Origin of the sequence: Micromonospora sp. NBC_01405 (assembly GCF_045040155.1) — a bacterium.
In the GTDB taxonomy this organism is placed as follows: Bacteria; Actinomycetota; Actinomycetes; order Mycobacteriales; family Micromonosporaceae; genus Micromonospora.
This window is the reverse complement of the sequence record NZ_CP109532.1, coordinates 5,105,885-5,336,570: the sequence shown is the minus strand read 5'-3', so window position 1 is coordinate 5,336,570 and position 230,686 is coordinate 5,105,885. Positions and strand designations below refer to the sequence as shown.

The following is a 230,686-nucleotide window of genomic DNA, read 5'->3' as shown; positions in this document are numbered from 1 at the left end:
GGTCCGAGCCGGGAGCCGGGTCGGTGGTGTCGGCGGTCCAGCCGGGGTCGGCCAGCGGCAGGTCGCAGCAGACCACCTCGACGCCGCGCTGCCGGGCCCAGCGGATCGCGGCCAGTTCCGGGGAGAAGTCGGCGAACGGGTAGAAGCCCATCGGCCCGTCCGCGCCGTTGCTGCCGACCAGGGCCAGCGGGGCCCGGGCGGCCGGGTCGGACAGGTACGGCAGCCAACGCTGGAAGTCGGCCGGCAGCTCGATACAGACCACCTCGGCCCCGGCGGCGTCGAGCAGTGCCGGGAGCACCGCCGCCAGGGCCGGGCTGTGATGCCGCACCCCGATCAGGTACGGCCGGACCGCACCGGCGAGCGCGTCGACCACGGTTCGCGGGTCGGCCGTCGTCGGATCGACCGCCACCGGGTCGACGGTCGGCGGAGCCGCACCGGTCGACGTGCTGGGGAGGGTCGTCACCGCAGGTTCTCCCGCAGGTCCCAGAGCCGGCGCCACATCGCCGAGCCGTCCTCGGCGCGGCGGCGGACCGGGCCGTCCCAGTAGCCGAGCAGCCGGGCGTGGTCGTTCTGGTCGTCCTTGCGGACCACGCCGAGCAGGTGCCCGGGCACCAGGTCGAGCGCGTCCCCGCCGGGCAGGTACGCGGCGGCCAACCCGAGCGACGCCGCCACCTGCACCGCCTCGGCGGTGGACATGACCGTGCCGGGCCGTTCCACGTCCCAGCCCTCGCCCGACCGGCCGGAACGCAGGTCGCGGAACACGGTGACCAGGGCGTCCAGCACCGCGTCGTCCACGGTGTAGGCCGCGCCGGCGCGCTGCACGGCGGCGGTGGCCTGCCGACGGACCAGGTCGGTCTCGGTGTCCACGTCCGAGATCGGGTGGATGGTCTCGAAGTTGAACCGGCGCTTGAGGGCCGAGGACATCTCCGACACGCCCCGGTCCCGCAGGTTGGCGGTGGCGATCACGGTGAACCCGGGTGCCGCGCGGATCAGGCCGTCGGAGGTGCCACTCAGCTCCGGCACGTTCATCCGCCGGTCGGACAGCAGGGACACCAGCGCGTCCTGCACCTCGGGCAGGCAGCGGGTGACCTCCTCGATCCGGACCACCCGGCCGGTACGCATCGCGGTCAGCACCGGCGAGTCGACCAGCGCCTGCGGGGTCGGGCCCTGGGCGAGCAGCAGGGCGTAGTTCCAGCCGTACCGGAACGCGTCCTCGGTGGTGCCGGCGGTGCCCTGCACGGTCAGCGCGCTGGTGCCACAGACCGCGGCGGCCAGCAGCTCGGACAGCATGGACTTGGCGGTACCGGGCTCGCCGACCAGCAGCAGGCCCCGCTCGCCGGCCAGGGTGACCACGCACCGCTCGACCAGGCTCCGCTCACCGACGAACTTCGCCGGAATGGTCATGCTGGCCGGCAGTTCGGTGTCGGCCGGGCCGGTGCGCCGGTCGGCGGGCAGCTTCAACGCCTCGCCGTCGCTGCCCTGGATGAAGGTGACCACGGCGCGCGGGGTCAGCGCCCAGCCCGGCGGACGGGCCCCGTCGTCGTACGCGGCCAGGAAGTCCAGCTCGTCGGCGTACCGCTGTTCGGCGGAGAGGACCTGGGCGGCGATCTCCGCCGCCGCGGCGGGGCGGACGTGTTCCGTCACGGTCACTGATGTTCCTCGATCTCTTTCTGGTTCGGACGGGGGTCAGCGGCGGGTGCCGCGGGTGGGCAGGTTGTCGAACCGGGGCCGGTCGCCGTCGCGGAGGCGTTGCCAGGCCCGCCGGTGGAGGTCGGCGGCCGGTTCGAGCGGCACGGTCACGCCGAGCGCGGCCGTACCGTCGGGTGCGAGGTCGAGCAGGGCGGTCTTCCAGCCCTCGATCGGTGCTTGTCCGCTGCCGCGCTCCAGCCACGGGCCGGGCAGGAACAGCGACCGGCCGGCCCGGGACCGGCTGGCCTCGACGACCAGATCGGTGCCGGCCAGTTCGGTGCGGGCCGCCTTCAGCCGGGCCGGCTTCCAGCCGGTCCACTTCGCCGTGTTGCGGTCGGTCGGGTCCGGCATGGCCAGCAGCATCAGGTACACCGCCGCCGCGTCGGCGCCCAGGCCGTGCTCCCCGGCCACCTCGGCGACCAGGTCGGGCACCGACCGGGTCGGATCCTGCGGCCACCAGGTCCCGTCCGCCGCCCGCGCGTCGGCGCCCGGCTCCCCCGGGTCGCCGAGCAGGGCCGCGAACCGCGGGTCGCGGACCAGGCGCAGCGCCACCTCCATCGGGTACGGCTTGGCCGCGTCCGACCGCAGCGCGGGCAGGTACGGGTCCGTCCCGTCGGCGTCGAGCAGGTCCGGCCGCAGCGCGGGCGACGGTTGGCTGTCGTGGGTGGCCAGGACGATGGCGCCGTACCGTTCCCAGCCAGGGCCGGTCTCCGACGGGGTGCCCGCCACCTGGCGGAAGTCGGGCAGGGAGACGTACTGGTCGAGGTCGAGCAGCAGGCCGGGGTTGGCCAGCCGGTCCCGGATCACGGCCAGCGCGGCCGGCAACGAGGCCCGGCACGGGTCGCCGGCCGGCGCGTGGTGGGCGACCCAGGCCGCCAGGGCGATCGTGGAGCGCAGCACCTCACCGGTGAAGCCCGCTGCCCCGCCGTCGACCTGTCGGGCCCGATCGCCCCTGATCTCGAAGGCCAGGTCGGTGCGCAGTTCGACCGAGCGGGCCGGATCGAGCAGCGCCGGCAACGCCTTCGCCGGTCCCCAGCCGGTTCGGACCGCGCGCATTGCCTCGGCGAGCAACTGCTCGGGCACCACCACCCGCCGCCCCAGGGCGGTGTTCCAGACCGCCGCGGCGGCGGCCACGGCCGGACCGTCGGTCCACAGCCGGGCCGGGTCGTCCGGCAGCAGCGCCGAGACCACGGCCCGCCGGAGCTGCGGTCTGGCCTCGTTCAGGATCCCGAAGGCCAGCTTGACCTCGCCGGCCTGCTTGACCCCGAGCGCCCTGCGCAACTCGGTCGGCACGGTGTTCGCCGAGTCCGCGTACGGCAGGCCGGCCAGCACCAGCTTCGCGGCGGTGGGGGTGACGCCGGTCAGCTCGGCGAACCGCTCGGCCGCCTCCGACTGCCAGGGCAGCGGGCCGCGCGCGGCCGACTCGGTGAGGAAACCGGCCAGCCAGCCGGCCGGCCGTTCGTCACCGACCGGCGCCGAGGACTGCACCGTGTACGGCTCGGGCACGGCGAACGCGCCGGCCGGGTCGTGGTGCAGCGCATCAAAGCGGTAGCCGGTGGCCGTGCCGCTGGAGTTGAGGACGGCGATGAACGCCCCGTCGGGCAACGGCAGGATGCCCGGCCTGGGGTACCGGCGCGTGCCGTCGGGGTTGTTCAGGTCGTCGTCCAGCAGGTGCAGGGTCAACCGGCGCCACCGGGTCGGTTCGGCCGCCGCGCTCAGGTCGAGCCGGTCCAGCTCGGTGAGCAGGGCGCGCAGCGTCTCCCGGTGTTCGTCGGGGGTGACCGCCGTGACGGCCCGGTAGGCGACGGCCGCGACACCGCCGAGCAGGGGCCACCAGTCCAGAGCGGCCGGCAGCGACGGCCCGTCGAGGTGCAGCCGCACGGCGGGTTCACTCCCGGTGGTGGCGGACCGCTGGGCGGCGAACGCCTGGAACTGGGTGAAGGCGTGGGTCGAACCGCTCGCCCGGTGGGCCGAGCCGCGCAGACCGTCCAGCGCCAGGTTGAGCTGCTCGTCGGTGGGCCCGGTCGCGGTGGCCACCGGCGCCACCGCCTTCGGGGCGGACAACGACCTGGCGAGTCGCTCGGTCACCGTGTCCAGGTCGGTGCGCACCCGGGCGGCCAGCCGCAGCACCCCGGCCACCCCGGCCAGCACCGCGTCGTGGCTGATTGCCGGCAACGTCGAGCGGACCAGCTCGACCAGCGCGTCCTTGTCGTTCCCGCCGGTGGTGGATGGTCCGGAACCGGGAGTGCCGGCGGGTGCGCCGACCATGGACGCCGGGACGGTGACGGGAAGGCCGGTGATGGCCTGCGTGGCAGCGGTCAACCGGGACCGGGTCGCCGCCTGGGCGGCGGCCCGCGCGGCCTCTTCGGCCAGGGCGGCGCGGCGTTCGTCGAGGGCGGCCTTGAGCAGCACGACGGCGGTGTCCCGGTCCATCCGGCGCAGCGCGGTGGAGCCGGCCGGGTCCCGGGGCAGCATGTTGCCGAGGAAACTCCGCCCCGGCAGCGGGACCGCGTCGGAGGTGTAGTCCCGGCTGGACGGCGGCCCGGCTGCGGCCGACACCACCCCGTCCGGATCGACCAGGGCGAGACCCTTGAGGACGGCCCGCGGCCGGTCGTCGCCGGGCAGCACCAGCGCCGCGATCGGCTCCTGTCCCGGGGCCACGGTGACGGTACGACCGGCCAGGTCCTCACCGCGCACCGAGCCGTCCGGCAGGGTGACCACCCGCCAGCCGAGCAGGCCGTCCACCGGAGCGGCTGCCGGGGTGGCCCGGTCGGACAGGGCCGGCCGCAGCCAGCTGGCCGACTCCTGAAGGTGGCTTCCGTTGATCGGGAGGTCGGCCAGGAACCGGGGCAGGCTGCGCCGGCCGTGGGTGTTGCTGGCCGGGTCGTACTCGTGCCAGCCGTAGTTGCCGTCGTCCTCGCTGGAGCGGTAGACCCAGTGGGAGGTGCCGTCGGTGATGACCGGCAGCCCCGACGGGACAGCGGTGTCACCGACGTGCAGCACGCCGTCGCCGGTGGTCCGCCCGCCGCCGGCCAGCGGCAGGGTGATCTGGTTCCCGCGCTGCTGGCGACCGTGGCGACCGAGGATGGGCTGCGGCTCGCCGGGCGACGAGTGCCAGTAGCCGCGCAGGTCGTAGCCGAGCTCCTGGGAACGCCAGAAGACCAGCAGTTGGCCGTCGACGTAGTGGTAGCCGGGCTGGCCCCACGAGTCGTCGGCCGGGATGCGCAGGTCGTGGCGGAGCACGATGCCCTCGGCGCCGAGCACACGCACCGTGGTCGGCCCGCCCAGGATCACGTACGGCCAGGCTTCCTGCCGGGTCAACTCGACCCGGTGGTCGCCACCGGTCACCTCCTGCCAGGCCAACTCCCAGTCCGGCCAGCCCAGCTCGTCGATGATCCCGCCGCGCAGGGTGCGGGCGACGCGCTCAGCGAGGTCGACGCCGAGGGCGTGGCCGAGGTCGCCGCCCTGACCGGGGGAACCGGACCGACCGAGGTCGTCGGACACCAGGCGCAGCGCCTCGACCGGGAGCCTGCCCAGCCAGTCCACCGACTCCGGCAGATACGGCAGGCCGGTGGCGAACCGGTCACGGATCCGGGCCCGCAGCCAGTCGGTCAGCAACGGCCGGATGCCCGGCGTCCCGACCATCCGACGCAGGGCATGCTGCTGGTCGTCGAGGTGGTCGAGGCCCCGGCGCAGGGCCCCGGTGAACCGGTCGTCACCGGCCACGGCGAGCAGATCCCGCGTTCCCTCGACCTTGGCCCAATGCGCCAGGTCCAGGGAGGCGCCCTTCTCCGGCGGGGCCACCGGCAGGTTGAGGGCGAGCAGCAGGTCGAGCAGGTCCAGGTCGCCGTCGGCGGCGAGGGTCTCGCCGCTGTCGGCCAGTTCAACGCGCAGCCGGTCGGCCATCCGCTCGACGAGTGGGTACAGCTGCGACACCCGGCCGCGGTGGTGACCGGAGTCGACCCGGCCCACGAAGCGGCGCAGCCAGCCGACGGAGCCGTCCTGCGGGCGGGCCGTGTCCGGCGCGTCCGGGTCGGACAGTCCGGCGAGCGCACCGGTGTCGGTCAACAGGGCCAGCCACGTGACCAGGTTGTCCCGGTCGGTGGGCATCAGGTCGAGCAGGCTGCCGCGGATCGCCGGGTCGCGGCCGGCCAGCGCCGTCACCGCCGGCAGGTGCGCCTTCCACCAGCCGGCCGGCGCCTCAACGGCCACCGGCAGCCGGAGCAGCTCGGTCAGGTAGGCCGCCTCGCGGTCGGCGACGGCGGTGGCGCCGGCCTTGCCAGCGGCCTTGGTGGCGGCCCGGACCAGCCGGTTCACCGCGTTGGCCGACTGCGTGGACGGCACCACCCCTGCCGCCGCGGACCGCAGCGCCAGCCGGCAGAACCGTTCCAGCGCCTCGTCGGCCGGCAACTGGGCGGACAGCTCCTTCGCGTAGCCGGCCAACGCGGTCGCAGACACCACCCTGGCCGACGCGAACTCCACGTAGACCTCGTCGAGCCGGTTCAGGTCGACCGGCAGGCCGTGCTGCGCCTCCGCCTTGCGCGCCTTGTTGAACAGTTGCGTCGCGTAGGTGTCCTGCCCGGCGGCCAGGAACACCCGCGCCGCCTGCTCGAAGAACGTCGGCAGGAGGTGCGGCAGCGTGCGGACGAACCGGTCGGCCATGCTCTGGTGCCCGTCCAGGGCGGCCTTCGGCCGCGACCGCACCTGCTTGGCCAGCTTCTGCAACTCCGGCACCACCGCCAACGCGTGCCGGCCGTCCGCCGGGTGGTGGACCAGCACCCACTCCGGAAAGGCCAACGGGCGGCGCGGGCCCAGCCCGACGACGACCGGCTCGGCACCCGGCGCCAGGCCGAGGAACCCGACGGCGATGTCCTCGCCCTCGCCCAGGGCTGCGTCGACGAGGCGGACCACCACACGATCGTCGAGGGCCGGATGCCGGTAGGTGCGGGCGGTGAGGGGCACCGCCCGGCCGCCGCCCCCTGCGGTGCCGGTCGGCAGCACCGCGCCGGCGGTCAGCAGGCTCTCGGCCGAATTCTCGCCCGACATGGTCGTCATCCCGGTCACCCCTTCTTCCCCGTTCCGGTCACGGCGCCGGACAGGGCCGTCGCCATCCGCATTCCTTCCGACCAGGCCACCGGCCCGACCTCGGTCAACCGCAGCGTCGGGCCATCCACGACCGACCAGGAGAGCACGCCCAGGGTCGCCTCGGAGTCCCAGTAGTCCTCGTCGAACCACATGGCAGCCTCGACCGTGCGGCCTGCCTCCCAGACCCGGCACTTGACCTGCGAGCCGGAGACCCGGAAGCCGAGGGTGGCAGCCCGGGCGGCCAGCCGGTTGGGGACCGTGGCGCCGCGGAAGTCGGTGATCGTGGTGTCACGGTCCTTCAGGTTGGCGGGCCTGTCCCAGGTGCCCCGGTGCAGTTGCTCGACCCGCTGGATGACGTCCAGTTCGTCGGCGAACTCGGCCAGGTCGGCCAGGTCGGGCAGGCGCACCGGGTGGGGCAGCGTGGCGCTGGCCGGCGAGAACCGGACGGTTTCCCCGTCGAGGTTGACCACGCGCAGGTCACCGGTGTCGGTGACGTCCCGCAGGAAGCCCGGCTCGGCCGGATCGTCCCCGAGCACGACGAGGTCACGCAGCGCGTCCCGCCAGGCCGGGTCCGGCCAGACCCGGGCCAGCAGCCCGGTCGGCACCGGCAGCGAGGACGTCACCCAGGCGTCGACCCGGGCCAGGCATTCGGCGGCGTGCCGGTCCAGCCACTGGGCGAGCTGGCGCAGGCGGTCCACCTCGGGGTTGTCGCGCAGCCCCTTCGGCAGGGTCTTCAGTGGACGGCCGGCTGCCCGCGGGCCGGTGGACCGGGCCGCCACCTTTCCGTCCACGAGAGAGATCTCGTACGAGTCTCCCGCCGGTAGCCAGCTCATCAGGAATACCCTCCGCAGCGAAAAATTAGCCAGATTTCATAAGGAATCGGCCACGTCGACGACGCAGGGCACGCTAACAGTAGTGACCGACACGACAGGGGCCCGCCGGCCGGGCGTACCGGGGTCGGGCCGGCGGGACGACAAGGACCGGACGCGGGAGTCGCAGGTCCGGCTGGTTCGGGTGCAGCCCGGACGGTCGGGCGACGGCCTGCGGCGAGGCGAGGTGGTGACCCAGGTCACGCGAGGGAGGTCGGTGGCGGGACGGCGGCAGTTGACCGAACCGCGCCGGCCCGACCGAGGCGGTCCAGCAGGCTCAGGCGCACTCCGGCCCGGTCAAGCAACAGGCTGCGGCCGAAGTCCGCGACCAGGGCACCCAGGCCGCCCGACACGTGGGCGAGGAAGCCCGCAACAGCAAGAACCGCCTGTGAGCGCATCGCGGGGTGGAGCGATCACGACACTATTCGCCAACGCTGGTTCTGGCTGCCGTCGCACATGCCGTAGGTGACCTGCCGGCCGGGGCCGTGGGAGGTCAGGCACCCGCTCGAGTTCCCGTTGTGGAGCTGACGTTTCGCCGAGTCGTAGACCCACCCGAAGACATTTCCGCTGCTGGCCGGCGACAGCACGCCGAGCCCGTCGTAGCCGATGGTGTGCTGCTTGGACGGAGAGGATCTCACGACCATGATCTTGCCGGCGAGTTTCCACCTCTGGCCGGGAACGTTCCGCCAGGCGGTGGTCACCACCTTCGAGCCGTCGTTCGTGCCGGTGGTGCTGAGCACGGTGCCGTCGGAGCTCACGATCACCATGTTGTCGGTGCTGAACGGGCCCGAGGGCAACACCGGGGTGCCCGGATCGGCCTTGGTCGGCGCCCCGGCACCCGGATGGGCCTTGGTCGGCACCGGGGTGCCCGGATCGGCCCTGGTCGGCGTCGGACCGACCGGAAGGCTGGTAGCCACGGCGGGGCCGCCATCGGATGCGCCGGTCGTACCGGTGGCGCGGGGAACACTGGAAGGGCGGGAGGCCCCGGTGGCAGCCGGGGCGGCGGCCACGACGGCAGCTTCCGTCGGGGAGCTGCCGGCCGAAGGCTCACGGCGTTTCGCGCTGCCATCGGCGAGATAGGCCCCGGCCAGTATCACCACAAGCACGCCGATCACCCCGGCGATGACCGGTCGACGCCATCTCCGGCGCCGCGTGTCGGTCGGCGGCATGGCATAGGTCGTCAGATCCGGTAGCTTGGTCGGCGTCGCGCCGACGTGCTCGGGAGCGGGATCCCGCCCATGGGCGACGGTGGTGAGCCGGTCCGGACCGACCGATGAGGTGTCGGTCAGCACGGCGGTCAGAGCCAGTGTGGCGGCGGGTGATCCGATGGGGATGGTCGAAGCGATCCCCGCCTGGGTGAGGGTTTCCTCAAGGCCTTCGGGGAGCCAGTCCTGCCCGGCGGGTGCCGCGCTGCGGTCGATGTAGGCGGCGATGACGTCCTGCGGCGTGGGGCGCAGATGCGGCTCCTTGGCCAGGCACCGGCTGATCAGCTCCCGCAGTCCCGGATCTGTGATGCCGTCGAGAGTGGGTTCGCCCTGGGTGACGCGGTAGACGAGTTCCCCGTCGCTGCCGGCGCGGAAAGGGGCCTTCCCGGTGGCGGCGAAGGCGACGACGGAGCCGAGGGCGAAGATGTCCGTGGCAGGGGTGGATCGCTCGCCGCGCAGCTGTTCCGGTGACATGTAGGACGGGGTGCCCATCCGGACGCCGGTCTGGGTGAGGTCGAGCTCGCCGTCGGCCCGGGAGATGCCGAAGTCGATGACGCGGGGTCCGTCGGCGGCGAGCAGCACGTTGCCGGGCTTCAGGTCACGGTGGGTGATGCCGGCGGCGTGGATGGCGTTGAGGGCTTCGGCCACCCCGGCGGCGAGGCGCCACACGCCGTTCAGCGGCAGTGTTCCGTGGCGCGCGACGGCGACGGCGAGATTGGGGCCCGGCACGAAGGCGGTCGCCAGCCACGGGCGGACGGCTTCGGAGTCGTGGCTGAGCACGGGGGCGGTGAAGACGCCGCCGACCCGCCGGGCGATCGCGGCCTCACGCGCGAAGCGGGCACGGAACGAGGGATCAGTCGAGTAGGGATCCTTGACGACCTTCACCGCCATGGCCCGACCGGCCTGGGTCACTCCAAGGTAGACCCGGCCCATGCCGCCTTCGCCTATCCGGCCGAGCAGCCGGATGTCGCCCACCGTACCGGGATCGCCCGGGTCGAGGGGGAGGAACTCCAGCCCCAGATCGGGCAGGGTCGGGATGATGTCGTTCACTCGGCACCCCCTCGTCGTCGCAGCGATGCTACAGAGGTTGAAAGGCTGACGTCCGTCCGAATCATGGTGGTTCTGGGTCGAAATCCCTGCCAGGGTAGTGTCCGGCCCATGGCCACCGAGGCATTCGACATCTGGACCACCGACAACGTCGCCGACATGGCCGGAGACCGGCCCAGGCTCCCGGCGGGGTGGGCCGACCAGGCCGGGCCCGGCATCGATGTTCGGGCCTGGCCCCGCTCCCCCCGTACCGGTCAACCGATGCTGCACTGCTTCACGCTGCGGCTGCCCGAGTCGTACCGGCGGCGCGGACCCGACCTGGTGGCCGTCGCGGTGTTCCAATGTGAGGACGAGCTCTACTTCGAGGACCCGCTGCCGGAGGTCGCGGCGGTCATCGCCGGGCAGTCCGCCGATGTCGCGCAGCCCGAGCACCCGTTCTGGGCCGAACTTGCCCAGGCCCAGGCTCACCCTCAGCTCCAGATCGCCGACGACGGGGTGGCGTCGCTGCTGGCCATGGTGTGGCTGACCGAGGCGGAGTTGAACGGACCACGAGCAACTCGCCCCGCTGCGGCTCCTTCCCTCGCCGACGGCGAGGTGGACAACGCCTCGTGGAGGGCACGGCACGGCCAGTACGGTCCCCTGTGGCTGGTTCCCCGTGACGACCCCAACGCAGGCGTACCACCGGTGGGCTTCCCGTCCGACAACGACGCCTACGTCGACGTACCGAACATGTACGACGTCTTCCACGTCGAGCACCTGGGCGGCACCTGCATGTCCCCCGACGGAGTACGCGATGGCCTGTCGCCCTGGTACATCGAGGTCAGCAGACTGGGTGGCATCAGCTTCGGTGGCGACCAGGACATCGCCCTGGACCTCGACGCCAGCGCATTCCTCGGCGACTGGAGCACCGCCGTGCTGATCCCGGGCAGCGGTGCCCCAGAGCCGACGCCGCAGGGTTGACCTGGCGGCCCCTAGATCATTCTGTCGGGAGTTCCTAGAGCGCGACCAGCACCGCGGCAAGGACGAGCAGGCAGCAGACGGTCTCGATCAGCCCTACCCGCACCGGCGGCAGCCGCCGCGCCGGCAGGATCACGGCCCGGGCCAGGAGCAGCACGAAGACCGGTGCGAGCAGCACGTCGAGCCAGGCCGCCACGATCAGGGCGACCACGTGGAACCCGATGGAGAGGCGGAGATAGCCGGCATCCCCACGTTCCCGGATCATGGTCTTGACGTACAGGACGGTGCCGACCAGGTACAGCATCACGGCCAGGAACGCGGGGACGACCTCGGCGAGCGGCACCCCGGACAGGGTGGCGAGCACGAGGACCAGCAGACAGCTCTGCGCCACGGAGGCGAGGTCGTTGAGCAGGGCGCGCTCCCGCCGTCGCCAGGCGTAGCCGGCGTTGACCGTCAGCAGCACGGCGTAGACGGGGGCGTACCAGAGCACCGTCGGCCGAGCGAACAGCACGATCAGCGCGAGCGGCGTCGTCACCAGGCCGTAGGCCAGCAACTGGTCGGCGAAGCGGCGCGGTCGACGGCTCTTGATCGCCTGGAAGGCGTAGTAGGAAAGTAGGTAGCCGGCCAGCCAGGCGCCGAGCAGCGGCACCTGCGGCCAGTGCGGGCCGACCAGCACGACACCGACGGCGTACGGCAGCAGAAGCATTGCCCAGGCACCGTGCTGCGGCGGCAGGAAGCGGCGGATCCGGCGACGGTTGGTCACCGGTCTCTCCGGAGCTGCGGCAGGGCCAGCCGCACCACGCAGGCGTCGGGGGCGCCGAAAGGCTCGAGCACGGCGCCGGCCGGTGGGGCGCCGGCGTGTTCGAGCGTGCCGCGGACGACGCCGACGTGCAGCGCGCAGATCGCGTCGGGGTTGCGCTTCACCAGTTCCAGGAAGGGGCAGGTGTGCAGGTGGATCTCGGTCGTCCCGTCGGCCGTCTCGTGCAGGCGGGGGCTGAAGCCCAGCCCGCGCAGGACGTCGAGCAGGGTGTCGACCGGGTCGCCGCCGGGGGCGGTGGCGGCGGCGAGGTGGCGCCCCCAGTCGTGGCCGGCGCGGGTGGCCTCGGCCCGGACGTCGCTGCGACCGCGGCGGGACAGGTAGTCGAGCAGGGCGGCGGTGAGCGTCCGGTACGGCGCGGGCGCCGGGGCCTCGGCGATGGCCACCCGGTAGCGCCACGCCGGCCGCCCGGGCTGGCCGCCGCTGGCCCGCGCCTTGACCAGCAGCCCGGCGTCGACCAGCCGGTCGAGGTGGGCGCGGGCCGTGGAGGGGTGCAGGCCGGTCCGCTCCCCCACCTCGGCGATCGTCATGCCGGTGTCGGCGGCGCGCACCATCTCCAGGATCGAGGCCCGGCTGGGGGTGCCGAGGGCCCGGTGTCGGTGGGGGTCGATCGTCTCGCCGGTCGGCCCCGTTCTCGGGGTTTCCACGTTGAATAACGTTACAACGCCGTTCAGCCCGAAAACCCTGGAGGGTTCCGTGTCCGCCTCGTGCTCCACGGGGGTCACGGTCTGAAGCAGTCTGTTCGGCGCCGGACGGTCGGGGCAGGGCCCGCCGTCCCGGCGGGCCGGGCCGTTCGGCCCTACCGTCGACGCCGACGCCGTACGCACGATGACATCCGTCAGGGGGTGAACGCTCGTGTGCAACTACTGCGGCTGCCGGGAGTTTCCGCTGGTCGGCCAGCTCTCCGCCGAGCACGAGGCGATCGCGAACGCCGCGGGTCGGCTCCGCGTCGCGGTCCGGGCCGGCGGTGACGACGCCCTGCCGGCGCTGGACGCGCTGGTCGCCCTCCTGCTGCCGCACACCACCACCGAGGAGGACGGTCTCTTCGCGGAGCTGCGGGCCGAGGGCAGCCTGGCCGAGGCCGTGGCGAAGCTCTGCGCCGAGCACGACGACATCCACGGCGTACTCGGCGGCGTCGACCGGGCCACGCCGGACTGGCCGGCGGTGCTGGCCGCTCTCGACCGGCTGCACCGGCACATCGACAACGAGGAGCACGGGCTCTTCCCGGCCGCGGTGATCACGCTGCCGATCTCGGCCTGGGACCGGATCACCCCGACGGCCGACCCGGCCCGCTAGGCCCTCCGCCGGCTCAGGACACCACCTCCGGGTACGGGAAGGAGCCGGGCAGGTAGCCGGCAGCCGGGCTCCTCGGCGTAGACGTCGCCCGTGGTGGCGTACGCCCGGGCCCGGGTTCCGCCGCAGACGGCCCGGAGCTCGCAGACGCCCAATGACCGCCCAACCGGGACCGAGGTCTCGCGACCGTTCCACGGCGGCGACCGGACACAGCGCCGGATGATCTCGGGACCTTCGGCCTGGTTGCGCGAAGTAACGCGTCGGCACGATGACCGGGACGCCCCGCTCGCGAGTTGCGCTCCGGCGCGGTTGCGGGGAACGGGGGGCGTCACGGCTGTCTAGCGGAGGAATGAGGCGTATGTCGCGAGCGACCGAGGGTGCGGGGCGGGCGCTGTTGGCCGTGGGGGGCCTGGTGCGCCGGGCCGAGGTCTCCGCCGACGGCCGGACGCTGCACCAGATCGGCGGCCGGGAGGCGGATGCCTTCTACCGGGACCGCTGGTCCTACGACAAGGTGGTCCGCTCCACGCACGGGGTGAACTGCACCGGCTCGTGCTCCTGGAAGGTGTACGTCAAGGACGGCATCATCACCTGGGAGCAGCAGCAGACCGACTACCCGAGCGTCGGACCGGACCGGCCGGAGTACGAGCCGCGCGGCTGCCCCCGCGGGGCCGCCTTCTCCTGGTACACCTACTCACCCACCCGGGTGCGCTACCCGTACGCCCGGGGCGTGCTGTTGGAGATGTACCGGGAGGCCAGGAGTCGCCTCGGTGACCCGGTGGCCGCCTGGGCGGAGATCCAGGCCGACCCGGAGCGCCGCCGCCGGTACCAGCGGGCGCGCGGCAAGGGCGGCCTGGTGCGGATCTCCTGGGACGAGGCCCAGGAGATGATCGCCGCCGCGCACGTGCACGCGATCGCCGAGTACGGCCCGGACCGGGTCGCCGGCTTCTCGCCGATCCCGGCGATGTCGATGGTGTCGCACGCCGTGGGCGCCCGTTTCATGTCGCTGCTCGGCGGCTCGATGCTGTCGTTCTACGACTGGTACGCCGACCTGCCGGTGGCTTCCCCGCAGGTCTTCGGGGACCAGACCGACGTGCCCGAGTCCGGGGACTGGTGGGACGCCTCCTACCTCGTCATGTGGGGCTCCAACGTCCCGGTGACCCGCACCCCCGACGCGCACTGGATGGCCGAGGCCCGCTACCGGGGCCAGAAGGTCGTGGTGGTCAGCCCGGACTTCGCCGACAACGTGAAGTTCGCCGACGAGTGGATACCCGCCCAGCCGGGCACCGACGGGGCCCTGGCGATGGCGATGGGACACGTCATCCTCAAGGAGTTCTTCGTCGAACGGCGCACCCCCAGGTTCGTCGACTACGTACGCCGCTTCACCGACCTGCCGTTCCTGGTGACCCTGGAGGCGGGCGCCGACGGGGCGTACCGGCCGGGCAAGTTCCTCACCGCCGAGGACCTGGGCGGGACCGGGAAGGAGGCGGCCTTCAAGACGGTGCTCTGGGACTCCGCCACCGACGCGCCCGCCGTGCCCCGGGGCAGCCTCGGCCATCGCTGGGGCGAGAAGCAGGGCGAGTGGAACCTGGACCTGGGCGACCTGGAGCCGGCGCTGACCTGCCTCGGGACGGGCGACGCGGTGGAGGTGGAGCTGCCCCGGTTCGACACCGACACCCCGCAGGTGCTGCGTCGCGGCGTGCCGACCCGGACGGTTGAGGGTCAGCTGGTGACGAGCGTCTTCGACCTGCTGCTGGCCCAGTACGGGGTGGGCCGCGACGGCCTGCCCGGCCAGTGGCCGGCCGGGTACGACGACGGCGAGGTGCCGTACACGCCGGCGTGGCAGGAGCCGATCACCGGGGTGCCTGCGGCGCAGGTGGCCCGGGTGGCGCGGGAGTTCGCCGACAACGCGGAACGCTCCGGCGGCCGGTCGATGATCCTGCTCGGCGCCGGCACCAACCACTGGTTCCACTCCGACGCCACCTACCGGGCGATTCTGGCGCTGGTGACCCTGACCGGCTGCCAGGGCGTCAACGGCGGCGGCTGGGCGCACTACGTCGGGCAGGAGAAGTGCCGCCCGGCGACCGGGTGGACGCAGCTCGCGTCCGGCCTGGACTGGGTGCGCCCGCCACGGCAGATGATCGGCACCGCCTTCTGGTACGTGCACACCGGCCAGTGGCGCTACGACACGTACTCCGCCGACGTGGTCTCCTCCCCCACCGGCACCGGCGCGTTCGCCGGCAAGCACACCATGGACCTGCTGGCGCAGTCGGCGCGCGCCGGTTGGATGCCGTCGATGCCGACCTTCGACCGCAGCCCACTCGACCTGGCCGACGAGGCCCTCGCGGCCCGGCCGGACGACCCGGCGGGCTGGGTGGCGGAGCGGCTCGGTCAGGGAGACGTGAAGTTCGCCTGCACCGACCCGGACGCGCCGGAGAACTGGCCGCGGGTGCTGACGGTGTGGCGGGCCAACCTGCTCGGCTCGTCGGCGAAGGGCAACGAGTACTTCCTGCGCCACCTGCTCGGCACCGACGCGAACCTGCGCGCCGAGGAGGCGCCGGAGGAGCTGCGGCCGAAGGACGTGACCTGGCGGGAGGAGGCGCCGGAGGGCAAGCTCGACCTGCTGCTGTCGTTGGACTTCCGGATGACCTCCACGACGCTCTTCTCCGACATCGTGCTGCCGGCCGCCACCTGGTACGAGAAGCACGACCTGAGCAGCACGGACATGCACCCGTTCGTGCACGCCTTCACCCCGGCGATCAACCCGCCGTGGCAGACCCGGACGGACTTCGACGCCTTCCACGGCATCGCGAAGGCGTTCTCGTCGATGGCGGCCACCCGCCTGGGCGTACGCAAGGATCTGGTCGCGGCGCCGCTGCTGCACGACACCCCGGACGCCATGGCGACCCCGCACGGCCGGGTCCGCGACTGGGCGGCCACCGGCGAGACCCCGGTGCCGGGCCGGACCATGTCGAAGCTCATCGTGGTCGAGCGGGACTACGGCGCGATCGCCGACAAGATGGCCGCGCTCGGGCCACTGATGGACACCCTCGGCACCACCGTGAAGGGCTTCTCGGTCGACGTCCGCCCAGAGGTGGAGTACCTGCGCCGCAAGAACGGCGAGGTGCACGGCGGCGTTGCCGACGGGCGGCCGTCGCTGGCGAAGGACGTGCACGCCTGCGAGGCGATCCTGGCGCTGTCCGGCACCACCAACGGCCGGGTGGCCACCGTCGGCTTCGAGGACCTGGAGAAGCGCACCGGGGTACGCCTGGCCGACCTGGCCGCCGAGCACGAGGGCAAGAAGATCACCTTCGCCGACACCCAGGCCCGCCCGGTGCCGGTGATCACCAGCCCGGAGTGGTCGGGCAGCGAGCACGGCGGCCGGCGCTACTCCCCGTTCACCATCAACACCGAGCGGCTCAAGCCCTGGCACACGCTCACCGGCCGGCAGCACTTCTTCCTCGACCACGACTGGATGCACGAGGCCGGCGAGGGGCTGCCGATCTTCCGGCCGCCGCTGGACATGCACAAGCTCTTCGGCGAGCCGAGACTCGGCCGCAACGGGGAGCTGGAGATCACCGTCCGGTACCTCACCCCGCACTCGAAGTGGTCCATCCACTCCGAGTACCAGGACAACCTGATCATGCTGACCCTCTCCCGGGGCGGCCCGACGATGTGGATGAGCGAGGCGGACGCGGAGAAGATCGGCGTACGGGACAACGAATGGATCGAGGCGGTCAACCGTAACGGCGTCGTGGTCTGCCGGGCCGTGGTGAGCCACAAGATGCCCGAGGGCACGGTCTACATGTACCACGCCCAGGAGCGGGTGATCGACGTGCCGAAGTCGGAGACCAACGGCCGCCGCGGCGGCATCCACAACTCGCTGACCCGGCTGCTGGTCAAGCCCACCCACCTGATCGGCGGGTACGCGCAGCTGTCGTTCGCCTTCAACTACCTCGGCCCCACCGGCAACCAACGCGACGAGGTCACCGTGATCCGCCGCCGCTCCCAGGAGGTGCAGTACTGATGCGGGTGATGGCGCAGATGGCGATGGTGATGAACCTCGACAAGTGCATCGGGTGTCACACCTGCTCGGTGACCTGCAAGCAGGCGTGGACCAACCGGTCGGGGGTCGAGTACGTCTGGTTCAACAACGTGGAGACCCGCCCCGGGCAGGGCTACCCACGCACGTACGAGGACCAGGAGCGCTGGCAGGGCGGCTGGGTGCGGACCCGCTCCGGCAAGCTCAAGCCGCGCTCCGGCGGTCGGGTGAAGAAGATGTTCAGCATCTTCGCCAACCCGAAGCTGCCGTCCATGCGGGACTACTACGAGCCGTGGACGTACGACTACGAGCACCTGATCAACGCGCCGGCCGGGGAGGACACTCCGGTGGCCCGCCCGAAGTCGCTGCTCACCGGCGAGGACACGAAGATCACCTGGAGCGCCAACTGGGACGACTCGCTCGCCGGCGGCAACGAGATCGCCGCCGGCGACCCGGTGCTGGCGAAGATCTCCGGCCAGGTGAAGCAGGAGTTCGAGAACACCTTCATGTTCTTCCTGCCGCGGATCTGCGAGCACTGCCTCAACCCGTCCTGTGCGGCCTCCTGCCCGTCCGGGGCGATCTACAAGCGGGCCGAGGACGGCATCGTCCTGGTCGACCAGGACCGCTGCCGGGGCTGGCGGATGTGCGTCACCGGCTGCCCGTACAAGAAGATCTACTTCAACCACCGCACCGGCAAGGCCGAGAAGTGCACCTTCTGCTTCCCGCGCATCGAGATCGGCCAGCCGACCATCTGCTCCGAGACCTGCGTGGGGCGGCTGCGCTACCTCGGGCTGATGCTCTACGACGTCGACCGGGTCGCCGAGGCCGCCGCCATCGAGAACGAGCACGACCTGTACGACGCGCAGCGCTCGGTCTTCCTCGACCCGCACGACCCGCAGGTGGTCGCGGCCGCCCGGGAGGCGGGCATCGCGGACGACTGGATCGAGGCGGCGCAACGCTCCCCGGTCTGGGACCTGATCATGCGGTACGAGGTGGCGCTGCCGTTGCACCCGGAGTACCGGACCATGCCGATGGTCTGGTACATCCCGCCGCTGTCGCCGGTGGCCGACGTGCTGCGGGACACCGGCCACGACGCGGAGGAGGCCGGCAACCTGTTCGGCGCCATCGACGCGCTGCGCATCCCGGTGGAGTACCTCGCCGAGCTCTTCACCGCCGGCGACCCGGAACCGGTGCGCGGGGTGCTGAACCGGCTCGCCGCCATGCGCGCGTACCAGCGCCGGATCAACCTGGGTGAGGCGCCCGACGAGTCGATCGCCGCCGCGGTCGGCATGACCGGCGCCGAGGTGGACGAGATGTACCGGCTGCTCGCCATCGCCAAGTACGAGCAGCGCTACGTCATCCCCGCCGCGCACGCCGAGGACGCCCACCGGCTGGAGAAGATCGCCACCGAGTGCAGCCTGGACTACGAGGGCGGCCCCGGGATGGGCGGCGGCGGACCGTACGGGCAGGGCCCCTTCGGGGAGTCGTCCGGCACGCCGGTGCCGGTGCAGGTGGAGACCTTCCACATGCTCCGCGACCGGCAGACCGCCGAGGGCTTCACCGACCCGGGCGACGAACCGCGCCGGGTCAACCTGCTCAACTGGGACGGCAAGGGCAGCCCGAAGGGCCTCTTCCCGCCTCGTCGCCCCGAATCCGGACACGTCGACGGAGGTAACCCGTGAGCCAGCCGACCTGGCGGGCGGTGGCCGCCCGCGCGGCGTCCCTGCTGCTGCGCTACCCCGACGATGAGGTGCTCGCGGCGCTGCCCACCGTGCGCGCCGCGCTCGACGGCCTGCCGGCCCAGGTGGCCGCGCCGCTGCGCGAGGTGGTGACCCACCGGGAGGCGACCGAGCCCGTCGAGCTGCGGTCCGCCTACGTGCAGCTGTTCGACTTCCGGCGCCGCTGCTGTCTGCACCTGACCTACTACACCTGCGGTGACACCCGCCGCCGCGGGGAGGCGCTGGTCGGGTTCTCCACGGCGTACAAGCAGGCCGGGCTGACCGTCGTCGACGGCGAGCTGCCCGACTTCCTGCCCGCGGTGCTCGACCTGGCCGCCGTCGACGACGGCGGGTGGCGGTTGCTGCGGGAGAACCGGGTCGGCCTCGACCTGCTGGTCGCGGCGCTGGGGCGGGAGAAGTCGGTCTACCGGCAGGCGGTGGCCGCGGTCTGCGAAATGCTGCCGCCCGCCCAGCCCGGCGACCTCGCCGCGGCGGCCCGCCTGGCCCGCACCGGCCCGCCGGTGGAGCAGGTCGGCCTGGAACCGTTCGGGCTCGTCGACACGACAGGAGGCCGTCGGTGAGCGCGGGGAACGCGGCACGGCGGAGCACGGCAGTCGCAAACGAAGGGTGGCACCGATGAACATGCTGCTGTGGGCGGTGTACCCGTACCTGGCCATGGCGGTCCTGGTCGGGGGTCTGATCTGGCGCCACCGGTACGACAAGTTCGGCTGGACCACCCGCTCGTCCCAGCTCTACGAGAGCGCCATCCTGCGGTGGGGCAGCCCGCTGTTCCACTTCGGGGTGCTGATGGTGCTGGTCGGTCACATCGGCGGTCTGCTGGTGCCGAAGGCGTGGACCGAGGCGGTGGGCATCACGGAGCACATGTACCACCTGATGGCCGTGTTCATCGGCACCGTGGCGGGCCTGTGCACCCTGATCGGGCTGAGCATCCTGATCGTCCGGCGCCGGCGGACCGGGCCGGTCTTCGCCGCCACCACCCGCAACGACAAGGCCATGTACGTGGTGCTCGCCGGGGTGATCGTGCTGGGGCTGCTGGCCACCGTGCGGGCCAACGTGGCCGGGGGCGGCTACGACTACCGGGAGACGGTCTCCCCGTGGTTCCGGTCGCTGTTCTACCTCAGCCCCGACCCGGAGATCATGGCCCACGTCCCGGTGGGCTTCCAGATCCACATCCTGGCGGCCTTCGCCCTCTTCGCGTTCTGGCCGTTCACCCGGCTCGTCCACGCCTTCAGCGCACCGGTCGGCTACGCCACCCGCCCGTACGTGGTGTACCGAAGCCGGGACGACCGGCCCGGGCTGCGGCCGACCCGGCCCGGCTGGGAGGGCCCGCCGAAGCCACCCGTCCCCCGCGGCGGCCGGCCTCGCTCGCGCCGGTGAACACCGTACGGGTCCGGTACCTCGGCGGCACCCGGGCCGCCGCCGGAGGGCCATCCGGCCACCCCCTGGCCGAGCTGCTCGAACGACACTGACCAAGGAGAGGAACCGATGACCCCGGATCTCCGGCTGGACGAGTGGCTCGCTCGGGCCGCGGCGACACTTGACCTCGACGCGCCGTCGACCGAGGACACCCGCGCCGTGCTGGACATCGTCCGAGAGGTGGCACACGGGGTGCAGCGGCCGGCGGCGCCGCTGGCCGCGTACCTCATCGGGGTGGCCGTCGGCCGCGGCGCCGACCCCACCGCCGCCCGCCTCGCGGTCGCCGCGCTGGTTCCGCGGGACGCACCGGCCGGGGAGGCGCGGTGACGATCGCACCTGACCGCCCTCGCCACGACCGTCCCGCGCGACCGGCCGCGCAGTGGGCGGCGGCCCGGATGCTGGCGCACACGCTGCCGGCTGCTCTGCCGCAGGAGTCGGTGCCGCTCGCGGCGGCGACCGGACGTACCCTGGCGGCTCCGCTACGGGCGGCGGTTCCGCTGCCCGGCTTCGACAACTCCGCCATGGACGGCTACGCGGTTCGCGGTGACGGCCCGTGGCGGGTCGTCGATCGTGTTCTCGCCGGGCGTACCCACGCCGTGGCATCCCTGGTCGCGCACACCGCCGTCGAGGTCGCCACCGGCGCTCCGGTGCCGGACGGCGCGGACCGCGTCGTGCCCTACGAGGCCGCCGACCGGACCGGTGACGTGGTGCGCGCGACCCCGGGCGACCGCCGGCACATCCGCCGCGCCGGTGAGTACGCCCAGCCGGGGCAGGAACTCGCACCGGCCGGCTCGCGGGTCACCCCGACGACGGTGGGGCTGGCCGCCAGCGTGGGACTCGACGTGCTCACTGTCCACGCCCGGCCCCGGGTGCGGCTGGTGGTCAGCGGCGACGAGCTGGTTCACACCGGTCTACCCCGGTGGGGCAGGGTCCGGGACGCCATCGGACCGATGCTCGGCCCGCTCGTGCCGGCCTGGGGAGCGGTTCTGCTGGACTCCCGGATGGTCGGCGATCACCCCGACTGGTTCGCCGAGGCGATCGCGGACAGCACGGCCGACGCCGACGTGACGATCGTCTGTGGGGCGTCGTCGGTGGGCCCCGCGGACGGACTGCACTCCTCGCTGCGACGCCTCCGCGCCGTGGTGCACGTCGACGGCGTGGCGTGTCGCCCGGGACATCCTCAGGTCCTGGCGCAGGTCGGGCCGAGATGGATCGTCGGGCTGCCGGGTAATCCCTACGCCGCGCTGGTCGCCGCGCTCACCCTGGTCGACCCGGTGCTCGCGGCTCTCGCCGGTCGGTCGCTGGCCGAGCTCGACGCGGCGGTGCTGGCCGGTCCACTGCGTCCGGACGACCGGAACACCCGCATCGTGCCCGTACGACGCCGGGACGGACAGCTGCGGCTCGTCGAGGGCGCCCAGCCCGGTTACCTGGGTGCCGCCGCAACCGCCGACGCCTTCGCCGTCGTGCCCCCCGGGTGGCAGCCCGGTGACGGCGTGGGCCTGCTCACCCTGCCATGACCCCCGCCCGGGCCGGCAGCACCTGGCCGGCCGACATCGTGCCGATGCGGGACTTCCGGCCCTCCCCGGGCCAGATCGGCGGGTCGAGGCTCATACCGGTAGAGCGGAATCCGCAACTCCCTCAGGCCGACCCGGCCTCGGCACCACGATCCGACGGAGAGCAGCGATGACCATCGCCCGTGACAGCCAGGCCGTGGACACCACCCCCGCACCGGGCGACGCCTCCGGCAGCGCCCGGAGCGTGTCGACGCCCGACAGATCCGGGGCCACCTTCCAGCTCGCCCTGGCGACTCTCGGCTTCCTGGTCAACTTCTGGGCGTGGGCGCTGCTGGGTCCGCTCGGCCCGGGTATCAAGGAACGCCTCGACCTCAGCTTCGCCGCGCAGTCCCTGCTGGTGGCCGTACCGGTGGTGGTCGGGTCGCTGGGCCGCATCCCCGTCGGCGCCCTCACCGACCGGTACGGAGCGCGGGTGGTGTTCCCACTGGTCACGCTAGCGACGATCGTGCCCGTGCTGACCCTGAGCGTGGTCTCCTCCTACGCCGCGCTGATCGTGACCGGGTTCTTCCTCGGCGTCGGCGGCACTGCCTTCGCCGTCGGCGTGCCCCTGGTCTCCGGCTGGTACCCGCCCAAGCGGCGCGGCTTCGCCATCGGCGTGTTCGGCATCGGCATGGGCGGCACCGCGATCGCGAACTTCACCACCGTCCGGCTCGCCGACGCCTACGGGGAACGGATGCCGTTCCTGCTCGTCGCCGCGATCCTGGCCGGGTACGCGGTCTTGTCGTTCCTGCTGCTGCGCGAGGCCCCCGACCGGGCCCGGCCCGCGGGGTCGGCCTGGCGGCGACTCTCCACGGTCGGCCGGCTGACCGTCACCTGGCAACTGTGCTTCCTGTACGCCGTCGGGTTCGGCGGGTTCGTGGCCTTCAGCGTGTACCTTCCCGCCTACCTGCGCACCGCGTACGGCCTCAGCGCCGGGGACGGCGCGTTGCGCACCGCCGGGTTCGTGGTCCTCGCCGTCCTCGCCCGCCCGGTGGGCGGCTGGCTCTCCGACCGGCTGCACCCGGTGCCGGTGCTGGTGTGGTGCTTCGGCGGGGTGGCCGCCTTCGCGGTGGTGCAGGCCTTCAGGCCCGCCCTGATGCCCGTCGCGACCGTCGCACTGCTCGGGATGGCAGTGCTGCTGGGCGCGGCCAGCGGCGCGGTGTTCGCCCTCGTCGGCAAGGTCGCCCCCGCCGACCAGGTAGGTGCGGTCACCGGCCTGGTCGGTGCCGCCGGCGGCCTCGGCGGCTTCGTCCCACCGCTGGTGATGGGTTGGGTGTACGGGTCGCAGGGCTCGTACGCCATCGGCCTGATGCTGCTCTCCGATGTCGCGCTGGCCGCCGCGGTCTTCACCGCGGTGAAGATGGGCGGCCTCGCCAGGCGCGCCGCCTGACCGTCCGGCGAAAGACGCTGTGGCGCCCGTGTCTTCCGGTGAAGATGGGCGGCTGCCGACCCCGCCGGGATGCGGTCCGGTGAGCATGGTGAACCGCCAGCCGTCGGCGTCGACCGGGCGACGGACCAAACTGACGGTGACCTGGTTCCGGTTCCGCCAGACTATCGATGGCGTTGGTGGAACGATAGAAGACGTGGGAACTGCGAAAGTTGTAACGCCTGCCATCTCGCCGCTTGCTGGCGAGCCGATGAAGCGTGCCGATGCCCAGCGGCTCGCGGGAGTGCTGAAGGCATTCGCCGACCCCGCCCGGCTGCGACTGCTCAGTCTGATCCAGTCCGCTCCGGAGGGCGAGGCGTCGGTGAGTGACCTCACCGCGCCGCTTGGCCTCTCCCAGCCGACCGTGAGCCACCACCTTCGGATCCTCACCGAGGCTGGCCTGCTCGAGCGCGAGAAGCGTGGCGTCTGGGCGTACTACCGCCTGGTGCCGTCCGCGATCGCGGCGGTGGCCGACCTGTTGACGCCGCCCCGCAAGCGGGCGACGAAGAAGGCCCGCTGAGCGGGGGACTGAGCATGCGTTGGTGAGGCCGGCTGACCCCGGCCAACCACTGACCACCTCAACAGCCAGGATCAGCCGTCAACGTGACCCTCCCTGCGAACGTGCGGCGGTGTCACGGCCGGCGCCAGCTGGGATGACGGCGGGCTGCGCGAGGTTCTGTCGCTGTACGTCCGGCACCGCCAAGTCCTGGGCGTCCTGGGCCGAGGAGCCGTTCTCGGATTGCCTGATCCTGATGACGACGATCGTCGCCACAGCCCAGAAGGAGCCGAGAAGCAGGGAGGTGATCGCTTCGCTGAGCCGGCCCCATCCGACATGGAGGCGCGATCCGGTGAGCACCAGGAGCACCGTCCCGGCGCTGATCCCCACTGCGAAGGAGCGCACCCGGCCGGTGCCACGCGTCCGCGACCACGCCAGCAGGGCGAGAGCGGCGGTGACCACGGCATCGAAGCTGAAGAACACCGTCGGACCGGTGCGGTCCTCCGTCAGGGTCAGGACTCTGTCGAGCAGGAACAGGGGGATGACGGGGCCGAGCGCGGCAAGGGCATCGAGCAGCGTCGGACGCCGGTCGAGTCTGCGCAGGGTGACGACAAGTGCCGCGAAGAACGCCCCCACCAGGAACAACCAGGTCACCGTCATGGAACCCACGGCGATCGCCAATCCCGCCTTGCGTAGTTCCTGCCGGTCGGCGAACCAGGCAGCGACCGGGCCGTCCAGCGAGTCCAGGCCGCTGAGCCGTACGGCGAAGACGGCGACCTCCGTCATCGCCCATCCGGCGGCCAGCACGACAGCCAACCCGATACCAAGGGTGAGAGCGGTGACACGACGCGGCCCCCACCCGACACCCACCCTGCCGCAACGGTCGGACAGGCGGCGTGCCGCGTCCGAACTCGCCAGCAGTTGCCATGCCTGGCGGACGGGGTCGGGGTTGCGGGCCAGCCACCGCCCGGCCAGCACGACGCACAGTCCGACCGCTGCCAGGAGGGCCAGAGCCCCGGTGGCGTGGCCGAAGGAGGCGCTGAGCTGTTGGTAGGAACTGCCGGCGGCATAGCCGGCCAGAATCTCCAGACTCGCCCACCCGACCACGCCGGGAAGGTTCCACCTGGCGAATGACCGGTACGGCATTCCTGCGGCTCCGCACAGATGCGGCACGAGTGTCCGGACAACGGTCACGAACCGACCGGCCAACGCCGCCCGCCCACCGTGCTTCTTGATCATCTCGTCGGCTCGATCCCAGAGGTCGGCACTGATCCGCCGACCCAGCACGGTGGCGCGCAGCCGTACGCCCTGTCGCCGTCCCGTCCAGTAGCCGAGATGATCGCCCAGCAAGCCGGCCAGCACCGACACCAGGAGCGCCACCCAGAGGTCCAGGCCGCCTGTCCGACTGAGAAACCCCACCAGCAGCAGGGTGGACAACGTCGGCACCGCGACGCCCGCCAGCAGCGCTGTCTCAGCGCAGACCAGCACCGCCACGATGGCGTACACCAGCAGTGGTGGCACCGCGGTGAGCACGTCCGTCAGCCAACCCATCGTGCCGGCCCCCTACCGTCGGACTGCCGTGGCATCCAGGCCCTCCGCGTGGCCCCTGGCCGGCCGGTGCAGACGCCAGACCCGGGCCGGGGGCAGATTCGCCCACACCTTGTGCTGACCGGCGCCATAAAGGTGCTGATAGGCGTTCATGACCTCATCGACCGCAGCAAGCCGACGCCTTTCCGTGCGCGAACCGACAATTGCACGCGGGATTCGGGTTCCGAAATACGCGAAATAGGTCAGAGTGCCGCCGCGATGCAGGAGCGCCATGAGCCGGGACATGATGGCCTCGACGTCACCAGGCGCGAAATTGGTCAACGGGAGGCCGGAGATGATGACGTCGTAGCGCTGGCCGACGTCGAATTCCTCAACAACGGTTTCGTGGATTTCCACGGTGAGCGCCCGGTCGGCCAGGAGGCAACTCTCGCGCTTGATCCGACGCAGCCGGCCGGTGAAACGCGGATTGGCCTCCACCACGTCGAGGCGGCTTCCGCGGGGGAGCTCAGGCAGCAGGTGACGCGTCACCGCGCCGGTGCCGGCGCCCACTTCGAGGACCGCCATCGGCCGGGCAGGATGGCTGCGCACCGGCCACACCAAGGCTCTGGCCAGGGCCTCGGCGCTGGGCGCAACCGCGCCGACGGATCGCAGGTCGCGGGCCGCCTCGCGCAGAAAGGTCAGGTCGTCTGCCCGGCGGTCGAGCGGAGAGGTGTCACCGATCATGTCGGTGACGCTATGCGCCGGCGACGCGCGGCAGATCCGCCGATGTACGACGCGTATCCCCTACTTTGGTAGGGGGTACGCGTGGTCGACAGCCGGATCGGGGGCGCTGTGTTCCCCTCTAGGATCGGCAGGGTGGGAAGTACCGATGGGCTGCGGCAGACGTGGTACGGGCGTGCCGTGCTGGTGGTTTTGCTAGCGGTATTCGGGTTGTACAACGCGGCGACCATCACCGAAGGCCCGGAATTGGTGGTTCTCTGTGTCGCCATCCCTTTGTGTGCCGGTGTGCTACTGGCCCGGCGGATTCCCTGGTTCGTCGCGCCCGTCGTGGTTTCCGTGGCCGCAGCGGTATGGGGTGGCCTGCTTTTTCTGCTGCTGTGTGTCGCTCTTTTCGACCTGGCGGTCGGTCGACACGTCCGGGTGGCTCTGGGCTGCGTCGCCGCTGTCGCCGGTGTTCGGGCGTTCGTCGATCTCGCGACCGCTACGTGGCAGATCGACCAGTACAGTTCCTTGGCGCTGCTGTCACTGCTGTCCATCGTCAGCGGCCTGTGGCGTGGTAGCCGGCGCCGGATGGTCCAGCTCCTGGCCGACCAGGTCGAGCACCTGCAGATCGAAGGCGCGTTGCGCGAAGAGGCCGCACGCAGCAAAGAGCGATCCCGCATCGCCGCGGAAATGCATGACATCCTGGCGCACCGCTTGAGCCTCATCGCGCTGCACACCGGGGTACTCGTCGCGAGCGGCGATGCGCTACCCCCGCGGGTCACCGACCGCCTGCGCCTGCTGCGAACCGCATCCACCGAGGCACTGACCGACCTACGCGATGTGCTCGGCGCTCTGCACGAACCCAGGACGTCTCCCCAGCTGACGCCAGTCCCCGGGCAGGTGCAACAGGTGGTCGACGAAGCGCGCGCCGCCGGGCAAGACGTCGAGGTCACCGTCGACGGCAGCCCCGACCTGGTACCGACGACGCACCGGCTCGCGGTCTACCGTGTGGTCCAGGAGGCGCTGACCAATGCCCGCAAGCATGCCGCCGGGGCTGCGGTGACCGTGTACATCGACTACCGGACACCGGCAACGCGGGTCGAGGTCACCAACGCGGCCGCGACATCCGCGCCCGGGGCCGTCGCGTCGGGCTACGGACTCATCGGGTTACGCGAGCGCATCACCGGCCTCGGCGGTGACCTGCGCAGCGGTCCCGGCGGCGCGGGCTCCTGGCGGCTGACCGCACGCCTCCCCCATCCCACCGGCACCACACAGAACAGGCCCACCCCGTGATCCGAGCCATGATCGTCGACGACGACGCCCTCGTCCGGCTGGGCCTGTCCGACCTGCTCAACAGCGACCCCGGCATCGACGTCGTGGCCCAGGCCGCCGACGGCATCGAAGCTGTCGAACAGGCCACCCGCCAGCGCGTTGACGTCGCCCTCGTCGACGTCCGCATGCCCCGCATGAACGGCATCACCACCGTGTCGAGGCTACGGGCCCTCCCCAGAGCACCACGGATCATCACACTGACCACCTTCGACCTCGACGACTACGTCTACAACGCGCTCGCGGCCGGTGCTGACGGGTTCCTGCTCAAGGACACCGACCCCGCCGAGATCCTGCGCGCCGTCCACGTGGTCGCGGCCGGCTCGGCCATGCTGCATCCCGCCGCAGCCCGGCGCCTGCTCGACCGCTACCACGCCACCACCAAGCCACAGACAGCCGCCGCGCAGCACCGGATCGACAGGCTCACCCCCGCGAACGGGACGTCCTCGCCCTACTCGCGCAAGGCGACACCAACGCCGATATCGCCGTCCGGCTCGCCATGCGCGAAAGCACCGTCAAAGCCCATGTCAGCCGCATCCTGGCAGCATTGGAGGTCACCAACCGCGTGCAGGCCGCACTGTTGGCCCGCGACGCCGGAATCACTCCCTGACCGAGGCGTGTCCCGCCCCGGAGGCCAGCGCCGTCGCCTCGGTCGGGTCCAGAGGCGGCTCCTACGACAATCCGATGGCCGAAGCGTTCAACTGGGTCTGGCCGGCGACGGGGCCAGGAGCGACGCGTCGATCGCCTGCAACAGGGCCGTCGCGGACCCGGTGAGGCGCCTGCCAGACGGCCATACTGCCCGCAACGTCCGACTCAGCGGCAGGTCATCCACCGGCACGGTCACCAGTTGGCCGGAGGTCAACTCCGTCTCGACGGCGTACCTGCTGAGCACTGCGGGCGCGGTGCCGGTCATGGCGGCTCCTTTGACGGCGGCGTTGGAGCCGAGAGCGAGGTGGGGCGGCAGCGGGTCCAGGTCGCGCAGGGCCAACTCCAGTGTTTCGCGGGTGCCGGAACCTGCCTCCCGGACCACCAGCCGCGTGTGCGCAAGCTCAGTTGGCCGCAGTGGGCGGTTGAGCCGAGCCCACAGATGCTGCGGCGCCACCACGACGACAAGATGGTCATGCCCGACGATGCGGTGGTCGAGCCCGTCCGGCACCGTCGGGCCTTCGACGAACCCGATGTCGACGCTCTCATCGGACACCAGCATCCGGGCGACCTCGGCGGAGTTGACGACGGTCAGGCCGACCCGCACGTCGGGCTCCCGCTGACCGAGACTGTGCAGCCAACGGGGAAGCAACGCCTCGGCGACAGTCATGCTGGCGGCGATGCGAAGCTGGGCCGCCCGCGCCTGTCGCATCGCGGCGAGGCTGCTCTGGAACTCGTCGGCGGCCGCCAGCAGCCGCAGTGACCAGGTCACCACGACCTTACCGTCGTCGGTCAGCACCGACCCACGCGGCGTCCGGGTGAGCAACGGAAGCCGGGCCTGGCGCTCCAGTGCGGCGAGCCGCTTGGTGGCCGATGGTTGGGCCATCCCGATCGCGCGGGCGGCCTGGCCGACGCTGCCCAACTCTGCCACCCAGGCCAGGAGGCGGAGCGACAGCAGATCAGGAAGTTGGCTCATAGCCACAGGCTATGACGTGCACCGCACCTGAGGACTACTGGTCACGATGCGCCGGCTTCAGGCTGTCTTCATGGCGATCAGGAATCCGACCAGAGCGGGCGACGACCGCACCCGGGCGCGGCGAAGCTCTGACCGGCTCGCCGCCGTGCTGCCGGGCCTGCTCGTCGCCGGCGCGGCCGCCGCCATCGGGTACGCCGTGAACCACCAGATCGGGGCGGCCAGCCCGCTGGTGGTGGCGATCGCGCTCGGCATGCTGCTGAGTGCGCTGGGCGGATCCCGTCCGCGACTCCGGGACGGCCTGCGGCTCGCCTCGTCGACGCTCCTACGTACCGGAATTGTGCTGCTCGGCCTGCAACTGGTCGTCTCCGACATCCACCGGCTCGGGGTCGGGCCAATCGTCGTGGTGCTCGTGAGCGTCGCCACCGCGTTCGTCGTCACCCGCTGGGTCGGGCGGCGGCTCGGCCTGACCCCGGCCCGCTCACTGCTCGTTGCGACGGGGGTGGCCATCTGCGGGGCGTCGGCGGTCGCCGCGATGAACCAGGTTGCCGACGGAGAGGATGACGACGCCGTCACAGCGGTCGCCGTGGTTACCGTGCTCGGCACACTGTCGCTGGCGCTCCTCCCCGTGTTGGGGCTACTGCTCGGGCTCGACGACGCCACGTTCGGCATGTGGATCGGGGCGAGCGTGCACGAGGTCGGTCAGGTGGTGGCCATAGGAGGAGCGGTTGGCGCGGCCGCGTTGTCCACCGCGGTGGTGGTGAAGCTGTTCCGGGTAGCACTCCTCGCGCCGCTCGTCGCAGCGGTCGCGATCGGTCGCCGTTCGGCGGCGCAGGAGGACGACGGCGCTGAGCTTCCGCCAATCCTTCCGTGGTTCGTGGCCGGATTCCTCGCGATGGTGGCGCTGCGTACCACCGGTTGGCTGCCCGGCGGAGTGCTCACTGCCGCATCCACGGCGAGCACACTTCTGCTGGCCACAGCCATGTTCGCGCTCGGCGCCGCGGTCAACCTGCGGGCCGTCGCCCGCAGTGGCCGCTCTGCGGTGAGTGCCGGTGCCATCGGTACTGCCGTCCTGGCGGCCACATCGCTGGCCGGCCTGGCCCTGGTGACCTGACCCGTGGCGCCAGGCAGTTGTCAACCGCGCCGCCTGGAGTGCGCCAGTAGTCGTCGCGAAGGCGGTGAGCTGGGGGTTACCGGATTGCGCTGACGATCAGGCGATCATCTCGAAACTATCGCTTGAGAATCTCGCAACTTTCTGGAAACCTATAACCGTCGATGAGTGTGAACGCTAACACAGGCCGATCGGTTCAGGACCCACCACGAAACAACCAGGTCAGTCGCGGTACCGCCTCGACTCCCGACCAGCAACCGGGCGAGGCGGTCCATGTCCGCAGCAGTCAACCCACAGAACTCGGGAGGTACTCGCGTCGACTACGCGGGGAGAGCCTGACGCCCGTCGCCACCACCCCTGCCGGCCGGGCGGCTGGCTCCTCACCGCGAGCCGTACTCACTGGTCACACAGCCCAAGGCGAACCGCATCCCGGTAGGCGCGCCTGGCATGGGTCGTGTCGCCGGGGGGGGCCGTTGGGCGAAAGCGCCCAGGCCGACGCCGGCATTGAGGCGAGATTGTCCGAATCGCTCTAGAAAGCTACCCTACCCACCCGTTGGAGGATCAGCATGGTCTCCCGGACCCGTCCCACCAGGCGTCGGCTTCGAACGCTCTCGGTCTCCGGAATCGCCGCGGTCGTCGCGGCTCTCGTCGTGTCCCTGCTTCCCAATCTCGCCCAGGCCGCCGAGAGCACCCTGGGTGCGGCTGCGGCCCAGTCGGGTCGGTACTTCGGTGCCGCCGTAGCCGCCAGCAAGCTCAGCGACGGCGCGTACACAACGATCTTGAACCGGGAGTTCAACAGCGTCACTCCCGAGAACGAGATGAAGATCGACGCGACCGAGCCGCAGCAGAACAACTTCACCTTCACCAATGCCGACCGGATCGTCAACCATGCCCTCAGCCGGGGCTGGCAGGTACGCGGCCACACCCTGGCCTGGCATTCGCAGCAGCCGAGCTGGATGCAGAACATGAGCGGCAGTGCCCTGCGCCAGGCGATGCTGAACCATGTCACCCGGGTGGCCACCTATTACCGGGGCAAGGTCGTGGCCTGGGATGTGGTGAACGAGGCGTATGCCGACGGCAGCAGCGGCGCGCGGCGTGACTCCAACTTGCAGCGCACCGGCAATGACTGGATCGAGGCCGCGTTCCGGGCCGCAGACGTCGCCGACCCGGGCGCGAAGCTCTGCTACAACGACTACAACACCGACGATTGGACCCATGCGAAGACGCAGGCCGTCTACAACATGGTGCGCGATTTCAAGCAGCGTGGCGTGCCGATCGACTGCGTCGGGTTCCAGTCGCACTTCAACGCCAACTCGCCGTACCCGAGCAACTACCGCACCACCCTGTCCAGCTTCGCGGCCCTCGGTGTGGACGTGCAGATCACCGAGTTGGACATCGAGGGCTCCGGCAGCGCGCAAGCCACCGCCTTTCGCAACGTGATCAACGACTGCCTCGCTGTGGCCCGCTGCAACGGTGTCACGGCGTGGGGTGTACGCGACTGCGACTCGTGGCGCTCCAGCGGCACCCCGCTGCTCTTCGACTGCAACGGCAACAAGAAGGCCGCCTACACCTCCACCCTTGACGCGTTGAACAGCGCGACTCCTTCTCCCACCTCGTCGGCCACGGCCACACCGCCGCCGGGGCCCATCGACCCGAGCGCGTGGTACGAACTGTTGAACCGGAACAGTGGCAAGGCATTGGACGTGTGTGGCTCGTCCACGGCGGACAATGCCTGCGTTCAGCAGTACGCCCGCTCGGGTGGGCAGAATCAGCAGTGGCAGTTCGTCGACTCCGGTGGTGGCTATTACCGGATCCGGGCGCGGCACTCGGGCAAGGTGCTGGACGTGTCCAACTACTCGACCGCGGACGGTGCCGCGATCGTGCAGTACGGTGACCACGGCGGAACGAACCAGCGGTTCCGGCTGGTCGACACGGGCGGCTACGTCCGGCTGATCAACCAGGGCAGCGGCAAGGCGGTGGAGGTCCAGAACTCGTCCACCGCTGACAGTGCCCCCGTCGTGCAGTACACCGATTGGAACGGCACGAACCAGCAGTGGCAGTTGGTCCGGGTCGGCGGACCCACCACCTCGCCGACGCCGACGCCGACTCCTACCGGCACGTGCACTCTTCCATCGACGTACCGTTGGACGTCGACGGGCTCGCTGGCGAACCCGCGGTCGGGTTGGGTCTCGCTGAAGGACTTCACCGTCGCGCCCTACAACGGCAGGCAACTCGTCTATGCGACGACACACGACACGGGAACGTCGTGGGGCTCGATGAACTTCGGCCTCTTCACCAACTGGTCCGACATGGCCGCGGCCAGCCAGAACCCGATGTCTTCTGCCACTGTCGCGCCAACGCTCTTCTACTTCGCCCCGAGGAACATCTGGGTGCTCGCGTACCAGTGGGGTGGGCCCGCTTTCTCCTACCGGACGTCGAGCGACCCCACCAACCCGAATGGGTGGTCCTCGCCGCAGACGCTCTTCTCTGGAAGCATCTCCGGCTCCGGTACTGGACCAATTGACCAGGCCATCATCGGTGACGGCGCCAACATGTATCTGTTCTTCGCCGGGGACAATGGCAAGATCTACCGGGCCAGCATGCCCATCGGCAATTTCCCCGGCAGCTTCGGCACGACGTCGACAGTGGTCATGAGCGACACGACGAACAACCTGTTCGAGGCGGTTCAGGTCTACAAGGTCCAGGGCCAGAACCAGTACCTCATGATCGTCGAGGCGATCGGCTCGCAGGGTCGCTACTTCCGCTCGTTCACGGCCACCAGTCTGGGGGGCTCGTGGACCCCGCAGGCCGCAACCGAGAGCAACCCCTTCGCCGGCAAGGCCAACAGTGGCGCCACCTGGACCAACGACATCAGCCACGGCGAACTGATTCGCAGCAACGCAGACCAGACCATGACCATTGACGCCTGCAAGCTGCAGTTCCTCTACCAGGGACGTTCCCCCAACTCCGGCGGTGACTACGGCCTCCTGCCCTACCGGCCAGGTCTGCTGACGCTACAGCGCTGATGGCGTGACGCAGGTCCGGACCGGAAGCTCCTGACGATCACGGGCAACGACATGTGTCGAATCGGGCAACGTTGTCACGACTCACGATCAGGAGCGGGTCAATCCCAAGCGGCGGGCTCGGCGCAAGGCCGAGCCCGCCCAGGGCAGTTGTCGCGGGTGCGGTGACAAGCGACGCCACAGGGCACCGGCCCATTCGCCGGACGGCGGCGACTGCGCGCCGCCGGTCCGGACCGGGCCGCCGCCCCCGGCAGCTCTCAGTCGGCCGCGCAGACGACACCTGCAGAGCTGCATGACGAGGCACTAGCGGTAGGTAGGCGCAGTTTGGGCGCACTGATCTGCCCGCCGTGCGCGGGTGAAGCCCGCAGGCCTCAGTCGGTTGCAGTAGATGCCGGCTTCAGACGCTTCCGCTCGACAACGCTTGTTGCCGTCACCACACTCAGCGGCGGCACGTCCTTCGCGACGACGGCGCCTGCGCCGACGACCGAGCCGTGACCGATTGTGACTCCGGGGGTGACCGTGGCTGCGGCGCCGATCCACACGTCATCCTCGATGACGATGGGCGCGTGCGTGATGAAGTCGTACCGTTCGTCGAGCTCGACGGGGTGTCCAGCCGTGCTCAGAGTCACTCGGGGACCGATCAGGACGCGGTCACCGATGGTGATGCCCCCGTAGTCGAGGAAGAAGCATCCCTGATTGATGAACACGCGCTCGCCGAACGATGCGCCAAGCCCGTAGTCGCAATAGAACGGGGGCAGGATGGACAGAGAGCCGGGGATCGGTTGACCGAAAATCTCGGTGAGCACCGTCCTGCGCGCCTCGAGGTCGCCAAACGGCAGCCCGTTGAGTCGCGAGGTCAGGTTCATGACGAGCTGTACGCGTTCCGCGAAGGCTCGTGACTCGGGCGTCCGTGTTCGTAGGCGTTGCTCGTTGCGCACACGGCGATGCTGGCACGGCGAGTCAGGGACCCGGTGGCGACCCACCGGCGGGGAGCGCACTTCGTGATCGTGGGTTCCCATCGAATGTCCGGATCTGCCGCGATCCTTGCGGGTGTCGCGTCAAGCAGCGAGTCTCTTGATCATGATGTGCTCCCGACGGATGCCGTCGGGCATGAGGTCGCCCAGCTCGCCCATGTCATGGAAGCCGTTTCGCTGGTAGAGCGCCCAGGCGTTGTGGTTGCCCTCCACCACGGCCAGCCGTAGTGTCCCTGCGCCCACCTGCCGAGCCCGCTGCTCGACCGCATGCAGGAGGTGGTCGCCCACGCCTCGGCCACGTCCCGCCGGAGCCACGTACATCGAGATGAGCTCCACGACGCCGTCCTGATCAGTGGGCACTCCACTGGCCATCCCGACGGGCGGCCCGTCGAGCATCGCCACCACGTTGTACGAGTCGGGGATGGCCAGCCGAAGCCGCCAGCGTTCCTCACGGTCGCCGTCGCCCTGCCAATCCGCCAGCTGTGAACCGAAGGCGTACGGCGCCTCCGTCAGCGCAGCGAGCCGCAGTTCCCGCCAGACCTGCCAGTCGCCCTCGGTGAGCACACGCGTATTGATCACTCTTGAAGGCTGCCGCAGCTCTGGGGACCAGGCAATGCGTTTTCGGCTGAGCCATCGGCGGGCCGGTAACCATGCGGCCCAGTGGTCACGAGCGGGCACGTGATGCCATCGGCACGGCCGCCGAGCGCAGGCGTCTGGGGCATCACGGCCGCTTGTTTCTCAGTGTCGACGCAACAAGTAGGTGTCCATCACCCAGCCCCGACCCTGCTTCACCTCCGCTCGTCGTGACCAGATCGCATCGGCGACCTCGTCCAGGCGGCCGGCGACCAGCTGCTCGTCGGACGAGCCGAGGTTCGCGCCCCACCAAATCTGCCAGGTCGAGGGCTCAGGTAGCCGGCGGCAGGTCAACGCCCCGTCGAGCATGACGACGAGGTTGTCGCCGGCTGCCGCGTCCTCGAGCAGGCGCCGGCCGGTCGTGATCGTGATCGGGCCACCGATCGCGTTGAGCACGAGTCGGTGGCGGGCCGCGAGCAGCTGGACACTGCTGAGACCAGGCACCACCTCCACCGCGACGTCGACGCGTCCGCGCTCGACGATGCGGTCCGCCAGCCGGATCGCCGAGTCGTACAGGGCCGGGTCGCCCCACACGAGCACCGCCGCATCTCCCGGGTTGTCCAGCAGTGCCTGCTCGTAGACCTGCGCCCGCGCCTCGTGCCAGTCGCGCACCGCGGTGGCGTAGTCGGCAGGGTCGGCACGGTCCCGCTCGGGGTCGGGGACGTGCACGAGCCGCCACTGCCCTGTGACGTGCCGCTCGCAGATCGCCTCGCGCATCGCGATGAGGTCGGCCGTGCCCGGGTGCTGCGCGGTCTTGTCGGCGACGAGGAAGTAGGCGACCTCGTTGAGCACCCGGGCAGCCTGGGCCGTCACCAGCTCGGGGTCGCCCGGGCCCAGCCCGACGAGCGCGAGGCGTCGTGTCACGCGTCGTCCTCCAGGTCGCCCTCGACCTCCAGGTACACCCGCGCCATCTCCGCCATGATCTCGGTGTCCGGGTCGGACCACAGCCCGCGGTCAGCAGCCTCGTTCAGCCGTTCCACGATGCCACGCAGCGCCCAGGGGTTCGCGCGGCGCATGAACTCCTGGTTCGTCTCGTCGAGGACGTACTCGCGGGCCAGAGACTCGTACATCCAGTCGTGGACGACGCCGGCGGTCGCGTCGAAGCCGAACAGGTAGTCCACGGTCGCGGCGAGCTCGAACGCGCCCTTGTACCCGTGGCGCTGCATCGCCGCAATCCAGCGCGGGTTGACGACGCGTGAGCGAAAGACGCGGTTGGTCTCCTCCTGCAGCGTGCGGGTGCGCACGGCGTCCGGCATGGTCGAGTCCCCGACGTACGCCTTCGGCTCGGCGCCGGTCAGCGCGCGGACCGTGGCGATCATGCCGCCGTGGTACTGGAAGTAGTCGTCGGAGTCGGCGATGTCGTGCTCGCGCGAGTCGATGTTCTTCGCCGCGACGACGATGCGCTTGTAGCTGGTGCGCATGTCGTCGGTGGCCGCGACACCGTCGAGCCCTCGGCCGTACGCGAAGCCGCCCCACGCGGTGTAGACCGCGGCCAGGTCGGCGTCGTCGCGCCACGTGCCGGACTCGACGACCTGGAGGATGCCGGCACCGTACGAGCCAGGCTTCGAGCCGAAGATCCGGGTGGTGGCCCGCCGCAGGTCGCCGTGCTCGGCGAGGTCCTCGCGGGTGTGCGCGCGGACGAAGTTGAGCTCGTCGGGCTCGTCCAGCCCGGCGACGATCTGCACGGCGTCGTCGAGGATCTCGATGACGTGCGGGAAGGCGTCGCGGAAGAAGCCCGAGATGCGGACGGTCACGTCGATGCGCGGACGGCCCAGCTCGTCGAGGTCGATCACCTTCAGGCCGTTGACGCGTCGCGAGGCCGGATCCCAGGTCGGGCGCACGCCCAGCAGCGCGAGCACCTCGGCGACGTCGTCACCGGACGTGCGCATGGCGGACGTCCCCCACACGGACAGGCCGACCGAGCGCGGGTGTTCGCCGGTCTCGGCGAGGTGCCGGGCGACGAGCGACTCGGCCATCGCCTGTCCCGTCTCCCACGCGAGGCGCGACGGGACGGCACGCGGGTCGACGGTGTAGAAGTTGCGACCGGTCGGCAGGACGTTGACCAGTCCGCGCAGCGGGGAGCCGGACGGCCCGGCCTCGACGAAACCGCCGGCGAGCGCGTGCAGGACGTTGGTCAGTTCGTCGGTGGTGGCGGCCAGGCGCGGGACGACCTGCTCGGCGGCGAACCGCAGGACGTCGCGCACGACCGGGTCGTCGTGCAGCGTGTCGATCGCGTCGACGGCCCAGCCGGTCTTCTCCATCGCCTCGACCAGGGCACGGGCCTGCCCCTCCACGGCGTCGACCGCGGGGAGAGGGGCGTCCTCCGCGAGCCCCAGGGCGGCGCGCAGGCCGGGCAGAGCGCGGTTCTGGCCGCCCCACACCTGCGTGGCGCGGAGCACGGCGAGTACGAGGTTGACCCGCGCCTCCCCCGTCGGCGCCTGGCCCAGCACGTGCAGCCCGTCGCGGATCTGGACGTCCTTGATCTCGCACAGCCAGCCGTCGACGTGCAGAAGGAAGTCGTCGAACTCCTCGTCGTCGGGTCGCTCCTCCAGCCCGAGGTCGCGGTGCATCTGCGCGGACTGCATGAGCGTCCAGATCTGCTGGCGGATCGCGGGCAGCTTCGCCGGATCCATGGCCGCGACGTTGGCGTGCTCGTCGAGCAGCTGCTCGAGCTCGGCGATGTCGCCGTAGCTCTCGGCGCGCGCCATCGGCGGTACGAGGTGATCGACGATCGTGGCGTGCGCGCGGCGCTTGGCTTGGGCGCCCTCGCCGGGATCGTTGACGAGGAACGGGTAGATCAGCGGCATGCTGCCGATGGCGGCGTCCGTGGCGCACCCGGCCGAGAGCGCGGCGTTCTTGCCCGGCAGCCACTCCATCGAGCCGTGCTTGCCCAGATGCACGACCGCGTCGGCGCCGAAGCCGAGCTCAAGCCAGCGGTACGCCGCCAGGTAGTGGTGCGACGGTGGCAGGTCGGGGTCGTGGTAGATCGCGACCGGCTTCTCACCGAAGCCGCGTGGCGGCTGGATGAGGATGACGACGTTGCCCGCGCGCAGCGTGGCCAGCACGATGTCACCGGCGTCGTCGACGAACAGTGAGCCGGGGGCCTCGCCCCAGGTCTCGGCCATGGCGTCACGAAGCTCGTCCGGCAGGTGCGCGGTCCAGCGCAGGTAGTCGTCGCGGCCGATACGCACGTGCGACTCGCTGAGCTGGGCCTGCGTGAGCCACTCCTCGTCCTGGCCACCGGCCTCGATCAGCGCATGGATGAGCGCGTTGCCGGCCGTCGTGTCGGGGTCCTCCCCCTCGACCGGCGGGAGCGGGTCGAGCCCGGGGATCTCGCCGGGCGCGCCGAGGTCGTAGCCGGCGTCGCGCATCGCGCGCAGCAGCCGGATCGCCGATACGGGCGTGTCGAGGCCGACGGCGTTGCCGATGCGGCTGTGCTTGGTCGGGTAGGCCGACAGGACAAGGGCCACCTTGCGCTCGGCCGGTGGAACGTGTCGGAGCCGCGCGTGGTTCACCGCGATGCCCGCGACGCGGTCGCACCGCTCGGCGTCGGTCTGGTAGCGCGGCAGACCGTCGGCGTCGACCTCCTTGAACGAGAACGGGACGGTGATGAGCCGGCCGTCGAACTCGGGGATGGCGATCTGGGTCGCGGAGTCGAGCGGGGTGACGCCGTCGTCGGATGCCTCCCAGTCGGCCTTGCTGGAGGTGAGCGCCAGTGCCTGCAGCACGGGGACGTCCAAGGCGCGCAGCCGCTCGACGTTCCAGGACTCGTCGTCGCCGCCGGCGCTGGCGGTGGCGGGCTTGGAGCCGCCGGCGGCGAGTACGGTGACGATGATCGCGCCGAGCGTGGCGAGCTCGGTGAACAGCTCGTCGGGCGCCGCCCGCAGCGAGGAGACGAAGATCGGCACGCCGACGGCCTTGCCGGTCGCGTCGATCGCGTCGGCGAGCTCGTGCGCGAACGCGTTGTTGCCGCTCACCTCGTGAGCCCTGTAGTACAGGACGCCGATCCGTGGCACATCGCTCCCGGCTGCCTGCCGGCCGACGCCCCACTCGGGCAGAACGGCCGGCGGCTCGAAGCCCTCGCCGGTCAGCAGCACCGTGTCGGAGAGAAAGGCGTGCAGCTGACCCAGGTTCTCCGCGCCTCCCTCGGCGAGGTAGCGGTGTGCCTCGGCGCACACGCCGATCGGCACGGTTGACAGCTCCATGAGTGCGGCGTTCGGCGTCCGCTCCCCGCCGAGGACGACCAGGGGACACCCGGCGTCGCGCACAAGGGCGGCGACGTCCCGCACGTCCTCGGGTGAGCCGAGCACGCGCAGCACGACCAGGTCCGCCTCGGCGGTCAGGGCGTCGCGGCGCTCGTCGGTCACCCGGACAGGGTTGGCCCAGGTGTAGTCCGAGCCGCTGGCACGCGCCGACAACAGGTCGGTGTCCGACGTGGACATGAGAGCGATGCGGGTCATGCTTCTCCTTCGGTGGAGATGGTCCGGGAGCCGAGGCGCAGGCCGTCGACCGGGCGACCGGCGCAGAGATGCTCGCGGACCAGCCGTGCCGCGTCGCCGGGTCGTACCGGCCCGTACCAGGCGCCGTCGGGGTGGACGACGGCCACGGGGCCGTGATTGCACGGGAACAAGCACCCGGTCTGCGCCATGAGGACGTCGGAGTCGGTGAGCCGGTGCTCGACGAGCGCGCCGACGAGCGCGCGGTAGGTCTCGTCCGCACCTCGGGCGCTGCAGCGCGGGCCACGGCACAGCAGCAGATGGTGCCGGTACGGCGGGGGCGCGTCCCAGGCCGGTGACGACAACGGCGCCTCGCGGCCGGTGATGGTCCGCTCTCCGAACCGGATGACCGGCGGGTCGATCTGCTGGCGGTGCCAGTGGCCGGCGACGCGTCCCACCCACGAGCGGGCGTAGGTCAGGTCGTCGGTGCTCACCGGCTCGAGGCGAACCTCTCGGACGCCGGCGGCGTGCACCAGGTCGAGCACGTGGGTGAGTGTCGGCTCGCCGCCCTGCAGGAATGCCAGACGGGCACCGGCGGCCTCGGCCCCCCGGCGCAGCACCGCTGATCGGGCGGCGTCCGGCAGCGCGGTCGCGACGTGGACGAGGACGCTCACGACGTCAGGAGCAGACGAGCCAGTTGGGCAGAACCTGGTGGGAGGATCCGGTCTGGTGCGAGCGAGGATGACGAGACACGACGGTCTTCCTTCGTCCGGAGGCCTGTGCGCGAGGCCTGGATGGGCAGGTGTCGCAGACGGGGTCTGCGGCCAGCAGGTCTTCGGACTTGGGATCAACCGGACGGAGCGCCTTCCCAGACCGTTGGTCCAGTGGCGTCGTGCTCCGCCCGTCACCCTCACCGCTGCGCGTCAGTCCCGGACTCTCACCGGGTTCCCTGGCTCATGGCTGAGTTTGGCTGGCATGACGAACGTAGCACCGCCGACCGGCGGCGCCCGAGACGGGCTCTGGCACGATGGCGCCGTGACCGAGAGGACCCGCCGTGACCTGTGTCCCGGTCTGCTGCGCCCCTGGATCGCCGACGACGGCGCGCTCGTCCGGGTGCGCGTCCCCGGTGGCGCCGTGACGACCGAGGCGCTCGGCGCACTCGTCCGGGTGGCGCGTGAGCACGGCGACCGCGCGGTCCACCTGACCAGCCGCGCCAACCTCCAGGTGCGCGGCATCGAGCACGACGACGGGCGCCTGCCGGACGCGGTCGTGGACGCGGTCATGGCCACCGGGCTCGTGCCGTCGGCGTCGCACGAGCGGGTGCGCAACATCTTGGCTTCACCACTCACCGGGCGCAGCGGTGGCCGCGCCGACCTGCGTCCGGTGAGCGCTGACCTCGACGCCCGGCTGTGCGCGGAGCCCCTGCTCGGCGCGCTGACCGGCCGGTTCCTGTTCGTGCTCGACGACGGCCGCGGCGACCTGGTCGAGCGCGACCTGGACCTCGGTCTCGTGGCGCTCGACACGGGCACCGCGCAGTTGCGCGCCGGGACGTCGTGGGGACCGGTCGTCCCGCTGGACGAGGCCGCTGCGGCGCTGACGAGACTCGCCGTGCGGTTCGCCGAGCTCGCCGGTAGCGAACCGAGCTCTCCCTGGCACGTCGACGAGCTGCCCGGCTCCGGCGCGGCAGTGCTGGGCGCCGCGCTCGAGCGTGCCGCGGGGACCCGGGTGAGCACGCCGCCGCCCCCGCTTGGCAGGATCGTGCAGGACGACGGCCGTGTCGCGCTGCACCTCGCGGTGCCCGACGGCCGGGTGGATGCTCGCCTCATGGACGAGGTCCGCGCCCTCGGTGCCGGCGACCTCGTCGTCACGCCACGGCGCACCCTGCTCGTCCCCGATCTGGAGAATGCATGACTCTCGCCCCACCGACGCGCCGCTACGACTACGTCACCGACGGCGCGGCGATCTACGCCGACTCGTTCGCCACCATCCGCGCCGAGGCCGACCTGTCGCGTGTCCCGGCCGACGCCGAGAGGGTCGCGGTGCGGATGATCCACGCGTGCGGGCAGACCGACCTGACGCGGGACCTGGTGATCCACCCCGGTCTCGTGGCGGCGGCCCGGGCGGCGCTCGATGCGGGGGCGCCGATCCTGACGGACGCGCACATGGTCGCCGCCGGCGTCACCCGCGCCCGGCTGCCCCGCGACAACGAGGTCCGCTGCTTCCTACGCGAGCCCGAGGTCCCGGCGCTCGCCCGCGAGTGGGGCACGACCCGGTCCGCCGTGGGGGTGTCCCTGTGGGCCGAGCACGTCGAGGGTGCCGTCGTCGCGTTCGGCAACGCCCCCACGGCCCTGTTCCACCTGCTGGAGATGCTACGTGACGGCGCACCGCGTCCGGCCGCGATCATCGGCACGCCGGTGGGTTTCATCGGTGCGGCCGAGTCCAAGCAGGCGCTCATCGACCTCGCCGCCGAGGCACCGGGGCTCGACGTGCCGTATCTCGTGGTGACCGGGCGTCGCGGCGGCTCGGCGCTGGCCGCCTCGGCGCTCAACGCCCTGGCCCAGGAGGCGGAGTGAGTGGCCGGCTGTTCGGCGTCGGGGTCGGCCCGGGGGATCCCGAGCTCGTCACGCTGAAGGCCGCCCGGCTGATCGGCGCGGCGGACGTCGTCGCCTACCACCAGGGGGTCGGCAAGCAGTCCAACGCGCGTCGCATCGCCGCCGACCTGCTCCCGGACGACGTGATCGAGGAGGCGCTCGTCTACCCGGTGACGACGCAGACCACCGACCACCCGGGCGGGTACGCCGGCGCGATGGCGGACTTCTACGCCGAGTGCGGCGAGCGGCTCCGCGCGCACCTGAGGGCGGGCCGCGACGTCGTCGTGCTGGCCGAGGGCGACCCGATGCTCTACGGCTCGTTCATGTACCTGCACGACCGGCTCGCGGGCGAGTTCGAGACGCAGGTCGTCGCAGGCGTACCCGCCTTCGCGGCCGCCACGGCCACGACCGCCCTGCCCCTGGTCCGGCAGACCGACGTGCTGACCGTGCTGCCCGGCACGCTTCCCGAGCCGGAGCTGGCCCGACGCCTCGCCGACACCGACGGCGCCGTGATCATGAAACTCGGCCGCACGTTCGCCAAGGTCCGCTCGGCGCTCGAGCAGGCCGGACGCGTCGAGGGGTCCTGGTACGTCGAGCGGGCGTCGATGGACGCCCAGCGGGTTCTCCCGGTCGCCGACGTGGACCCCGAGACGGTGCCGTACTTCTCGATCGTCCTGGTCCCCGGCGACACCCGCCCCGGTGTGGCGCGCTACGACCGCTCGGCGAGTGCGGTCACCGAGCCCGTCGCCGGTGCCGAAGTCGTCGTCGTGGGCCTCGGTCCCGGTCCCGACCAGTGGCTCTCCCCCGAGGCGTCGCAAGTGCTCGCGGAGGTCGGCCACGTCATCGGCTACGGACCGTATGTCCAGCGCGTCCCGCAGCGCCCGGGCCTGGTGCGTCACGCGTCCGGCAACACGGTTGAGGTGGACCGGGCCCGCGAGGCGCTCGAGCTGGCGCTCGCCGGTGAGCGCGTCGCGGTCGTCTCCGGCGGCGACGCGGGCATCTTCGGTATGGCGTCGGCGGTGTTCGAGGCCGCGGAGGACCCGCGCTACGCGGACGTCGCCGTGCGCGTCGTGCCCGGAATCTCTGCCGTCCAAGCGGTCGCGGCGCGCGCCGGCGCCCCCATCGGCGCTGACTTCGCGGTGATGAGCCTGTCGGACCGGCTCAAGCCCTGGGACGTCGTGGTGAAGCGGCTGCGCGCCGTCGCCGAGGCGGACCTCGTGCTCGCCCTCTACAACCCGCGCTCGCGCTCGCGCACCGAGCAGGTCGCGCAGGCCCGAGCAACGCTGCTGGAGCACAAGTCGCCCGAGACCGTCGTAGTCGTGGGTCGCGACGTCGGCCGCGCCGGGGAGAGCCTCACCGTGACGACGCTGGGCGAGCTCGACCCCGAGACCATCGACATGAGGTGCCTGCTGCTCGTCGGCGCCTCGTCAACGCGCGTCACCGCGGCCGGCCGCGTCTGGAGCCCGCGCTTTGTCGCCTAGTCAGCCGCGGGCGCGACGTTCGCGGCTGGCGGCGTACAGGAACGACTCACCGCCGCGGACGTCGGGAGCCAACGCAGGGCCGACCAGGATGACCGCGGCCTGGCGCAGGCCCGCGGCCTCGACCTGGTCGCCGATGTCGGCCAGTGTGCCGCGCAGGACGAGCTGATCCGGCTGCGTCGCCTTGGACACGACGACGACCGGGCACCCGTCGCCGTAGTGCTCGGCCAGCTCGGCGGCCAGCTCGCGGCTGCGAGTGATGGCCAGGTGCAGGGCCAGGGTCGCGCCGGTCGCGGCGAACGCGGCGAGCTGCTCCCCCGGCGGCATGACCGTGGAACGGGCCTGAGCGCGGGTGAGCACGACCGACTGGGCCAGCTCGGGGACGGTCAGCTCGGCGCCGACGATCGCCGCGGCAGCCGCGTAGGCGGGCACACCGGGCGTGACGTCCCACGGGACCTGCGCCGCGTCGAGCCGGCGCGCCTGCTCATGTACCGCCGAGTACAGCGACGGGTCGCCAGAGCACAGCCGCACGACCTCCAGCCCGTCGGCGTGCGCCTGCACCAGGTGGGCGGTGATCTCGTCCAGGTCGAGGTGCTGGGTGTCGACCAGCCGGGCGTCGTCGCGGCAGTGGCCGAGCACGTCGGCGTCGAGGTAGGTGCCCGCATACAGGCACACGTCCGCGACCTCGAGCAGGCGCACCGCGCGCAGCGTGAGCAGGTCGGCGGCACCGGGTCCGGCCCCGACGAAATGGACGGTCATGACTCTCCCTTGGTGACGGTCCACTGGCTGACGGCACGCGCGGGCGTCCAGCCGGTGAAGCCGCCGAGCGGCTCGGCGCGCTCGACGTGCAGACGGACGAGCTCGCCGCCACGGCGACGGTACTGCTCGAGCAGCACCGCCTCGGTCTCGGCCGTGACGCCGTGGACGACGAGCCGGCCACCGGTGCCGAGCGCGTCCCAGCACGCTTCGAGCACGCCGGGGACGGTCGCTCCACCGCCGACGAACACCGCGTCAGGGCGCTCGAGACCGGCCAGGGCGTCGGGCGCCGAGCCCTCGACGAGACGCAGGCCGGGAACGCCGAGCGTGGCGGCGTTGCGACGCACGAGCGCGGCGCGGTCGGCGCGGGACTCGATCGCGATCGTCCGCGCCGTCGGCCACGCACGCATCCACTCCACGCCGATCGAGCCGCTGCCGGCGCCGACGTCCCACAGCAGTTGACCGGGAGCGGGCGCGAGCCGGGCCAGGGCGCTGGCACGCAGGTCGCGCTTGGTGATCTGCCCGGCGTGCTCGAACGCGTCGTCGGGGAGCACCCCGCCCGCGGCCCAGCCCGGTCCGGTGCCCCGGATTTCGGCGGCCAGGACGTTCAGCCGGGGCACGTCCACGACGTTCCACGAAGCCGCGGTCGACTCGGCACGCGACTCACCTGCGGCGCCGAGGTCGCCGAGCACGGCCAGCCTGGACTCTCCCCAGCCGAGTCCGGTGAGCAGCGCAGCGACGGCGGCAGGCGTCGTTTCGTCGCTGGAGAGCACGAGCAGCCGCCGCCCGGGGGCGAGCGCGGGGACGACGAGGCGCACGTCGCGGCCGACCAGGCTCACCGTGGTGACGGACTCCGCCGGCCACCCGAGACGTGCTCGAGCGAGCGCCACGGAGGAGACCGCAGGCACGATCGTCACCCGTTGCGGGCCCAGGATGTCCAGCAGCGTCGTGCCGACGCCCGACACGAGCGGGTCGCCCGACGCCAGCACGACGACGGGCCTGCGCGCGGCGCCCAGCAGGCCCGGCAGATTCTCACGCAGCGGCGACGGCCACGCGACGCGCTTCTGGCCGTCGACCGGCGGCACCGCATCGAGATGCCGGGCTCCGCCGAGCAGCGTCGCAGCCCCGTGCACCAGCGTCCGAGACGGCTCCGGAAGGCCCGCCCAGCCGTCGGCCCCGAGCCCGACAACGGTCACGTGCGCCTCCATGGTTGCACCCTAGCCCGGTCCGCCCGGCCGCCGGACCGCTGCCTGGGCCGTCAGGACGGCGTCTAGGGTGATGCGAAGGTTCGAGGTGCCCCACGGCCGATGGCCACGGGGAGAATCTGGGAAGCCGGTGAGAATCCGGCACAGGGCCCGCTGCGGTAACTCAGGCACAGACCTGGGAAGTCCGAAGACCGGCCTCGATCCGAGCCGCGACGCGTCCGCGTCGTGGACGGTCATGGCAGATCGAGCGGGAGCCCTATATGCCAGCGCAGTACCCCTTTTGTGCCGTCGTCGGCTCCGACGACATGACTCTCGCCCTCACCCTGGTCGCGATCGATCCGCTCATCGGCGGCGTCCTGGTCCGCGGGGAGAAGGGCACCGCCAAGACCACCACCGTGCGCGGCCTCGCCGAGGTGCTGCCGCTGGTGCGGACGTATGCGGGCGACCGGTTCTCGGTCGACCCGGACGATTCCCTGGCGGTCTGCCCCGACGGGCCCATCGACGCGTCCACGCCCGTCGTCGAGCGGCCGGTGCGGCTCGTCGAGCTGCCCGTCGGTGCGAGCGACGACCGGGTGACGGGCTCCCTCAAGCTCGACGCGGCGCTGCGCGACGGCGTAGTGGCGTTCGAGCCGGGCCTGCTCGCCCGAGCCCACCGCGGCCTGCTCTACGTCGACGAGGTCAACCTGCTGCACGACCACCTCGTCGATCTGCTGCTCGACGCAGCGGCTACCGGCCGGGTCAGCGTGGAGCGCGACGGCTTCTCAGTCGAGCACGCCTCCCGGTTCGTGCTGATCGGCACGATGAACCCCGAGGAGGGCGAGCTGCGTCCGCAGCTGCTCGACCGGTTCGGCCTGACCGTCGAGGTCGCCGCACCGCGCGACCCCTCCCTGCGGGTGGAGGTCGTGCGTCGCCGGCTGGCGTTCGACGCCGACCCGGAGGGCTTCACCACACGCTGGGCCGACGAGCAGGACGCCCTGCGCGCGCGGCTGGTGGCAGCCCGGCGGCTCGTGCTGGGCGTCGTGCTCGACGACCGGACGCTGACGACCATCGCCGAGGTGTGCGCCGCGTTCGACGTCGACGGCCTGCGCGCGGACCTCGTCACCGCCCGCACCGCCTCGGCGCACGCCGCCTGGCAGGGACGCGCGCACGTGACCCGCGAGGACGTCCGCGTCGCCGCCCGTCTCGCGTTGCCGCACCGCCGGCGCCGCAACCCGTTCGACGAGCCCGGCCTGGACGAGGACCGGCTCGACGACCTGCTGGGCAACGACGACCCTGACCCCGGACCGGACGGGCCCGACGACGGCCCCGGTGGTCCCGGCGGCGGGCCGCCGGACGACGCCCCGCAGGACGGCCGGTCCCGGGACGTCCACGACTCCCACGCCGCAGGATCGCCCGCGCCGGACAACGCGCCGCAGCCTGCCGTTGCCGGATCGGTCGCGTCCGCCGGCGAGCCGGCACGCGCCCGCCTGCTCGTCGTACGGGGCACCGGCGAAGGCCAGGCCGGCCGCCGGTCCCGGGCACGCACACCTCAGGGCCGGGTCGTCGGGCAGCAGCGCGGATCGTCCGTCGCCAGGCGCCTGCACCTGCCGGGCACCATCACCGAGGCGGCACCGCACCAGCGTTCCCGTGGCGGCTTGGTCGATAGCCGCGGTCTCGTCTTCGCCCCGGGCGACCTGCGCCGCGCAGAAACCGTCGGGCGGGAGTCGAACCTCGTCCTGCTGTGCGTCGACGCGTCCGGCTCGATGGCCGCGCGACGTCGCATGGAGCAGGTCAAGACCGCCGTGCTCTCGCTGCTGCTGGACGCCTACCGCCGCCGGGACAAGGTCGCGCTGGTGACGTTCCGCCAGCGCACCGCCGACGTCGCCCTGCCGCCGACCGGGTCCATCGATGTCGCCTCCCGACGCCTGGCCGACCTGCCGGCCGGCGGGCGTACGCCGCTCGCCGAGGGCCTGGAGCGCTCTGCGGAGGTGCTGCGCCGCGAGGCGCTGCGCGACCCGTCCCGCCGGCCGCTGCTGGTCGTGGTGACCGACGGCCGTGCGACCTTCGGGCCGGACGCGCTCGGTCGTGCCCACCGCGCGGCGACGCACCTGGCCGCCACCGGCGTGCAGAGCGTCGTGGTCGACTGCGAGACCGGACGCTTCCGGCTCGGCCTTGCCGCGCAGCTGGCCGCAACCCTGCAGGCCGAGCACGTGCCGCTCGGTGAGGTGACCGCCGAGGGGCTCACCGGCGTCGTCCACACGGCGACCGCGCCGCGCGAGGGGGTGGCCTGATGCCGCAGGGCAAGCCGCTGGTCGTCCCGGACGACGGCATCACCACCCGTGCACGGCGCAACCGCCCGCTGCTGATGGTCCACACCGGCAACGGCAAGGGCAAGTCGACCGCTGCCTTCGGCCTGGCGATACGCGCCTGGAACCAAGGTTGGGACATCGGGGTCTTCCAGTTCGTCAAGTCGGCCAAGTGGCGCATCGGTGAGCAGACGGTGCTCGAACGGCTCGCCCGCCTGCACGAGGAGACCGGCGAGGGCGGGCCCGTCGAGTGGCACAAGATGGGCTCGGGGTGGTCCTGGAGCCGCAAGGGCGGCACCGACGCAGACCATGCCGCTGACGCCGCCGAGGGCTGGGCGGAGGTGAAGCGGCGCATCCAGGCCGAGCGGCACCAGCTGTACGTCCTGGACGAGTTCACCTACCCGATGCAGTGGGGCTGGGTCGACGTCGACGACGTTGTGGAGACACTCGCCAACCGTCCTGGCCGCCAGCACGTCGTCGTCACCGGACGCCGCGCCGACCCCCGCCTCGTCGCGGCAGCCGACCTGGTGACCGAGATGCTGCACGTCAAGCACCCGATGGACGTCGGCCAGAAGGGTCAGCGAGGCATCGAGTGGTGAGGCTGCCACGTGTGCTGCTCGCGGCACCGGCCTCCGGCCACGGCAAGACCACGGTCGCGACCGGGCTCATGGCCGCGTTGGCCGCCCGCGGGCATGCCGTCTCGGGGCACAAGGTCGGGCCCGACTACATCGACCCCGGCTACCACGCGCTGGCCACCGGGCGTCCGGGCCGCAACCTCGACCCGCACCTGACCGACCCCTCGCTCGTGGTCCCGCTGCTGCTTCACGGCGCCCAGGACGCGGACGTCGCGGTCGTCGAGGGGGTCATGGGTCTGTTCGACGGCCGCATCGGCGGCGACGGGTTCGCCTCCACCGCCCACGTCGCGACGCTCACCCGGACACCGGTCGTCCTGGTCGTGGACGTCTCGCACGCCTCGCGCAGCGTGGGGGCGGTCGTGCACGGGATGGCGACGTTCCAGCCCGGCATCACGATCGCGGGTGTCGTGCTCAACAAAGCCGGCTCCCCCCGCCACGCTGCCGAGGCGGCACGCGCGGTGGAGTCCGTCGGCGTCCCCGTGCTGGGGATCCTGCAGCGCGACGATGGTGTCAGCGCGCCTTCGCGCCATCTCGGGCTCGTCCCCGCGGCCGAGCGCGACGAAGCCGCCGCCTCGCTGGACAGGCTGGCCGAGCAGGTCGCCCGCCACGTCGACCTCGACGCCGTGCTGGAGGTGGCGCACACCGCGCCCGACCTCGACTCCGAGCCGTGGGACCCGGCCGCGCACGTCCGACACTCCGGCACCGGGTCCCCGATCATCGCGGTCGCGGCCGGGCGTGCGTTCACCTTCCGGTACGCCGAGACGACCGAGCTGCTGCAGGCAGCGGGGTGCACCGTCGTGCCGTTCGACCCGGCCCGGGACGAGCGGCTGCCCGCCGGGACGCGCGGCCTGTATCTCGGCGGAGGTTTCCCCGAGATGCACGCGGCCGCGCTGAGCACCAACACGGCCCTGCGCGACGAGCTGCGTCAGGCTGTCCTCGACGGCGTCCCGACGGTGGCCGAGTGCGCCGGACTGCTGTACCTGTGCCGCTCCGTCGACGGGCACCCCATGGTCGGGGCGCTCGACGCCGACGCGGTCATGACGCCCCGGCTCACCCTCGCGTACCGCCGGGCCGAACTCGGCTCGGACCAGCTCCTCGGCGCACGCGGGACCGGTGCCACGGCGCACGAATTCCACCGCACCACGGTCACTCCCGTGCACGGCGAGCGTCCCGCGTGGACGTTGGAGGGCGGCGACGTCGGGTTCGCGGGCCTGACGCTCAGCGCGTCCTATCTGCACGTGCACTGGGCCGGGCACCCGCGCCTGGCCCAGTCGTTCGCGGACGCGGTGCACCGGGCGGACGCAATCGCGGCACCTGGTGTGCCACGAACGCACGCCGTCGCCGTGCCGCCGGGTCCCGAACCGCCCGTGGCCCCGCTGCGCCACCACGGCGACCTGGAGCTGTCCGCCGGCCTGCTGGACCTGGCGGTCGACGTCAGCCGGCTGCCCCGCCCGGAGTGGCTCGAGCGGGCGTTGCGCGACGCAATCGGGACCTCCGACACCTACCCCGAAGCCACCGCGGCTCACGTCGCTGTGGCGCGTCGCCACGGTCGTGACGAGTCCGAGGTGCTCGTCACGGCCGGCACCGCCGAGGCGTTCTTCCTGCTCGCCCGAGCACGTCCTTGGCGACGCCCGGTCGTCGTGCACCCCCAGTTCACCGAGCCCGACGTCGCGCTACGCGCCGCGGGCCACACCGTCACCCATGTCCTGTGCCGGACCGAGGACGACTTCGCCCTCGACCCCGGTGCCGTCCCTGACGACGCGGACCTCGTCGTGGTGGGCAACCCCGCCGACCCGACCGGGCGCCTGCACGCCGCCGCGACCCTGCGCACCCTGTGCCGCCCCGGGCGCATTGTCGTCGTGGACGAGACGTTCATGGGCTTCGTGCCGGGCGAGCCGCAGACGCTCACCTCGCACCGGCTACCCGGGCTGGTCGTGGTGCGAAGCCTGACCGAGCTGTGGTCGATTCCCGGCATCCGCGCCGGGTACGTCGTGGGCGACGCCGCCGTGGTCGCCGACCTCCGAACCCAGCAACCGCCCTGGTCGGTCGGCACCCCGGCGCTGCATGCCGTCGTCGCGACCACCGGGCCGCAGGCCGAGGCCGAGGCGGGGCGCCGGGCCGCGCTGTGCGTGCGGCAGCGGCGCACGCTCGTGGACGGGCTGAGCGAGCTCGGCCTCACGGTCGCGGAGTCCAACGCCCCGTTCGTCCTCGCCCGTCTGGGCTCCGGGGCGCACGCGCGCCTCAAAGAGGCAGGCGTGGCCGTGCGCCGGACCGACACCTTCCCCGGTCTCGACGGCTCGTGGGCGCGCATCGCCGTCTGCGAGCCGGCCGCCACCCGCCATCTGCTCACCACGTTGGGACTCACCGTCACATGGAGCTGAACGTCACCGGTCGCAGCGTGCTCGTCCTAGACGGGGGCCCGCGCGCCATTGCCACGGTCGCTGCGCTGCTGCGTGAGGGTGCAGCTGTCACTGTCGCAGCGCCGACCGTGTGCGCCGCGCTGGAGGACCTCGCCCTCCGTCGGCGCCTGACCTGGGTCACGGCACCCGTGGACGAGGGCTGCTTCGATGTCGTGCTGCGGGCCGTCGCGCCCCTGACGGCTGACGCACCCGACCGGACGGGCCGGGCCGGTCATGTCACGCTGGTCGGCGCCGGCCCCGGGGACCCCGGTCTGGTCACCGTCGCCGGACGTGCGGCCATCGAACAGGCCGACGTGATCATCGCCGACCGGCTGGCGCCGTGGGAGGCGCTGGCGTGGGCCCGCCCGGAGGCCGAGGTCGTCGACGTCGCGAAGATCCCCTACGGGCGAAGCACCAGCCAGGAGGAGATCAACCGTCTCCTCGTAGAGCACGCACGCGCTGGGCGTCACGTAGTGCGGCTCAAGGGCGGCGACTCCTACGTGTTCGGCCGCGGCTTCGAGGAGGTTGCCGCGTGCGCCGACGCCGGGGTCGCCACCACCGTGGTGCCCGGCGTGACGTCCAGCGTCGCGGGCCCCGAGCTCGCCGGCATTCCGGTCACCCACCGTGGACTCGTCCAGGGCTTCACCGTCGTCTCCGGCCACGTACCGCCGGGCCACCCCGATTCGTCGATCGACTACCCGGCCCTCGCACGATCCGGCACCACGATCGTGGTGCTCATGGGTGTGCGTACCCTTCCTGCCATCGTCGAAGCGCTCATCGCCGCCGATCTGGACGAGGGCACGCCGTGCGCGGTCGTGGCGGATGCCAGCCTGGCCAGCCAGCAGGTCGTCCGCAGCACCCTCGCCCACCTCGTCGCCGACACCGCCGCGGCCGGCATCGGCGCCCCTGCCGTCGCGGTCATCGGTCACGTGGCCGCGCTCGATCCGCGTCCTGCGTGGGCGGTCATGACAGCCGCCACACCGTTTCCCCGCCCGATACCTGCTATGGTCGTCCCACCTTGCTGAAGGAAGCCGGTGTGATCCCGGCGCAGTCGCGCTACTGTGACGCCGCTTGCGGCGAAGCCAGACCCTCCAGCCAGGTGAACATTCATCGATGGGACGCAGATTTCCCAAGGAGTGTCATGTCTCAGGCAACCACGGCCGCTCCGGCCGCTGTTCCCACCATTCCCGTTCGCGAGCTCGCCCCCTGGGCGCTGTTCTTCGCGCTGCTCACCGCCGTCGTCCTGTTCTTCGTGGGCGCCGAGCAGGGAGCGTTCTCCGTCTTCGAGGGCACCGTCGTGCACGAGTTGGTTCACGACGCACGGCACGTCTTGGGCTACCCCTGCCACTGACGCTCGCGCGTCTGGCGTCCGGTCGGCCGGATTCTTCTTCCTCTCGCTCCCGGTCCTGCCGGCGGCTTGTGCTGCCCGCGGCCGGCTCTCGAACGGACCCTTGATGGCCCCTCGTACCTTTCTCGTGCACGGCCTGCTGGCCGGCCTGATCGCCGGCTTCGCGGCCTTCCTCGTCGCCTACGTCGTCGCTGAGCCCCAGGTCGACACCGCCATCGCTCTGGAGGAGGCGGGCTCGGCCGAAGACGGGCACCCGCACGACGACGCGACCGCCGAGCAATCCCACAGCCACGGTGAGGAGGCCGAGGTCTCCCGCGAGACGCAGTCGACCTGGGGCCTGGCAACCGGCACCATCCTGATGGGCGCCGTCCTCGGCGGCGCCACGGCGCTCGCTGCCGCGTTCGCCGTCGGGCGCCTGGGCACGCTCTCAGCACGAGCCTCCACCGCGGTGGTGGCCGGCGTCGGCTTCGTCGCCACGGCGCTGGTGCCGTTCTTCAAGTACCCCGCCACGCCGCCGGCGGTGGGCTCGGGCGACACGATCGGCGAGCGGACCGCCCTGTACTTCGGCTTCTGGGCGCTGAGCCTCGTCGCGGCGATCGGCGCCGTGCTCCTGGCCCGGCGGGTCCTGCCCCGGCTGGGCGCGTACGCCGCGGTGCTGGTCGGTGCCGCCGCATACCTGGTCGTGGTCGTGGTCGCCGGCGCCGTCCTGCCGACGGTCAACGAGGTCGGCAACTTCCCGGCCGACACGCTCTGGTACTTCCGCCGCTCGTCGATCATGACCCTGGCCGCGACGTGGGCCGTCCTCGGCCTCGTGCTGACCGGCCTGGTCGGACGTGACGCGGACCGAGCCGCCGAGCGGCTGCGCCGCCAGGAACTGGCCGCCACGCTCTGAGCCGCCCCGGACCGCCGCCGCGCGGCTGCGGTCAGCGTGCCGGCAGCGCTTGCACCCAGGCCAGCGCGGCGTCGACGTCACGGACGACCCGCACACCGCCCGGCGGTCCGGCTCGGCGGACGACGACCACCGGCATCGCCCGCTCGGCGGCGACCTCGAGCTTCGCGACGGTGTGGTCTCCGCCGGAGTCCTTCGTCACCAGGACGTCCGCGTCTGCCATCACCTGCCGCTCGTGTTCGATCGTGTACGGTCCACGGCTGCGCAGCAGCATCCAGGAGGCCGGAAGGCGGATGTCCGGCTCGTCCACCACGCGCACGAGGCACTCGTGGCGGCGCAGCGGCTCGACGAAGCGTCCGAGCGACTGCCGCCCGACGGTGAGGAACGGCCGTTTTCCCAGCCCTGCCGCCACTCGGGCGGCCTCGTCGTGGTCGCCGACCCAGTGCCAGCCGAACGCCTCAGGCCGTCCAGCCCAGCCGGGCCGCTCCAGGCGGAGCAGCGGAACGCCGACCGCCGGGCACGCCGCAGCCGCGTTGGCGCTGATCCTTTCCGCGAACGGGTGTGTCGCGTCGACGACAGCACCCACCCCGGCCCCTTCCAGGTACGTCGTCAGCCCCTCGATCCCACCGAAGCCACCGACACGCACCTGTCCGACCGGCAGCCGCGGACGCGCGACACGTCCCGCAAGCGAGGTCACGACTTCGGCACCGTCCTCGACGAGCGCGGCCGCCAGCGCGCGGGCCTCCCCCGTCCCGCCGAGCACGAGGACCCTCACGCGTGAGGTCCGATCGCAGGGATGGCGGGAACGCCATGCCCGGCCAGGCCCAGCAACGCGTCGACATCGAGATGCTTCTTGCCTACGTCAGAAGTCGTGCCCGCCACCATGAACCGGGCGGTACGGCGAGCCTGTGCGTCCACCGCTCCAGTATCGCTTCCCGTCTGCCCATCGGACCGGCGGGCTCTCTCCGAGCCGTCCCTCGTTGCCTTCCCTGCCCGGACCCTGGGTGTCAGGGTGGGGTGAGACCAGCGGTGCAGATCAAGTAGTCCTCCCGGGGGGAGGATGGATGTTCCTTCGGTGACGATCTCCAGCACAGGTTTGCCCTTCGGGGCACGACGGGACCATGACGACGGTCGGGCCTCGATCAGAGCGGCCGTTCCGGCGGTCGTTCGCGGTCGATGAGTGAGTGGCGCCGGGCGTGCGACGCCGGCCTGCTGGAGGAGTTGCCGCGGTGCCGCCCCTTGCGAGCCACCACCACCTCCGCTACACAGGGGTCAGTAGGGGAAAGCGCCGCTACGACGACCAGTGTGATCCACCAACATGGATGGAGGCGCCTCGATGGCGTTGATCCCGGCGGCTGGCGGCGGTTGTGGCGAGTCGTCGACGCCCGCACCATCGATCCGGTCTCCGAGGCCGACCAATTCTGACGTCGAGTGGGACAGCTTCGACCCCCAGGCATACGTCCGGCACAACTACGCGGTGCTGCGTGCCGACGATCGTGAGATCCTCCGCCGGACCAGGGACTTCTTCGCTGAGACGGCACTCTCCGACGCGTGCTGTGTCGACGTGGGATCGGGGGCGAACCTCTACCCGGCGCTGTCGCTGCTGCCGCTCGCGCGCACGCTCGACCTGTGTGAATGGTCGGCGTCGAACGTGCGCTGGCTGAGCACGCAGATCGCCAGCTACGACGAGCTCTGGGACCCGTACTGGCAGGTGTGCGTGGAGCACCCGGTGTACTCGGCGGTGACCGACCCACGGGGCCGGCTGGCTCAGGTGGGCCGGGTGCTGCGGGCCAGTGTCTTCGACCTGCCCAGGCGTGCCTGGGACGCCGGCACGATGTTCTTCGTGGCCTGCTCCATATCGGCCGACCAGGCGGAGGCCGAGCACGCCATCGGCAGCTTCCTGCACGCGCTGCGGCCCGGCTCGCCCTTCGTCGTGGCGGTCATGCTCGGTTCCCGCGGCTACCACGTCGGCGAGCGCCTGTTCCCGGCCGTGGCGCTGCAGCGCGCCGAGGTGGTGGCCAGCATCGCGACCAGCGCGTACGACCTGGACTTCCACGAGGTCCGGCCCCGGACCCCACTGCGGGACGGATATCTGAGCATGCTGCTGGCCACCGGTCGCAGCCGCGGTTAGGGCATCGCGTCAGTCGCCGGCACTCGTCCGGCGGGCACCGGTGGGCCAGAGGATCGTAATCGGGACACCCTGCTGCCGCGCCCAGTTGACGGTCCGGTCGGTCGCCGCCGCGTGGCAGCCCGGATTACCGTCCCAGACCGCCACGAGTCGCTGCACCCGTCGCACCAGCTCCCGGTTGGCGGCCACGTAGGCGGCCGTGCCGGAGCGGTCGTGGCCGGGGTGGACGACCGCTGCCGCCCGAGCGAGCAGCTCGTCGAAGGCCGTTCGGTTCTCCGGGGCGATCACGGCGGTGCGGTAGTCGCGGGCGGGCAGGATCACCTCGTACGTGCCGCCCATGTCCAGTAGCGTGCGCGCGAAGACCTGGTCGGCGCCGGCGGCCAGGCAGGTGACGCCATGCACCGGACGGTCGCTGATCCGGCGCAACTCGGCGCGGAGCGCGTCGGCGACGAGCAACTCGGTGTCGCGGGTCAGGTTGATGTGCCCGGCTATGCCGACGCGCACCGGTGCGGGTTCAGTCGGCATCCCCCGGTCCTTCCCGCTGCCTGGGCACCGCGGGTGCCAGCCGGATCAGCTCGAACCCGCTGTCGGAGAGCACGTCGGGCAGTGCCCGGATCTCCGCGCGGTTCTGCTCCTGAACGTCGAGGGAAAGCTCGTCCCATGGCCGCAGGGCGGGATGCCGCCGCCGGATGTCGTCGCGGAACTCGCCGTGCGTCCAGCCCTCCCCGCGCCGTTCCCGGCACCACCGTTCGTGCTCGAGGCGGGCGAGTTCCTCGATCCGGTCATCGATGGCCTCTCCGGCGGCGGAAGCGTCGCCGGTGCCGCCGCGCCGGGGCGCCACGACGCACCCGAGGTTACGCAGCTTGGCGGCGATGTCCTGTACGTGGGCCCGGTTGGCCCGTCGCAGCGACTCGGGCAGTCGCGACCAGCCCACCATCGCCGGCGCGCCGCCGGGGCGCACCCCGGCGCGCTGCTGTGCCTGGAGGTACCGCTCGTGGATCAGCCGGGCCAGCCGCTCGGTGAGGTCCTCGGCGATCAGCCGGGCATCGCAGGCGTGAGTCAACACCGGATAGAGGCGGAGCTTGCCGTGTACTTCGTCGAGCAGATCGTGGCGGGCATCGCCGTGGAAGGCGGCGGCAAGCGCTGCCTGCCGGTAGACCGGTACGAAGACCGAACTCTCCGCGCTCTGCCAGAGGGCGGGCGTGTCCAGCACGAACTGCAGCCCGTTGGTCTCGTCCGGGGCGCAGATGTAGATGCGGTCGTAGCGGCGGCGGTCGAGCCGGTCGAACCTCGCGAGCCGGTCGAGCTCCAGATCGTACGCGGTGATCTCGCAGGCGGCGGTCAGGAACGGATAGCGTGACGCCACGGAGGCGAGTTCGGTGCTGGCGTCCGGGGCTGCCAGGTCCACCCGCAGCGGGGGCGGCAGGTGGCCGGCCGGGGTGTCGGCCAGGCGTGCCCGCCAGTGCCGGGCGGTTTCCACCAGGAGGGTCCGGCGGAAGCTGCCGGTGCCGGCGATGAGCACCCTGGCGGGCCGGCCGCTGGGGCGCGGCAGTGGGTGGTGCCGGTGCAGTGCGCGGGCCGCGACGTCGTCGACGTGGAAGTAGTCCAGCCGCAGCCGGTTGAATCCGATGGCGCCGAGTCGTCGGGCCTGCAGGGACAGGCACATCTCGGAGTCGTGGACCAGTACGTAGAGGCGGGGTGGTTGCCGGCGGTCCTGGATGAGGCGGCTGGCGGTGTTGGCGATGGCGTGGTTGCGGTCGTCGTCCTCGCTGCACACGTAGACGGTGTGGGCCCGGGACAGGCCGGCGCCGCGCAACACCGCGGGGCTGGCCGGGTCGCCGATGACACCGAGATAGCGGCGTAGGCGGTACTCCAGCGGTCCGAACGGTACGGAGCGCACCACGACCACGCGTTCGCCGTCGGCGAAGAGCCGGTCGGCGAGCATGTGGGCGAACTGGGAGTCGCCGCAGACCAGGACGTGGTTGCGGGCCCGCCTGGCCCGTAGGCGGCGGCTCTCGGCGGCCAGCAGCAGCCGGCTCGCCTCGGCCACGGCGAGCAGCGTGAACAGCGGGGCGGCGAACCGCGCGACCTGCAGTTGCCACGGGTACGGCCCGGCGTCCTGGAAGGGCTCGGCGCCGAGAACGAAGAGCTGCAAATCGTAGTAGAACACGTCATACGGATTGTGCGCGGTGTCAGGCCGGGACTCAAGCAGGCGCTCGAAGCCGACGTAGCCGAGGATGAAGGCGCCCAGTCCGATGACTCCGAACACGACTCGCAGCCACCATACGGCCAGGCGGGACGAGCCAGCGGCCGGGTCTGTCATGAGCCACATGGTATTTGACGGGATCGATACAACCGGGCTCGGCGCGTACAATCCGACGCCCCCGACCTGTTCATCGGCGACGCCACCAACGCCGGCCGGGCGAGCGGTCGGGCCCGGTCACGGGAAGTCGTCGGGCCCGGTGTCGGGCAGCGCGGCAAGCAGTTGCCCGGCCAACCGCCGCACGGTGCCGTCGTCCTCCTGGTGGGCGAGCCGCAGGAGCACGTCGCGGGTGCGGGTGTCGCCACAGTAGTGCCGGGTCAGCGCGAGCAGCGCGGTGCGCCGGATCTCCCAGTCGTTGTCGTCCGCCAGCCGTAGCAGCAGGTCCGGTTCGGCCAACATGGCTCCCAGCTGTTCCACGGCCCGGCGCCGGACCTCGAGGGCCGGGTCGTCGCGGACCAAACCCACCAGCAGCACCCGAACCTCCGGGTCCGCCCCGAAGTGCGTGCCGAGCGCGGCGGCGATGCGGGCGCGGATCGCCGGGTCCTGGTCAGCCAGGCGGCGCATCAGCCGCAGGGTCACCGCCATGGATGCCGACCCCTGCTCGGTCAGGCAGCGCACCGCCGCGTCGAACACCGTCGGGTCGGTGTCCGACTCGACGCACTCCAGCAGCACGTCAGTCACCACATCGGGGCTCCCGTGCTTGCAGAGAGCCTGCACGGCGGCCAGTCGGATGCCGACGTAGCTGTCCCGGCGGGCCCGCCGGGACAGCGTCTCCACCAGGCCGTCGGTCTCGCCGTACCGGGCCAGCGCCTGGGCGGCCGCGCGCAGCACGTTCGGGTCCGGGTCCCGGCTTGCCTGTTCGGCCAGGCACGCCAGCACCTCAGGGTCGGGCGGGTCGGCGAGGCGAGCCAGGCGGAGGGTGACCCGTAACCGGACGATCGGGTCCCGCTCCTGGGAGGCGCGGCTGATGAGCAGATCACGAGTCGCCTCGCCGCGCGGCGGACGGGCGGTGAGCAGGTCGACCGCAGCGAGCCGGACGCCGGCCGTCGGATCGCGGCGAGCTCGTTCCAGCAGCAGTTCTCCGGTGCGGTGGTCCGGGTACGCCTCGGCCAGCGCGCGCACCGCGGCGAGGCGAACCGTCGCGTCCTCGTCGGCACGAGCCGCGTGCCTGGCCACGTTCCATCCGGTGTCGTCGGCGCGGTCCCGGTCGATCAGCGCGGCCACGGCGGCGGCCCGCACCGCGGCGTCCTCGTCCTGCTCGATCCGATCGATCAGCCGGGCTCGGCAGCGCCCCTCCGGGTCAGCTACGAGCGCCAGCCGCTGCACGGCCACCGCGCGGATCCGCGCGGAGGTGTCGGAGCAGGCCAGCTTCAGCAACAGCTCGGTGCTCTCCGGGCTGGCCCGCCCGGGCAGCAGCTCGGTCACCACGCAACGCCGTACCTCGTCCGGGGCGTCGCCGGTCACCCGCCGCAGCGCCCCCGCGCGGGCGGTCCCGGCGTGATCCGGCAGGGTCAGCAGCCCCTTCAGCGCGCACTGCACCACGCCGGGGTCGGTGTCGGTGGTCAGCAACCGCTGCAATGTCCCAGCTGCGTCCGGCAGGGTGGCGCAGCGCGTGGCGAGCACTTCGGCGGCGGCCCGCCGCACCGCGGCGGCGGGGTCTTCGGCGGCCCTGGCCAGCACCTGGCGGGCGTCCTCGGCCAGCTCGGTCCGGCCGCCGAGGGACTGCACGGCCAACGCACGCACCGCGACATCGGGTGAGTCGGCGAGGTCGCGCGGCACGTCGACGTAATCGACGTCGGCGCCGAAGTGCGCAACCAGCGCCCGTACGGCGGCCTGCCGCACCGCAGTGGAGACCTCGACCTGCGCCTGGGCGAGCAGCAGGTCCCGGCATCGGCGGCGGCTGCGGCCGGTGACGTCCAGCCGCCCGGCGGTCTCGGCCAGCCCCGCGACCAGGGTGAGGTGGGCCTGCCTCTCGCGGCCCTGCCCGAGCTCCCGGACCAGCAGTTGCGTCAACTGCTCGTCGGCGGTGGAGAGCACCACGGCGATCCGGGTGGCGAACGCGGAGCCGGATCGCCAACTGCTCCGTACTCCGCGACGGCGGTACCACTGCAGGAAGGCGTCGCGGCCGGGCCAGCCAGGCCCGAGCACCCGGATCGAGGAGAGCAGCTCCTGCTCGGTGAGTTCCACCAGGTTGGGGTCGTCGGCGGAGATGCCGTGTTCGATCAACCGCACGACCTGGCACAGCACCGCGTCGCCCGCGCCGGCCAGCTCGACGGGGTGCGCCGCCTCCGCCACGCACTGCGCGGCCAGCACCAGGTGCCATGGCGGGCCGGTCAGATTCAGCGGTGGCCAGGGCCGGTTGGCCTCGGTGGCGAGCAGGGTGACCAGGTCATTGGCGGCCCGGGCGGGCAGGTCGCTGGCGACCAGCCGGAGCACCTCCCGCCAGGACGGGTCGGCCCAGTGTTCGCGGAACAGCACGCGCAGTTGGTCGAGGCCCCAGGCGTCCGGATCGTGCTCGAACCTGTCCACGATCTCCTCAGCGCAGAAGAACTCCAGGAACGTGCGGTGCACGAACCCGAACAGCCGCAATCCGTACCGTTCCAGGATGAAGCTTCGCTGCCGCAATTGGTCGATCATCGAGTAGGCCAGGGTGAACGCCCGCTCGTTGTCAAAACCATAGAAGGCGACGAGGTGGTCCCGGAAGACACGCGCCAATTCGTCGGATTCTACGTAGTTTCCGGCCGGACCGGACCCCCGAAACTGCATCCGATACGCCAGGTGGCGCACCAGCCGGCGCTTCGCCTGCAGATCCAGTTGCGGCACGTCGCCGTGACTCTCCCGCAGTTGTTTGGTCACGTCCCACTCGGAGATCAGTACGTCGGTGACGTGCTCGTAGAGCCGACGCCGGTTGCGGGGCAGCGGGTGGTCCCGGCCGACGATCGCCATGAGGATCAGCAGCAACGGGTTGCCGGCGATCTCGTGCATCTCCCGGGAACTGTGCACCACGTCGAGGATCTGTCGCCGCTGCCGGTCCGCCTCCGCCACCGGTGTGGGCATCACGTAGCGGTACCAGTTGCCGAGAAACCGGGCGATCCGCTCGTCGTCGAGATCCTCCAGGGTGAAGTGGTCGAAGCCGGCGTTGGCGAAGGTGTGCCGCAGGTATCCGGCCGCCCGCGACGTGACAACCGTCCGCACCCCCGGGTACTCGCTGACGAACGCGCCGATCTGGGCGGCCACCTCCTCCCGCTGCGCCGGGTCGAACACCTCGTCCAGGCCGTCGAAGAGGAACAGCGCCTGGCCGCCCTGGTGCAGGTACGCCTTCAGCACGTCCTGGTCGATCCCCCCGGCCAGTCCCTGCTGGTGGCGGTGGCCGACGTAGTCCAGCAGGCCGTCGCACCGCCCGTCGCCGCAGTGCGCGGCGTAGGACCGCAGTTCGATCAGGACTGGCAGGTATCCGTCCAGCGCCGCCAGCCTGGGCTCGGAGCACTTCCCGGCCAGCGCCAGCGCCAGGTACCGCGCGGCCGCCGACTTGCCGGAGCCGGGATCGCCGAGCAGCACGATCGACCGCCGGCCCTGATCGCACACCACGTCGAACAACACCAGCGCGTCCTTGGCGGCGTACTCCTCCCAGAGCCGCTCGACCTCTTCCGGGTTGACCACCCCGGGCAGCCCGCGGACACTGCCGTCCGCGGCGGAGCCCGCCCAGCGCCACCAGGCCAGCGGCATTTCCGGCCGGGTGTCCTCGTGGACCCGGGGTTCCACGAACACCTCCGACAACCCGACCGTGAGGTAGCCGATGGTGGGGCGGGGCGAGACCGCGTCCAGCGGAACGGCCTGGTACCTCAGCGCCAACTGTTTGTAGTACTGGCTGCGCACGGCCTCCGGCAGGTGGGTGTCCGGGTCGGCGGGCTCGCGGGCCGGGGACCGCCCGCTACGCACCTCGGCCAGTGCCACGGTCACCTTGGCGGAGAGGTCGTCCACCGACGAGAAGAAGGCACAGAGGTGGCGCTCCTTGAGCTCCCGGCGCAGCGCGACGACCTGCTGCCAGTCAGCGTCCCGGTCGATCAGGTGAACCGGCCAGGGCGTGTCCTCCGCGAGCAGGAAGATCAGGCAGGGTTTGCCGGCGGCGAGGGCCTCGCGGTACTCCAGTTCGGTGATGGAGGACCCCTGGCCGGGCGGGCGGAACCCGTATCGCCAGGCGAACAGCCCCACGTAGAGATCGCACCGACGCACGTCGGTCAGGCAGCGTTCCAGCGGCGGCCGGATGTCGGCGCTGTACGCCTCCATGGCCACGTCCTCGATTTCCAGACGGCGTGCCACGACGTGGACGGCAGCGCGATATTCCAGCAGGTCTTTTTGGGTGGCCGAAATGTAGACCTTCATGGGACGGCAAACTCCAGGGAGTGGCTGGTGACCGCACCATTCAAAATATCAGTTGCTGTCACATCCTTCTGACCCGCGAATGCTCGCCACCTCTACCGCTTGGGAATCCCATCAACCGTGGGCCTATGATGGCCGCCGGGACAGTTGCGGATCCGGGCAAGCCGAATTCCGCGCTCGGAGGGGTTCCGGCAAATCCGTACAAATCCGTGTCGGTGCGGGTCACGGCGGCGGGCATCAATCATCATGGGACGGCAGTCCGCGGGCGACCACGGACCGGTGGCGGCGATGCGGAGGAAGCCATGCTCACGGTGGGTGAGGTGCACACCAGCCTGCTGCAGCACAGCACGGCACTGTCCCAGGAGCAGAGCTCCGAGGTGCTCAGCCTGATCGAGGGCGAGATGGTGTTGACCTCCCGGCGCCCGTCGCTCTACGCGGTGTCACCGGACGTTCGGACCGGAGTGGACTGCTGGCTACCCAGCGCCAGGCAGCGCCAGCTGCGCGGGGTGGGCGCGGTGGTCACCCGGGCCATCATCACCGGCGGCCGGATCGTACAGGCGTCCTCGGTCGTCCAGGTCGTCGACGGAAAGCGCCGCCAGCCCTGGTCGCACTACCTGGCCAATCCCGGCGTCCTGGAGACGGTCGGCAAGTTGGACGCACCGGACCTGATCGCGGGCTTCCTGCACGGCAACAACGCGGACGTGCTCAACCTCGAGGCGATCACCGGCCGGGTGATCGACGGCGTGCAGATGTCCGAACTGCTGGACCGGCGCCCGCCGCTGCGCGCGGCGCGTACCCGGCTGCGCTGGACCACGCGGGTCAACCAGGGGCCGGACCGAGAGGTCTCGGCGGTGATCACCGTGGACTCCCCCACGCTGCGTACGGTCGAACTCGTGGTCGACCCGCAGGACGTGCCGGCCGCCGTGGCCGGCCTCTGCGAAGATCTCGCGCTGCACGACTGGCTACTCACCATGCTCTCCTCCCTGATGGAGGCCGCGGTCACCCGGCCGGCCGCCGGGCAGGAGCACATCGAGCGGCTGCGCCCGGTGCTGGAACACCTGCTGCACCTGTGGCTGCCGGGCGCTCGGGTCCATCCGCGGCTGCGGCCGATCTGGGACCGGCTGGAGCAGGTGCCCGGTTTCAGCCGGCAGTGGAAGTCGTCGGTCAACTGGATCCGGGACCAGATCAGCGTGAGCAACATGACCCTGCTGCGCGACCTGGCCGACCGGATGGCGGTCAACCAGCCCTGCCGGCGCTGAGCGCGCGCTCACTCGCCGATGAACACGTAGCTCAACCGGTCGACCAACTCGCTGGGCAGTCGCAGGCCCTCCCCGCCGGCGCGCTTGGCGACCTGCTGCGCCACGGCCGGCGGTACCGCCACCTGACCGAGGATGGTCCGTACGGCCAACTCCACCGGCAGGTACTGGATGTCCATCAGGGTCAGCGTGCGGTACGCGCAGAACGGCGCGGCGCTCGGGTTGAGCTGGAGGATCGCCGGCAGCTCATCCCAGCTGTTGGGCAGCTCCCCGGTGAGCCGGCACGGCTGCCGGATCGTCTCGCCCCGGTGCCGTAGCACGCCGAGGCGGGTCAACTGCCAGACCGAGGCGAGCAGCGCGCACGCCCACACCCGGGTCTGCGGCTCGCCGGACCACAACTCGATGTCGACGAAGATGGAATGCTGGGGATCGCCGGACTGCACCGGCGGGGACCACGGCCGGGGCAGGGTCATCGCCGGGGCGTCGACATGCCCGGGCGACCGCTTGCCGTTGGAGAGCCAGCCCGACTCGCTCAGCGGTGGGCGGCTGCCGGTGGTGTGCCGGGGCGGTTCCACCACCAGTGTGTCGACCACCAACTGGGCCAGGTCGAGCCCGTCGTGACGGGCGAAACTGGACTCCCGGGCGACGTAGTCCAGCACCAGTCCGTGCTCCGCTGCGGCGCTCTGTACCTGCGGGATCACCTCGTGCGGCGTACCGAAACGGTGGAAGTAGTCGTCCACCATGAAGCAGGTGCTGATCCGCGGCTGGCGGTTCGGTGGCAGCCCTTGCCCGGCCAGGGCCGGAATGGCGCTCGACCAGGTTGCGATCCGCTCGAACTTGCGGCGCAGCTCCTGACACCCGTCGCCGAAGTCCTCCGCGTAGAAGTGCCCCAACTCCACCGACAGGTGCGAGTACGCCACGCTCTCTGTACGACGCACCGCAGCTGCCTCCTGGAACCTGATGTCCACGCTGATCACACAATCTCCCATGCCGTCTCGTCGAAGAGCTTCTCGGTCAAATCAACGAAGGCGTCCACGGTCTTCACGTTCGCGATCTTGCTTTGCACGTCGTGGTCCGAGATGAGTTGCTCCCGCCACTGCAGCAGAGGATCCAGCGGCACCGCGCCGAGCAGCGTGGTGCGCCCGACGCCCCGCCGTCGGGCCAGCTCCGACAGCTCCGCGTCGCACTTGCGCAGGAAGGCCTGCTGCGCGAGGTCGAGGTGGCCGACCTCGGGGCCTCGTGGATCGATCACCGCCGTACGGATGAACCGCAGTGACTCGCGGAGCCGGTCCGGCTCGTGGCCGTACTCCTTGCCCATCGCCACGATCCCACCCGCCTCGAAGGCCAGGTCCGAGGCCGCGGTGACGTGCTGGGGAGTCCACCGATGGAAGACCAGCCAGCGAACCGTGACCTTGCGCAGGGTCGGGGTGGCGGTCGCGGCCAGCGCGATCTGGCTGGCGTACGACCGGCCTGCGCTGAGATCCACCAGGGTGAGGTCGAACTCCTCTTCGAGACGGAGGAAGAGTTCGGCGCAGCGCTTGGCGATGTCGTTGGTGAAACCGAACTCGCTGCCGTTGCGCTGCCCGGGCAGGAGCACCAGCGGACCGGACCCGGTGGGCCGCTGGCGCAGGCTGGCCCGCTCCGAGGTGCCCCAGACGTCCAACTGCTCCGGAGACGGGATCTCCCCCCGCAGGTACCGGTGCAGCCCGCCACCGTTGGGCCCGGCGCCCTCCACGCCGTTGACCGCCTGCGGGATCTGGAACGTGATGCCGGCCGTCGGCGAGCCGAAATCGTAGTCGAGGTAGCAGGTGGGGCGGCCGGACAGCGCGCTGCGGTAGGCGATGTTCGCCGCGGTCACCGAACGCCCGGTGCCGCCCTTGTGTGACGTGACGAAGACCAGCATTCAGATCCCCTCACTGGCTTTCTGCTGCCCGGTGGCGATGTCGTTGAGCAGCAGCAGCAGGGTGTTCGCCAGGGCCGCTGCGGTGCCAGGGCGTTCGTCCACCACCAGCTGCGCCCGGCGCAGGCTGGCCCGGATGCTGCGCATGCTGCGCTGCATCGCCTCTCCGGCGAACGTGCCGCGCATCAACTCCCGGTCGAAGAGGTACTCGGCCTCGTCGATGAGGTCCTGCGCATACGTGGCGAGCCGGTTGGCTCGCGGGAACGGCCGCTCCCAGAGCAGCTGACCGGCGCTGACCAGCCCCTGCACCACCCGCTGGGTCAGGTACCAGGAGGGCGCGTCCGGCTTGGGGGCCAGCCCGGGGAAGGCGCCGCCGGCATGATCCCACAGGCCACGGTTCCGGCCGTCGGGGATACGCCGCAGCAGCAGGTGATCCCACACCTCGTCGGCCAGTTCGAGCAGCTCGCTGCGCCGCCGGGCGTTGCTCAGCAGACCAGCGACGGTAGTGGCCCGCTGAAGCAGCACCGTGGAGTATTCGTTGACGTTCCACGACATGATCGGCTTGGACCGGTCGGCGTTCAGGGTCACCTGCTTGCCCGGCGCGTGCACGAACAGCGCCGGCTCGTCGGGCGAGGCGCGGCGGGTGATCCGCGCCCGCTGCGCCAGCTCCACCAGCACCGAGGCGATCCGGCCGAGCTCCTCATCGCCGCGCCCGCCGGCGACCAGGCCCTTCACCGCCAGCGACGTGGCCTGGAGGGTGTAGTAGTCGGTCCGGTCACCGTCGGTCGTCCGCCAGGGAATGTCCTCGATGGGCCACCGCCGGCGGTTGCCGAAGGTCGCCACCGTCGCCCAGTAGGTCCGGGTCAGCTCCCAGCGCAGCAGCAGGGCCCGCGACAGCCGCTGCTGCTCCTCGTTGAGCAACCCGAGCAGGCGGGTGCGTTCGGAGTTCAGATCCTCGATCGCGTCCATCGCGATGACGGTGAAGTAGAGGTAGGGAGCGTTCTCCGCCGAGCCCTCACGCTGCAGGCCGATCGACTCGGTGGTCGGCACCTCCTCGGCCCCGGCGATGATCCCCCAGGACCAGCCGCACTCGAACAGCATCTCGCTGTTGTCCAGATCCTCGGTCACCCGACCCGACCCGATTATCACGCTGCGCAGGCTGGCCATCGTTTCCCGCAGCTGTTCGCGCAGCGACGCCACGAGTTCCCGGCGCGGAAGCTCGTCCTGATTGATCATGTCGCACAGCCGGAGGCCGTATTCGTCGGTGGCGGTGAAGACGAAGGTGCTGAAGCTGCGAAGCAGGCCGACCATGGCCGCGGTGAGCCGCGCGCTGGCCATCTCGTCCAGGGCGTCCAGTTGCGCCAGCAGGTCGCGCCGCTGGGTGGAGTTGCGGTAGACCTTGACGAAGCCGATCGTTGCCAGGGCCAGCGTGACGGACACCGCGAAAGAGTCGACGATGTCCAGGGAGCGTTGCTCGTCGGTGAGCTCCGGGCCGCCGTCCAGCGGGGTGAGGTAGCTTCCGCCGCTGAAGGTCGGGGTGCCGGTGTCGTCGGTGTACCGCGTGAAATAGTCGATCATCACGCCGACCAGCCGGCGGGGAATTTCGATCGCGCCGCCGATCGGGCTGAGCGCCTCGATCACCTCGTCGTCGGCGCGGTCCGGGTCGTCGAGCGACAGCGCCGGGACCTTGGCCGCCGGGAGTAGCAGGGTCAGGAGTTGCTCGGCATCACTGATCGAGTTGGTGCCACTCCGACCACCCCAGTGCCATTCACCGTTCTGCCAGCAACTGCGCACCGTGGCCCGCCAGATGTCAAGGATCTCCTGGCGCGGCTGTATCCGCACGATTCACCGCCGTCTGTTGTAGTCGTCGACCTGAAAACCGCTGGTCCTGCCGTTCACACGATGATCTACGGTGATCCATACCGACGTGCAACAACATGGTACCGGGCCAGTCGAGTGCCACTCGAATACTTCGATGGCGCGTCTGTATAACAGTCTGGGGCCACCCGTTCGTGACCACCTCAGGCAGGCCCTTCAGCCCGTCGCGGACGAGGAAGAGCACGTCCTGACGCCGCGGTTGCGTAGGTCGGTCAGCACGCTCATCCAGAACCTCGCGCCCTTCGCGGCCGGCCCGCCGCGGACCTTGACCTCCGAGCTCGACGTGGAACGGCCGGTTCCACGATGGCGTCGATGGACACCGCCGCGCAGATCCCGTCCGACGGGCGGTGGGACCAGTCGGTCATCTCCTAGATCACCTTGTCGGCGATCCGCGAGATCCTCGCTTCGACACGGACGCCCGTAGATCTCGGCGAAGTACGCGCAGATCTCCCCGGTCGTCAAACCCAGGCATACAACGACTACACCACCTCGTCGCCCCCGACAGGCGCAGCTGCCGCACGGTCTGGGGTTCGAACGTGATCGTGATCTGCGGGGACCCAGCATCCAGCACTGCCTCACCGGGCCGCAGGTTGCCCACTCGATCACCGGAAGCCGGCGGTCCTCCCCCTCCCACAGCTGACGCCGCACAGCATTCTGGGTTGAGAAAGCGAAACCGTACGGGCCTCGTTCGCTCGGCCTTGTCCCACGTGCTCTGTCGACGGAGCAGGCACGGGGCCCGATCACGACCCCGCGGCGACCGATTCGCGAACGAGTCGGAGTCCTACGTCGACCTCGGCCACCACATGCTCGAACACGACTAGGACAGCCCGTACTGGATGATCGCCGACGTCCGTCACGCCCGCCGCTACCTGCAACCTTCGCGCTGAACCCGAAAAAAACAAGGGCGATGCGCAAGGCCGGGATCATGGCCAAGGGCAGCTCCCTCGCCGAATTGGCGGGCCGGATCGGTATCGATCCGGCACGGCTGCAGGCCAACGCCGATCGGTTCAACGGCTTCGCCCGCTCTGGCGTCGACGGGAACTTTGGTCGCGGAAACTCGGCGTACGACCGCTATCACGGCGACCCGGCAGTGCACCCCAACGCCTGCCTCGATCTGCTCGAGAAGGGTCCGCTCACCGCCCTTCTCACACCACGACACCACCTCTCAGGGCCGCGAAAAACGTCTGCCGGGCCGCATTGGACGACCGTCAGTCGGCAGCGAGTTCCGGGCGGCGCGCCGGGGTTCTCTTCGGCGAGGGCTCCCCGGCGCCAGTGACAGGACTGAGGACCGGTTCGATCAGTTCGGTGAGCCGATGGCGCTGTTCCGGGTCCAGACGGCCGGTTGCCGGCAGCAGCGCGGCCCTGACCTCGCCGTAGAGCCGCTCGGTCAGTTCAAGTCCGGCCGCAGTGAGGAACACGTCAACGGCTCGGCGGTCCTCGGCGCTCTTGCCACGTGCGAGCAGCCCTCGGCGCTCGGCACGGTCGATCAAGCCGGACATCGTCGACTTGTCCAGGCCGAGGAACGTGGCCAACTCGGTCATCCGCGGCCTGCGATCGCGCAGCAGGCCAAGCACCCGCAGCTGCGTCAACGACAGGTCATGCTCGGCGCCGACCCGGGTGAGCACGCCCATCACCTGAAAGGCGTTGCGGACGAGGGCGTCCACGAGAGGGTCCGTGGAGACGCCAGCAGCCGGCTCATCGGTGGTCATGTCGGCATGCTAGTTGACATGGTTCGCAATGCCAACCAAACTATCGAAGGTTGGTAAGACGAACTACTCAGCGGAGGTCATCGTGCTTGTCGCCGCCCTGGCGATGCCCGACCCACCCGGCCCACGGGGGCCTCTTGCGGCCGCCCGCTCCGTGACCACGCTGATTGCGGGCCTGCCCGCCGCCCTCATGGCCCTGCCGCACTCCGCCGGCCGATCCTCATTCGCGACCGTCGCCACACTTGCCGCCACCCTCCTTGCCGCCATTTCCTGGCACGCCAGCTCACGCAGGCGGCCGGCTACACCCCTCAGCCGGGCCAGGCACTGCACCGGCCACGGTTCCCGATTCGCGCCACCTCCGCCTGGCGACGACCCTCCAGCATCTCCCCCGCCGAGCGCGACGCGCCCCCGGCCGGACCTGGCGCCACCGACCCAGACCCTCTCGGCAACGTCGTCGGCCCTCCGGCCGCGGCTTCCACCCTCGTGGCATCGCCGCACGACGCCCCGCCGCCACCCTGATCACAACCGCCACCCTCGCTCACGGTGACCCGGAAGGTCAGCGCCGATCGAGCGTTGGGGCATCCGCCCTTGACATCGTTTGTATTACCAACCACCATCGCTCTTGTTGGTAATACCAATGACCTGGGAGGACCACATGCGCGCCGCTGTCATCACCACCTTCAACACCCCGCCGATCTACCGTGAGCACCCCGAACCGGTCGCCACCGGTGAGAATGAAATGGTGGTGGAGGTTCTCGCGGCCGCACTGCACCACCTGACGAGGGCAAAAGCCGACGGTTCGCACTACTCCAGCAGCGGCGTACTGCCGCTCGTGCCCGGCGTCGACGGCGTCGTGCGCGACAACCAGGGGCGGCTTCGCTATGCGGCGCTGGAAGACACGGCCCTTGGCACGTTCGCCGATCGAACCGTGATCGACCCGCGCCGCAGCGTTCTCCTGCCGGACAACATCGATCCCGTGCAGATCGCCGCCGCGATGAACCCCGGGATGTCCTCATGGGTCGCGCTGCGCCGCCGCATCGACTTCCCGAAGGGGAAGCGGGTCCTCGTGCTCGGTGCCACCGGCAGCGCCGGACGGATGGCGATCCAGATCGCCAAGCGATTCGGCGCCTCCGAGGTGATCGCCGCCGGCCGCGACGCCGCACGCCTGGCCACTCTGCCCGCGCTCGGCGCCGACGAGGCGATCACGTTCGACCAGATCGAGCAGGCAGCCGACGTCGATGTCGTTCTCGACTACGTCTGGGGCGAACCCACCGGCCGGGCCATGATCCATCTGCTCACCGCTCGCACCGACCGCAGTGTCCCGCTGACCTGGATCGAGATCGGGTCGATCGCCGGCGATCTCGCACCGGTCCCGTCCGCTGCCCTGCGCGGTGCCCAGCTGCAGATCATCGGCAGTGGCATCGGCTCCGTCTCCCCCCGCGACTTCATGCCAGAACTGCCGGAACTGGCCACCGCGGTGGCCGAGGGCGCGATCGAGGTGCGGGCCCGGCGCATCCCACTCGCGGAGATCTCCCAAGCGTGGACCGCCGAGACGGACGAACGCATCGTCCTGGTGCCGTAGTTCGCCCGGAGGATCACCCGCTGTGGCTGCCACCACGGGCGGTCCTCCCGGAACTGGCCTGCCAATCGCCGAGCAATCCCGCCTGACCTCCGGCAGGGCGTCCGCACCACCAAGGAGTGATTCATGGAAGCGCGCGCTGATCGTGGGACTGGGGATCGCGGGCATGGCCACGGCGATCGGGCTACGCCGGGCCGTATGGTCCCTGAACCGCGACGGGACCCGCAAACCTGGTCTGGGCTTCCTCGACCAGCCCGGACGACCGAGCGCGGTGCTGCGCGGCGACATCGAAGCCGCGCTCTGGCACGGCATGACCGAGCCGGCGCACCGCGCTGTCGCCCGGGGGCCATCCAACTGAGTACCTAACCGAATCAGGCGGTGCAGATCGCCCCGACACAGGCCGGCGGGCGGTCCGTACGAGAGTCGCGTGCACGGACCGGCCGCCAGTCCTGGTCTGAAGAGGTATCAGCGGTTTGGCGGTGCGAGCCCGGTTGGGAGCAGCAGGCTGTGCAGAATGGCCTTGAACTGCGTTTACCGGCACCGAACGGCGCTCAACCGCACCCACCCCTGCCTGCGGGTGCTCGTTCTCGCAGGTCAGACTCGGTGCAGCGTCCTGCTTCACGCCCCGAAAGGGTCACTGGCGCGAAACCAGTACCGCCCGCCAGGTAGAGGCCCGGATCATATTGATGGCCCGGCCCCCTCTTCATTCCCGGGTCAACGTCAGCGGAGTGGCTCCCGGTGGCGATGCCCGCCGGTCGCCCTGCTCCGACTGGTATCGGCAGGCCGCCTACTGCGCTGGCCGCCGCATGGGCGAGGAGCAGGTGAGGCTGCCGTCGCCGCCTGTGACGTCCGACCTGGCGGCCGGTGGTATCCGTAAGACTGCGAAGAAATGCGACACAAGGTGTCAGGTTTTGGGGCGAACATGGTGTCACTGGTTTGCATCAATGGTGGTCGTGGACCGGGCACCACGGATAGATAAGGATCTCCATGCGCGAAACGCCAGAAGAGCTCATCGAGCTTCAGGCCCTCCTTGACGTCTCCCTCTCCCGCGCCACCTCGCACCTCCGATCGATCATCAACAGCGAGCGCAGCCTCACTGCCGAGCAGCTCACCCAGGTTCTCACCGGCATGTGCACCCTCGCCCTGGCCACCGTCACGGCGAAGGGCGAGCCGCGGATCAGCGGCGTGGACGGGCACTTCCTGCACGGGAGGTGGCACTTCGGCACGGCGCGCGGCGCCGCCAAGGCGCGCCACCTCGCCGTCCGGTCCGCCGTCAGCGCCGCGCACATGCGCGGTGAGGACCTGGGCGTGTTCACGCACGGCACGGTAGAGATCCTCAATCCCCAGGACGGCGAGCCGGCCGAGGACTGGCCGGACCTGCTCGCGTACTTCAAGGGCTTCTACGGCGAAGACTCCTTCGACTGGGACAACGACATTGTCTACTACCGGCTGCATCCGCACTGGATGACCGTCTACGCCCCCGACATCGCGAAGCTCACTGCGGCGTCCCAGCCCTGATCTGCGGCACAGGTCGCATCGGGCCTGGCCACGTGTTCGGCATGGGTGGAGGGCCTCTCCGCCCGTACCCTGCTGCAACGCGACAGGTGGACGAAGGTCGACTGCACTCGTACGGGACGTCGCGAGCACGGGGCGCGAGACCATCGACGTTGTGGGTGCTCGTACCGACAATCTGCGGGATGTGTCCGTGAGCATTCCCAAGGGGCAGCTCATCGCCTTCACCGCAGTGAGCGGCAACGGCAAGACCTCGCTGGCCGTCGACGCCCTGCACAACGAAGCCCAGCTGCGATATCTGGAGGGGCTGGCCTGGTCCACCTCCAGCTGTCCCGGAGCGCGGCGACGCGGGGTCCGGCGACTGCGTCAGGACGACCGGCCGCGGATGATCCGCCAGATGAGGTCGAGGACGAATTCCACCTGCGGGTGGTGGCGGGTGTCAGTGGACATGGCGGAGATCCTCGGAGGAGTCGGACGAGCGCGCGGCCGCACCGGCCAGCTCGACGCCGGGGCGGCGCCGCGAGACGGCGAGGTCGCCGGCGGCGACGATCAGCGCGCCCACCGCGATGATCACGAAGAACGGCTGCGTGGCCCGCGCCACCAGACGCGCCGACCGCCGCCCACACGACCTCATCACCGCCGCGACCAGCGGCAACCCCAGAACGCGATGCCCCTGGGGCACACGGCGATCAGCACGTGCTTCCGTGCCGCTCCCGCAGCCCCCCGTTCGCAGCCCTCAGCCTCACGGCCTCACGGCCTCATTGGGGACCGCGGGCATCTCGGGCACGTGCCGACTCCATCACGGCCGCCCCCCACCCGCAAATAGGCGCGCGTCGAACCCGTCAACGCCAGCGTAAACCTGCAGGTGATGGTGAGAAAGAAACAGAGAACCTATCCATCTATCTGCCGCCTTCACCCACGCCGCTTCTTCGCGGTTCAAAAGCCCGAGAGGATCGCTGGCGATAAGGGAATTCGGGACGTACGCGTGAGGGTTTGGCGCAGGCGTCAGCCCTAGGGGGTGAGGGGAGAGATAAGCGCCGGTCTCGGGATCATAATAGCGGTGATTGTCGTAGTGCAGCCCGGTTTCTTGATCGCAATACTGACCGGAAGATCGCAGCGGGGTGGTCGCGGTGTCGCGCTGCCAGGAGGGTTGCCCCCACAGTGTGTGCCGCTGCTCGCCGACGATGACCCCGTCGGAGGAGACGAGTTCGATCGGTGTACCACTCACGCCTGTAACCACGGAGTAGAATTCTTCGTCGATTCCCTCCTCTTCGGAACCTGCACGGATAACGGTTCGCGAGGCCTGAGTGAGCGGGATGAACGAATCGTTCCGGTAATTCCATGTGGTGACCTTCTCGCTATCGCCATGAAGGTCCTCTTGCTCGGCGAGAACTCCCCCATCCCACGAGAACCGCGTCTGCTCCAGTAGCCGGCCGTCAGAGGAGAAGTGGCGCTTGCCGATGCGGCGGCCAACGGGGTCGTATTGATAGTGCCATTTGCTCCCGTCGGGGAGGGCGACAGAGAAAAGCCGGCTGTCAGCGTCCCAGGAATAGCGCCAAGTGTCAGGATCGCCGGATACCCGTGTCTGCGTCCGCGTTATGACGCGCCCAGCGGCGTCGTAGCGGTAGCGGATGTTCCCGGCCCGGGTGGTGAGGGTTCCGTCTATCTCACGGGGGCCTTGCGATGACATCTCCAGGGTTCCGGCAGCAGGACCAGTGCCCGAAGCCGGCCAGACGGCATTCACGATGTTGCCCGCGGAATCATAGTCGTACTGCTCCGACCATCCGTCACCTCGGCCAGTAACGGCGGTCACACGCCCAGCTGAATCGAGACGGAACGCCCGGTCGCCGGCGAGCTGGTCCTGCAAGCCCGTGACGAATCCGTCTGGGCTGTATGTATACGCGCGCCGTTGGAGCAGTTGCCCCGAGACCTTGGATCCTTCCGGACTGGAGGAAGCAGCCGAACTGATGAGGGCCTGAGTCACGAGGCGGCCGAGTTGGTCCCATTCCTGGGTGAGGACAGTTCCTCCGGGCAGGTCCCGATGGATTTCCCGTCCGGCGGAGTCATAGCCGAACCGCAGTTCCCTGCCGTCGGCGGTGAGTGCCGAAGCCAATCCGGCTGTGTTGTAGAACCAGGCAGTACCGGCCCCGGACGGAGTGACGCGGCTCGCTACCCTTCCGGCCGCGTCGTAGATCTTGGTGACCGCGCGACCGTTGCAACTTTCGGTGACCACCCGTCCGAGCGAGTCCCGGACGAAGACCAGGTCCACGTCGTCGTTCTTCGCGCGCAAGAGGCGGCCTGCCGGATCGTAGTCGAACGTCGTCACCGCGCCATCTGCGGGGTGATAAGACGCCAGATTGCCAAGCAGGTTGTAGGCGAACGAGGCCTCATGGCCGCTGGCGTTCACACGGTGTACGAGCTGTCCTGCGGCGTCATACCAGTACTGGGTGGTAGCTCCGTTGTAATCGGTCTCCGCACTCAGCCGGCCGGCGGAGTCCAGCTCGTATTGCCACTTCAGCCCGCCGTGGGTTACCGATGTGAGGCGGCAGTTGTGGTCATACTCGAGCTCGCTGCGTGTGCCGCCCGGCCAGGTGATCGACACAAGCTGATCAAATGGCCCGTAAGTGTTCGACGTGACCGATCCCGTGGCGGAGATCCGTCGCAGCAGGTTCTCTTCGCCGTCCCAGGCCCAGGACTCGGTTGACCCGTCCGGCAGGGTCCGGGAGACAGGGAGGCCATCCGTCGTCCATGCATAGGCCGTTGCCCCGCCGTCGGAGCTCATGACACGCACGACTCGTCCTAGCTGGTCGCGCTCGTACCGGGTCGTTTCACCGGTGGGTTTGGTGACGGTCACGGGCATCCCGGCGGGATCACATTCCATCGTGGTGACCGCGCCATCCGCACTGGCTACCTCGACAAGATGCCCTCGGCTGTCATACCCGTACTTGAGCATCGAGCCGTCGGGCGCGGTCAGTTCGGTGAGATTGCCGTTCTTGTCGAAAGCCTGCAGCCAGAAACTTCCGTCCGGCCCGGTAATCCGTACCGGGAGGCAGGCCTCATCGACTTCGACGTGGGACTCGCGCCCGTCTGGATTGGTTACCGAGAGCAGGTTGCCGCGGTCGTCGTAGACAAATCGCGTGACCCTGCCGAGGGGGTCGGTGCGGACTGTGACACGGCCACGTTCATCGTATTCCGTCCGCGCCGTTTTCCCGATCGGGTCAGTGATCGCGGCGACTTGGGCAGACTCGGTGATCGCGTAGGAGGTGACAGCTCCGTCGATGTCGGTCCAACGGGTGATGCCGGCCTCGTAGGCGAAGGTGCCGGATAGGGCACCGTTGGGGCCTTCTACGCGGACGCACCGGCCTTCGGAGTCGAAGGTGTAGTGGTAGGAGTAGCCGTTACGGTCGGTCCAGCCGGTCAGACGGCCCGCGCCGTCGTAAGTGAAGCGCCGCGGCACATCGGAGGAGTTGACGACGCCGGACAGGTTGCCGGAATCGTCGTATTCGAAGCGGCGCAGGGGGATGTCCTCCTGGCCGTCGCGGCCGGCGAGGGCCAGCGCGGTGACGCGCTCGCCGGTGACCGATACCAGGACGCGGTAGCCGCCGGAGTGGACGATGCTGAGCGGGCGGCCGACCGCGTCGTAGCTGAAGGCGATCTCGTGACCTGTGCGGTCCGTGACCGAGATCAGGGGCAGTTCGTCGTCCTCATATCCGGCCCGGCGTTCGAACTGCCAGGTGAGGCCGCGCTGCGGGTCGCTGATGGCGTAGGAGCCGTCCGGGTTCTGCCGCAACGGCCATGCGGGGCCGGCTACCGGGATAGCGGGGGGATCACCGGCGCTGCCCGGGGATATCCACGTCACAATCTCCCCGTCGGCGAACCTCGCGCAGATCCGTTCACCGGTCACCTGCAGGCGCTGGTCGAGGCTCGACATCCAGGACCGTCCGAACCACCGGCCTGCGCGGAAGGACGACCTGTAGGCACGCTCGAGCACGAGGGCCAGGACGCCGGGCAGCGTGACATCGATCTCGGCCAGAATGACGTCACCGGTCGCCACATCCACGAGATCGTTGACGTCAGGCATAATAGTCTCCACCCCTGCCTCGCTGATGGTTTCTTGTCCCCATTATCGGCTTCCTCAAGCTTTGCTCGCCGGTGCCGGTGGCGCGCTTGCCGACGTAGTACGCGCAGCGACAGCGGCCGACCGGACAGATTCAGATAGGCCGTGGAGCACCAGGTGTCGTTTTTGCCCGGCACGCACTTCGCCCCTGGGCCGGCCCAGGGCACCGGCGCGCGAGAAGGCGTCGAACCCCGCAGCCGGAACCTCTCCGAAGGCCTTGGCCACGCCCAGGCCGCGACCGTCCGCAGGCCGACGACGAGCGGATAGCCGTAGAGCTACCGAGATCTCACAGCTACCGACCCTGCTGACCGGTTTCACCGGACGACGGCACCAACCCTCGCAGCGGCGCGAAATCGTGCCAGGGATCTTGCAGGGCCTGACCCCACGTCGCCTCGTGCCCCCGGCGCCGAAGCCTGAAGTAGACCGTGCGCCGAACGGAATCGCCAGTGTTGTTGCCGCCGTTGTGGCCGAGGAGGTAGTGCTTCAGCAGCATATCGCCCGGACGACCGCGCACCATGTCTCGCTCCGGCAGCTTGACATTCGGGTAGGTCGTGAAGGCCTCGGGTCCGCGCTCGCGGAAGAGTTTTGCGTGATCGCGGTGTGTTCCCGGCCAGACGAAGAGGTTTCCCGTGTCATCGCTTGACTGGTCGGTCAGGAAAAACCCGGCGAGCATGGTGAATGTCCATGGGGGATCACCGGGTTTCCGCCCCTTGCCACCGTCGATGTGCGGCTTTTCCCGGGCGTCCTTGAAGGGCGGGTAAGTCAGTGCGGTCTGCACTGTCTCGGGAAACTCCAGCGCGCCGTTCCCGGTGAGTCCTTCGGCGAGCGAGAAGGCTGAGGTGTCACGCAACAACGCCGCAAGCACCGGCGCTTCCTCCAACTGCTGGAACCTGTAGACCACCCCAACGTGCCCTTCGACCGGCGGACGCGCGCGTACCTGCTCATCGACCGCCGCGTTGGCAGCGGCTATCAGGTCCGGCGGCACGACATCCGGGATCACGATGTAACCGCGCTCGGCGAACTCTTCCAGCTGTTCACGAGTCAGCACCCGTTTCACGCTCAACGCCGTCTGCCGGTCACGACTCTTCGGCATGGCTTCGGTCGGATCAGCCACGGAATCTGCCACCCACCCCTCTGTCACGGCTGCTGTCTCGCGTACCCTGCTGATGCTAGGTCGCGTGAGAAGGGATCCATATCCCTCGGTCTGACAGTTGCCTGCGGGGCGGATTCAAGCGGCCGCAAGCTTCCGTTTCGCCCACCCGCCGGGACCGGCACGCCCTGCTCGCCGCCCTCGGCAAGATCGCGATCGTGCCCGAGAACCTCGGCGATATCCTGCGCGCCGAAGCGTTCAAGCGGCTCAGCCAGTGCCTACACCCGCACACCTACCCGCTTCGCCGCGCTCGCGTTCGCGGCGCCCCACGGGTCGTAGCGGACCAGGGTCGGTCGCCCGCGGCGAAGTGCCCGCGGCATCGCTCGCCTCGCGAGTGGAGGCACGGTTCGCCGAGGGCAACGTCATCGGCGCGGTGAGTCTGCTCGGGGCCGCGCCCAGCATGCTGCTGCGCCAGGTCGACCGGGCCGCCGTCCGGCTCGACCCAGTTGCGGCGCGGCAAGGTCGGACGTGCGGCCACGCAGGCCTCCGGCCGCGTCCTGCTCGCGCTTCGCGAGCACCTGGCGCACCGAATCGACGAGCCCGCTCCGTACGCGAAGCGGATCTTCACCGGGCGCGGTGGACACGTCCGGGTGACGCCGGACACGCGCCCGCCGCCGCTGGCCGAGACCGCCGCCGCGCTCATCGGGATCGGCCGCCGACTGCCCGAGACCGCGCACCTGGTCGTCGACCCCGAGGCGGAAACGTGGTCGGTGTACCGGGTGGAGGTGCGGTTCACGAGCCCCTCCCCTGCTGTGCCTGCGGCCGGTGGCGCTCGCGCCAGCCATGGGTGGCAGGCACGGTGCCGCCGAGACCACGGCGTTCCTGACCCCGAAGGCCCAGCAAACGCCATTCCGGCCGCTCAACAGCCTGCCCATCACGGCCGCAGCCCGGCGGGTGGCATCGGCCAACTCCCCCGCCCTACTCGCCCTGGCTCGTCTCCGCAATGGTGCCACCATCACCCGCCTGGCCTGCGGCTTCGCGGTCAGCGTCACCGCGGCTTCGCGGTACGTCCGGGAAGCCACCGACCTACTCGCGTACACGCCGGGAACGTGAACACGGCCATACGGCGCATCGGCCGGCTCGCGTACGCGATTCTCGACGGCACTCTGATCCCGATCGACCGGGTCGCGAATCAGAGGCCGTACTACTCCGGGAAGCACAAGCGCCACGGGCGAACGTGCAGGTCATCGCGGACTGGGAGGGGCGCCTGATCTGTGCATCGCCGGCCCTGCCTGGCACCGTGCACGACCTGACCGCCGCCCGCACCCACGACCCGATCGACGCGCTGACCAACCCGGACGTCATGGCCTTCGCCGACAAGGCGTACCCGGGCGCCGGCGGCGTCGTTCGTACGCCGTCCGCCCCCGGCCCGGCTGTCCCGCCGGCAACCAGAGCCACGAGGGTCACGGCCGACATCCGGCGCGCCGCCGAGCTCATCGAACCCGGGCTCGATTCCTTCATTGCCGATGAGCGCGCCGGCACCGCCGTGGCGCAGTGACCGGCACGCCCGCCTTTTCACGGTGAAGTAGCTGGATTCGCGCCGCGAGGGCGATGAGAAAGCCGAGGAAGGCCAGGATCGCGGCGGTCGAGCGCAGGACGCCTGCCCGCTGCCGGCGCAGGTTGATGCGACCGGTCATCAGGAAGGAGAGCAGCAGGCAGTCAGCTGAAGTCTTTGGCGTGGTCCTCGGCCCACTGCCGGAACGAGCGGGCCGGCACCCCGGTGACCTCCTCGACGGCGGACGTCACGACGCACGGAGCCGAAAGGAGCTCGGTCAGGGTCCGGATGAGGAATTCCGGCATCTTCGGCTCGACGTCCTCCGGAGCCAACTCGACGACCTCGATCGGCCGCCCGATCACCGCTCCGATCGTCTCGATGTACTCCTGCTGCGTCAAGGCTTGCGGTCCGGTCAGCCAGTACGCCTGCCCCTCGTGCCCGGCGCCGGTCAGCGCGCGGACCGCCACGTCGGCGATGTCACGTTCGTGGATCGACGCGGTGCGCCCTTGCAGGAACGGAACACGCAACACCTCCCCGGACCGGATCGCCCGAGCAAAGCTGAGCTGCTTGGTTGCGAACGTGGTCGGGCGGAGGAAGGTCCACGCCATTCCGGACTCCTTCAACGCCTCCTCCACCACGGCGTGCATCTGCGCGCTCCGGCTTTGCCGCATGGCCGGTTCGACCACGGAAGCCGACGACAGCAACACGACGTGTTCCACACCGGCCGCCTGCGCCGCGCTGACGAACTCGGCGATGCCGTCCGGGCTGGCGTACAGGAAAACCTTCTTGACGCCCTCGAGCGCCGCCGGCAGAGTCTCCGGCTTCTCCAGGTCGAGGCGGACCATCTCGACAGCGTCCGGCAACTCGCCGGTCCCCGGCGTCCGACTACTCCCGCGGACCGTAACTCCGGCGGACACAAGCCCAGCCACCACATGGCTGCCCACATTGCCGTACGCACCGATGACAAGAACAGACATGGCCTCTCCAAAGGGTTAGCGGGCCGACGTTCGAACGAATCGTCGCCGAACGACAGTATCCAAGTATTTCAGCAGCAGCAGGCTCTGCCCCGGCCGGGCTCGATCGTAGCTGAACTGCTCGACGGCCTTGATATAGAGCCCGGTGATGCGGCGCTCGGTGGCGTCGGCGCGGGTGGCCCCCGCCGCGTCCAAGGCTGACGGCTGGACAGGAACGTTAGCAGAAGACATGAAGACGCATCCATCGAGGACGTTGCCGAAGCCGATCGAGTTGACACAGCTGCAGCTCGGGTCATCGATGATTACCTGCTTCGTCGCGTAAACGTCCGTGAGTGTCACGAGCAGGCACACCACGTTCGCGCAGTTCGTTCAGCACAACGACGTGTTCGACACCCAGGTGCCGGCCGACTCGCGCCAGCGACCAGCCGAGGTTGTAGAGATGAATAGCGTCGTCGACCTGGCCGGGCGACAGGCCACGCCATCTCCCGGCGCTGTAGCGAGCAAGCCGGAAAACCGCCGATACGCACGTTTCTTCGCCATGCCCGGAAATCGGGAAGAAGCGGCGGCAGTCAGGCCGGTCCTGGCGCAGCCACACCGGGAGGGTTCCAGGCCGTGCATCGGGGTGCCCGCGCGCCAGCGGAGGGTGTCCGGGTCCGCGGTCGGGCGGATGGCCGGGAAGCGGTCGAGCAGGGCGCCGATGGTGAAGCGCAGGCTCGCGAAGTGCAGCGAGCCGCCGAAGCGCAGGAACTCCTCGACCGCTCCCGGCAGCAGCGCGGGGTCTTCGCGCAGGGCCGCCAGCTACGCGGGGTCGCGCAGGAGAGCAAGGACGCCGTCGCCGATGAGGTCGACCGTGGTCTCGCGCCCCACGAGGAGGAGGAACGCCATCGAGACGAGTTCGACCTCGGACAGCGAGTCGCCCTCGTCGCTGGCGTGGACCCAGGCGCTCCGCCTGGGCACTGGTCCTTCTCAGCCGGGGGCGAGAGCAGCTGACGCGCCTCCGCGTACCGGCTGACCACCCACACGGACTGCCCGCGCGGCGACCTGGCGAGGCTGACCGGTCCCTGCTGGCGAAGCAGGGTCTCCATCTCGTGCGACTTCTGGACGAGGTCCTCGTCCAGCTCGGTCAGCTGTCCTGCCTGCCCATGTGCGTACCCCCGAGTAGCTCCCAGCGTTCGCCGAGCCCGGCTATCACCCGCTCGGACACCTCGGTCGGACCGTCGACGTCGAGGAGCAGCGACGTGCGCGGGCCGGTGCCTATGCCCGTCGAGGTGATCGGTTGGGTGGGGTGGTTGCGGGTTTCGTCAGTCGAGGTCGCGTAGGCCGGGGAGGACTTGTTCGGCGAAGGTGCTGAGGAATCGTTCTTGGTCGTGTCCGGGGCCGTGGAAGACCAGGTGGTTGAATCCGGCGTCGACGTACTGTCTGATTTGGGTGATTGCTTCGTCTGGGGTGGAGGCGACGATCCAGCGCTTGGCGACCTGTTCGATGGGTAGTTCGTTGGCGGCTTTTTCCATCTCGACGGGGTCGGTGAAGCCGGCCTTCTGCTCGGGGCTGAGTGACAGTGGTGCCCAGAAGCGGCAGTTTTCCAGTGCCCGGGCTGGGTCTGGGTCGTAGGAGAGCTTGATTTCGATCATTTTGTCGATCGCGTTGGGGTTGCGGCTTTCCTGGTCCGCGCCTGCTTTGACGGCGGGTAGGAGTTTTTCGGTGTATAGTTCCATGCCCTTGCCGCTGGTGCAGATGAAGCCGTCGCCTTTGCGGCCGACGTATTTGGCCATTACGGGGCCGCCGGCGGCGATGTAGATGGGGACGGGTACTTCGGGTCGGTCGTAGATGGACACGTTGGTGGTCTGGTAGTACTGCCCTTCGAACGTGACGCGGTCTTCGGTCCACAGTTGGCGGATCAGGTCCACGGCCTCGCGTAGGCGGGCGAACCGTTCCTTGAAGTCGGGCCAGGTGATGCGTGCGACCGCGACCTCGTTGAGGGCCTCGCCGCTGCCGATGCCGAGGGCGGCTCGGCCGGGGTACAGGAGTCCGAGGGTGGCGAACGCGTGTGCTATCACGGCCGGGTTGTACCGGAACGTGGCGGTCAGCACGCTGGTGCCGAGTTGGACCCGCTCGGTGCGTTCCCCGACGGCGCTGAGCCAGGACAGGGAGAACGGCGCGTGTCCGCCGTCGTGCCGCCATGGTTGCAGGTGATCGCTGATCCAGACGCTGTCCAGGCCGTGGCCTTCCGCGCTGACCGCGTACTCGACGAGCTCGCGCGGGCCGAACTGCTCGGCCGACGCCTTGTAACCGATCTTCAGAGTCATGCTCCCATTGATAGGCTACATTGAGAGAGATCCATATCCCCCGGCCTGACGGTTGGCGGCGTCAACCAGGATCTCGCGGGTCGATGACGTCATGCCCCGCAATCCACGCCCGGTCTCCCGGCCCGTCCACGGCCTGCGGCAGTTCCGCCGCCAGCAGGGAGAACAGCTTCTCGTCGTCGGTCTTCCCGGCGGACAGCCCGTCGTACAGGGCGCCGTGGCCGCAGGTGAACTCCAGGCTCCAGGCACAGCTGCACGAACGATGTCACCGCCTGGTCGGCGCACAGGACGGCGTCGGTGAGCTCGAACAGCGCGTCCACCCGCAGCGCCAGGCAGCCGTACAGCCGGGACCGAACTTGCGCAGCCGCTCCGGCGCCCCGTTCCCGCGCGACCACGGCGGTGAACACTGCCGAATCCGGCATCGCCGGGCAGGGCAGGCATCCCGTCAGCAGGGCATTTCCGGTTTCCGGGCATCGTTTGCGGCCGGGAGCCGGGCCGTGGCGGGCCATGAAGCACGGCCGCTTCTTCTCATCCTGTAAGTGCGGGGCAACACCAGCATAAATAATTTGCGTGGTGCTGCGACGCGCTGCTATTGTCGTGGCTGACCGTGAATTCGTTGTAGGGAGGTGAGACCCGTGAATACAATCACCTATGGGTGCTCCCTTGGTCCGTCACGGTCCGGCGGCTGACGTTCGGTGTCGCCGGGAGCGCCTGAGATCGAGGCACTCCTGGAAGGAGACTCCGATGGACATGAAGCCTTTGATATCTGGCCTGAGTGATAACGCGGTGGTGATCACGCGTGTCGCGGATGGGCAGTGGCATGCGTTGCATGACGATGTGGTGGTTGGCCGCACGTATGCGGAGCGCCGGTCTGATGGACGCTTGTTCGTCAGCATTGACGCTTGGCGTGATGCCACCTTTGACCAGCTCGCCGAGGCGGTGGTGGCGGAGCTGTCGGCGCCGCTGTACACGGTGGTCGATGAAGCCGACGTCGGGTTGACGGCCTGTTGGCGGCGGGCTGGTTTCACGGTCCGGCGTCGTGAGTGGGAGTACGCGGTGCCGACCGACCCGCAGGTCACCGGGCTCGGAGGAGTTTTACCGCCTTCGGGCGTGACGATCGTGCCCGCTGGTCAGGCGGACGAGGGTCTGTTGCGGGCGGTGGACCGTGCGATCCGTGACGAGGTTGAGGCGAGCGTTGGGTGGCAGTCGATGCCCGCGGAGGTGATTGCCCTGCCCGAAGGTGACACCATCGGCGACCCGTCGATGTACGCCGTGGCCGCGGCGTCGGACCGCTACCTGGGTCTGATCCGGGTGGTGACGGTGAACCGGCCGCGTATCGGGCTGGTCGCGGTCCGGGCCGGCGAGCAACGCCGCGGCATCGCGCGGGCGCTGCTGGCCCATACGCTGGAGTCGCTGCACCGCTCCGGGTTCGCCGCGACCTGGGCTGAGGTCCAGGAGTCCAACCAGGCGGCCTCGGCGCTGTTCGAGGGTATCGGGGTCCGGCCGGTGAGCAGCAACCTGGAGCTGGTTCGATGACGAGGACCAGGAAAGGCGTCGAGGTCGAGGGTCGGGTCGTCGAGTGCCTACGCAGCGGCATGTTCACCGTGGAGCTCGAGAACGGCTATCGGGTACTCACGCACATCAGCGGTAAGATCCGCCAGAACTTCATCAAGATCTATCTGGAAGACCGGGTGCTGGTCGAGCTCACGCCGTACGACCTGACGCGCGGCCGGATCGTGTTCCGGTACCGAAACTAGCCCAGCGGCGGTCGGCGCCATCCGCGGTAGCTGATCCTGGATCCCCGGTCACGGCATCCCCGTGACCGGGGGCCGGCAGGGTGTCATCGAGGTGTAGCTCACGCATGTCACGGTGCGGGCCTGGCCAGCGATGACTGCGGCGTCCTTGGCGTCGGTCATGCCCTCGCCGCGGCATGCGCCGGCGATACGGTTGACCGCCACACCTGGCAGGTAGCGGACCCGCTGGCCGCGCTCAAGCAGGAGCGTGATGGCAAGAGCGGCCGCCGACATCCTGTTGCGCAGCCGGGGTCGTCACGACGTGCACGATGACGTTCGGTCGTTCCTTGTCGCAGGTCTGCGTCTGATAAGCCTTGCACCCGACCCATTCGCCCGGCCCGGCTTGTGGCTGAACCGGGCCTGCGGATCGTGCGGTGACACGACCTTCCACGCTCGACCACGGCACTCGAGCCAGGCTCCGTCTCGTCATCGGCCGCCATGTTGCTGCGAGACCGCCGCATCGTGCCTTTCCGGCTCTTACGCTCGGGACGTCTTCGCCTCCCGCCATCGCAACTGTCCTGACTCGTCGTACCAGTACTGCCGGACTCAGACCTGACGCAACACCTCGTGGCATCCGCGCCACCATCCCGATCAAGACCGACCAAGCCGCGCACCGCCGCAAACGCGGCCGAATCTGCTTCCGCTACCGCTCTTAATCAGGAACGGGTATCGGCGTCCGGCCCCCGAGCCGGACGCCGATCACGTTCACCACTTGCCGAGCCGGCGGAACGGGCCCGCGTTCGGACGGCGAAACGACGGCACAGTCCGGGCTGCCCCTGGGGAACCAGCCCGGACGGCCGAATTACTCAGACTTCGGTGCGAGTTTCGGCCCGCGCTGCCATTCGGCGGCGTCGTCGAGGAGCCACAGACCGTCGATGTCCACCTCGATGCGCGGAGAGAAAAGAACCCGACGATGCGGGTCGTCGATGCCTGAGTGAACCGGCACATTGAACAGGTAGAGGGCCGGCACGTCACAGCAGGCGAATTGCGCCGCCGCATACCAGGCGTCCGAGTGAAGCAGTGCGGTGAGCCCGGCCCACCGGCGAAAAAGGGCTCCGAGCCAGAACCTCACTATTATTTCCTTCGCTTTCCGGGAATCGCGGATGCCCATTCGCCACCGTCTAGCAGATGTAGAAGGGCACGGGCGGCCAGCCGGTAGCCGAGAGAGCCAATGCCCACGACGACGCCTTGCGCCAGCGGAGCCAGCACAGACTTGCCAGGGGGTCCCGCAGGCTCCGGCCGGCGATCATGGGGGCACCCGGATCGACGACCGCACCGGCCGTCGAGAAACGGTGCGCGTGTACGGCGCGGATCAGATCGACCTTGCTCTCGCTCTGAACGTCGATCACCTTTCAGCCCGCTGCGGTGACCTCGCCGTTCACGGCCGAGACGATGTCGTCTAGCGTGTCGCTGCCGTAGATCTCCGGCTCCCGGTTCCCCGAGAATTCCGAGGTTCGGTCCGTTCAGCAGCAGCATCTCGGTCACGGGCGCCTCTCGATGTGCCGAGCGCGGATGGCGCTGGCCATGTGCACTATCGTGGCAACCCCTCGGTGGCGACGACAACTACCCAGATTGACAGTGTCCGACTCCCATCTCGCCGCGATCCTATCGACGACAAAAATCACCGAGCGTCACCACCTATTTGATCACCGCTCGACGCCAACAACCGCTCCACCTGGCCAATGACTCGCAGGACCCCATCGGCCCACCCCGTCAGACCTGATAGAAATAATTGTGGTCTATACAAATCGAAGTTCGCCTTGACATGCCACGGCCATGCGGTATCGTCGTCCATGACTGTGGGGGCGGTCATCGTTATGCGGTGATCACTATCTCCCATAGTATTGATCTTTGAGCTGTGGAGGCAATTCGGGAATCGAGTCGCGCATAATGTCTCAAAATGTGCTTGAAGACTTCGGGGAGTTCGATTGGGCATTATGGGTCTAACTGCGTCAGGTCTCTCAACTCACAATTGCATCAATCTTGAAATTCTGCATACAGCTGGTTCGGTCTGGCTTGAGGGTGACGTCGTCTCGGCCATCTCTTTGGCTGAGGCGGCGGCGACGGCGAGGTGCCGACGGGGCAGCGAGTGCTGCACGGCGTTGGCGAGTCTGCAACTCGCGCTGTTGCTGACCAACTTGCGGCGTATCGATGAGGCCCGGCAGGCGGTGCGCCAGGCCACGGCGGCGGTCGATGATCCTGCGATCAACGCGGTGACGGCACTGGTCAAGGCCAAGATTGCACTCTGTGACGGCCGCATCGATGAGGCCGGGAACCTGTGCGGCACGGGAATGCTCGTGGCGAGCGACCCGCGTTACGCGTCGTGGGCTCCGATCGGGAATATGGTTCGCGCGATCACCGCGATGCGGCGTGGCGAACTCGCCACGATGATCCATCATGCCAATCAGCTCAAAGAGGACGTGCTTTTCGGTCGGGATCCCTTTCCCTGGGCTTCGCCCGCATGGCTCGTCGTTCAGATCATCGAGGCGGAGAAGGGCTGGGAGGTCGCCGTACCGCTCGCCCGCGCGCTCCTGGAATCCGAAGCGTCGACGCGGGGTTTCCTGCTGTCCGAGCCTACGGCGGCGTCGTTCGTCGTGCGTATCCTGCTGCGGGCGGGTGACCGGGAAACCGCCCAGCGCGTCCGGCGTTGCGCGGCGGCGCTCGCCGCGGAGAACCCGGACATCCACGCCATCGAGGCCGCCGCCCTGCACCTCGATGCGCTGCTCGAGAAGGACGTCAACCTGCTTCAACAGGCCGTCGCCTCCGGCTGCGACACGTGGACCCGAGCCTCGGTGAACGAGGACATCGGCGATCTCCTGTCCGAGAGCTCCGAAGAGTTCCGGCAGGTATGCACGCACTACGAGACGGCCATGCGCTCCTACGCGGACGCGGGCTCCCCGCGCGACTCGTCTCGGGTCCGCAGCAAGTTGCGGCGCCACGACACGTCCAAGGCCGCGGCGAGGTTCTGGCCCAGCAGCCGGATCCCCGCGCTGACCGACACCGAATACGCGGTGGCCGAGCTGGTGGCGGGAGGACTCACGAACGCCGAGGTCGCCGGCAAGATGTTCCTGTCTCGCCACACCGTCGCCTTCCACCTCCGCAAGATCTTCCAGAAGGTGGGCGCCAAGTCGCGCATCGAACTCGCGGTCATGTGGAAGCAGTTGGTCGGGCGGGAAAGCTTGGACATCTCGTGCCACTTCTAGTGGCATGAGCCGTTCACACGGACGCAACAGCACCCGACGAACTCGACGATCTCGTCCACGCAGAGCACGACGGCGCGTTCGGGCGGGTCGAGGTAGAGGTTCGGTGTGGTCTGCAACGTAGTGATGATGACACGTTCCGCGTCGGCGTCGGCCATCGTGCGGGGCCGGCCAGGCCGCGGCTCGTCCAGCAACCCGTCGAGCCGATCGGCGGCGAACCGGTAACGCCACTTCCTCACCGGGTGACGGGCGATCCCGAGCTGTTGCGCGATCTGGCTGTTCAACTCACCAGCGGCGTCCGCGCACGCCAGCACGATCCCGCGAGCGCAACGCCACAGCCTGTGCGCTGCGCGGGCCACCAGGGTCGGTGATCACGTGACCGATCTCGAACGGGCCGCGCAGCGTCGGCGCGCCTTCCGCTGCGTCGACGACCACGCCGGCGCCCACGCCGAGGTAGAGGATGCGGCCGCCGCCGGCCGCGTTGGCCTCGGCCAGCGCGGCCGGATCACCGTCGGCGGCCCACCCCATCGGCACGCCGCCGAACAGCTCGCCGAAGGCGCGCCGGACGTCCAGCCTCGCCCACCCCGGGCGGTTCGGCCAGGCCGAGACGACCCCGCCCGGGCCGACCGTCGCCGGCAGGGCCACCCCGACCGAGCGGAACCCGGCCGGCAACCGCGTGGCCAGCCGCGCGACCTCTGTTGTGAGGCGGGCGAGACCCTCCCGTACCCCGCGGCCCGTCCAGCGAGCCGTGCGAGTGGGTCGGCGATGCGGTCCCGGATCTCGTCGAGCAGGCGGTCGTACTCGATGCCTACCGGTTCGGCCGGCATGGCGACCTCCCACACCGTGCGGTCGCGGGCCAGGGTGGTGCCGGGCCGCTGCGCGCGATCGGGGCTGAATCCGAAGGTGCAGCGGACCGTTGCCGTGCCGGTGACCTGCGGTGATGTGCGCGCGGTCGTTGAGTTACGCAGGGGCGGGATGCGGTTCCCTTCGGTTCGCGCGCGGGTGAGCAGTCAGCTGAAGTCTTTGACGTGGTCCTCGGCCCACTGCCGGAACGAGCGGGCCGGCACCCCGGTGATCTCCTCGACGGTGGACATCACGACGCACGGGGCCGCCATGAGTTCGGTCATGGTCCGGACGAAGGATTCCGGAAGCTTCGGCTCGATGTCCTCCGGAGCCAACTCGACGACCTCGATCGGCCGCCCGATCACCGTTCCGATCGTCTCGATGTACTCCTGCTGCGTCAAGGCTTGCGGTCCGGTCAGCCAGTACGCCTGCCCCTCGTGCCCGGCGCCGGTCAACGCGCGGACCGCCACGTCGGCGATGTCACGTTCGTGGATCGACGCGGTGCGCACTTGCAGGAACGGAATACGCAACACCTCCCCGGACCGGATTGCCGGAGCCCAGCGGAGCTGCCTGCTGGCGAACGTGGTCGGGCGGACGAAGGTCCACGCCATTCCGGACTCCTGCAACGCCTCCTCCACCACGGCGTGCATCTGCGCGCTCCGGCTGTGTTTGGTGGCGGGTTCGACCACGGAAGCCGACGACAGCAACACGACGTGTTCCACGCCGGCCGCCTGCGCCGCGCTGACGAACTCGGCGAGGCCGTCCGGGTTGGCGTACAGAAAGACCTTCTTGATGCCGTCGAGCGCCGCCGGCAAGGTCTCCGGCTCGTCCAGGTCGAGGCGGACCATCTCGACGGCGCCCGGCAACTCGCAGGCTCCCGGTGTCCGGCTGGTTCCCCGGGCCGAGATTCCGGTGGACAGAAGCCCATCCACCACATGGCTGCCCACACCGCCGTACGCGCCGATGACAAGAACGGACATGGCTCCTCCAAAGGGTTGGCGGGTCGACGTTCGGGCGAATCGCCGCCAACCCACAATGCCATCGGCGCACCAAACGCCGCCGGGATCACCAACATCGCCGCCGGCAACCGCCCGCCGAACCGGCTCTGCAATATTCAACGGCTTTGCCCGGGCCCTGGCCATCCCCCGCCTTGGTAAAGCGGCGGCTTACGCGCCGAATGCCACTACCAACGTCGGGGATAGTGCGCGGCGCGCGCCGGACCTAGCATCCGAAAAGGGTCGAACACAAAGTCCTGCGCCAGCTTGGAGAACCCGGATGAGTGACAATGAGTCGGTCCTGTTGGATGCCTACCAGCGGTTCCAGGAGACGGGACCGGAGTGGGGCGGCCACCACCTCAGCAACCACGGCCCGATGGCCGTCGAGGCCATGGTCCGGCACGGGCACGCCGACTCCGTGCATCGCTGGATCGACAACTACACGCAACGTCTGGAAGAACCGCCGCGCGGGCTCGTCCCGGTCACCGAGGACGACTGGCGGGAGGCCCTCGGCGACTTGGAGCGGGTGGCGGACTGGACGACCCTGTTCCACCGCGAAGTCGCCGAGCGTCCCTGGCGGGAAGTGCTGGCGACGTGGTGGCCGCGGCTGGTGCCCGGCATCGCCGGCGGCACGGCGCACGGCGCGATCCGGGTCGGACACGTGGTCCACTCGTTGCTGGCGGCCGAAGTGGATCCCCGCTCGGAGCCGCGATTCGCCGGCGGCGCCGACAACCCGTACGTGGTCGAGCTCGCCAACGCCCTGGGCTACTGGGCCGCGTGCTGGACGCCGGTGAGCGGCGACCCCTCCCGCCGCCCCGGGTCACTGAGGCCGGCCGACGCCTTGGCCGCCGTGCCGCCTGTCGCCGACCAGGAGAAGGGCGTTCCCTACCGGCTCAGCCAGCTCCCGACCACCGACGGTTGGCAACCGGCACTCGGCGCGCTGCGGGACGTGGACGATCCCGAGCAGGTGCCCACGCTGTTGACCCAGCTGATCGACGCCACGGTCTTCCGCTACCTGAGCTACGGTCACGGCCACGCGGTCATGTTGGTCCACGCTTCGACGACGCCGACCGCGGTCCTCCGCGTGCTGCCGGCCCTGCCGCGCGAGCTGTGGGTACCGAGCCTGGACGCCGCGTGGCAGGCGAGCGCCGCCTTGACCGCCGCGTGCACACCCCAGCACGCCGCCGATCGCGCGGACCTCGCCGTCCACGCCGACGGCGTCACGACGGTCGAGGACACCATGGCCCATGCGGTCGACCACGGGGACGAACACGTCATCAAGTTCGCCGACACCGCCGTGGACGTCTTCGCGCGTACCGGAGACCGGGACGCGCTCGCGGCGTCGAGCCGGTGCGTGGCGCTGATCACCCTCGCCGAGGCCAAAGGACGTGCGCGGTTCGACGGCCGCACACCCCCCAAGTAGTAGCCGTGTCCACGGTGATCGCCGGTCCCCGCAGGCCGAGCAGGTAGGAGATCCGGCCGGCAGCGACGCTGCCCACGGTTCCGGTCGCCTGGAAGGCTTCGAGCTCTTCGGGCACCGGCCGTGGTCGGCCGGGAGATAGGGCTGCCATCTCTCGAGCGTCTCCACGCTGCCTACGCAGGCAGATCATCATCCGGTCGCCACGCCGCACACCGAGGCCCACCAGATGCCCCGCGCCGGCTGCCGGGGCCGCGCCTCCGGATCGCCGTACGTGACCGCCGGCTTGTCGTCCTCGAAGGCGACCTTCTCGCCGAAGCTGTCCACGTGCTCCCGCAAACACCAGGTGCGCACGGTCGTGGTCGGGGCTCGGCTAGCCGTTCTGCGCTCGGCCGGCGGCGAAGTAGGCGCGCAGCGGAGCCACGCCGTGCTCGCCGGCGCCCGCGTCGACCGCGGCGGCCAGCGCGTTCAGCTGGACCGTGGCGATGCGCACGGCGACCGGGTCGGCGAGGGTGGGAACGAGCCGACCGTGCTCCTCGTCCTTCACGTCGACGAGCTTGCCCTCCGCCTCGGTGAGCACCACCCACGGCCCGCTGATCACGTGCGCGTGGCAGTCGTGCAGCACCCGGCCCAGATCGGTCAGCGCGTTGCGACCCAGGCCGCGCCCAGGGGTGGCCACCATGGTCAGCACGCTCTTGCCGTGCAGCGCGGCGTTCATGATGGGGCGGGAGGCCCAGTCGATCGCGTTCTTGACCACACCCGGGATCGAGCTGTTGTACTCCGGTGTGACGATGATCAGACCGTCCGCCTCGCGGATGGCGTCGCGCCACCGGGTAACCGGGGCCGGGCTGCCCTGCCGGGTGTCGAGGTCCTGGTTGTACAGAGGCAGCTCGCCGAGCCCGTCGAAGAGGTCGATCTCCATCCCCGCCGGGGCCAACGGCCGGACGGCCGCCAGGAGCCGGGTGTTGAACGACTCCTGGCGAAGCGATCCGGAAACGCCGAGAATCCGCAACTCACCACACTCGCATTCATTTCGCAACGGTCTGCTGGTTCGATGGTGGCAAGCCATGCGACTTGCCGGGCTGAGGGGCGCAGCTCTCCCGAACGGTGTGGGAATCCCACCACCCGAGAGACACCGCCGAGCCGAACATAGCAACCGTGACGACGCCTACGGCTCAGTCCACGTTGGCCACGGTGCGGGCGAAATCATCGAGTGCCGGCGATCAGGCCGGCGTCGAACCCAGGGTCCCGCAGCAGCCACAGGAACAGCCCACATCACCGGGGGATCCCTCGCTCTGACTGGTCAGGAGGCTTACTCACCGACGTCGACGAGGACCTTGCCCACGATGCCGGCCTGCACGGCGTCCTGCGCATCGCCGGTCCGGCGAAGCGGGAACCGGTGGAGCGGCAGCCCGGCCTCTTCTCCCGCGGTGATCGCTCCCGCGGCCGCCGCGTCGGTGATGTCGGCCGCCGCGAGGTCCTTGTCGGCCGCGGGCATCGTCATCACCATCACGAACTGGAAGCGCAGGTTCCGCCCGATCGCCTTCCGCGTCGGAAACGTCAGCTCACTGGTGCCCTCGGTCCCGTACGCGGCAACGGTACCGTCCGTGGCGATGACCTCCACGGCAGTGCCGATGTTCGCGGTCGCCGCCACCTCGACGATCAAGTCCACCCCGCCCGGGGCGAGCGCACGGATGTCCTCCACCACGGTGGCCGACCGGTAGTCGACGGTGTGCGCCGCACCGGCGGCCAGGGCCAGCTTCGCCTTTTCCGGACTGCTGACCGTCGCGATCACGGACGCCCCGGCCCAGGTTCCGAGCTGGATCGCGGCCTGCCCCACGCCTCCCGCGCCGCCCGCAACGAGCACGGTGCACCCCTCCAGCGCGCCCGGACCCAGCCGGGCCGGACCGTGCTGCCCGGCGAGCAGACAGCGGTGCGCGACCACCGCCCGCAGCCCCAAACTCGCGCCGACCTCGAAAGACACGTTCGCGGGCAACGGCACCGCATTGCGGGACGGAACGATGGTGTACTCCGCGGCCGTGCCATGAGGACGCTTGTACGCCGCCTCCCAGACCCACACCCGCTGCCCGACCCTTCCCGGATCGACACCCTCCCCCACGGCGTCGACCACACCGCCGCCGTCGTGGTGCGGCACCACCTCGGGGAACATCAAGGGGCCGCCCCGGTGACCGAACTCCCGGGCCTTCCAATCGGAATGGTTCACCCCGGATATCACGACACGGACCCGAACCTCACCGGGACCCGGCTCCGGCACCGGCCGGTCGACGAATTCCAGAACGTCACGGCCGCCGGTCGACGAATACACAATCGCCTTCATGCTGAAAACGTACCCATCGTTCTCCCTGCCTGACAATAGATCCGGCGCCAACCCGTCAACTCGACGGATGCGCCGAGAGGAGGAATGACCTGTGACCCGCTCAGTACCTGCGAACCTCGATGGGCAGCTTGTTGACGCCGATCATCGTCCAGGGATTGCGCAGGTTGACCGGGACGTCATCGCGCACGCGGATGTCGCGGTAGCGCTCCAGCATGAGGCGCAGTGCGATCTTCGTCTCCAGCCGCGCCAGTGGTGCGCCCAGACAATGATGGATGCCCTTGCCGAACGCCAGGTGTGGATTGGGCTTGCGGAGGATGTCGAACCGGTCCGGGTCGGCGAAGACGCGGTCGTCGCGGTTCGCGGTGGTCAGCCACACCAGGACGATCGCACCGGCCGGGATCTTCTGGCCGCCGATCTCGGTGTCCTTCGTCGCCCGCCGAGCCGAACGCGGGAACGGTGGCCGGAAGCGCACCGACTCCTCGATCGCGGCCGGGATCAGCGCCGGATCGGCCCGCAGTTGGTCCCACACCTGGGGGTTCTCGTCCAGCGCGAGAACCGTGTTGCCCAGGGCAGCGGTTGTGGTGTGGTGGCCGGCGACCAGCAGGTTGAGAAAACCGAGGGCCTCATTTTCGTCCAGCCGCACCCCGTCAACCTCGACCGCCATGAGCCTCCCGGCCAGGTCGTCACTGGGGTTCTTGCGGCGGGCGCGCAGGATCTGCAGTAGGTACTGGTTCAACTCACGCAGCAGCGGCGCGACGTTGTTCACCGCGCTTTCCCCCTGGTCGTCCAGCGACCCATCCGGCTCGTAGCTCTGCACCTCGACGAAGGTGTCGGACAGCTTCCGGAGGAACGCGCGGTCGGCGTCGGGGATGCCGAGCAGCTCAGCCATGACCATGAACGGCAACGGGTAGCCCAGCTTTTCGATGAAGTCCCACTGGTCGCCGCCGGCATCGGCGGCATCGAGCAGCTGCGTGGTCATCTCGACGATGCGCGGCTCCAGGTCGGCGATCATCTTCGGGGTGAACGCCTTGCTGACCATGCCGCGCAGCCGGCGGTGCTCCGGATCGTCCGCCCGGAGGAAGTTGCCCTTGTTGGACAGCTCGAAGTCTTCCTGTTTCGGTGCCAGCGGGGCGACCTCGGAGGAGAAGGTCACCGGGTCGGTCTGCACCTGCTGGGTGTCGTGGTAACCAAGCACGTGCCACGCCTGAACTTTCTCGTCGAAATGCACGTCGCCACGCGCTCGCAACCCGTCGAGATAGGCGAGAAAACTGGACAATGTCCGTTCGGACTGGCTCACACCCATGAAAGCTCACTTCTTTCATACGGCCGGGTACCGCGATGCTCAGCGGACACGGTACTTCCGGATCGCAGTGCCCTGGCATCCCACACACTGCTAGTACTCCAGCCGCAGCTGATGAAGTCGGAGTCTTCGCTGGTAGTGGGCTTCTCTGGCGCGGTACTGGTGTCGCGTCGCCATCGTGACCATCGATGCATGTGGTCGAAAGTCCGGGTGGTGGTGGTCAGATGTGCCAGGAGACGGCGGACCTCACCGAGAGTGAGAGGGATGAGTTTTTCCTGATCAGGTTCGGGGTCGCCCCTTCCCGGCTCGTTGTAGTTGGTGCGCGCAGCCGGCCCATCATGGCGCCCAACAAGCCGGACATCCATGAACAACAATAGAGGCTCGTTGGTCATCGACCGGCGTCAGGCCCGCGAAGAATCAGGGTTGAATCTGGCCGTCGGCGAAGTGGTCAGCTCGTTGCACGGCCGGTGCCGGGCGATCGAGTTCAAGAAGTTCCTGATCACCCTTGACCGTGAGGCCCCCGCCGACCTGGACGCTGGGCAACGCCTCCACCCACAAACCCCGGCAATCAAACGATGGTTGGCCGCACACCCGCGCTTCGTCCTGCGCTTCACCCCGACCAGCGGCTTTTGACTCAACCTCGTCGAACGCTGGTTCGGCGCACTGACCACCAAGAAACCGCAACGCGGCGCCCACCGCTCGGTTCGTGCCCTCACCAACGACATCCGAGAGTGGATCGGGACCTGGAACAACGATCCCAAGCCCTCCGTGTGGACCAAACCCGCCGACCAGATCGTCGAGTTCGTCGGGTGCTGTTGCGTCCGTGTGAACGGCTCATGCCACTAGAAGTGGCACGAGATGTCCAAGCTTTCCCGCCCGACCAACTGCTTCCACATGACCGCGAGTTCGATGCGCGACTTGGCGCCCACCTTCTGGAAGATCTTGCGGAGGTGGAAGGCGACGGTGTGGCGAGACAGGAACATCTTGCCGGCGACCTCGGCGTTCGTGAGTCCTCCCGCCACCAGCTCGGCCACCGCGTATTCGGTGTCGGTCAGCGCGGGGATCCGGCTGCTGGGCCAGAACCTCGCCGCGGCCTTGGACGTGTCGTGGCGCCGCAACTTGCTGCGGACCCGAGACGAGTCGCGCGGGGAGCCCGCGTCCGCGTAGGAGCGCATGGCCGTCTCGTAGTGCGTGCATACCTGCCGGAACTCTTCGGAGCTCTCGGACAGGAGATCGCCGATGTCCTCGTTCACCGAGGCTCGGGTCCACGTGTCGCAGCCGGAGGCGACGGCCTGTTGAAGCAGGTTGACGTCCTTCTCGAGCAGCGCATCGAGGTGCAGGGCGGCGGCCTCGATGGCGTGGATGTCCGGGTTCTCCGCAGCGAGCGCCGCCGCGCAACGCCGGACGCGCTGGGCGGTTTCCCGGTCACCCGCCCGCAGCAGGATACGCACGACGAACGACGCCGCCGTAGGCTCGGACAGCAGGAAACCCCGCGTCGACGCTTCGGATTCCAGGAGCGCGCGGGCGAGCGGTACGGCGACCTCCCAGCCCTTCTCCGCCTCGATGATCTGAACGACGAGCCATGCGGGCGAAGCCCAGGGAAAGGGATCCCGACCGAAAAGCACGTCCTCTTTGAGCTGATTGGCATGATGGATCATCGTGGCGAGTTCGCCACGCCGCATCGCGGTGATCGCGCGAACCATATTCCCGATCGGAGCCCACGACGCGTAACGCGGGTCGCTCGCCACGAGCATTCCCGTGCCGCACAGGTTCCCGGCCTCATCGATGCGGCCGTCACAGAGTGCAATCTTGGCCTTGACCAGTGCCGTCACCGCGTTGATCGCAGGATCATCGACCGCCGCCGTGGCCTGGCGCACCGCCTGCCGGGCCTCATCGATACGCCGCAAGTTGGTCAGCAACAGCGCGAGTTGCAGACTCGCCAACGCCGTGCAGCACTCGCTGCCCCGTCGGCACCTCGCCGTCGCCGCCGCCTCAGCCAAAGAGATGGCCGAGACGACGTCACCCTCAAGCCAGACCGAACCAGCTGTATGCAGAATCTCAAGATTGATGCAATTGTGAGTTGAGAGACCTGACGCAGTTAGACCCATAATGCCCAATCGAACTCCCCGAAGTCTTCAAGCACATTTTGAGACATCATGCGCGACCCGATTCCCGAATTGCCTCCACAGCTCAAAGATCAATACCATGGGAGATAGTGATCACCGCATAACGATGACCGCCCCCACAGTCATGGACGGTCACGTCCGCGCTGGTGGTGTAGGAGACGGCCATCGCGGGATCCGGTTTGATGCTATGCGGCGATCGGGGCCGGGTCGGTGTGCTCGACGTCGTGTTGGTCTGGTTCGACGGTGACGAGGCGGGCTTTGGCGAGGATTTCCAGGCCCATGTAGCGGCGGCCTTCGGTCCATTCGTCGGTCTGTTCGGCGAGGACGGCGCCGACGAGTCGGATGATCGCCGCCCGGTTGGGGAAGATTCCGACGACGTCGGTGCGGCGGCGGATCTCCTTGTTCAGCCGTTCCTGCGGATTATTCGACCAGATCTGACGCCAGATCTCACGGGGGAACCCGGTGAAGGCCAGGAGGTCCTCTCGGGCGTCGGCGAGGTGGTCGGCGGCGGCCGGGAACCTCGCCTCGATCGTGGTCACGACTCGGTCGAACTGGGCTCGGACCGCATCAGCGTCGGGCTGGTCGAAGATCGTCCGGACAAGGGTGGCGATCCATGGCTGTGCCGATTTCGGGACCTTCGTGAGCAGGTTACGCAGGTAGTGGGTTCGGCAGCGCTGCCAGGCGGCGCCGGGCAGGGCGGCGCCGATCGCGCCGACGAGACCGCGGTGGGCATCGGAGATGACGAGCTGGACGCCGGTCAGGCCACGGGCGGTCAGGCTGCGTAGGAACGCCAGCCAGCCCGCGCCGTCCTCGTCGGAGGCGACGTCCAAGCCGAGGACTTCACGTTGACCGTCGGCGTTGACCCCGACCGCGACCAGGGCGTGGACGTTGACCGTCCGTCCGGCTTCGCGGACCTTCATCGTCAACGCGTCCATCCACACAAACGGATAGTGCCCCGCGTCGAGAGGCCTGCTGCGGAACGCCTCAACCTGGACGTCCAGGTGTGTGGCCATCTCCGACACCTGCGACTTGGACAGCTGCCTGACGCCGAGCTGCTCGACCAGCTTCTCCACCCGGCGGGTCGACACCCCGAGCAGGTACGACGTCGCCACCACCGAGACCAAGGCCTGCTCGGCCCGCCGGCGATGGGTCAGCAACCAGTCCGGGAAGTACGAACCGCTACGCAGCTTCGGCACCGCCAGATCGATCGTGCCCGCGCGGGTGTCCCACTCTCGCACCCGGTAACCGTTACGCGAGTTGACGCGGTCCTCGCTGCGCTGCCCATACGACGCACCGCAGATCGCATCCGCCTCGGCGGACATCACCGCCTGCGCGAACGTCTTGATCATCGCCTGCAACAGATCCGGCGACGCGCCCGCGATCTGCTCGCACAGCAGGTCAACAGGGTTCACACTCTCAGATGCGGCCATCGCGCATCACTCTCCTTCACTCGGACTTTGCCGTCTCGAAGGATCGCGCGGTGGCCGTCTCTCATCTACGCAACACGCCCATCACGGGCAAGTCGTACACCACTTCCCTGGACGCAACCGTCATGGACGACGATACCGCGCGGCCCTGGCATGTCAAGGCGAACTTCGATTTGTATTGACGACGATGATTTTTGTCAGATCTGACGGGTATGGGCCGATCAGGTGGCGCAGTTGTTGGCGACGGGCGATGATCAAAGAACCGCCAAGTGGGCGAAGTTCGCAAATGAACGAAAGCTGACCGATATGGCGCGAATATCGGATTCTTGCAGACTTGATCCCGCGTGGGACACGGGATCGCGGCGAGACCGGAGCTGGACACTGTCAGACCGGGTAGTTGTCGTCGCCACCGAGGGGTTGCCACGATAGTGCACATGGCCAGCGCCATCCGCGCTCGCCACATCGAGAGGCGCCCGATGCCCGGGATACTGCTGCTGAACGGACCGGACCTCGGAATTCTCGCTGACCGGAACCCAGAGGACCACGGCAGGGACACGCGGGGCGACATCGTCGCGGCCGTGAACGTGATCGCCGTCCGGAGCGGGAGTGAGGCCGGCCCCATCCGGGCCAGGCACGCGCACCGCTTCTCCGCGGCCGGTGCGATCGTCGATCCGGGCGTACTGGTGATCAAGGGCCGGAGCCTGCGGGACGCCTGGGCGAGCGAGCAATTCCGTCACCGGTTCGCACCGGCCCCGCGTATCCGCTCGACGGTGGTGAGCATGCCTCCCGATTTCCGGAAAGCGAAGGAAAAATGGCGGGCTTCTGGTTCAAAGAACTTCTCCGTCTCTGGGCAGAGCATGCCGCACTGCTTTACCCGAATGCCCCGAACGAGGCGGCGCAATTCACCTGCTGCGCCATACCGGCCTGCTACCTGTTCGCTGTGCCGGCTCCCCCGGGCGTCGACGACCCGCATCGCCGGGTCCTTTTCTCTCCGCACATCGAGGTGGACAACGACGGTCTGTGGCTCCTCGACGACGCCGCCGAATAGCAGCGCGGACCGAGCCTCACACCGAAGCCTGAGCAATGCGGACGTCCGGGCTGGTTCCCCAGGGGCAGCCCGGACTGTGCCGTCGTTTCGCCGTCCGAACGCGGGCCCGTTCCGCCGGCTCGGCAAGTGGTGAACGTGATCGGCGTCCGGCTCGGGGGCCGGACGCCGATACCCGTTCCTGATCACGGGCGGTAGCGGAAGCAGATTCGGCCGCGCGCACCGTCCCGCATTATGGGCACACCACCGCTGGCTGGTTTCGGTCCAGGCTGTCCAACCCCCAGCCTGCACCGGATCTCGCCCGTCGAGATTGCAGGACGCGTCAGTCCTCTACATCGAGCAGAGCAGCGATCATGCTGCGTTACCTAGGGTCGACGGGAAATCGCCTCCGCCGCAGCCGTGCGAGCCATCATCGGGCCCCCGGTCACGGGGATGCCGTGACCGGGGATCCAGGATCAGCTACCGCGGATGGCGCCGACCGCCGCTGGGCTAGTTTCGGTACCGGAACACGATCCGGCCGCGCGTCAGGTCGTACGGCGTGAGCTCGACCAGCACCCGGTCTTCCAGATAGATCTTGATGAAGTTCTGGCGGATCTTACCGCTGATGTGCGTGAGTACCCGATAGCCGTTCTCGAGCTCCACGGTGAACATGCCGCTGCGTAGGCACTCGACGACCCGACCCTCGACCTCGACGCCTTTCCTGGTCCTCGTCATCGAACCAGCTCCAGGTTGCTGCTCACCGGCCGGACCCCGATACCCTCGAACAGCGCCGAGGCCGCCTGGTTGGACTCCTGGACCTCAGCCCAGGTCGCGGCGAACCCGGAGCGGTGCAGCGACTCCAGCGTATGGGCCAGCAGCGCCCGCGCGATGCCGCGGCGTTGCTCGCCGGCCCGGACCGCGACCAGCCCGATACGCGGCCGGTTCACCGTCACCACCCGGATCAGACCCAGGTAGCGGTCCGACGCCGCGGCCACGGCGTACATCGACGGGTCGCCGATGGTGTCACCTTCGGGCAGGGCAATCACCTCCGCGGGCATCGACTGCCACCCAACGCTCGCCTCAACCTCGTCACGGATCGCACGGTCCACCGCCCGCAACAGACCCTCGTCCGCCTGACCAGCGGGCACGATCGTCACGCCCGAAGGCGGTAAAACTCCTCCGAGCCCGGTGACCTGCGGGTCGGTCGGCACCGCGTACTCCCACTCACGACGCCGGACCGTGAAACCAGCCCGCCGCCAACAGGCCGTCAACCCGACGTCGGCTTCATCGACCACCGTGTACAGCGGCGCCGACAGCTCCGCCACCACCGCCTCGGCGAGCTGGTCAAAGGTGGCATCACGCCAAGCGTCAATGCTGACGAACAAGCGTCCATCAGACCGGCGCTCCGCATACGTGCGGCCAACCACCACATCGTCATGCAACGCATGCCACTGCCCATCCGCGACACGCGTGATCACCACCGCGTTATCACTCAGGCCAGATATCAAAGGCTTCATGTCCATCGGAGTCTCCTTCCAGGAGTGCCTCGATCTCAGGCGCTCCCGGCGACACCGAACGTCAGCCGCCGGACCGTGACGGACCAAGGGAGCACCCATAGGTGATTGTATTCACGGGTCTCACCTCCCTACAACGAATTCACGGTCAGCCACGACAATAGCAGCGCGTCGCAGCACCACGCAATCTCCCACATGCGGTGCCGACGGGATGCCCGCCCGGCCCGGCGATGCCAAGTCCAGCGATGGGCGTCGAGGCGTCTACCAAGCTGAGGGATGCCGGACCGGCACAGCCGCTTTTAACCTGCTGAATGCGGGCCGAGAGGGTTTCGCGGGTTCTCCCCACGCGTACGCACCGGAGCTGATCCGAGCTCCGGATCCGGTGTCTGCCCCGCCCGCGATCGGGGGCGGCCCCGGTGCCCGAGGGGGCCCGCTCTACGAAAGGACAGGGTTTCGCCCATGACCGACAAGTCGTTCAAGTTCTCCGTGATTTCGGAGCCAAAGGACGAGAAGCAGTGGCTAGGCGTGGCCAGGCAGGCCGAAGACCTCGGGTTCACCACCCTGCTCATGGCCGACGTCCTGACTGCTCCGGCGCCGTTCCCCGCCCTCGCCCTCGCGGCTGGGGCGACCACGACGCTGCGGGTGGGAACGTGGGTGCTCGCCGGCCCGCTGCGCTTGCCGCGCATGGCGGCATGGGAGTCCCACACGCTGTCGGCGCTGAGCGGCGGACGATTCGACCTCGGCATCGGGACGGGCCGGCCTTTCGTCCTCGAGGACGCGGATAAGCTGCTCGGCCTCCAGGCGCCGTCGGCCAAGGAACGCCTGGCGCAGGTGGAGAAGACGATCGACGAACTGCGCGCCCTCGACGGAGACGCGCACACCCCGGTACTCATCGCCGCCGGCGGTCCCAAGGCCCGTGCCCTGGCCGCCGCCAAGGCCGACCTGGTCACGCTCGCCGCGAGCCCGTTCACCACCCGGGAAGAGATGGCCGAGCGGGTCGCGGAGGTGCGCAAGCAGGCCGGGGACCGGGCCGAGAAGCTCGAGTTCATCTCCCCGATCTACGTCATCGGCGACGAGGCACCGCCTTGGGTTCCGCGTCTCCTGCGGACCGACATGAAGACGCTCATCGAGCACGACTCGCTGAACATCCTGCGCGGGAGCCCGCAGGAGATGGCCGACGAACTGCGGCGCCGCCGCGAGACCCTCGGCTTCTCCTCCTTCACCGTGAACGCTGTGTTCATGGAGAAGTTCGCCCCGGTGGTCGAGCTTCTCACCTAGTCACGCGGACTACCAGGGCTCTCGCCGGACCGCCGCGAGGGCGTCGGCGCGGCAGTCGTCGCCGGAGGGCCTTCGGCGGGAGCGTGGTGGACACCGGACGGGTTGCGGACGAACGACATCGGTCGGGATCAGGTCCGCGAGGACACCGGCGCTGTGGCCCGCGCCGGTGACAGAGCGCTGATCTCTCGAAAGGCAACACCTATGCATTCTCTGCAGTTCACCGCCGAGTCGTCGTCGAAGGGCATGGTGGAGCGCGACTTCGTCGTGGGCGAGGTGCCGGGCGTTCTCTGGTCGCCGGCCTCCGGCGCCGATCGGGCGCCGCTGGTGCTGATGGGCCACGGTGGGGGCAACCACAAGAGGCATCCGGCGATGGCGGGCCGGGCACAGAGATTCGTGGCTGATTGCGGCTTTCACGTCGCCGTCATCGACGCGCCCGGTCACGGCGACCGGCCGCGCACGGCGCACGACGAGCAGGAGGTCGCCGCGTTGGCGGCGGCGAGGGCGGCGGGTGAGCCGGAAGGCCCGGGTGCCCGGCGCTACAGCTCATATCTGGCGGAGCTGGCCGTGCCGGAGTGGCGGGCGACCCTGGACGCGCTTCAGGAGCTTGCGGAGATCGGCGCGGACGGGCCGGTGGGCTACTTCGGCATCAACCTGGGCACCGCGATCGGCGTGCCGCTGGTGGCTGTCGAGCCTAGGATCACGGCTGCGGTCTTCGGCCTGCACTGGCCCGATGACCTGGCGGAGAAGGCGAAGCAAATCACCGTCCCGATCGAGTTCGACCTGCAGTGGGACGACGAGGACATCCCGCGCGAGGCCGGCCTCGCGCTGTTCGACGCCTTCGCCGCGACGGAGAAGACGTTGCACGCCAACGCGGGCAAGCACCATGAAGTGCCCAGGTTCGAGGTCGACAGCGCGGCCCGGTTCTTCGCCCGGCATCTCGGCCGGGCGCGGACCTCACCGGCCTGAGGTGAGTGGCACCGGCGTCCGGTCTGCCCATCGGGCGCCACTACCGCGGCCCGGGTCAGGCAGCGTCATGGCTTACCGGTCGGTCGCCGTCCCTGCCGCTCTTTTCCTCCGCCGCCTCCTTCAGCACCGCTGGCCCGATTCGATGTCGATCCGGATCGCGACGCGGTCAGGCGGACCTGTTGATCACCGCGCCGCTGACTCGTTCCATCGGGCGTCGTCCTGCGGGCGGTCGCCGGCGGGTCCAGCCTGCGCCAGATCAGCTACACCCGAGCCTCCACGCCATCGTCGATGCCAAACCCGCTGCTAGGATGTGTGAACACCGCCAACCGTCAGGCCGGGGAAGCATGACTCTGAAGATCGGTTATAAGGCGTCGGCCGAGCAGTTCGGCCCGCGCGAGCTCGTCGAGTACGCGGTCAGCGCGGAAGGCCACGGCCTGGACAGCGTCTGGATCAGCGATCACCTGCAACCATGGCGGCACGACGGCGGACACGCGCCGTTCTCCCTGTCCTGGCTCAGCGCCGTCGGGGAACGCACCGAGCGGGTCCAACTCGGCACCAGCGTGCTGACCGCCACGTTCCGGTACAACCCGGCCGTGATAGCACACGCGTTCGCCACCCTCGGACTCCTGTACCCCGGCCGAGCCGCCCTCGGCATCGGCAGCGGCGAGGCCCTCAACGAGGTCGCGGTCGCACGCATCACCTGGCCCGACTTCAAGGAACGGTTCGCCCGCCTACGCGAGGCCGTGGACCTGATCCGCCAACTGTGGACCGAAGACCGCGTCACGTTCGAAGGGCAGTACTACCAGACCACCAACGTGTCCATCTACGACCGACCCGAAGTACCCGTCCCCATCTACATCGCCGCCGGCGGCCCCGTAATGGCCAAATACGTCGGCCGCAAAGGCGACGGCTTCATCTGCACCAGCGGCAAGGGCATGGAACTATACACCGAAAAACTCCTACCCGCCGTCAAAGCAGGCGCGGACCAGGAAAGCCGCAACCCCAACGCGATCGACAAAATGATCGAAATCAAGCTCTCCTACGACCCAGACCCGGCCCGGGCACTGGAAAACTGCCGCTTCTGGGCACCACTGTCACTCAGCCCCGAGCAGAAGGCCGGCTTCACCGACCCCGTCGAGATGGAAAAAGCCGCCAACGAACTACCCATCGAACAGGTCGCCAAGCGCTGGATCGTCGCCTCCACCCCAGACGAAGCAATCACCCAAATCAGACAGTACGTCGACGCCGGATTCAACCACCTGGTCTTCCACGGCCCCGGACACGACCAAGAACGATTCCTCAGCACCTTCGCCGAACAAGTCCTCCCCGGCCTACGCGACCTCGACTGACGAAACCCGCAACCACCCCACCCAACCGATCACCTCGACGGGCATAGGCACCGGCCCAAACCGTTACGATCGGGCCAAGGCGCTTAGAACTCGCTGACCGTGATCGCGGAGTGGGTTCGGCGCTGTGATCCGCAGGAGTTGGCCCCGTCTGGGCAACCCGTTCACCGACCGGTACCGGGTCTCGGACGAACGGACCCTTCGTGATGCCTACGGCAGGATCGATCCGGCCGTGCTGAGCACCGCCAGTACGGGCACCTGGCCGCGCACCCGATCCGGACCCACGGCGGTGACCCCGGATTGTGTGCCTGAGCGGGAACAGCGTCGCACTCACCGCGCCGGCACCACTTACCTGCCGCGCCGCCATCGCCCTGGACGGCAGGTGTCTACGCGCAGCGAGACGCCCCAACGGCAGCCGCGTGTTCATCCTCTCCGCCGTGCGTCACGTCGATACGGTCACCCTCGCCGCCCGCGGGATCGGCGCGAAGGCCAACGGGATCGTTGAGTTCGCGCCCTGCTGGACCAGATCGCCGACATCGATTTGACCGACGTGGTGATCACCGCCGACGCCATGCGCGCACAACACGCCCATGCTGCCTACCTCGTCGAGCACTTGGCCGCGGCCATCGTCGCCGTCCCGACTAAAGCGGGCGTTAGCGACCGTTTTACAGCGGCCCGGGCAGCGCTTCCGCCACGCCCGCCCGCCGAGCGGGCGCGGATATCACTCGACCGCCGGCAACGGCTCCGTGCCGGCCGTACGCATCTGAGCGGCTTTCCACCAGGCCGGATTGTCCCGGTACCAGTCGACCGTGTCCGCCAGCCCCTGCTCGAACTCCACCCGCGGCGCGTAGCCCAGCTCGTCGCGGATCTTGGTCTCGTCGATCGAGTAGCGCAGATCGTGCCCTTTGCGGTCCGGAACCCGGCGAACCATCGACCAGTCGGTGCCGGTCAGCTCCAGCAACCGCTCGGTGATCGCCAGGTTCGTCTGCTCGTTGCCCCCGCCGACGTTGTAGACCTCACCCGCCCGGCCTCGGGTGAGCACGAGCTGGATGGCCCGGCAATGGTCGTCGACGTGCAGCCACTCCCGGACGTTGCGGCCGTCGCCGTACAGCGGAACCGGCCTGCCCTCGATCAGGCTGGTGGCGAACAGCGGGATGAGCTTCTCCGGGTGCTGACGCGGGCCGAAGTTGTTGGAGCATCGGGTGATACACACCTCGAGGCGGTGCGTACGCCAGTACGCCCGAGCCATCAGGTCGGACGCCGCCTTGGACGCGGCATACGGGGAGTTGGGTAGCAGCGGCCACTCCTCGGTCCACGAGCCCTCGCTGATCGAGCCGTACACCTCGTCGGTCGACACGTGCACGACCCGGCCCACGCCGGCGCGACGGCACGCTTCGAGCACGCTCTGGGTGCCACAGACATTGGTCCGAACGAACTCCGACGCCGATGCGAGCGAGCGGTCGACATGTGTCTCAGCGGCGAAATGGACCACCGCGTCATGCCCCTGGAGAAGCTCTGCCAGCAGGGGGCTGTCGCAGATGTCGCCCTCCACGAACTGCAGCCGGGGGTGATGGGCCGGCAGATTGTCGCGGTTTCCGGCATAGGTCAGCTTGTCCACGACCGTTACCCGGGCATCCTCATACCCTGCGTCGTAGGCACCGTCGAGCAGCGAACGGACGTAGTGGGAGCCGATGAAGCCCGCACCTCCGGTGACTAGAATCCTCATCTCAGCACCCCATGACCAACCTGCATTGAAGTCCCTTTCTCCGCGTGGAGCCCCTGAATCGTCCATGGTGAGAGGCGAGGCACAGGGCCCTATTCCGTTCTACGTCGACTGAGCAATTTTGATCCTGCGTAGCGGTTCGCTTCGACGTGGTGCGGGACGAGGATGGCCTGCACGATCGCGGTGGCGCGGCGTGGGCGCAGCGCAGTTTGGCCAGGATCTTCCAGGTCCTTGAGCGGTGGCGATGGCGCGTTCGCCACGGGCGCGGATTCTCGCGTGCGCGCGGTTGACCGCCTTCTGTCGCCGTGACAGCTTCGGCCGGAAGCCGCGCCACTTGAACGGCGTGCGCCGGCTGCCCCGAGTGCCCTGGTAGCCCTTGTCGGCGAAGATCGTCACGTCCGCGCTGGTCAGCGCGTCGGTGATGCCGTGGATGCGGGCGGCGGTGAGGTCGTGCGCGGAGCCCGGCAGTGCCGGTGAGGCCCACACGAGCCGGCCGGCGGCGTCGACGATGACCTGCACGTTCACGCCATGCCTCTTGCGCTTGCCTGAGTAGTACGGCGTCACAGATCGGTGAGGCGTTCGACGACGGCCGAAGGGAGCGGCAGCAGGGCCATCTCCCGGGCCAGGGTGGCTGCCGTGTCGATGTGCTTCTCGTCCTCCAGGAGCCGGGCGCAGCTTTCCACCACAGCTCCCGGCGTGGTCTCCGGCGGGGACAGCATGAGACCGGCGCCCGACTCGGCGATCATCATGCCGTTGTCGAACTGGTCGTCGAACCACGGCAGGACCAGCTGAGGAAGCCCCGCCGCGACGGCGTTCAGGGCCGTGCCCTGCCCGCCGTGATGGATGATCGCCGCGCAGGAGGGCAGCACACTGCCGAGGGGAATGCGGCCGGCGTGCAGCACGGCGGGTGGCAGCCGGCGCCAGCGTGCGGCGATGTCGTCGTCGACGGCCACCACGAGTTCCACATCCAGCGCCGCCAGGTGGTCCAGCATGGTGAGCATGAAGTCGGAAGCATCGTTGCCCGCGGCCCGGGGCACGACGGTGCCGAGCGTCACGCAGATCCTCGGTCGGTCGGGGGTGCGGAACGCCCAGTCCGGTATGGGAGCCTCCCCGCTGGAGGCGATGTGACGCAGCCCCAGGTATTCGGACGCGTGCGGCAACCGGAGGCTGACCGGCCACGGGTTGAGAACCTGGTGCGGGGCAGGGATCCCGGCGAATCCCATGTCGTGCAGCTCGGCCGAGAACTCCTCCCTGCCGGCGTCCCGGTATTCGTGCAGTTGGGACACCGACCAGTGATACTGCACCCAGGGGATGCCCGCGGCCAAGGCGGCGAGCGGACCGGCGAACTCGGCGCGCTCGCTGACGACCAGTTGGGGGTGCCACGAGTCGACGAGGCTCCGGGTTCCCGCGTAGTTCTGCCGGGCGATGCGGGCGAATGTACGTCCGTGGGTGTGACGCCGGTCGATCGCCGCGTCCGGGTCCGAGGGCCGTCCGGTTCGGCCGATCTCCGTGAGATCCGCGGCCGGGCCGGTCGCCGCGACCGGCAGGCCCGAGCGCAGCGCGGGGTCCACGAAGTTGTCCGAGGTGCTGACGAGCACCTCATGACCCGCGATCCGGAACGCCCAGGCCAGCGGCACCAGCGGGAAGAAGTGCCCGGTGAGCGGCGTCGTGGTGAAAAGAACCCGCATGTCGTCGTCCTCCTCGGCGTCGATCGGCGATCAGGCGGAGACCTCGACGTGACTGTCGTCGCCGATCAACAGGCGGTGGGCCGCCGCGTCCTTGCGTGCGCGACGGACCTGCCCCCCTTTGCCGATGATCGAACCAGCGAGGGCGCTGACATCGAACACGGACGCGTCGTCCAGCAGAATGGAGTACTCGACGTCCGCCGCGCGTAACTGGCACCCTCGGCCGATGGAGGTGAACGGCCCTACCCGGCTGTCCTCGATGACGCTACCGCCGCCGATGATCGCCGGGCCGATGATCGTCGATCGCCGCACGACCGCCCCAGCTTCGACGATGACGGGACCGGAGATCTGCGACCGGTGGTCCACCAGCCCGTGAGTCGCGGGCGCGATGGCCTCCAGGAGAACGCGATTGCACTCCAGGAGGTCGCCCAGGGTGCCGGTGTCCGCCCAGTGACCGGGGAACAGCTGCGCGGTCACGCTGTGCCGGCGCTCGATCAGAAGCTGGATGGCGTCGGTGATCTCCAGCTCGCCACGTCCGCTCGGCTCGATGCTGCGGACCGCCTCGTGGATCTCCGGTGTGAAGAAGTAGGCTCCGGTCACCGCGAGGTCGCTGTTCGGGTGTGCCGGTTTCTCCTGCAGCCGCGTGACCCTGCCCGCGCCGTCCAGCTCGGCGATACCGTACTGCGACGGATTCGCGACCTTCGTCACGACCAGGTGCGCAGCCGGCCGGGTCCGCCGGAATTCGGAAGCCGCGGAGCCGATGCCGCCGACGAAGATGTTGTCACCGAGGTACATCACGAAGTCGTCGGCGTCGAGGAAATCCCGGGCGATGAGCACGCAATGCGCCAATCCGCGCGGCTCGCTCTGCACGATGTACTCGACGGAGATACCCAGGTAAGACGCGTTACCGACGACCTCGGCTATCGCTTTACCCGAGTCGCCGACGACGATGCCGACATCAGTGATGCCAGCCGCGGTGATCGCCTCGAGGGCATGCAGGAGAACGGGCTTGCCTGCCACCGGCACCAGCTGTTTAGGACTGTTGTGAGTAAACGGACGCAACCGGGTGCCAGCGCCGCCGGACAACACGAGAGCCTTCACCATGACCTCTCAGACCAACTCTTCGAGCGTTTTGACCACCTCGGACGGGGAAGGTGCCGCGAGCATCTCCTGGCGTAGCGACTCGGCCGACTTCCTCATCGTCGTGTCCGACAGGGCGCGGGTCAGTGCGGCGCTGAGGTAAGCCGTGTCGGCAGCCGCCAGCGGCACGTGCACTCCGGCCCCTGAGTCGGCCACGAGCTGGGCGATCTCGGCGCGGTCCATGGAGATCGGGACAATCACCTGAGGCACACCGGCGGACGCCGCGGTCAGCATCGTTCCCCGAGCTGCCGTGGTGCACAATCGCGTCGCACGTCGGCGGCGGCGTGTGCAACGGCAGCCCGACCTTGATCCGGACGTTCGGTGAGGTCGCCGTCACGGGCTCCCGGTCGGCGGCGCTCACGGCGACCACCACCTCGGCGTCGATCCCCTCCAACGCGGTCAGGATCTCCGGTACCAGGAAATTGCGGCTCCCCACCATTTCGGTGTGCGTGGCTCCCCAGGTCATTTTCTCTGTGCAGGGTAATGGGTATGCACCGTTCTGCCCATTCGGTGAACAGACAGGCGGAGGTATCTGCCAACCGATCTGTTCCGCAGCGGCGGAGACGTGTGCCTCATTGCCCGCTGCGGCAGCGACCAGACGCTCAACGGCCTTGAAGTGCTCGGAGTTCATTACGACGCCTTTTCGGTGGGCAGCGGTAGCTCCGGTAAGGACGGGAGGTCATGTCAAGCCGGATCCCGGGACCGCATCAACAGAACTCGGGAAGCCGGGCCGCGACTTCCGTGGGGCTTGGCATGGCGGCGATCTCCTCGGCGATGGCCTTGGCCGCCTGTCTGGCATCGGGATCGGTCAGCAGTCCGCCCGCTGCCTCGGCGACGGCTGCGGCGGAGACGACACCAGTGCGGCGAAGGTCTTCCCCCCGTTCAACTCCCTCGGGCAGTAACCGCCTCCCGGCGCCGGCGGCGGACACCGCGCCGGCGTTGAGGAACCCGTCGAACCCGACGGGCAGGAACAGCTGTGGTACCCCGGCACCGGCCGCGCCGAGGGTGGCCCCGGAGCCGCCGTGGTGCACGGCGAGATCGACCAGCGGTAGCAGTTCCGCCTGCGGCAACCAGCGCTCGAGGTGCACGTTACCGGGCAGCACACCGAATTCGGCTACCGAAATGTTCGGCCCGGCTGCCACCACCACCTCGACGTCCAATGCCGACAACCCATCGATACCAGCGCGCAGGGCAGGGGCAGTGCCGACCACGGTACCCAGCGTCAGGTAGACCAGCGGTCGTTTCCGCTCGGCCAGGACGATCTGTGGTAGCTCGCCGGATTCGCTGAATGGCACCGGGCGCAGCGACATCCGTTCCGGATGATCCAAGAACGAGGTTTCCTGCAGCGAGGGCGGATAGATGTCCAGGTATCGGTCACCCAGGAGGTACTGCCCCTCAGGCAGCTCCACACCGATCTCGGCGGCGACCGTACGGAGGAGCTCCATGCCTCGCTGCTGCGACCGGTCTCCTCGGTCGACCGCCTCCGCTCGGGCGTGGGAATGGCATACGGCGGGAATGCCCAGACGGTGCGCCGCGAGCCCGGCTCCCGGGTTGCCCGCTTCGTACACCACCAGGTCGGGTCGCTCCGCCCGCAGCACGGGCAGCAGGTCGGCAGCAAACCTGCGGGGTATCAGTTCGCTGAACACCCGGACTGCGGGATCGAGCCATTCCTGCCATGTCGCTTCCCCGATCTTCCCGTCTGTTTCCGCGAAAACAGTGCCGAAGGCCTCCCGGATCGGCATTCCGACCGGCACAGTACGGAATCCAAGCCCTAGTAACAACGGGTGGAATCTGTCGCCAGTGGCATAAATGACGTCATGGCCGACCTTTCGGGCAGCGATGGCCAGCGGCAGCAACGGGTAGGCGTGACCATAACCTGAAAGACTGGAAAAAACAATCTTCATTTCCCGGTCTTGCCTCCCTGTCTGGGAAAATGGTGACAGTGGGTCGAGCGAGATAAAGCTCAGGATAACCAGCGGGTGACGCGGTCTCCATCCCTCACATTGACTGCACGTGGTTACCGCGAATGAGGCGGCCGGACATCTCCCGGGAAGGCCGAATCGCGTCAGGCCGCCGGGCGCAGCGGCCAGCGGCTGACTCGGGCGGGAAGGCGTTGCCGCACCAGTCCATGCGGTCCCATCGGCGGACGAGATCATCGAGCCCCTGGGACACCCGGCTGCGGGTCACCGAGCTGATCCGGCGGGCACCCGCCGCGCCGGCCGGCATGGCAACATTCCGCTCCAGGACACCAACGGCGCCGGCAGCGCGGTGGAAGACGGGGGCCCGGTGAGCGACTCGAGCGAGCGCGCGGTTCTGCGGGCCGTCGTGCTGATGCGCGACCATCTGGGTGAGCCGTTGACGATGGACGACCTGGCGCGCTCGGTGATGTTCAGCCGGTTCCACTTCACCCGGGTCTTTCAGCGAGTCACCGGCATGGCGCCGAGCCGATTTCTCTCGGCGATGCGCCTGCACCGCGCGAAACAGCTTCTGACCACGACGGAACTCACCATCGCGCACATCTGTGCCCATGTCGGCTACAGCAGCGTCGGCACCTTCAGCTCGCGGTTCTCGCGCCGGGTCGGCATGTCGCCCACCCGCTTCCGGAGCCTCGCCCAGCACGGCGCGATCGAGCCGGGCCGGGCGACCTCGCGGCCGTCGCAGGCCCGGATATCCGGCCAGGTGTGGACGCGCGACAACGTCCCGCGGCTCATCTATGTCGGCCTCTTCGCCGAGCGTGCTCAGCAGGGACGCCCGGCCCGTTGTACGGTGCCCGACGGCTCCGGCCGTTACGAGCTCGACGCCGTACCTGCGGGCACGTGGAGCCTCGTCGTCCAGGCTGTCCCGTCCAGCCAGGTCCGGTGCGACGGTTCCGCAGCCACGTACGTCTGCACCCGGAGCCCGATCACGGTGAGCCGGGGCATCGAGATCAAGACGGACCTGGAACTCAAGCCGGCCCGCGCTCTTGATCCGCCGCTGCACCGTGCCCTGGTGGAGGTTCGCAAGCATGCGCTCAGCGCCCTGACCGTCGAGCTCACGGGTTCCGAACCACCACCTGCCGCTCGTTGCTGAGGCCGGCTCGGCCGGCCGGCGAGGCCCGCCGGCCGGCCTGGCTCAGCCCGAGGGTCAGCCGATGCTGCGGGCGAAGCGGAAGAACCCGTGTGGATCGTAGGCCCGCTTGACGCGCACCAACCGGGGGTAGTTCTCGGCGTAGTAGGCGGTCCGCCAGTCCTTCAGCGCCGGGTCCATGTAGTTCTGGTAGCTCTCGCGCAGGGAATGCCGATCGAGCACCGCGAAGCCGTCCGCGAGCCAGCTCTCGCACGCCGCCGTGTCCTCGCCGGTGTAGGTGAGGTCGGGTAATTGCGCGGTGACGCCGGCCAGCATCTTGGTGGTCCGGTGCACATAGGCGGTGTCCGTGCGGGCCCGCTCGTTCGCGGCGCCCCCGAGGGCCTCGAAGTACAGCATGCGGTCCTGCCCGTTCCGGAAATGCGCCGGATCGGCCAGGACCGCCAGGAGGTCCTCGACGTCGGCGCCAGGCACCGCTGAGTCGAACATCCGGCACCGGGTGCGGTAGTAGTTGTAGCGAGGCTTCAGCGCCTCGGGATTGGTGCCGACCCGGTGGCACTGCGCGGTGGTGAGATCCGCGCAGCCATAGATCTGCATCATGAGGTCCTTAACCGCCTTCTCCGCGACCAACCGGTTGAGCGGCGCCACGCCGATCATTCCAACCAGTTCGTCGATGCGGTGGTTGAGATCCTCCATGGTGCCGTACCAGGCGCCCGTGACGACCACCATCGTGCCGGGTGAGGGCAGGTTCGTGGTGCGGGCCAGCAGGACCGAGGAAAGATCGTTGGGTGACGCCAGCACCCACTGCTGCCAGTTCTCGATCAGCGCGGCCGTGTCATTCCCCGACCACACCAGCCTGTAACCAACCAGGGTGTTGCGCCGCACCGGTTCAAGCGTGTAGCTGGTGACGACGCCGTAGTTGCCGCCGCCGTTGCCGCGCAGCGCCCAGTACAGATCGGGATTCTCCCGGGCCGAAGCCCGCACGATGCGCCGGTCCGCCAGCACCACGTCGGCCGAGACCAGCCGGTCGCAGGCCATGCCGTACTTACGAGTCTGGTGACCGATACCACCGCCCTGGATGTAACCGCCGGCGCCCACCGTGGGGCAGAGGCCACTGGCCAGGGCCAGCCCGTGCGGGGTCAGTGCGGCCAGTGCATCGACCTGCTGGGTGCCCGCGCCCATCGTGACGTGCGTTCCGTTGGTGGTGACCTGGTTCAGCCGGGAGACGTCCAGGATCATGCCGGTTGTCGTCGAATAGCCACCGAAGCTGTGCCCCCCGCTGCGGGGAACGGTGTGCACCGCGTTGTCCTGGGCGAACGCTATGACGGTCTGGACGTCCTTTGTGCTCTGGCAGTAGGCGACGGCCATGGGATTGATGTTGTCGAACTGGCCGAGTGACTGCTCGTGGGCCTGCCTGTAGCGCGAATCCGACGGCAGAATGAGGTCACCGTCGAGGTGACAGCTCAGCGAGTTCCAGTTGACCGTGCCGCGGCCGCGGCCGCGGCGGACGGTGCTGCCGGCGGCGGATCCGGTCGCCCCGGAGACGCCCGTCACCGCACCGACCGCCGACGCGGCGGTGAGGCTCAGGACAGCACGACGAGTGAAGTTTCCTGTCACAGCGATTCCCCCGAACGAGTAGAACGTTGCTGCGATTCTCATCGATCGCTGCGGGGCGCGCATCTTCCGGTGTGCCGTACTCACCGTCCTCGACCGGATTCCCAGACGGACACCAGCGGCGCGCGAGCGCGGCCCGCCACCCTGACCCCAGCGGCGCGAAAAGGGGTTGAGCATGCAGGTACGTGAGCCGGCGCCTTGGGTTCGCCCCCGATATCCACGCCGACGAGCGGGGCTTGTTCGTCGCGCCGCACTAACTTGATCTTTAACCCGTGCGGCACGGACGGGGGATTGACAGCCTTCGTATTTATTTGCGGATGGTGTCATGGCGTTCGTGGTGGCTGCGGTGTGGACGTCGTAGCGCGGGTTGGGGTGGTTGTTGCGGCGATCCGGTGGCCGCCCTGGTTCTGGCCGGGAGGATCTGGGTGCACCGGCGGGGCAGGTGGCTCTCGCCCGCAGGCGCCGAAACCCGCGGCGGACGCGGGCGGGTGACAGACGCTGTGGTGGTGTGGATGATCGAGGGCCGGCCGCCGCGGGCTGAGCGAAATGACAGGACTGGCGGCGGGACAACTCGCCGACCTCGTCGGGTCCGGGAGATCGTAGGCCTTGGGAGAACTCGCCAGTCGGCCGGCCACCGACGGCCCCGGCATGATCGGCGACGGCGGCTACCAGGGCACCGGCCCGCTCACCCCGCACAAGAAGCCACCCGGCGGGGAGCTGACCGCCAAGCAGAAGACGTACAACTACTCACTCGACCGGCTGCCCGCCCCGCAGCGGCGGGTGTAAGAAATAGCCATGAAATTCCGAGTACTCGGTCCGTTCGAGGGTTCGATGCAGGGCAAGCCGAGCACACCCAGCGCGACCCGGGTGCGCTGGACGCTTGCCCTGCTGCTGCTGCGGGCCAACCAGGTGGTCGATCGGGGCTGCATCATCCAGGAGCTGTGGGGGGAGAACCCACCGCGCAGCGCTGTGACCACGACGCAGACCTATATCTATAAGCTGCGCAAGAAGTACCAGCGGTTCGCCGACCGGCTCGGCGAGGGCGAGTTCATCGAGACCCGCCCGCCGGGTTACCTGTTGCGGTGCGACGAATCGGAGATCGACGCGTTCGCCTTCGAGCGGCTGAGCGCGGAAGGCACCGCCGCCTTCGCCGCGGGCGACGCGGAGCGGGCGGCCAGCCGCCTGAGGCAGGCGCTCGCGCTGTGGCGCGGCCCGGTGCTCGCCGACATCACCACCGGCCCGGTGCTGACCCCGTACATCCGGCAGCTCGAGGAGGTGCGCAGACGGACGATCCGCACCCGCATCCTGGCCGACCTGCGACTCGGCCGGCACCACGAGCTCATCCCCGAGCTGCGGTTCGCCGCGCTGGAGAATCCTTTCGACGAGTGGCTCCACGAGCAGCTGATGATCGTCCTGAGCGAGGCGGGCCGGCGTGCGGAAGCCCTGGACGCCTACCGCGAGCTGCAGCGCACGTTGGACCAGAACCTGGGCATCGAACCGTCGCACACACTCCGGCAACTCCAGCACGACGTGCTCGTGGGCGCCGCGCGCCTCCCGGATCGGGCGGAGGAGGTGGCATGACCGACCGCACCGAGCGGCCCACGGCCGCGCCGGACAACGACACGGCAGGAGAGGGCCAGAAGAGCATGTCAAAGGGGGCGCAGTCATGACCGAGCAGGTGCAGCCGGTACACCGGCGATACGGCCCGAGCGCGCAGTGGTTGCACATCAACGAGGCGCACATCACCGAGGAGGCCGTGGCCGACCTCGCCGGGTTCAAGTCGAACGGGGTCAACTTCAAGCTGGCGCTGTGGAACCCGCAGCCCAACGGCGTGCGGTACCTGAAGGCGCTCACCTTCGCCCTGGGCATGCAGCTCAGCCCCGCGAACAGGGAGAGACTGCGCCGCACGCGCAACCGCGAGGTCGGCGACCCCTATTCAGTGCGGTGCAACGGCGAATCAGTATGCCTCGACTACCTGCAGGCGGTGCACGAGGTCGAGTTCATGGCGGCGAACCTGCCCCTCGACGGCGCCCGGATTGTGGAGATCGGCGCAGGCTACGGCCGGACCTGCCACACCCTCCTGTCCAACCACGAGGTCGCCGGATACACGATCGTCGACCTGCCGAACACGCTGGCGCTGTCGCGCCGGTACCTGCGGACCGTGCTGGAGCCGGAGCAGTTCGCGAAGATCCGTTTCGTGGGCATCGACGAGGTGGACGAGCAGGTGCGCGGTGCCCGCTTCGATCTGTGCGTGAACGTCGACTCGTTCGCCGAGATGGACCCCGACACCGTGCGGGACTACCTCGCGCTCATCGACGCGACCTGCGCGCACTTCTACGTCAACAACCCGGTCGGCAAGTACCTCGACAAGGTTCTCGACGGCCACTCGCAGGGCGCCGCAGTTGTGGAGTTGGCGCTGAACAGCGGGCTGCTGCGCGACGTCATCGACATCCACGACAGCGAGGCGGTGCTGGAGAAGGTGCCCGCTTTCGTGTCCGCGTACCGGCCCGGCGAGCGGTGGCAGTGCGTGGCGCGGGAACGCGCGGTGTCGTGGAGCTACTACTGGCAGGCCCTGTACCGCGCCGACCCGGTGCCCCGGTGAACGCCGCCGGTGCCGGCGGGGACCGGCCGCTGATCGCGGTGCTGGGTGGTTCGGGCTTCGTCGGCGCCGCGGTCGTCGAAGCCCTCGCCCGGCGACCGATCCGGCTACGCACAGTCGGCCGCCGGCCGCAGTCGGTGCCGACCGGCGCCGTGGCCGAGGTCGAGGTGCTGTGCGCCGACCTCACGGCTCGCGCGGGGCTCGAAGCCGCGGTGGCCGGCGCGGACACGGTGGTCCATCTGCTGATGCACACCGCCGGCTGGCGTGAGGCCGCCGGCAACCCGGCCGCCGAACGGGTGAACGTCGGCGTGATGCGCGATCTCGTCGAGCTGCTCGGGGAGATCCGGCGGCCGCCCGTGGTCGTGTTCGCGGGCTCCACCTCGCAGGCCGGCCTGCCGGAGCGGATGCCCCTCGACGGCAGCGAACCCGACCGGCCCACGACCGCCTACGACCGGCAGAAGCACACGGCGGAGCAGGTGCTCAAGGCGGCCACCGCCGCCAGGCTGGTGCGCGGCGTGTCCTTGCGGCTGCCCACCGTGTACGGGGACAGCCCCAGGGGGCGGCTGAACGGCCACGGCGTGGTCTCCACCATGGTGCGCAAGGCCTTCGCCGGCGAGGAGCTCACCCTGTGGAACGACGGCACAGTCGAGCGCGACCTGCTGTATGTGCACGACGCCGCGGACGCCTTCCTCGCCGGGATCGACCACGCGGACGTGCTCGCGGGCCGGCACTGGCTGCTCGGCACCGGGCGCGGCGTGCCCCTGGGCGACGTGCTGCGGACGATCGCCGACCTGGTCGGCGCCCGCCTGGGGCGGCCGCCGGTGCCCGTCGTCTGCGTGCCGCCGCCCGATCTCGCCGCGGCCACCGACATGAACAACGTCGCGATCGACTCGTCGCGGTTCCGGGCGGTCACCGGCTGGCGCCCCCGGATGCCGTTGCACACCGCGCTGCGGCGCTGCGTCGACGCGTTCGCCGAGAACGCCGGATAGCGCCGACCTACAGGAGCCCGTTCAGCGAGCCGAGGATCGCGAGCAGCACACGCGCCTGAATGTTGAGGTAGTGCCCATGCCGGGCCAGCGAATTCAGCTGGCCGGGGGTAACCCAGGCGAACCCGGGCGGGGGCTCGGCGCCCGCCTCGGCCTCGCCGGCCTCCAGGAGCAGGTAGCGGCTGACGGCGTTGAGGAAACGGCCACCCTCGTCGGAGTGCACCGCGGCGTATCGGATCCGGTCCGCCCCGGCACGGCGCACCAGGTCGAGGAACGGTGGCTGCTCCCGCTCCGGCAGGTGGGCGTAGTTCTCCGGGGTGCACTGCACCGTCGGTCCGAGTTCGACGGTGTCGAGGAGACCCCCCTCGGCCCGGGCATGGACCAGCAGGTGCGGCACCCCGCCGAAGCGGCGGACCAGGAACGCGCAGAGACCCACGCCGACCGGCTCGAACAGCGGCTGCATCCACGAGGTCACCTCGCGGTTCCCGGCCTCGACGGACACTCCCCCGACCCGGAAGTACCGGTTCCCGACGTGCTGGATGTTGTCGTCGGTGCGCACCCAGTCGCTCACCTCGGCGAGCGGGATGCGCCGGGCCCGCACGTCGTGCCGGGCCCGCTCGTTGGTGAACCACGACAGCACATCCGTGTCGGAGCACACCGCGCCCGCCTCCGCGGGCGCCGTCGGGGCGCAGGCAAGGACGCTGCGTGCGTCCATGTTCACGACGTTGTCGCGGTGCAGCAGCTTGCCGATCTGCCCCAGAGTGAGCCAGCAGAAGTCGTCGTCCGGCGGAACGTCGTCGAAGGTCTCGATGATCATGTTGCGGTTGGACTTGCACAGGAACCAGGAGCCGTGCTCCGACTGGAGCACGTCGGCGAGCACCCGGCCCCGGCCAGGCCGGGTGAAGTACTCGACGTACCGCACGCCGGCACCCCGATGCACGCCGGTGTAGTTGCTGTGCGTGGCCTGCACGGTCGGCGAGAGCTGCAACAGGCCAGGATTGCCCGGCTCCATCTTGGCCTGCATCAGAAAGTGCAGTACGCCGTCGAACTCCTTGGCCAGGATGCCGAGGATACCCACCTCGGGCTGCACGATGATCGGCTGCTGCCACTCGCGACCGTCGATCACGACGTGCAGCCCCTCAACGCTGAAGAACCGCCCGCTGCGGTGCACGAGGTTGCCGCTGTCCGGTTCGAACGACCAGCCCTTGATGTTCGCGAGCGGCACCCGCTCGACGGTGAAGCGGTGCGCCCGGCGGCGCCCGGCGAGCCACACGTCGAAGTCCTCGGTCCGCATGCCCGTGCCGGTCGCGACGGCCCGCCGGGAACGCGCGAGCCGTGCGGGCAGCCGGGTGTCATCCCGCTCCGCCAGCCGCGTCGCGATCACCATCCTGGATCCCTTCGAGACGAGGTCGGGCACCGGACTGCGCAAAGCGCGGTGACGCCGGCCGTCAAACGGCGAGCCGGGCCACGGCCGAGTCGATACGTCGGCCCGTCACCGGCCGTCCGCCGGCCGGGTGGCCCGTACGCTCACGTAGTTGTTGTCCCTTTCCAGGCCCAGCACCTGCGCGCTCAGGTAGTCGACCCCGTCGGCGTACGTGTACGGCTGCATGAACCGGCCGGCGCGCACGTCCCGATACAGCCGGGCCAGCGGGTGCTCCGCCACGTACGTGGCCCCGCCCACCACGGTGAGGCAGTCGTCGACCACCGCGGCCGCCAGTTGGTTGACCATGAGCTTGGCGCACTGGAACGGGGTCATCATCCGCCGGCCGCGCTCATCCGGATCCATGTCGTGACGTGGGGACAGTTCGTCGGCGTTGACGAGCGCGGCCGACGCGGTGGCCCGCAGCGCGTACAGCCGCGCCTCGATCTCGGCGACCAGGGTGCGCGAGGCCGCGGGCGGTGCGGCCGACCGCCGGGCGACCGTCTGCACCGCGAGGTCGCGGGCGGCCTGGGCGACGCCGGCGTAGATGCCGAGCATGGCGATGGAACTGATCGTCTGCCCGGCGAGGACCGCGTCGCTGTGCGCGCCGACGCTGCCACGCGCCAGCACGTCGCCCGCGGGCACCGGGCAGTTGTCGAACGCCACGTCGAGCGTGCCGGACGCGCGCATGCCCAGGCCGCTCCATCCGTCGACGATGGAGAGTCCCGGGGTGTCCCGGGCCACGATAGGGGCGTGCAGCAGCGTTGGTCCCCCGGCGACCGGCGCCTGGGCGGAGACGACGAAGTGCGTCGCGATCGGCGCCATCGTCACCAGGGTCTTGCGGCCGGACAGCAGCCAACCACCGGCGCCGTCGGGGCGCAGCTGGGTGACCTCTCGCCCGTGGTCCTTCACCGCGCCGCATATCACCGCCTCGCCGCGGGCCATCGCGCGCAGCAGCCGCTCGGCCAGTTCCTGCGTGGGCGGCGGGCCGTGCCGCCACTCGTACGTCAGGGTGATCCCCCGGCTGAACTGGGCGTGCAGGGCCAGCGCGGTCGAGGCGTCCGCCTCGGCGACCCGCAGAAGCGCGACCGCCACGTCGTGGAGCCGGCTGACACCCATCCCGCCCAGCTCGGCGGGCACGGTCGCGCCCAGCACGCCGTCACGCGCGAAGCCGCGGAACGTCTCGGCGGGGAACGTGCCGTCCCGGTCGTTCGGCGTCGCCGCGGCCCGTATCCGGGGCAGGTGCCGAGCCAGGATGGTCAGCAGCTCTCGACCTGGCGCGGTGATCGCGGTAGCCAGGTCGCCGGGTGGCACCGCCGGCCGCGGCGTGTCCCGTTCCGTCTCCATCAACGCGGCACCGACGTGGGACGGTGACGCGGTGTCCTGTTCCTGCATAGCCCTCTCGATCCCTCAGAGCACCCGGACGTTCGGCACATAGCTGATCCATCGCCCGCCGGAGCGCCGGAATTCCTCTTCGTTCGCCATGATTTCGTCGGCGTGGTTCCACGCGAACAACAGCGCGTAGTCCGGGTACGGATCGCGGAACGCGGTCGGCGGGCGTACCGGGATGTGCTTGCCGGGCGTCAGCCGGTGCTGCTTGGCGGGCGTACTGTCACACACGTAGGAGACGAGCTCGGGCCCGATATCGCAGAAGTTGGTGACTGTGGCGCTTTTCGCCGTGGCGCCGTAGGCGACCACGCGGGATCCGTCGGTGCGCAGCCGTCGCAGCAGTTCCACCAGGTCGTCGCGCACGCGCATCACGCTGGCGGCGAAGCCACGCAGGGTCGCCATGCCGGACAGCCCGCGGGCGTCCTCCTCGGCGAGCAGGGCGGCGACGGCGGCGCTGGGCGTGCGCCTCCCGGCCCGGGCGAGCGTGTACCGGATCTCGCCGCCGTGCACCGGCAGCCGTTCCACGTCGACCAACTCGAATCCGTAGTGCTCGGCCATGGCCCGCACCGAGTGCGCGCTGAACAGGAAGAAGTGCTCGTCGTAGATCTGGTCGAAGGACGTCTTCGCCACCAGGTCACCGAGGTACGGGTCCTCGAACACGAACACGCCGTCCGGCGCCAGCAGCGCGTCCACGCCGCGGAAGATCGAGGCCGGGTACGGGATGTGACACATGGTGTTCGCCGCGAAGATGACCTGGGCCGGCCCTTCCGCCTCACGGACCTGCGCCGCCGTCGAGTCCTCGAAGAACGCGGTGCGTACCCGGACGCCCGCGGCGCGGGCCACCTCGGCCACCCGCCCGGAGGGTTCGAAGCCCAGATGGCGTACGCCGGCCTGTTGGATCGTGCTCAGCATGACGCCGTCGTTGCAGCCCATCTCGACGATGAACGGGTCCGGCACGGCCAGCTCGGTGGCGAGGAACCGTCGTGCGACGCTCGCGAAGTGCTCACGCATCACCGCCGACCCGGACGAGTGGTACGGGTAATCCTCGTGGAACATTCGCTCCCGCGGCACCGACTCGGTGAGCTGCACCATCGTGCACGACTCGCATTGCCCGACGGCGAGCCGGAAGAAGAACTCCGTGGCATCACTGTCCGGCTCTCGGAACGCGTCGGACAGCGGCTGACGGCCGAGGTCGAGGAACTCATGGACATTCCCGTCGCACACTCTGCAGGTGGCGGTCGCCAGTTCTCCCGGCATGGTGATCCCTCCGTACCAGATGGGTTGTCTCAGAAACCGGCCAGCACCTCGCGAAGGGCCCGGATCACCGCCTGCTGCCGGTCGAGCGGCAGCGACGGGTACATCGGCAGCGAGAACACCTCGCCGGCCAGTTTCTCGGTGACCGGCAGCGAGCCCTTGGCGTATCCGAGGTGCGCGAATCCGGCCATCGTGTGCACCGGCCAGGGGTAGCTGATGTTCAGCGCGATGTCGTACGCGCGCAGCCGCTCGATGATGTCGTCCCGCCTCGGGTGCCGAACCGCGTACAGGTAGTACACGTGCTCATTCCCGGGCGACACCGTCGGCAGCACGAGCCCGCCCGGCTCGGCGAGGTCGCCCAGCGCCTCGGTGTAGCGCTGCGCGACCACGCGGCGCCCCGAGATGTACGCGTCGAGCCGGCGCAGCTTGCCCCGCAGGATCTCGGCCTGTACCTCGTCGAGGCGGCTGTTGTGCCCGGGAGTCCGCTCCACGTAGTAGCGGTCCTCCATGCCGTAGTAGCGCAGGCGCCGGAGGTTCTGGTCGGTGTGCTCGTCGCCGGTGATCACGGCGCCGCCGTCGCCGTATGCGCCGAGAACCTTCGTGGGGTAGAACGAGAACGCGGCGGCGTCGCCCATCGCGCCGGCCAGCTGGCCGTGGTGGCGCGCGCCGTGCGCCTGGGCGCAGTCCTCCAGGACGGCCAGGCCGTGCCGGGCGGCCAACCGGCGTAGCGGGGCCATGTCGACGCACTGGCCGTAGAGGTGCACGGGGACCAGCGCCCGGGTACGCGGGCCGATCGCGGCCGCAACCTGGTCGGTGTCCATGAGGAAGTCGTCCTCGCGCACATCCACGAAGACCGGCTTGGCGCCCGTCCCGTCGATGGCCACCACGGTCGGCGCGGCGGTGTTGGCGACCGTGATCACCTCGTCGCCCGGGCCCACGCCGAGCGCCTGCAACCCCAGCTTGATCGCGTTGGTGCCGTTGTCCACGCCGGCGCAGTGGGTGACGCCGTGGTACGCCGCGAACTCCGCCTCGAACCCGGCCACGCTCGGACCCAGTATCAGCTGGCCGGACTCGAACACCTTCGCGACCGCGGCGAGCACCTCCTCGCGTTCGTCGTGGTACTCCGGCAGGTAGTCCCAAACCCGGATCGTCACCGTTGCCCTCCCTCGTGGGCGAGCGTTGCACCGACTGTGCGAGTGTCCAGCGGACCTTGGCCTCCATGGACACGTCGGAGGCGCCCTCCACTGTGATCTCCAGCGGACCGAGTACTCAAAATGTCATACCGTTTTTCAACATCCGGAACTCCGTACCCGACAGGTAGAACAATCCGATTGGGAAATAGCACGCGCCACGCCTGGATCTTCTCGTCAAAATGCGCCTCTCCACGCGCCCACAACCCGTCGAGATAGGCGAGAAGATTGGACAGTGTCCGTTCGGACTGGGTCACACCCATGAAAGCTCACTTCTTTCAAGCGGCGCGGTAGCGCGATGCTCACCGGACACGGTAGATCCAAACCGCGGGGCCCTGGCATCCCTCACGCTGCTAATGCCCTGCGCCGGAAATTCGCCTGACAAGTTGGTGCAGGGTCGGTCGAGATCTTCTTCGGCATCAACACCCGCCAGGCCATCCGCCGCGGAACCTTCACCAGCGTCCCGGACCTCGTCTACGCGATCCGCACGTTCATCGACGCCTACAACCAACGCTGCGAGCCGTTCAGCTGGACCACGACCGCCGATCAGATCCTGACCAAAGCCACCCCCGTCCAAAGACCTCAGACCCGCGACGCCAGTCGTCCAGCCGTCGCGGGTGAACCGCCGAGCGCACTGTCAATCTGTGGGATGGCGTGCCCCGCCCCGCGTCGATCACGCTTCCGACATGGACGGCTTCGAGCTGTACGACCTCGCGCGCAAGCTGATGCAGATCGGCGAGGACGCCATCCCGGACCCCACCGGTTTGCAGCGGCTGTCCCCCGGCGTGCGCCTCGTCATGACCGACGTGTTCGAACACCCGGACACCTCGATCACCGAGATCGTCGACCGCACCGGCTTCCCAGCCAGCCACGTGGAGGCGTCCGTCACCACCCTGAGCAACCTCGACGCCGTGACCACCGCCGCCGACCCGAACGCCCCCGGACGGACCGTGGTCCGGCCGATCCCCCGACACAACGTCGCCGCGCGCATCGACGAGCGGCTCGCCGCAGCGGCCGGGATCCAGGACCCCTGCCAGGCCAAGGAACTGGTCGGGACGCTGGAGAAACTGGCACGCCGGCTGGCCGGGGCCTTATCGCCGGAACTCTTCGACTGGTACACCGCCGAGACGCCGCCCTGGGACGCCGGCCTCCCGCAACCGGCCATGCGCCACCTCGCCGAGGCAGGCGCCTTTCGCGGCCGGGTCCTCGAAATCGGCTGCGGCACCGGCGAGCACGCCCTCATGGCGGCCGCGCTCGGCCTGCCGACCCTCGGCATCGACCCAGCGCCGACAGCGATCGAGACCGCGCGGCGCAAAGCCCGCGAGCGCGGCCTGCAAGCGCGCTTCCTGGTCGGGAACGCCTTCGAACTCGGCAAGCCAGGCGAGCAGTTCGACACAGTCCTCGACAGCGGCCTGTTCCACGTCTTCAGCGACCCCGAACGGATCCGCTACGCCGACAACCTGGCCACCGTCATGCCCCCGGACGCACGATTGTTCCTCCTCTGCTTCAGCGACCGACTCCCACCCGGCAACGGACCACGACGAGTGAGCCAGGACGAAATCCGGGCCACCTTCGCCACGGGCTGGCGGGTCGACTCGATCGAACCCGCAACGCTGGAGAACAACATATATGCCGACGGGGTACCCGCCTGGCTCGCCACGATCAGCCGCACCTGAGGCCCGCAGGCCGAAACAATGAGCGCCTTCACCCCGTTCGACTACTTCTACGCCCCGACACCGGAAAGAACGACGCCGTGTCATATCTGCGGGGTCGCGTGAACGCCCACGACACGACCGAATTCCCACCAGAGACCAAAGAGATTGACTCGGTTCCGAATGCCTGCGGGAGCTGTGATTTCCGGCTGGCGGGAGTCCCGCGGCCAGGTGCTGTCAGACCGAGGGATAGGGATCCCTCCACATCCGACCTAGCATCGGCAGCACGTCCTGAACATCGACTGCGACAGGAAGGGTGGCAGGTTCGTGGCTGAAGACGACACGATCACCATTCGCGTTGACGACCGGATCAAGCAGGCACTTGCCGCCCTGACCCGCGGTGGCGCTTCCGCCACGACGGCGATCGAACGGGCGATCCTGGAATCGGCTAGGCGCGCAGCGCCCGCCGCACCCACCGAAGCCATGCCGAGCAGCATCGACTCGCGGACGTTGAGTGTGCAGCGGAAGCTGACTCGTGAACAGCTGCTGGAGTTCGCCGAACGCGGCTACATCGTGATCCCGGACGTCGTGCCTCCGGACATCCTGGCCGCGGCCAACGCGGCGGTGGACAAGCAGCTGCGCGCGCATCCGCCCGAGGAGGGGCACGCCGGACCGCACTTCATGTTCCCGAAGTGGGAGGAGGAGCCGGACCTCGCGGCGCTTCTGCGGGACACCCAGGCCTTCGAGCTCGCCGAAGAACTCACCGGTGACGGTGCCATGGAATATCCGTGGCAGACGCAGATCGCCATGACCTTTCCGCCCTACGTCGACGACCGGGGAATGCCGCACATCGACGGCGGAATGCGCCGGAAGGCCGATGAACCCCCGCGGACCTTCACCATGCTCGCCGGTTTCTTCCTCACCGACCAGGACGGCGACGATTCCGGGAACCTCTACGCCTGGCCGGGAACGCACCGCGCTCACGCAAAGTACTTCCGTGAGCACGGGCCCGACGCCTTCACCTCCTACCCGGACATCAAGCTTCCCGAGCGGGAGCAGATCCGCGCCCGCGCGGGAGACATGCTGCTGAAGCACTACATGGTCGGCCACAACGTCGGCAGCAACACGTCCGACTCCGTCCGGCGCACGGTCTACTTCCGGCTCAAGGTCCGCGGGCACGACGCGACGTGGCGTCAGATCCTCCAGAACCCCTGGCACGACTTCACTCCGCTGCGGCCGTTGGTGTCTTCGTTCGACGACAACGTCGAATAGCGGTTTACGGTCGGATTCGACAGCCGGCAGGCTTTCCGGCCTGCCGGCTGTCGGCGTGAGGGATGCCCGGAGAGAGACAGACGATGTACGACATCGACACGTACCTGCGGCGGTTGGGCTACGACTCCGCCACCAGCCAGCCGGCCGCGGATCTGGCGACCCTCGTCGCACTGCACAAGCGGCACATGGAGAGCATTCCGTTCAACAGCGCGGGCTCGCTGGCCGTGCCGGCGCCGAGCGGACGGCTGGTCGATCTGGTCGACTTCGACGAGGACGCGACGTTCGACTCGGTGATCGCGGCGGGCCACGGCGGCGGCTGCGTCCAGATGACCCGGTTGTTCCTGCGGCTGCTGCGCGACCTCGGGTTCGATGCCGACCTGATCGCCGGCACGACGGCGGAGGGCCGCCGGTCCTACGGTGTCGAGGTCGAGCACATGCTCATCCTGGCCCGTGTGGACGGCGGGTCCTGGCTGGTCGACATCGGGTACGCCGGACCGTCCTTCGTCGAGCCCCTGCGCCTCGACGGCGCCGCCGGCGATCAACGGCAGTACGGCTGCCGGTACCGGCTCACCCATGGCGGGGACGGTGTGTCGCTGCAGCGCCGCCCCCGGCTCGGCCAGTGGAGCACGGTCTACGCGTTCACCGCGAAAGTCCGCGACCGGTCGGACTGGGCGCCGGCGGAAAAGGCGATCAACGCCGCGCTCGCGGCCGGCGGCGACGGCGCCGAGCTCTACAGCCGAGCGGTCCCCGACGGCCAGGTGGTGTTGAAGGGCCGTCGTTATCTGACCGTCCGGGCCGGCATCGAGAAGACCCGCACCGTCACCGACGACGGTGACTGGCATGCGCACCGCAGCGCGATTCTGGCCGGCGAAGTCGGCTGATCCCGACAACGAGGAGGAAGGCATGCGCCGACGAATTGCCCGGTCGGAACGGATGTACGTCAGCGAGATCAGGACGCAGGCGCTGCAGATCTGCGTGGTGCGCGGCGGCGTCGACGCGCAACTCCTGGACGCGGCGTTCACCGCTGTCCTCGCGGAGGCGCCGGGTCTGCGCAGCCGGCTGGAGAAGGACGGCGACGACTACTACCTCAGCCTGCTCGAGCCGAGCGAGCTGCCGCGCCTACACGTCCGGCGCAACGGGCCCGGTGCGCAGCTTCAGGAGTACAACAAGCCATTGCACCTCGGTGGCCCGCTCGCGCGTGCCGTCCTGCTGACCGGCGCCGACGAGGACATCGTGATGTTCGGCGTCGACCATGCGATCTGCGACGGCCGCAGCGCGACCGCGTTCTGCCGCCGGATCTGGCAGCGCTACATCGACATTCAATCCGGCAGCTACTCGGCGCCGGAGCCGCGGCCGCAGGAGTGGCCGGCGCCGCTCGACGACTGGCTGCCGCCGCGCAGCGAGGCCGAGCTGGACGCCTACGTCCAGGAGCGGCTCAAGCGGGCCGAGGGCGCGCCGGTGGCGTCTCTGCCGTTCCGGGCGGCCGGGTCCACCCCGGCGGTGCCGGCGGAGAGCCTGATGACCTCGCGCCGGCTCCGGCTGACCGAATCGGAGACCACCGGTCTGCTGGCCTTCGCCAAGGACGCCGGGGTGTCGGTGAACGGGCTGGTCGCCGCGGCATTGCTGGCGGCCGTACGCGCCGGCCTGCCCGAGGAGCTGAACGGTCATCGGCTGTCGAGTTTCTGCACGGTGGACCTTCGCGACCAGGTTGCGCCGGGCCTCAGCCACGAGGCGATGGTGCCGATGGTCTCCTGGTATCGCGATCTGCTCGAGGTGCCCGCCGGCGTCGATCTGGTCAAGCTCGGCCACCGTTTCACCACCGAGTTGCGCGCCGGCATCGAGCGGGGTGACGCGCCGATGGAGATGCAGGCACTGGACCGGCTGCTCCCCCACCCTCAGCTCTGGCCGACCAGCCTGGTGCTCACCAACGTCGGACGAATCGACGGGCCGCCGTCCCCGAAGGGACTGGAGATCGTCGACATGACCAAGTTTCCGCTGTCCAGCCGGTGGGACCCGGAGCGCGGTGCGGGCCCGTTGCTCGCGTCGCCGGCGACGATCTACGGCCGGTTCAGCATCGAGATGCCGTACAGCACGCAGTGCTTCACGACCGAGCAGATGGACTCGATCCACGACCACATCCGCAACTCGCTGCTGGCATGCGCCGACCGGGCGCCGCGTTCGCGGCGATGAAGCATGCGGGCGGCCGGATGGCATCCGGCCGCCCGCGAACAGGTCGGGATCAGAAACGAACCGGCAGGCGCAGTACGCTCAGCACCGGGGTCTTCAGACGCACCGGAACCTGCTCCAGCGGCACGTCCAAGGCGAGTCCGGGCAGGCCGAGCACCAGCGAGGTCAGCGCCTCGGCCAGGACGAGCCGGGCCAGCCGCTGCCCGACGCAGGCGTGTACGCCGTACCCGAAGGCCAGGTGAGCGGACGCGTCCTGGCTCAGGTCAAACCGGTCGGGACAACCGAACTTGGCCGGATCACGGTTGGCCGCCGGCAGGGCGACCGTCACCGTCTCCCCCTCGCGGATCAGCTCCCCGCCGAGCTTCACATCCGACAACGCGGTCCGGAAGATCTGGAACTGGTTGACCGACGTGTACCGCAGTAGCTCCTCGACCATTCCCTCGATGCCGCTCGCGCCGCCGATCCGGGCGGCCGAACGCAGCGTGTCGAGCTGGTCGCCATGATGCAGCAGCGCCAGCAACGACGACGCGAGCGCGCCCTCGCAACTGGCGAAGCCCGCCGCGAAGACGATCAGCAGCATGTTGGTGATCTCGCGGTCGGTCAGCCCGGGCTCGGCGGCCAGCCGCCCGATGACGTTCGCGCCCGGCTCGACCCGTGCCTTGCCCACGAGGTCCAGAAGGTAGTGGTACGCCTGTGTCCCGGCCTCCCGTTCCGCATCGAGGCTGACCTCGTTGTCGGTGGCGCTGTCGCTCAGGGCGGACAGAACCGGGCTGCCGGCGAACGGCACCCCCAGCACCTCGCACAACACCCGCAGCGAGAGCGGCCGGACGTAGGTCGGCAGGAGGTCGACCGGCGAGCCGTGCTCCCGCACCTGGGCGAGCTGCGCGGTGGCCAGCTCGGCCACCCGCGGGGCGTACGCCCTCGTGGCGCGGGCACTGAACTCGCTGCTGAGCAGGTTCCGGTAGCGGGTGTGCTCCGGCGGATCCATGTGGATGAACCCGCCCGGCACGATGGGCACGGACGGGAATATCTCGCCCTTCTTCGTCACGGGGGCGTGGGTGGTGTGGAACCGGTGGCTGAACGCCTGGTTGCTGAGCACCTCACGGGCGAGGTCGTGGCTGGTGGCCAGCCAGCCGATGTGACCGTCGGGATACACCATCCGGGTCAGTGGCCGCGTCCGGACCAGCTCACCGAGCACCGCCGGCGGATCGAACGGTTCGGTGCGATCCCAGTGCTGGAGGTACGAGATCGGTTCCGGAATTCCCTCAGTCATGCGGTGACATCCTCTGTTCTGGACCGGGTTTCACCGGGTCGCGTCGGATCCCTGGTCTGCGGCCTGCACCCGAAGCGCTTGCCGGTCCACCTTCCCCGCGGCGCTCAGCGGCAGAGCGGCCAACAGCAACAGACGTTCCGGGAACTTCCGTGGCTCCATCCCGGCCGCGGCGAGGTGGGCGGTGACCTCGGCCAGACTCAGCTCGGCCGAGGTGGCGACGCAGGCGCAGACGCGTTCGCCGTACAGCGGGTCCGGCACCGCTACGCAGGCGACGTCGCGGATCGCGGGATGCGTGATCAGCACCGACTCGACCTCCGCCGGGCTGATGTTGAGGCCGCCGCGGATGACCACGTCCTTGCGGCGTCCGACGATCCGGAGCCGGCCCTGGTCGTCGATCAACCCGAGGTCTCCGGTGCGGGTCCACCCGTCCGGGGTGCGCAGCGTGCGGTCCAGCTCGGGGGAATTGATGTAGCTCATCGGCGACATCGGGCCGCGTGCGACGACCTCGCCGGTCGCTCCGGCCGGCAGCTCGAGCCCGTCCGGGCCGACGATGCGAATGTCCGCGACGGCGGGGTCGGGACGGCCGACCGTACCGTCGTAACGGCCGAGACCGCTGTTGCACGAGACCCCGTCGGCCGAGCCGTACAGCGAGACGACTGTGCAGCCCAGGAGCTCCTCGGCGCGCCGCGCGGTGTCCGGGTCGAGCGCGGACCCACCGAGTACGGCGGCTTGCAGGGCGCTGAGGTCGGCGTCCTGGATCTCCGGGCAGTCCAGCAGCATGCGCAGCATCGTCGGCACGCCCAGCAGGTGGGTGGGCCGGGTGTCGGCGATGGTCCGCAGCGTCGCGGCAGCGTCGAAGGTCGGCCTCAACACGAGGGTCCCGCCCAGGGTCGCGAGGGTGACCGGCGTTCCGCTGGAGCCGAAGGCCGACGCCAGCGGGACGAGGAACAAGTTACGCATCGTGGCCGGAGACCCTCGATGCAGGCCGGCCATCATGGCACCCCGCCCGCCGGTCAGCGCGTTGTGCGAATACAGGACCATCTTCGGTTCCGCCTCGGACCCGGAGGTAACCAGGATCCGCGCCGGCCCGTCGGGGTCGAACTCCCGCGGCACGAACTCGTCCGCGGTGGCGGCGAACAGGGACTCGAGCGGCACGCAGCCCGGCGTCTCGGCGGCGCCGTCCCCGGCGACGATGACGGCACGCAGCATCGGCAGGGCGTCAGCGTGTTTCCGGATGCGCTCGGCGCAGGGATAGCCGTGGTGATCGGCGACGGTAATCACCGCGACCGCCTCGGAGCGGCGCAACAGGCTCGCCGCGTCGCGGTCGCCCCGGCCGAGCGGGAACGGCAGCGCGATGGCGCCCACCGCCGCGACGGCGAGGTCGACGGCACACGCGAGACGGGCGTTGGGCAACTGGACCGCCACGACGTCGCCGGGGCCGATGCCGAGCTGTGCCAGCCCCGCGGCCAGGCGCCGGGCTGTCCCGTCCAGTTCGCCGTAGCTGACCGTCCCCTCGGCGTCCAGCACGGCCGGCGCCTGAGGCGTGCGCTGGACGTGGCCCCGGAACAGGGAGTACAAGTCCTGGCCCGGGTAGTGGCCCGCGGCGGCCCAGGCCCGGCGCTGGTCGGCGGAAACGTGGTCGGTGTACCGGGTAGAGGTGCGGTTCACGAGACCCTCCCCTTCTGTGCCTGACGGAGATCCATCCGGTCCCCTAGACCGGGGAGACGAGGCGGGTCAGTGCCGCGCGGGCAGCGGCCTGCAGTTGGACCCGATCGGGTTTGCCCCAGCCGGTCTTCGGTAGTCCCCGGCGAATCTCGATCAAGCTGGGGACGTGGTTGTCGGACAGGGCCTCGGCGACATGACGGCGCAACTCCTGGAGGTCCACGACGACGCCGGGTTCCGGCACGACGGCGGCGTAGATGTGCTCCACCCGATTGGCGTCCTCGACCCCGCACACTGCGGCCTGGGACACGCCCGAGGCCCGGCTGAGCACCCTCTCCACCGCCTCGAGGTGGATGCGGATGCCCTTGACCTTCATCATGTCCGCGATCCGGCCGCTCAGGTGCAGGTAACCATCGGCGTCGAGGCACCCGAGGTCGCCGGTGCGCACCCAGCCGTCACGGACGAGTTGCCCGGTCAGGTTGGGCTCATGCCAGTAGCCGGCCGACGGCCAGCGTGGCTTCGCACAGACCTCGCCGAGATCGCCGACGGGCAGCGCCGCGCCCGTCTCCGGGTCCCTGATGCTCAGCCCCTCGGGATCCACCGGCCGGCCGACCGTCCCACCGGCGTCCAGGTCGCCGAGATCGTCGGGGGCCAGCATGGTGAGCACCCCGGCCTCGGTCGTGCCGTACACCTGGATCAGCACCGGACCGAGACTCTCCCGGGCCTCACGCAGCCGCTGCGGCGCCGCCGGACTTCCCGTGTGGAACAGCTCGGTCAGGCTGGACAGATCGGTGGCCGCCCGGTCCGGGTGCTCGGCGAGGGCGTACACCTGAGGAGTGCCGACAGCGAGCCGGCTGATCTGGTACTGGGCGACCGCACGCAGCACGGCCCCCGCGTCGAAGCCGTTGTGCAGCACGACCATGCCACCGCTGACGAGCGTGTCGTCCGCGGCGAACACGTCGGAATGGATGAGCGGTGTGGTGATCAGGAGGTTTGTCCGGCCGCTGCGGCCGGTGGCGCTCGCGCCAGCCATGGGTGGCAGGCACGGTGCCGCCGAGACCATGGCGTTCCTGACCCCGAAGGTCCAGCAAACGCCATTCCGGCCGCTCAACAGCCTGATCTGGGTAATCACCGCGAGGTCACCGTCGACGACGTCCGCACACGGACCCACACCAGCACCGGAACCCGCAGTCAAATCCACGGTGTCCGGCTGCCCGGCGCCCAGCACCCCCAGAATCGGCCGACCGGCCACGTTCACCACCAGATCCCGCGCCCGCTCCTCGTTGGCCGGATCGACCGCCAGCATCCGCACACCTACACCCGCACCGAAGGCGCGCTGCAACTCCAACCGCAACTCGTCGTCGGGCCCGACCGGATTCACCCAGCGCACATGCGCGGCGGTTGCCCCCACCAGGTTGGCCGCCCACTGCAGAATCAGCGTGGCGGCGGCGTTCGGCTCGGTCAAAACACAGACAACGTCACCGCGGCTGATGCCGTGGCGGCCCATCGCAGCCGCAGCCCGGCGGGTGGCATCGGCCAACTCCCCCGCGGTGAAGAGGACATCCCTGCTGACCAACGCAACGCGACCCGGATCGGCATCGAAACGGGTCAGCAACTGCTGCACATAATGCACATGCGTCGTACTCATCACCCGGTGTCGCCTTCCTGTCCGGGAAAAATGCGATGACCATTGGCCGAGCGAGATAAATCGCAGACTAACCGGCGAGTGCCACGGTAACCATCCCTCACATTGACTGCACGTGGTCACCGCGAATGAGGCGGCCCGACGTTTCCCGGGAAGGCTGAATCGCCCCTAGACCCGGGAGACGGGCCAGTTCAGTGCCGCGCGGGCATCGGCCCGCAGTTGGACCCGATCGGGTTTGCCCGGGCCGGTCACCGGCAGTTCCTGGCGGATTTCGATCAAGCTGGGAACGTGGTTGTCGGACAGTGCCTCGGCGACATGACGGCGCAACTCCTGAGGGTCCGGGTCCGCACCGGGCTTCGGCACGACAGCGGCGTAGATCCGCTCCACGCGGTCGGGGTCCTCCACGCCGCACACCGCGACCTGGGACACGCCGGGTGCCTGGCTCAGCACCCTCTCGACGGCCTCGGGGTGGATGCGGAGACCCTTGACCTTCATCATGTCCGCGATCCGGCCGCTCAGGTGCAGGTAGCCGTCGGCGTCGAGGTGCCCGAGGTCGCCGGTGCGCACCCAGCCAGCACGGACGAGCGCCGCGGTCAGCTTCGGCTCGTGCCAGTAGCCGGCTATCGGCCAGCGTGGCTTCGCACAAACCTCGCCGACCTCGCCGGCGGGCAGCGCCGCGCCGGTCTCCGGGTCCCGGATGCTCAGCGCTTCGGGGTTCAACGGCCGGCCGACGGTGCCGCACGCGCGCAGGTCGCCGTGATCGTCCGGGATGAGCATGGTGAGCACGCCGGTCTCGGTCGTGCCGTACACCTGGATCAGCACCGGACCGAAGATCTCCCGGGCCTCGCGCAGCCGGAGCGGTGCCCCGGGGCTGCCGGTGTAGATCAGCTCGGTCAAGCTGGACAGGTCGGTGCCCGCCCGGTCCGGATGCTCGGCGAGCGCGTACACCTGCGGAGTGCCGAGAATGAGCCGGCCGATGCGGTACTCGGCGACCGCGCGCAGCACGGCCCCCGCGTCGAAGCCGTTGTGCAGCACGACCATGCCACCGGTGACGAGCGTGTCGTCCGCGCCGAATCCGCTGGAATGGGTGAGCGGTGCGGTGATCAGGAGGTTCGTCCGGACGCTGCGGCCGGCGGCCGACGTGGCCATCTCGTTCTTGACCCCGAAGGTCCAGCAGACACCCTTCGGCAGGCCGCTCGACCCACTGGTCTGCGTGATCAACGCGAGGTCACCGTCGGCGATGTCCGCACACGGACCCACACCAGCACCGGAACCCGCGGTCAGGTCCACAGTGTCCGGCTGCCCGGAGCCCAACACGGCGAGAATCGGCCGATCAGCCGCGTTCACCACCAGATCCCGCGCCCGCTCCTCGTTGGCCGGATCGACCGCCAGCATCCGTGCGCCGAGATCCGCGACGACCGCGCGCTGCAACTCCACCCGCAACTCGTCATCGGGCACCACCGCGTTCATCCCGCGCACGTGCGCGGCGGTCGCCCCCACCAGGTCCGCCGCCCACCGCAGGATCAGCGTGGCGGCGGTGTTCGGCTCGGTCAGAATGCAGACGACGTCGCCACGGCTGATGCCGTGGTGGCCCATCACGGCCGCGGCCCGGCGGGTGGCCTCGGCCAACTCCCCCGCGGTGAGAAGCACACCCCTGCTGACCAACGCAACGCGATCCGGATCGGCATCGAAACGGGTCAGCAACTGCTGGACATAATGCACATGCGTCGTACTCATCACCCGGTTTCGCCTTCCTGTCCGGGAAAAAGTTGAATCGCGTCAGGCCGCGGGACGCAGCCAACGGTTGACCCGGGTACGCAGGTCGGCCGGAAAGATGTCTTTGCGCAGCAGGGCGTGCACGCCCTTGGGCGGCAGGGGAACATCGACGTGGTGGATCTCGCTCTGGTCCGCGTACTGGGTGATCCGGAAGCTCGCCGCCATGCTGCACAGTGCGTGGGCCTCGGCGCGGGTGACGCCGGATGCCGCGCTGAACCAGCTGATCATTGCGCGCAGGCAGTCGACCAGCGCGGCCTCCAGGCTGTCGGCCAGTCCGATGCCGACCCAGTGCGTGTCGGTCTCGGCCAGGGGCCGGGTCAAGCCGACGTTCTTGTGGAGGTCGTACCGCATCCGCAGGCGCTCGGCCGTCGACTTCAGACCGGTCTGGTCGACCAGCCCGTCACCCTGCAAGGCGTGCACGTCACCGATCCAGATCCGGGCCCCCGGCTTGGCCACGGGAAGAAACAGCGACGAACCCACGGTGAGCTCGGGAAGTGCCAGGTTGCCGCCGTGCACGCCGCCGACCAGCGCGCTCACCTGCTCGTCGCCTGGCGGTTCGACCGCGATGATGCCGGCGAACGGGTCGAGCGGCAGCGAGATCCCGTGGACGTAGTCGGCTCGGGTCCGGGTCTGGTCGAACCGGAAGTCGTGGAAGTACGGCTCGTCGAAGTCGTACGGCAACGCGCCGGCCCGGGTCGGGAAGGCGTTCCCGCCCCAGTCGCTCAGCCGCAACTCCGTCAACCGGCACTCGACGACGTCGCCGGGCTCGGCACCGGTCACCTCGACCGGGCCGATGATCTGGAACGGGCAGCCCGGGTACTCCTTGCGCAGCCGCGCACGGTCGGCCGACGACATGCCGTACCGCAGCTGGTTCTGCCAGTTCGTCCAGGTGTCCGGATAGAGAACCTCGTCGCCGGGTTCGATCTTGGCGGCCGGCGCGGCGCCGGAATCGAGGATTCCCGGCCGGACCGTGGCCAGTGTGGACTGAACCGTATGCATCGTCACGACTGCTACGCTAGGCAGCCGAAGATAGGCCAGGCAAGGAAGTCCGAGCGTCGCCGGAAATACTACCAACCTGACTGATGAGGGCGCACCGCAGACTTCCGGCCAGGTCGATAGAGTGCGACAACAGAATCATCAGATTGTCACGGACATGAATGCAGAATTGTAGTCCGGCCATGGCGGTAAGGGACTCTACGAAATCCTCGATGAGGGCGCGGAGACGCCCGCCCTCCTCGGGGAAGATCCGCCAGCACTTGAAGTCGGCTACCGCGCGCTCGACGGCAGCGCGGATACCGGCGAGCTTCTTGTTGAACTCCGCCTGATGCTCGACTGGTGTCCTGCGCCGGAAATTCGCCTGATAAGTGGGTACGGTGGTGGGATGCCGAGAACCGGGCGTCCCACCGCGCCGCTGACGCTGACCGACGAAGAGCGGGCGACGTTGACGCGGTGGTCACGGCGGGCGAAGTCGTCGCAGGTCCTGGCGATGCGTTCACGGATCGTCCTGGCCTGCGCCGAAGGTGCGTCGAATACCGACGTCGCAAGGGATCTCGGAGTCCACGTGTCCACGGTGGGTAAGTGGCGGCGGCGGTTCCTGACGTTGAGGCTCGACGGGCTGATGGACGAGCAGCGCCCGGGCCGCCCGCCGTCGATCAGCCTCGACCGGGTCGAGGACGTCGTGGTCACGACGTTGGAGCAGACCCCGCGTAACGCCACCCACTGGTCGCGCACATCGATGGCCGAGAAGTCGGGATTGTCGAAGTCCACGATCGGACGGATCTGGCGGGAGTTCGGCCTCAAGCCCCACCGTGCCGAGACGTTCACACTGTCCACGGACCCGCTGTTCATCGAAAAGGTCGTTGACGTCGTCGGCCTGTACCACAACCCGCCCGAGCGGGCCGTCGTGCTCTGTGTCGACGAGAAGAGCCAGATCCAGGCCCTCGACAGGTCCCAGCCGGTCCTGCCGATGATGCCCGGCATGCCCGAACGGCGCACCCAGGACTACGCCCGTAACGGGATCACCAGTCTGTTCGCCGCGTTCAACATCGCCGACGGCGCGGTGATCGGCGAATTGCATCGCCAGCACCGCGCCGTCGAGTTCAGAAAGTTCCTGACCACGATCGACAAGGCGGTACCGGCCGAGCTGGATGTGCACCTCGTCTGCGACAACTACGGCACCCACAAGACCCCGGCAGTGCGGGCCTGGCTCGCGAAACATCCCCGGTTCCACATGCACTTCACCCCGACCGGCTCGTCCTGGATCAACCAGGTCGAACGCTGGTTCGGCCACCTCACCAACCAGAGGATCCCCCGCGGCGCCCACAAGAGCGTGCAGTCCCTCGAAACGGATATTCGGGCATGGATCGCTGACTGGAACAGCAACCCACGCCCGTTCATCTGGACCAAGACAGCCGGAGAGGTCCTCGAATCACTCACACGAATTTCGTCGGCGAATCTCCGGCGCAGGACGCTAGGTCACAACCCGGTATCCGAGGTCTGCCATCCCGGCGTACCCGGTCTTACCGCATCAGGGGTCGCAAAAGGTCCCAGCGACGCGACACCGTGAACTGGCTGACGCAGACGCTCATCGAAGGGTGCGGATCCCCTGGGAGGATCCGCACCGCTCCCGTCTTGGCATGTTCTGCCGGCTTCTACATCCGGTACCGGTAGGTGATCCGGCCGCGGGTCAGGTCATAGGGGCTCAGCTCCACCAGCACCCTGTCCTCCAGCATGATCTTGATGAAGTTCTTGCGGAGCTTCCCGCTGATGTGCACAAGCACCTTGTGCCCGTTGTCGAGCTGCACCCTGAAGCGGGCGTCTTTCAGGCACTCGACGACGATGCCGTTGACTTCGATACCCCGGTTTACTTTTGCCATATCAACTCCAGGCTACTGCTCGCGCGACGGGCGCCGACGCCCTCCAACAGCGAAATCGCTGCGACGTCGGTTTCGTCGACGTCGACTGTCGCGATTTCGAACCCGCCAGCGTGCAGGGCACCCAGCGCGTGCACCAGCAGCGCCCGGCCGATGCCACGGCGCCGCTGGTCGGCACGGACCTCGATGGAAACGAACCGCCCTATCCGCGGCGTCCCGTCCTCCCGCATCAGCGGCAGAACCCGGATCACACCAACCTCGGCGCCCTCGACCTCGGCGTGGAAAACACCCTCGCCGCCTGTGAGAGTCACCCCGGTCGGGGGCCGGGCGGTGGTCTGCGCTTCGATGGGCACCAGCAGGTACTGCCGCTCACGTCGCTGGGTGGCGAAGCCAGCCCGCCGCCAGTTCGAGGTCGTATCCGAGTCGTCGGCGTCGACCATCGTGTGTAGCGGCGCTGGCAGTTCCGCCAGCATGGCGCCGGCCAGCCGGTCGAAGACCGCGTCGTGCCATGCGTCGATGCTGATGAACATTCGCCCGTCGGGCCTGCGCATGGTGTCGCCGCGGCCGACCACCAAGTCGTCTTCAACGGCGTGCCACTGATCTGCCGCGACCCTCGTGATCACGGGCCTCACGGGGTCTGGGATGGGATGCGTAGTGACGTAAATAACTGTCGCCTTTCAGGAGTGCCTTTGGGGCGCTCCTGCGACGTCTCCGTCAATCGCCTGCCGTGACCGGTAGGGGGAGCACCCACATCATCGAACCAGCATTCACGGGTCTCACCTCCTCAAGGGTCTGTCACGGCCGAGGCTGAACGTTACCAGACCAGGCGTCGTCGCGCGCAATCGCCTGGGTATACAACCCCTCAGGCTGGGTGTAGAACCCCTCAGGGAGCCACACCCTTTCACGAAAGGGCTTTTGAACAGAGTCCGGGTCCCTTCGTAAGGAGTCGTTCAACAGCCGACTTCTCGCGGCCCTGAGGCCGTTGGCCCCGGCGGGACGGAGATTGAGGCGAGAGCGTGATGACCACCGTGGCCACCCCCGGGCGCGGCCTGGGACGCAACGCGCTGAGCGACCTCAGCCGGGTGCTGCACGACTGCCACGCACACGTGATCAGCAGGCCACGGGGGGGTTCTCACCGAGGCGGACGTCGAAGACGAGGACGAGGAGCAGGGCCTGCTCGTCCCCACCATCGCCGACCCGCTCGCCCTGCACCTCGCCGCAGTCCAGCTGAAGGCGCTGCCCGCCGCGGTGCAAGCCTGCGCCGGCGCGCATGCCACGGCTCCGCCGCAGGCCTTCTTCACCTGCGGACGGCCGCAGAGCTGACAGGACGTGGGCGGTGAGGTGACAGCCGGAACTGTCGCCTCACCGCCCACGGCTTTTCCGGTGAGGCGTTTACCAGGCTGAGGGATGCCCGGTCAGCACGGCCGCTTCTAGCCTCCGAATGCGGGCCGACGGGTTTCGCCCATCCGGTGCCCGACCGGGTCCGCTCTACGAGAGGACGTGTGATTCGTGCGCGCCGAACTGATCAGAGCCCTCCCCCTGGTGTTGCGGGAGCACGCGGACAGCTTCGGCGAGAAGGTCGCCTTCCAGGACGACAAGCGGGCGGTCACGTACGGCGATCTGGAGGCGCGGACCCGGCGGCTGGCCGGACATCTGATGGGCCTCGGTGTGCGGCGTGGCGACCGGGTGCTGATCTGCCTACGCAACAGCGTGGAGACGATCGAGAGCTACCTCGCCATCCTTCGTGCGGGCGCGGTCGGGGTACCGGTCAACCCCGCGTCCACCGGCTCCGAACTGGACTATTTCCTGGCCGACAGCGCGGCGGCCGTCGTCATCACCGACCCCGTGCACGTGGCGGGCTTCCTGCGCTCGCCGTCCCTGGCCCCCGACGCGCGCCTGTTGGTGACCGGCGACGCACCCGCGCACACGTCGGTCCACGCCTACCAGAAGCTCGCCGCGAGCGAACCGGCGGTAGCCGCCCCAGACGACCTGGGTCTGGGTGAAACGGCGTGGATCTTTTACACCTCCGGGACCACCAAAGAACCGAAGGGAGTGCTCTCCAGCCAGCGCAACTGCTTGTACTCGGTCGCGGCGAGCTACGTTCCGATCCCGGGACTGTCGGCGGACGATCGCGTGCTGTGGCCGCTGCCGTTGTTCCACAGCCTTTCCCATATCGCGTGCGTGCTGGCGGTGACCGTGGTCGGCGCGACCGCCCGGATCATGGACAGCCCTTCCGGGGACGAGTTCCTGGAGGCCGCCCGGGACACCCGGGCCACCTTTGTGGCGGGTGTGCCGGCCACCTATCACTACATCCTGGAGGCGCGGCGGCAGCGCCGGATCGCCCTGCCGGATCTACGGATCGGGCTGGTCGGGGGCGCGGTCGCCGGTCCCGAACTATGCCGGTCCTTCCGCGAGGATTTCGGGGTGCCGCTGGTCGACGCGTACGGCAGCACCGAGACGTGCGGCGCGATCACCATGAACCCGCCGGGAGGCGTCCGCGTCGACGGGTCGTGCGGGCTTCCGGTGCCCGGGGTGGATGTCCGGATCGTCGACCCGGAGACCTGCCGCGACGTGCCGGTCGGCGTCGAGGGCGAGGTTTGGGTGCGCGGACCGAACGTGACGTCCGGCTACCACAACAAACCGGAGACGACCGCAGCGGCGTTCCGGGACGGCTGGTATCGCACGGGTGACCTCGCCCGCCGGGACACCGCCGGCTATTTCACCATCTGCGGCCGGATCAGCGATCTGATCATCAGGGGCGGCGAGAACGTCCATCCGGAGGAGATCGAGGCGGTCCTTCGCGTCGCTCCGGGGATTGCCGACGTCGGCGTGGCCGGCCGGCCGCACGAGGTGCTGGGCGAGGTGCCCGTCGCCTATGTGGTCACGGATCCGTCGGGCGTCGAGGTGGGTGCCGTGATCGAACGGTGCCGCCGGGAGCTGTCCACGTTCAAGGTTCCCGAAGAGGTCTACGAGGTAATCACCGTTCCGCGGACCGCGTCGGGAAAGATCCAGCGCCGCCGGCTGGCCGATCAGCCCGCCGTGCTGCGGTACACGGCAAGCGGGTTGCACGACGGAGTCCTGCGCCTGGAATGGGTGCCCGCGCCGTCTCACGGCACCGCCAGCCCTGCGCCGACGACCTGGGCGTTCGTGGGCTCGGCCGCGGCCGGCCTCGCCGCGGCCGTGGGTTCGTCCTCCTGTCACGCCGATCTGGCCACGGCCGACGCCGCCGACATGACGGTCCTGCTCGCGCCCGAAACGCCGGGCACCTGGGCGGAGCGATGCGCCGAGACCCGGCAGTTGGTCGAAGAGGTGACGGCCTGGGCCGCTCGAGTCGGATCGGGGCAGCTGGTCCTCCTGACCCGGCAGGCGGTGACGGTGTCGGCCGAGGATGAGCCGGCCGACCCGGCTCAGGCCATGTTCGCGGCCGCGACGGGCCGGGTTCTGGGGAGCCGAGCAATCCTGGTCGACCTGGACGACGAATCGCCGATCGACGCCGTGCCGTACGCGGTCCTGCGCGACGAACCGCGCTGGGCGCTGCGGTCCGGCGCGCTTCTGGTGGCCCGGCTGACCCGCCAGGCGGTCCCGGATCGTGCGATGCGAGATTCGTGGTCAGGCGCCGACGGTGTCGTAGTGCTGACGGGCGCGGACACCGTACGCGGCGCCGCGGTGGCACGCCACCTGGCCTCCGTCCACCCGAACGAGCGACTGCTGCTGATCCCCAGCGGGGACGCCGCCGCTGCTGAGTGGGAGTCCACGATCTCACCGGGCCCCGCCGCCGCAGTGATCCTCGCCGACGGCGACTCGGAGCTGGCCAGGAGGCTGAGCACCGCCGTGGACTCCGATCGGACCTCGTTCATCGCGATCGCCGACCCGTACGAGGTCACCAAGACGGCGGACCCCGGCCGAGCGGTCGCGGCGGCCATGGTGGATGCCGTGGTCCACGATCGCCGTCGGCGTGGACTGGCCGGCGCGGTGCTGACCTGGTGCGAACCGGCCGGGGACACTCCGGGCTCGTCTTGGGCGCGGGACGGGCTGTTCGCGATCGACACGCTCCTCACCACCTCGGATCCGGCGCCGCTGTTCGCCCTGCGTCCGCGCCGGCCGGAGCCGGGGGCGGGCGTGCCCGCTCTGCTGCGTGACAGCTTTCCGGAGCCGCTCGTCCTTGACCGACTCGACGACACGACGTCCGCCCTCCGGGCGGAACTGGGCCGCCTGGACCGGCACGCGCAACATGCACTGCTTCAGGCCCTGGTCCGCGACGAGACCGCGGCGACGCTCAACCGGCCCGGCACCGCCGGCGTCCCGGCCGACCGGACCTTCCGGGATCTCGGATGCGCCTCGGCCGCGATCGTCGAGCTGCGTACGCGGCTGATGGCCAGGACCGGTCTGAAGCTGCCGACCGGAGCGGCGTTCGACCATCCGACGCCGCGCGCGCTGGCCGCGTTCCTGCACACCGAACTGGTCGGCGACAGGACCACCGACACGGCCACCGACACCGCCGTCGGCTCGCCGTCCGGGACCGACGAGCCGATCGCGATCATCGGGATGGCCTGCCGGCTGCCGGGTGGAATCACCGGACCGGACGACGTGTGGAATCTGGTCAGCGAGGGTCGGGAGGCGTCCGGGCCCTTCCCGGCCGACCGTGGCTGGGACCTGGAGCGCCTGTTCGACGCCGACCCGGGCCGCGCCCGGACCTCGTATGTCGACCGGGGCGGGTTCCTCGACGGCGCGGCGGAGTTCGACGCCGACTTCTTCGGGATCTCCCCGCGCGAAGCGCTCGCCATGGACCCGCAGCAGCGGGTGCTGCTGGAGACCTCGTGGGAGGCGCTGGAGCACGCGGGCATCGCCGCCTCGTCGTTGCGGGGGGCCGACGCCGGGGTCTTCGTCGGCCTGATGGAGCAGGGCTACGGCACCACCGGTCCCGTGCCCGAGGAGCTCGAAGCCTTCCAGACGACCGGAACCGCGGGCAGCGTCGCGTCGGGCCGGATCTCCTACCTGCTCGGCTTGCGGGGACCGGCGATCACCGTGGACACGGCGTGCTCGTCGTCGCTGGTCTCGCTACATCTGGCTGCCCACGCGCTGCGCCGCGGCGAGTGCTCGCTGGCCCTGGCCGGCGGGGCCACGGTGATGGCCACCCCTCAGTCGTTCGTTGAGTTCTCGCGGCAGCGGGCACTGGCCGCTGACGGCCGGTGCAAGTCCTACGCCTCGGCTGCCGACGGCACCGCGTGGGCGGAGGGCGCCGGCGTGCTGGTCCTGCAACGCCTCGGCGATGCCCGCCGCAACGGGCACCGGATCCTGGCCGTGCTGCGCGGCTCCTCGGTGAACTCCGACGGCGCGTCGAACGGCCTCACCGCACCGAGTGGTGAGGCGCAGCAACGGGTCATCCGGCAGGCACTGACATCGGCCAATCTGGGTCCTGCGGACGTTGACGCGGTGGAGGGACACGGGACCGGGACCGTTCTGGGCGACCCGATCGAGGCCGAGGCGTTGCTGGCCACCTACGGCCGGGACCGGGACACCGACCAGCCCCTGTGGCTCGGCTCACTCAAATCGAACATCGGCCACACCCAGGCCGCAGCCGGCGTCGCCGGCGTGATCAAAATGGTCCAGGCGCTCCGGTACGGCGTGCTGCCGGCGACGCTCAACGTGGACGAGCCGACATCGCGCGTCGACTGGTCGTCCGGCGCGGTCGCGCTGCTGACGGAAAGCCGGCCCTGGCCGGACCGTGGGCGTCCTCGTCGCGCGGGAATCTCCAGCTTCGGCCTGAGCGGAACGAACGCCCACGTCATTCTGGAGGAAGCACCCCGGCAGCCGGCCGTCCGGCCGCCGGCGCCGCCGGCGCCCCGGATCGTGCCCCTGATCCTGTCCGCCCGCGGAGCGCGGGCGCTCAACCGGCTGGCGGACCGGCTGGTCTCGCTGATCCAGACCGCCGACGAGTCGTCGTGGGTCAACGTCGCCGTGGCGCTGGCCTCCCGGCGGACGACCATGGACGATCGCGCGGTCGTGCTGGCCGGCTCCCGGGACGAGGCGCTGGCGGGTCTGCGCGCACTGGCCCGTGACGAGGCCAGTCCCCTCGTCGTGCGCGACAGCGCCACCTCCGACGCGTCGTCCGGCGTCGTGCTGATCTTCCCGGGGCAGGGCGCGCAGTGGGCCGGGATGGGCCGTGAACTGCTCGACACCTCCCCCGCGTTCACCGAGGTCGTTCAGGAGTGCGCTCGGCTGCTGACCGAGTGGGCAGACTGGTCGCTGATCGACGTGCTGCGCGGCGAGGCCGACCAGGAACTGCTGGAACGCGTCGACGTCATCCAGGTGGCGAGCTTCGCGATGATGGCCGGACTGTCCGCGCTGTGGGCGTCGGCCGGGGTGCGGCCCGACGCGGTGGTGGGCCACTCGCAAGGCGAGATCGCCGCGGCCTACGTCGCCGGGGCGCTGTCGCTACATGACGCCATGCGGGTCGTCGTGGTCCGGAGCCAGATGATCGCCGAGACCCTGTCCGGCCGGGGCGGCATGGCCTCGGTACGCCTCGACGCCTCCGACGCGACGGCGCGGCTGGCGAAGTGGGACGGCCGGGTGCAGGTCGCCGCAGTCAACGGCCCGTCCTCGGTGGTGCTCTCCGGTGACCCGCAGGCCCTGACCGAGGCATTGCGCGAACTGGCCGAGTCCGGTGTCGACGTACGGCGGGTGGCAGTCGACTACGCATCGCACAGCGACCAGGTCGAGGCTGTCCGGGAGCGTCTGGCGGTGGCGCTGGCTGGGCTGTCGCCCGCCGAGCCCGCGGTGCCCTTCCACTCGACCGTGACCGCGGGCCGGGCCGACGGTGCGCTGGACGGCGACTACTGGTACCGCAACCTGCGGCACCAGGTCCGGTTCGGTCCGACGATCGACCGCCTCCTGGAGCAGGGCTTCGGCGCGTTCGTCGAGGTCAGCCCCCACCCGGTGCTCGTCCAGCCGGTCGCCGAGGCCGTCCACGAGGCGGGCTCGGAAGCGGTCGTCGCCGGTTCGCTGCGCCGGGACGACGGCGGAATCGGCCGCCTGGCGCGCTCGATGGCCGAGCTGTTCGTCCGCGGCGTCCCGGTGGACTGGCGCAGCCTGCTCCCGGCGGCCGGCGAGGCCGCGTGGATCGACCTGCCGACCTACCCGTTCGAGCGGCGGCGGTTCTGGCGACGTCCGGTGGCGGCCGCCGACGCGTCCGGCCTCGGCCTGGACGACGCCGGGCACCCGCTGCTCGGCGCGCTCGTCCGGCTGCCCGATTCCGGTGGCCTGGTCGCGACCGGGCGGTGGTCCGCGTCGCTCCTGCCCTGGTCGAACGGCGACGAGAGCGCGGTCGAGGTACCCGAGGCGGCCCTCGTCGAGCTGGCGCTGTGGGCGGGTGACCTGGCCGGCGCCCCGGTCGTCGAGGAGCTGACCATCGACCGGGCCGTCGTGCTGCCCCGCCACGGCAGCCTCGACGTACGGATCCTCGTGGGGCAGCCGGACGCTGCCCACCGGCGGTCGCTGACGGTCTACTCGGGTCCGTCCGGCGCGGGCGCCGCCGAGGAGTGGACGCCGCACGCCACCGGCACCGTGACACCGGCGGCTCGATCCGCCGCCGAGGTCGCCGGTGTACCCGCCGCCGAGGTCGCTCTCGACGACGCCGAGCGGCCGGACGCGCAGCGCTACGGCATCCACCCGGCACTGCTCGACGCGGCGGTCCGGACCGTCCTCTCCCCCGATCAGCGGCCGAGGACCTGGCGAGGCGTCCGGCTCCTGGCGCCCGGGGCCGACACTGCCGGCGTCCGGTCCACGTCCGCCGGGGACGGGCTGGCCTTCCGCGTCGAGCTGACCGATCCGGCCGGGCAGCCGGTGCTGGCGGTGGCCGAGCTGGTCGCCGGGCAGCGCGCGTCCACCGCGGACCTCTTCCGCCTGGACTGGGTCGACCATCCGATGCCCCGGGACACCTCGGCGCCCGGCCCCGCCGCCCATTACGTGACCGATGCCGCCGGGATCGCCGACGCGCCGGCGACCCTGCTGATCCACGAGGCCGACGTCTCGGACGGCGACCCGCGCGCGGCGGTCGTCGAGGTGCTCGAGCTGATCCAGGCGTTCCTCGCCCGGCCCGGCGAGGACGACGCCCGGCTCGTGATCGTCACGCAGGACGACGACGGGATCGCCACCAGCGCCGTCTGGGGGCTGGTCCGGTCCGCCCAGTCGGAGCACCCGGGCCGGCTCGTGCTGGTGGCCGCCGACCAGGCGGCCCGGGCGACCGCCTCCGTCATCGCGGCCGTACGGAGCGGTGAACCACAGCTGAGGCTCCGGGACAGCCGGGTGCTCGTGCCCCGGTTGGCGCGGCTGCGGCCGGTCGCGCCCGCACCCGCGTCCCGGCCGCTCGACCCCGGCGGCACTGTGCTGATCACCGGTGGCACCGGAACGCTCGCGGCGGTGACCGCGCGGCACCTCGTCGCCGAGCACGGTGTCCGCCGGCTGATCCTGGCCAGCCGTCGCGGCCCCGAAGCCGGCGGCGCTGCGGCGCTGCACGACGAACTGGCCGGGCTCGGCGCGACCGTCCGGCTCGTGGCCGCCGATGTGGCGGACCGCGAGCAGGTAACGGCGCTGCTGGCCACGGTCGGAGCGGAACACCCGCTGACCGCGGTCGTGCACACCGCCGGGGTACTGGACGACGCGGTGATCACCGAGCTCGACCCGCACCGCGTCGACGCCGTGTTCGGGGCGAAGGTCGACGCGGCCCGACACCTGGACGACCTCACCCGCGACCTCGATCTCGCCGCCTTCGTCCTCTACTCCTCGGCCGCGGGCGTGCTCGGCAACCCGGGGCAGGGCAACTACGCCGCAGCCAACGCGGCACTGGACGCCGTGGCGCGGGAACGGCGGCACGCCGGCCTGGCGGCGGTCTCGATCGCCTGGGGTTACTGGGATCGGGCCAGCGGCCTGACCCGCCACCTCAGCCACGCCGACCACCGGCGGAACCGGGACGTCGGCATGATCGGCCTGTCCGACGGCGACGGGATGGCGTTGTTCGACCAGGCCCTGCGGGCCGGCGACGACGCCGGCGCGGCCGTGGTCGCGGCCGGGTTCGACCCGGCCGCGCTCCAGGCGGCCGATGGCTCGCGGGTGCCGTCCGTGCTGCGCGGTCTGGTACCGGCTGGGCAGCCGGTCACCCCGGCCGGTGCGACCGTGCGGCCGGCTCCGGCGGCGCCGGCCTCCTCGTCCGGCCGGATCAGCGCGCTGCCCCCGGCGGAGCAGCTCGACGCCCTGGTCGACCTGATCCGCCGGCAGTGCTCCCTCGTCCTCGGCCATGCGAGCACCGACGCGATCCGGCTCGACCGGACGTTCAAGGACTCGGGCTTCGACTCGCTCACCGCGCTCGAACTGCGCAACCGGCTCGCTGCCGAGACCGGGCTGACCCTGTCCCCCGCGATGATCTTCGACTACCCGCGGCCCCGGTCACTGGCGGCCCACCTGCAGGCCAAGCTCCTCGACGACGCGCAGGCCCAGACCCGGCCGGCCACCGCGGAGCCGAGGGCGACGGCCGAGGAGCCGATCGCCATCGTCGCGATGGCCTGCCGGTTCCCCGGCGGCGTACGCAGCCCCGAGGACCTGTGGCGGATTCTCGCTGCGGAGACCGACACGGTCACCAAGTTCCCCACCGACCGTGGCTGGGACACCGACCGGCTGTTCGATCCCGACCCGGACCACCCCGGCACCACCTACGTCCGCCACGGCGCCTTCCTCGACGACCCCGGCGCGTTCGACGCCGCCTTCTTCGGCATCTCGCCGCAGGAGGCACTGGCGATGGACCCGCAGCAGAGGCTGGTCATGGAGACCTCGTGGGAGCTGCTCGAACGGGCCGGCATCGACCCGCACGGCCTGGCCGCCCAGGACGTCGGCGTGTTCGTCGGGGTCAACAGCCACGACTGGACCGTGCTCACGCACCACGCGTCCGGCGTGGAGGGCTTCCGCCTGACCGGCGGCTCGGGCAGCGTCATCTCCGGACGGGTGGCCTACCACCTGGGCCTGGAGGGCCCGGCGATCACCGTGGACACCGCCTGCTCGTCCTCGCTGGTGACTCTGCACCTGGCCGTGCAGGCCATCCGGAACGGCGAGTGCTCGATGGCGCTGGCGGGCGGCGTGATGGTGATGGGCACCGTGGAGACCTTCGTCGAGTTCTCGCGGCAGCGGGGGCTCGCCCCCGACGGCCGCTGCAAGGCGTTCGCCGACGCGGCCGACGGTACCGGCTGGTCGGAGGGGGTCGGGCTGCTTCTGGTCGAGCCGCTGTCCCAGGCCCGTGCGCGGGGCCACCGGGTGCTGGCCCTGGTCCGCGGGACGGCGGTGAACTCCGACGGCGCCTCCAACGGCCTCACCGCGCCGAACGGCCCGTCGCAGCAGCGTGTGATCCGCAAGGCGCTCGCCGCGGCCGGACTGCGGGGCGACGAGGTCGACGTCGTCGAGGGGCACGGCACCGGGACCACGCTCGGCGACCCGATCGAGGCGCAGGCGCTGCTGGAGACCTACGGCCGGGACCGGCCGGCCGACCGCCCGCTCTGGCTCGGGTCGGTGAAGTCGAACATCGGCCACACCCAGGCCGCGGCCGGCGTCGCGGGCGTGATCAAGATGGTGCTGGCGATGCGGCACGGCGTCCTGCCGAGGACGTTGCACGTCGACCGGCCGTCGACGCACGTGGACTGGTCGGCGGGCGCGGTCCGGCTGCTCACCGAACGCCACGACTGGCCCCTTGCCGGACGGCCGCGCCGGGCCGGTGTGTCGTCGTTCGGCATCGGCGGGACCAACGCCCACGTCATCCTGGAGGAGGCCGGCGAGGAGACCGCCAGGCACGACGCCGACGAGATGACCGAGGACCTCGCCCTGGATCGGCCCTCGAACGGCCTCTGCGTACCGGTTCCGGTCTCCGGCCGCACCCCCGCCGCGCTGCGGGCCCAGGCCGGCCGGCTGGCGGACTTCGTGGCATCGCGGCCGGAGCTGGAGCCCGCCGACATCGCCCTCGCGCTGGCCACCGGCCGGGCGCAGCTCGACCGGCGGGCGGTCCTGGTGGTCCGGCACCGCGACGAGCTGGTCGGCGATCTGCGCAGCCTGGCCGAGGGTTCCGCGCCGGCCATCGGTGGCGCCCCGGTCGACGGCAAGCTGGCCGTGCTGTTCACCGGGCAGGGCAGTCAGTGGCCCGGCATGGGCCGGGACCTCGCGGCCGCCTTCCCGGTCTTCGCCGAGGCGTTCACCGACGCCTGTCAGGCTGTCGAGAAGCACTGGGCCGGTCATGCCACGGCGCCGCTGTCCGACGTCGTCTTCGCCGCCCCGGGCGCGGAGGACGGCCGGCTGATCGATCAGACGATCTACACCCAGGCCGGCCTGTTCGCTCTGGAAACCGCCCTGTACCGGCTCTACGAGTCGTGGGGACTACGCCCGGACCTGGTCGCTGGCCACTCCATCGGAGAGATCACCGCCGCGCACGTCAGCGGGGTGCTCGACCTGGCCGACGCGGGAAAGCTGGTCGCCGCGCGGGCCCGGCTGATGCAGGCGCTGCCTGCCGGCGGAGCCATGGTCGCCGTCCAGGCGAGCGAGGCCGAGGTGACACCGTCGCTCGTGGAGGCACCCGGCGTCGTCGGCGTCGCGGCGGTCAACAGCGCCCGGTCGCTGGTGCTGTCCGGTGACGAGGTGGCCGTGCTGTGGGTGGCGAGCGATCTCGCCCAGCTCGGCCACAAGACCCGCCGGCTGCCGGTGAGCCATGCCTTCCACTCGCCGCTGATGCGGCCGATGCTCGCCGGGTTCCGGGAGGTCGCCGAGTCACTGACCTACCGGCCGGGCCGGGTGCCCGTCGTGTCCACGGTCACCGGCCGGCCGGACGCCGGACAGCGGTTCGCCACCGCCGACTACTGGGTCGAGCAGGTGCGGGCCACGGTCCGGTTCGGGGACGCGGTCACCTCGCTGCGCGATCAGGGTGTGACGACCTTCCTGGAGCTCGGGCCGGGGGGCGTGCTCACCACGATGGCGTCGGAGAGCCTGGAATCGTCGAGGGTGTCCTGCGTCGCGACGCTGCGCTCGGACGGCGCGGAAGTCGCCGACGCGGTGGCGGCCCTGGGCGAACTGCACGTCCGCGGCGTGGCCCTGGACTGGCCCGCAGTCGTCGGCCGGCCGGCCGGATCCGCCTCGGCCCTGGCCACCGAGCTGCCGACCTACGCGTTCCAGAGCCGGCGGTACTGGCTCGACCAGGCACCGCTCGGCGATGCGGTCCCCGCGGTCACGGCCGGGCCGACCGGCGGCCAGGAGGACGCTCAGAAGAGCGTCGCCGCCCGGTTGGCGGACCGGTCCCGGGACGAACGCGAACGGGTCGCGCTCGAGGTGGTCCGGGAGTCGGTGGCGGTCGTGGTGGGCTACCAGCGGGCCGATCTCGACGCGATGGACGACGACCAGTCGTTCAAGAGTCTGGGCTTCGATTCGCTGGGCGGCGTCCGGCTGCGCAACCGGCTGCGTGACCTCACGGGCGTCGATCTGCCGGTGACGGCCGTCTTCGACCATCCGACGCCGCGGGTCCTGGCGGCGCACCTGGCGAGCGAGATGTCCGGCGAGGTCGCCGAGGTGACCGATCGGGCTCCGGCGCCCGTGGCCGACCCCGACGAGCCCATCGCGATCATCGGCATGGGCGTACGGCTGCCCGGCGGCGTGGAGAGCCCGGACGACCTGTGGCGGCTGGTCATCGAGCGACGCGACGCGGTCTCCGGCTTCCCCGCCGACCGGGGTTGGGACACCGACGGGCTCTACCATCCGGATCCCGCGCACCCCGGGACCACCTACACCCGGTCGGGTGGCTTCCTCTACGACGCCGCCCAGTTCGACCCCGGGCTGTTCGGGATCTCCCCGCGCGAGGCGCTGGCCATGGACCCGCAGCAACGGCTGCTCCTGGAGGCGTCCTGGGAGGCCATGGAGCGGGCCGGCATCGACCCGCTGTCCGCCCGGGGCGAAGAGGTCGGTGTGTTCACCGGGATCGTGCACCACGACTACGCGACCCGGCTGAGCCGGATTCCCGAGGAGGTCCGGGGATACGTCATGACCGGCACGTCGCCGAGCGTCGCCTCGGGCCGGATCGCGTACGTCTTCGGCTTCGAGGGGCCCGCGGTGACCCTGGACACCGCGTGCTCGTCCTCGCTGGTCGCGATCCACCAGGCCGCGCAGGCGCTCCGCCTGGGCGAATGCACGATGGCGCTGGCCGGCGGGGCCACGGTGATGGCCAGCCCAGAGGCGTTCGTCGAGTTCTCCAGCCAGCGCGGGCTCTCCGCCGACGGCCGGTGCAAGGCGTTCTCGTCCGCCGCGGACGGCACCGGCTGGTCGGAGGGTGTCGGCGTCGTGCTCCTGGAGCGGCTCTCGGTGGCCCGGCAGCGTGGCCATCGCGTGCTGGCCACGGTTCGCGGGTCGGCGGTCAACTCCGACGGGGTGTCGAACGGGCTGACCGCACCGAACGGGGTGGCGCAGCAACGGGTGATCCGGCGGGCACTCGCCTCGGCCGGGCTGGGTCCGGCCGACGTCGACGCGGTGGAAGCCCACGGGACCGGCACGGTACTCGGCGACCCGATCGAGGCGGGGGCGTTGCTCGCCACGTACGGGAAAGCCCGGGATGCGCAGCAGCCGCTGTGGCTCGGGTCCTTGAAATCCAACATCGGGCACACCCAGGCGGCCGCCGGCGTGGCCGGCGTGATCAAAATGGTCGAGGCGCTGCGGCACGGAGTGCTGCCGCCGACCATCAACGTCGAGGAACCGACCGGACAGGTGGACTGGTCGGCCGGCACCCTTGCCCTGCTGACCGAGCCGCGGGAGTGGCCGCAGACCGGTCGGCCCCGACGGGTCGGCGTCTCCGCGTTCGGCGCCAGCGGAACCAACGCGCACCTGATCCTCGAGCAGGCCCCGTCCGAGGAGGCCGCGACCGCCCCGTCCGAGGATTCGGACCCGGTGAAGGGGCTCGCGACGAAGGTCGTGCCGCTGGTGGTGTCCGCCAAGAGCGTCCGGTCACTCGCCGCGCAGGCCACCCGGCTGCGGACGTCTTTGGACAGCCCCGCTCAGACCGGCGGACCGGCGCTGCCGGCGATGGCCGACGCCCTGGTGCACGGCCGGGCGACGTTGCCGGAGCGAGCGGTCGTGCTGGCCGGCTCGCGAGACGAGGCGCTGACCGGCCTCGCCGCGCTCGCCCGCGGCGAGGTGGCACCCAACCTGACCACGGGCAGCGTGGTCGGTTCCGGAGCACCCGGCCGGCTGGTTCTCGTCTTCCCGGGCCAGGGATCGCAATGGACCGGCATGGGGCGCGCGCTGCTGGACAGTTCGGCGGTCTTCCGGGCGCGGATCGACGAGTGCGCGCGGGCGCTCGAACCCTGGGTGGACTGGTCGCTGACCGATGTCCTGCGCGGCGAGGTGGACGAACAGACCCTCGATCGTGTGGACGTCGTCCAGCCGGCGAGCTTCGCGATGATGGTCGGCCTGGCCGCGCTCTGGGAGTCGGTGGGCGTGCGGCCCGACGCGGTGGTGGGCCATTCCCAGGGGGAGATCGCGGCGGCGTGCGTCGCCGGTGCCCTGTCGCTGTCCGACGCGGCCCGCGTCGTCGCGGTGCGCAGCCAGGCGATCGCGACCACACTGTCCGGCCGGGGCGGCATGGCGTCGGTGATGCTCGGCGCGGGCGAGGCGAACGACCGGCTGGCCGCCTGGCCCGGCCGGCTCGAGGTGGCCGTGGTGAACGGCCCGTCCTCGGTGGTCATCGCCGGCGACGAGGAGTCGCTGGCCGAGGCTCTGGAGTCCTTGACGCGGGAGGGCGTACGGACCCGCAAGGTGCCGGTGGACTACGCCTCGCACACCCGCCACGTCGAGCGCATCGAGGACGTCCTCGCGACGGCGTTGAGCGGAATCGACACCCAGCCTCCGCGCATTCCGTTCTACTCCACGGTGACCGGTGGCTGGATCGAGGGTGGCGACCTGCTCGGCGCGGACTACTGGTATCAGAACCTGCGGCAGCCGGTCGGCTTCGGCCCGGCCGTGGCGAGCCTGCTGACCCAGAGTTTCGGAGTTTTCCTGGAGGTCAGCGCGCATCCGGTCCTGGTGCAGCCGTTGACCGACGTCATCGACGACGCGGACTCGGTCGCCCGGCCCCGCGGCGCCGGGCGACCGATCGTCTCCGGCACGCTGCGCCGGGACGCCGATGGTCCGGCATCGTTCCTCGCCGTGGCCGCGCGGCTCTTCGTCGGCGGTGTGCCGATCGACTGGAGCTCGGCACTGCCGGCGAACCGGACCCGGCACACGGCCGAGTTGCCCACCTATGCCTTCGACCGCCAGCACTTCTGGCTGACCGAAGCCGCTCCCGACGATGACGGACCGGGCGGCCAGGCGACGGATGCCGGCTTCTGGAACGCGATCGAGGACGCCGATCCGGCGGCTCTGGCCACCATGCTCGAACTGTCCGCCGACCAGAGCGAGGCCTTGGACGCGGTGCTGCCGGCCATCGCCGACTGGCGGAGGGCACGCGAGACCTGGTCGGTCTCGGCGAAACTCCGGTACGCGATCGGCTGGGTCCCGCCCCAGCGCGAGGCCCTGGGTGTGCCTGCCGGTCGCTGGCTCGTCATCACGCCGGAGTCCGCAGACGGCTCCCGCGAGGGTCTGCTCGACCAGTTGCGGGCCAACGGCCTCGACGTGGTGCCCTGCGCGGTGGAACCCGGCCTGTCCACCGACGGGCTCACCCGCCGGCTCGGCGGAGTCCTGGCCGACGACGGGGTGATCGGAATCCTGTCCCTGCTGGCACTCCCTGATCGGACCGAGCGCGACCGGCCGGACCCGGTCGCGCTCACCACCGCCACCCTGACCCTGATCCAGGCGCTCGCCGCAGCCGGCGCCACCGCGCCCCTGTGGTGCCTGACCCAGGGCGCGGTCAGCGTCGATGCCCGCGACGCCGCCGCCGGGGCGGCCCACGTGGCCCAGGCGGCGGTGTGGGGCCTGGGCCGGGCGGCCGCACTCGAGCGCCTGGACCGCTGGGGCGGCTTGATCGATCTGCCCGCCGAACCGGACGGCCGGGCCGTCCGGCACCTGCTCGGCGTGCTGAGCGGGGCGTCCGGTGAGGACCAGGTCGCGATCCGGCGGTCCGGCGTCCACGTCCGGCGGCTGCGGCGGGCCACCGGTCCGGCCGGGAGCGAACGGCGTTGGCGGCCGCGGGGGACGGTCCTGGTCACCGGCGGTGCGGAGGGCCTCGGCCGGTACGTATCGTTGTGGCTGGCGCAGGCAGGCGCGGAGCGATTGGTGGTCACGACCAGCGAGGGCGAGCCCGGCGAGAGCGTCGAGTCACTGCGCGACGAGCTGGCGAGGCTGGCCAGCGGCACCGTCGTCGAGTCGTGCGCGGACACCGACCGGGACGCGCTCGCCGGCCTCGTTCACGCTCCGGGCCACCCGGTGACCGCGGTCATCCACGCTGCCGACCTGTCCCTGACCAAACCGATCGACGAGACCGGTGACGTGGAGGTCACCGAGGTGTTCCGGGCCAAGGTGGACACTGCAATCCGGCTGAGCGAGCTGACGGCGGAACTTCCGCTCGACGCGTTCGTCGTCTTCTCCTCGATCGCCGGTATCTGGGGCGGCGGCGGTCAAGCAGCCGCCGGCGCGGCGAACGCGGTCCTCGACGCGCTGGTGCGGCGCCTTCGAGCGGACGGCGTCCCGGCGCAGGCGATCGCCTGGGGTGCGCTGACCGCGGCCGGCGCGGGGATGGACGAGGAGACGCTGGCCCAGCTCCGGCGGCGCGGCGTCATCCCGATGACACCCGACACGGCGATGGCCGCACTGGACCAGGCGATCCAGGCCGCCACGGAATCGGTGGTCGTCGCCGACATGGACTGGCGCGCCTTCATCGTGCCGTTCACCTCTGCCCGCACCAGCCCGCTCTTCGACGACCTGCCGGAGGCCGCGGCGGCGATCGAGGCGGCACAGCCCTCCGACGACGCCACGGAGAGCGCCTCGTCGCTGACGACCTCGCTGCGCGCGGCCGGGGACGCCGAACAGGATCGGATCCTGCTCCGGCTGGTGCGGAGCCAGGCATCCACGGTCCTCGGTCACAGTGGCGCCGACGGGGTCGGTCCGGCCCAGGCGTTCCAGGAGGCCGGCTTCGACTCGCTGGCGGCCGTCAACTTCCGCAACAGCCTGATCACCGCCACCGGGCTGAGGCTGCCGGCCACACTGATCTTCGACTATCCGACCCCGCAGGCGGTGGTCGAATACCTGCGCTCGGAACTACTCGGGGCCGAGAACGACGTGGACACCCGTGAGGAGGACGTACGGCGGATCCTGGCCTCGGTGCCGTTCGAACGGTTCAAGGAGGCCGGTGTCCTCGAAGCGTTGCTCGGGCTGGCCGACGCCGAAGCGGGCGAGGCCGCGGCCTCCGACGAGGGCCCCGAGTCGGCGCAGGCGGTCGACGACGAGCTCATCGACGCCATGGACGTCGACAGTCTGATCGAGCGGGCACTCGGCGCCGGCAGCTGATCGCCGGAGCCGGGCGGGACGGGCGCTGCCCACCGTGGTCGGGACCCCGCTGGTCGTGGGGCACGGCGAGGACTTAACCACCGTCCAACCGAAACGGACAGTGCGGCCACCTCACCCGCCGCACGAATAGCATCGACACCCGCAGCTGCACGGCCGGTGCCACCCGGGCGTCGATCATGCCGATGAGCTGCCGAAACTCCAGATCAGGCAAGTACGGCTGGAGTACAGAACGTCCTTACCACTCACGACTCACCTGCCCGTCTCTTCCGGCAGCGCTGCTTCGCGGTGTCTGTGCCTGGGAGTGGCTGGTCGCCTACACCAGAAACGTGAAGGGAACCTTCCCCCAGGGCCCCGGCAAGGTCGTGAGGGTCTCCGGTTTGGCAGGCTCCAGGTGCTGCGTGCGCTGCCGACAGCATCGGCCTTTGCCGGGTCGGCGTGCCCTGCGTTGGTCCCTTTGGAGCTGCCCCGTTTGTGCTGTCGGTGGAGTGGGAGCGTGGACGGGGCAGCTCCATAGGGGCTGAAGGGTAGGTCCCCGACCGGGTGGGGGCATTCGTCAGGCCGCCGCCCGACTGCCCGGTGTGCGGGGCGGCGTAGCGGCGACCTCCCGGGGCAGGTACGGGAGGGGAGACACAGCTGAGGGCCGGTGAGACCGGGGCCCTGGCCAGCATCTCGGGTCATCCGCAAGGAGCGGAACGGGATTCCCGGAAGGCGGATGAACGTCGGGCGGGATCGAACACTCCGCGACTTTGCCGGGGCCTTCGCGACCGGTGAAGCGCTAATCGATCGAGTCGTCGGCGAGCGCAATTGGCGGCGGCGTCCAGCAGCCACCCCGACGATTGGCCAGGGCGCCGCTGGACGGAACCGGGCCCAGCAGGTGGGCAGCACCTCGGAACTGCCTCACCGCTGAGCCCGTGCTCCGGTTCGTCAGGACCGGCGGACCTCGAGTGGCAGCCGGTTGACGCCGATCATCGCCCAGGGATTGCGGAGGTTGACCGGCACGTCGTCACGTACGCGGATGTCGCTGTACCGCTCCATCAGAAGGCGCATGGCGATCTTCACCTCGAGCCGCGCCAGCGGCGCGCCAAGACAGAAGTGCATGCCCTTGCCGAACGTCAGGTGGGGGTTGGGGTCCCGGTGGATGTCGAACCGGTCCGGGTCGGCGAAGACGCGCTCGTCGCGGTTCGCGGTGGTCAGCCACGCCAGGACGAAGTCGCCGGCCGGGATCTGCTGCCCGCCGATCTCGACGGCCTTCGTCGCCTGCCGACCGAGACGAGGGAACGGCGGCCGGTAGCGCATCGATTCCTCGACCGCGGCCGGAATCAGCGCGGGCTCGGCCCGCAGTTGCCCCCAGACCTCGGGGTTCTCGTGCAACGCGAGAACCGTGTTGCCCATCGTGGATGTCGCGGTGACGTGGCCGGCGAGCAGCAGCAGGCCGAGGAAGCCGACGGTCTCCTCGTCGTCCATCCGCACACCGTCGACCTCGACCTCCAGAAGCTTGCTGGTCAGGTCGTCGCCTGGGGTCTTGCGACGGCTGCGGACGAACTCCATCAGGTGGGTGTTCAACTCGCGCAGCAGCGGCGCGACATTGTTGACCGCGCTCTCCCCCAGGGAATCCAGCGACTGCTCCGGGTCGACGTTGTGCACCTCGAAGAAGGTGTCGGACAGCCGCCGGACGAACGCGCGGTCGGTGACCGGGATGCCGAGCATCTCGGCGATGACGATGAACGGCAACGGGTAGCCCAGTTGCTCGATCAGGTCCCACTGGTCGCCGCCGGCGTCCGCGTCGTCGAGCAACTGCTGGGTCACCTCGGTGATCCGCGGCTCGAGTCCGGCGATCATCTTCGGGGTGAACGCCCGGCTGACCAGACCGCGCAGCCGGCGGTGCGCCGGATCGTCCGCCCGGACGAAGTTGCCCTTCTTGAACAGGTCGAAGTCTTCCTGCTGGGGGGCCAGCGGGGAGACGTCGGACGAGAAGGTCGCCGAGTCGGTCAGCACCTGGAGGGTGTCGTGGTAGTCGAGCACGTGCCACGCCTTGATCTTGTCGTCGAAGTGCACGGCTCCGCGCTCGCGCAGCCCGTCGAGATAGGCGAGAAAGTTCGACAGTGTCCGTTCGGACTGTTTCACACTCATGAAACCCACTTCTCTCGTACGGTCCGATGGCGCGATAACCGCAAGCCACGGTAGATCCGGACCGCGGGGCCCTGGCATCCCTCACACTGCTAGTCGTATAGCCGTCGCGGGTGAACCGCCGAGCACACCGTCAACCTGCGTGATGGCGGGCGCTGGCCGGCGTCGGGAACACTTTGCGATCATGGACGGCTTCGAACTGCACGACCTCGCGAGCAAGCTGTTGCGGATCGGCGAGGACGCCATCCCGGACCCCACAGGCATGCGGCAGATGTCCCCCGGCGTGCGTCAAGTCATGACCGATGTGTTCACACACCCGGACACCTCGATCGACGAGATCGCCGACCGCACCGGCTTCCCGGCCAGCCACGTGGAGACGAGCGTCGCCACCCTGTGCGACCGGGGCGCGGTTACCACCGCGGCTGACCCGGCCCACCCTGGACGCACGTTCGTCCGGCCGGTCGCCCGGCACAGAGCCGCTGATCGAGCCGCCGCGCGGATCGACGAGCGACTCGCCGCGGCCGCCGGGATCCAGGACCCCGGCCAGGCCAAGGAATTGGTCGAGACGCTGGAAAAACTGGCGCGCCAGCTCACCGACGCCCTGTCGCCCGAGCATTTCAACGCGCGGTATTCGGGTACGCCGCCCTGGGAAACCGGCCGCCCGCAACCGGCGCTGCGCGACCTCGCCGAGGCGGGCGCCTTCCGCGGCCGGGTGCTCGAGGTGGGGTGCGGCACCGGCGAGGTCGCGCTCATGGTGGCGGCCCTCGGCCTGCCGACGGTCGGCATCGATCCGGCGTCGACGGCGATCGAGAGCGCACGGCGCAAAACCCGGGAGCGCGGCCTGGAAGCGCGCTTCATGGTCGGCAACGCGCTCGAACTCGGCGACCTGAATGAGCAGTTCGACACGGTGCTCGACTGCGGCCTGTTCCATGTGTTCAGCGACGCCGAACGGGTCCGCTACGCCGACACCCTGGCCACCGTGATGCCGCCGGGCGCGCGGTTGTTCCTGCTCTGCTTCAGCGACCGCCATCCACCCGACATCGGGCCGCGACGGGTGAGCCAGGACGAGATCCGAGCCACCTTCGCCAGCGGCTGGCGGGTCGATTCGATCGAAGCCGCGACGTTGGAGAACAACAAATATGTCGACGGGGTGTTGGCCTGGCTGGCCACGATCACCCGCACCTGACCACCCTCTTCCCGAGCGAACTTTTCGAAAGGCGCCCCGTTCACGCCGAATCCGCAGAACGGGACGGCGGCGAGTTCCGAAATCGCTGTCAGGTTGAGGGATAGGCCGGCACCGGCGCCGGACTTCGTACCGTAGGGCCCAATCGACCAGAAGGAGCCAGCAGACATGGGTGGCAGCAAGGTGGAAAGCTTCGACGCGCACTACAGCGGGACACCGCTCTGGGACCTCGGCCGCCCGCAACTGGCCATGCGCAACCTCGCCGAGGCGGGCGCGTTCCGCGGTCGGGTACTCGAGGTCGGCTGCGGCACCGGCGAGGTCGCGCTCCTGGCAACTGCCCTCGGCCTCCCGACGGTCGGCATCGACTCGGCGCCGACAGCGATCGAGACCGCGCGACGCAAAGCACGCGAGCGCGGCCTGGAAGTGCGCTTCCAGGTCGGGGACGCGCTCGAACTCGGCGACCTGGGCGAGCAGTTCGACACCGTGCTCGACTCCGCCCTGTTCCACGCGTTCAGCGGCACCGAGCGGGTCCGCTACGCCGACAGCCTGGCCACCGTCATGCCGTCGGGCGCACGGTTGTTCCTGCTCTGCATCAGCGACCGCCATCACTCCGGCAGCGGACCGCGACAGGAGAGCCAGGGCGGGATCCGCGCCTTGCGGGTGAGCCAGGACGAGATCCGGGCCACCTTCGCCGATGGCTGGCGGGTCGATTCGATCGAATCCGTGACTTTGGAGAACAACAGAGACATCAACGGGGCGCCGGCCTGGCTGGCCACGATCACCCGCATCTGACTACCCGAGCGAATGTTCCCCGAAAGGAGTCCCACCACTCACTTCGAATTCGCAGAATGGGAGGACGGCGAATTCCGAAATCGCTGTCAGGTTGAGGGATAGTAGCGTCGCGCCGGACTTCGTACCGTGAGGCCAATCGACCAGAAGGAGCCAGGTAGAAATGAGTCCGCGACCCGGGCCGACCTTTCCGGATTGGCCGCAATTCGACGACACCGAACGGCGAGCTCTCGATCGGGCGCTGACCCAGGGCCAGTGGTGGCGCATGGGTGGCAGCGAGGTGGACAGCTTCGAGCGGGAGTTCGCCGGATACCACGGTGCCCGGCACGCCCTCGCCGTCACCAACGGCACGCACGCGCTGGAGCTCGCCCTGCAGGTGCTGGGCGCGGGACCGGGCACCGAGGTGATCGTGCCCGCGTTCACCTTCATCTCCTCGTCCCAGGCCGCTCAGCGGATCGGGGCCGTCGCCGTCCCGGTGGACGTCGATCCGGACACCTACAACATCGACGTGACCGCCACCGCCGACGCGATCACGCCGCGGACCCGGGTGATCATGCCGGTGCACATGGCGGGTCTCATGGCCGACATGGACGCACTCGACAAGCTCGCCTCGGATGCCGGTGCCCGGGTCCTGCAGGACGCGGCCCACGCGCACGGTGCCCGATGGCAGGGCAAGCGCGTGGGCGAGCTGGGCTCGGTCGCGGCGTTCAGCTTCCAGAACGGCAAGCTGATGACCGCGGGCGAGGGCGGCGCGGTGCTGTTCCCGGACTCGGACGAGTACGAGAAGGCGTTCCTGCGCCACTCCTGCGGCCGGCCACGCACCGACCGCGGCTATCACCACCAGGTGGCCGGCACCAACATGCGGATGAACGAGTTCTCGGCCGCCGTCCTGCGCGCTCAGCTGGGCCGCCTCGACAGCCACATCGAGTTGCGGGAGCAGCGGTGGCGGTTCCTGTCGGCGCTCCTGGCCCAAATCCCCGGCGTCCGGCCGCAGGGTGGCGACTCGCGGGCCGACCGGAATCCGCACTACATGGCGATGTTCCGGCTTCCCGGCTGGTCGGAGGAGCGGCGCAACCTCCTGGTCGATCGTCTGGTCGACGCGGGGATCCCGGCCTTCGCGGGCTTCCGGGCCATCTACCGCACCGCGGCGTTCTGGGAAACCGGCGCACCCGCGGAGTCCGTCGACACGCTCGCCAAGCGGTGCCCGAACGCCGACGCGATCAGCCAGGACTGCGTCTGGCTGCACCACCGCACTCTGCTCGCGTCGGAGCAGGCTCTCACCGACACAGCCGCCATCGTGGCCGACGTGGTGGCCGCCGGATGAGGATCCGCACCGTACTGGTCGGGTTCGGGTGGTCCGGCCGGGAGATCTGGCTTCCCCGCCTGATGGCGAGCGGCGACTACGAGGTGGTAGCCGCGGTCGACCCCGATCCGGCCAAGCGGGAGGCGTTCACCGCGGCGACCGACCGCCCGGCCTTCGGTGACGTCGACCTGCTGCGAGCCGAGGACGCCGACCTCGCGTTGGTCGCCTCGCCCAACCACCTGCACGCGGCGATCGCGCGACGTCTTCTCTCCCGAGGTCTCGCCACCTTCGTGGAGAAGCCGGTCTGCCTCTCGAGCGCGGAGGCGGACACGCTGGCCGAAGCCGAGCGGGCGGGCGGCCGCCCGTTGCTGGCCGGGAGTGCCTGCCGGTACCGCGCCGACGTGCGGAAGCTGGCAGATCTGGCGGGCGAGCTCGGCCACCTGCGCCACATCGACCTGGTGTGGGAACGGGCCCGCGGAGTGCCCCGGTCCCAGGGCTGGTTCACCAGCCGGGCGGAGGCAGGCGGCGGGGTGTTGTTCGACCTCGGCTGGCACCTGCTCGACGTTCTCGAGACCATCGCCGGGCCGGTGGCCTTCGACCGGGTCACCGCGTCCACCTCGCACGACCACGTCAACGACCCGCGCTGGACGGCGGCCTGGCGGCACGATCAGCCGGCGCCGGAACTCGACGCGGACGTCGAGGACACCGTGCGGGGATTCCTGGTCACCGGCACCGGTCTGTCAGTGGGCCTTCGCGCCAGTTGGGCCACGCACTCGGTGAGCCATGACGTCACCGAGATCCGGATCGACGGGAGCGGCGGTGCCGCGACGCTCCGGTCCACCTTCGGCTTCAGCCCGAACCGCGAGCCGCGGCCGCGGCTCAGCGTCGTCCGGCGGGGCAGGACGAGCGAGGTCGCGGTCCCGGCCGAGCCGATCGGCACGGAGTACTCCCGCCAGCTCGACGACCTCAGGGCCCGCCTCGCCGATCCGTCGGCGTGCGGATCCGCGATCGCGGGCGCGCGGCGGATCGTCGGCACGATCGAGGCGCTGTACGCGGCCTCGGCGACCCCACTGCTGCCCACCGGGCCGGTCACGACCGCGGCGGCGACCTGATGGAGAACGTACCGATGCGCAGTGTGGTGATCTTCGACCTCGACGGCGTCCTGGTGGACAGTCACGAGGTGATGGGCCAGGCCTTCGCCGCGGCGTACGCGGAGGTGGTCGGTGCCGGTCCGGCGCCGTTCACCGAGTACCAGCGTTATCAGGGCCTGTATTTCCCTGAGATCATGCGACGGATGCGCCTTCCGCTGGAGATGGAGGAACCGTTCGTCCGGGAGAGCTACCGGCTCGCGGCCCAGGTGCCCGTGGCGGACGGGGTGGTCGACCTGCTCCGGACGCTCCGGACGCGCGGATTCCGGCTCGCCGTGGCCACCGGGAAGGCCGGGCCGCGGGCCCGCTCGCTGCTGACCACGCTCAACCTGATCCAGCACTTCGACCACGTGGTCGGCTCGGATGAGGTCGTCAACGCCAAGCCCGCCCCGGACATCGTGTTGCGCGCGCTCAGCCTGCTCGACGCGGCGCCGGACGCGGCCGTCATGGTCGGCGACGCCCCGGCCGACATCCGCAGCGCCCGAGCCGCCGGAGTGACCTCCGTGGCGGCGACCTGGGCGACCGTGGACGAGGACGACCTGATGGCGGCCGGCCCGGATCTCGTCATCCACTCCCCCGACGAGCTGCTGCCGGTGTGCCCGCCGGTCTCGGTTCCGGGTCGGCGCTGACGGGCCGGACGGCACGGCCGGGAACCTGGCTCGGCATCGATTTCGGCGGCACCAGGTCAGCGCTACGAGCGGAGACCGACGGCGGGGAAGTTCGCGAGCACGCCTTCCGGTGGCGCGGGCGCGGCCTGGAGTCCGACCTGGCCCGGCTCGCGACCGAGCTCGCCCGGTTCCGGCGGCGGATTCCGGACGGCCTCCAATTCGTGTGCGACGCCTCGTTTGTTACACGATGTGGATTACCCCAGGCCATGTTGTGGTGAAGGTGCGATTCGATGACATCTCGCTCGATGGTGGAGCTTCCCTGTCGATGTTCTTGGTGATGCGGGCTGTCGATGGGTGGTGTCCTCGCCATCACGCCCGAGCCGGCACGCGCCTGCCCGCCAGCTCCACCAGCTTCGACACCAACTCGGCCGGCGCAGGCTGCGATGCGATCTCCCGTTGCAGGCCCTTGGCGGCTTCGAGGCGCTCCTGGTCATCCAGCAACTCGACGACGTGGGATTTGATCCGCTCCACGGTGGTCTCGTCGTGGAGCAGATGGTGACCGGCGCCGCTGGCCGCGATTGCGTCGCCGATGGTCAGCTGGTCGGAGAACTGGGTGACAGCCAGTTGTGGCACTCCGTGGATGCCCGCGGTGAGCGCGGTGCCCACCCCGCCTTGGTGCACGACTGCCCGACAGCTCGGCAGCAGCATGTGCAGGGGCAGCGATTCCGCCACCCGCACTCCGTCCGGCACCGTGCCGAGAGCCGCACGGGTGGCTGCGGAGACGGTCAGCACGACATCCACCCCGAGGCTGGAGACCGCCTCGATCGCCTGGCTCAGCAGATTGGTCACCGCGTCACCGATCATCCCCACCGTTGAGGTGCCCCAGGTGATGCACACCCGGGGCCGCGCGGGCGGCTCAACAAGCCACGTCGGCAGCACACCGGGGCCGTTATAAGGCACATATCGGACGGACAGCCGCGGGGCCGAGGTCTCACCCCGCACGCGCATGCTGGGCGGGCAGGGGTCGATCCACGCCGAGGGGGCGACCCTCGGCGCAACGCCGAACTTCTCATAGAGACGCACATACGCCGGCAACAGCGCCGGGCCGTCCTTTCTCACCATCATTCCCGGGGCGAACGGCATCCCGACCGCATGCGCGACGGTCGGAATGCCGAGCACCTCGGCGGCGACCGGAGCGGCGAAGGTGATCGATTCGTGCACGATCAGGTCCGGCTGCCAGCTCTGGGCGAACTTGACAAGATCGTCTGTCATCGCGTCGGCGACCTCGACCATCGTGTGCCCCATCTGATTGACCAGATTCTGCTGTGCGCCGCTCAACCTGTCCGGATCGGTCGGCCGCCGTTCGTGATCGTGCAGCTTGCCGTCCCTGGCCCTGCCCGCGATGTCGATGTCCTTACCCACCGCCACCGCCGGCAGCCCGGTCGCGATGATCGTGTCGACCAGCGACGGCGTGCTCGCTACTCGTACCTCATGCCCAGCGGCCCGCAACGCCCACCCGAGCGGCACCATCGGGTAGTAGTGCGACGGCCAGGCGAACGTCGTGAGCAGGAACCGCATACCTTTACCTCTTCCTCGAAAGTGCGAGTAGCAGATCCACGTCCTTGCTCACTTGCTCGACCACGACGGCCAACATGTCCGACAGTGACGTAGCGATCACTCCGCCAGCGATCCGACAATGCCGGTCGGGTCGACCGGCCGCGGATGAACAGGAAGCGGCGCCCCACCAAGGGGCACGGCCGCATGCTGCGGCATGGCACGCCCGTTTCCTATCACGTGGCACCTAGTTCCGGGCCTCTTGCCCGGCCGCCTCGAGCCGCTCGACGAGATAGCGGGTCAGCGCCGCCGGGGTCGGGTTGTTGAACACTGCGGCCGGGGTGAGCGCGGTGCCGGCGTGGCTGCTCAGTCGCCGGGTCAGTTCGAGTGCCATCACGGAGTCCAGGCCGACCTCGAAGAAGCCGCGCTCCGGCTCGAGCAGGTCGTCCGGGTTCAGCCCGAGGACGCGAACCAGCTGCGTCCGCACCAGATCCAGCACTGTCTTCTCCCGGTCCGCACCGACCTGCGCACTCAGGAGCTCCGTCCACCGGTCGGCCGGCTCCGCGCCGACCGCCGCCCGGTAGGCGGACCGCCGCCGCGGGCGGACCAGCCCGCGTAGCAGCGGAGGGACCGGCCGGCCGGGCGCGGGTGCGCCCCACTGATCGGGCCGGCCGGGGACCGGGAACTGTTCGGCGGTGTCGATCGCCGAGGAAAGGGCCGACAGCACCGAGCCGTCCGCGGACGGCAGCATCGGCGCGCGAGCGCCACAGCGGGTGGCGGCCGCCCGTGCGAGCCCCTCAGCCGCTCCCGTGGCCGCCTGATCGGCCGGACCGGTGAGTTCGGCCGCTGCGGTGATCACCGCGAACAGGGCGAGATCCTGACCCGCGGTGAGCTCGGCCAGGTGCCGCAGCGACTCGTCCCTGGCATCGAGGACGGCGCCGAGCCGCTCCGGGCCCAGCTCCGCGAGCGGGGTGCGGTCGGCCATCCCGGCGGCGTGCACCACGCCGGTCAGCGGATGGTCCGCCGGTATCCCGGACAGCAGGCGGTGGACCGCGTCCCGGCCGGTCACGTCGCAGGCCACGACGGTCGCCGAGGCGCCGAGAGCGGCGAGCTCGTCGACCAGGGACGCCGCCCCGGGAGCGTCCGGACCACGCCGACCCGCCAAGATCACGTGGCGGACGCCGCGCTCGGCGACCAGCTGCCGGGCCACCCGAGATCCGACCGCGCCGGTACCGCCCACGATCAGGACCGTGCCGGCCGGGTCGAGCGGCTGGACAGCCGGTCCGGCTTCGTCGACGGCCACCAGCCGTGGAACGTGGACGCGCCCGGCCCGCACCGCCGCCTGTGCGACGCCGGCGGCCAGCACCGGGCCCAGCCCGGCGTCCGGATCCGCGTCCGGCTCGACGTCCACGAGGACGAAACGATCCGGGTACTCGGCCTGGATGGCGGCGATCATGCCTCGGACGGCCGCGGCGGCCGGGTCGAGCACCGCGCCGGACTCGACCGGGACCGCGTTCCGGGTCCGCACCACCAGCCGGAGGCCGGCCAGCTCGGGCTCGTCGAGCCATGTCTGCGCGACGACGAGCGCTCGACGGCAAGCCGCCACGGGCTGTTCGCCGAGAGTCACGTCGAGGACCGCGACCGCGACCGCCAGGGCGGACGGATCGCCGCTGAGGTCGAGCACCGCATCGTCGCTGTCCACCGGGACGGTCCGCGGCGGGGCCGCAGCGGTCTCCCGGTCGAGCTCGGCCCACTCGGTCCGCAGCACGCCGCCCGGCCTGCCGAGCCGGGGCTCGCGCGCCGGCCGTACCGCGATCCGGCCGGCGGTGAGCACCGGCTGGCCGGTCTCGTCGGCCGCGGTCAGCGCGATTCCGTTCTCGGCCGGTCGCAGCCGGACGCGCAACGACGCGGCGCCGGTCGCGTGCAACTCGACATCGCGCCACCGGGCCGCGCTCCCCGGCGCCCGGTCCATCGCACGGCTCGCGGCGTCCAGGAGCAGCGGGTGGATGCCGAAGGCGGCGGCGTCCTCGCGGTGCTCGTCCGGCAGGACCAACTCCAGGAAGGTTTCGTCGCCTCGCCGCCAGACGCCACGTACGTCGTCTCGCGGGTCGGCCGGTGTCACCGGTTCGGCATCGACCGGAGGCCACACCGTGAGATCGGACTCCGCCGCGTCGGTGCCGGCCGGGCTCGAGACGAGCAGGCCGGTCGCGTTCAGGGTCCAGGCCGACCGGTCGCCATCGGCCGAGGCCGGCGCGGACCGCACGGTCACCGGTCGCCGACCGGCGGAGTCCGTCCCACCGACGCAGACCTGCACCGACAGGGACGTTCCCCGGTCCAGCCAGGCGGGCTCGATCAGGTCGAGCTCCGCCATCGTGCCGTAATCCAGCTCGTCACCGACCCGGATGATCAGCTCGACCCAGACCGAAGCGGGTACCTCGACCGGGCCCGGCCCCGCGGCACGGGCGAGCCACGGCTGCTGGTGCGTGGACAGCCGCCCGACGGCGAGCACGCCGTCGGAATCCGGCAAACCGGCCACGGTGGTCAGCAGCGGGTGAACCGCTTCCTCCGCAGCCGCGACGGCGCCGCCGCCCCGCAGCCAGTACCGGCGATGCTCGAACGGATGGGTGGGCAGGTCGCGGCACAGCTCACGCCAGGCCGGCCCGTCGCCCGGGACGGCCGCCGACCAGTCGACCGGCAACCCGATCGCGAACGCCTCGGCCATCGCGGTCCACACCTGGCGTACGCCACCCTGGTCACGGCGCAGCGTGCCGATCACCCCGACCGACCGACCGGCGTCGGCGACGACGTCGAGGATCGGCGACACCAGGCCCGGATGCGGGGACACCTCGACGACGGCCCGCATGTCGGCGGTCACCGCGCGGACGGCCCCTTCCAGCTCGACCGGCCGGCGCAGGTTCCGGAACCAGTAGCCCGCGTCGAGAACCTCGTCCGGGCCGATCCACCGGCTCTCGACCGTGGAGTAGAACCGGCACGAACCGCCGAGCCCGCGCGCCGGGCGCTCGCCGACCCCGTCGAGCTGGGACAGCATCGGCCGCTCCAGCTCGTCCACGAGGAAGGAGTGGGACGCGTAGTCCGCCCGCAGCCTGCGGCACCAGATCCCCTGCTCCGCGGCGAAAGCCCCGAGTTGCTCGATGGCGGCGACCTCACCGGAGATGCCGACCATCGCGGGTCCGTTGACCGCGGCGAGCTCGAGCCGGCCCTCGTCCGCGAGCAGCAGCTCCTCCGCCCGCGCGCGGCTGACGCCCAGAACGAGCATTCCGCCGGTGGGGGGCAGTGCCGCGGCCAGCCGGGAGCGCACGACGCAGATCCGCAGCGCGTCGTCCAGCGAGAGGACCCCGGCCACGTAGGCGGCGGCGAGCTCTCCCTGCGACGACCCGATCGCCACCTCGGGGGTGACCCCGGCCCGGGCCCAGAGCTGTGCCAGCCCGGTCATCATCACGAACGCGGCGGGTTGGACGACGTCGGTCCGGGACAGGTCGTCGGCACCGCCGAGCGCCTCCTCCAGGGTCCAGTCGCAGTCGTACTCGTCGAGCAGTTCCTGGCATCGGTGTACCCACGCCCGGAACTCCGCCGACTCGGCCATCAGTTCGCGGCCCATGCCGGCCCAACCGCTGCCCTGGCCGGGGAAGACGAACACCGCGCCGGTGCCCGGCCCGGACCGTCCGGTGACCACGTCCGGCCCGGTCTCGCCGGCGGCGAGGCTTCGCAGCCGCCCGGCCAGTTCGCCGTGGTCGGCCGCGAGCACGGTGGCTCGCTCCCGGTGCTTCGTCCGGCCGAACGCGAGCGCGGCGGCCAACTGGGGCAGCGGAGGCTGCCGGTCCTCGACGGCGTCCGCCAGCCGGGTCGCGACCGCGGCGAGGCGGCCCGGATCGCCCGCCGACACGACGAACGGCAGGAGGCCTCCCGCGCCGGGCTCGGCCGGTCCGGTCGCGGTGACCGGCGTCCGCCGGGGCGGCTCCTCGAGGATGAGGTGCGCGTTGGTGCCGCTGGCCCCGAAAGCGGACACGCCGGCGCGGCGTGGCCGGTCCGGGCGTGCCGGCCACGGCCGGGCCTCGGTCAGCAGCCGGATGGTGTCACCGGACCAGTCGACCTCGGGGGTCGGTGCGTCCGCGTGCAAAGTCGCCGGCAGCGCCTGGTGCCGGAACGCCAGCACCATCTTGATCACGCCGGCCACACCGGCCGCAGCCTGGGTGTGGCCGACGTTGCTCTTCACCGATCCCAGCCACAGCGGCTCCGCCGTCTCGCGCCTGCCGTAGGTCTCCTGGAGGGCCTGCGCCTCGATCGGGTCGCCGAGCCGGGTGCCCGTACCGTGCGCCTCGACGACATCCACATCGGACGGCGCGAGCCCGGCGACCGCGAGGGCCCGCCGGATGACCCGCTGCTGCGCGAGCCCGTTCGGGGCGGTCAGGCCGTTCGAGGCGCCGTCCTGGTTGACCGCCGAGCCCCGGATCACGGCGCCCACCGTGCTGCCCCGGGCCTCGGCGTCCGGCAGGCGCTGCAGCAGGACCACGCCGACGCCCTCCGACCAGCTGGTCCCGTCCGCCGACGCCGCGAAGGCCTTGCACCGCCCGTCGACCGCCAGCCCGCCGGCCTTGGCGAACTCGATGTACGCGTTGGGCGTCGCCATGACCGTCACGCCCCCCACCACGGCGAGCGAGCACTCACCGTTGCGCAGGGCCTGCATGGCCAGGTGCATCGCGACGAGGGACGAGGAGCACGCCGTGTCGACCGAGATCGCCGGCCCGGTGAAGCCATACACATAGGACACCCGGCCGGACGCTACCGAAAGCGCACCGCCGGTGACCCGGAGGCCGTCGGTCTGCGGGTCACCGCCGTGCATCCCGTAGCCCTCGCCCATCACGCCGACGAAGACGCCGACATCGGAACCCCGGTATGCGGCCGGGTCGAGCCCCGCGTCCTCGAAGGCCTCCCACACGACCTCGAGCAGCAGCCGCTGCTGGGGGTCCATGGCCGTCGCCTCGCGCGGGGATATGCCGAAGAACCCGGCGTCGAACTCGGCGGCGTCGGTCAGGAAGCCGGCCGTCTCCACCGGGACGGCGGACAGGTCCCAGCCGCGGTCGGTCGGCACTGCCGACCGGCCCTCACCGCCCGTGGCCAGGAGGTCCCAGAACCCGTCCGGGCCCCGCACCCCGCCCGGCAGCCGGCAGCCGAGCCCGACCACCGCGATCGGATCGGCCGGGTTCGCCACCGCGACGGCCTCGACCGCCGCCGGCGCGTCCCGGCCGGTGAGCCGTTCCCGGAGGAACCGGGCCAGCTCCACCGGCGTCGGGTAGTCGAAGACCAGCGTCGCGGGCATGGCGAACCCGGCCTCGGCGCTGAGCCGGTTGCGCAGCTCGACCGCGCCCAGCGAGTCCATCCCGGCGGACTGGAACGGCGCGTCCGGCGCGATGTCCTCGGCCGAGGCGTACCCCAGTATCAGCGCCACCCGGGCCCGGACCAGGGACAGCAGGGTGCGCTCCTGCTCCACCACCGACCGGCCGGCCAACGAGCCCGCCAGGTCACCGGCGGCCGCCGCCCGGCCCGCCCGGCGGCGGACGCGCACCAGGTCACGCAGCAGCGGCTGCACCGGTCCGCCCGTTGCCGCGTCGGCCCGCGCGGCGGCAAGGTCGAGCTTGATCGGCACAAGGTGGGCCTCACCGCTGTCCACGGCCGCATCGAAGAGCGCGAGCCCCTCCTCGTGGCGCAGCGGCGACACACCAGCGCGGCGCATCCGGGCCCGGTCCGCGTCACCGAGGTTCAGGGTGATGCCGCCGTCCTGCGCCCACAGGCCCCAGGCCAGCGACACGCCGTTCCGGCCGTTCGCGCGCCGGATCGCCATGAGGCCGTCCAGGTAGGCGTTGGCGGCGGCGTAGTTGGCCTGCCCGGCCGAGCCGAGCAGCCCCGCGGCGGAAGAGAACGTGATGAACGCGGCGAGGTCGTGGTCGCGGGTCAGCTCCTCCAGGTGGCGGGCGGCGTCCGCCTTCGGGCCGAACACGGCACCCAGCCGATCCGGGGTCATCGCGGCGACCAGCCCGTCGTCCAGGACACCGGCGGTGTGCACGACCGCGGTCAGCGGGTGCTCCGGCGGGATCGCGGCGAGCAACGCCGCCACCGCGTCCCGGTCCGCGACATCGCAGCTGACCACGGACGTCTCGGCGCCCCGTTCGGACAGCTCGGCCACCAGCGCCTCGACGCCGTCGGCCGCGAGTCCACGCCGGCTGACCAGGACCAGCCGCCGGACGCCACGGGTCCGCACCAGGTGAAGCGCGACGAGAGCGCCGAGCGACCCGGTGCCACCGGTGATCAGCACCGTCCCGTCCGGGTTCCACGAGGCGGGCTCCGCGGCCAGTGCCCCGGCCGCCGCGAGGCGGGGAACCCGGAAACCGCCGGCCCGGGCCGCGAGCTGTGGTTCGTCGACGGCCAATGCCGTACCGAGGACCGGTCCGGCGTCGAGGCCCGGCTCCACATCGAGCAGCAGCACGCCGGGCATCTCGGCCTGGGCCGCGCGAACCAGGCCCCACACGGCGGCGCCGGTCGCGTCGGTGAGGCCGCCGGTCCCGCCGTCGACGGCACCCTCGGTCCGCACGACGAGCCGGGTGTCCGCAGGGGCGTGGCGCTGCCAGGCCTGGAGCACGGCGAGAACGTCGGAGAGGACGACCCCGGCGGGCGGGCCGGCCGGCACGTCGTACACGGCGGCCACCGGCCGGCCGGGATCGGCGGCGAGCGCGGCCACACCCTCGGCGCTGTCGATGCCGACGGTCGCCGGGTGGCCGGGTGGAACCTCCTCGGTGGTCACGGGATGCCACGCCACCCGGTACATGGCGTCCGTCGCGAGGCGGCCGCCCACGTCCTCGGGGCGGACCGGCATCGAGCCGAGCGACCGGGCGGACAGCACCGGCCGGCCGGTCTCGTCGGCCGCCTCGAGACTCCAGCGATCGTGGTCCAGCCGGGCGAGGCGAGCCCGCAGCCGGCGCGTCCCGGTGGCGTGCAGCACCACCGATTCCCAGCGCGTCGCGAGCGAACCGGGGTCGAGCACCACCCGGGTCACCGCGTCGAGCAGGGCCGGGTCGAGGCCGAACGCGGCGGCCTCCTCCTCGTCGGCGAGCGCGACCTCCACGAAGGTGTCCTCGCCGCGACGCCACAGCCCGAGCAGCTCCGAGCGCCCGGCGGCCTCCGGGTCGATCGCGACCTGCTCGGCGCCGGACGGCGGCCACGGCTGCACCGGCCCGGGGTCGGTGACGGCCCCGGCTTCCAGGGTGCCGCCGGCACACCGGACCCACGTTCCCCCACTGTCCCGCGCGCCATAGACGGTGAACGGGCGGCTGCCGCCGGCCTCGGCTCCGACCACGATCTCCAGCCGGACGGTCGCCTCCGGGGGGATCGCGAGCGGCGCCTCCAGCGCCAGATCTCCCAGTACGCCGCAGCCGAGCTCATCACCCACCCGCACGGCGAGGTCGACGAGCGCGGCGGCCGGCAGGATCGCCACCTCGTGCAGCCGGTGCCCGGCGAGCCAGGGATGGGTCGTGAGCGCCAGCCGGGCCGTGCCGATCAGGCCACCGGTGTCCGGGACGGGCACGATCGCCGACAGCAGCGGGTGGTCGACCTCGACCTGCCCGAGATCGGCCGCGTTCACCGCGCCGGGCGTCGAGGTCAGCCAGTAGTGCCGGCGGTCGAACGCGTACGTCGGCAGCGGGACGTCCGGGGCGTCCGCGGGGACGAGCGGGTGCCAGTCCACCGGCACTCCCCGCACGAACAGCGCGGCCAACGAACCGATCACGGTTTCCGGCTCGGCCTGTCCGTCCCGCAGCGCGGGCACGCACACCGGTTCGTACCCGGACCGCGCCCCCGTCTCCAGGATCGGCGCGGACAGGCCGGCCCCCGGCCCGAGCTCGACGAACAGCCGCCCGCCCCGGTCCAGCGCGGCGCGGACGCCGTCGGCGAAGCGCACGGTGCGCCGGACGTGGTCGACCCAGTGGCCGGGGTCCGTCAGGTCGGCTCCGTCGGGGGCGACCACCGGAATCCGGGCCGGCCGCCAGACCACGCCCGCGATCGCGGACCGGAACCCGTCGAGCATCGGGTCCATCCGCGCCGAGTGGAACGCGTGGGACACCGTCAGCCGGTGCACCTTGCGGCCCTGTTCCCGCAGCGCCCGCACGGCGGCGTCCACCGCGTCCTCGTCGCCGGACAGCACGACCGACGCGGGGTCGTTCACCGCGGCGAGGGAGACGCCCCCGCCCAGGAACGGCCGGACATCCTCCTCCGTCGCGGCCACCGCGGCCATCGCCCCACCGGCGGGCAGCGCCTGCATGAGGCGGCCACGGGCGGCCACCACGGTCGCCGCGTCGTCGAGCGACAGCATTCCGGCGGCGTGCGCCGCGGTGATCTCGCCGACCGAGTGCCCGAGCAGTAGAGCGGGTCGTACGCCCCAGGACTCGACGAGCCGGAACAGCGCGGTCTCGACCGCGAACATCGCCGCCTGGGTGTAGACGGTCTGGTCCAGCGCGGCCGCCTCCGGGCTGTCCGGCTGCGCGAAGACCACGTCCCGGACGGGCCGGTCCACGGCGCCGGCCAGCCTCTCGTCGAGCTTCGCGCACGCGTCGTCGAAGGCGGCGGCGTAGACCGGGAACCGGTCGTGGAGTTCGCGGCCCATGCCGGTCCGCTGCGCCCCCTGGCCCGGGAACACGAACACCACCGACGCTGCGGCGCCGGCGGTGACGGCGCCCAGCGCCGTGCCCGGGCCGACCTCGCCCGCGGCGACCGTGTCCAGGCCGGCGAGCAGAGCGTCCCGGCCGGCCGCGGCGACGACCGCCCGGTGCGGGAGCAGCGCGCGGCCGGCGACGAGCGTCCGGGCCGCACCGGGGAGCGGCACCCCCTGCGCCACGGCGGTTCGTAGCCGTCCCGCCTGGCCGGCGAGTGCCGCCGCGCTCTGCCCGGACAGGACGAACGGCAGCGCGGCCGGCGCGATGTACCCGTCCTCCTCCGGCGCGGCCGGCTCGGGGATCTGTTCCAGGATCAGGTGGGCATTGGTGCCGCTGATGCCGAACGACGAGATCCCGGCGCGCCGGGGCCGGCCGGCGTCGGGCCAGTCCCGGCCCTCGGTCAGCAGCGCCACTGCGCCCTCGGACCAGTCGACGTGGGGGGTGGGCTCGTCGACGAAGAGCGTGGACGGCAGTTGCCCGTGCCGGATCGCCTCCACCATCTTGATGACCGCCGTGACGCCGGCCGCGGCCTGTGTGTGGCCGAGGTTGGACTTCACCGAGCCGAGCCACAGCGGCTGCCCGGCCGGGCGGTCACGACCGTAGGTGGCGATGATGGCCTGCGCCTCGCTCGGATCGCCGAGCGTGGTGCCGGTGCCGTGCGCCTCCACCACGTCGACCTCGGCCGCACCGACGCCGGCTGCGGCGAGAGCAGCCCGGATGACCCGCTGCTGGGCCAGGCTGTTCGGGGCGGTGAGACCGTTGGACGCGCCGTCCTGGTTGATCGCGGAGCCGCGGACGACGGCGAGCGGGCGGTGGCCCTTGCGCCGTGCGACGGAAAGCCGTTCCAGCACGACGACGCCGACGCCCTCGGACAGCACGGTGCCGTCGGCCGCCGCCGCGAACGCCTTGCACCGGCCGTCCGCAGCCAGCCCCCGGGCCCGGGAGAACCCGGTCAGGCCGACCGGGGAGCCCATGACGGCGACCCCACCGGCGAGCGCGATCTCGCACTCGTCCTGGCGCAGCGCCTGGGCCGCCAGGTGGATCGCCACCAGCGAGGACGAGCACGCGGTGTCCACGGTCATGGCCGGGCCCTCGAAGCCGAACACGTACGCCACCCGGCCGGACGCGACACTGCCGGCCGTCGCGGTGGTGGTGAAGGCCTCGAACTCGGCCGGGACGCGCGCCAGGTCGCCGAGGTAGTCGTGGATGGACATGCCCGTGTACACGCCGACGGGTTGGCCGCGCAGCGACGAGGGGTCGAGGCCGGCCGTCTCCAGGGCCTCCCACGTGGTTTCGAGCAGCAGCCGTTGCTGGGGGTCCATGGCGGTCGCCTCGCGTGGCGAGATGCCGAACAGGGCCGCGTCGAAGTAGCCGGCGTCGTGCAGGAAGCCGCCCTGCCGGGTGTAGGTGGTCCCGGCCTGATCGGGGTCGGTGCCGAGGAGGCGGTCCACCTCCCAGCCGCGGTCGGCCGGCAGCGGCGACATGCCGTCGCGGCCTTCGGCCACGAGGTCCCAGAACTCGGCCGGCGTGGTGATCCCGCCCGGGAGCCGGCACGCCATGCCGACGATCACCACGGGATCGTCGGCGGCCGGGAACGGACGTTCCGGGGCCCGGGGCACCGGCGCGGCACCGCTGTCGACCGACCCCTGCACCTTGTCGAGCAGGTAGCGGCCCAACTGCCGCGGTGTCGGGTAGTCGAAGATCAGCGTGGCCTGAAGCTTGACCGCAGTCTCCGCGGTAAGCCGGTTGCGCAGCTCGACCGCGGTCAGCGAGTCGAACCCGATCTCGCCGAAGCGGCTGTCGTCGGAGGCGGGGTCGAGGTCGGCGATACCGAGCACGGTCGCGACCTCCGCGCGCACGAGCGCGAGGACCAGCTCGGTCTGCTCCTCGGTCGTGAGCCCGGCGAGCCGGCGGCCCAGCGCGCCCCCGGGCTCGCCGGCGCCCGCCCGCGCCGTCCGCCGTGGCGGCCGGACCAGCGACCGGAACAGCGCCGGAACGGTGCCGTCGGCGCCCGCCTCGGCCCGGACCGCGCCGAGGTCGAGACCGATCGGCACCAGCAGCGGGGCGCCGGAGCGGATGCCCGCGTCGAAACTGGCCAGCGCCTCGTCGGCCGGCATCGGCCGTACGCCGCCCCGGCTCATCCGGGTCCGGTCGACGTCGGCCAGCCGGCCGGTCATCCCGGTCGCCGGGCTCCACAGTCCCCAGGCCAGCGCCACCGCTGGCAGACCACTGGCGGCGCGCGCGGACACGACCGCCTCGGCGTACGCGTTCGCGGCCGCGTAGTTGCCCTGGCCCGCCGAGCCGAAAACGCTCGCGGCCGAGGAGAACACGGCGAAGACCTCGGGCGGGTCGTCGCGGGTCAGTTCGTCCAGCAGCCGCAGTGCCGCCGCCTTCGGGGCGAACACCCGGGCCAGGCGGTGCGGGTCGAGGCTCGCGATGACGGCGTCGTCCAGCACCCCGGCGGCGTGGATGACGCCGGTCAGCCGGTGCTCGGCCGGGACGGCGGCGAGGAGCGCGGCGAGCGCGTCCCGGTCGGTCACGTCGCAGGCGACCACCTCGACCGACGCGCCGAGCTCGCCCAGCTCGGCCATCCCGTCGGCGGCCGCGCCGCGCCGGCCCGCCAGGACCAGCCGGCGGACGCCGTGCTCGGTCACCAGATGCCGGGCCAGCAGCGCGCCGAGCACGCCGGTCCCGCCGGTGATGAGCACAGTGCCGCCGTCGGTGAACCAGGGCGCGACCGCCTCCCCGGTGAGGACGGCACGACCCAGCCTCGGGGCCAGGACGGCGTCCCCGCGGACCGCGACCTGCGCCTCGCCGGCGGCGAGGCCCGCGGCGACCGCCTCGTCGCGGTCTCCGCCCGGCTCCACGTCGACCAGGAGGATCCGGCCCGGGTGCTCGGCCTGCGCCGACCGCACCAGCCCCCAGACCGCGGCACCCGCCGGATCCACGATCGGACCCGACGCCGGGACCGCACCGCGGGTCACCACCACCAGGGGCACCGAGGCGAGCGCCGGCTCCTCCAGCCAAGCCTGCACCACCTCGAGCACCCGGCCCAGCAGCGGCAGCGGCTCGGCCTCCGCGCCGGCGGCCGGCGCGACGTCCAGGACGGCGACGTCCGGGTGGGGATCGCCGAGTTCCTCGGCCAGCGCCAGCCGCACCACATCGCCTGAGCTCTCGACGACGACCTGGTGCTCCGGCGCCGTAGCCGGCGCCGGAAGGGGCAGCGGCGTCCAGTCGACCTGCCAGAGCGAGTCCGGCGTCCGGCCGCCCGGCTGCCCGCCCACGTCCGTGATCGGGAGCGAGACCAGTGATTCCATGGACAGCACCGGCGCACCGGTCCCGTCCGCGGCGTCGAAGGACAACGCGTCCGGTCCGCACGGCGCGACCCGGACTCGCAGCGCGACGGCACCACCGGCGTGCAGCCGGACGCCGTTCCAGGCGAACGGCAGGACGTTGCGGTCGTCCGCGCGCCGGTGGAAGGCGTTCGCGTGCAGGGCGGCGTCGAAGAGAGCCGGGTGGATGCCGAACCGGTCCACGTCGTCCCGGTGGTCGGCGGGCAGCGCCGCCTCGGCGAAGATCTCCTCGCCACGCCGCCACACGGCGGTCAGCCCGGCGAAGGCCGACCCGTACTGGTATCCGCGGTCGGCCAGGCGGTCGTAGAAGTCATCGACCGGCTCCGGAACGGCGCCGGAGGGTGGCCACTGACCGAAGTCGAAGCCGCTGCCCGACGTCTGGTCGTACGCGTCGGACAGCAGGCCGACGGCGTGCCGGGTCCACTCGCCGCCGCGGGAGCTGTGCACCTCAACCCGGCGGCGACCGACGGCGTCCGGCGCGCCGACGGCGACCTGCAGGCTGACGGCCGCGTCCGCCTCGAGCACCAACGGCGCCTCGATCACCAGCTCGTCGAGCACGCCGTAGCCGAGCTCGTCGCCGACCTGGATCGCCAGGTCGACGTAGGCGGTGCCGGGCACCAGCACGTTGTCCTGGATCCGGTGACCGGCCAGCCACGGGTGGGTCGCCAGGGACAACCGGGAGGTGCAGACCACGCCGTTGGTCTGCGGGAGTTCCACCACCGCGCCGAGCAGCGGGTGGCCGCTGGTCACCTGCCCCAGCGACTCGGCGCCCGCTGCGGTGGTCGGCATGGTGATCCAGTACCGCTGGTGGTCGAACGGGTAGGTGGGCAGCTCGACCCGGACCACTCCGGTGCCCTCGGGCAGCAGGGCCGGCCACTTCACCAGCACGCCGCGGACGAAGACCTCGGCCGCCGAGGTGGCCAGCCGGGCGGGTCCGTCCTCGTCCCGCCGGATCGACCCGACCGCGAGCACGTCCGCGTCCAGCTCCGCCGCGGTCCCGGTGATCGACGGCACCAGCACCGGATGGGCGCCGAGCTCGATGAAGACCCGATGGTCCTGGGCGATCAGCTCGCGGACGGCCGGCTCGAACAGGACCGGTTGACGCAGGTTGCGGTACCAGTAATCGGCGTCGAACGGCTGCTCGTCGCGCCAGCCGGGCTCGACCGTCGAATAGAACGGGATGCGCGGCGCCGAGGACGTGACGGCGGCGAGGTCGGCCAGCAGGGCGGATCGCAAGCTCTCCACGTAGTGGCTGTGGGAGGCGTAGTCGACCGGAACCCGGCGGAACCGGATGTCGCTGTCGGCCAGCTGCGCGGCGAGCTCGTCCAGCGCGGTGCCCTCGCCGGCGACCACCACGGACGAGGGTCCGTTGAGCGCCGCCACCTGCAGGCGCGCTCCCCACGGCTCGATCAGGGCGCGTACCGCGTCCTCGGCCAGCCCGATCGATGCCATCCCGCCCCCGGCCGGCAGCAGCTCGGCGATCGCCTGGCTGCGCAATGTCACCACCCGGGCGGCATCCGCCAGTGAGAGCGCGCCCGAGACGCAGGCGGCCGCGATCTCACCCTGCGAGTGGCCGACGACCGCGTCCGCGACCACGCCGAGCGACTCCCAGACCGCCGCCATGCCGAGCATCATCGCGAAGCACACCGGCTGCACGACATCGACGCGTTCGAGCTCCTCGGGGGTCCCGTCGCGCAGGACGTCGACCAGCGACCAGTCGACCCACGGCTCGAACGCCTTCTGGCACTCGGCGATCCGGGTGGCGAAGACCGGCGAGGTGTCCAGCAGCCGACGGCCCATGCCGATCCACTGGGTGCCCTGGCCGGGGAAGACGAAGACGACCTTGCCGGGCCCGCTCGTACCGGCCGACCCGGCGACCACCCCGGGCCCGGTCCGGCCCTCGGCCACCAGGGCGAGCCCCGCGCGCAGCTCCTCGCGGGTCGCCGCAACCACCACCGCCCGGCGGCTCTGCACCGCGCGTCGGGTCGCCAGCGCGTGGGCGAGGTCGCCGAGCGCGACGCTCTCGTCCACGGTGTTCCCGAGCCGCCGGCCGCGGTTGGCCAGCGCGGTCGCGGTCTTGGCCGTGACGACGAACGGAAGCGCCGCCCCCGGCGCGGTGTCGGCGACCTGCTCGCCCGGTTCGGGGGCGGCCGGAGCCTCCTCCACGATCATGTGGACGTTGGTCCCGCTGGCGCCGAACGAGGAGATGCCGGAGCGGGCCGGACGCCCGGTGTCGGGCCACGCGCGCCCCTCTGTCAGCAGCTCGACGGTGCCGGGCGACCAGTCGACCTGCGGGGTCGGAGCGTCGACGTGCAGCGTGGCCGGCAGGTACCGGTTGCGCAGCGACAGCACGGTCTTGATCACGGCTGCGACGCCCGAGGCACCCTGGGTGTGGCCGAGGACCGACTTGACCGAGCCGAGCAGCAGGGGCCGCTCCGGATCACGCCCCCGGCCGTACGTCGAGAGCAGCGCCTGCGCCTCGATCGGGTCGCCGAGCGTGGTCCCCGTTCCGTGCGCCTCGACGGCGTCGACCTCGTCCGCGGACAGCCCGGCGGCGTCCAGCGCGGCGCGGATGACCCGCTGCTGCGCGGGCCCGTTCGGGGCGGTGAGGCCGTTCGAGGCGCCGTCCTGGTTGACCGCGGAGCCGCGGATCACGGCGAGTACCTGGTGCCCGTTGCGCTGGGCGTCGGAGAGGCGCTCGAGCAGCACCACGCCGACGCCCTCGGCCCAGCTGCTGCCGTCCGCCGCGGCGGCGAAGGACTTGCACCGGCCGTCGCGGGCGAGGCCCCGCTGGCGGGCGAATCCGACGAAGCCGCCCGGCGTCGCCATCACGGTCGAACCACCGGCGAGCGCCATCGTGCACTCCCCCCGGCGCAGCGCCTGGCTCGCCAGGTGGATCGCGACCAGCGACGAGGAGCACATCGTGTCGACCGTGACCGCGGCCCCTTCGAGCCCGAGGCAGTACGCGACCCGGCCTGACGCGATGCCACCGGCGCTGCCCAGCGCGCGCTCGAGGCTGAGGAAACCCTCCGCGCCCGCGATGTCGGGTGCGTAGTCCTGGTGCACGATCCCCGCGTAGACGCTGGTGGTGGTGCCGCGAAGGCTGTCCGGGTCGATTCCGGCGCGCTCGATCGTCTCCCAGCAGACCTCGAGCAGCTGCCGCTGCTGCGGGTCCATCGCCGTCGCCTCCTGGGGCGAGATGCCGAAGAAGCGGGCGTCGAACTCGGCGGCGTCGTGCAGGAAGGCGCCCTGGTCGACGTATGTCGTACCCGGGGTGTCCGGGTCCGGGTCGTACAGGTTGACCAGGTCCCAGCCCCGGTCTTCGGGGAACGGCGTGTAGACGTCGACGCCTTCGGACACCACCCGCCAGAAGTCCTCCGGCCCGGCGATGTCCCCGGCGAAGCGGCACCCCATCGAGACCACCGCGATCGGCTCCGAGGCCGCGGCGAGCAGCTGGCTGTTCCGCTGCTTCAGCCGGGCCGTTTCCTTGACCGACTCGCGCAGCGCCCGGATGAGATCTTGCTCAGAGGTACTCACGTCAATCAACGCTAGGGGTGCGGCCGGGCGGCCGGGATCCTTCAGACTGACGGGCGATGCGGCCCCAGCCGGTCGAGCAGACCCTCCACCAACGCGGCCGTCGCGCCCGCGGCAGCGGTGCCGTAGACGTGGTAGTCCGGCCGGACCAGAACGGACGCCGCGCCCCGGTCCCGCAGGTAGTCCAGGTACCCGCCGTCCGCCTGTTCGCCGGGTCCGATGTGGACGACGGTGGCGCCGAGCCCGGACAGCAAGGCGCGCTGGGTCTCGCTGACGGCGTCCGACTCCTCGGTGGTGATCAGCAAGAAGCCCGCCGCGATCAGGTCGTCGAACCGGCCGGCGCCGATCACGTCACCGCCCCCGGGCTGGATCAGTCCGGTGACCAGCGGTGTCGCCTCGGGTGGTGACGTCCGGCGGCCACCGCCGTTGGCCCGGATGGCCGCGTCGCGGTCGGCCGCGGCGGCCGCATCGGTCACGCAGATGACCCGGCCAAGCTTGACCGAGGCGACGACGGCCGCCTTGGTGTGGCCGCGCCGCTCGATCGTGTACGAGTCGAGCAGCCGCTCGTCGGCCCGGCCGCCGAGAACCAGGTCCAGCTTCCACGCCAGGTTGCTGACGTCGCGGATGCCCGAGCACATGCCCTGGCCGGCGAACGGAGGCATCAGATGGGCTGCGTCCCCGGCGAGAAGAACCCGGCCCTGCCGCCACTGCTGAGCCCACCGGGCATGAGATCGGTAGACCCCGCTCCGCAGCAGCGTCGCCGTCTGTGGCGTGACCCCGTGCGGCACCAGCAGCCGCCACGCCGTCTCGACGTTGTCCAGCTCGGCGGCGGACTCCCCCGGCAGGCACATGAACTCCCAGCGCCTCCGGTCGCGCCCGCTGCCCACCAGCGTCGTCGGCCGGGCCGGGTCGCACAGCTGCAGGTTCGTCGGTACGAACTCGCGGGGCTCGTGCAGCGCGACGTCACACAGCAGCCACTCGAAGGAGAACCCCAGGTCGGTCATCGGCACGGCGGCCAGTTCGCGGACGACGCTGTTGGCCCCGTCGCACCCGACCAGCCAGCCGGCCCGGAAGGTGTGGGTGGCGCCGGTTTCGTCCTCGGCGATCGCGGTGACGCCGTCGTCGGTCTGGCTGACGCCGACGACGGACAGGCCACGCCGGACCTCGACCCCGGGTTCGGCCGCCAGCGCGGCGCCGAGCAGTTGCTCCAGCGCGGGCTGGTGCATCGTGTTGGCGTCCGGCCACCCGTACCGGCCGGCCTCGCTGAAGGCGATGTCCAGGAGGACCTGCCCGTCCGCGCCGCGCCACTGGTAGCCGGTCGCGGGCACCGATATCCCGGGCAGGCCGGCGCCGACACCCGCCGCCGCCAGCAGACGGGCGGTCTCGCCGTCGAAGCTGGTGGCCCGGGGCAGCCCGAAGACCTCCCGATGCCGCTCGAGCACGGTCACCCGCCGGCCCCGGCGGGCCAGCAGGCTCGCGAGCACGGCACCGCTCGGACCGCAGCCGACCACGAGGACGTCGGCGCGCGGGGTCAGGGAAGCCATGTCTCGCGACCATACGCAGGCGACTCGGCGTGCCCCATCGCTTGCCCTGACAGTGCCGGCGGGGAACAGCACCCGGCACCGGCAACCACCGTCAACGCGAGGGATCCACGACGGCCGGCACGGCACCTAGCGTTGCCCTGCAAACCGTCACGACGGCCTGGCCTGCGCCGGCGCCCAGCCTCGCGGCCGATCCGTCGGCCGCGATCGTCGAGCTGCATTGGAGATCACCGTTGCGGGGGCATGACCACTACGTCCGCCAGATCCTCGGCCGGCTCGACGCCGATCCTGCCGCCGTTCCCGTCACGCTCGGAGACGAGCCGTTCTCGGCCGAGCGCCTCGCCAGGGCGATCCGCACGACAGCCGCGTGGATGCGCTCGGCCGGTGTCGGCCCCGGCACCTCGGTCGCCGTGCTGACCAGCCCCAACACGCCGGCCACGCTGGTCTACCGCTACGGGGTGAACCTCGTCGGCGCGACGGCGGTCCACATCCGTGGGGTCAACGCCGCGGATCCCCGCGACGAGCTGGGTTCTCGGGTCCAGGCCGAGATCCTCGCCGACCTCCGGCCGGCGGTGCTCGCGGTGGACCAGGACAACCTCGACCGGGCGCGCGGGCTGCGTGCCGCGGCCGGATCCGCGTTCGCCCTCGCCGCCCCGGGTCCGTCCGGGCCGGACGTGCTGGACATGACCCGGCCCCCGGAGACGCCGTTCGACGACTCGACGGCCGAGCCGCCGGAGATCGCCGTGGTGACGTTCACCAGCGGCTCGTCGGGACGGCCGAAGGGCATCAGCTGGCCGTTCGCCGTCAAGAACGACATGGCCGCGGCCGCCGCCGGGGCCCGGCCGGCGGTCTGCCTGATCACCGGGTCGCTGACCCACTCCAGCGGTTTCTCCGCCGATGACGCGATCATCGCCGGGGGCAGCGTCGTGCTGCACCACGGGTTCGACGCCGAGACGGTGCTCCGGGCCGTCGAACGGCACCGCGTCACCCGGCTCGTCCTCGCCTCTCCCCAGGTCTACGCCCTCACCGAGCACCGCGCGTTCGACGACTACGATCTCTCGAGCCTGCGCGAGGTGTTCTACACCGGGAGCCCGGCCGCGCCGGAGCGGCTGGCGGCCGCCGCCAAGTCGCTCGATTCGGTGCTGTTCCAGGTCTACGGCACGAGCGAGACCGGCATGGTCAGCCTGCTCACCCCGGAGGACCACCTGGACCCCGACCTGCGCCGCACCGTCGGGCGGCCCCCGGCGAACGTCCGGATCACCATCCGCGATCCGCAGGACCACGCCCGGGTCCTCCCGCCGGGCGTCGCCGGCGAGATCTGCTCGTCCGGGGGATGGGCGATGAGCCACTACTGGAACGACCCGGAGCAGACCGCGCGGACGGTCCGCGACGGGTGGGTGCACACCGGCGACGTCGGACGGCTCGACGAGTCGGGGTACCTGACCCTCGACGGTCGGCTCGACGGCGTCCTGAAGGGCCACGGCGTCCGGATCTACCCGGAGGCGGTGGAGCGTGCGCTCCTCGAGCACGCGGACGTGGCCCAGGCGGCAGTGTTCGGGATCGAGGACGAGGACCGCCTGGCGCTGGTCCACGCGGTGGTGACGCCGGCGTCCGGCTGCACGCCACGACCGGCCGACCTGCGGGCGTACGTGGCGGACGCGATCGGCGACCGCCATGCTCCGGTGGACATCGAGGTCAGACCCGAACTGCCCCTGCTGGGATCGGCGAAGCCGGATCGCAACCTGCTGCGGGAGCAGGCGCTGGGCGCGCGGTTCTGGCAGTCGTCGCTGGACGGTGTCGACGGCGATTCCCTGCTGCGCGACCGGCTCGCCCGGCCGGGCGACGACGCGGCCGGGGTACCGACGCTCGTCCGGCGGGTCCCGGAGTTCCCGTCCGTGGAGAACACGCTGCTCGGGGTCTGGGCGGTACTGCTGCACCTGCTGGGCGCGGGCTCTCCGGTGGTCTTCGGGGCCGGGCTCCGGCCGCTTCTGGTGGACGTCGCGCCGGACGAGGAGGTCGGCGCCGTCCTGGACCGGGTCGGGGACGCCGTGGCCACCTCGGCCGGGCACGCCCGGCTGGGACCGCGGGGGCGGGCCGTGCTCGACGCCGCGGCGGACGCGTTGTTCGACACCGCGGTCAGCTTCACCCGTGCCGGGGACCCGCCGCCCGATCCGGTCCGGCCGCCCACGGCCGAACTCAGGGTGGACCGTGACGCGGGCGAACTCGTCCTGACCCTGGTCACCGACCCGCGGCGCATCGGCGCGGAACTCGCGGGGCGTCTCCTCGACATGGTCGTGCGCCTGCTCCGCGCGTTCCGCGAGGCGCCCGGCCAACCGGTCGCCGGGCTGGACCTCCTCGACCCGGTCACCCGCCGCCAGGTGCTCCGCGAGTGGAACGCGTTCCGAGAGCCGCAGCCCGCCGCGACGTTGGGCCGGCTGTGGCAGCGCGCCGTCGACGAGCACGCCGGGCAGCCTGCGGTGGACGAGGACGGCGTCGTGACCTCGTACGCCGAACTCGACCACCGTGCCGGACGGCTCGCGGCGGCCCTCGCCGAGGCGGGTGCGGCACCGGGCCGGATGGTGGCCCTCGTGCTGCCACGATCCCTGGACCTGATCACCGCGCTCCTGGCGACCGTGCGGACCGGCGCCGCCTTCGTCCCCGTCGATCCGGGATATCCGCGAGAGCGGATCGCCGCCATGCTGGAGGACTGTGACCCGATCGCGGTCTGCACGACGGCGTCGGCCGACCTCGCACTGACCCGTCCCTGGCCGCGCGTCCTCGTCGACGACCCGGGGATCGGCGAACGGACGGACGAATCTCCGCGGGTCACCCCGGGACTGGCCGATCCGGCGTACGTCATCTACACCTCCGGCACGACCGGCCGGCCGAAGGGCGTCGTGGTCACCCACACCGGGCTGGCGAACCTGGCCGCGACCAAGCGCGAGGGCCTGGGACTGGACAGCACCGCCCGGGTGCTGCAGTTCGCGTCACCGAGCTTCGACGCGTTCGTCGCCGAGCTGATGGGCGCGCTCACCGCGGGGGCGACGGTGGTCGTGCCGCCGCCGGGCCCCCTCGCCGGAGAACCGCTGACGGCGGTCCTGGTCGAGCGGCGGGTCACCCACGCCATCCTCCCGCCGGTGGCGCTGTCCAGCATGGACTGCGCAGCCGTGCCCGGGCTCCGCGGCCTGATCAGCGCCGGCGAGGAATGTCCGGCCGAGCTGGCCGCGCGGTGGTCCGCGAACCGCCGGATGGTCAACGCTTACGGGCCCACCGAAGTCACCGTCTGCGCCACTCAGAGCGGGCCGCTCACGGGAGACGGCCGTCCCCCGATCGGACGGCCCATCGCCGGTGCCCGCGTCTACGTGCTCGGTCCCGGGCTGCAGCCGGTGCCACCCGGATTCCGTGGGGAGCTCTACGTAGCGGGAACCGGTGTCGCCCGGGGTTACCTCAACCGGCCCGCGTTGACGGCCGAACGCTTCGTGGCGGACCCGTTCAGCCCGCCCGGCAGCCGGATGTACCGCACCGGCGACGTCGCCTCCTGGCGCGACGACGGCAACCTGGACTTCCACGGCCGGGCCGACGACCAGATCAAACTGCGGGGCTTCCGGATCGAGCCGCGCGAGGTGGCGGCGGTGCTCGAGGAACTTCCCGCGGTCGCCCGCGCGGTGGTCGGCGTACGCGAGGACGGCACCGGCCGCGCCCGGCTGGTCGCCTGGGTCGTGGCCGCCGACGGGGAGGCGCCCGCCCGCGAGCACCTCCGCGAGCACGCCGCACGCCGGTTGCCGGAGCACATGGTGCCGACCGGGTACGTCGTCGTCGAGGCCCTTCCGGTGACGCCGAACGGCAAACTCGACCTGGCCGCGCTTCCCGAAGTGGCCGAACAGGACAGTCCTGCGCGGGAGGCCCCGCGTACCCCTGCGGAGCGCGCGCTGGTCGCCATCTTCCAGGAGTTGCTGGAGGCCGCCGAGGTCGGTGTCGACAGCGACTTCTTCGCGCTCGGCGGCGACAGCATGCTGGCCATCTCGCTGATCCGGCGCGCTCGCGAGGCTGGGTTGGCCATCTCCCCCGCGGAGATCATGGGGAACCCCACGATCGGTGCCCTCGCCTCGGTGGCGACCTCGCTGCCGTCCTCGCCCGCCCCGACTCCTCACGTGGAAGGCCGCCGATGACCCGCCCAGAAGTCAGCCCTGAGCTCCTCGATTCGCTCGACCTCGCCGACCCGGTGCTGCACGCCGAGAACGAACTTTCCGAGGTGTGGCGCGCGCTCCGCGAGGAGCGGCCCCACTACTGGCACCCGCCCAAGGGTGACCGTCCCGGCTTCTGGGTCTTCACCCGCTACTCCGACGCGATGACGGTCTACCGCGACAAGGAACACTTCACCACCGAGGGCGGCAACGCGCTGGCGACCCTGCTCACCGGTGGCGACTCCGCGTCCGGCTCCATGCTCGCGGTGACCGACGGCGACAAGCACACCCAGTTGCGCAACGTGCTGAACGCGGCGTTCTCCCCCCGCCGGCTCAAGAGCATCCGCGAGGCGATCCGGCGGACGATCGACGACCTGGTCCGGGCGGCGATCGACAAGGGCGAGTGCGATTTCGTCCATGACGTGTCCGCGAACGTTCCGCTGGGCGCCATCTGCGGTCTGATGGACGTGCCCGAGGCGGACCGCCGCTATCTGCTCGGGCTCACCTCGCACGCGTGGAGCTCCGACTACGCGGACGCCCCGCCGCAGGAGAGCTGGCAGGCCAAGAGCGAGATCCTGCTCTACTTCGCCGACCTGGCGCAGACCCGGCGCGGCAGTGACTCCGACGACGTGGTCAGCCTGCTGGCCAACTGCCAGGTCGGCGGTCGCCCACTGAGCGACGCCGACCTGATGTCCAACTGCTACGGGCTGATCATCGGCGGGGACGAGACCGGACGTCATGCCATCTCCGGCGGCCTCCAGGCACTGATCGAGTGGCCGGACCAGTGGCGCGCCCTCAAGGAGGGCACCGTGGGCCTCGACACCGCCGCCAACGAGGTGCTCCGCTGGACCGTTCCCTCGTTGCACGGCGGACGTAAGGCCTCCGGCGACACCGTGGTCAACGGGCAGCCGGTCAAGAAGGGCGACATCGTCAGCGTCTGGATCTCCTCGGCCAACCGGGATCCCGAGGTCTTCGCCGATCCGGACCGCCTCGTCCTCGGCCGTACGCCGAACAAGCACCTCACCTTCGCCTTCGGCTCGCACATCTGCCTGGGGCACACGCTGGCGCGTATCGAGGTGGAGGAGGTGCTCGACTCGCTGCGTACGCTCGTGTCGTCCGCCAAACAGACCGGGCCGGAGCGGTGGATCTACTCCAGCATCCTGCACGGCATGAGCTCGCTACCGGTCGCGCTGACGCCCGAGCCGGCGTGAACCGCGTCGCCATCGTCACCGGATCGGCCCGGGGCATCGGTGCCGCGGTGGCCGGCCGGCTGATCGAGGACGGCATCGATGTCGCCGTCCTCGACATCGATCCGGCGGCTGCGGAGGCCGCCGCCGCCAGCCTCGACCGGGCGGGCGGCCGCGCCACGGCCATCGGGGTCGACGTGAGCGACGCCGACTCGGTCCGCACGGCGGTCGACGAGGTCGTCGACCGGCTCGGGCCGCCCGGCATCCTGGTCAACAACGCCGGCACCACCCGGGACAACCTGCTCTTCTATCTCTCGCCGACCGACTGGGACCTGGTCATCAACGTGAACCTGCGCGGCACGTTCCTGATGACGCACGCGGTCGCCGAGCACATGGTCAAGCTCGGCTGGGGCCGCGTGGTGAACCTGTCGAGCATCGCCGCGGTCGGCAACGTCGGCCAGGCCAACTACTCGGCGGCGAAGGCCGGGATCGAGGGCCTGACCAAGACGCTGGCCCTGGAACTCGGCCCGCTGAACGTCACCGTCAACGCCGTGGCGCCCGGCTACGTGGCCACCGAGATGACCGCGGCGCTGGCGGCGCAGGCCGGCCGTACGGTCGAGGAGCACCAGGCGCAGGCCGCGGCGACGATTCCGCTGCGCCGGGTCGGTCAGCCGAGGGACATCGCCGACATGGTGGCCTTCCTGGCGAGCGACCACGCGTCGTTCGTGTCCGGCCAGATCATCCATGTCGCCGGTGGACCGGTCTGCTGACCAGCGCCTCCACTCGACACTGTCAAACCGGGTAGTGGCCCGCGAACCGGCCGGGTGGAGCCTGCGCGACGCGCTCGCCGCCTGTCCCGCGCCGTGGATCGAGGTGCATCGGCCGTCACCGCGGACGAAGCACCCCAGCACATTTGACGGACATCGAACTGCCAACGTGAGTGATACTCAGATGAATCGGCCTCACCGGTCATGGTCCGCGATCTGATCGCCGGCCACACGTACGCGCCGTCGACGCGCTGACCAGCACCTTTGCGATCGGGCGGCCGACCGCGCCCCGCAACACCCCGGGAATTTGGCCTCCAGCAGTAAAAAACAGTGTTCTATTCATCTATTTCGATGGTAACGTCGGAAGCGCACCGCGGTGGGCAAGGCCGCCTGGCTGTGGGCGGCGAGTAATAGATGACCCGCCCGGATCGCATGATCAATTTGGGGGATTGTCTTTGATCAGGTCACGGCGAGCAAAGTCTGCCCGGAACGATTCCCACGGCACTTCTTCCGACAATTGCCTAATCGTTCAGATGCTCGCGCAGGCCCGGGCGAGCTGGCGCTCCGGCGACCTCAGCCTGGGCCTCTCCTACACCGAGGCCGCCACCCTGGCCCGTTGCGATCGGTGCGGCGAACCCTGTTCCCTGCACGCGCGCCTGCAACAGGCGCTGCTCTACACCCTGATCCGGCGGACCGGCGCGGCACAGCAGATCATCGATGAGGTACGCGCCAGCCCCGCGTTGATCGAGCATCGCAAATCTGCCGCCATCGCCACACTGGTCGAAGCAAAGATTAAACTTGCGAACGGCGACATCCCAGGTGCGGCCAGCCAGTCAAAAATCGGAATGCAGCTGGCGAACGAGGCTAATCAGACGACCTGGACGCCACTCGGCAACGCCATCCTGGCCACAACAGCATTGCGATGCGGCGATTTGTTGAAGAGCATTCATCATGCAAATCAGCTGAAGGAGGACGCGGTTTTCGGCCGCGAAATCCTGCCCACCGGTCAGGCCATGTGGATCGTCATTCAGATCGCCGAAGCGGAGAAGGGCCCGGAGCAGGCCGCCTCGCTCGCCGGCAAGGTGCTCGAGTCGGAAGCGGCAGTCTGTTCCCTGCTCGCCGACGAGCCCGCCGCGATCCCGTGGCTGGTCCGGCTCCTGATCAGCCAGGGGCAGACCGCCCTGGCCGGCCGCGGCGTGCAGTTGTCCGAGCGGGTCGCCACCGAGAATCCCGACATTCCCGAACTACGCGCGGCAGCGGCACACGCGGCGGGCCTCCTGGCCCGGGATGTCGAGGAGATCCGCATGGCCGCCGAGGCCCACACCGATCCGTGGGCGCGCGCGCTGGCGATCGAGGACATCGGCCTGGTCCTGGCCGAGGACGACGAGGAGAACCCGGAGGCGGTGAAGAACCTCGATCTGGCCATGCGATCGTTCGCCGAGATGGGGTCGCTGCGGGATTCCTCCCGCGTCCGGAGCAAGCTGCGAGGTATCAAATCCAACCCGGAGTCGCAGGCGAGATTCTGGCCGTCCAGCGGTATTCCCGGTCTGACCGATACCGAATATGCCGTGGCCCGGCTGGTCTCCATCGGCCTCACCAACGGGCAGGCAGCGGCACAGATGTTCCTCTCCCGGCACACCGTGGCGTTCCACCTCCGGAAGATATTCCAGAAGATCGGCGTCAAGTCCCGGCTGGAGCTGGCGGTCATGTGGAACGAACTCGCGGACGGTATGCACAGCGATTCCGGGTCGCCCAGCTGCCCGAGTTGAGTTCGCGTCCGCTACGTCCGGGACGCCCCGACCATCTCCGCGACCAAGAAGGCGAGCCCCACCGCCTGCCGCGCGTTCAGGCGGGGATCACAAGCCGTCTCGTACCGGACAGGCAGATCCTTCTCCGCGACGGCCGGCGCACCACCGAGACACTCGGTGACGTCGTCGCCCGTAACCTCCACGTGGATGCCGCCGGGGTGGGTGCCCAGCCCCCGGTGCACCTCGAAGAAGCCGGTGATCTCGTCGACTATCTGACGGAGATGGCGGGTCTTGTAGCCGTTCGCCGACATGTAGGTGTTGCCGTGCATGGGGTCGCACTGCCAGATCACCTGGCAGCCGGAGGCGGTGACCTTCTCCACGATCGGCGGCAGAACGTCACGGATCCGGGAGTGCCCCATGCGGCTCACCAGCGTGACTCGCCCGGGCTCGCCGTGCGGGTCGAGCCGGCGCACATATTCGACCGCCTGCTCCGGGGTCGTCGCCGGACCGATCTTGATACCGATGGGGTTGGACAACAGCTCCGCGAAGGCGAGATGGGCGCCGTCGAGCTGGCGGGTGCGCTCGCCGATCCACAGGAAGTGCCCCAGTCCACTGGACAAGCGAGGCTCCGGCCCGCTGGTGTCCGCCCACAGCTGCGACCGTTCGTAGTCGAGCAGAAGCGCCTCGTGGCTGACGTAGATCTCGCTGCCGGCGGGGCCGCCTCGACGGAATTCGCGGACAAACCCCATGGTTCCGGCAGCGCCGGCGTGGGCTCGCAGCATCCGGTCAGGGTCGGGTGCCCGGGCCGCGGGCGTGGATTCGGCAGAGTTGACCATGTCGCCGCGGTAGACGGGCAGACCCCGGGCATCGACGGCCTGTGAGCGGGGCTTGGCATACTGCCCGGCCATTCGCGCGATCCTGACGACGGGCAATCCGGCACGGTGGACGAGCACCGCGGCCATGTGGGCCAGCGTTTGGAGATTGGCGCGCTGATGGGCCTCGGTGCTGTCGGCGAAGGTCTCCGCACAGTCGCCTCCCTGCAGCAGGAACGCCTCGCCCCGGGCGACCGCGGCGAGCTGACGGGCCAACCGTGCGGTCTCGTCCGGCGTTACGATCGGTTCGGCCCGGCTCAGCGCGGCCACCGCGTCTCGTGCCCGGCGCGGATCAGGCCACACCGGTTGCTGCGCCGCCGGCTTGCGCAACGCTGCTTCCAGCCGCCCGGCGAGAAGGCCGTCCAGCGGAGGAAAGTGCGTCATCGACGAGCCCCGCCGGGCGAAGCGACCAGGTCGGCCACGGGCGTTCGCGGCATCCGATCCAGCACGCTCGCGACCACGTCCGGCGGGACGTCGCTCACCAGTGCCGCGCCCTCCGGTCCGTCCAGGACGAAGGTGAATCCCCGGAGCGCCTTCTTGTCTTGTCGCATCAACCGGAGGAGGGCGGCGGTATCAGCCTCGGCCGGCAGTGCGGCGGGGAGCCCGTAGTGCCGGACGACGTCGTGATGCTCGGCCACCCGGGCCTGCCCGATCCGGCCGAGAGCCCCGGCGAGCTGTCCCGCGAAGACCGTTCCGATGGCCACCGCTTCGCCGTGGCGTACGGCGTAGCCGGTGGCTCTCTCCACCGCATGGCCCAGCGTGTGGCCGTAGTTGAGCAGGTGCCGCACTCCGGTGTCCCGCTCGTCCGCCTCCACGATGCGGGCCTTGAGCGTCACGCTGGCGGTGATCTGTTCGGCCAGGGTGAGCCCGCGCAGATCCGGCGCGCCGATGAAGTGGCAGCGGGCGATCTCGCCGAGGCCGCTCAGCATCTCCCGCCGCGGCAGGGTCGACAGGTAGTCGGTGTCGCAGAGCACCGCGCTGGGCTGCCAGTACGCGCCGACCAGGTTCTTGCCGGCGGGCAGGTTCACCGCCGTCTTCCCGCCGACGCTGGCGTCCACCTGGGCGAGCAGGGACGTGGGCAGATGGATCACAGGTACGCCCCGGTGGTACAGCGCGGCCGCCAGCCCGACCACGTCGGTGGTGGTACCGCCGCCGCACGAGACAACCACGTCCGACCTGGTCAGCCCGAAGCGGACGAACTCACCGCACAATGCCTCCACCGTGCCGAGGGTCTTGTCGTGCTCGCCGTCGTGCGCGGGCAGCACCAGGCTCTGCACCCCGGTGTCGGGCACCCATTCCCGGGGGCGGGCCGACACGACGACGGCTCGCTCGGCGCCCAGCCGCCGGATGACGCCGGCGAGCGCCGTCCGCACGCCCGGGCCGATGAGTACGTCGTACGAATGGTCTCTCAGCCGCAGAGAAACCGCGGTCATGTTGTCCCCTCCGGCCGCTGCGTGAACGGGTTCCGCCCCCACCAACCGCCTGATCAGTCTCGCCCGCGTCGCTCCGGGCAGCTATCACCAACGTGAGTAGTACCGGCCGGTCAGGATGACGATCGTGCCGGGTGCGGAGCTGACCGCCGAGGCCGACGACGTACCCGAAGCGGTCCGCCGTGCGCTGCCCGACGCGTTGCAGGTCGCGGACCGCTGGCATCTGTGGCACAACCTCGCCGAGGCCGTGCGCAAGGAGGTCGCCGCGCACAGTCCATGCTGGGCCACCGCCGGCCCGCCGGCTGAGTGTGGTCACGCGCATTTCCTTCGGCACTGGAAGGTGGTCCGGTGCAGGGGCTGACGGTGGCGGGTGGAGCGTGGTGTCCCTGCCTACGCTCGTGAGTGGATCCCGGCAAGGGCGCTGCGCGCCGTGGACAGCGCGGCGACGGCTGGAGTTGTAGTCGCACGCCGTTGTAATGATCCAAGCGGCATGTATCCTCAGGCATCGACGAGTTGCTATTAGTCGTTTCGCATCCTTGAACGATGGAGGGGTACATGACCAGAACCCGGATGCTGACCCTGCTCGCAGGTGTTCTCTCCGCGACGCTCGCGGTACTTGGGCTGGCCACCCCGGCGCAGGCCGCCGGCCACCACTACGTGGCGCTCGGCGACTCGTACGCCTCGGGTGTCGGCGCCGGCAGCTACACCCCGGAGAGCGGCAACTGCAAACGCAGCACCAACGCGTTCTCCGCCCGCTGGGCGGCGGCCAACGCGCCGGCCTCCTACAAGTCGGTGGCCTGTGGGGGCGCGAAGACGACTGACGTGATCAATTCGCAGGTCGCCGCGCTCAGCTCGCAGACCACCCTGGTCAGCATCACCATCGGCGGCAACGACGCCGGGTTCGGCAACATCATGTCCACCTGCGCCCTCAAGGGCTCCACTGCCTGCATCGCCGCGGTGGACGCGGCCCAGGCGCAGGCCCGGGCCAACCTCCCCGGCCTGCTCGACCGGACCTACGCCGCGATCCGCGGCAAGGCCCCGAACGCCAAGGTCGTGGTGCTGAGCTACCCGGTCTTCTACCAGCTCGGCACGGTCTGCGTCGGGATCGGTGAGACGGCCCGCGCGAAGGTCAACGAGGGCATCAACCTGGCCGACAACCTGATCGCCGCCGCCGCGGCCCGCGCCGGGTTCACCTTCGCCGACGTGCGCAGCATCTTCGTCGGGCACCAGATCTGCAGCGGCAACAAGTGGATCCACTCGGTCGACATCCTGAACCTGTCGAACTCGTACCACCCGATGGTGACCGGGCAGGCCAACGGCTACCTACCGGTGTTCACCCAGGCAGTCGGCCAGTCCGCCACCGCCAAGAGGGCTAGCGCCAAGGCATAGCCCGCGCAGACAACCCGAACCACTCCTCCGTCCCGCCGCTCAACCGGGGCTGTCTCGTCAACTCGGACAGTCCCGTACTGGGCGAGGAATGACATGGCGGTGTCGGGCTACATCACCGCTGCGGGCGTGAAGGTTTGTCCGTAGGCGCCGGATGAGACGGCTCCACCGGGTCGACCCGGTGGAGCCGTCTCGCTCGTGAGCGGGTACTACCAGGTCAGGCCGGCACCGTACGGATAGAGCGATTTCCGTACCCGGTCGGAACCGGCTGGCCGGCGTCGATGTGGGCACGGATCTCGACCCGCTGCGTAGCGGTCGCGCCCAGGTCGTACGGCAGGTCCCAGTGCTCCACCTCGCCGGCCGGCACGTCAGCAGTGCTAGACCCGGGAGCCGGACCGGGTCAATGCCGCGCGGGCATCGGCCCGCAGTTGGACCCGATCAGGTTTGCCCGGGCCGATCACCGGCAGTTCCCGGCGAATTTCGATCAAGCTGGGGACGTGACTGTCGGACAGCGCCTCGGCGACATGGCGACGCAGTTCCTCAGGGTCCACGGCCGCACCGGGCTTCGGCACGACGGCGGCGTACATCCGCTCCACCCGGTCGGGGTCCTCCACGCCGCACACCGCGGCCTGGGACACGCCGGGCGCCTGGTTCAGCACCCTCTCGACGGCCTCGGGATGGATCCGGATTCCCCTGACCTTCATCATGTCCGAGAGCCGGCCGCTCAGGTGCAGGTAACCGCCGGCGTCGAGGTGCCCGAGGTCGCCGGTGCGAATCCAGCCGTCCCGGACGAGCGCCGCGGTCAGTTCGGGCTCGTGCCAGTAGCCGGCCGACGGCCAGCGCGGCTTCGCACAGACCTCGCCGATCTCGCCGACGGGCAGGGCCGCGCCGGTCTCCGGGTGCCGGATGCTCAGCGCTTCGGGGCTCAACGGCCGGCCGACGGTGCCGCAGGTGCGCAGGTCCTTGTGGTCGTCCGGGGAGAGCACGGTGATCGCGTCGCCGGCCTCGCTTGTGCCGTAGCCCTGGATCAGCACCGGACCGAAGATCTCCCGGGCCTCGCGCAGCCGCAGCGGCGCCCCGGGGCTACCCATGTAGAACAGCTCGGCCAAGCTGGACAGGTCGGCGCCCGCCCGGTCCGGATGCTCGGCGAGCGCGTTCACCTGCGGAGTGCCGAGCATGAGCCGGCTGATCCGGTGCTGGGCGACCGCGCGCAGCACGGCCCCCGCCTCGAAGCCGTTGTGCAGCACCACCATGCCACCGGAGACGAGCGTGTCGTCCGCGGCGAACCCGCTGGAATGGGTGAGCGGCGCGGTGATCAGGACATTCGTCCGGCTGCGGCGGCCGGCGGCGCTCGCACCGGCTATGGGTGGCAGCCACGGTGCGGACGCGACCATGTCGTTCTTGACCCCGAAGGTCCAGCAGACGCCCTTCGGCAGGCCGCTCGACCCACTCGTTTGGGTGATCACCGCGAGGTCGTCGTCGGTGATGTCCGCGCAGGGCTCGGCGCCGTCGCCGGATCCGGCGGTCAGGTCCACGGTGTCCGGACCCCCGGCCCCGAGAACCGCCAGGACCGGACGCTCGGCCCCGGTCGCGAGCAGGTCGCGCGCCCGCCCCTCGTGAGACACGTCGACCGCCAGCATCCGTGCGCCCAGGTCCGCGACGACGGCGCGCTGCGACTCCAGTCGCAGTTCGTCGTCGGGGATGACCGCGCTCACACCGCGCACGTGCGCGGCGGTCGCCCCCCGCAGGTTGGCCGCCCAGCGCAGAATCAAGGTGGCGGCGGTGTTGGGCTCGGTGAAAATGCACACGACGTCCCCGCAGGTGATGCCCTGGCGGCCCATCGCCGCCGCGGCCCGGCGGGTGGCGTCGGCGATTTCCCCCGCAGTGAGGATGACACCGCCACTGACTATTGCGGCGCGATCCGGATCGGCGTCGAATTTGGTCAGCAACCGCTGAACATAATGCCCGTGCGTCGTACTCATAACCCGGTTCGCCTTCCTTCTCCGGAAGAACGCGATGACCAGCGCCGACCGCGAATCGCAGGTTAACCTGCGGGGAAGCATGGCCCCCATCCCTCACATTGACGGCACCCGGCCGCCAGAAAATGGGGTAGGCGCACTTTTCGGGGAAGGCCCGAATCGGCCGCCGGGGCGAGTGCGGCCACCGATTGTGCGTGGGAGACGTCGGTCCGTCGGGGCCGGCGGCGGAAACCATTCATCCTGGTAGGGGCGCGAATCCGTTGCGCGATCCTAGTATCGGCCGCAGCGGATCGACTCCGTCACTGTCGTCGTCAGGAGACTGCACCGTGCCCGGTCCGCTGGACACCAATCCGCTGTTCGCGCTCCTCGACCACTCCGTGCGCCGCGACCCGTACCCGGTCCTCGCCGAGCTGCGGGCGGCCAGCCCGCTGCGCGCCGGTGACCTGGTCGTCGTCGGCGACCACGCCACCTGCATGGCGGTGCTGCGCAACCCGGCGATGGGCAACGACACCCTCGGCTACCCGAGCATCGCCGAGGTGCTGCCTCGGTCGAGCTCGCTGATGGTGCTCGAGTCGCTGTTCTTCATGGACCCGCCCGAGCACGGCCGCCAGCGCAACCTGATCTCCAAATCGTTCACCCCACGGATCACCGGCCGGTACGAGCCGATGATCCGCAGCACCGTCGACCGCGTCTACGCCGACCTGGCGGATCGCGGCTCGTTCGACGTCGTCGAGTACGCGACCCGCGTGTCGCTGGGCGTGATCTGCGAGCTCATGGCGATCCCCGACGGCGACGTGGCCATGCTCAAGGACTGGTCGGACGAGCTGGCCCTGGCCACCGAGGTGCCGACGCTGTCCGCCGCGTTCCGCAGCCCGGAGCTGTTCAGCGAGGAGGAGGTCGGCGGCTTCGCGAAGACCTCGTTCGAGATCCACGCGTACTTCGCCGACCTGATCCACAAGCGACGCCGGCAGCCGGGCGAAGACCTGATCTCCAGCCTGATCGAGGTACGCGACGGCGGCGAGTCGCTGACCCGCCCCGAGATCACCAACGTGCTGCTCAACCTGTTCGCCGCCGCCCACGAGTCGGTGACCAACGTGATCTCCAACGGGGTGCTGGCGCTGCACCGCAACCGCGACCAGCTGGCCCTGGTGCGCGAGCGGCACGAGATCGCGCCGCTGCTGGTCAACGAGGTGCTGCGGTACGACGCCCCGGTGCAGCTCACCGCCCGGGTCGTGCTGCGGCCCACCACGATCGGCGAGCTGCGGGTCGAGCCGGGCACGGTCGTGGTGCTGCTGCTGGCCGCGGGCAACCGGGACGAGGCCGCGTTCCCCGGGGCCGACCGGTTCAAGGCCGACCGCAAGCCGAAGAGCATCCAGCTCTCCTTCGGCGCCGGGCCGCACTACTGCATCGGCGCCGCGCTGGCCAGGCAGGAGGCGGAGATCGCGCTGTCCGCGTTCGCGACCCGACCGTCCGGGTTCGAGGCCGACGAGGACGCGCTCGACTACCGCCAGCACGTCGTGGTGCGCGGCCTGCGGACCCTGCCCGTCACCCTGCGGCCCTGAGCGAAGGGATCGACGTGCGCGTCGCCGACGACAAGATGCGGCAGTACCTCAAGAAGGTCACCGCCGACCTGCTCGCCACGAAGGAGAAGCTGCGCCGGGGCGAGGAGCGCGCCGACGACCCGGTCGTGGTGGTCGGCACCGGCTGCCGGTTCCCGGGCGGGGTGCGCTCGGCGCAGGACCTGTGGGACCTGGTCGACGCGGGCCGCGACGCGATCGGCGAGTTCCCCGGCGACCGCCACTGGGACGTCGAGGCGCTGTACGACCCAGACCCTCAGGCCGGGCAGGAGGGGCGCTCGTACGTGCGCGAGGGCGGCTTCATCGACGCCGGCGCGTTCGATGCGGGCTTCTTCGGCATCTCGCCGCGCGAGGCGCTGGTGATGGACCCGCAGCAGCGCGTCCTGCTGGAGGTCGTCTGGGAGGCCCTGGAGTCCGCCGGCATCGACCCCGAGACGCTCCGCGACAGCGACACCGGCGTCTTCTGCGGGGTGACCGGGCACGACTACGACACCCTGTGGAAGGCGTCGCCGTACTCGCCCCACGGCATCATCGGCAACATCGCCAGCGTGGTGTCGGGCCGGGTGTCGTACTTCTTCGACTTCACCGGCCCCTCGGTCACCGTGGACACGGCATGCTCGTCGTCGCTGGTCGCGATCCACCAGGCGGCGCTGGCGCTGCGCGTCCGGGAGTGCTCGCTGGCGGTGGCGGCCGGGGTGACGATCCTGAGCACCTCGCGCAGCTTCGTGGAGTTCTGCGGGCAGGGCGTCATCTCGCGGACCGCCCGCTGCCGGTCGTTCGCGGCCGGCGCGGACGGCACGATCTGGGCCGAGGGCGCCGGGGTCGTGCTGCTGGAACGCCTCTCCGACGCGCGCCGCAACGGGCACCGGGTGCTGGCAACGCTGCGCGGCTCGGCGGTCAACCAGGACGGCCGCAGCAACGGCCTGTCGGCACCCAACGGCGAGGCGCAGCGGCGGGTGATCGGCGCGGCGCTGGCCGACGCCGGGTTGTCGCCGCGCGACGTGGACGCGGTGGAGGCGCACGGCACGGGCACGGCGCTGGGCGACCCGATCGAGGGCGAGGCGCTGGTGGCCACGTACGGCCGCGACCGGGCGCCGCAGCGCCCCCTGCGCCTGGGCTCGGTGAAGTCGAACATCGGGCACAGCCAGGCCGCCGCCGGCGTGGCCGGCGTCCTCAAAATGATCATGGCGATGCGGCACCGGCGCCTGCCTCGGACGCTGCACGTGGACGAGCCCACCGCGAAGGTCGACTGGCGGGGTGCGGTCGCGCTGCTCACCGAGCCGGTCGAGTGGGAACGCGGGCACGGGCCGCGCCGCGCCGCGGTGTCCTCGTTCGGGATCAGCGGCACCAACGCCCACCTGATCCTCGAGGAGGCGCCCGAGGACGAGCACGAGCACGAGGTGGAGGCCGGCACGCTGCCCGTGCTCGCCTGGCCGGTCTCGGCCAAGACCGAGCGGGCACTTCCCGCGCAGGCCGCCGGGCTGCTCGACGTCGCCGGGCGCACCGGCCCGGCCGACCTCGGATTCTCGCTGGCCACCGCCAGGTCGGCGTTCCGGCACCGGGCGGTCCTGCTCGGCCGCGACCGCGACAGCCTGCTGAACGGGCTGCACGGCCTGGCCGGCGGTGCACCGGGCCCCGAGGTCGTGACCGGCGTCGCCACGGCCGGGCGCGTCGGGATGCTCTTCACCGGCCAGGGCTCGCAGCGCCCGGGCATGGCCCTTGCGCTGGCCAAGGAGAACCCGGTCTTCGATGAGATCTGCACCGAGCTCGACAAACACCTGGAAACCCCGCTGCGCGAGATTCTCGCGGCGCCCGACGGCGGCCTGCTCGACCGTACGGATCACGCCCAGGCCGCCCTGTTCGCGGTCGAGGTCGCGCTGTTCCGAATCTACGAGAGCTGGGGCCTGCGACCGCGCGTCCTGCTCGGGCACTCGATCGGGGAGATCGCGGCGGCCCACGTCGCCGGGGTGTGGTCGCTCACCGACGCCTGCCGGCTGGTCGCCGCACGGGGACGGCTGATGGCCGCGCTGCCCGAGGGCGGCGCCATGCTTTCCGTACGCGCGCCCGAGCACGACGTCCTGCCCGCACTGGAAGGGCGCGGCGACCGGGTCGCGATCGCGGCCGTCAACGCGGCCGACGCCGTCGTGGTGTCCGGTGAGCTCGCCGAGATCGAACGTCTGGAGAGCCTCTGGGCCGGTGAGGGACGGCGCACCCGGCGGCTGCGGGTCAGCCACGCCTTCCACTCCCCCCTGATGGAGCCGATGCTCGCCGAGTTCGAGGCCGTCGTGGCGGGCCTGACCGCGCACGAGCCCCGGATCCCGATCGTCTCCAACGTGACCGGCCGCCTCGCCACCGCCGGGCAGCTCACCTCACCCGCGTACTGGGCCCAGCAGGTACGCCGCACGGTCCGCTTCCGCGACGGGCTCGGCGCCGTGCTCGCCAAGGGCGTCGACGTCCTGCTCGAACTCGGCCCCGACGCGGTGCTCAGCCCGCTGGTCGAGCAGGCGGTCGCCGTGCCCACGCTGCGCAAGGGCCACGACGACGACGAGTCGGTGCTGCGCGCGCTGGCGACGGCGTGGGCGCACGGGGCCGCCGTGGACTGGCGCGCGGTGTTCGCCCCGGCCGCTCCCCGCGCCGTGGCCCTGCCCACCTACCCGTTCCAGCACGAGCACTACTGGCTGTCCGCGCCGGCCGGCGCCGCCGATGTCGCCGCCGCCGGGCTCAGGCGCTCCACGCATCCGTTCCTGGGTGCGGTGGTTGACCTCGCCGACGGCGACGGCCGCGTCCTGACCGGGCGGCTCTCGCTGGCCGAGCACCCGTGGCTGGCGGGGCACCGCGTGCACGACACCCTGATCCTGCCCGCGACCGCGTTCGTCGAGATGGCCCTGCACGCCGGCGAGCTGACCGGGTGCGAGGTGCTGCGCGAGCTGACCCTGCAGGCGCCGCTGCTACCGCCCGAGGACGGCGGCGTCCGGATCCAGATCCAGGTCGGCGCCCCCGACGACACGGGCATCCGCACCGTACGCGTGTTCTCCCGCCCCGACGATGACGGCCCCTGGCAGCAGCACGCCGCAGGCCTGCTCGCGCCCGGCGGCTCCCCCGGCGAGCCGGAGCTGACCTCATGGCCGCCGCCCGGCCTGGTGCCGACGATCGGCGGCGGCATCTACGAGCGGCCCGACCTGGCCGGCGGCTGGGACTACACCGGCGCGTTCCGCGGGATGGGCCGGGTCTGGCTGCGCGAGCTGCCCGGCGGCGGCACCGAGGTGTACGGCGAGGTCGCCCTGCCCGCCGAGCACGAGCGCGAGGCCGGCCACTACCGCATCCACCCGGCGCTGCTGGACGCGGCGCTGCAGACCGTCGGGCTCGGCCCGTACCTGCGGCCGGTCGACACCGGCACGGGCGTCATGCCGTTCACCTGGTCGGGGTTCACCCTGCACCGGCCCGGCCTGGCCAAGCTGCGGGTCCGGGTGCGCGGCACCGACGGGCAAGTGAAGCTGACCCTCGCCGACGACGTCGGCCTGCCGGTGGCGACCGTGGAGAACCTGGTCTGGCGGCCGATCCCGGCCCGCCTGTCGGCGCCGTCCGGCCGCCGCGGCGACCGGGCCCTGCTCGGCCTCGACTGGGTCGAGGCCACCGGGTCCGTCGATGCGCAGGCCGAGGTGTATCGCGTGGTGGCCGAGGAGGGCGACGACGTTCCCGCCCTGGTCCGCGCCACCGTCGAGCGGGTGACCGGCGACCTGGCCGGGTGGCTCGCCGACGCACGCCACGCCGGCACGCGGCTGGCGGTGCTGACCCGCGGCGCGGTCGCCGCCGGGCCCGGCGAGACGGCCGGCCTGATCGCGGCGCCCGCGCTCGGTCTGGCGCGCGCCGCGCAGGCCGAGAACCCCGGCCGGATCGTGCTGGTCGACGTCGACGAGCACACTCCGGAGGACACGGCAGTAGCCCTGGCGCTGGCCACGGGCGCCCCGCAGGTCGCGGTGCGCGACGGCCGGGTGCTCGTGCCCGTGCTGCGACCGGCCGACGCCGACGGCCTGCTGAGCGTGCCCGAAGAGCCGGCCTGGCGGCTCGCGGCGTCCGGCGGGGGCACCCTCGACGACCTCGCGCTCGTGCCGTTCCCCGAGGCCCTGGAGCCGCTCGGCGACCGCGACGTACGCGTCGAGGTGCGGGCCGCCGGCGTGAACTTCCGCGACGTGCTGATCACCCTGGGCATGTACCCCGGGTCCGCGATACCGGGCGCCGAGGCCGCGGGCATGGTGCGGGAGGTGGGCCCCGAGGTGACCCGGGTACGCCCCGGCGACCGGGTGACGGGCGTGTTCGGCGGCGCGTTCGGGGCGGTCGCGGTCACCGACGAACGCCTGGTCGCGCCGATGCCGCCGGGCTGGTCCTTCGAGGACGCCGCAGCCCTGCCGATCGCCTGGCTCACCGCGTACCACGGTCTCGCCGACCTGGCCCGCCTGCGGGTCGGCGAGACCGTGCTCGTGCACTCCGGGGCCGGGGGCGTGGGCATCGCGGCGATCCAGCTCGCCCGTCACCTGGGCGCCGAGGTGTTCGCCACGGCCAGCGCCGGCAAGTGGGCGGTGCTGCGCGACCTCGGACTCGACGACGACCACCTCGCCTCCAGCCGCACCACCGACTTCGAGCAGCACTTCCGCGCGGTCACCGGGGGACGCGGCGTGGACGTCGTACTGAACTCGCTCACCGGCGAGTTCCTGGACGCCTCGCTGCGGCTGCTCGCCCCCGGCGGACGGTTCGTGGAGATCGGCAAGGCCGACCCGCGCGACCCCGCGGAACTCGCCGGCCGGGGCATCGCGTACCAGGCGTTCGACCTGGTCGAGTCCGCCGGTCCGGACCGGATCGCCGGCATGAGCGCCGAACTGTTCGCCCTCTTCGAGCGGGGTGTGCTGCACCTGCCGCCGCGACGCGACTGGGACATCCGGCGGGCGCCGGAGGCGCTGCGCTTCGTCAGCCAGGCCCGGCACGTCGGCAAGGTCGTGCTCACCGTGCCGCGAACGGCCCGGCCCGAGGACACGGTACTGATCACGGGCGCCTCCGGCCGGCTGGGCCACGACCTGGCCCGGCACCTGGCCCGCGGCGGCGCCCGGCGGCTACTGCTGTTCAGCCGGCGCGGCTCGGACGCGCCCGGAACCGACGCGCTGGTCGCCGAGCTGACCGCGGCCGGGGCCACGGTGTCGGTGGTCGCCGGCGACATCGGCTCCCGCGAGGACGTCCGGCGCGTGCTGGACTCCGTCGTGCCGGAGCACCCGCTGGGCGCCGTCGTGCACGCCGCGGGCGTGCTGGCCGACGGGGTGCTCGGCTCGATCACCGGCGAGCAGCTGGAGCGGGTGCTGCGCCCCAAGGTCGACGGCGCCTGGCACCTGCACGAGCTGACCCGCGACGCGCCGCCGGCCGAGTTCGTGTGCTTCTCCTCCGCGGCCGGGTTGCTCGGCGCGGCCGGGCAGGGCGCGTACGCCGCAGCCAACTCGTTCCTGGACGCGCTCATGACCGAGCGACGCGCCGCGGGGCTGCCCGCGACGTCGCTGGCCTGGGGGCCGTGGGCGCCCGACGGCGACGACCCCTCGGGTGCGGGCATGGCGGGCGGGCTCGGCGCCGCCGACTGGGCCCGGCTGGGCCGCGGCGGCATGCTCGGCCTGACCACCGGGCAGGGCCTGGACCTGTGGGACGCGGCGCGGGCCAGCGACCGGGTGATGCTCGCCCCGATGCGCCTCGACCTGACGACGATCGCCGGGCTCGACGAGCACGACGTCCCGGCGATGCTGCGCGAACTCGCCGGGCGTTCCGGGCGGCGCCGCGCGGTCCGGCCCCGGTCCGCGTCGGCGGTGTCGCCCGAGGCCCTGGGGGCACTCGCCCCGGCGCGGCGGCGCGGGCGGCTGCGCGAACTCGTCCGCATTCACGTGGCCGCGGTGCTCGGCTATGCCTCGGCCGACGAGGTCACCGTCGAGCTGCCCTTCCACGACCTGGGCTTCGACTCGCTCACCTCGGTGGAGCTGCGCAACCGGATCGGCGGCGCGACCGGGCTGCGGCTGCCCGCCACCCTCGCCTTCGACCAGCCGACGCCGCTCGCCCTGATCGAGCACCTCGACGCCGAGCTCACGCGGACCGCCGCGGCGCCCGCCGAACCGGCGCCCGCCCCCTCGGTACTGGACGGGCTGGCGGCCCTGGAGGCCGGCGCTGCCGGACTGGACGACGAGTCGCGCGGCAAGGTGCGTACCCGGCTGCGGGCGCTGCTGGACGTGCTGACGCCCGGCGACGACCGGGCGGCGCTGCGCTCGGCGACCACCGTGGAGGAACTGTTCGACTTCGTGGACCGTGAATTCGGCTGAGAGGTGTCGTTCGCATGTCCCAGGAAACGAAACTCGCCGAATACCTCAGGCGCGTCACCACCGAGCTGTACGACACCCGGGCCCGGCTGCGCGAGGCCCTGCGCCCGGACACTGACCCGGTGGTGGTCGTCGGCATGGCCTGCCGCTTCCCCGGTGGCGTGGACACCCCCGACGCCCTGTGGGAGCTGCTCTCGCAGGGCAAGCACGCGATCACCGACTTCCCGGCCGACCGCGGCTGGGACACCGCCACCGTCTACGACCCGAACCCGCAGGCGCCGGCGCCCGGCACGACGTACGTCCGCGTCGGCGGCTTCCTGGACACCGCGACCGGCTTCGACGCGGACTTCTTCGGCATCGCTCCGCGTGAGGCGATCGTGATGGACCCGCAGCACCGGATCCTGCTCGAGACCGCCTGGCACGCCCTCGAGGACGCCGGAGTCGACCCGGCCGCGCTGCGCGGCACCGACACGGGCGTGTTCGCCGGGGTCTCGGCCGGCGACTACACCACCAACCTGGCCGAGATCCCGCCCGACCTGATCGGCCAGATCTCGATCAACAACGCGGTCAGCGTCGCCTCGGGCCGCATCGCCTATCTGCTCGGCGTCCACGGGCCGGCGCTGAGCGTCGACACCGCCTGCTCATCGTCGCTGGTAGCCGTGCACCTGGCGGCCCAGTCCCTGCATCGGGGCGAGTGCGGGCTCGCGCTCGCCGGCGGGGCTGCGGTCACCGCCACCCCGGCCCGGTTCATCGAGTTCTCCCAGCAGCGGGCACTGGCCCCGGACGGCCTGATCAAACCGTTCTCCGCCGACGCCGACGGCACGGCGTGGGGCGAGGGCGCGGCGGTGGTCGTCCTGGAGAAGCTGTCGCGGGCCCGCGCCCTGGGTCACCGGGTGCTGGCCGTGCTGCGCGGGTCGGGGGTCAACCACGACGGGCCGTCGAACGGGCTCACCGCACCGAACCGGCACGCTCAGGAGCAACTCATCCGGGAGACGCTCGAACGGGCCGGGCTCACCGGGGACGACGTCGATGCGGTGGAGACGCACGGCACCGGCACCACGCTCGGCGATCCGATCGAGGCGCAAGCGCTCGCGGCCACGTACGGCTCTCGCAGAGAACGCGCGTTCCATCTTGGTTCCAACAAGGGCAACCTCGGGCACACCCAGGCGGCGGCCGGCATCGCCAGCGTCGTCAAGACGGTCCTGGCGCTGCGGCACGGCCTGCTGCCCCCGATCGCCGGCTTTTCCCGGCCCACGCCGCACGTCGACTGGGAGAAGACGGCCCTGCGCCCCCTGGCGGAGGCCACCCCCTGGCCCGAGACCGGCGGCCGGCCCCGGCGCATGGCGGTCAGCGCCTTCGGCATGAGCGGCACCAACGCCCACCTGATCCTGGAGGAGCCGCCCACCCCCGGCGAGGCGGACACTCCGGCGGGGCCCGCCGGCGGTGAGGAGGACGGTGTGCCGGCGGTGCTGCCGCTCACGCTGTCGGCCACCAGTGCGGCGGCGTTGGCCGCTCAGGCGCGCAGCCTGCGTGGGTACCTCGACGGGTTGACGGCGAAGGCGGGCGCTGCCGACGTCGCGTACGTTCTCTGCCGACGCACCCACCACCCGCACCGGGCCGTCGTGCTGAGCGACCGCGGGGACGGCTTTGCCGGCCTCGACGCCCTGGCCGGAGGGACGCCCTCGCCGCGGGTCGTCCTCGGGCACGCCGGTGCGGACGGCGGTGTCGCGTTCCTCTTTCCCGGGCAGGGCAGCGAGTGGCCGGGCATGGGGCGGGAGCTGCTGCGGACCTCGCGGGTGTTCCGAGAGACGATCGCGGCGTGCGAGGACGCGCTGTCCGAAGTGGTCGACTGGTCGCTGGGCGCGGTGCTGCGCGGCGAGAACGGCACACCGCCTCAGCAGCGGCCCGACGTGCTGCAACCCACACTGCTCGCGATGATGGCCGGGCTGGCCCAGATGTGGCGGTCCTGCGGTGTGCGGCCCACCGCCGTCACCGGGCACTCGCAGGGGGAGATCGCCGCGGCGTGGCTGGCCGGTGCGTTGACGCTGCCCGACGCCATGCGGGTGTCAGCGCTGCGCAGCCGGCTGTTCACCGAGCTGAGCGGGCTGGGCGGGATGGCCTCGGTGGGCCTGTCCCCCGACGAGACCGGCGGCCTGCTGTCGCGCCGCCTCGAGATCGCCGCCGTCAACGGGCCCCGATCCACGGTGGTCTCCGGTGACCTCGAGGAGTTGGCCGCGCTGCTCGCCGGGTGCGCGCGCCGGGGTGTGCCCACCCGGCGGCTGCCGATCGGGTACGCCGCCCATTCCTACCAGGTGGAGTCGGTCCGCGACCGGCTCCTCGAAGGGCTGGCCGGGATCCGGGCCGAGGCCGCGACCGTGCCCTACGTCTCCGGGGTCACCGGTGACTGGCACGACACGGCGGCAATACCGCTGGACGCCGCCTACTGGTACCGCAATCTGCGCGAGCCGGTTCGGTTCGACCGGGCGGTCGGCACGCTGCTGGACGGCGGCAACCTGAAGCTGATCGAGGTCAGCCCGCACCCGGTGCTCCTGCCGGCCGTCCGCGAGACGCTCGACGCGGTCGGGGCCTCCGCCGCAGCCCTGGGCACGCTGCGCCGCGACGAGGGCGACCTCGACCGGTGGATGGCCACGCTGGCCGAGGCGCACGTGTCGGGCGTGGCCGTCGACTGGCCGACCGTGCTCGCCGGCACCGGTGGGCGCCGGATCGACCTGCCGGGCTACGCGTTCCAGCGGGAACGGTACTGGCTGAACTCGGCGCTGCCCCGGATGGACGGCCGCCCGGCGGACGACGATGGAGCGGAGGAGACCGCCGGTGCCCTGCTGCGCCGCCTGGCCACGCTGACGCCGGGCGAACGCGACGACGCGCTCGCCGACCTGATCGCCGAGCACGTCGCCGTAGTGCTGCGATACTCCTCGCCCGGGGCCGTCCCGCGCGACGACACGTTCCGCGACCTGGGCTTCGAGTCGCTCAACGCGGTGGACCTGCGCAACCGGCTGGGCGCCGCGACCGGCGCCGAGCTGCAGCTGGCCGACATCCTCAACTACCCGACCGTCACCGACCTCGCCGAGTTCCTCGGCACCCGGCTGCCCGAGGCCGGGCCCGCCGCGCTCGACGCACCCGCCGACGCGGACGCGGGCGCGGGCGCGGGCACGCTCAGCGCGCTCTACCTCGTCGGTGTCCGCGAGGGCCGCACCGCCGCGGCCATGGACCTGATCCGTACGGCGGGCAGCCTGCGCCCCACCTTCGAGGCCGGGACCGCCGCGCCGATGTACCGGATGGCGGACGGCACGGGCGCGGCGCTGGTCTGCACGACGGCGCCGATCGCCCCGATGACCGACGTCGCTTACGGGTTCTTCGCCGCCGCGATGCCGCAGCCGCGTCCGTTGTGGATGGTGCGGCCGCCGGGCTTCGAGCCCGGTGAGCGGGTGCCGGCCGACCTGGACGCCCTGGTGCGGGCGCAGGCGCGGGCCCTGCTGGACAACGGCGAGTTGGACCGGGTCGTGCTGGTGGGCTACTCGTCGGGCGGGTGGCTCGCGCACGAACTCGCCGCGCACCTGGAGGCCGCCGGGCGTCCGGCCGCCGCGCTCGTCCTCTTCGACTACTACCCGTACGCCTCGGCCGCCGACGAGCTGCGCGGCGGCTTCATGCGCGAGCAGGCGCGCCGCTGGCCGGCCGGGGCGGGCGGCGCCGACCGCGCCCTGGACACCCAGCTCGGCGCGATGGGCGCCTACCAGAGCCTGTTCGCCGACTGGCGGCCCGGCGGGATAGCCGCCCCGATCCTGCACGTGGCCGCGGCTGACGCGCTGCCCGGACGTCCCGCGCCCGCGCCGCAGGCCCGGTTCCGGCCGCCCTGCGACCGCGTGGTGACGCTGCCCGGCAACCACCTGAACATGCTCTCCGAGCAGGCCGAGGCGGCCGCCCGTACGGTCCACGACTGGCTGGCCGAGGTCCTGTGATGCACGAGGACGTCGCGATCGTCGGGATGGCCTGCCGGTTCGCCGACGCCGATGGGCCGGAGCAGTTCTGGCGGCTGCTGCGCGACCGGGTGGACGCCGTCACCGAGGCGCCGCCGGACCGCTGGACCGACGCCGGGCCGGGCGAGCGGCCCCGGGTCGGCTCGTTCTTGCCCGCGGTCGACGACTTCGACGCCGCGTTCTTCGGGATTTCCCCGCGCGAGGCGGCCGTCATGGACCCGCAGCAGCGACTCGCCCTGGAGCTGAGCTGGGAGGCCCTGGAGGACGCCGGGATCGTCCCGGCGACCCTGCGCGGCGGCCGGGCCGGGGTCTTCGTCGGTGCGATGCGCGACGACTACGCCCGGCTGGCCCAGCAGCTCGGCGAGGACACCGCCACCCAGCACTCTTTCACCGGCCTGCAGCGCAGCCTGATCGCCAACCGGATCTCCTACCTGTACGGCCTGCGCGGCCCGAGCCTGACCGTCGACACCGGGCAGTCTTCCTCCCTCGCCGCCGTTCACCTGGCCTGCCGCAGCCTGCGCTCGGGCGAATCCGACGTGGCGCTGGCCGGGGGCGTGAACCTCAACCTGCTCGTGGCGAGCGACGAGGAGGCCGCCCTGTTCGGCGGCCTGTCCCCCGGCGGCCGCTGCCGCACCTTCGACGCGGGCGCCGACGGCTTCGTGCGGGGCGAGGGCGGCGGCATCGTCGTGCTCAAGCCCCTGGCGGCGGCGCTGCGCGACGGCGACCCGGTGTACTGCGTCGTCAAGGGGTCGGCCCTGAACAACGACGGCGGCGGCGCAGGCCTGACCGTGCCCAGCGAGGCGGCGCAGGCGCAGCTGCTGCGCGACGCGTACCGCGACGCCGGTGCCGACCCGGCGAGCGTGGGCTACGTCGAGCTGCACGGCACCGGCACGCCCGTCGGTGACCCGGTCGAGGCCGCCGCGCTCGGCGCGGTCCTGGGCGCCGTCCGCGACCCCCGCCGCCCGCTGCCGGTCGGCTCGGTCAAGACCAACCTCGGCCACCTGGAGGGCGCTGCCGGCGTCTGCGGCCTGATCAAGACCGCCCTGGCGATCCGGCACCGCGAGCTGCCCGCCGCCCTGCACTTCACGGCGCCGCACCCGCGGATACCCCTCGACGAGCTGCGGCTGCGGGTCGTGACCGAGGCGGCGCCGTGGACGGCGGACGGGCCGCGGATCGCCGGGGTCAGCTCGTTCGGGATGGGCGGCACGAACTGCCACGTGGTGCTCGCCGAACACGTCGCCGCGGCGCCCTCGTCGGAACCCGGCCCGGCGCAGGCCGCGTTCCTGCTCTCCGGCCACACCGGTGCCGCGCTGGCGGATCAGGCGGAGCGGCTGCGGGCGTACCTGGCCGACCGGCCACGCACCGACCTCCTGGCGGTGGCCCGCACGCTGGCCGGTGCGCGGACGTCCTTGCGGCATCGGGCGGTGCTCACCGCGGCCGACGAGCCGGGTCTGCTCGCGGGGCTGGACCGGCTCGCGGCCGGGCGCGGCGGCCCGGAGATCTCCCGGGGCGCGGCCACGCCCGGCGCGACCGCCGCGTTCCTCTTCTCCGGGCAGGGCAGCCAGTATCCGGGGATGGGCCGGGCGCTGTACCGCGAGCACCGGGTGTTCCGGGACGCCTTCGACGAGGTCTGCCGGCACCTGGACGCCCGCCTCGGCGTACCGCTGCGCGAGATCGTGTTCGCCCCGGCCGGCACGCCGCGGGCCGCCCTGCTGGACGAGACCCGCTACACCCAGCCGGCGCTGTTCGCGCTGGAGGTGGCGGTCCACCGCCTGGTCACCTCGTACGGCGTGGCGGCCGCAGCGCTCGCCGGGCACTCGATCGGCGAGCTCGCCGCCGCGACCGTCGCCGGTGTCCTCGACATGCCCGACGCGGCGGCCGTGGTGGCCGCCCGGGGCGAGCTCATGCAGGCGCTGCCGGCGACCGGCGCGATGCTGACCGTACGCGCCCCTGAGGAGGAGATCCTCGAACTGCTGTCCGGCTACGACGGCCGGATCGGGCTGGCCGCCGTCAACGGGCCGGCGGCCACCGTGATCAGCGGCGATGCGGACGCGCTCGCCCACGCGGCCGAGTTGCTCGCTCGCCGAGGGCGCAGGACCACGGCGCTGCGGGTGAGCCGGGCGCTGCACTCGCGCGACCTGGACCCGATGCTGGAGCGTTACGGTGAGGTCCTGGCGGCGGTCGCCCTGCACCCGCCGAGGCTGCCGATCGTGTCGACGCTCACCGGCGAGCCCGTCGGCCCCGGCGAGATGACCGACCCGGGTTACTGGGTGCGGCAGGCTCGGGAGCCCGTGCGGTTCCTGGCCGCGATGCGCGCCCTGGACGCCGCCGTCCTCGTCGAGCTCGGGCCCGGCGCGGGCCTGGCCGCCGCGGCCCGCGAGTGTCTGGCCGCCGGCGACGGGCCTGCGCCGGCCGTGACCGCCGTGCTGCGCCGCAAGCGGCCCGAACCGGCGACGCTGCTCGGCGCGCTCGGCACGCTGCACGCGCACGGCGTGCCGGTGGACTGGGCCAAGGTGCTCGGCGGGGCCGCACGACTGCGGCTGCCGACGTACGCGTTCCAGCGCGAGCCCCACTGGCTGACCGCGCGGCCGGTCCCGCGAACGACGCGGCCCGCGGTGACCCTCGGGGACCTGGTCGTGGAGGAGGTCGCCGAGGTGCTCGGCCATCCCGACGCGACGGCGGTGGAACCTGAGCGCACGTTCACCGACCTGGGTCTCGACTCGCTGATGGCCGCGGAACTGCTGGACCGGGTCCGCGCGCGCACGGGCACCGCGCTGCCCGGCACGGCGGTCTTCGACCACCCCACCCCGGCCGCGCTGACCCGTCACCTGTTCGCCGCGTCCGTCCCCGTGCCCGCGCCGGTGGCCGGGTCAGCCGACGCGGACGACCCGGTCGTCATCGTGGGCATGGCGTGCCGCTACCCCGGCGGCGTCACCGGCCCCGACAAGCTATGGCGGCTGGCCGAGTCGGGCGGCGACGCGATCGGCGAGTTCCCCGCCGACCGGGGCTGGGACCTCGACGCGCTGTTCGGTGCCGGACCCGACCGGCCCGGCGCCTCGCTGACCCGCCGCGGCGGTTTCCTCTACGACGCCGCCGAGTTCGACGCCGCGTTCTTCGGGATCTCGCCACGCGAGGCGCTCACCACCGACCCGCAGCAGCGGCTGCTGCTGACCACCGCCTGGGAGGCGTTCGAGCACGCCGGCATCGACCCGGCGACCGTACGCGAGAGCCGCACCGCCGTCTTCGCCGGCGTCATGCACCACGACTACGCGCCCCGGGTGCACACCGTGCCCGCCGGACTCGAGGGCCACCTCGTCACGGGCAACACCTCCAGCGTGGTCTCCGGGCGCCTGTCGTACGTGTTCGGCCTGCGCGGCCCCGCCGTCACCGTGGACACGGCGTGCTCGTCCTCGCTGGTCGCCCTGCACCTGGCCGCCCAGTCGCTGCGCCGCGGCGAGTGCACGCTCGCCCTGGCCGGCGGCGTCTCGGTGATGTCCACGCCGGAGATGTTCGTGGAGTTCTCCCGGCTGCGCGGGCTCGCCCCCGACGGGCGGTGCAAGTCGTTCGCGGCCGGCGCGGACGGCACCGCCTGGGCCGAGGGCGTCGGCCTGCTCGTGCTCGAACGCCTCTCCGACGCCCGCCGCCACGGCCACCGGGTGTGGGCGGTCGTGCGCGGCAGCGCCGTGAACCAGGACGGCGCCTCCAACGGCCTCTCCGCGCCCAGCGGCCCGGCCCAGGAGCAGGTGATCCGGGAGGCGCTCGCCGACGCCGGCCTGGCACCCGGCGACATCGACGCGGTGGAGGCGCACGGCACCGGCACACCGCTCGGCGACCCCATCGAGGCGCGGTCGCTGATCGCCACGTACGGGCGGGACCGGCCGGACGGACGGCCGCTGCTGCTCGGCTCGCTCAAGGCGAACATCGGGCACGCGCAGGCGGCGGCCGGCGTCGGCGGCGTCATCAAGATGGTCCAGGCCCTACGGCACGGGGTCCTGCCGGGCCTGCTGCACCTGGACCGCCCGACCGGACACGTCGACTGGGACGACTCGGGCGTACGCCTGCTCGACGCCACCACCACGTGGCCGCGGACCGGCCACCCGCGCCGGGCGGGCGTCTCCTCCTTCGGCATCAGCGGCACCAATGCGCACGTGCTGCTGGAGGAACCCGCCCCGGAGCCGGCGCCCGGACGCCGCCCGGAACCGCCCGCCGCGCTGCCCTGGGTGGTGTCCGGCCGGTCCCCGCGGGCGTTGCGGGCGCAGGCCGCCCGGCTGCGCGACCTGCTGCACGACGAGCCGGAGACCGACCTCGCCGATCTGGCCCGTGCCCTGACCGCGCACCGCCACGCGCACGAGCACCGCGCGGTCGTGGTCGGCACCGGCCGTGACGAGCTGCTGCGCGGCCTCGACGCGGTGGCCTGCGGGCAGCCGGCGCCGGGCGTGAGCACCGGGCGGGCCCGCGCGGGACACCGGCCGGTCCTGGTCTTCCCGGGCCAGGGCACCCAGTGGACCGGCATGGCCGTGCGGCTGCTGGAGTCCTCGCCGGTGTTCGCGGCGTCGATGCGCGAGTGCGGGCGGGCCGTGGCTCCGTTCGTGGACTGGTCGCTGCCCGGCGTGCTGGGCGACGCGGCGGCGCTGCGCCACGTCGACGTCGTACAGCCGGCGCTGTGGGCGGTGATGGTGTCGCTGGCCGCGGTGTGGCGTTCCTTCGGCGTCGAGCCGGTCGCGGTGGTGGGGCACTCGCAGGGGGAGATCGCGGCGGCCTGCGCCGCCGGGGCGCTGTCGCTCTCGGACGGCGCCCGGGTGGTCTGTCTGCGGGCCAGGGCGATCCGCGCGCTGGCGGGTAGCGGCGGCATGATGTCGGTCCAGCTCCCGCGCGCCGACGCCGAGCGGCACCTGCGGCCCTGGCAGGGGCGGATCTCGGTCGCGGCGGTCAACGGTCCCCGGTCGACGGTGCTCTCCGGCGACCCGGACGCGCTGGCCGCGCTGGGCGGGCAGCTCGCGGCCGAAGACGTACGGCTGTCCCGGCTGCCCGTGGACTACGCCTCGCACTCGGCCCAGGTGGAACGGCTGCGCGAGCGCCTGCTCACCGAGCTGGCCGGGATCCGGCCGCGCACCTCGGACGTGCCGTTCCACTCCACGCTCACCGGCGGGATCATCGACACGGCCGGCCTCGACGCCGAGTACTGGTACCGCAACCTGCGGCACACCGTCGAGTTCGAGGGCGCGATCAGGGCCCTGCACGCCGCCGGCCACCGCACGTTCGTCGAGGCGAGCCCGCGCGCGGTGCTGACCATGGACGTCCAGGAGATCCTCGACGAGGGCGACCGGCCCGGGACCGCGCTCGGCACGCTGCGCCGCGACGACGGCGGCCTCGACCGGCTGCTGACCTCGATCGCCGGGGCGTACGTGATCGGCCTCGGCGTGCGCTGGGAGCCGGCCCTGGCGGCGGGCGCCCGCGGGCGTGTCGGCCTGCCCACGTACGCGTTCCAGACCGAACGCTTCTGGATGCTGCCCGACACCGCGGCGGCCGACGCCCGCGCCCTGGGCCTGGTGCCCGGCGAGCATCCGCTGCTCGGTGCCGAACTGCCACGCGCCGACGACGGCGGGCTGCTGCTCACCGGTGTCCTGTCGGTGACCGGCCGGCCGTGGCTGGCCGACCATGGCGTCGGCGGCGACGTGCTGCTCTCCGGGACGACGTTCGTGGAACTCGCCCTGCACATCGGGCAGCGGGTCGGCCGCCCGCAGGTCGAGGAGCTGGTCCTGCACGCGCCGCTGGTCCTGGCCGGGGGTGCCGGCGCGCGGATCCAGGTCAGTGTCGGCGGGGCCGCGTCGGAGCCACGCCGCCCGGTCACCGTGTACGCCGAGGACGGCGGCACCTGGGTCCGGCATGCGAGCGGCTGGCTGACCGGCGGGGTGGCCCCGGCCGCGCCGTTCGCGTGGCCACCGGCGGACGCCGAACGGGTCGACCTCGGCGGCGCCTACGAGCGCCTGGCCGCGATCGGCTACGGGTACGGGCCCGCCTTCCGGGGCCTGCGGGCGCTCTGGCGATCCGGCACCGATTTGTACGCCGAGATCGTCCTCCCGGAACCGCTGCAAGCCGACGCCGCCGGGTACAAGCTGCATCCCGCCCTGCTCGACGCCGCCCTGCATCCCCTGCTGGTCACGGACGACCACGACGAGATCCGCCTGCCGTACTCGTGGAGCGGCGTCGCACTGCACGCCACCGGCGCGACCGGCCTGCGGGTGCACCTCGCCGACGCGGGCGGCGGCGCGATCCGGCTGCACGCCACCGACTTCGGCGGCCGGCCCGTGGCCTCGGTCGACGCGCTCACGCTGCGCCCGCTGCGGCGCGGGTCGCCCGACCGGCTGCTCTGGCAGGTCGACTGGGTCGAGGCGAGGGCCGGCGAACCGGCCGAGGTCGTGGCGTACGTCTGCCCCGACAGCACACCGGACGTCCCGGCTGCGGTGCGCGCGGCGACCGGCGGCGTCCTGGAGTGGTTGCAGCGCGCCCTGGCCGACCCGGCCCACTCGGACACGACCCTGGTCGTGGTCACCCGGCACGCCGACCTGGCGCAGTCGGCGGTCCGGGGCCTGGTGCGCTCGGCGCAGACCGAGAACCCGGGCCGCATCGTGCTCGTCGACACCGACCGGCCGGCCGGCCCCGAGGATCTGCGTACGGCGGCCAGCACCGGCGAACCCCAGGTCGCCCTACGCGGCTCGCGGCTGCTCGTCCCCCGGCTGACCCGCTCCGCCACCCCACCCACGACGGCGTCGTGGGCGTGGAACCCCGACGGAACCGTGCTGATCACCGGGGGCACCGGCACGCTGGGCTCGCTCGTCGCCCGCCACCTGGTCACCGAGCACGGCGTACGCCACCTGGTCCTGACCGGGCGCAGCGGGCGCGGCGCCCCGATCGCGGACGAGCTGGCCGCGCTCGGCGCCCGGACGCGCGTCGCCGCCTGCGACGTGGCCGACCCCGACGCGGTCGCCGCGCTGCTCGGCTCCTTCGACCCCGAACACCCGCTGACCGCCGTCGTGCACGCCGCCGGGGTCCTCGACGACGGCACCCTCGACTCGCTGGACGCGACCCGGCTCGACACCGTGCTGCGGCCCAAGGCCGACGGGGCGTGGCACCTGCACCGGCTCACCGAGCACCTCGACCTCGACGCGTTCGTGCTCTTCTCCTCGGTGGCCGGCACGATCGGCACGCCCGGGCAGGCCAATTACGCCGCCGCGAACTCGTTCCTCGACGCGCTCGCCCACCACCGCCGTGCCCGCGGCCTCAGGGCGACCTCGCTGTCCTGGGGGCTCTGGGAACTCGACACCGGCATGGCCGGCCACCTCGGCGACGCCGGCCGGGCCCGGCTGGCCCGGTACGGCCTCTCCCCGCTCGGCCGCGAACAGGGCCTTGCGGCGTTCGACCTGGCGCTCGCCCGCGACGTCGCGCACCTGATCCCCGCCCGCCTCGACCCCACCGCGTTCGCCGGCCCGTCCCGCCGTACACCGGCGGCCGCGCCCACCGGCGCGGCGGACCCCGCCCCGCGCGACCGGCGGACGCTGACCGACCTGGTCCTGTCGACCGCGGCCGCGGTGCTCGGCCACGGCTCGGCCGACGACATCGAGGAGGACCGCACCTTCCGCGACCTGGGCTTCGACTCGCTCACCGGCCTCGAACTGCGCAACCGGCTGAGCGCCGCCACCGGGCTGCGGCTGCCGGCCACCCTGGTCTTCGACCGGCCCACCCCGGCCGCGCTGGTCGCCTTCCTGGCCGGCCGGACACCCGCCCGGCCCGCCGGCGGCGAACCGGCGGCCCGGCCTGCCGCGGACGCCGACGACCCGGTCGTGATCGTCGGTATGGCCTGCCGCTACCCCGGCATCGGTACGCCCGCCGAGCTGTGGCGCCTGCTCACCGAGGGCCGAGACGTGATCACCGGCTTCCCCGCCGACCGGGGCTGGGCGACCGACGCGCTCTACGCGCCTTCGCCGGCCCCCGGGAAGACGTACGTGCGACGGGGTGGGTTCCTGGGCGACGCCACCGCGTTCGACCCGTCGTTCTTCGGCATCTCGCCGCGCGACGCGCTCATCATGGACCCGCAGCACCGGGTCCTGCTGGAGACCACCTGGCACGCCCTGGAGGACGCCGGCGTGGACCCGCACGCGCTGCGCGGCTCCGACACCGGCACCTTCACCGGGCTGATCGCCGGCGACTACACCTCGCTGGTCACCGACATCCCCGACGACCTGGTAGGGCATGCCTCGGTCGCCAACACCCCGAGCGTCGCCTCCGGTCGGCTCGCCTATCTGCTCGGCCTGCACGGGCCGGCCATGACCGTCGACACGGCGTGCTCGTCCTCCCTGGTCGCGCTGCACCTGGCCGCCCGGTCGCTGCGCGAGCGCGAGAGCAGCCTCGCGATCGTGGCCGGGGCGACCGTCATGTCCACGCCCACCCGGTTCGTCGAGTTCTCCCAGCAGCACGGCCTCGCCCCCGACGGCCACGCCAAACCGTTCTCCGCGGACGCCGACGGCACCGCATGGGGCGAGGGCGCGGCCGTCCTCGTCGTCGAGACGCTGTCGCGGGCCCGCGCCAACGGCCACCGGGTGCTCGCCGTCGTCCGCGGCACCGCCGTCAACCAGGACGGGCCCTCCAACGGTCTCACCGCGCCCAGCCGCGACGCCCAGGAGCGGCTGATCCGGGCCACGCTCGCCGGGGCCGGGCTGAACGCCGACGACGTCGACGTGGTCGAGGCGCACGGCACGGGTACCACGCTCGGCGACCCGATCGAGGCGCAGGCCCTGGCCGCCACGTACGGCGCCGGGCGGGAACGACCGTTCTACCTCGGCTCGATCAAGGCCAACCTCGGGCACACCCAGGCCGCCGCGGGCGTCACCGGCATCATCAAGATGATCCTGGCGATGCGCCACGGCGAACTTCCGGCGCAGCCCAGGCTCACCGCGCCCACCCCGCACGTCGACTGGGCCGACACGCCGCTGACCCTGCTCACCTCGCCCACCCCCTGGCCCGAGACCGGCCGGCCCCGGCGCGCCGCGGTCAGCGCGTTCGGGATCAGTGGCACCAACGCGCACCTGATCCTGGAGCAGCCCGAACCCGCCGAGCCCCCGGCGGCGGCCACCACGGCACCGGTCGTGCCGCTCCCGGTGTCGGGCACCACGCCGGCCGCCCTGGCCGCGCAGACCGCCCGGCTGCTCGATCACGTGGCCGACGCTCCTCGCCTCGTGGACGTGGCGTACACGCTCTCCCGGCGCGCCCACCACCCGCACCGCAGCGTCCTTCTCGGCGGCGTCTGCCTCACCGGGCACGCGTCGGGCGAGGTCCCGACCGCCTTCCTCTTCCCCGGCCAGGGAACGGCGTGGCCCGGGATGGGCCGCCGTCTCCACGAGACGATGCCCGCGTACGCGCAGGCCTTCGACGAACTGAATGCCGAGCTGGAGCCCCTGCTCGGCCGGTCACTCACCGACCTGGGCCCCGAGCTGCTGAGCCGCACCGACTACGCCCAGCCCGCGATCTTCGCGGTCGAGGCGGCGCTGCACCGCCTGCTGACCAGCTTCGGCGTACGCCCGGACTTCCTCGCCGGTCACTCCGTCGGGGAGATCACCGCCGCGTACGCCGCAGGGGTCCTCTCGACGGCCGACGCCTGCGCGCTGGTCGTCGCCCGGGGCAGGCTGATGCGCCAGGTCGGCCACGCCGGAGCGATGGTCGCCCTGCCGATCTCCGAGGACGAGGCGCGGGAGCTGATCCGGGGCCGCGAGCACGAGGTCGCGATCGCGGCCGTGAACGGGCCCGCCGCCGTGGTGCTCTCCGGCGACGAGCAGGCCGTCCACGACTGCGTACGGGGGCTGCGGGCCACCGTGCTGCGCACCGACCGCGCCTTCCACTCGCACCACCTCGACGAGATCCTCGAACCGTTCCACGAGGTGCTGACCGGCTTGACGTTCTCGCCGCCCGCCACGCCGATCATCTCCGCGGTCACCGGCGAGCCGGTCGCGGCCGGGCAGCTGTGCACGCCGGAGTACTGGACGCGGCAGGCCCGCGACACGGTGCGCTTCGGCGACGCCCTGGAGCGGCTCGCGCGGGCGGGGGTCCGCGCGTTCGTCGAGGCCGGGCCGGGACACACGCTGTCCACCCTGGTGTCCGCGGCCCTGCCGGACGCGGACGAGCCGATCACCTGCCTGCGCGAGACCGAGCCGGACGGCTTCCTGACCGCGCTGGCCGGCCTGCACGTACGCGGCGTCCCCGTCGACTGGTCACCGCTGACCGCCGGCGGCACCCTGGTCGACCTGCCGCCGTACGCCTTTCAGCGGGAGCGTTACTGGCTGCGCGACGTGGAGCACCCGCCTGTCGACCCGGTGCGCTACGACGTCACCTGGCAGCCCCGGCCCGCACCCGAGCGTCCCGCGCACGGCGGGACCTGGTTGATCGTCGGCGAGCACGACGCCGCAGGCCTTCGCCGGGCCCTGATCGAGCGCGGCGTGCAGGTGCGGCAGTGCACCGATCCGCGGCAGCACCAGGGGACACCGGCCGGGATTGTCTCGCTGCTCGCGCTCGACGACGGGGACGACGCCGGGCTGCCCCGGGCCGCGACCGCCACGCTCGACCTGCTCAACGCCGTCGACGCCACCGGGCTGGGCGCGCCGGTCTGGAACCTGACCCGGGGCGCCGTCTCGACCGGCCCCGGCGACCGGCTCCGCCGGCCCGCGCAGGCCGCCGTGTGGGGGCTGGGCCGCACGATCGCGCTCGAGACACCGTACGTCTGGGGCGGCCTGCTCGATCTGCCGGAGCAGGACTGCTGGGCCATGGTGGCCGATGTCCTGCTCGATCCCGGTGGCGAGGACGAGATCGCGATCCGCGGCGACGACGTCCTCGTCCCGCGCCTGCGTCGTGCACCGGTTCGGCAGCCGCAGCCCTGGCGTCCGCACGGGACCGTCCTGGTGACAGGCGGTCTCGGCGGCCTGGGCGCGCAGGTCGCCCGGTGGCTGGCCCGGCGCGGCGCCGGCCGCCTGCTGCTCGCCGGCCGCCGCGGCGCCGCCACGCCGGGCGCGGAGGACCTGCGCGCCGACCTGGTCGCGCTGGGAATGGACGTACACATCGCCGCCTGCGACGTCACCGACCGGGCCGCCCTGTCCCGGTTGATCGCGTCGGTGCCCGCCGCTGCGCCGCTGACCGCGGTCGTGCACGCTGCCGGCATCCTCGACGACGCCCCCGCCGCGGCCCTGACCCCGCAACGGATGGCGGGCGTCTGGGCACCCAAGACCGGTGCCGCCTGGCACCTGCACGAGCTCACCCGCGCCCTGCCGCTCGAGCATTTCGTGCTGTTCTCCTCGCTCGCCGGGGTGGTCGGCTCGGCCGGTCAGGGCGCCTACGCTGCCGCCAACGCCGCGCTGGACGCTCTCGCCCTGCACCGGCGCGACCTGGGCCTGCCCGCCACCTCGGTCGCCTGGGGACCGTGGGCCGGTCCCGGCATGTTCGACGCCGTGGCGGGCCGCTCCCCGCACCTCGATGGTCTCACCGCCATGGCGCCGCAGGAGGCCCTGGCCGCGCTGGAGCGCTGCGTGCCTGGCTGCAGCGTGGTCGCCGAGGTCGACTGGAACCGCTTCGGCCGGCGTCCCCGCGGCCTGCTCGCCGGGCTGACCACCGGCGCGGAGCCCGGCCGCCCCGACCCGCTGCCCGCCGAGGTGCTCGCGCTGCCGGACGAGGACCTCCGGGAGTTCCTGCTCGGGCGCGTGGTCACCCACGTCTCGGCCGTCTCCGGGCACCCGGCAGCCGAGGTTCCGCCGGGCGAGCCGTTCAAGCAGCTGGGCATGGACTCTCTCGCCACGATCCAGCTGCGCAACCGGCTCAGCGCCGACACCGGCCTGAGCCTGGCCGCGACCGTCGTCTACGAGCACCCGACCCCGGTCGAACTCGCCGGCCATCTCACCGACCACCTGCGTGCGCTGCGGGTGCCGTCCAGTCGTCCGGTCCTCGACCGGTTGCGCGACCTGGAGGAGGCCCTGGGCGCGACCACGGCCGCAGAGGACGCGCGTACGGAGATAACGGCCGCGCTGGAGGGGCTTCTCCGCCGATGGCGCGGCACCGAGGGTCTCGCCGTCTCCTCCGATCTCGACGTCGCCTCCGACGAGGAGATGTACAGCCTCATCGACGCCGTGCTGGGCACCACCGACGAGCATCGCTGAGATCCGCCGCGGTCCGCGCCTACCGGGTGGGGTGGTCGGCCCGGGTGTGCGTCAGGCGGTGGACTCGTCGAGGTAGAGGCCGCAGGTGGTGAACTTCCCGGCTGGCCCACCCGCGGCATCCGCCGGCTCTGACGGGCGGTCCGCGATCGACCGAACCTGGTCAGGGGTTGACGCTCATGCCAGGATGTCTCCGCAATCGCGCTTGTAGTCGGCACTCTCCGAAGCAGAGGCTCCCCCAATGACCAGGACCGCCAAAGTGGGCACGGCCTTTGCGACCTTCGCAGCGGCTGCCAGTTTCTTGATCTCGCTCGCCGGATCCTCGCTGAAAAGCACTGTCCAGGTCTTCTTCCTGAACATCGCGGACGGCTTCGACGTCAGCCGCGGCAGTCTGGCGATCGCGACCACCCTGTTCGCTGTGATCACCGCGGTGACATCGTCGGTGATCGGGCACCTCGCCGACCGGATCGGCGCGATCCCCGTGCTGGCGATCGGCACCGCCCTGAACGGCATCGTGTTGCTGCTCAGTGCCATGGCCACCGAGTTGTGGATGTTCGTCCTCACCTACGGCGTGGTCGGTGCCGTCGCGGTCACGATGCTCTCCTTCGTGCCGCTGGGCGTGCTGGCCGACCAGCTGTTCCAGGGGCGCAACAGTGGTCTGTTCTACGCGCTGCTGACCAACGGGGCGGCGGTGGGATTCATGGTGCTGGTTCCCCTGTGGACCTACCTGGACAACACCATGTCCTGGAACCAGGTGCTGTTCGCCCTCGGTGTGGTCTTCCTCGTCGTACTGTTGCCCCTGTCCCTGGCGTTGGTACGCCTGTCCGTCAGCCGGCAGCCGGCCAGGGTGGCACCGAGGGTGTCGTTCTGGAGCGCGACGGCCACGACGTTCCGCCACCCGCAGATGCGCGCGCTGGTGCTGGCCTTCATCGGCTGTGGGACCACCATGGCCTTCATTGACGTGCACTTCTTCCCGCACCTACACGACCACGGCATCTCGGATTCGGTCGGCGCCTCGGCGGTGGCGGTGCTGGGCGCGCTGGAGATCATCGGCGCGCTGGCCGCCGGACGACTGTGTGACCTCGGCTGGACGCGGGCCACGCTGATCGGCGCCTACGCGATGCGCGCCACCGCCATGGTCATGCTGCTGTTCGTCAACTCCCCGGCCACCGTCATCGCCTTCGGTGCGGTCTTCGGCGTGAGCTATCTGGCCACCGTGGTCGCCACGACGGTGTGGGCGACCCGGGTCCTGCCGCCCGGAGTGCGCGGCACCGCGCTCGGGGTGCTCTGGGCAGTCCACATGCTCGCCGTGGCGGCGACGAGCCAGGTCGGGGCGATTCTCGCTGACCTGCAGCACAGCTACACCGTCACCATCGGCGCGTCGGCGGTGCTGACGGCCGCCGCGGTGGTCCTGGTGGCCGTTCAGCCGAGCCCGGACGACCGCATCGCCGACGCCGCGCCCCCGGTGGAGGAAGCGCGACCGAACGTCGAGGTTTGACAGCCGACAAGCGACACTTGGACGCCCCGTCAGCCAGCCGGATCGACCCGTTCGACGGAGACGGGCGTGGTGGGTGCATGGATGGCCGCCCTGCGCGCCCTCCACCAGGGCTTCCTGACTGGTTGTCGGAATGTCGACTGATCTCTATTGTCTGCATCCACAGTCGCCACAGCGACACCTTTCCCCCGTGGAGTCGGAGTGATCATGCGCGGGCTCGACCGGCGGTCCGCACGACGTGCACAGTTCGGCCCGCATGCCCGCCGAGCCTGATCCGATGCCGACTCAAGTGGCCGTCATCGGCGGGGGCCTGGCCGGTTCCCTGCTCGCGCTGCGGCTCGCCGAGCAGATCGGGGGGCCCCGCATCGAGCTGTACCTGGGCGCGGCGACGCGCGGCCGAGATGCCACTGCCGCCTCCGGTGGACTGGTCCGGGGCTTCGAGACGAACCTCGACGAGTGTCGGTTGGCGGCTGAGAGCCTCGCCGAGCTTCGCCGCGACCCCACGCTGGCCCGCGCAAGCGGATACCAGGAGTCGTCCTCCTACTATTTTCTGCGCCCGGAGGTCGATCCGGACCGCCAGCTCGCCCTGTTGGGCGAAGCGCTCAGCGGCTCCGCCCGGCTGGTGCCAGCCGGACAGGTGGCGCGGGCCCTCGGCCTCGCCCCCCGGCCGGAGGGCACGTTCGCGGTCGTCGAGCAGTACGCGGGGCACATCCGTCCGGATGCGCTGCGCCACTACGCCGTCACTCGGGCCACCGCACTGGGTGTTCGGGTACGCCACGAGGCGGTCGCCTCGGTCGCAGCCGGGCCAGCCGTGACGGTGGACGGCAGCGTCCGGCATCACGATGTGGTGGTGGTCGCGGCCGGTGCGTGGACCAGCGCACTGGTTCCCGTGTCGCTGCGCACCCGACGAATCCAGTACGGCATATACCCGCTGGCGCGACCCGACCTCGGTTGCCTCGTCGATGATCTGTCCACGTTGTATGGCCGGTCCTATGGAGTCGGGTCCGTACTGCTCGGCGTCGCCACCTCGGCGTGGGGAGCAGCTCCGGGGGACGACCGCCCCGACCCGGCGTACGTCGATCGGGTCTCGGAGGTCGCCCGCGCCGTTCTCGGCCTCGACGGGCGGCTGCCGTCGCCACAGTGGTCGGCCGCCGGCGTGGACTGTTTTGCCGATGAGGGCGGGCTGCGGCTACGCGCGATCGACAACATGCCGGGGGTGTTCAGCTTCGCCGGTGGGGCGGGAAGCGCCGCGAAGAGTGTTCTGGCATCGAGCCGACTGGCCGCCGCGACGGTGTGCGTGACGGCCGGCGGACAACCGCCACAGATGTCCACGCCCCCGGTGCCGGTTTGCCGGGAGCTGGGCGACCAGGCGTCAAGATGAGAGGCAGCATGGAGAGACACAAGTCAGTGGTCGCGGTGGGGGCCGGCCCGGCCAACCTCGCCTTTGCCGTGGCGGTCGAGGAGATGGCTCCCGACGTGGCCGACGAAACCCTGCTGGTGGACCAGTACGACGACATCGCCTGGCAGCGCGGGATGCTGCTGCCCTGGGCCCAGAGCCAGGTCGGCTTCCTCAAGGATCTCGTGACGCTGCGCAACCCACGCAGCCGGTACTCCTTCGTCAACTACCTGCACTCGACCAACCGGCTGGACGAGTTCATCAACCTGGGCTCGGCGTTGCCGTTCCGACTGGAGGTCTCCGCGTACCTGCAGTGGGTGGCCAAGTCGCTGGAGCGGGTGCAGGTGGAGTACGGGCGGACGGTGACGGCGATCACGCCGGTGTCGTCACGTGACGACGGAGTGTCGGATCGCTGGCGGGTCCAGTTCGACACCGGCGAGGTGGTCCGCTGCCGGAACGTGGTGATCGGGGTCGGCCGGGCCCCCAACGTTCCCGCCGCGTTCCGGGATCTGCCCGCCGACCGGGTGGTCCACAGCACCGAGTTCACCAGCCGGGTGGCGCAGCTCGACCCGAGGGCGGTGCGCCGGATCGTGGTGGTCGGCGGGGCGCAGAGCGCAGCCGAGATGCTGTGGACGATGTACCAGCAGTTCCCGGCCGCCGAGTGCCGGATGTTGATGAGGTCAGCGGGGCTGCGCGGCTACGAGAGCAGCGCCTTCACCAATGAGCTGTACTTCCCGTCGTTCGTCGACCAGTTCCACGCCGGCTCCGCCGAGGCCCGGGCCCAGTTGTTGCAGGAGATGCACCGGACGAACTATGCCGGGCTGGCCCCCGGCATGCTCGACGCGCTGTATCGCCAGATGTACCAGGACCGGCTGACCGGCAACGCGCGGATCGTCATGCATACGCTCACCGACGTGCTCGCCACCCGGATGGAGGGCGACGAGGTCGTGCTGACCGTACACGACCGGCTACGGGGGACGACCGACGAGCTCCGCGCCGACCTGGTGCTCCTGGGCACCGGCTTCGAGCAGGGCAAGCCGGCGCTGATCCGGCAGACCGCCGCCTCCGTGGGTGTACGCGAGATCGCGGTCGACCGCAACTACCGCATGGTGACGCCGGACTCCGTGACCGCCGGCTGCTATCTGCAGGGCGTCAATGAGGAGACTCATGGCATCGCGGACTCGCTGATCAGCGTACTGGCGGTCCGAGCTGGCGAGATGGTGACCGATCTACTCGCCCCCCGTGCCAGCACACCGGCGCTGGTCGGCACGGCAGTGGCCGGCGGCGTCCTCGCCGAGGGAAGGGATGACTGACTCATGGAGATCCGCAAGCTGGACCACCACGGCCTCAAGCCCGACAACGGGCTGCGGGCGCAGCGGCTGATGCCCTGGGAGGCGTTGAACGCCCCCTTCGAGGGCTCCTGGTGTGTGGTGCCGCCCGGGGCCGAGTCCGGGGCGCACGGTCACCACGAGTACGAGATCTGGATCGCGTTGACGGGCCAGGCGGAGCTCGTCACCGAGGCGGGCACCACGCCGTTCGTCGCGGGGGACGTCGTGCACTTCCCGCCGAACGAGCGGCACCAGGTGGTCAACCGTGGTGAACAGCCGTTCCAGATGTATGCGATCTGGTGGGATCACGAGATGGCGGACCAGTTCGTCGAGCGCCACCGGACCGTGTCATGAGCCTGGACGAACCTCCGGTGATCGTGGTTCCGGCCACGCCCACTTCCAACGGGGGCCTGCACGTCGGGCACCTGGCGGGGCCGTACCTGGCCGCCGATGTCTACGCCCGGTACCAGCGTGCGCGGGGCAGGTTTGTCATCCACACCACCTGCACCGACGACAGTCAGTCCTACGTGGCGACCCGCGCGGCGGGCCTGGGGATGGCCCCGGCGGACCTGGTGCGCGATGCCACCGCGCAGATCGGACAGGCGTTCACCGCGCTGGGCGCCACCCTCGTCGGGCTGCCGCCGGTCGACGAGACCTACCGCCGCACCGTGCTCGATTTCGTCACCGCCCAGCACCGGGCAGGCGTTTTCGAGCTGCGTACCGTCCGGTTTCCGTTCGCCCGACGGGCCGGGGTCTACCTCTACGACGCGCTCGTCTCCGGCACCTGTCCGACCTGCCTGGCACAGAGCTCGGGCGGCGCGTGCGAGGCGTGTGGGCACCCGAACAACTTCGACGAGCTGCTCGACCCGTATTACCCGCTCGACCCCACGGACGAGGTCGAGCACCGCGAGGTGGAGATCCTCGTGCTGCCGTTGGAGCGACTGCGTGACCAGCTCGCCGACTACTACGCCCGGCACGCGCCGCAGTGGCGGCCGAACGCCCGCGACCTGGTCACGGAGCTGATGGCCGGCCCGCTACCGGATGTGCCGGTCACCGTGCCTGGCCACTGGGGGCTGCCGGCGCCGTTCGCCGAGACTCCCGGGCAACGGTTGTACCCGTGGATCGAGGCGATGCCGGCGATCATCTACAGCACGTGGTGGTCGGCGGGGCAGCTCGGCCGGCCGACCGAGCGCACCGACCAGTTCTGGCTCGCCGACACCCAGCCCACGATCGTCCACTTCCACGGGTACGACAACGTCTTCCACTGGGGGATGCTCGACGTGGCCATGCTGCTGTCGCACCCGCAGCGGTACGCCACCCCGACGGTGACCGTGACCAACGAGTTCTACGAGCTGGACCGGTCGAAGTTCTCCACCAGCCGCAACCATCTGATCTCCGCCACCGACCTGCTCGACCGCGTGCCCCGCGACCTGGCGCGGTTCTATCTGGCCCTCACCGCCCCGGAGTTCCAACGCACCAACTTCACCGAGGCCGACCTGCGGAACGTGGTGGCCACCCGGCTGGTGCGGCCCTGGAACCGGCTGGCCACGGCGCTGGCCGAGCTGACCATCCCGGACGGCGCGGTGTTGCCGGTGAGCGCGGCCGGCCGCGCTCGGGCCCGGGTGGTGGCCGACCGGCTGCGCCGGAACTACCGTGACGACCGGTTCAGCCCGGGCGGGGTCGCCGACACGATCGCCACCCAGCTGGACCGCCTGGCGCGCGACCACATCAACTCGGACACCGCAGCCGACGTGCTGGCTCAGGTGCAGACCCTGCTCGCGTACGCCGCGCCGATCCTGATCGACGTTTCCGACACGCTGGCCGGCGCCGGGGTACGGCTGCGGATCGACGACGGGTCCGTGGACAAGGTCACGATGTTCCGGTTGCCAATGCTGCCAGCCACGTTCGACCAGCTGGCTCCCGGCGCTGGCGCCGGACGAGCATCGTAGGAGAACCAGATGAAGCTACTCGCCATCGAGACCTGTCAGTATTTGGAGTACTATCTGTCGCGTTACGCGCAGGTGGAAGCCCTGGGCGCGACGCTCTACGTGCTCAACGGTGAAGGTAAGCCGGACTTCTGGCCCGCCGAGCGGTACCAGGTGGTCGGTTCCCGCCACATCGACGACATCATCGCCGCCGGCAAGCAGTGGCACCAGGCCGAGGGCTTCGACGGGGTGTTGACGTTCTCGGAGTCGTCGGTGATCACCGTAGCGGCGGTGGCCGAGGCCCTCGGCCTACCCGGCATCGGAGTCGGAGCCGCGGTCAACTGCCGCAACAAGTACCTGATGCGGCAGTCGTACGAGCGGGCCGGCGCGCCCTCTCCCCAGTTCCGGCTGACCGGCACCCTGGCCGAGGCGCAGGCCGCGGCGGAGGAGTTCGGCTATCCGGTCATCATCAAGCCCACGCACGGCGCCGGCAGCAACTTCGTGTTCAAGGTCGGCTCCCCGGCGGAGTTGGCCGAGCGGTACGCCCAGGCGGAGGAAGGCAGCCGGGACATGTTCTGGGCGCGGTCCGAGCCGGATGGGGTGGACCTCGGCCCGAGTGGCCTGCTGGTGGAGTCGTTCCTGGACGGCGCGGAGTACCTGATGGAGGTGGTCGTCTGGGACGACGAGGTGTACCTCGGCTCGGTGGTGGACCGGATCACGATCGAGGGGCAGACCTTCGACGACGATGTCCACCACGCGCCGACGTCCATGAGCCCGGAGGACCTGGCAGCGGTGCACGAGGTGGTCGCTGCCGGGGTGCGGGCGCAGGGGCTGCGGCGCAGCGTGGGGCATGCGGAAGTACGGTTCCACGACGGCCGGCCGCACCTTCTGGAGATCGCCGGACGGGTCGGCGGCGGCGGGCTCGACCTGATCGCCAGGCTGACCGCCGATCACGACCCGATCGCGGCGGCCGTCGACATCGCCCGCGGCGTGCGGCCCCGGGTGCGGCACTTTGAGCCCACTGGTGTGCACACCGCGTCGATGTGTCTGATCTGCGCGGCCGGCACCATCGCCAGCGTGCACGTGCCGGCCGAGGTCAGCGAGTCGGAACGGACGTTCGACCTGAAGATCACCGCACGGCCGGGCGACGTCATCAAGCGCCCGCCGCACGGCAACACGATCCTCGGGTTCCTCGGCACCACCGGGACCTCGCAGGAGGACGCCTTCGCGACGATGATCCGGTTCGCGGACCTGATCAAGGTGGAATTCGCCGACTGATCCGGGCCGCTCCACTGGCCGTCCCGCCCCCGTACCAGCAGCAGCAAGACAGACAGACAAGGACGATGGTTCATGGCGCAGACAGTCGAGGCCGTGGTGTCGCTCGGCCCGGGCCAGCCGGTGCAGATCCGCGACATCGTGGTCCCGGACCCGGGACCGGACGAGGCAACGGTGCGGGTGCTGGCCTGCGGGGTCTGCCACACCGACCTGCACTACCGCGACGGCGTCATCGGCTCTGGCTACCCGTACCTGCTGGGGCACGAGGCAGCCGGGATCGTCGAGCAGGTGGGTGACAACGTGACGCACGTCGTCCCAGGTGACCTCGTCATCCTCAACTGGCGGGCGGTCTGCGGGCGCTGTCGCCCCTGCCTGCGTGGGGCACCCGAGGCGTGTCTGGACGAACTCACCGCCAGTCGACCGATGACCCTGACCACCGGGGAACCGCTCGGGGCGGCACTGGGCATCGGTGCCTTCGCCCGGCTCACCCTGGTCCACGCGGGCCAGTGCACCCTGGTCGACAAGGCGGTGGACCCGGCCACCGCCTGCCTGCTCGGCTGCGGTGTGATGTCCGGACTGGGTGCGGCGATGCGCACCGGGGGCGTCAGCCCCGGAGACACCGTCGCGGTGATCGGCTGCGGCGGGGTGGGCTGCGCGGCCGTGACCGGCGCGCAACTGGCCGGGGCGACAACCATCGTCGCTGTCGACATCGATCCGCGAAAGCTGCCGATGGCCACACAGTTGGGCGCCACGCATGTCGTCGACGCCAGCCGGGAACCGGACGTGGTCTCCAGGATCCGACAGATCACCGGTGGGCTCGGCGCCGACGTGACCATCGACGCGGCCGGGTCGCCGGAGACATGGAGCCAGGCTTTCCACGCGCGCTCCATCGGCGGCACCTTCGTGCTGGTGGCCAGGCCGGACTCATCGATGCGGCTGGAGATGCCGCTGCTGGACCTGTTCCTGCGGGGCGGCACCTACAAGACCTCCTGGTACGGCGACTGCCTGCCCTCCAGGGACATGCCGATGTTGGTCGATCTGCACCTGCAGGGCCGGCTGCCGCTCGACCTGTTCGTCACCGAGCGGATTGGTTTGGGCGACGTCGAGGTGGCGTTCGAGCGCATGCGCCGCGGCGACGTGCTGCGCAGCGTCGTCTTGCTCGATTGACCACCTCGGCGGCCGGCGAGCGCCCGTCGGCCGCCGAGGCTTGGTGACTCGCTGGTCTCTGGCGTGTCCCGGCGTCTGGCGCACCGCCAGAGTCACTCACCTCGACCGTACCGCTATCGCCGGCCCAGGCCGTTCACCCGTTCAAGGAGCACGCGTGCCCTCACCCAACGCCACGGCCCTCTCGATCAACTATCACGGGCGCCGGTTCCGGCCGGTCGCGGACGGTAGCGGGGAGCACAGCCGCGTCGCGAACTACTGGCAGGATGGCGACCTGCTCTGGGGCGAATTCACCGGGGGTCACGCGCGCCGGGGCACCCTCGCCGGACAGTGCCAGCCCGACGGCTCGGTCGACTTCGCGTACTGCATGGTGCTCGACGACGGGCGGATCATCGTCGGCGAGTGTCACAGCACCCCCGAGATCCTCCCCGACGGGCGCATCCTGCTGCACGAGACGTGGCAGCGCCACGGCGTCCACGCCGCCAGCGGCGTATCCCAGATCGAGGAGATCCCCGCGTCCCCGCCGGACGCGGGCATCTGACCTACCCGGCGCCGGCCCGCGCGGTACCGGCGGACACCCGGACCCCGCTTTCCCGGCATTACAGTGGGATGAGACCTCCGGTGGTGAGGTGGGCGTCAGCACCTCACCCCTCGCCGGAGGTCTCTCCTTCTCTCAAGCCGCCAACGCCGTCAACCACGCTCATGGTCACTACAGCTAGAGCAACACCCGGCGCGGTGGCCGCTCTCAAGCGGGCTGCCGCAACTTGCGGGCGCGGTTTCCGTCCAGGTCGGACCGGCGGTGGCTACGCGAGCGCGCGGCGAACACGAGCAGCCACCCCATGAGGACGACCTCACCGACGAACGTGACTGCGGCGACCTGAATCGTGTACGCGACCGAGACAAGCGCCCCGATCGAGTCGGCGAGATAGCCCGCACCGGCGATCGCTACGAGCACCGCCACCCAGGTCGGCACAGTGGAAGACCGCCATGCCAGCCACCCGATCATCAGCAGGTGGACGCCGAACAGGATCAGACCGAGGCTCCAGATCTCCTCGAATTCGGTGATGTACGCGTACACGCTGGGGCTGATCTCGTCGGTCGCCGGACCGTCGTGCAGGAGACCGGCGGCGGCGATCAGGTAGGTGATCGCGACGGCGAAGACGACCGCGTACGCGGTGCGGCACCAGGCCGAGAGCAGTGGGACGGTGCGGTAGGTGTCGTCGAAGAACGCCCGCAGCGACCAGGCGACCAGCACGTCGAGGCAGGCCACCGCGAACAGGGCGACGATGGCAAGGACAAATGCCCGTTGATTCGACAGCATCCGGATGGTGGTCTCGGCGGCGTCGGTGGAGACCAGCCGATCCACGACGCCGAAGTTGGCCAGCCCAGCGAGAACCGCCATCAGCAGCAGGCAGAGCCCGGCGGCCAGCGCCGCGCGGCCTGCTCGGGAGTCGCCGTCCACGGCCGCCACGCTCGACGCACCGTCGGGAGCGGCGCTCGGCTGCACAGCGGCGGACGGCACGAAGCCGCGAGCGAGCAACAGCAGACCGAAGACGATCTCGAACAGACCTCCCGGGATCGCCAGGACGACCCCGACCCCGGCCCCCATCAGCTCGGCGGCCGCGCCCGTCGCCAGCAGCGCGTAGCCGGAGAATCCCCAGATCGCCAGCCAGCTCGGCAGCCAGCGCTGCCGGTTGAGGGCCAGGCAGAACGGCAGGCTGCCCAGCCCCAGCGACAGCATGGCCGCCTGGTAGGCGATGTCGGCGGCACCGGCACCGGCCGAGTCCAGCAGGACGATCCCGGCGGTGAGCAGGAACGCCTCCGCGCCGCGCGCGACAAGGTATGTCCAGGCGGCCCCCCGGACGCGATCGACGCAGCGCCCGAAAGACCAGTACGCCGATGGCCGCCACCATGACGGAGTTGAGCACCACGAGCGCCACCCCGGCGAACTGCCCGGCGAGAGCGCTGCCGATGCCGTAGAAGACGAATGCCAACAGGAAGAACGCACCGGCGCATCTGCCGGTCACGCGGAGTGACATCATTGCCTCTCAGGGCTTTCGTACTAAGTAAGGGGTACTAAGTACGATAGCCTTGGCGGCGAGGCCGGTCAACGCAATGCCAGGAAGACGGGAACCAGTCGGTGGGCGAACCAGCACGGCAGCTGAGTCGCGAGCGGGTGCTGCAGGCTGCGGTCGGCATCGCCGATGCGCACGGCCTGGGGGCATTGACCATGCGGTCGCTGGCCGCCGAGCTGAACGCCAAGCCGATGTCGCTGTACCACTACATCCGCAGCAAGGACGAGCTCCTCGACGCCCTCGTGGACGGGGTTTTCGCGGAGATCGAACTGCCGGAGGTGGGCGGCGACTGGCGCGCCGAGGTGCGCCGGCGTTCCCTCTCGGCCCGTACGGTCCTCGCGCGGCATCCCTGGGCGCTGACCCTGGTAGAAGCCCGGACCAGTCCCGGGCCGGCCAACCTGCGCCATCACGACACCATGCTGGGTGTGCTGCGGGCCGGGGGCTTCTCGCTACAGATGACAGCCCACGCGTACGCGATCATCGATGCGTACGTCTACGGCTTCGTGCTGCAGGAGGCGTCGCTGCCGTTCGACGGTCCAGACTCCGCCAACGCGGTCGCGGATTCGATCATGGAAGGTTTCGCGGCGGGCGACTACCCGCACATGGTCGAGTTCGCCACGCAGCACGTCCAGCAGCCTGGCTACCACTTCGGCGGGCAGTTCGAGTTCGGCCTCGATCTGATCCTCGACGGACTGGCGATGCACAGCGGTGCCACCCGCCCGTCGTGACTCCCACTACCGGGCCCGTCGGCGACGCCGCCCAACTGACCGGTGATGGCGGCGGTTCTCCGGGTGGAGCGGGGCCCCTGCCTCGGAGCCCTCCGCTGTCCGGGTGCGCCGGGAAAGGGTCCCGGGTGGACGGACGCGCCGGACGGCGGCGGCTGCGCGCCGCACGGTCGATATTGCGCCATCGAAAGCCGGGTAGATACTCAACGCGCTCGATCGAGCGCCCTAGGTGATCATCCTGAATGCCTGCTGACCGGAGATGACGTGCTCAGACGTACTGCAACCGTCGTAATCGCCCTGCTGGCCTGCCTTGCGGGCACCGGCGCGGTGGCCATGCCAGCGCACGCCTGGGAACCCGAGTGTCCGCTCGACTGTGGCGGTGGCGACGGCGGTGGCGGTGGCGACGGCGGCGGCCCCGTCACGCCTCCGTCGCCGGCGTACAACCTGCAGGGCGTCATCCAACTGGAAGACACCGGCCACGAGGGATCCTGGCCGTTGCGCCGCGGAGGAGTGAAGATCCGCGGATACTCCCGGCTCGCCACCTGGAGCAACGACCGGGTGGACGCCAACTACATCAACGTCCGGTGCTCCGCCACCGTGCTCAGCTACTCCAGTAACGACTACGACTCCGAGAACAACGGGGCGCTCGTCGACGTGCACTTCTGGTCTCCGACGGTCCCGGTCACTGGCGTCCCCGTCCAGTCCCGGACCGTCAACGTCAACTGCACCCACCACGCCGAGAAGAACGGCGTCAACTACGACACCACCAGCACCGCCCAGTTCGTCATCCCCGAGTGATCGCCGGCGGGGCCGGTCCGAACCGGGCCGCCCCGCCGCCCCCGGCATCTCTCACGGCACCAGTCAGCGAAACCACCCGGCCGTCATCGTCAACACCGGCACCTGACGGGTCCAGCCTGCGACGCCTCGCAGTGCACGCCGAAACTGCTCGGCCAGCCGCCGGAAGACGGGCTTCGGGTCCGACTCGCGGCACAAGCGCACCGCGCACTGACGCAGCTCGCCCGGATACTCCTTCGGCAATCCGGACGGACTACGAGTACGCCGCCGTCTCAGATCAGCCCGTGGGCGAGCATCGCCTCGGCGACGAGCCGGAAGCCGTCGATGTTGGCTCCAGCGACGTAGTTGCCCGGCATGCCGTACTCCTCGGCGGTGGCGTAGCAGCGGGCATGGATAGTCCGCATGATTTCCCGCAGCCGCTCCTCAGAATGGGTGAAGGTCCACGAGTCGCGGCTGGCGTTCTGCTGCATTTCCAGCGCGCTGGCCGCGACTCCACCGGCGTTGGCCGCTTTTCCGGGCGCGAACCGCACCCCGGCCTCGGCGAATCCCCGCACCGCCTCCGGCGTGGTGGGCATGTTGGCCCCCTCCACCACGATGGTGCAGCCACCCGCGATCAGGGTGAGCGCGTCGGCGGCGGTGAGCTCGTTCTGCGTCGCGCAGGGGATCGCCACCTGGCAGGGCACGTCCCAGACCGGGCGACCCGCGACGAACGTGGCATGCCGGCGCGCGTCGACATACTCGTCGATCCGTGCCCGGCGGACCTCCTTGACCTGCTTGAGCACGTCGACGTTGATTCCCTTTTCGTCGTGAATATAGCCGGAGGAGTCCGAGCATGTCACCACGGTGCCGCCGAGCTGATGCACCTTTTCAATCGCGTAAATTGCCACGTTACCCGAGCCGGAAACCACCACCCGCTTTCCGTCTAGACTGTCGCCGCCGTCGGCGCGTAGCATCTCATCGGCAAAGAACACCGCGCCGTAGCCGGTAGCCTCCCGGCGCACCTGGGCACCGCCGTAACTGAGGCCTTTGCCGGTCAGCACCCCGGACTCATACCGGTTGGTGATCCGCTTGTACTGCCCGAACAGGTAGCCGATCTCCCGGCCACCGACTCCGATGTCGCCGGCCGGCACGTCCGTGTACTCGCCGATGTGCCGGTACAGCTCGGTCATGAACGATTGGCAGAACCGCATCACCTCCCGGTCGGAGCGGCCCTTGGGGTCGAAGTCCGACCCACCCTTGCCGCCGCCGATCGGCATGCCAGTCAACGCGTTCTTGAACAGTTGTTCAAAACCGAGGAACTTCACGATCCCCAGATAGACCGACGGGTGGAAGCGAAGACCTCCCTTGTACGGGCCCAGGGCACTGTTGAACTCCACCCGGAAGCCGCGGTTGATGTGGACCTCACCGCGATCGTCCTCCCATGGCACCCGGAAGATGATCTGCCGCTCCGGCTCGCAGATTCGCTCAATAATCTTCGCTTCGGCGTACTCGGGGTGCCTCTCCAAGGCCGGCACGACACTGTCGAGCACCTCCCGCACCGATTGGTGGAATTCGTTCTCGCCAGGGTTGCGCCGCACCACCGAAGTGAAGATCGACTCTAGCTTGTCCTGTGCCGACATAAATACTCCTCGATGTGCAACCATGGCCGACCTGCCGCGCGTGCTGGGCGACCCGCAGGTCACCTACGCCGCCACGACCACGTCAAGATCATAATGCCGCTGTGGGTAGCGATTGTCGTGGTACGGCAACCTCGGCATGTTGAGCGGGAAGCTCCGGCAGGACGAGGTTCCTCACGGACCTTGTCCTTGACGACGCTTCGTCGTGTTCAGTGTGCCATTCCCGCTGCTGGTCCCGTCATCAGCAGTGCCGTTTGGCGAGGTGACGGCGCTGCGGATGCGTGCCGCGGCCTGTTGGCTGGCGACGAGACGTCTGGCTCCTACCGCTGAGACCGTCATGTCCGCCGACATCAGGCAAGAGCGGCGGGCGCGCTTCGAGATCCGGCCGGAAGCCCTCCTCGACAGCCTATGGGTCGATGGGTCGATGACCCTCCGCTACCGGTTCGTCTCCGAACACCGCGCCGACTACGGCGTGCAGCGGCTGTGCCGCGTCCAGGCGGTACGACGTCCCGGCTTCTACGAGTGGCTGGCCGCCGAGCCGGCCCGCGAGCAGCGTGTCGCGGCTGAGGACCAGCTCGCCACGATCCACGGCGGGCACCGGACTTCATCCGCGTGGCTGCTCGTCCGACGAGCGTCCCCTGCCTCCGACCCGGTTTCCGGGGTGTCGGCGGCGTCCG

At 71.0% G+C, this 230,686-nt stretch carries 151 protein-coding genes, 11 pseudogenes and 3 riboswitches (2 of these 165 cut by a window edge); of the genes and pseudogenes, 80 read left to right on the top strand and 82 right to left on the bottom strand.

Annotated features, from left to right (window positions below; all coding sequences use genetic code 11):
- From OG559_RS23185 to OG559_RS23165, 5 genes are all read right to left on the bottom strand, one after another.
- On the bottom strand, positions 1-463 hold the beginning of the coding sequence (locus OG559_RS23185; protein ID WP_405106869.1) for a vWA domain-containing protein. It extends 3,278 nt beyond the left edge of the window; only the first 463 of its 3,741 coding nucleotides appear in the window; the start codon lies at positions 461-463; its stop codon lies beyond the left edge, outside the window.
- Positions 460-1,650, bottom strand: a complete 1,191-nt coding sequence (locus OG559_RS23180; RefSeq protein WP_405106866.1) for an AAA family ATPase — start codon at positions 1,648-1,650, stop codon at positions 460-462. The genes OG559_RS23185 and OG559_RS23180 overlap by 4 nt, the downstream gene beginning before the upstream one ends.
- A gap of 36 nt (positions 1,651-1,686) precedes the next feature.
- Positions 1,687-6,744, bottom strand: coding sequence for a hypothetical protein (locus OG559_RS23175; protein WP_405106863.1), 5,058 nt, complete (start codon positions 6,742-6,744; stop codon positions 1,687-1,689).
- 5 nt (positions 6,745-6,749) lie between these two features.
- Positions 6,750-7,607 (bottom strand): DUF4132 domain-containing protein, encoded by an 858-nt coding sequence (locus OG559_RS23170; protein WP_405106860.1) that lies wholly within the window; start codon positions 7,605-7,607, stop codon positions 6,750-6,752.
- 449 nt (positions 7,608-8,056) lie between these two features.
- Positions 8,057-10,165 (bottom strand): protein kinase domain-containing protein, encoded by a 2,109-nt coding sequence (locus tag OG559_RS23165; protein WP_405106858.1) that lies wholly within the window; start codon positions 10,163-10,165, stop codon positions 8,057-8,059.
- Here OG559_RS23165 and OG559_RS23160 point away from each other — a divergent pair.
- A complete protein-coding gene (locus tag OG559_RS23160) occupies positions 10,157-10,855 on the top strand; it encodes a hypothetical protein (protein WP_405106856.1) in 699 nt (232 codons plus the stop codon). The two genes, OG559_RS23165 and OG559_RS23160, sit on opposite strands and share 9 nt — an antisense overlap.
- A gap of 34 nt (positions 10,856-10,889) precedes the next feature.
- On the opposite strand, the gene OG559_RS23155 is transcribed toward OG559_RS23160, so the two are convergent.
- Positions 10,890-11,657, bottom strand: a complete 768-nt coding sequence (locus OG559_RS23155; RefSeq protein ID WP_405116903.1) for a YwiC-like family protein — start codon at positions 11,655-11,657, stop codon at positions 10,890-10,892.
- Positions 11,612-12,316 carry a helix-turn-helix transcriptional regulator gene (locus tag OG559_RS23150; RefSeq protein WP_405106854.1) on the bottom strand — a complete coding sequence of 235 codons (705 nt, stop codon included), beginning with the start codon at positions 12,314-12,316 and terminating at the stop codon, positions 11,612-11,614. Before OG559_RS23150 ends, OG559_RS23155 begins: the two co-directional genes overlap by 46 nt.
- A gap of 208 nt (positions 12,317-12,524) precedes the next feature.
- On the opposite strand from OG559_RS23150, the gene OG559_RS23145 reads away from it, so the two are divergent.
- Positions 12,525-12,965, top strand: coding sequence for a hemerythrin domain-containing protein (locus OG559_RS23145; RefSeq protein ID WP_405106852.1), 441 nt, complete (start codon positions 12,525-12,527; stop codon positions 12,963-12,965).
- A gap of 13 nt (positions 12,966-12,978) precedes the next feature.
- Here the strand turns inward: OG559_RS23145 and OG559_RS23140 are convergent.
- Positions 12,979-13,137: pseudogene (locus OG559_RS23140) on the bottom strand (radical SAM/SPASM domain-containing protein); the annotation flags it as partial.
- Between the two features lie 183 nt (positions 13,138-13,320).
- Between OG559_RS23140 and OG559_RS23135 the strand changes: the two are divergent.
- The 8 genes from OG559_RS23135 to OG559_RS23100 all read left to right on the top strand — a co-directional run bounded on the left by OG559_RS23135 (position 13,321) and on the right by OG559_RS23100 (position 23,655).
- Positions 13,321-16,986, top strand: a complete 3,666-nt coding sequence (locus OG559_RS23135; protein ID WP_405106850.1) for a nitrate reductase subunit alpha — start codon at positions 13,321-13,323, stop codon at positions 16,984-16,986.
- Complete coding sequence (gene narH / locus OG559_RS23130) at positions 16,986-18,683, top strand: nitrate reductase subunit beta (RefSeq protein WP_405106848.1); 1,698 nt, start codon at positions 16,986-16,988, stop codon at positions 18,681-18,683. Before OG559_RS23135 ends, narH begins: the two co-directional genes overlap by 1 nt.
- Positions 18,680-19,300 (top strand): nitrate reductase molybdenum cofactor assembly chaperone, encoded by a 621-nt coding sequence (gene narJ / locus OG559_RS23125; RefSeq protein ID WP_405106846.1) that lies wholly within the window; start codon positions 18,680-18,682, stop codon positions 19,298-19,300. Before narH ends, narJ begins: the two co-directional genes overlap by 4 nt.
- A gap of 55 nt (positions 19,301-19,355) precedes the next feature.
- Positions 19,356-20,117, top strand: a complete 762-nt coding sequence (narI, locus tag OG559_RS23120; RefSeq protein ID WP_405106844.1) for a respiratory nitrate reductase subunit gamma — start codon at positions 19,356-19,358, stop codon at positions 20,115-20,117.
- Between the two features lie 108 nt (positions 20,118-20,225).
- The gene (locus OG559_RS23115) at positions 20,226-20,483 is read left to right on the top strand and encodes a DUF6457 domain-containing protein (protein WP_405106842.1); all 258 of its coding nucleotides are present in this window, start codon (positions 20,226-20,228) and stop codon (positions 20,481-20,483) included.
- Positions 20,480-21,673 (top strand): molybdopterin molybdotransferase MoeA, encoded by a 1,194-nt coding sequence (locus OG559_RS23110; RefSeq protein WP_405106840.1) that lies wholly within the window; start codon positions 20,480-20,482, stop codon positions 21,671-21,673. Before OG559_RS23115 ends, OG559_RS23110 begins: the two co-directional genes overlap by 4 nt.
- Positions 21,674-21,839: 166 nt before the next feature.
- Entirely contained in the window at positions 21,840-23,099 is a 1,260-nt protein-coding gene (locus tag OG559_RS23105; RefSeq protein WP_405106838.1) for a nitrate/nitrite transporter, read from the top strand.
- A 193-nt stretch (positions 23,100-23,292) separates the two neighbouring features.
- Positions 23,293-23,655: an ArsR/SmtB family transcription factor gene (locus OG559_RS23100; protein ID WP_405116900.1), complete on the top strand. Its 363-nt coding sequence runs from the start codon at positions 23,293-23,295 to the stop codon at positions 23,653-23,655.
- Positions 23,656-23,733: 78 nt separating this feature from the next.
- Here OG559_RS23100 and OG559_RS23095 read toward each other — a convergent pair whose 3' ends face one another.
- Positions 23,734-25,164 carry a DedA family protein gene (locus tag OG559_RS23095; protein WP_405106836.1) on the bottom strand — a complete coding sequence of 477 codons (1,431 nt, stop codon included), beginning with the start codon at positions 25,162-25,164 and terminating at the stop codon, positions 23,734-23,736.
- Between the two features lie 30 nt (positions 25,165-25,194).
- Positions 25,195-25,902, bottom strand: coding sequence for a class I SAM-dependent methyltransferase (locus OG559_RS23090; protein WP_405106834.1), 708 nt, complete (start codon positions 25,900-25,902; stop codon positions 25,195-25,197).
- Positions 25,903-26,034: 132 nt separating this feature from the next.
- On the opposite strand from OG559_RS23090, the gene OG559_RS23085 reads away from it, so the two are divergent.
- The 3 genes and pseudogenes from OG559_RS23085 to OG559_RS23075 all read left to right on the top strand — a co-directional run bounded on the left by OG559_RS23085 (position 26,035) and on the right by OG559_RS23075 (position 27,820).
- Positions 26,035-27,174: a sensor histidine kinase gene (locus OG559_RS23085; protein ID WP_405106832.1), complete on the top strand. Its 1,140-nt coding sequence runs from the start codon at positions 26,035-26,037 to the stop codon at positions 27,172-27,174.
- An 8-nt stretch (positions 27,175-27,182) separates the two neighbouring features.
- Positions 27,183-27,455, top strand: a pseudogene (locus OG559_RS23080) (response regulator transcription factor); the annotation flags it as partial.
- A 236-nt stretch (positions 27,456-27,691) separates the two neighbouring features.
- Positions 27,692-27,820, top strand: coding sequence for a LuxR C-terminal-related transcriptional regulator (locus OG559_RS23075; protein ID WP_405116898.1), 129 nt, complete (start codon positions 27,692-27,694; stop codon positions 27,818-27,820).
- 87 nt (positions 27,821-27,907) lie between these two features.
- On the opposite strand, the gene OG559_RS23070 is transcribed toward OG559_RS23075, so the two are convergent.
- Positions 27,908-28,831, bottom strand: a complete 924-nt coding sequence (locus tag OG559_RS23070; RefSeq protein ID WP_405106830.1) for a LysR family transcriptional regulator — start codon at positions 28,829-28,831, stop codon at positions 27,908-27,910.
- A 70-nt stretch (positions 28,832-28,901) separates the two neighbouring features.
- Between OG559_RS23070 and OG559_RS23065 the strand changes: the two genes are divergently transcribed.
- Together OG559_RS23065 and OG559_RS23060 are read left to right on the top strand one after the other, a co-directional pair.
- Positions 28,902-29,942 (top strand): YeiH family protein, encoded by a 1,041-nt coding sequence (locus tag OG559_RS23065; protein ID WP_405106828.1) that lies wholly within the window; start codon positions 28,902-28,904, stop codon positions 29,940-29,942.
- 563 nt (positions 29,943-30,505) lie between these two features.
- Positions 30,506-32,965 carry a non-reducing end alpha-L-arabinofuranosidase family hydrolase gene (locus tag OG559_RS23060; RefSeq protein ID WP_405106826.1) on the top strand — a complete coding sequence of 820 codons (2,460 nt, stop codon included), beginning with the start codon at positions 30,506-30,508 and terminating at the stop codon, positions 32,963-32,965.
- A 368-nt stretch (positions 32,966-33,333) separates the two neighbouring features.
- Here OG559_RS23060 and OG559_RS23055 read toward each other — a convergent pair whose 3' ends face one another.
- The 5 genes from OG559_RS23055 to OG559_RS23035 form a co-directional block, all read right to left on the bottom strand.
- The gene (locus tag OG559_RS23055; protein WP_405106824.1) at positions 33,334-33,900 is read right to left on the bottom strand and encodes a sugar O-acetyltransferase; all 567 of its coding nucleotides are present in this window, start codon (positions 33,898-33,900) and stop codon (positions 33,334-33,336) included.
- Between the two features lie 120 nt (positions 33,901-34,020).
- Positions 34,021-34,515 carry a GNAT family N-acetyltransferase gene (locus tag OG559_RS23050; RefSeq protein ID WP_405106822.1) on the bottom strand — a complete coding sequence of 165 codons (495 nt, stop codon included), beginning with the start codon at positions 34,513-34,515 and terminating at the stop codon, positions 34,021-34,023.
- 159 nt (positions 34,516-34,674) lie between these two features.
- Entirely contained in the window at positions 34,675-35,433 is a 759-nt protein-coding gene (cobF, locus tag OG559_RS23045) for a precorrin-6A synthase (deacetylating) (RefSeq protein ID WP_405106820.1), read from the bottom strand.
- The gene (gene cobN / locus OG559_RS23040) at positions 35,430-39,029 is read right to left on the bottom strand and encodes a cobaltochelatase subunit CobN (RefSeq protein WP_405106818.1); all 3,600 of its coding nucleotides are present in this window, start codon (positions 39,027-39,029) and stop codon (positions 35,430-35,432) included. The genes cobF and cobN overlap by 4 nt, the downstream gene beginning before the upstream one ends.
- The gene (locus tag OG559_RS23035; protein ID WP_405106816.1) at positions 39,026-39,679 is read right to left on the bottom strand and encodes a (2Fe-2S) ferredoxin domain-containing protein; all 654 of its coding nucleotides are present in this window, start codon (positions 39,677-39,679) and stop codon (positions 39,026-39,028) included. The genes cobN and OG559_RS23035 overlap by 4 nt, the downstream gene beginning before the upstream one ends.
- Before the next feature lie 134 nt (positions 39,680-39,813).
- Positions 39,814-39,995: riboswitch (cobalamin riboswitch) on the bottom strand.
- Between the two features lie 45 nt (positions 39,996-40,040).
- Between OG559_RS23035 and OG559_RS23030 the strand changes: the two genes are divergently transcribed.
- The 3 genes from OG559_RS23030 to OG559_RS23020 are packed head-to-tail and all read left to right on the top strand — an operon-like array spanning position 40,041 to position 43,077.
- On the top strand, positions 40,041-40,916 hold the full coding sequence (locus OG559_RS23030; protein ID WP_405106814.1) for a sulfite reductase subunit beta: 876 nt from the start codon (positions 40,041-40,043) through the stop codon (positions 40,914-40,916).
- Complete coding sequence (locus OG559_RS23025; protein ID WP_405106812.1) at positions 40,913-41,578, top strand: precorrin-8X methylmutase; 666 nt, start codon at positions 40,913-40,915, stop codon at positions 41,576-41,578. Before OG559_RS23030 ends, OG559_RS23025 begins: the two co-directional genes overlap by 4 nt.
- Positions 41,575-43,077: a precorrin-2 C(20)-methyltransferase gene (locus OG559_RS23020; RefSeq protein WP_405106811.1), complete on the top strand. Its 1,503-nt coding sequence runs from the start codon at positions 41,575-41,577 to the stop codon at positions 43,075-43,077. The genes OG559_RS23025 and OG559_RS23020 overlap by 4 nt, the downstream gene beginning before the upstream one ends.
- Here OG559_RS23020 and cobM read toward each other — a convergent pair whose 3' ends face one another.
- Positions 43,078-43,833 (bottom strand): precorrin-4 C(11)-methyltransferase, encoded by a 756-nt coding sequence (cobM, locus tag OG559_RS23015; protein ID WP_396673752.1) that lies wholly within the window; start codon positions 43,831-43,833, stop codon positions 43,078-43,080.
- Positions 43,830-45,038, bottom strand: coding sequence for a precorrin-6y C5,15-methyltransferase (decarboxylating) subunit CbiE (cbiE, locus tag OG559_RS23010; RefSeq protein ID WP_405106808.1), 1,209 nt, complete (start codon positions 45,036-45,038; stop codon positions 43,830-43,832). Before cbiE ends, cobM begins: the two co-directional genes overlap by 4 nt.
- Positions 45,039-45,104: 66 nt before the next feature.
- Positions 45,105-45,250, top strand: a riboswitch (cobalamin riboswitch).
- Positions 45,251-45,295: 45 nt separating this feature from the next.
- Between cbiE and OG559_RS23005 the strand changes: the two genes are divergently transcribed.
- From OG559_RS23005 to OG559_RS22975, 7 genes and pseudogenes are all read left to right on the top strand, one after another.
- Positions 45,296-47,305, top strand: coding sequence for a VWA domain-containing protein (locus OG559_RS23005; RefSeq protein ID WP_405106806.1), 2,010 nt, complete (start codon positions 45,296-45,298; stop codon positions 47,303-47,305).
- On the top strand, positions 47,305-47,919 hold the full coding sequence (gene cobO, locus OG559_RS23000; RefSeq protein ID WP_405106804.1) for a cob(I)yrinic acid a,c-diamide adenosyltransferase: 615 nt from the start codon (positions 47,305-47,307) through the stop codon (positions 47,917-47,919). The genes OG559_RS23005 and cobO overlap by 1 nt, the downstream gene beginning before the upstream one ends.
- Positions 47,913-49,250 (top strand): annotated as a pseudogene (locus tag OG559_RS22995) (cobyrinate a,c-diamide synthase); the annotation flags it as partial. The gene cobO and the pseudogene OG559_RS22995, both read left to right, overlap by 7 nt.
- On the top strand, positions 49,242-50,336 hold the full coding sequence (gene cobC, locus OG559_RS22990; RefSeq protein WP_405116896.1) for an Rv2231c family pyridoxal phosphate-dependent protein CobC: 1,095 nt from the start codon (positions 49,242-49,244) through the stop codon (positions 50,334-50,336). The pseudogene OG559_RS22995 and the gene cobC, both read left to right, overlap by 9 nt.
- Positions 50,327-51,379, top strand: coding sequence for a uroporphyrinogen-III C-methyltransferase (gene cobA / locus OG559_RS22985; RefSeq protein ID WP_405106802.1), 1,053 nt, complete (start codon positions 50,327-50,329; stop codon positions 51,377-51,379). Before cobC ends, cobA begins: the two co-directional genes overlap by 10 nt.
- Positions 51,369-51,456, top strand: a riboswitch (adenosylcobalamin (AdoCbl) riboswitch). (Overlaps the previous gene by 11 nt.)
- A gap of 39 nt (positions 51,457-51,495) precedes the next feature.
- The gene (locus tag OG559_RS22980; RefSeq protein ID WP_405106800.1) at positions 51,496-51,705 is read left to right on the top strand and encodes a CbtB-domain containing protein; all 210 of its coding nucleotides are present in this window, start codon (positions 51,496-51,498) and stop codon (positions 51,703-51,705) included.
- 103 nt (positions 51,706-51,808) lie between these two features.
- Complete coding sequence (locus OG559_RS22975; protein WP_405106798.1) at positions 51,809-52,594, top strand: CbtA family protein; 786 nt, start codon at positions 51,809-51,811, stop codon at positions 52,592-52,594.
- Positions 52,595-52,625: 31 nt separating this feature from the next.
- On the opposite strand, the gene OG559_RS22970 is transcribed toward OG559_RS22975, so the two are convergent.
- Both OG559_RS22970 and OG559_RS22965 read right to left on the bottom strand, forming a co-directional pair.
- Complete coding sequence (locus OG559_RS22970; protein ID WP_405106796.1) at positions 52,626-53,354, bottom strand: cobalt-precorrin-6A reductase; 729 nt, start codon at positions 53,352-53,354, stop codon at positions 52,626-52,628.
- Positions 53,355-53,362: 8 nt separating this feature from the next.
- Complete coding sequence (locus tag OG559_RS22965; RefSeq protein ID WP_405106794.1) at positions 53,363-53,509, bottom strand: hypothetical protein; 147 nt, start codon at positions 53,507-53,509, stop codon at positions 53,363-53,365.
- 418 nt (positions 53,510-53,927) lie between these two features.
- On the opposite strand from OG559_RS22965, the gene OG559_RS22960 reads away from it, so the two are divergent.
- Positions 53,928-54,722, top strand: a complete 795-nt coding sequence (locus OG559_RS22960) for an SCO2525 family SAM-dependent methyltransferase (protein ID WP_405106792.1) — start codon at positions 53,928-53,930, stop codon at positions 54,720-54,722.
- Between the two features lie 9 nt (positions 54,723-54,731).
- Here the strand turns inward: OG559_RS22960 and OG559_RS22955 are convergent, their stop codons facing one another.
- The 3 genes from OG559_RS22955 to OG559_RS22945 all read right to left on the bottom strand — a co-directional run bounded on the left by OG559_RS22955 (position 54,732) and on the right by OG559_RS22945 (position 61,365).
- Positions 54,732-55,244 (bottom strand): hypothetical protein, encoded by a 513-nt coding sequence (locus OG559_RS22955; RefSeq protein WP_405106790.1) that lies wholly within the window; start codon positions 55,242-55,244, stop codon positions 54,732-54,734.
- Positions 55,234-57,042, bottom strand: a complete 1,809-nt coding sequence (locus OG559_RS22950) for a RyR domain-containing protein (protein ID WP_405106788.1) — start codon at positions 57,040-57,042, stop codon at positions 55,234-55,236. Before OG559_RS22950 ends, OG559_RS22955 begins: the two co-directional genes overlap by 11 nt.
- A 117-nt stretch (positions 57,043-57,159) precedes the next feature.
- A complete protein-coding gene (locus OG559_RS22945) occupies positions 57,160-61,365 on the bottom strand; it encodes a HEAT repeat domain-containing protein (RefSeq protein ID WP_405106786.1) in 4,206 nt (1,401 codons plus the stop codon).
- Between the two features lie 299 nt (positions 61,366-61,664).
- Here OG559_RS22945 and OG559_RS22940 point away from each other — a divergent pair, with 299 nt between their 5' ends.
- On the top strand, positions 61,665-62,621 hold the full coding sequence (locus OG559_RS22940; protein ID WP_405106785.1) for an SCO2521 family protein: 957 nt from the start codon (positions 61,665-61,667) through the stop codon (positions 62,619-62,621).
- A gap of 8 nt (positions 62,622-62,629) precedes the next feature.
- Here the strand turns inward: OG559_RS22940 and OG559_RS22935 are convergent, their stop codons facing one another.
- The 4 genes from OG559_RS22935 to OG559_RS22920 all read right to left on the bottom strand — a co-directional run bounded on the left by OG559_RS22935 (position 62,630) and on the right by OG559_RS22920 (position 68,105).
- Positions 62,630-63,607, bottom strand: coding sequence for an SCO2522 family protein (locus tag OG559_RS22935; RefSeq protein WP_405106783.1), 978 nt, complete (start codon positions 63,605-63,607; stop codon positions 62,630-62,632).
- Entirely contained in the window at positions 63,592-64,521 is a 930-nt protein-coding gene (locus tag OG559_RS22930; protein ID WP_387022133.1) for an SCO2523 family variant P-loop protein, read from the bottom strand. The genes OG559_RS22935 and OG559_RS22930 overlap by 16 nt, the downstream gene beginning before the upstream one ends.
- Positions 64,522-66,360 (bottom strand): SCO2524 family protein, encoded by a 1,839-nt coding sequence (locus OG559_RS22925; RefSeq protein ID WP_405106781.1) that lies wholly within the window; start codon positions 66,358-66,360, stop codon positions 64,522-64,524.
- A 1,244-nt stretch (positions 66,361-67,604) separates the two neighbouring features.
- On the bottom strand, positions 67,605-68,105 hold the full coding sequence (locus OG559_RS22920) for a MarR family winged helix-turn-helix transcriptional regulator (RefSeq protein ID WP_405106779.1): 501 nt from the start codon (positions 68,103-68,105) through the stop codon (positions 67,605-67,607).
- A 634-nt stretch (positions 68,106-68,739) separates the two neighbouring features.
- Here OG559_RS22920 and OG559_RS22915 point away from each other — a divergent pair.
- The 4 genes and pseudogenes from OG559_RS22915 to OG559_RS22900 all read left to right on the top strand — a co-directional run.
- The gene (locus OG559_RS22915) at positions 68,740-69,684 is read left to right on the top strand and encodes a zinc-binding alcohol dehydrogenase family protein (protein WP_405106777.1); all 945 of its coding nucleotides are present in this window, start codon (positions 68,740-68,742) and stop codon (positions 69,682-69,684) included.
- A 163-nt stretch (positions 69,685-69,847) separates the two neighbouring features.
- A complete protein-coding gene (locus tag OG559_RS22910; protein WP_405106775.1) occupies positions 69,848-70,039 on the top strand; it encodes a hypothetical protein in 192 nt (63 codons plus the stop codon).
- A 629-nt stretch (positions 70,040-70,668) separates the two neighbouring features.
- Positions 70,669-71,199 (top strand): pyridoxamine 5'-phosphate oxidase family protein, encoded by a 531-nt coding sequence (locus OG559_RS22905; RefSeq protein WP_405106773.1) that lies wholly within the window; start codon positions 70,669-70,671, stop codon positions 71,197-71,199.
- A gap of 142 nt (positions 71,200-71,341) precedes the next feature.
- A pseudogene (locus OG559_RS22900) lies at positions 71,342-71,587 on the top strand (hypothetical protein); the annotation flags it as partial.
- Between the two features lie 45 nt (positions 71,588-71,632).
- On the opposite strand, the gene OG559_RS22895 reads toward OG559_RS22900, so the two are convergent.
- From OG559_RS22895 to OG559_RS22885, 3 genes are all read right to left on the bottom strand, one after another.
- Entirely contained in the window at positions 71,633-71,794 is a 162-nt protein-coding gene (locus OG559_RS22895; protein ID WP_405106771.1) for a hypothetical protein, read from the bottom strand.
- Between the two features lie 198 nt (positions 71,795-71,992).
- On the bottom strand, positions 71,993-75,274 hold the full coding sequence (locus OG559_RS22890; RefSeq protein WP_405106769.1) for a DUF6531 domain-containing protein: 3,282 nt from the start codon (positions 75,272-75,274) through the stop codon (positions 71,993-71,995).
- A gap of 328 nt (positions 75,275-75,602) precedes the next feature.
- The gene (locus OG559_RS22885) at positions 75,603-76,424 is read right to left on the bottom strand and encodes a phytanoyl-CoA dioxygenase family protein (RefSeq protein ID WP_405106767.1); all 822 of its coding nucleotides are present in this window, start codon (positions 76,422-76,424) and stop codon (positions 75,603-75,605) included.
- A 951-nt stretch (positions 76,425-77,375) separates the two neighbouring features.
- Between OG559_RS22885 and OG559_RS22880 the strand changes: the two are divergent.
- Positions 77,376-77,817 (top strand): annotated as a pseudogene (locus OG559_RS22880) (transposase family protein); the annotation flags it as partial.
- A gap of 302 nt (positions 77,818-78,119) precedes the next feature.
- On the opposite strand, the gene OG559_RS22875 reads toward OG559_RS22880, so the two are convergent.
- The 5 genes from OG559_RS22875 to fgd (OG559_RS22855) form a co-directional block, all read right to left on the bottom strand.
- Positions 78,120-78,932, bottom strand: coding sequence for an NAD(P)H-binding protein (locus OG559_RS22875; protein ID WP_405106765.1), 813 nt, complete (start codon positions 78,930-78,932; stop codon positions 78,120-78,122).
- A gap of 15 nt (positions 78,933-78,947) precedes the next feature.
- Positions 78,948-79,268 carry a hypothetical protein gene (locus tag OG559_RS22870; RefSeq protein WP_405106763.1) on the bottom strand — a complete coding sequence of 107 codons (321 nt, stop codon included), beginning with the start codon at positions 79,266-79,268 and terminating at the stop codon, positions 78,948-78,950.
- A complete protein-coding gene (locus OG559_RS22865) occupies positions 79,222-79,524 on the bottom strand; it encodes a hypothetical protein (protein ID WP_405106761.1) in 303 nt (100 codons plus the stop codon). The genes OG559_RS22870 and OG559_RS22865 overlap by 47 nt, the downstream gene beginning before the upstream one ends.
- 203 nt (positions 79,525-79,727) lie before the next feature.
- Positions 79,728-79,886, bottom strand: coding sequence for a hypothetical protein (locus OG559_RS22860; protein ID WP_405106759.1), 159 nt, complete (start codon positions 79,884-79,886; stop codon positions 79,728-79,730).
- Positions 79,887-80,230: 344 nt separating this feature from the next.
- Positions 80,231-81,235, bottom strand: a complete 1,005-nt coding sequence (gene fgd, locus OG559_RS22855) for a glucose-6-phosphate dehydrogenase (coenzyme-F420) (protein WP_405106722.1) — start codon at positions 81,233-81,235, stop codon at positions 80,231-80,233.
- Between the two features lie 741 nt (positions 81,236-81,976).
- Between fgd (OG559_RS22855) and OG559_RS22850 the strand changes: the two genes are divergently transcribed.
- Positions 81,977-82,768, top strand: coding sequence for a GNAT family N-acetyltransferase (locus tag OG559_RS22850; protein ID WP_405106728.1), 792 nt, complete (start codon positions 81,977-81,979; stop codon positions 82,766-82,768).
- Entirely contained in the window at positions 82,765-82,989 is a 225-nt protein-coding gene (gene infA, locus OG559_RS22845) for a translation initiation factor IF-1 (RefSeq protein ID WP_387026654.1), read from the top strand. The genes OG559_RS22850 and infA (OG559_RS22845) overlap by 4 nt, the downstream gene beginning before the upstream one ends.
- 114 nt (positions 82,990-83,103) lie before the next feature.
- Here infA (OG559_RS22845) and OG559_RS22840 read toward each other — a convergent pair.
- From OG559_RS22840 to OG559_RS22830, 3 genes and pseudogenes are all read right to left on the bottom strand, one after another.
- Positions 83,104-83,250 (bottom strand): annotated as a pseudogene (locus OG559_RS22840) (transposase); the annotation flags it as partial.
- Between the two features lie 577 nt (positions 83,251-83,827).
- Positions 83,828-84,097: a hypothetical protein gene (locus tag OG559_RS22835; RefSeq protein ID WP_405106757.1), complete on the bottom strand. Its 270-nt coding sequence runs from the start codon at positions 84,095-84,097 to the stop codon at positions 83,828-83,830.
- Positions 84,098-84,146: 49 nt separating this feature from the next.
- Entirely contained in the window at positions 84,147-84,374 is a 228-nt protein-coding gene (locus OG559_RS22830) for a hypothetical protein (RefSeq protein WP_405106755.1), read from the bottom strand.
- 753 nt (positions 84,375-85,127) lie between these two features.
- Between OG559_RS22830 and OG559_RS22825 the strand changes: the two genes are divergently transcribed.
- Positions 85,128-86,228: a LuxR C-terminal-related transcriptional regulator gene (locus tag OG559_RS22825; RefSeq protein WP_405106734.1), complete on the top strand. Its 1,101-nt coding sequence runs from the start codon at positions 85,128-85,130 to the stop codon at positions 86,226-86,228.
- On the opposite strand, the gene OG559_RS22820 is transcribed toward OG559_RS22825, so the two are convergent.
- The 3 genes from OG559_RS22820 to OG559_RS22810 form a co-directional block, all read right to left on the bottom strand.
- Entirely contained in the window at positions 86,225-86,509 is a 285-nt protein-coding gene (locus OG559_RS22820; protein WP_405106753.1) for a helix-turn-helix domain-containing protein, read from the bottom strand. The genes OG559_RS22825 and OG559_RS22820 overlap by 4 nt on opposite strands.
- A 1-nt stretch (position 86,510) precedes the next feature.
- Positions 86,511-86,870, bottom strand: coding sequence for a hypothetical protein (locus tag OG559_RS22815; protein ID WP_405106751.1), 360 nt, complete (start codon positions 86,868-86,870; stop codon positions 86,511-86,513).
- 365 nt (positions 86,871-87,235) lie between these two features.
- Positions 87,236-88,210: an NAD(P)H-binding protein gene (locus OG559_RS22810; protein WP_405106749.1), complete on the bottom strand. Its 975-nt coding sequence runs from the start codon at positions 88,208-88,210 to the stop codon at positions 87,236-87,238.
- 133 nt (positions 88,211-88,343) lie between these two features.
- On the opposite strand from OG559_RS22810, the gene OG559_RS22805 reads away from it, so the two are divergent.
- Positions 88,344-89,486, top strand: coding sequence for a hypothetical protein (locus tag OG559_RS22805; protein WP_405106747.1), 1,143 nt, complete (start codon positions 88,344-88,346; stop codon positions 89,484-89,486).
- Here OG559_RS22805 and OG559_RS22800 read toward each other — a convergent pair.
- The 5 genes from OG559_RS22800 to OG559_RS22780 form a co-directional block, all read right to left on the bottom strand.
- Complete coding sequence (locus OG559_RS22800) at positions 89,428-89,634, bottom strand: beta-ketoacyl synthase N-terminal-like domain-containing protein (protein WP_405106745.1); 207 nt, start codon at positions 89,632-89,634, stop codon at positions 89,428-89,430. The genes OG559_RS22805 and OG559_RS22800 overlap by 59 nt on opposite strands.
- A 38-nt stretch (positions 89,635-89,672) precedes the next feature.
- Positions 89,673-89,807 (bottom strand): hypothetical protein, encoded by a 135-nt coding sequence (locus tag OG559_RS22795; protein ID WP_405106743.1) that lies wholly within the window; start codon positions 89,805-89,807, stop codon positions 89,673-89,675.
- Positions 89,808-89,853: 46 nt separating this feature from the next.
- Positions 89,854-90,492: an NAD(P)H-dependent oxidoreductase gene (locus OG559_RS22790; protein WP_405106742.1), complete on the bottom strand. Its 639-nt coding sequence runs from the start codon at positions 90,490-90,492 to the stop codon at positions 89,854-89,856.
- Positions 90,493-90,792: 300 nt separating this feature from the next.
- Entirely contained in the window at positions 90,793-91,869 is a 1,077-nt protein-coding gene (locus OG559_RS22785; protein WP_405106740.1) for an NADPH:quinone reductase, read from the bottom strand.
- Between the two features lie 49 nt (positions 91,870-91,918).
- On the bottom strand, positions 91,919-93,121 hold the full coding sequence (locus OG559_RS22780) for a cytochrome P450 (RefSeq protein ID WP_405106738.1): 1,203 nt from the start codon (positions 93,119-93,121) through the stop codon (positions 91,919-91,921).
- A 381-nt stretch (positions 93,122-93,502) separates the two neighbouring features.
- Between OG559_RS22780 and OG559_RS22775 the strand changes: the two genes are divergently transcribed.
- Entirely contained in the window at positions 93,503-93,751 is a 249-nt protein-coding gene (locus OG559_RS22775) for a hypothetical protein (RefSeq protein WP_405106736.1), read from the top strand.
- Between the two features lie 209 nt (positions 93,752-93,960).
- Here the strand turns inward: OG559_RS22775 and OG559_RS22770 are convergent, their stop codons facing one another.
- Both OG559_RS22770 and OG559_RS22765 read right to left on the bottom strand, forming a co-directional pair.
- The gene (locus OG559_RS22770; protein WP_405106734.1) at positions 93,961-95,061 is read right to left on the bottom strand and encodes a LuxR C-terminal-related transcriptional regulator; all 1,101 of its coding nucleotides are present in this window, start codon (positions 95,059-95,061) and stop codon (positions 93,961-93,963) included.
- Between the two features lie 368 nt (positions 95,062-95,429).
- Positions 95,430-96,674: an IS256 family transposase gene (locus OG559_RS22765; protein ID WP_405106732.1), complete on the bottom strand. Its 1,245-nt coding sequence runs from the start codon at positions 96,672-96,674 to the stop codon at positions 95,430-95,432.
- Positions 96,675-97,482: 808 nt separating this feature from the next.
- Between OG559_RS22765 and OG559_RS22760 the strand changes: the two genes are divergently transcribed.
- Positions 97,483-97,719, top strand: a complete 237-nt coding sequence (locus OG559_RS22760) for a hypothetical protein (RefSeq protein ID WP_405106730.1) — start codon at positions 97,483-97,485, stop codon at positions 97,717-97,719.
- 486 nt (positions 97,720-98,205) lie between these two features.
- Here OG559_RS22760 and infA (OG559_RS22755) read toward each other — a convergent pair whose 3' ends face one another.
- Both infA (OG559_RS22755) and OG559_RS22750 read right to left on the bottom strand, forming a co-directional pair.
- On the bottom strand, positions 98,206-98,430 hold the full coding sequence (gene infA, locus OG559_RS22755) for a translation initiation factor IF-1 (RefSeq protein WP_387026654.1): 225 nt from the start codon (positions 98,428-98,430) through the stop codon (positions 98,206-98,208).
- Positions 98,427-99,218, bottom strand: a complete 792-nt coding sequence (locus OG559_RS22750; protein WP_405106728.1) for a GNAT family N-acetyltransferase — start codon at positions 99,216-99,218, stop codon at positions 98,427-98,429. Before OG559_RS22750 ends, infA (OG559_RS22755) begins: the two co-directional genes overlap by 4 nt.
- Positions 99,219-99,668: 450 nt before the next feature.
- On the opposite strand from OG559_RS22750, the gene OG559_RS22745 reads away from it, so the two are divergent.
- The 3 genes from OG559_RS22745 to fgd (OG559_RS22735) all read left to right on the top strand — a co-directional run bounded on the left by OG559_RS22745 (position 99,669) and on the right by fgd (OG559_RS22735) (position 102,802).
- Positions 99,669-100,487 (top strand): LLM class flavin-dependent oxidoreductase, encoded by an 819-nt coding sequence (locus OG559_RS22745; protein WP_405106726.1) that lies wholly within the window; start codon positions 99,669-99,671, stop codon positions 100,485-100,487.
- 201 nt (positions 100,488-100,688) lie between these two features.
- Positions 100,689-101,453, top strand: a complete 765-nt coding sequence (locus OG559_RS22740; RefSeq protein WP_405106724.1) for an alpha/beta hydrolase — start codon at positions 100,689-100,691, stop codon at positions 101,451-101,453.
- Between the two features lie 344 nt (positions 101,454-101,797).
- Positions 101,798-102,802, top strand: a complete 1,005-nt coding sequence (gene fgd, locus OG559_RS22735) for a glucose-6-phosphate dehydrogenase (coenzyme-F420) (RefSeq protein ID WP_405106722.1) — start codon at positions 101,798-101,800, stop codon at positions 102,800-102,802.
- 439 nt (positions 102,803-103,241) lie between these two features.
- Here the strand turns inward: fgd (OG559_RS22735) and OG559_RS22730 are convergent, their stop codons facing one another.
- The 8 genes and pseudogenes from OG559_RS22730 to OG559_RS22695 form a co-directional block, all read right to left on the bottom strand.
- Positions 103,242-103,412, bottom strand: a complete 171-nt coding sequence (locus tag OG559_RS22730) for a hypothetical protein (RefSeq protein WP_405106720.1) — start codon at positions 103,410-103,412, stop codon at positions 103,242-103,244.
- A gap of 108 nt (positions 103,413-103,520) precedes the next feature.
- Positions 103,521-104,525 (bottom strand): dTDP-glucose 4,6-dehydratase, encoded by a 1,005-nt coding sequence (gene rfbB / locus OG559_RS22725; RefSeq protein WP_405106718.1) that lies wholly within the window; start codon positions 104,523-104,525, stop codon positions 103,521-103,523.
- Positions 104,526-104,614: 89 nt separating this feature from the next.
- Positions 104,615-105,080 (bottom strand): annotated as a pseudogene (locus tag OG559_RS22720) (transposase family protein); the annotation flags it as partial.
- Positions 105,081-105,082: 2 nt separating this feature from the next.
- On the bottom strand, positions 105,083-106,210 hold the full coding sequence (locus tag OG559_RS22715; RefSeq protein WP_405106716.1) for a nucleotide disphospho-sugar-binding domain-containing protein: 1,128 nt from the start codon (positions 106,208-106,210) through the stop codon (positions 105,083-105,085).
- A gap of 30 nt (positions 106,211-106,240) precedes the next feature.
- Positions 106,241-107,308: a glucose-1-phosphate thymidylyltransferase gene (locus OG559_RS22710; protein WP_405116893.1), complete on the bottom strand. Its 1,068-nt coding sequence runs from the start codon at positions 107,306-107,308 to the stop codon at positions 106,241-106,243.
- A 9-nt stretch (positions 107,309-107,317) separates the two neighbouring features.
- Entirely contained in the window at positions 107,318-107,581 is a 264-nt protein-coding gene (locus OG559_RS22705; protein WP_405106714.1) for a glycosyltransferase, read from the bottom strand.
- A gap of 22 nt (positions 107,582-107,603) precedes the next feature.
- A pseudogene (locus tag OG559_RS22700) lies at positions 107,604-107,786 on the bottom strand (hypothetical protein); the annotation flags it as partial.
- Between the two features lie 268 nt (positions 107,787-108,054).
- Entirely contained in the window at positions 108,055-109,251 is a 1,197-nt protein-coding gene (locus OG559_RS22695; RefSeq protein ID WP_405106712.1) for a glycosyltransferase, read from the bottom strand.
- Between the two features lie 382 nt (positions 109,252-109,633).
- Here OG559_RS22695 and OG559_RS22690 point away from each other — a divergent pair, with 382 nt between their 5' ends.
- Positions 109,634-110,416: an AraC family transcriptional regulator gene (locus OG559_RS22690; RefSeq protein ID WP_405106710.1), complete on the top strand. Its 783-nt coding sequence runs from the start codon at positions 109,634-109,636 to the stop codon at positions 110,414-110,416.
- A gap of 54 nt (positions 110,417-110,470) precedes the next feature.
- Here the strand turns inward: OG559_RS22690 and OG559_RS22685 are convergent, their stop codons facing one another.
- Complete coding sequence (locus OG559_RS22685) at positions 110,471-112,027, bottom strand: FAD-binding oxidoreductase (protein ID WP_405106708.1); 1,557 nt, start codon at positions 112,025-112,027, stop codon at positions 110,471-110,473.
- 603 nt (positions 112,028-112,630) lie between these two features.
- Between OG559_RS22685 and OG559_RS22680 the strand changes: the two genes are divergently transcribed.
- The 4 genes from OG559_RS22680 (at position 112,631) to OG559_RS22665 (ending at position 115,612) form a co-directional block, all read left to right on the top strand.
- On the top strand, positions 112,631-112,810 hold the full coding sequence (locus OG559_RS22680) for a hypothetical protein (protein ID WP_405106706.1): 180 nt from the start codon (positions 112,631-112,633) through the stop codon (positions 112,808-112,810).
- Positions 112,811-112,819: 9 nt separating this feature from the next.
- On the top strand, positions 112,820-113,605 hold the full coding sequence (locus OG559_RS22675) for a BTAD domain-containing putative transcriptional regulator (RefSeq protein ID WP_405106704.1): 786 nt from the start codon (positions 112,820-112,822) through the stop codon (positions 113,603-113,605).
- A gap of 85 nt (positions 113,606-113,690) precedes the next feature.
- A complete protein-coding gene (locus OG559_RS22670; RefSeq protein ID WP_405106702.1) occupies positions 113,691-114,626 on the top strand; it encodes a putative sugar O-methyltransferase in 936 nt (311 codons plus the stop codon).
- Complete coding sequence (locus tag OG559_RS22665; protein WP_405106700.1) at positions 114,623-115,612, top strand: NAD-dependent epimerase/dehydratase family protein; 990 nt, start codon at positions 114,623-114,625, stop codon at positions 115,610-115,612. The genes OG559_RS22670 and OG559_RS22665 overlap by 4 nt, the downstream gene beginning before the upstream one ends.
- A 7-nt stretch (positions 115,613-115,619) precedes the next feature.
- Here the strand turns inward: OG559_RS22665 and OG559_RS22660 are convergent, their stop codons facing one another.
- The 4 genes from OG559_RS22660 to OG559_RS22645 form a co-directional block, all read right to left on the bottom strand.
- On the bottom strand, positions 115,620-116,996 hold the full coding sequence (locus tag OG559_RS22660; protein WP_405106698.1) for an NDP-hexose 2,3-dehydratase family protein: 1,377 nt from the start codon (positions 116,994-116,996) through the stop codon (positions 115,620-115,622).
- 105 nt (positions 116,997-117,101) lie between these two features.
- On the bottom strand, positions 117,102-118,424 hold the full coding sequence (locus tag OG559_RS22655) for an acyl-CoA dehydrogenase family protein (protein WP_405106696.1): 1,323 nt from the start codon (positions 118,422-118,424) through the stop codon (positions 117,102-117,104).
- Positions 118,425-118,439: 15 nt separating this feature from the next.
- Positions 118,440-119,675, bottom strand: coding sequence for a methyltransferase domain-containing protein (locus tag OG559_RS22650; protein WP_405106694.1), 1,236 nt, complete (start codon positions 119,673-119,675; stop codon positions 118,440-118,442).
- A gap of 29 nt (positions 119,676-119,704) precedes the next feature.
- Positions 119,705-120,826, bottom strand: a complete 1,122-nt coding sequence (locus OG559_RS22645; protein ID WP_405106692.1) for a DegT/DnrJ/EryC1/StrS family aminotransferase — start codon at positions 120,824-120,826, stop codon at positions 119,705-119,707.
- A gap of 436 nt (positions 120,827-121,262) precedes the next feature.
- On the opposite strand from OG559_RS22645, the pseudogene OG559_RS22640 reads away from it, so the two are divergent.
- The 5 genes and pseudogenes from OG559_RS22640 to OG559_RS22620 form a co-directional block, all read left to right on the top strand.
- Positions 121,263-121,460, top strand: a pseudogene (locus OG559_RS22640) (IS630 family transposase); the annotation flags it as partial.
- Between the two features lie 88 nt (positions 121,461-121,548).
- The gene (locus tag OG559_RS22635; protein ID WP_405106690.1) at positions 121,549-122,538 is read left to right on the top strand and encodes a class I SAM-dependent methyltransferase; all 990 of its coding nucleotides are present in this window, start codon (positions 121,549-121,551) and stop codon (positions 122,536-122,538) included.
- A gap of 303 nt (positions 122,539-122,841) precedes the next feature.
- Positions 122,842-123,786, top strand: a complete 945-nt coding sequence (locus OG559_RS22630) for a phytanoyl-CoA dioxygenase family protein (RefSeq protein ID WP_405106688.1) — start codon at positions 122,842-122,844, stop codon at positions 123,784-123,786.
- Positions 123,787-123,869: 83 nt separating this feature from the next.
- Entirely contained in the window at positions 123,870-124,667 is a 798-nt protein-coding gene (locus OG559_RS22625; RefSeq protein ID WP_405106687.1) for an arylamine N-acetyltransferase, read from the top strand.
- Between the two features lie 22 nt (positions 124,668-124,689).
- Positions 124,690-125,976, top strand: a complete 1,287-nt coding sequence (locus OG559_RS22620; RefSeq protein ID WP_405106686.1) for a phthiocerol/phthiodiolone dimycocerosyl transferase family protein — start codon at positions 124,690-124,692, stop codon at positions 125,974-125,976.
- A gap of 49 nt (positions 125,977-126,025) precedes the next feature.
- On the opposite strand, the gene OG559_RS22615 is transcribed toward OG559_RS22620, so the two are convergent.
- From OG559_RS22615 to OG559_RS22595, 5 genes are all read right to left on the bottom strand, one after another.
- Positions 126,026-127,246 (bottom strand): cytochrome P450, encoded by a 1,221-nt coding sequence (locus OG559_RS22615; protein WP_405106685.1) that lies wholly within the window; start codon positions 127,244-127,246, stop codon positions 126,026-126,028.
- Between the two features lie 30 nt (positions 127,247-127,276).
- Positions 127,277-128,914: a class I adenylate-forming enzyme family protein gene (locus OG559_RS22610; protein WP_405106683.1), complete on the bottom strand. Its 1,638-nt coding sequence runs from the start codon at positions 128,912-128,914 to the stop codon at positions 127,277-127,279.
- Between the two features lie 43 nt (positions 128,915-128,957).
- Positions 128,958-130,532, bottom strand: coding sequence for an ANL family adenylate-forming protein (locus OG559_RS22605; protein ID WP_405106681.1), 1,575 nt, complete (start codon positions 130,530-130,532; stop codon positions 128,958-128,960).
- A gap of 189 nt (positions 130,533-130,721) precedes the next feature.
- A complete protein-coding gene (locus tag OG559_RS22600) occupies positions 130,722-132,290 on the bottom strand; it encodes a class I adenylate-forming enzyme family protein (RefSeq protein WP_405106679.1) in 1,569 nt (522 codons plus the stop codon).
- A gap of 42 nt (positions 132,291-132,332) precedes the next feature.
- Positions 132,333-133,328 carry an acetamidase/formamidase family protein gene (locus OG559_RS22595; protein ID WP_405116891.1) on the bottom strand — a complete coding sequence of 332 codons (996 nt, stop codon included), beginning with the start codon at positions 133,326-133,328 and terminating at the stop codon, positions 132,333-132,335.
- A 382-nt stretch (positions 133,329-133,710) separates the two neighbouring features.
- On the opposite strand from OG559_RS22595, the pseudogene OG559_RS22590 reads away from it, so the two are divergent.
- A pseudogene (locus OG559_RS22590) lies at positions 133,711-134,769 on the top strand (IS630 family transposase); the annotation flags it as partial.
- 211 nt (positions 134,770-134,980) lie between these two features.
- On the opposite strand, the gene infA (OG559_RS22585) reads toward OG559_RS22590, so the two are convergent.
- The 3 genes from infA (OG559_RS22585) to OG559_RS22575 form a co-directional block, all read right to left on the bottom strand.
- Positions 134,981-135,205 carry a translation initiation factor IF-1 gene (gene infA, locus OG559_RS22585; protein WP_387026116.1) on the bottom strand — a complete coding sequence of 75 codons (225 nt, stop codon included), beginning with the start codon at positions 135,203-135,205 and terminating at the stop codon, positions 134,981-134,983.
- Complete coding sequence (locus OG559_RS22580) at positions 135,193-135,825, bottom strand: GNAT family N-acetyltransferase (RefSeq protein ID WP_405106677.1); 633 nt, start codon at positions 135,823-135,825, stop codon at positions 135,193-135,195. Before OG559_RS22580 ends, infA (OG559_RS22585) begins: the two co-directional genes overlap by 13 nt.
- Before the next feature lie 487 nt (positions 135,826-136,312).
- Complete coding sequence (locus tag OG559_RS22575; protein WP_405106675.1) at positions 136,313-136,474, bottom strand: hypothetical protein; 162 nt, start codon at positions 136,472-136,474, stop codon at positions 136,313-136,315.
- A 237-nt stretch (positions 136,475-136,711) separates the two neighbouring features.
- Between OG559_RS22575 and OG559_RS22570 the strand changes: the two genes are divergently transcribed.
- Positions 136,712-152,704, top strand: a complete 15,993-nt coding sequence (locus tag OG559_RS22570) for a type I polyketide synthase (protein WP_405106673.1) — start codon at positions 136,712-136,714, stop codon at positions 152,702-152,704.
- A gap of 924 nt (positions 152,705-153,628) precedes the next feature.
- Here the strand turns inward: OG559_RS22570 and OG559_RS22565 are convergent.
- Positions 153,629-154,834, bottom strand: a complete 1,206-nt coding sequence (locus tag OG559_RS22565; RefSeq protein ID WP_405106671.1) for a cytochrome P450 — start codon at positions 154,832-154,834, stop codon at positions 153,629-153,631.
- Positions 154,835-155,015: 181 nt separating this feature from the next.
- Between OG559_RS22565 and OG559_RS22560 the strand changes: the two genes are divergently transcribed.
- From OG559_RS22560 to OG559_RS22540, 5 genes are all read left to right on the top strand, one after another.
- Positions 155,016-156,017, top strand: coding sequence for a methyltransferase domain-containing protein (locus OG559_RS22560; RefSeq protein ID WP_405106669.1), 1,002 nt, complete (start codon positions 155,016-155,018; stop codon positions 156,015-156,017).
- Positions 156,018-156,182: 165 nt separating this feature from the next.
- Complete coding sequence (locus OG559_RS22555; protein ID WP_405106667.1) at positions 156,183-156,806, top strand: class I SAM-dependent methyltransferase; 624 nt, start codon at positions 156,183-156,185, stop codon at positions 156,804-156,806.
- Positions 156,807-156,966: 160 nt separating this feature from the next.
- Positions 156,967-158,127, top strand: a complete 1,161-nt coding sequence (locus OG559_RS22550; RefSeq protein ID WP_405106665.1) for a DegT/DnrJ/EryC1/StrS family aminotransferase — start codon at positions 156,967-156,969, stop codon at positions 158,125-158,127.
- Positions 158,124-159,218, top strand: coding sequence for a Gfo/Idh/MocA family protein (locus OG559_RS22545; protein ID WP_405106663.1), 1,095 nt, complete (start codon positions 158,124-158,126; stop codon positions 159,216-159,218). Before OG559_RS22550 ends, OG559_RS22545 begins: the two co-directional genes overlap by 4 nt.
- Positions 159,218-159,883 carry an HAD-IA family hydrolase gene (locus tag OG559_RS22540; RefSeq protein ID WP_405106661.1) on the top strand — a complete coding sequence of 222 codons (666 nt, stop codon included), beginning with the start codon at positions 159,218-159,220 and terminating at the stop codon, positions 159,881-159,883. Before OG559_RS22545 ends, OG559_RS22540 begins: the two co-directional genes overlap by 1 nt.
- Positions 159,884-160,231: 348 nt before the next feature.
- On the opposite strand, the gene OG559_RS22535 is transcribed toward OG559_RS22540, so the two are convergent.
- From OG559_RS22535 to OG559_RS22525, 3 genes are all read right to left on the bottom strand, one after another.
- Positions 160,232-161,440, bottom strand: a complete 1,209-nt coding sequence (locus OG559_RS22535; protein ID WP_405106659.1) for a nucleotide disphospho-sugar-binding domain-containing protein — start codon at positions 161,438-161,440, stop codon at positions 160,232-160,234.
- Between the two features lie 223 nt (positions 161,441-161,663).
- Positions 161,664-177,026: an SDR family NAD(P)-dependent oxidoreductase gene (locus OG559_RS22530; RefSeq protein WP_405106657.1), complete on the bottom strand. Its 15,363-nt coding sequence runs from the start codon at positions 177,024-177,026 to the stop codon at positions 161,664-161,666.
- 41 nt (positions 177,027-177,067) lie between these two features.
- A complete protein-coding gene (locus OG559_RS22525) occupies positions 177,068-178,567 on the bottom strand; it encodes a bifunctional 3-(3-hydroxy-phenyl)propionate/3-hydroxycinnamic acid hydroxylase (RefSeq protein ID WP_405106655.1) in 1,500 nt (499 codons plus the stop codon).
- Positions 178,568-178,797: 230 nt separating this feature from the next.
- Here OG559_RS22525 and OG559_RS22520 point away from each other — a divergent pair, with 230 nt between their 5' ends.
- From OG559_RS22520 to OG559_RS22505, 4 genes are all read left to right on the top strand, one after another.
- A complete protein-coding gene (locus OG559_RS22520) occupies positions 178,798-182,733 on the top strand; it encodes an amino acid adenylation domain-containing protein (RefSeq protein WP_405106653.1) in 3,936 nt (1,311 codons plus the stop codon).
- The gene (locus tag OG559_RS22515; protein WP_405106651.1) at positions 182,730-183,959 is read left to right on the top strand and encodes a cytochrome P450; all 1,230 of its coding nucleotides are present in this window, start codon (positions 182,730-182,732) and stop codon (positions 183,957-183,959) included. The genes OG559_RS22520 and OG559_RS22515 overlap by 4 nt, the downstream gene beginning before the upstream one ends.
- Positions 183,956-184,705: a 3-oxoacyl-ACP reductase FabG gene (fabG, locus tag OG559_RS22510; RefSeq protein WP_405106649.1), complete on the top strand. Its 750-nt coding sequence runs from the start codon at positions 183,956-183,958 to the stop codon at positions 184,703-184,705. Before OG559_RS22515 ends, fabG begins: the two co-directional genes overlap by 4 nt.
- Before the next feature lie 530 nt (positions 184,706-185,235).
- Entirely contained in the window at positions 185,236-186,471 is a 1,236-nt protein-coding gene (locus OG559_RS22505) for a helix-turn-helix transcriptional regulator (protein WP_405106647.1), read from the top strand.
- Between the two features lie 11 nt (positions 186,472-186,482).
- On the opposite strand, the gene OG559_RS22500 is transcribed toward OG559_RS22505, so the two are convergent.
- Together OG559_RS22500 and OG559_RS22495 are read right to left on the bottom strand one after the other, a co-directional pair.
- Positions 186,483-187,706: a 3-deoxy-7-phosphoheptulonate synthase gene (locus OG559_RS22500; RefSeq protein ID WP_405106645.1), complete on the bottom strand. Its 1,224-nt coding sequence runs from the start codon at positions 187,704-187,706 to the stop codon at positions 186,483-186,485.
- Positions 187,703-188,755: a 3-dehydroquinate synthase family protein gene (locus OG559_RS22495; protein WP_405106643.1), complete on the bottom strand. Its 1,053-nt coding sequence runs from the start codon at positions 188,753-188,755 to the stop codon at positions 187,703-187,705. The genes OG559_RS22500 and OG559_RS22495 overlap by 4 nt, the downstream gene beginning before the upstream one ends.
- 115 nt (positions 188,756-188,870) lie before the next feature.
- On the opposite strand from OG559_RS22495, the gene OG559_RS22490 reads away from it, so the two are divergent.
- Together OG559_RS22490 and OG559_RS22485 are read left to right on the top strand one after the other, a co-directional pair.
- Positions 188,871-189,113 carry a hypothetical protein gene (locus OG559_RS22490; protein ID WP_405117119.1) on the top strand — a complete coding sequence of 81 codons (243 nt, stop codon included), beginning with the start codon at positions 188,871-188,873 and terminating at the stop codon, positions 189,111-189,113.
- 194 nt (positions 189,114-189,307) lie between these two features.
- Positions 189,308-190,141 carry an SGNH/GDSL hydrolase family protein gene (locus OG559_RS22485; protein WP_405106641.1) on the top strand — a complete coding sequence of 278 codons (834 nt, stop codon included), beginning with the start codon at positions 189,308-189,310 and terminating at the stop codon, positions 190,139-190,141.
- 214 nt (positions 190,142-190,355) lie between these two features.
- Here OG559_RS22485 and OG559_RS22480 read toward each other — a convergent pair whose 3' ends face one another.
- Both OG559_RS22480 and OG559_RS22475 read right to left on the bottom strand, forming a co-directional pair.
- The gene (locus tag OG559_RS22480) at positions 190,356-190,505 is read right to left on the bottom strand and encodes a hypothetical protein (protein WP_405106639.1); all 150 of its coding nucleotides are present in this window, start codon (positions 190,503-190,505) and stop codon (positions 190,356-190,358) included.
- 10 nt (positions 190,506-190,515) lie between these two features.
- On the bottom strand, positions 190,516-192,087 hold the full coding sequence (locus OG559_RS22475; protein WP_405106637.1) for an ANL family adenylate-forming protein: 1,572 nt from the start codon (positions 192,085-192,087) through the stop codon (positions 190,516-190,518).
- Positions 192,088-192,443: 356 nt separating this feature from the next.
- On the opposite strand from OG559_RS22475, the gene OG559_RS22470 reads away from it, so the two are divergent.
- From OG559_RS22470 to OG559_RS22455, 4 genes and pseudogenes are all read left to right on the top strand, one after another.
- Positions 192,444-193,679 (top strand): cytochrome P450, encoded by a 1,236-nt coding sequence (locus OG559_RS22470; RefSeq protein WP_405106635.1) that lies wholly within the window; start codon positions 192,444-192,446, stop codon positions 193,677-193,679.
- 35 nt (positions 193,680-193,714) lie between these two features.
- Positions 193,715-199,804 (top strand): annotated as a pseudogene (locus tag OG559_RS22465) (type I polyketide synthase); the annotation flags it as partial.
- Between the two features lie 245 nt (positions 199,805-200,049).
- Entirely contained in the window at positions 200,050-204,009 is a 3,960-nt protein-coding gene (locus OG559_RS22460) for a type I polyketide synthase (RefSeq protein ID WP_405106633.1), read from the top strand.
- Positions 204,009-216,218, top strand: coding sequence for an SDR family NAD(P)-dependent oxidoreductase (locus OG559_RS22455; protein ID WP_405106631.1), 12,210 nt, complete (start codon positions 204,009-204,011; stop codon positions 216,216-216,218). The genes OG559_RS22460 and OG559_RS22455 overlap by 1 nt, the downstream gene beginning before the upstream one ends.
- Before the next feature lie 174 nt (positions 216,219-216,392).
- On the opposite strand, the gene OG559_RS22450 is transcribed toward OG559_RS22455, so the two are convergent.
- Entirely contained in the window at positions 216,393-216,623 is a 231-nt protein-coding gene (locus OG559_RS22450; protein ID WP_405117117.1) for a hypothetical protein, read from the bottom strand.
- On the opposite strand from OG559_RS22450, the gene OG559_RS22445 reads away from it, so the two are divergent.
- From OG559_RS22445 to OG559_RS22410, 8 genes are all read left to right on the top strand, one after another.
- Positions 216,517-217,713, top strand: a complete 1,197-nt coding sequence (locus OG559_RS22445; protein ID WP_405116890.1) for an MFS transporter — start codon at positions 216,517-216,519, stop codon at positions 217,711-217,713. The two genes, OG559_RS22450 and OG559_RS22445, sit on opposite strands and share 107 nt — an antisense overlap.
- Positions 217,714-217,987: 274 nt before the next feature.
- Positions 217,988-219,091, top strand: coding sequence for an FAD-dependent oxidoreductase (locus tag OG559_RS22440; protein WP_405106629.1), 1,104 nt, complete (start codon positions 217,988-217,990; stop codon positions 219,089-219,091).
- A gap of 8 nt (positions 219,092-219,099) precedes the next feature.
- A complete protein-coding gene (locus OG559_RS22435; protein ID WP_405106627.1) occupies positions 219,100-220,419 on the top strand; it encodes a lysine N(6)-hydroxylase/L-ornithine N(5)-oxygenase family protein in 1,320 nt (439 codons plus the stop codon).
- A 3-nt stretch (positions 220,420-220,422) separates the two neighbouring features.
- Complete coding sequence (locus tag OG559_RS22430) at positions 220,423-220,788, top strand: cupin domain-containing protein (RefSeq protein WP_405106625.1); 366 nt, start codon at positions 220,423-220,425, stop codon at positions 220,786-220,788.
- Positions 220,785-222,383, top strand: coding sequence for a class I tRNA ligase family protein (locus OG559_RS22425; RefSeq protein ID WP_405106623.1), 1,599 nt, complete (start codon positions 220,785-220,787; stop codon positions 222,381-222,383). Before OG559_RS22430 ends, OG559_RS22425 begins: the two co-directional genes overlap by 4 nt.
- A gap of 9 nt (positions 222,384-222,392) precedes the next feature.
- Entirely contained in the window at positions 222,393-223,637 is a 1,245-nt protein-coding gene (locus OG559_RS22420) for an ATP-grasp domain-containing protein (RefSeq protein WP_405106621.1), read from the top strand.
- Between the two features lie 72 nt (positions 223,638-223,709).
- Complete coding sequence (locus OG559_RS22415; RefSeq protein WP_396674434.1) at positions 223,710-224,801, top strand: S-(hydroxymethyl)mycothiol dehydrogenase; 1,092 nt, start codon at positions 223,710-223,712, stop codon at positions 224,799-224,801.
- A 154-nt stretch (positions 224,802-224,955) separates the two neighbouring features.
- Complete coding sequence (locus OG559_RS22410; RefSeq protein ID WP_405106619.1) at positions 224,956-225,339, top strand: hypothetical protein; 384 nt, start codon at positions 224,956-224,958, stop codon at positions 225,337-225,339.
- A 204-nt stretch (positions 225,340-225,543) separates the two neighbouring features.
- On the opposite strand, the gene OG559_RS22405 is transcribed toward OG559_RS22410, so the two are convergent.
- Positions 225,544-226,557: a DUF4386 family protein gene (locus tag OG559_RS22405; RefSeq protein ID WP_405116887.1), complete on the bottom strand. Its 1,014-nt coding sequence runs from the start codon at positions 226,555-226,557 to the stop codon at positions 225,544-225,546.
- A 46-nt stretch (positions 226,558-226,603) separates the two neighbouring features.
- Between OG559_RS22405 and OG559_RS22400 the strand changes: the two genes are divergently transcribed.
- The 3 genes from OG559_RS22400 (at position 226,604) to OG559_RS22390 (ending at position 228,396) form a co-directional block, all read left to right on the top strand.
- The gene (locus OG559_RS22400; RefSeq protein WP_405117114.1) at positions 226,604-226,834 is read left to right on the top strand and encodes a hypothetical protein; all 231 of its coding nucleotides are present in this window, start codon (positions 226,604-226,606) and stop codon (positions 226,832-226,834) included.
- A gap of 104 nt (positions 226,835-226,938) precedes the next feature.
- Positions 226,939-227,601, top strand: a complete 663-nt coding sequence (locus tag OG559_RS22395) for a TetR/AcrR family transcriptional regulator (RefSeq protein ID WP_405106618.1) — start codon at positions 226,939-226,941, stop codon at positions 227,599-227,601.
- A 261-nt stretch (positions 227,602-227,862) separates the two neighbouring features.
- Positions 227,863-228,396 carry a hypothetical protein gene (locus OG559_RS22390; protein ID WP_405106617.1) on the top strand — a complete coding sequence of 178 codons (534 nt, stop codon included), beginning with the start codon at positions 227,863-227,865 and terminating at the stop codon, positions 228,394-228,396.
- Between the two features lie 269 nt (positions 228,397-228,665).
- Here the strand turns inward: OG559_RS22390 and gdhA are convergent, their stop codons facing one another.
- Entirely contained in the window at positions 228,666-230,012 is a 1,347-nt protein-coding gene (gene gdhA, locus OG559_RS22385) for an NADP-specific glutamate dehydrogenase (protein WP_405106615.1), read from the bottom strand.
- Between the two features lie 421 nt (positions 230,013-230,433).
- Here gdhA and OG559_RS22380 point away from each other — a divergent pair, with 421 nt between their 5' ends.
- Positions 230,434-230,686: the 5' portion of a hypothetical protein gene (locus OG559_RS22380; RefSeq protein WP_405106613.1), read on the top strand. Its footprint extends 554 nt past the window's final position; the window shows 253 of its 807 coding nt (coding positions 1-253); it begins with the start codon at positions 230,434-230,436; its stop codon lies beyond the right edge, outside the window.

Coding starts and splice junctions, on each gene's coding strand:
- gdhA (WP_405106615.1), bottom strand. CDS start 230,012: ATGTCGGCACAGGACAAGCTAGAGTCGATCTTCACTTCGGTGGTGCGG.
- OG559_RS22600 (WP_405106679.1), bottom strand. CDS start 132,290: ATGAGTACGACGCATGTGCATTATGTCCAGCAGTTGCTGACCCGTTTC.
- OG559_RS22555 (WP_405106667.1), top strand. CDS start 156,183: ATGGGTGGCAGCAAGGTGGAAAGCTTCGACGCGCACTACAGCGGGACA.
- OG559_RS22945 (WP_405106786.1), bottom strand. CDS start 61,365: ATGAAGGTCTACATTTCGGCCACCCAAAAAGACCTGCTGGAATATCGC.
- OG559_RS22550 (WP_405106665.1), top strand. CDS start 156,967: ATGAGTCCGCGACCCGGGCCGACCTTTCCGGATTGGCCGCAATTCGAC.
- OG559_RS22620 (WP_405106686.1), top strand. CDS start 124,690: ATGCGCCGACGAATTGCCCGGTCGGAACGGATGTACGTCAGCGAGATC.
- infA (WP_387026116.1), bottom strand. CDS start 135,205: ATGGCAAAAGTAAACCGGGGTATCGAAGTCAACGGCATCGTCGTCGAG.
- OG559_RS22765 (WP_405106732.1), bottom strand. CDS start 96,674: ATGGCCGCATCTGAGAGTGTGAACCCTGTTGACCTGCTGTGCGAGCAG.
- OG559_RS22715 (WP_405106716.1), bottom strand. CDS start 106,210: ATGCGGGTTCTTTTCACCACGACGCCGCTCACCGGGCACTTCTTCCCG.
- OG559_RS22560 (WP_405106669.1), top strand. CDS start 155,016: ATGGACGGCTTCGAACTGCACGACCTCGCGAGCAAGCTGTTGCGGATC.
- OG559_RS22940 (WP_405106785.1), top strand. CDS start 61,665: ATGCTCACGGTGGGTGAGGTGCACACCAGCCTGCTGCAGCACAGCACG.
- OG559_RS22745 (WP_405106726.1), top strand. CDS start 99,669: ATGACCGACAAGTCGTTCAAGTTCTCCGTGATTTCGGAGCCAAAGGAC.
- OG559_RS22540 (WP_405106661.1), top strand. CDS start 159,218: ATGGAGAACGTACCGATGCGCAGTGTGGTGATCTTCGACCTCGACGGC.
- OG559_RS22800 (WP_405106745.1), bottom strand. CDS start 89,634: ATGGCAGCCCTATCTCCCGGCCGACCACGGCCGGTGCCCGAAGAGCTC.
- OG559_RS22515 (WP_405106651.1), top strand. CDS start 182,730: ATGACCCGCCCAGAAGTCAGCCCTGAGCTCCTCGATTCGCTCGACCTC.
- OG559_RS23090 (WP_405106834.1), bottom strand. CDS start 25,902: ATGATCGGTGACACCTCTCCGCTCGACCGCCGGGCAGACGACCTGACC.
- OG559_RS22905 (WP_405106773.1), top strand. CDS start 70,669: ATGCGCGAAACGCCAGAAGAGCTCATCGAGCTTCAGGCCCTCCTTGAC.
- OG559_RS22695 (WP_405106712.1), bottom strand. CDS start 109,251: ATGAAGATTGTTTTTTCCAGTCTTTCAGGTTATGGTCACGCCTACCCG.
- OG559_RS22740 (WP_405106724.1), top strand. CDS start 100,689: ATGCATTCTCTGCAGTTCACCGCCGAGTCGTCGTCGAAGGGCATGGTG.
- cobO (WP_405106804.1), top strand. CDS start 47,305: ATGCCGCAGGGCAAGCCGCTGGTCGTCCCGGACGACGGCATCACCACC.
- OG559_RS22485 (WP_405106641.1), top strand. CDS start 189,308: ATGACCAGAACCCGGATGCTGACCCTGCTCGCAGGTGTTCTCTCCGCG.
- cbiE (WP_405106808.1), bottom strand. CDS start 45,038: ATGGAGGCGCACGTGACCGTTGTCGGGCTCGGGGCCGACGGCTGGGCG.
- OG559_RS22705 (WP_405106714.1), bottom strand. CDS start 107,581: ATGCTGACCGCGGCGTCCGCCGGTGTGCCTCAGGTGATTGTCCCGATC.
- OG559_RS22760 (WP_405106730.1), top strand. CDS start 97,483: ATGGCGGGCTTCTGGTTCAAAGAACTTCTCCGTCTCTGGGCAGAGCAT.
- OG559_RS22980 (WP_405106800.1), top strand. CDS start 51,496: ATGTCTCAGGCAACCACGGCCGCTCCGGCCGCTGTTCCCACCATTCCC.
- OG559_RS23060 (WP_405106826.1), top strand. CDS start 30,506: ATGGTCTCCCGGACCCGTCCCACCAGGCGTCGGCTTCGAACGCTCTCG.
- OG559_RS22780 (WP_405106738.1), bottom strand. CDS start 93,121: ATGGGTGTGAGCCAGTCCGAACGGACATTGTCCAGTTTTCTCGCCTAT.
- OG559_RS22440 (WP_405106629.1), top strand. CDS start 217,988: ATGCCGACTCAAGTGGCCGTCATCGGCGGGGGCCTGGCCGGTTCCCTG.
- OG559_RS22805 (WP_405106747.1), top strand. CDS start 88,344: ATGAGTGACAATGAGTCGGTCCTGTTGGATGCCTACCAGCGGTTCCAG.
- OG559_RS22960 (WP_405106792.1), top strand. CDS start 53,928: ATGGCGTTGATCCCGGCGGCTGGCGGCGGTTGTGGCGAGTCGTCGACG.
- OG559_RS22505 (WP_405106647.1), top strand. CDS start 185,236: ATGCTCGCGCAGGCCCGGGCGAGCTGGCGCTCCGGCGACCTCAGCCTG.
- OG559_RS23115 (WP_405106842.1), top strand. CDS start 20,226: ATGACCCCGGATCTCCGGCTGGACGAGTGGCTCGCTCGGGCCGCGGCG.
- OG559_RS23070 (WP_405106830.1), bottom strand. CDS start 28,831: ATGAGCCAACTTCCTGATCTGCTGTCGCTCCGCCTCCTGGCCTGGGTG.
- OG559_RS22935 (WP_405106783.1), bottom strand. CDS start 63,607: ATGGGAGATTGTGTGATCAGCGTGGACATCAGGTTCCAGGAGGCAGCT.
- OG559_RS22425 (WP_405106623.1), top strand. CDS start 220,785: ATGAGCCTGGACGAACCTCCGGTGATCGTGGTTCCGGCCACGCCCACT.
- OG559_RS22430 (WP_405106625.1), top strand. CDS start 220,423: ATGGAGATCCGCAAGCTGGACCACCACGGCCTCAAGCCCGACAACGGG.
- OG559_RS22875 (WP_405106765.1), bottom strand. CDS start 78,932: ATGTCTGTTCTTGTCATCGGTGCGTACGGCAATGTGGGCAGCCATGTG.
- OG559_RS22975 (WP_405106798.1), top strand. CDS start 51,809: ATGGCCCCTCGTACCTTTCTCGTGCACGGCCTGCTGGCCGGCCTGATC.
- OG559_RS23170 (WP_405106860.1), bottom strand. CDS start 7,607: ATGAGCTGGCTACCGGCGGGAGACTCGTACGAGATCTCTCTCGTGGAC.
- OG559_RS22650 (WP_405106694.1), bottom strand. CDS start 119,675: ATGCCGGGAGAACTGGCGACCGCCACCTGCAGAGTGTGCGACGGGAAT.
- OG559_RS22635 (WP_405106690.1), top strand. CDS start 121,549: ATGGACGGCTTCGAGCTGTACGACCTCGCGCGCAAGCTGATGCAGATC.
- OG559_RS22660 (WP_405106698.1), bottom strand. CDS start 116,996: ATGGTGATCGCGACGCGGCTGGCGGAGCGGGATGACACCCGGCTGCCC.
- OG559_RS22500 (WP_405106645.1), bottom strand. CDS start 187,706: ATGACGCACTTTCCTCCGCTGGACGGCCTTCTCGCCGGGCGGCTGGAA.
- OG559_RS22490 (WP_405117119.1), top strand. CDS start 188,871: ATGACGATCGTGCCGGGTGCGGAGCTGACCGCCGAGGCCGACGACGTA.
- OG559_RS22625 (WP_405106687.1), top strand. CDS start 123,870: ATGTACGACATCGACACGTACCTGCGGCGGTTGGGCTACGACTCCGCC.
- fgd (WP_405106722.1), top strand. CDS start 101,798: ATGACTCTGAAGATCGGTTATAAGGCGTCGGCCGAGCAGTTCGGCCCG.
- OG559_RS22455 (WP_405106631.1), top strand. CDS start 204,009: ATGCACGAGGACGTCGCGATCGTCGGGATGGCCTGCCGGTTCGCCGAC.
- OG559_RS22420 (WP_405106621.1), top strand. CDS start 222,393: ATGAAGCTACTCGCCATCGAGACCTGTCAGTATTTGGAGTACTATCTG.
- OG559_RS22850 (WP_405106728.1), top strand. CDS start 81,977: ATGGACATGAAGCCTTTGATATCTGGCCTGAGTGATAACGCGGTGGTG.
- OG559_RS22415 (WP_396674434.1), top strand. CDS start 223,710: ATGGCGCAGACAGTCGAGGCCGTGGTGTCGCTCGGCCCGGGCCAGCCG.
- narI (WP_405106844.1), top strand. CDS start 19,356: ATGAACATGCTGCTGTGGGCGGTGTACCCGTACCTGGCCATGGCGGTC.
- OG559_RS22920 (WP_405106779.1), bottom strand. CDS start 68,105: ATGACCACCGATGAGCCGGCTGCTGGCGTCTCCACGGACCCTCTCGTG.
- OG559_RS23175 (WP_405106863.1), bottom strand. CDS start 6,744: ATGACGACCATGTCGGGCGAGAATTCGGCCGAGAGCCTGCTGACCGCC.
- OG559_RS22890 (WP_405106769.1), bottom strand. CDS start 75,274: ATGCCTGACGTCAACGATCTCGTGGATGTGGCGACCGGTGACGTCATT.
- OG559_RS22535 (WP_405106659.1), bottom strand. CDS start 161,440: ATGCGGTTCCTGCTCACGACGTTCGCCTGGCCGTCGCACTACTACCCG.
- OG559_RS22435 (WP_405106627.1), top strand. CDS start 219,100: ATGGAGAGACACAAGTCAGTGGTCGCGGTGGGGGCCGGCCCGGCCAAC.
- OG559_RS22675 (WP_405106704.1), top strand. CDS start 112,820: ATGAAATTCCGAGTACTCGGTCCGTTCGAGGGTTCGATGCAGGGCAAG.
- narH (WP_405106848.1), top strand. CDS start 16,986: ATGCGGGTGATGGCGCAGATGGCGATGGTGATGAACCTCGACAAGTGC.
- OG559_RS22615 (WP_405106685.1), bottom strand. CDS start 127,246: ATGACTGAGGGAATTCCGGAACCGATCTCGTACCTCCAGCACTGGGAT.
- cobN (WP_405106818.1), bottom strand. CDS start 39,029: ATGACCCGCATCGCTCTCATGTCCACGTCGGACACCGACCTGTTGTCG.
- OG559_RS22525 (WP_405106655.1), bottom strand. CDS start 178,567: ATGGCTTCCCTGACCCCGCGCGCCGACGTCCTCGTGGTCGGCTGCGGT.
- OG559_RS22565 (WP_405106671.1), bottom strand. CDS start 154,834: ATGAGTGTGAAACAGTCCGAACGGACACTGTCGAACTTTCTCGCCTAT.
- OG559_RS22930 (WP_387022133.1), bottom strand. CDS start 64,521: ATGCTGGTCTTCGTCACGTCACACAAGGGCGGCACCGGGCGTTCGGTG.
- OG559_RS22460 (WP_405106633.1), top strand. CDS start 200,050: ATGTCCCAGGAAACGAAACTCGCCGAATACCTCAGGCGCGTCACCACC.
- OG559_RS23005 (WP_405106806.1), top strand. CDS start 45,296: ATGCCAGCGCAGTACCCCTTTTGTGCCGTCGTCGGCTCCGACGACATG.
- OG559_RS22575 (WP_405106675.1), bottom strand. CDS start 136,474: ATGCGCGCCGGCGCAGGCTTGCACCGCGGCGGGCAGCGCCTTCAGCTG.
- OG559_RS22595 (WP_405116891.1), bottom strand. CDS start 133,328: ATGCATACGGTTCAGTCCACACTGGCCACGGTCCGGCCGGGAATCCTC.
- infA (WP_387026654.1), top strand. CDS start 82,765: ATGACGAGGACCAGGAAAGGCGTCGAGGTCGAGGGTCGGGTCGTCGAG.
- cobM (WP_396673752.1), bottom strand. CDS start 43,833: ATGACCGTCCATTTCGTCGGGGCCGGACCCGGTGCCGCCGACCTGCTC.
- rfbB (WP_405106718.1), bottom strand. CDS start 104,525: ATGAGGATTCTAGTCACCGGAGGTGCGGGCTTCATCGGCTCCCACTAC.
- OG559_RS22910 (WP_405106775.1), top strand. CDS start 69,848: ATGGCCACGGCGATCGGGCTACGCCGGGCCGTATGGTCCCTGAACCGC.
- OG559_RS22495 (WP_405106643.1), bottom strand. CDS start 188,755: ATGACCGCGGTTTCTCTGCGGCTGAGAGACCATTCGTACGACGTACTC.
- fgd (WP_405106722.1), bottom strand. CDS start 81,235: ATGACTCTGAAGATCGGTTACAAGGCGTCGGCCGAGCAGTTCGGCCCG.
- infA (WP_387026654.1), bottom strand. CDS start 98,430: ATGACGAGGACCAGGAAAGGCGTCGAGGTCGAGGGTCGGGTCGTCGAG.
- cobA (WP_405106802.1), top strand. CDS start 50,327: ATGGAGCTGAACGTCACCGGTCGCAGCGTGCTCGTCCTAGACGGGGGC.
- OG559_RS22655 (WP_405106696.1), bottom strand. CDS start 118,424: ATGCAGGAACAGGACACCGCGTCACCGTCCCACGTCGGTGCCGCGTTG.
- OG559_RS23065 (WP_405106828.1), top strand. CDS start 28,902: ATGGCGATCAGGAATCCGACCAGAGCGGGCGACGACCGCACCCGGGCG.
- OG559_RS23135 (WP_405106850.1), top strand. CDS start 13,321: ATGTCGCGAGCGACCGAGGGTGCGGGGCGGGCGCTGTTGGCCGTGGGG.
- OG559_RS22955 (WP_405106790.1), bottom strand. CDS start 55,244: ATGCCGACTGAACCCGCACCGGTGCGCGTCGGCATAGCCGGGCACATC.
- OG559_RS22670 (WP_405106702.1), top strand. CDS start 113,691: ATGACCGAGCAGGTGCAGCCGGTACACCGGCGATACGGCCCGAGCGCG.
- OG559_RS22750 (WP_405106728.1), bottom strand. CDS start 99,218: ATGGACATGAAGCCTTTGATATCTGGCCTGAGTGATAACGCGGTGGTG.
- OG559_RS23105 (WP_405106838.1), top strand. CDS start 21,840: ATGACCATCGCCCGTGACAGCCAGGCCGTGGACACCACCCCCGCACCG.
- OG559_RS23160 (WP_405106856.1), top strand. CDS start 10,157: ATGCTGCACTGCTTCACGCTGCGGCTGCCCGAGTCGTACCGGCGGCGC.
- OG559_RS23025 (WP_405106812.1), top strand. CDS start 40,913: ATGACTCTCGCCCCACCGACGCGCCGCTACGACTACGTCACCGACGGC.
- OG559_RS22950 (WP_405106788.1), bottom strand. CDS start 57,042: ATGACAGACCCGGCCGCTGGCTCGTCCCGCCTGGCCGTATGGTGGCTG.
- OG559_RS22810 (WP_405106749.1), bottom strand. CDS start 88,210: ATGGCCAGGGCCCGGGCAAAGCCGTTGAATATTGCAGAGCCGGTTCGG.
- OG559_RS22545 (WP_405106663.1), top strand. CDS start 158,124: ATGAGGATCCGCACCGTACTGGTCGGGTTCGGGTGGTCCGGCCGGGAG.
- OG559_RS22915 (WP_405106777.1), top strand. CDS start 68,740: ATGACCTGGGAGGACCACATGCGCGCCGCTGTCATCACCACCTTCAAC.